The sequence below is a fragment of the Priestia sp. J2 genome, assembly GCF_020790095.1.
GTDB classification, from domain to species: Bacteria; Bacillota; Bacilli; order Bacillales; family Bacillaceae_H; genus Priestia; species Priestia zanthoxyli.
This window is the reverse complement of record NZ_CP086208.1, coordinates 3,898,851-4,129,536: the sequence shown is the minus strand read 5'-3', so window position 1 is coordinate 4,129,536 and position 230,686 is coordinate 3,898,851. Positions and strand designations below refer to the sequence as shown.

At 39.5% G+C, this 230,686-nt stretch carries 223 protein-coding genes, 1 pseudogene and 1 other annotated feature (2 of these 225 only partly in view); of the genes and pseudogenes, 216 read left to right on the top strand and 8 right to left on the bottom strand.

Going from position 1 to position 230,686, the window contains the following annotated elements; all coding sequences use genetic code 11:
* The 15 genes from trpA to LJY09_RS21275 form a co-directional block, all read left to right on the top strand.
* A protein-coding gene (gene trpA / locus LJY09_RS21345) for a tryptophan synthase subunit alpha (protein ID WP_013084883.1) crosses the window boundary here: on the top strand, positions 1-563 show its 3' portion. Its footprint begins 253 nt before the window's first position; 563 of the gene's 816 nt are visible here — the last part of the coding sequence; its start codon lies off the left edge, out of view; the stop codon is at positions 561-563.
* A 4-nt stretch (positions 564-567) separates the two neighbouring features.
* On the top strand, positions 568-1,671 hold the full coding sequence (gene hisC, locus LJY09_RS21340; RefSeq protein ID WP_155017494.1) for a histidinol-phosphate transaminase: 1,104 nt from the start codon (positions 568-570) through the stop codon (positions 1,669-1,671).
* Positions 1,672-1,743: 72 nt separating this feature from the next.
* On the top strand, positions 1,744-2,844 hold the full coding sequence (locus LJY09_RS21335) for a prephenate dehydrogenase (protein WP_155017493.1): 1,101 nt from the start codon (positions 1,744-1,746) through the stop codon (positions 2,842-2,844).
* Positions 2,845-2,865: 21 nt separating this feature from the next.
* Complete coding sequence (gene aroA, locus LJY09_RS21330; RefSeq protein ID WP_155010539.1) at positions 2,866-4,155, top strand: 3-phosphoshikimate 1-carboxyvinyltransferase; 1,290 nt, start codon at positions 2,866-2,868, stop codon at positions 4,153-4,155.
* A 304-nt stretch (positions 4,156-4,459) separates the two neighbouring features.
* Positions 4,460-5,716 (top strand): tetratricopeptide repeat protein, encoded by a 1,257-nt coding sequence (locus LJY09_RS21325; RefSeq protein WP_028411495.1) that lies wholly within the window; start codon positions 4,460-4,462, stop codon positions 5,714-5,716.
* A 97-nt stretch (positions 5,717-5,813) separates the two neighbouring features.
* Positions 5,814-6,359 carry a ReoY family proteolytic degradation factor gene (locus LJY09_RS21320; protein WP_013058996.1) on the top strand — a complete coding sequence of 182 codons (546 nt, stop codon included), beginning with the start codon at positions 5,814-5,816 and terminating at the stop codon, positions 6,357-6,359.
* A gap of 117 nt (positions 6,360-6,476) precedes the next feature.
* The gene (locus LJY09_RS21315) at positions 6,477-6,935 is read left to right on the top strand and encodes a YpiF family protein (protein ID WP_028411494.1); all 459 of its coding nucleotides are present in this window, start codon (positions 6,477-6,479) and stop codon (positions 6,933-6,935) included.
* 204 nt (positions 6,936-7,139) lie between these two features.
* Positions 7,140-7,640: a QcrA and Rieske domain-containing protein gene (locus LJY09_RS21310; RefSeq protein WP_013058993.1), complete on the top strand. Its 501-nt coding sequence runs from the start codon at positions 7,140-7,142 to the stop codon at positions 7,638-7,640.
* A gap of 3 nt (positions 7,641-7,643) precedes the next feature.
* Positions 7,644-8,318 carry a menaquinol-cytochrome c reductase cytochrome b subunit gene (qcrB, locus tag LJY09_RS21305; RefSeq protein WP_013058992.1) on the top strand — a complete coding sequence of 225 codons (675 nt, stop codon included), beginning with the start codon at positions 7,644-7,646 and terminating at the stop codon, positions 8,316-8,318.
* A 110-nt stretch (positions 8,319-8,428) separates the two neighbouring features.
* Entirely contained in the window at positions 8,429-9,196 is a 768-nt protein-coding gene (locus tag LJY09_RS21300; protein ID WP_028411493.1) for a menaquinol-cytochrome c reductase cytochrome b/c subunit, read from the top strand.
* A gap of 134 nt (positions 9,197-9,330) precedes the next feature.
* The gene (locus LJY09_RS21295) at positions 9,331-9,918 is read left to right on the top strand and encodes a lipoprotein heptaprenylglyceryl N-acetyltransferase LhaT (protein ID WP_028411492.1); all 588 of its coding nucleotides are present in this window, start codon (positions 9,331-9,333) and stop codon (positions 9,916-9,918) included.
* Positions 9,919-10,000: 82 nt separating this feature from the next.
* The gene (locus LJY09_RS21290; protein ID WP_013058989.1) at positions 10,001-10,411 is read left to right on the top strand and encodes a YlbD family protein; all 411 of its coding nucleotides are present in this window, start codon (positions 10,001-10,003) and stop codon (positions 10,409-10,411) included.
* A 5-nt stretch (positions 10,412-10,416) separates the two neighbouring features.
* Complete coding sequence (locus LJY09_RS21285; RefSeq protein WP_013058988.1) at positions 10,417-10,653, top strand: YlbE-like family protein; 237 nt, start codon at positions 10,417-10,419, stop codon at positions 10,651-10,653.
* Positions 10,654-10,752: 99 nt separating this feature from the next.
* Positions 10,753-11,139 (top strand): carbohydrate-binding protein, encoded by a 387-nt coding sequence (locus tag LJY09_RS21280; RefSeq protein ID WP_099000467.1) that lies wholly within the window; start codon positions 10,753-10,755, stop codon positions 11,137-11,139.
* A gap of 100 nt (positions 11,140-11,239) precedes the next feature.
* Positions 11,240-11,686 (top strand): YlbF/YmcA family competence regulator, encoded by a 447-nt coding sequence (locus LJY09_RS21275; RefSeq protein ID WP_228307420.1) that lies wholly within the window; start codon positions 11,240-11,242, stop codon positions 11,684-11,686.
* Positions 11,687-11,691: 5 nt separating this feature from the next.
* Here LJY09_RS21275 and LJY09_RS21270 read toward each other — a convergent pair whose 3' ends face one another.
* A complete protein-coding gene (locus tag LJY09_RS21270; protein WP_028411489.1) occupies positions 11,692-12,006 on the bottom strand; it encodes a hypothetical protein in 315 nt (104 codons plus the stop codon).
* A 77-nt stretch (positions 12,007-12,083) separates the two neighbouring features.
* On the opposite strand from LJY09_RS21270, the gene LJY09_RS21265 reads away from it, so the two are divergent.
* Positions 12,084-12,359 carry a YlbG family protein gene (locus tag LJY09_RS21265; protein WP_013058985.1) on the top strand — a complete coding sequence of 92 codons (276 nt, stop codon included), beginning with the start codon at positions 12,084-12,086 and terminating at the stop codon, positions 12,357-12,359.
* Between the two features lie 74 nt (positions 12,360-12,433).
* Here the strand turns inward: LJY09_RS21265 and LJY09_RS21260 are convergent, their stop codons facing one another.
* Positions 12,434-12,820, bottom strand: a complete 387-nt coding sequence (locus LJY09_RS21260) for a DUF7147 family protein (RefSeq protein WP_013084871.1) — start codon at positions 12,818-12,820, stop codon at positions 12,434-12,436.
* Between the two features lie 589 nt (positions 12,821-13,409).
* On the opposite strand from LJY09_RS21260, the gene rsmD reads away from it, so the two are divergent.
* On the top strand, positions 13,410-13,979 hold the full coding sequence (rsmD, locus tag LJY09_RS21255; RefSeq protein ID WP_028411488.1) for a 16S rRNA (guanine(966)-N(2))-methyltransferase RsmD: 570 nt from the start codon (positions 13,410-13,412) through the stop codon (positions 13,977-13,979).
* 35 nt (positions 13,980-14,014) lie between these two features.
* Positions 14,015-14,509 carry a pantetheine-phosphate adenylyltransferase gene (gene coaD, locus LJY09_RS21250; protein ID WP_013058982.1) on the top strand — a complete coding sequence of 165 codons (495 nt, stop codon included), beginning with the start codon at positions 14,015-14,017 and terminating at the stop codon, positions 14,507-14,509.
* 58 nt (positions 14,510-14,567) lie between these two features.
* On the opposite strand, the gene ylbJ is transcribed toward coaD, so the two are convergent.
* Positions 14,568-15,776 carry a sporulation integral membrane protein YlbJ gene (ylbJ, locus tag LJY09_RS21245; protein ID WP_028411487.1) on the bottom strand — a complete coding sequence of 403 codons (1,209 nt, stop codon included), beginning with the start codon at positions 15,774-15,776 and terminating at the stop codon, positions 14,568-14,570.
* Between the two features lie 466 nt (positions 15,777-16,242).
* On the opposite strand from ylbJ, the gene LJY09_RS21240 reads away from it, so the two are divergent.
* Complete coding sequence (locus LJY09_RS21240; protein ID WP_028411486.1) at positions 16,243-17,040, top strand: patatin-like phospholipase family protein; 798 nt, start codon at positions 16,243-16,245, stop codon at positions 17,038-17,040.
* The gene (locus LJY09_RS21235) at positions 17,030-18,046 is read left to right on the top strand and encodes a SepM family pheromone-processing serine protease (protein WP_308012705.1); all 1,017 of its coding nucleotides are present in this window, start codon (positions 17,030-17,032) and stop codon (positions 18,044-18,046) included. The genes LJY09_RS21240 and LJY09_RS21235 overlap by 11 nt, the downstream gene beginning before the upstream one ends.
* Before the next feature lie 27 nt (positions 18,047-18,073).
* Here the strand turns inward: LJY09_RS21235 and LJY09_RS21230 are convergent, their stop codons facing one another.
* Positions 18,074-19,273 carry a nucleotidyltransferase gene (locus LJY09_RS21230; RefSeq protein WP_154973124.1) on the bottom strand — a complete coding sequence of 400 codons (1,200 nt, stop codon included), beginning with the start codon at positions 19,271-19,273 and terminating at the stop codon, positions 18,074-18,076.
* Positions 19,274-19,452: 179 nt separating this feature from the next.
* Here LJY09_RS21230 and LJY09_RS21225 point away from each other — a divergent pair, with 179 nt between their 5' ends.
* From LJY09_RS21225 to LJY09_RS21210, 4 genes are all read left to right on the top strand, one after another.
* A complete protein-coding gene (locus LJY09_RS21225) occupies positions 19,453-19,971 on the top strand; it encodes a YceD family protein (RefSeq protein WP_014458367.1) in 519 nt (172 codons plus the stop codon).
* Between the two features lie 65 nt (positions 19,972-20,036).
* Complete coding sequence (gene rpmF, locus LJY09_RS21220; RefSeq protein WP_013058976.1) at positions 20,037-20,210, top strand: 50S ribosomal protein L32; 174 nt, start codon at positions 20,037-20,039, stop codon at positions 20,208-20,210.
* Between the two features lie 169 nt (positions 20,211-20,379).
* Entirely contained in the window at positions 20,380-21,147 is a 768-nt protein-coding gene (locus LJY09_RS21215; protein WP_155017492.1) for an enoyl-CoA hydratase/isomerase family protein, read from the top strand.
* A 178-nt stretch (positions 21,148-21,325) separates the two neighbouring features.
* Positions 21,326-21,928 carry an RsfA family transcriptional regulator gene (locus LJY09_RS21210; protein WP_028411482.1) on the top strand — a complete coding sequence of 201 codons (603 nt, stop codon included), beginning with the start codon at positions 21,326-21,328 and terminating at the stop codon, positions 21,926-21,928.
* Positions 21,929-22,009: 81 nt separating this feature from the next.
* On the opposite strand, the gene LJY09_RS21205 is transcribed toward LJY09_RS21210, so the two are convergent.
* Positions 22,010-22,480, bottom strand: coding sequence for an N-acetyltransferase (locus LJY09_RS21205; protein WP_013058973.1), 471 nt, complete (start codon positions 22,478-22,480; stop codon positions 22,010-22,012).
* A gap of 313 nt (positions 22,481-22,793) precedes the next feature.
* Here LJY09_RS21205 and LJY09_RS21200 point away from each other — a divergent pair, with 313 nt between their 5' ends.
* The 42 genes from LJY09_RS21200 (at position 22,794) to pyrE (ending at position 69,596) form a co-directional block, all read left to right on the top strand.
* Positions 22,794-24,146, top strand: coding sequence for an acetyl-CoA carboxylase biotin carboxylase subunit (locus LJY09_RS21200; protein WP_033579760.1), 1,353 nt, complete (start codon positions 22,794-22,796; stop codon positions 24,144-24,146).
* Positions 24,143-24,355 (top strand): biotin/lipoyl-containing protein, encoded by a 213-nt coding sequence (locus LJY09_RS21195; RefSeq protein WP_033579761.1) that lies wholly within the window; start codon positions 24,143-24,145, stop codon positions 24,353-24,355. The genes LJY09_RS21200 and LJY09_RS21195 overlap by 4 nt, the downstream gene beginning before the upstream one ends.
* Positions 24,356-24,374: 19 nt before the next feature.
* Positions 24,375-25,916, top strand: a complete 1,542-nt coding sequence (locus tag LJY09_RS21190) for an acyl-CoA carboxylase subunit beta (RefSeq protein ID WP_154973126.1) — start codon at positions 24,375-24,377, stop codon at positions 25,914-25,916.
* Positions 25,917-26,074: 158 nt separating this feature from the next.
* Positions 26,075-26,956 carry a 2-dehydropantoate 2-reductase gene (locus LJY09_RS21185; RefSeq protein WP_028411479.1) on the top strand — a complete coding sequence of 294 codons (882 nt, stop codon included), beginning with the start codon at positions 26,075-26,077 and terminating at the stop codon, positions 26,954-26,956.
* Between the two features lies 1 nt (position 26,957).
* On the top strand, positions 26,958-27,341 hold the full coding sequence (locus LJY09_RS21180) for a DUF3397 domain-containing protein (protein WP_013058968.1): 384 nt from the start codon (positions 26,958-26,960) through the stop codon (positions 27,339-27,341).
* Between the two features lie 90 nt (positions 27,342-27,431).
* Positions 27,432-29,057: a bacillithiol biosynthesis cysteine-adding enzyme BshC gene (gene bshC, locus LJY09_RS21175; RefSeq protein WP_028411478.1), complete on the top strand. Its 1,626-nt coding sequence runs from the start codon at positions 27,432-27,434 to the stop codon at positions 29,055-29,057.
* Between the two features lie 334 nt (positions 29,058-29,391).
* Positions 29,392-30,327: a 16S rRNA (cytosine(1402)-N(4))-methyltransferase RsmH gene (gene rsmH / locus LJY09_RS21170; RefSeq protein WP_028411477.1), complete on the top strand. Its 936-nt coding sequence runs from the start codon at positions 29,392-29,394 to the stop codon at positions 30,325-30,327.
* A gap of 33 nt (positions 30,328-30,360) precedes the next feature.
* Positions 30,361-30,720, top strand: coding sequence for a cell division protein FtsL (gene ftsL, locus LJY09_RS21165; RefSeq protein ID WP_028410764.1), 360 nt, complete (start codon positions 30,361-30,363; stop codon positions 30,718-30,720).
* 5 nt (positions 30,721-30,725) lie between these two features.
* Positions 30,726-32,984 carry a penicillin-binding protein gene (locus LJY09_RS21160; RefSeq protein ID WP_028411476.1) on the top strand — a complete coding sequence of 753 codons (2,259 nt, stop codon included), beginning with the start codon at positions 30,726-30,728 and terminating at the stop codon, positions 32,982-32,984.
* 69 nt (positions 32,985-33,053) lie between these two features.
* Entirely contained in the window at positions 33,054-34,970 is a 1,917-nt protein-coding gene (locus tag LJY09_RS21155) for a stage V sporulation protein D (protein ID WP_013084856.1), read from the top strand.
* Between the two features lie 211 nt (positions 34,971-35,181).
* On the top strand, positions 35,182-36,645 hold the full coding sequence (locus LJY09_RS21150; protein WP_028411475.1) for a UDP-N-acetylmuramoyl-L-alanyl-D-glutamate--2,6-diaminopimelate ligase: 1,464 nt from the start codon (positions 35,182-35,184) through the stop codon (positions 36,643-36,645).
* Between the two features lie 61 nt (positions 36,646-36,706).
* Positions 36,707-37,681 carry a phospho-N-acetylmuramoyl-pentapeptide-transferase gene (gene mraY / locus LJY09_RS21145; protein WP_013058961.1) on the top strand — a complete coding sequence of 325 codons (975 nt, stop codon included), beginning with the start codon at positions 36,707-36,709 and terminating at the stop codon, positions 37,679-37,681.
* Positions 37,682-39,031 carry a UDP-N-acetylmuramoyl-L-alanine--D-glutamate ligase gene (murD, locus tag LJY09_RS21140; RefSeq protein ID WP_028411474.1) on the top strand — a complete coding sequence of 450 codons (1,350 nt, stop codon included), beginning with the start codon at positions 37,682-37,684 and terminating at the stop codon, positions 39,029-39,031. It begins immediately after the preceding gene.
* Between the two features lie 61 nt (positions 39,032-39,092).
* Complete coding sequence (gene spoVE, locus LJY09_RS21135; protein ID WP_013058959.1) at positions 39,093-40,193, top strand: stage V sporulation protein E; 1,101 nt, start codon at positions 39,093-39,095, stop codon at positions 40,191-40,193.
* A gap of 540 nt (positions 40,194-40,733) precedes the next feature.
* Entirely contained in the window at positions 40,734-41,639 is a 906-nt protein-coding gene (gene murB, locus LJY09_RS21130) for a UDP-N-acetylmuramate dehydrogenase (protein WP_098999570.1), read from the top strand.
* Between the two features lie 153 nt (positions 41,640-41,792).
* Positions 41,793-42,551, top strand: coding sequence for a cell division protein FtsQ/DivIB (locus tag LJY09_RS21125; protein ID WP_033579764.1), 759 nt, complete (start codon positions 41,793-41,795; stop codon positions 42,549-42,551).
* A gap of 427 nt (positions 42,552-42,978) precedes the next feature.
* The gene (ftsA, locus tag LJY09_RS21120) at positions 42,979-44,274 is read left to right on the top strand and encodes a cell division protein FtsA (protein WP_013058956.1); all 1,296 of its coding nucleotides are present in this window, start codon (positions 42,979-42,981) and stop codon (positions 44,272-44,274) included.
* Positions 44,275-44,315: 41 nt separating this feature from the next.
* Positions 44,316-45,473, top strand: coding sequence for a cell division protein FtsZ (gene ftsZ / locus LJY09_RS21115; RefSeq protein ID WP_013058955.1), 1,158 nt, complete (start codon positions 44,316-44,318; stop codon positions 45,471-45,473).
* A 276-nt stretch (positions 45,474-45,749) separates the two neighbouring features.
* Positions 45,750-46,673: a sigma-E processing peptidase SpoIIGA gene (spoIIGA, locus tag LJY09_RS21110; protein ID WP_014458377.1), complete on the top strand. Its 924-nt coding sequence runs from the start codon at positions 45,750-45,752 to the stop codon at positions 46,671-46,673.
* Between the two features lie 30 nt (positions 46,674-46,703).
* Positions 46,704-47,423, top strand: coding sequence for an RNA polymerase sporulation sigma factor SigE (gene sigE / locus LJY09_RS21105; RefSeq protein ID WP_013058953.1), 720 nt, complete (start codon positions 46,704-46,706; stop codon positions 47,421-47,423).
* 148 nt (positions 47,424-47,571) lie between these two features.
* Positions 47,572-48,351, top strand: coding sequence for an RNA polymerase sporulation sigma factor SigG (gene sigG, locus LJY09_RS21100; protein WP_013058952.1), 780 nt, complete (start codon positions 47,572-47,574; stop codon positions 48,349-48,351).
* A 345-nt stretch (positions 48,352-48,696) separates the two neighbouring features.
* Entirely contained in the window at positions 48,697-48,951 is a 255-nt protein-coding gene (locus LJY09_RS21095; RefSeq protein ID WP_013058951.1) for a YlmC/YmxH family sporulation protein, read from the top strand.
* Positions 48,952-49,025: 74 nt separating this feature from the next.
* Positions 49,026-49,847 (top strand): peptidoglycan editing factor PgeF, encoded by an 822-nt coding sequence (gene pgeF / locus LJY09_RS21090; protein WP_028411472.1) that lies wholly within the window; start codon positions 49,026-49,028, stop codon positions 49,845-49,847.
* A gap of 7 nt (positions 49,848-49,854) precedes the next feature.
* Positions 49,855-50,538 (top strand): YggS family pyridoxal phosphate-dependent enzyme, encoded by a 684-nt coding sequence (locus LJY09_RS21085; RefSeq protein WP_028411471.1) that lies wholly within the window; start codon positions 49,855-49,857, stop codon positions 50,536-50,538.
* Positions 50,539-50,554: 16 nt separating this feature from the next.
* Positions 50,555-51,019, top strand: a complete 465-nt coding sequence (locus tag LJY09_RS21080) for a cell division protein SepF (protein ID WP_028411470.1) — start codon at positions 50,555-50,557, stop codon at positions 51,017-51,019.
* Between the two features lie 3 nt (positions 51,020-51,022).
* Entirely contained in the window at positions 51,023-51,292 is a 270-nt protein-coding gene (locus LJY09_RS21075; protein WP_028411469.1) for a YggT family protein, read from the top strand.
* A 51-nt stretch (positions 51,293-51,343) separates the two neighbouring features.
* Positions 51,344-52,117: a YlmH family RNA-binding protein gene (locus tag LJY09_RS21070; RefSeq protein ID WP_013058946.1), complete on the top strand. Its 774-nt coding sequence runs from the start codon at positions 51,344-51,346 to the stop codon at positions 52,115-52,117.
* 84 nt (positions 52,118-52,201) lie between these two features.
* Positions 52,202-52,696 (top strand): DivIVA domain-containing protein, encoded by a 495-nt coding sequence (locus LJY09_RS21065; RefSeq protein WP_013058945.1) that lies wholly within the window; start codon positions 52,202-52,204, stop codon positions 52,694-52,696.
* A 69-nt stretch (positions 52,697-52,765) separates the two neighbouring features.
* Positions 52,766-52,986 (top strand) — a binding site (T-box leader).
* Positions 52,987-53,057: 71 nt separating this feature from the next.
* Positions 53,058-55,823, top strand: a complete 2,766-nt coding sequence (gene ileS / locus LJY09_RS21060) for an isoleucine--tRNA ligase (RefSeq protein WP_155010534.1) — start codon at positions 53,058-53,060, stop codon at positions 55,821-55,823.
* 170 nt (positions 55,824-55,993) lie between these two features.
* Positions 55,994-56,281, top strand: a complete 288-nt coding sequence (locus tag LJY09_RS21055) for a conjugal transfer protein TraR (RefSeq protein WP_013084845.1) — start codon at positions 55,994-55,996, stop codon at positions 56,279-56,281.
* Positions 56,282-56,361: 80 nt separating this feature from the next.
* Positions 56,362-56,829, top strand: coding sequence for a signal peptidase II (gene lspA, locus LJY09_RS21050; RefSeq protein WP_013084844.1), 468 nt, complete (start codon positions 56,362-56,364; stop codon positions 56,827-56,829).
* Positions 56,826-57,740 carry an RluA family pseudouridine synthase gene (locus LJY09_RS21045; protein ID WP_013058941.1) on the top strand — a complete coding sequence of 305 codons (915 nt, stop codon included), beginning with the start codon at positions 56,826-56,828 and terminating at the stop codon, positions 57,738-57,740. Before lspA ends, LJY09_RS21045 begins: the two co-directional genes overlap by 4 nt.
* 191 nt (positions 57,741-57,931) lie before the next feature.
* Complete coding sequence (gene pyrR / locus LJY09_RS21040) at positions 57,932-58,474, top strand: bifunctional pyr operon transcriptional regulator/uracil phosphoribosyltransferase PyrR (RefSeq protein WP_013058940.1); 543 nt, start codon at positions 57,932-57,934, stop codon at positions 58,472-58,474.
* A gap of 156 nt (positions 58,475-58,630) precedes the next feature.
* Positions 58,631-59,938: a uracil-xanthine permease family protein gene (locus LJY09_RS21035; RefSeq protein WP_155010533.1), complete on the top strand. Its 1,308-nt coding sequence runs from the start codon at positions 58,631-58,633 to the stop codon at positions 59,936-59,938.
* 148 nt (positions 59,939-60,086) lie between these two features.
* Positions 60,087-61,025, top strand: a complete 939-nt coding sequence (locus tag LJY09_RS21030) for an aspartate carbamoyltransferase catalytic subunit (protein WP_028411466.1) — start codon at positions 60,087-60,089, stop codon at positions 61,023-61,025.
* Complete coding sequence (locus LJY09_RS21025) at positions 60,988-62,277, top strand: dihydroorotase (protein ID WP_028411465.1); 1,290 nt, start codon at positions 60,988-60,990, stop codon at positions 62,275-62,277. Before LJY09_RS21030 ends, LJY09_RS21025 begins: the two co-directional genes overlap by 38 nt.
* Positions 62,262-63,347: a carbamoyl phosphate synthase small subunit gene (locus LJY09_RS21020; protein WP_155010532.1), complete on the top strand. Its 1,086-nt coding sequence runs from the start codon at positions 62,262-62,264 to the stop codon at positions 63,345-63,347. Before LJY09_RS21025 ends, LJY09_RS21020 begins: the two co-directional genes overlap by 16 nt.
* Positions 63,347-66,559 carry a carbamoyl-phosphate synthase large subunit gene (carB, locus tag LJY09_RS21015; RefSeq protein WP_014458390.1) on the top strand — a complete coding sequence of 1,071 codons (3,213 nt, stop codon included), beginning with the start codon at positions 63,347-63,349 and terminating at the stop codon, positions 66,557-66,559. Before LJY09_RS21020 ends, carB begins: the two co-directional genes overlap by 1 nt.
* Positions 66,556-67,329, top strand: coding sequence for a dihydroorotate dehydrogenase electron transfer subunit (locus tag LJY09_RS21010; RefSeq protein WP_034265289.1), 774 nt, complete (start codon positions 66,556-66,558; stop codon positions 67,327-67,329). Before carB ends, LJY09_RS21010 begins: the two co-directional genes overlap by 4 nt.
* Positions 67,326-68,267, top strand: coding sequence for a dihydroorotate dehydrogenase (locus LJY09_RS21005; protein ID WP_155010531.1), 942 nt, complete (start codon positions 67,326-67,328; stop codon positions 68,265-68,267). The genes LJY09_RS21010 and LJY09_RS21005 overlap by 4 nt, the downstream gene beginning before the upstream one ends.
* Positions 68,239-68,961, top strand: coding sequence for an orotidine-5'-phosphate decarboxylase (pyrF, locus tag LJY09_RS21000; RefSeq protein ID WP_028411462.1), 723 nt, complete (start codon positions 68,239-68,241; stop codon positions 68,959-68,961). The genes LJY09_RS21005 and pyrF overlap by 29 nt, the downstream gene beginning before the upstream one ends.
* A complete protein-coding gene (gene pyrE, locus LJY09_RS20995) occupies positions 68,958-69,596 on the top strand; it encodes an orotate phosphoribosyltransferase (protein WP_029715075.1) in 639 nt (212 codons plus the stop codon). Before pyrF ends, pyrE begins: the two co-directional genes overlap by 4 nt.
* Positions 69,597-69,630: 34 nt before the next feature.
* On the opposite strand, the gene LJY09_RS20990 is transcribed toward pyrE, so the two are convergent.
* The gene (locus LJY09_RS20990; RefSeq protein WP_176343453.1) at positions 69,631-71,343 is read right to left on the bottom strand and encodes an Rqc2 family fibronectin-binding protein; all 1,713 of its coding nucleotides are present in this window, start codon (positions 71,341-71,343) and stop codon (positions 69,631-69,633) included.
* 141 nt (positions 71,344-71,484) lie between these two features.
* Here LJY09_RS20990 and LJY09_RS20985 point away from each other — a divergent pair, with 141 nt between their 5' ends.
* From LJY09_RS20985 to spoVM, 17 genes are all read left to right on the top strand, one after another.
* Positions 71,485-74,163 (top strand): cation-translocating P-type ATPase, encoded by a 2,679-nt coding sequence (locus LJY09_RS20985; RefSeq protein ID WP_228307419.1) that lies wholly within the window; start codon positions 71,485-71,487, stop codon positions 74,161-74,163.
* A gap of 153 nt (positions 74,164-74,316) precedes the next feature.
* Positions 74,317-75,192, top strand: a complete 876-nt coding sequence (locus tag LJY09_RS20980) for a YicC/YloC family endoribonuclease (protein WP_155010530.1) — start codon at positions 74,317-74,319, stop codon at positions 75,190-75,192.
* A gap of 46 nt (positions 75,193-75,238) precedes the next feature.
* A complete protein-coding gene (locus LJY09_RS20975; protein WP_013084831.1) occupies positions 75,239-75,499 on the top strand; it encodes a DUF370 domain-containing protein in 261 nt (86 codons plus the stop codon).
* Positions 75,500-75,512: 13 nt separating this feature from the next.
* Entirely contained in the window at positions 75,513-76,127 is a 615-nt protein-coding gene (gene gmk, locus LJY09_RS20970; RefSeq protein ID WP_013058927.1) for a guanylate kinase, read from the top strand.
* A gap of 2 nt (positions 76,128-76,129) precedes the next feature.
* Positions 76,130-76,351, top strand: a complete 222-nt coding sequence (rpoZ, locus tag LJY09_RS20965) for a DNA-directed RNA polymerase subunit omega (RefSeq protein WP_013058926.1) — start codon at positions 76,130-76,132, stop codon at positions 76,349-76,351.
* Between the two features lie 180 nt (positions 76,352-76,531).
* On the top strand, positions 76,532-77,749 hold the full coding sequence (gene coaBC, locus LJY09_RS20960; RefSeq protein ID WP_098999577.1) for a bifunctional phosphopantothenoylcysteine decarboxylase/phosphopantothenate--cysteine ligase CoaBC: 1,218 nt from the start codon (positions 76,532-76,534) through the stop codon (positions 77,747-77,749).
* Positions 77,746-80,160 (top strand): primosomal protein N', encoded by a 2,415-nt coding sequence (gene priA, locus LJY09_RS20955; protein WP_155010529.1) that lies wholly within the window; start codon positions 77,746-77,748, stop codon positions 80,158-80,160. Before coaBC ends, priA begins: the two co-directional genes overlap by 4 nt.
* A 70-nt stretch (positions 80,161-80,230) precedes the next feature.
* The gene (def, locus tag LJY09_RS20950) at positions 80,231-80,704 is read left to right on the top strand and encodes a peptide deformylase (protein WP_155010528.1); all 474 of its coding nucleotides are present in this window, start codon (positions 80,231-80,233) and stop codon (positions 80,702-80,704) included.
* 10 nt (positions 80,705-80,714) lie between these two features.
* The gene (gene fmt / locus LJY09_RS20945) at positions 80,715-81,653 is read left to right on the top strand and encodes a methionyl-tRNA formyltransferase (RefSeq protein WP_028411455.1); all 939 of its coding nucleotides are present in this window, start codon (positions 80,715-80,717) and stop codon (positions 81,651-81,653) included.
* Positions 81,646-82,986, top strand: coding sequence for a 16S rRNA (cytosine(967)-C(5))-methyltransferase RsmB (gene rsmB, locus LJY09_RS20940; RefSeq protein WP_155010527.1), 1,341 nt, complete (start codon positions 81,646-81,648; stop codon positions 82,984-82,986). Before fmt ends, rsmB begins: the two co-directional genes overlap by 8 nt.
* A 2-nt stretch (positions 82,987-82,988) precedes the next feature.
* Positions 82,989-84,080: a dual-specificity RNA methyltransferase RlmN gene (gene rlmN / locus LJY09_RS20935; RefSeq protein ID WP_014458400.1), complete on the top strand. Its 1,092-nt coding sequence runs from the start codon at positions 82,989-82,991 to the stop codon at positions 84,078-84,080.
* Positions 84,081-84,084: 4 nt separating this feature from the next.
* The gene (locus LJY09_RS20930) at positions 84,085-84,828 is read left to right on the top strand and encodes a Stp1/IreP family PP2C-type Ser/Thr phosphatase (RefSeq protein WP_028411452.1); all 744 of its coding nucleotides are present in this window, start codon (positions 84,085-84,087) and stop codon (positions 84,826-84,828) included.
* A gap of 5 nt (positions 84,829-84,833) precedes the next feature.
* On the top strand, positions 84,834-86,879 hold the full coding sequence (gene pknB / locus LJY09_RS20925) for a Stk1 family PASTA domain-containing Ser/Thr kinase (protein ID WP_047751791.1): 2,046 nt from the start codon (positions 84,834-84,836) through the stop codon (positions 86,877-86,879).
* A 13-nt stretch (positions 86,880-86,892) separates the two neighbouring features.
* Complete coding sequence (rsgA, locus tag LJY09_RS20920; protein ID WP_013058917.1) at positions 86,893-87,774, top strand: ribosome small subunit-dependent GTPase A; 882 nt, start codon at positions 86,893-86,895, stop codon at positions 87,772-87,774.
* A gap of 2 nt (positions 87,775-87,776) precedes the next feature.
* A complete protein-coding gene (gene rpe, locus LJY09_RS20915; protein ID WP_013058916.1) occupies positions 87,777-88,433 on the top strand; it encodes a ribulose-phosphate 3-epimerase in 657 nt (218 codons plus the stop codon).
* A gap of 116 nt (positions 88,434-88,549) precedes the next feature.
* Entirely contained in the window at positions 88,550-89,197 is a 648-nt protein-coding gene (locus LJY09_RS20910; protein WP_028411450.1) for a thiamine diphosphokinase, read from the top strand.
* 79 nt (positions 89,198-89,276) lie between these two features.
* A complete protein-coding gene (spoVM, locus tag LJY09_RS20905) occupies positions 89,277-89,357 on the top strand; it encodes a stage V sporulation protein SpoVM (protein WP_016765421.1) in 81 nt (26 codons plus the stop codon).
* Between the two features lie 57 nt (positions 89,358-89,414).
* On the opposite strand, the gene rpmB is transcribed toward spoVM, so the two are convergent.
* Positions 89,415-89,603 carry a 50S ribosomal protein L28 gene (gene rpmB, locus LJY09_RS20900; RefSeq protein ID WP_013058914.1) on the bottom strand — a complete coding sequence of 63 codons (189 nt, stop codon included), beginning with the start codon at positions 89,601-89,603 and terminating at the stop codon, positions 89,415-89,417.
* Positions 89,604-89,917: 314 nt separating this feature from the next.
* Here rpmB and LJY09_RS20895 point away from each other — a divergent pair, with 314 nt between their 5' ends.
* From LJY09_RS20895 to spoVK, 128 genes and pseudogenes are all read left to right on the top strand, one after another.
* On the top strand, positions 89,918-90,280 hold the full coding sequence (locus tag LJY09_RS20895) for an Asp23/Gls24 family envelope stress response protein (protein ID WP_013058913.1): 363 nt from the start codon (positions 89,918-89,920) through the stop codon (positions 90,278-90,280).
* Positions 90,281-90,296: 16 nt separating this feature from the next.
* Positions 90,297-91,964: a DAK2 domain-containing protein gene (locus tag LJY09_RS20890; protein ID WP_028411449.1), complete on the top strand. Its 1,668-nt coding sequence runs from the start codon at positions 90,297-90,299 to the stop codon at positions 91,962-91,964.
* A 195-nt stretch (positions 91,965-92,159) separates the two neighbouring features.
* Entirely contained in the window at positions 92,160-93,188 is a 1,029-nt protein-coding gene (locus LJY09_RS20885; protein WP_016765419.1) for a PTS sugar transporter subunit IIC, read from the top strand.
* A gap of 212 nt (positions 93,189-93,400) precedes the next feature.
* Entirely contained in the window at positions 93,401-94,063 is a 663-nt protein-coding gene (gene sdaAB, locus LJY09_RS20880) for an L-serine ammonia-lyase, iron-sulfur-dependent subunit beta (protein WP_028411448.1), read from the top strand.
* Between the two features lie 79 nt (positions 94,064-94,142).
* Complete coding sequence (gene sdaAA, locus LJY09_RS20875; RefSeq protein ID WP_013084817.1) at positions 94,143-95,030, top strand: L-serine ammonia-lyase, iron-sulfur-dependent, subunit alpha; 888 nt, start codon at positions 94,143-94,145, stop codon at positions 95,028-95,030.
* The gene (recG, locus tag LJY09_RS20870) at positions 95,023-97,071 is read left to right on the top strand and encodes an ATP-dependent DNA helicase RecG (protein ID WP_033579773.1); all 2,049 of its coding nucleotides are present in this window, start codon (positions 95,023-95,025) and stop codon (positions 97,069-97,071) included. The genes sdaAA and recG overlap by 8 nt, the downstream gene beginning before the upstream one ends.
* A 263-nt stretch (positions 97,072-97,334) precedes the next feature.
* The gene (fapR, locus tag LJY09_RS20865) at positions 97,335-97,898 is read left to right on the top strand and encodes a transcription factor FapR (RefSeq protein ID WP_013058909.1); all 564 of its coding nucleotides are present in this window, start codon (positions 97,335-97,337) and stop codon (positions 97,896-97,898) included.
* A 20-nt stretch (positions 97,899-97,918) separates the two neighbouring features.
* The gene (gene plsX, locus LJY09_RS20860) at positions 97,919-98,923 is read left to right on the top strand and encodes a phosphate acyltransferase PlsX (protein WP_028410795.1); all 1,005 of its coding nucleotides are present in this window, start codon (positions 97,919-97,921) and stop codon (positions 98,921-98,923) included.
* Between the two features lie 3 nt (positions 98,924-98,926).
* A complete protein-coding gene (fabD, locus tag LJY09_RS20855) occupies positions 98,927-99,871 on the top strand; it encodes an ACP S-malonyltransferase (protein ID WP_034265275.1) in 945 nt (314 codons plus the stop codon).
* Position 99,872: 1 nt separating this feature from the next.
* Positions 99,873-100,613 carry a 3-oxoacyl-[acyl-carrier-protein] reductase gene (gene fabG / locus LJY09_RS20850; protein ID WP_013058906.1) on the top strand — a complete coding sequence of 247 codons (741 nt, stop codon included), beginning with the start codon at positions 99,873-99,875 and terminating at the stop codon, positions 100,611-100,613.
* Between the two features lie 138 nt (positions 100,614-100,751).
* Entirely contained in the window at positions 100,752-100,985 is a 234-nt protein-coding gene (gene acpP / locus LJY09_RS20845; RefSeq protein WP_013058905.1) for an acyl carrier protein, read from the top strand.
* 180 nt (positions 100,986-101,165) lie between these two features.
* Positions 101,166-101,912 (top strand): ribonuclease III, encoded by a 747-nt coding sequence (gene rnc / locus LJY09_RS20840; protein WP_013058904.1) that lies wholly within the window; start codon positions 101,166-101,168, stop codon positions 101,910-101,912.
* Between the two features lie 77 nt (positions 101,913-101,989).
* Positions 101,990-105,550 (top strand): chromosome segregation protein SMC, encoded by a 3,561-nt coding sequence (gene smc / locus LJY09_RS20835; protein ID WP_155010525.1) that lies wholly within the window; start codon positions 101,990-101,992, stop codon positions 105,548-105,550.
* 25 nt (positions 105,551-105,575) lie between these two features.
* The gene (gene ftsY, locus LJY09_RS20830; RefSeq protein WP_013058902.1) at positions 105,576-106,574 is read left to right on the top strand and encodes a signal recognition particle-docking protein FtsY; all 999 of its coding nucleotides are present in this window, start codon (positions 105,576-105,578) and stop codon (positions 106,572-106,574) included.
* A gap of 273 nt (positions 106,575-106,847) precedes the next feature.
* Complete coding sequence (locus LJY09_RS20825) at positions 106,848-107,180, top strand: putative DNA-binding protein (RefSeq protein ID WP_025750337.1); 333 nt, start codon at positions 106,848-106,850, stop codon at positions 107,178-107,180.
* A 12-nt stretch (positions 107,181-107,192) separates the two neighbouring features.
* The gene (gene ffh / locus LJY09_RS20820) at positions 107,193-108,536 is read left to right on the top strand and encodes a signal recognition particle protein (protein WP_028411443.1); all 1,344 of its coding nucleotides are present in this window, start codon (positions 107,193-107,195) and stop codon (positions 108,534-108,536) included.
* Positions 108,537-108,673: 137 nt separating this feature from the next.
* Positions 108,674-108,946, top strand: coding sequence for a 30S ribosomal protein S16 (gene rpsP, locus LJY09_RS20815; RefSeq protein ID WP_013058899.1), 273 nt, complete (start codon positions 108,674-108,676; stop codon positions 108,944-108,946).
* A gap of 11 nt (positions 108,947-108,957) precedes the next feature.
* Positions 108,958-109,188: a KH domain-containing protein gene (locus LJY09_RS20810; protein WP_013058898.1), complete on the top strand. Its 231-nt coding sequence runs from the start codon at positions 108,958-108,960 to the stop codon at positions 109,186-109,188.
* A gap of 151 nt (positions 109,189-109,339) precedes the next feature.
* Entirely contained in the window at positions 109,340-109,723 is a 384-nt protein-coding gene (locus tag LJY09_RS20805) for a YlqD family protein (protein ID WP_013058897.1), read from the top strand.
* A gap of 12 nt (positions 109,724-109,735) precedes the next feature.
* The gene (rimM, locus tag LJY09_RS20800; protein ID WP_028411442.1) at positions 109,736-110,248 is read left to right on the top strand and encodes a ribosome maturation factor RimM; all 513 of its coding nucleotides are present in this window, start codon (positions 109,736-109,738) and stop codon (positions 110,246-110,248) included.
* Positions 110,248-110,988, top strand: a complete 741-nt coding sequence (gene trmD / locus LJY09_RS20795) for a tRNA (guanosine(37)-N1)-methyltransferase TrmD (protein ID WP_028411441.1) — start codon at positions 110,248-110,250, stop codon at positions 110,986-110,988. Before rimM ends, trmD begins: the two co-directional genes overlap by 1 nt.
* Positions 110,989-111,149: 161 nt before the next feature.
* Positions 111,150-111,494, top strand: a complete 345-nt coding sequence (gene rplS / locus LJY09_RS20790) for a 50S ribosomal protein L19 (RefSeq protein ID WP_013084808.1) — start codon at positions 111,150-111,152, stop codon at positions 111,492-111,494.
* Positions 111,495-111,674: 180 nt separating this feature from the next.
* Complete coding sequence (lepB, locus tag LJY09_RS20785; protein ID WP_013058893.1) at positions 111,675-112,226, top strand: signal peptidase I; 552 nt, start codon at positions 111,675-111,677, stop codon at positions 112,224-112,226.
* Positions 112,227-112,247: 21 nt separating this feature from the next.
* On the top strand, positions 112,248-113,114 hold the full coding sequence (ylqF, locus tag LJY09_RS20780) for a ribosome biogenesis GTPase YlqF (protein WP_025750333.1): 867 nt from the start codon (positions 112,248-112,250) through the stop codon (positions 113,112-113,114).
* A 107-nt stretch (positions 113,115-113,221) separates the two neighbouring features.
* Positions 113,222-113,989, top strand: a complete 768-nt coding sequence (locus LJY09_RS20775; protein ID WP_033579775.1) for a ribonuclease HII — start codon at positions 113,222-113,224, stop codon at positions 113,987-113,989.
* Positions 113,990-114,357: 368 nt separating this feature from the next.
* Entirely contained in the window at positions 114,358-115,518 is a 1,161-nt protein-coding gene (sucC, locus tag LJY09_RS20770; protein ID WP_013058890.1) for an ADP-forming succinate--CoA ligase subunit beta, read from the top strand.
* Between the two features lie 18 nt (positions 115,519-115,536).
* Positions 115,537-116,439: a succinate--CoA ligase subunit alpha gene (gene sucD / locus LJY09_RS20765; RefSeq protein WP_013058889.1), complete on the top strand. Its 903-nt coding sequence runs from the start codon at positions 115,537-115,539 to the stop codon at positions 116,437-116,439.
* Between the two features lie 63 nt (positions 116,440-116,502).
* A complete protein-coding gene (gene dprA, locus LJY09_RS20760; RefSeq protein ID WP_033579776.1) occupies positions 116,503-117,384 on the top strand; it encodes a DNA-processing protein DprA in 882 nt (293 codons plus the stop codon).
* Positions 117,385-117,538: 154 nt separating this feature from the next.
* Positions 117,539-119,614, top strand: a complete 2,076-nt coding sequence (topA, locus tag LJY09_RS20755; RefSeq protein WP_028411437.1) for a type I DNA topoisomerase — start codon at positions 117,539-117,541, stop codon at positions 119,612-119,614.
* A gap of 206 nt (positions 119,615-119,820) precedes the next feature.
* Complete coding sequence (gene trmFO, locus LJY09_RS20750; RefSeq protein WP_028411436.1) at positions 119,821-121,125, top strand: FADH(2)-oxidizing methylenetetrahydrofolate--tRNA-(uracil(54)-C(5))-methyltransferase TrmFO; 1,305 nt, start codon at positions 119,821-119,823, stop codon at positions 121,123-121,125.
* A 65-nt stretch (positions 121,126-121,190) separates the two neighbouring features.
* Positions 121,191-122,093 carry a tyrosine recombinase XerC gene (gene xerC / locus LJY09_RS20745; protein WP_014458427.1) on the top strand — a complete coding sequence of 301 codons (903 nt, stop codon included), beginning with the start codon at positions 121,191-121,193 and terminating at the stop codon, positions 122,091-122,093.
* Positions 122,094-122,107: 14 nt separating this feature from the next.
* On the top strand, positions 122,108-122,650 hold the full coding sequence (gene hslV, locus LJY09_RS20740; RefSeq protein ID WP_013058884.1) for an ATP-dependent protease subunit HslV: 543 nt from the start codon (positions 122,108-122,110) through the stop codon (positions 122,648-122,650).
* A gap of 16 nt (positions 122,651-122,666) precedes the next feature.
* A complete protein-coding gene (gene hslU / locus LJY09_RS20735) occupies positions 122,667-124,067 on the top strand; it encodes an ATP-dependent protease ATPase subunit HslU (protein ID WP_013084801.1) in 1,401 nt (466 codons plus the stop codon).
* Between the two features lie 28 nt (positions 124,068-124,095).
* Entirely contained in the window at positions 124,096-124,875 is a 780-nt protein-coding gene (gene codY / locus LJY09_RS20730; RefSeq protein ID WP_013058882.1) for a GTP-sensing pleiotropic transcriptional regulator CodY, read from the top strand.
* 443 nt (positions 124,876-125,318) lie between these two features.
* Positions 125,319-125,708 (top strand): flagellar basal body rod protein FlgB, encoded by a 390-nt coding sequence (gene flgB, locus LJY09_RS20725; RefSeq protein ID WP_028411435.1) that lies wholly within the window; start codon positions 125,319-125,321, stop codon positions 125,706-125,708.
* A 2-nt stretch (positions 125,709-125,710) separates the two neighbouring features.
* Positions 125,711-126,160: a flagellar basal body rod protein FlgC gene (flgC, locus tag LJY09_RS20720; protein ID WP_155010522.1), complete on the top strand. Its 450-nt coding sequence runs from the start codon at positions 125,711-125,713 to the stop codon at positions 126,158-126,160.
* A 12-nt stretch (positions 126,161-126,172) separates the two neighbouring features.
* Entirely contained in the window at positions 126,173-126,463 is a 291-nt protein-coding gene (gene fliE / locus LJY09_RS20715; protein WP_028411433.1) for a flagellar hook-basal body complex protein FliE, read from the top strand.
* A gap of 49 nt (positions 126,464-126,512) precedes the next feature.
* On the top strand, positions 126,513-128,105 hold the full coding sequence (fliF, locus tag LJY09_RS20710; protein WP_048019845.1) for a flagellar basal-body MS-ring/collar protein FliF: 1,593 nt from the start codon (positions 126,513-126,515) through the stop codon (positions 128,103-128,105).
* Between the two features lie 11 nt (positions 128,106-128,116).
* On the top strand, positions 128,117-129,136 hold the full coding sequence (gene fliG / locus LJY09_RS20705; RefSeq protein ID WP_025750326.1) for a flagellar motor switch protein FliG: 1,020 nt from the start codon (positions 128,117-128,119) through the stop codon (positions 129,134-129,136).
* Positions 129,129-129,917, top strand: coding sequence for a flagellar assembly protein FliH (gene fliH / locus LJY09_RS20700; protein ID WP_154973147.1), 789 nt, complete (start codon positions 129,129-129,131; stop codon positions 129,915-129,917). Before fliG ends, fliH begins: the two co-directional genes overlap by 8 nt.
* Positions 129,892-131,205 (top strand): flagellar protein export ATPase FliI, encoded by a 1,314-nt coding sequence (gene fliI, locus LJY09_RS20695; RefSeq protein ID WP_154973148.1) that lies wholly within the window; start codon positions 129,892-129,894, stop codon positions 131,203-131,205. The genes fliH and fliI overlap by 26 nt, the downstream gene beginning before the upstream one ends.
* 2 nt (positions 131,206-131,207) lie before the next feature.
* Positions 131,208-131,651, top strand: coding sequence for a flagellar export protein FliJ (fliJ, locus tag LJY09_RS20690; RefSeq protein WP_028411429.1), 444 nt, complete (start codon positions 131,208-131,210; stop codon positions 131,649-131,651).
* Between the two features lie 9 nt (positions 131,652-131,660).
* Complete coding sequence (locus LJY09_RS20685) at positions 131,661-132,293, top strand: MotE family protein (protein ID WP_033579781.1); 633 nt, start codon at positions 131,661-131,663, stop codon at positions 132,291-132,293.
* Positions 132,294-132,310: 17 nt separating this feature from the next.
* A complete protein-coding gene (locus LJY09_RS20680) occupies positions 132,311-134,938 on the top strand; it encodes a flagellar hook-length control protein FliK (RefSeq protein ID WP_154973150.1) in 2,628 nt (875 codons plus the stop codon).
* Between the two features lie 9 nt (positions 134,939-134,947).
* A complete protein-coding gene (gene flgD, locus LJY09_RS20675; protein WP_154973151.1) occupies positions 134,948-135,376 on the top strand; it encodes a flagellar hook assembly protein FlgD in 429 nt (142 codons plus the stop codon).
* A gap of 25 nt (positions 135,377-135,401) precedes the next feature.
* Positions 135,402-136,205: a flagellar basal body rod protein FlgG gene (flgG, locus tag LJY09_RS20670; RefSeq protein WP_028411426.1), complete on the top strand. Its 804-nt coding sequence runs from the start codon at positions 135,402-135,404 to the stop codon at positions 136,203-136,205.
* Between the two features lie 35 nt (positions 136,206-136,240).
* Positions 136,241-136,450 (top strand): flagellar FlbD family protein, encoded by a 210-nt coding sequence (locus tag LJY09_RS20665; RefSeq protein WP_028411425.1) that lies wholly within the window; start codon positions 136,241-136,243, stop codon positions 136,448-136,450.
* Between the two features lie 3 nt (positions 136,451-136,453).
* Complete coding sequence (gene fliL / locus LJY09_RS20660) at positions 136,454-136,885, top strand: flagellar basal body-associated protein FliL (RefSeq protein ID WP_028411424.1); 432 nt, start codon at positions 136,454-136,456, stop codon at positions 136,883-136,885.
* A gap of 20 nt (positions 136,886-136,905) precedes the next feature.
* Entirely contained in the window at positions 136,906-137,907 is a 1,002-nt protein-coding gene (fliM, locus tag LJY09_RS20655; RefSeq protein WP_154973152.1) for a flagellar motor switch protein FliM, read from the top strand.
* Positions 137,897-139,027 carry a flagellar motor switch phosphatase FliY gene (fliY, locus tag LJY09_RS20650; RefSeq protein WP_014458445.1) on the top strand — a complete coding sequence of 377 codons (1,131 nt, stop codon included), beginning with the start codon at positions 137,897-137,899 and terminating at the stop codon, positions 139,025-139,027. The genes fliM and fliY overlap by 11 nt, the downstream gene beginning before the upstream one ends.
* A gap of 21 nt (positions 139,028-139,048) precedes the next feature.
* A complete protein-coding gene (locus LJY09_RS20645) occupies positions 139,049-139,411 on the top strand; it encodes a response regulator (protein WP_228307418.1) in 363 nt (120 codons plus the stop codon).
* Between the two features lie 63 nt (positions 139,412-139,474).
* Entirely contained in the window at positions 139,475-140,116 is a 642-nt protein-coding gene (locus tag LJY09_RS20640) for a flagellar biosynthetic protein FliO (RefSeq protein WP_028411421.1), read from the top strand.
* A complete protein-coding gene (fliP, locus tag LJY09_RS20635) occupies positions 140,109-140,777 on the top strand; it encodes a flagellar type III secretion system pore protein FliP (RefSeq protein ID WP_028411420.1) in 669 nt (222 codons plus the stop codon). Before LJY09_RS20640 ends, fliP begins: the two co-directional genes overlap by 8 nt.
* A gap of 10 nt (positions 140,778-140,787) precedes the next feature.
* Positions 140,788-141,057, top strand: a complete 270-nt coding sequence (gene fliQ, locus LJY09_RS20630) for a flagellar biosynthesis protein FliQ (protein ID WP_016765390.1) — start codon at positions 140,788-140,790, stop codon at positions 141,055-141,057.
* A 2-nt stretch (positions 141,058-141,059) separates the two neighbouring features.
* Entirely contained in the window at positions 141,060-141,836 is a 777-nt protein-coding gene (gene fliR, locus LJY09_RS20625) for a flagellar biosynthetic protein FliR (protein ID WP_047749904.1), read from the top strand.
* A gap of 2 nt (positions 141,837-141,838) precedes the next feature.
* On the top strand, positions 141,839-142,921 hold the full coding sequence (gene flhB / locus LJY09_RS20620) for a flagellar biosynthesis protein FlhB (protein WP_033579789.1): 1,083 nt from the start codon (positions 141,839-141,841) through the stop codon (positions 142,919-142,921).
* 30 nt (positions 142,922-142,951) lie between these two features.
* Positions 142,952-144,988 carry a flagellar biosynthesis protein FlhA gene (gene flhA, locus LJY09_RS20615; protein WP_028411417.1) on the top strand — a complete coding sequence of 679 codons (2,037 nt, stop codon included), beginning with the start codon at positions 142,952-142,954 and terminating at the stop codon, positions 144,986-144,988.
* Positions 144,988-146,085, top strand: coding sequence for a flagellar biosynthesis GTPase FlhF (gene flhF / locus LJY09_RS20610; protein WP_228307417.1), 1,098 nt, complete (start codon positions 144,988-144,990; stop codon positions 146,083-146,085). The genes flhA and flhF overlap by 1 nt, the downstream gene beginning before the upstream one ends.
* On the top strand, positions 146,078-146,947 hold the full coding sequence (locus LJY09_RS20605) for a MinD/ParA family protein (protein ID WP_028411415.1): 870 nt from the start codon (positions 146,078-146,080) through the stop codon (positions 146,945-146,947). Before flhF ends, LJY09_RS20605 begins: the two co-directional genes overlap by 8 nt.
* A 9-nt stretch (positions 146,948-146,956) precedes the next feature.
* Complete coding sequence (locus LJY09_RS20600) at positions 146,957-148,000, top strand: protein-glutamate methylesterase/protein-glutamine glutaminase (protein ID WP_028411414.1); 1,044 nt, start codon at positions 146,957-146,959, stop codon at positions 147,998-148,000.
* Positions 148,001-148,014: 14 nt separating this feature from the next.
* Positions 148,015-149,994: a chemotaxis protein CheA gene (locus tag LJY09_RS20595; protein ID WP_165635193.1), complete on the top strand. Its 1,980-nt coding sequence runs from the start codon at positions 148,015-148,017 to the stop codon at positions 149,992-149,994.
* 30 nt (positions 149,995-150,024) lie between these two features.
* Positions 150,025-150,453 carry a chemotaxis protein CheW gene (locus LJY09_RS20590; RefSeq protein WP_014458457.1) on the top strand — a complete coding sequence of 143 codons (429 nt, stop codon included), beginning with the start codon at positions 150,025-150,027 and terminating at the stop codon, positions 150,451-150,453.
* 50 nt (positions 150,454-150,503) lie between these two features.
* Positions 150,504-150,998: a chemotaxis protein CheD gene (locus tag LJY09_RS20585; protein ID WP_323134965.1), complete on the top strand. Its 495-nt coding sequence runs from the start codon at positions 150,504-150,506 to the stop codon at positions 150,996-150,998.
* A 56-nt stretch (positions 150,999-151,054) separates the two neighbouring features.
* Positions 151,055-151,816, top strand: a complete 762-nt coding sequence (locus LJY09_RS20580) for a FliA/WhiG family RNA polymerase sigma factor (RefSeq protein WP_025750299.1) — start codon at positions 151,055-151,057, stop codon at positions 151,814-151,816.
* Between the two features lie 15 nt (positions 151,817-151,831).
* Entirely contained in the window at positions 151,832-152,359 is a 528-nt protein-coding gene (locus LJY09_RS20575; RefSeq protein WP_033579793.1) for a hypothetical protein, read from the top strand.
* A 158-nt stretch (positions 152,360-152,517) separates the two neighbouring features.
* Positions 152,518-153,237: a 30S ribosomal protein S2 gene (rpsB, locus tag LJY09_RS20570; protein ID WP_013058850.1), complete on the top strand. Its 720-nt coding sequence runs from the start codon at positions 152,518-152,520 to the stop codon at positions 153,235-153,237.
* Positions 153,238-153,344: 107 nt separating this feature from the next.
* Positions 153,345-154,226, top strand: a complete 882-nt coding sequence (tsf, locus tag LJY09_RS20565; protein WP_013058849.1) for a translation elongation factor Ts — start codon at positions 153,345-153,347, stop codon at positions 154,224-154,226.
* A 76-nt stretch (positions 154,227-154,302) separates the two neighbouring features.
* The gene (gene pyrH, locus LJY09_RS20560; protein WP_028411409.1) at positions 154,303-155,025 is read left to right on the top strand and encodes a UMP kinase; all 723 of its coding nucleotides are present in this window, start codon (positions 154,303-154,305) and stop codon (positions 155,023-155,025) included.
* Positions 155,026-155,027: 2 nt separating this feature from the next.
* Positions 155,028-155,585, top strand: coding sequence for a ribosome recycling factor (frr, locus tag LJY09_RS20555; RefSeq protein WP_013058847.1), 558 nt, complete (start codon positions 155,028-155,030; stop codon positions 155,583-155,585).
* A gap of 134 nt (positions 155,586-155,719) precedes the next feature.
* Positions 155,720-156,502, top strand: a complete 783-nt coding sequence (locus tag LJY09_RS20550) for an undecaprenyl pyrophosphate synthase (RefSeq protein ID WP_028411408.1) — start codon at positions 155,720-155,722, stop codon at positions 156,500-156,502.
* 18 nt (positions 156,503-156,520) lie between these two features.
* A complete protein-coding gene (locus LJY09_RS20545; RefSeq protein ID WP_028411407.1) occupies positions 156,521-157,312 on the top strand; it encodes a phosphatidate cytidylyltransferase in 792 nt (263 codons plus the stop codon).
* 35 nt (positions 157,313-157,347) lie between these two features.
* A complete protein-coding gene (dxr, locus tag LJY09_RS20540; RefSeq protein ID WP_028411406.1) occupies positions 157,348-158,496 on the top strand; it encodes a 1-deoxy-D-xylulose-5-phosphate reductoisomerase in 1,149 nt (382 codons plus the stop codon).
* Between the two features lie 78 nt (positions 158,497-158,574).
* A complete protein-coding gene (gene rseP, locus LJY09_RS20535) occupies positions 158,575-159,834 on the top strand; it encodes an RIP metalloprotease RseP (protein ID WP_028411405.1) in 1,260 nt (419 codons plus the stop codon).
* 104 nt (positions 159,835-159,938) lie between these two features.
* Positions 159,939-161,636: a proline--tRNA ligase gene (locus LJY09_RS20530; RefSeq protein ID WP_028411404.1), complete on the top strand. Its 1,698-nt coding sequence runs from the start codon at positions 159,939-159,941 to the stop codon at positions 161,634-161,636.
* Between the two features lie 118 nt (positions 161,637-161,754).
* Entirely contained in the window at positions 161,755-166,065 is a 4,311-nt protein-coding gene (locus LJY09_RS20525; protein ID WP_028411403.1) for a PolC-type DNA polymerase III, read from the top strand.
* 364 nt (positions 166,066-166,429) lie between these two features.
* Complete coding sequence (gene rimP, locus LJY09_RS20520; RefSeq protein WP_028411402.1) at positions 166,430-166,900, top strand: ribosome maturation factor RimP; 471 nt, start codon at positions 166,430-166,432, stop codon at positions 166,898-166,900.
* A 37-nt stretch (positions 166,901-166,937) separates the two neighbouring features.
* Positions 166,938-168,050, top strand: coding sequence for a transcription termination factor NusA (nusA, locus tag LJY09_RS20515; protein WP_028411401.1), 1,113 nt, complete (start codon positions 166,938-166,940; stop codon positions 168,048-168,050).
* A 13-nt stretch (positions 168,051-168,063) separates the two neighbouring features.
* A complete protein-coding gene (gene rnpM, locus LJY09_RS20510; RefSeq protein ID WP_013058838.1) occupies positions 168,064-168,345 on the top strand; it encodes an RNase P modulator RnpM in 282 nt (93 codons plus the stop codon).
* The gene (locus tag LJY09_RS20505) at positions 168,345-168,644 is read left to right on the top strand and encodes a YlxQ family RNA-binding protein (protein WP_028411400.1); all 300 of its coding nucleotides are present in this window, start codon (positions 168,345-168,347) and stop codon (positions 168,642-168,644) included. The genes rnpM and LJY09_RS20505 overlap by 1 nt, the downstream gene beginning before the upstream one ends.
* Positions 168,645-168,666: 22 nt before the next feature.
* Positions 168,667-170,535: pseudogene (gene infB, locus LJY09_RS20500) on the top strand (translation initiation factor IF-2); the annotation flags it as partial.
* The gene (locus LJY09_RS20495; RefSeq protein WP_013058835.1) at positions 170,532-170,810 is read left to right on the top strand and encodes a DUF503 domain-containing protein; all 279 of its coding nucleotides are present in this window, start codon (positions 170,532-170,534) and stop codon (positions 170,808-170,810) included. The pseudogene infB and the gene LJY09_RS20495, both read left to right, overlap by 4 nt.
* 14 nt (positions 170,811-170,824) lie before the next feature.
* Positions 170,825-171,190: a 30S ribosome-binding factor RbfA gene (gene rbfA / locus LJY09_RS20490; protein WP_013058834.1), complete on the top strand. Its 366-nt coding sequence runs from the start codon at positions 170,825-170,827 to the stop codon at positions 171,188-171,190.
* 92 nt (positions 171,191-171,282) lie between these two features.
* Positions 171,283-172,200, top strand: a complete 918-nt coding sequence (gene truB, locus LJY09_RS20485; RefSeq protein WP_028411398.1) for a tRNA pseudouridine(55) synthase TruB — start codon at positions 171,283-171,285, stop codon at positions 172,198-172,200.
* A gap of 28 nt (positions 172,201-172,228) precedes the next feature.
* On the top strand, positions 172,229-173,185 hold the full coding sequence (gene ribF / locus LJY09_RS20480) for a bifunctional riboflavin kinase/FAD synthetase (protein ID WP_099331251.1): 957 nt from the start codon (positions 172,229-172,231) through the stop codon (positions 173,183-173,185).
* Positions 173,186-173,334: 149 nt separating this feature from the next.
* Entirely contained in the window at positions 173,335-173,604 is a 270-nt protein-coding gene (gene rpsO / locus LJY09_RS20475; RefSeq protein ID WP_013058831.1) for a 30S ribosomal protein S15, read from the top strand.
* 168 nt (positions 173,605-173,772) lie between these two features.
* Positions 173,773-175,899: a polyribonucleotide nucleotidyltransferase gene (gene pnp, locus LJY09_RS20470; RefSeq protein WP_014458473.1), complete on the top strand. Its 2,127-nt coding sequence runs from the start codon at positions 173,773-173,775 to the stop codon at positions 175,897-175,899.
* 142 nt (positions 175,900-176,041) lie between these two features.
* The gene (locus LJY09_RS20465) at positions 176,042-177,022 is read left to right on the top strand and encodes a polysaccharide deacetylase family protein (RefSeq protein WP_028411395.1); all 981 of its coding nucleotides are present in this window, start codon (positions 176,042-176,044) and stop codon (positions 177,020-177,022) included.
* Between the two features lie 28 nt (positions 177,023-177,050).
* On the top strand, positions 177,051-178,295 hold the full coding sequence (locus LJY09_RS20460) for a M16 family metallopeptidase (RefSeq protein WP_028411394.1): 1,245 nt from the start codon (positions 177,051-177,053) through the stop codon (positions 178,293-178,295).
* A gap of 98 nt (positions 178,296-178,393) precedes the next feature.
* On the top strand, positions 178,394-178,660 hold the full coding sequence (locus LJY09_RS20455; RefSeq protein ID WP_013058827.1) for a YlmC/YmxH family sporulation protein: 267 nt from the start codon (positions 178,394-178,396) through the stop codon (positions 178,658-178,660).
* Between the two features lie 188 nt (positions 178,661-178,848).
* Positions 178,849-179,748, top strand: a complete 900-nt coding sequence (gene dpaA, locus LJY09_RS20450; RefSeq protein WP_013058826.1) for a dipicolinic acid synthetase subunit A — start codon at positions 178,849-178,851, stop codon at positions 179,746-179,748.
* Positions 179,748-180,353 (top strand): dipicolinate synthase subunit B, encoded by a 606-nt coding sequence (locus LJY09_RS20445; RefSeq protein ID WP_013058825.1) that lies wholly within the window; start codon positions 179,748-179,750, stop codon positions 180,351-180,353. Before dpaA ends, LJY09_RS20445 begins: the two co-directional genes overlap by 1 nt.
* Before the next feature lie 191 nt (positions 180,354-180,544).
* Positions 180,545-181,588, top strand: coding sequence for an aspartate-semialdehyde dehydrogenase (gene asd / locus LJY09_RS20440; protein WP_013058824.1), 1,044 nt, complete (start codon positions 180,545-180,547; stop codon positions 181,586-181,588).
* A gap of 39 nt (positions 181,589-181,627) precedes the next feature.
* Complete coding sequence (gene dapG / locus LJY09_RS20435) at positions 181,628-182,860, top strand: aspartate kinase (protein ID WP_028411393.1); 1,233 nt, start codon at positions 181,628-181,630, stop codon at positions 182,858-182,860.
* Positions 182,861-182,935: 75 nt separating this feature from the next.
* On the top strand, positions 182,936-183,808 hold the full coding sequence (dapA, locus tag LJY09_RS20430) for a 4-hydroxy-tetrahydrodipicolinate synthase (protein ID WP_013058822.1): 873 nt from the start codon (positions 182,936-182,938) through the stop codon (positions 183,806-183,808).
* 194 nt (positions 183,809-184,002) lie between these two features.
* Entirely contained in the window at positions 184,003-185,670 is a 1,668-nt protein-coding gene (locus tag LJY09_RS20425) for a ribonuclease J (RefSeq protein ID WP_028411392.1), read from the top strand.
* A 105-nt stretch (positions 185,671-185,775) separates the two neighbouring features.
* A complete protein-coding gene (locus tag LJY09_RS20420; RefSeq protein ID WP_013058820.1) occupies positions 185,776-186,528 on the top strand; it encodes a ClpP family protease in 753 nt (250 codons plus the stop codon).
* Positions 186,525-186,734, top strand: a complete 210-nt coding sequence (locus tag LJY09_RS20415) for a YlzJ-like family protein (RefSeq protein WP_028411391.1) — start codon at positions 186,525-186,527, stop codon at positions 186,732-186,734. Before LJY09_RS20420 ends, LJY09_RS20415 begins: the two co-directional genes overlap by 4 nt.
* Positions 186,735-186,872: 138 nt before the next feature.
* Positions 186,873-189,230, top strand: coding sequence for an FtsK/SpoIIIE family DNA translocase (locus LJY09_RS20410; protein WP_099331250.1), 2,358 nt, complete (start codon positions 186,873-186,875; stop codon positions 189,228-189,230).
* A gap of 640 nt (positions 189,231-189,870) precedes the next feature.
* A complete protein-coding gene (locus LJY09_RS20400; RefSeq protein WP_028411389.1) occupies positions 189,871-190,596 on the top strand; it encodes a GntR family transcriptional regulator in 726 nt (241 codons plus the stop codon).
* A gap of 133 nt (positions 190,597-190,729) precedes the next feature.
* Positions 190,730-191,818, top strand: coding sequence for a BMP family lipoprotein (locus LJY09_RS20395; protein ID WP_028411388.1), 1,089 nt, complete (start codon positions 190,730-190,732; stop codon positions 191,816-191,818).
* 119 nt (positions 191,819-191,937) lie between these two features.
* Positions 191,938-193,467: an ABC transporter ATP-binding protein gene (locus tag LJY09_RS20390; protein ID WP_028411387.1), complete on the top strand. Its 1,530-nt coding sequence runs from the start codon at positions 191,938-191,940 to the stop codon at positions 193,465-193,467.
* Positions 193,464-194,525, top strand: coding sequence for an ABC transporter permease (locus tag LJY09_RS20385; protein ID WP_099331248.1), 1,062 nt, complete (start codon positions 193,464-193,466; stop codon positions 194,523-194,525). Before LJY09_RS20390 ends, LJY09_RS20385 begins: the two co-directional genes overlap by 4 nt.
* The gene (locus LJY09_RS20380; RefSeq protein WP_154973156.1) at positions 194,522-195,481 is read left to right on the top strand and encodes an ABC transporter permease; all 960 of its coding nucleotides are present in this window, start codon (positions 194,522-194,524) and stop codon (positions 195,479-195,481) included. The genes LJY09_RS20385 and LJY09_RS20380 overlap by 4 nt, the downstream gene beginning before the upstream one ends.
* A 258-nt stretch (positions 195,482-195,739) precedes the next feature.
* Entirely contained in the window at positions 195,740-197,035 is a 1,296-nt protein-coding gene (gene yfmF / locus LJY09_RS20375; RefSeq protein ID WP_154973157.1) for an EF-P 5-aminopentanol modification-associated protein YfmF, read from the top strand.
* Complete coding sequence (gene yfmH, locus LJY09_RS20370; RefSeq protein ID WP_025750276.1) at positions 197,022-198,305, top strand: EF-P 5-aminopentanol modification-associated protein YfmH; 1,284 nt, start codon at positions 197,022-197,024, stop codon at positions 198,303-198,305. The genes yfmF and yfmH overlap by 14 nt, the downstream gene beginning before the upstream one ends.
* A 63-nt stretch (positions 198,306-198,368) precedes the next feature.
* The gene (ymfI, locus tag LJY09_RS20365; RefSeq protein ID WP_154973158.1) at positions 198,369-199,094 is read left to right on the top strand and encodes an elongation factor P 5-aminopentanone reductase; all 726 of its coding nucleotides are present in this window, start codon (positions 198,369-198,371) and stop codon (positions 199,092-199,094) included.
* Positions 199,095-199,159: 65 nt separating this feature from the next.
* A complete protein-coding gene (locus tag LJY09_RS20360; RefSeq protein WP_013058809.1) occupies positions 199,160-199,420 on the top strand; it encodes a DUF3243 domain-containing protein in 261 nt (86 codons plus the stop codon).
* A gap of 213 nt (positions 199,421-199,633) precedes the next feature.
* Entirely contained in the window at positions 199,634-200,425 is a 792-nt protein-coding gene (locus tag LJY09_RS20355) for a DUF3388 domain-containing protein (protein ID WP_028411383.1), read from the top strand.
* Positions 200,426-200,437: 12 nt separating this feature from the next.
* On the top strand, positions 200,438-201,421 hold the full coding sequence (locus LJY09_RS20350) for a helix-turn-helix domain-containing protein (protein ID WP_223546233.1): 984 nt from the start codon (positions 200,438-200,440) through the stop codon (positions 201,419-201,421).
* Positions 201,422-201,565: 144 nt separating this feature from the next.
* Positions 201,566-202,150: a CDP-diacylglycerol--glycerol-3-phosphate 3-phosphatidyltransferase gene (pgsA, locus tag LJY09_RS20345; RefSeq protein WP_028411382.1), complete on the top strand. Its 585-nt coding sequence runs from the start codon at positions 201,566-201,568 to the stop codon at positions 202,148-202,150.
* A gap of 16 nt (positions 202,151-202,166) precedes the next feature.
* The gene (locus LJY09_RS20340) at positions 202,167-203,408 is read left to right on the top strand and encodes a competence/damage-inducible protein A (RefSeq protein WP_028411381.1); all 1,242 of its coding nucleotides are present in this window, start codon (positions 202,167-202,169) and stop codon (positions 203,406-203,408) included.
* Positions 203,409-203,607: 199 nt separating this feature from the next.
* Positions 203,608-204,645: a recombinase RecA gene (gene recA / locus LJY09_RS20335; protein WP_013058804.1), complete on the top strand. Its 1,038-nt coding sequence runs from the start codon at positions 203,608-203,610 to the stop codon at positions 204,643-204,645.
* A gap of 280 nt (positions 204,646-204,925) precedes the next feature.
* On the top strand, positions 204,926-206,485 hold the full coding sequence (gene rny / locus LJY09_RS20330; protein WP_013058803.1) for a ribonuclease Y: 1,560 nt from the start codon (positions 204,926-204,928) through the stop codon (positions 206,483-206,485).
* A gap of 81 nt (positions 206,486-206,566) precedes the next feature.
* Positions 206,567-207,364 carry a TIGR00282 family metallophosphoesterase gene (locus LJY09_RS20325; RefSeq protein WP_028411380.1) on the top strand — a complete coding sequence of 266 codons (798 nt, stop codon included), beginning with the start codon at positions 206,567-206,569 and terminating at the stop codon, positions 207,362-207,364.
* A gap of 223 nt (positions 207,365-207,587) precedes the next feature.
* Complete coding sequence (gene spoVS / locus LJY09_RS20320; protein ID WP_003181955.1) at positions 207,588-207,848, top strand: stage V sporulation protein SpoVS; 261 nt, start codon at positions 207,588-207,590, stop codon at positions 207,846-207,848.
* A gap of 75 nt (positions 207,849-207,923) precedes the next feature.
* Positions 207,924-208,841: a dipeptidase gene (locus tag LJY09_RS20315; protein WP_154973159.1), complete on the top strand. Its 918-nt coding sequence runs from the start codon at positions 207,924-207,926 to the stop codon at positions 208,839-208,841.
* Between the two features lie 183 nt (positions 208,842-209,024).
* Entirely contained in the window at positions 209,025-209,201 is a 177-nt protein-coding gene (locus LJY09_RS20310; RefSeq protein ID WP_155017479.1) for a hypothetical protein, read from the top strand.
* 17 nt (positions 209,202-209,218) lie between these two features.
* A complete protein-coding gene (locus tag LJY09_RS20305; RefSeq protein ID WP_013058800.1) occupies positions 209,219-210,976 on the top strand; it encodes a 2-oxoacid:acceptor oxidoreductase subunit alpha in 1,758 nt (585 codons plus the stop codon).
* Positions 210,963-211,829 carry a 2-oxoacid:ferredoxin oxidoreductase subunit beta gene (locus tag LJY09_RS20300; RefSeq protein WP_013058799.1) on the top strand — a complete coding sequence of 289 codons (867 nt, stop codon included), beginning with the start codon at positions 210,963-210,965 and terminating at the stop codon, positions 211,827-211,829. Before LJY09_RS20305 ends, LJY09_RS20300 begins: the two co-directional genes overlap by 14 nt.
* 254 nt (positions 211,830-212,083) lie before the next feature.
* Positions 212,084-213,613, top strand: a complete 1,530-nt coding sequence (gene miaB, locus LJY09_RS20295; protein WP_025601388.1) for a tRNA (N6-isopentenyl adenosine(37)-C2)-methylthiotransferase MiaB — start codon at positions 212,084-212,086, stop codon at positions 213,611-213,613.
* Position 213,614: 1 nt separating this feature from the next.
* Positions 213,615-214,046, top strand: coding sequence for a YlbF/YmcA family competence regulator (locus LJY09_RS20290; protein ID WP_013058797.1), 432 nt, complete (start codon positions 213,615-213,617; stop codon positions 214,044-214,046).
* Between the two features lie 225 nt (positions 214,047-214,271).
* A complete protein-coding gene (locus LJY09_RS20285; protein WP_013058796.1) occupies positions 214,272-214,817 on the top strand; it encodes an outer spore coat protein CotE in 546 nt (181 codons plus the stop codon).
* Positions 214,818-214,993: 176 nt separating this feature from the next.
* Entirely contained in the window at positions 214,994-216,391 is a 1,398-nt protein-coding gene (locus LJY09_RS20280; protein WP_028411378.1) for a branched-chain amino acid transporter BcaP, read from the top strand.
* Between the two features lie 163 nt (positions 216,392-216,554).
* On the top strand, positions 216,555-219,212 hold the full coding sequence (mutS, locus tag LJY09_RS20275) for a DNA mismatch repair protein MutS (RefSeq protein WP_028411377.1): 2,658 nt from the start codon (positions 216,555-216,557) through the stop codon (positions 219,210-219,212).
* A gap of 18 nt (positions 219,213-219,230) precedes the next feature.
* Positions 219,231-221,108, top strand: a complete 1,878-nt coding sequence (gene mutL / locus LJY09_RS20270) for a DNA mismatch repair endonuclease MutL (RefSeq protein WP_028411376.1) — start codon at positions 219,231-219,233, stop codon at positions 221,106-221,108.
* A 100-nt stretch (positions 221,109-221,208) separates the two neighbouring features.
* Positions 221,209-222,159: a tRNA (adenosine(37)-N6)-dimethylallyltransferase MiaA gene (gene miaA, locus LJY09_RS20265; protein WP_098112974.1), complete on the top strand. Its 951-nt coding sequence runs from the start codon at positions 221,209-221,211 to the stop codon at positions 222,157-222,159.
* A 32-nt stretch (positions 222,160-222,191) separates the two neighbouring features.
* On the top strand, positions 222,192-222,416 hold the full coding sequence (gene hfq / locus LJY09_RS20260) for an RNA chaperone Hfq (protein WP_013058791.1): 225 nt from the start codon (positions 222,192-222,194) through the stop codon (positions 222,414-222,416).
* 205 nt (positions 222,417-222,621) lie between these two features.
* Positions 222,622-223,560: a stage V sporulation protein K gene (spoVK, locus tag LJY09_RS20255; protein WP_223546698.1), complete on the top strand. Its 939-nt coding sequence runs from the start codon at positions 222,622-222,624 to the stop codon at positions 223,558-223,560.
* A 31-nt stretch (positions 223,561-223,591) separates the two neighbouring features.
* Here spoVK and LJY09_RS20250 read toward each other — a convergent pair whose 3' ends face one another.
* Complete coding sequence (locus tag LJY09_RS20250; protein ID WP_013058789.1) at positions 223,592-224,203, bottom strand: trimeric intracellular cation channel family protein; 612 nt, start codon at positions 224,201-224,203, stop codon at positions 223,592-223,594.
* Positions 224,204-224,480: 277 nt separating this feature from the next.
* Between LJY09_RS20250 and hflX the strand changes: the two genes are divergently transcribed.
* The 5 genes from hflX to LJY09_RS20225 form a co-directional block, all read left to right on the top strand.
* Positions 224,481-225,743 (top strand): GTPase HflX, encoded by a 1,263-nt coding sequence (hflX, locus tag LJY09_RS20245; RefSeq protein ID WP_016765352.1) that lies wholly within the window; start codon positions 224,481-224,483, stop codon positions 225,741-225,743.
* Between the two features lie 14 nt (positions 225,744-225,757).
* Complete coding sequence (locus LJY09_RS20240) at positions 225,758-227,020, top strand: methionine gamma-lyase family protein (RefSeq protein ID WP_028411374.1); 1,263 nt, start codon at positions 225,758-225,760, stop codon at positions 227,018-227,020.
* A 182-nt stretch (positions 227,021-227,202) separates the two neighbouring features.
* A complete protein-coding gene (locus LJY09_RS20235) occupies positions 227,203-227,610 on the top strand; it encodes a MerR family transcriptional regulator (protein ID WP_014458504.1) in 408 nt (135 codons plus the stop codon).
* 83 nt (positions 227,611-227,693) lie between these two features.
* On the top strand, positions 227,694-229,028 hold the full coding sequence (glnA, locus tag LJY09_RS20230) for a type I glutamate--ammonia ligase (RefSeq protein ID WP_013084732.1): 1,335 nt from the start codon (positions 227,694-227,696) through the stop codon (positions 229,026-229,028).
* Positions 229,029-229,950: 922 nt separating this feature from the next.
* Positions 229,951-230,686 carry the 5' portion of an N-acetylmuramoyl-L-alanine amidase gene (locus tag LJY09_RS20225; RefSeq protein WP_028411373.1) on the top strand. The gene runs 305 nt beyond the window's last position, so 736 of the gene's 1,041 nt are visible here — the first part of the coding sequence; the start codon lies at positions 229,951-229,953; its stop codon lies beyond the right edge, outside the window.

The following is a 230,686-nucleotide window of genomic DNA, read 5'->3' as shown; positions in this document are numbered from 1 at the left end:
GAAAAAAAGGTGTGAAAATACCGGTAATTCTCTTTACCTATTTTAATCCTGTGTTACAATTAGGTTTAGAATCCTTTTTCGCGTTAATGCGAGAAAATGAAATAGATGGAGTGCTAATTCCGGATTTACCGTACGAAGAGAGTGGCCGTATCCGGGAGCTTGCCGCTGAAAATGAAGTTGCGTACATTTCAATGGTTGCTCCTACATCTAAAGAGCGTATTCAAAAAATTGCTGCAGATGCAACGGGCTTCTTATACTGCGTGTCGTCTTTAGGCGTTACTGGGGTTCGCTCTACGCTGCCAGCTGATATTGGCACCTTTTTAGAAGATGTGAAAGCAGCAGCTTCTATACCGGTTGCCGTCGGTTTTGGGATTTCAACAAGCGAACAAGTAGAGGTATTAAAAGAACACAGCGACGGCATTGTAATTGGAAGTGCAATTGTTAATAAAATTGGCCAGCTTGAACAAGTTCTTTTAAATAAGGATACACGCCGAGACGGATTAAATCAAATTGAGGAGTATGTTGCATCCATCGTTTCGCCTATACAAAAATGCGAGGTGTAACACGGTGAAGGTAAAAGAACAATTACTAACTTTATCTCCATATAAACCAGGTAAGCCAATTGAAGAAGTGAAGCGTGAATTTAATTTAGATCGCGTTGTAAAATTAGCATCCAATGAAAATCCTTACGGCAGCTCTGCTTTAGTAAAAGAGGCGATTGCTGCAGAAATTGAAAATATGGCGCTTTATCCAGACGGTTATGCAGCTGAACTGCGTGCAGCAGTAGCAAAACACGTAGGTGTAGAGCAAGATCAGCTGATTTTTGGAAATGGGTCTGATGAAGTCATTCAAATTATTTGCCGAGCTTTACTATCGGCTGATACAAACACTGTCATGCCAACGCCATCATTTCCTCAATATAAGCACAATGCCGTAATTGAAGGTGCAGAAATTCGTGAAGTACCGCTGCGCGGCGGAGATCATGATTTAAATGCTATGCTTCGTGCAATTGATGAAAATACGACAATTGTATGGGTATGCAGTCCTAATAACCCAACGGGAACGTATGTGAAGGGCGATGAGTTAATTTCCTTTATGAAGCAAGTTCCTAAGCATACGTTAATCGTTATGGATGAAGCGTATTTTGAGTATGCAGCAGACCAAGCCGACTATCCGAATACGGTAGAGCTTTTGAATGAATACGAAAACTTAATTGTACTTCGCACATTTTCAAAAGCATACGGCTTAGCTTCTTTGCGTATTGGTTACGGTATTGCAAACGAATCATTGCTACAAAAAATTGAGCCGGCTCGCGAACCTTTTAATACAAGCCGCATGGCTCAAAAAGCAGCAATCGTTGCTCTTGAAGACCAAGCGTTCATTGAAGAGTGCAAAAAGAAAAATGAAGCAGGTTTGCAGCAGTACTATGCTTTCTGTGATAAGAATGGCTTAAACTATTATCCTTCTTTCACTAATTTTGTTCTAATTGATTTTGGCCGTCAAGGCGATGAAGTGTTTCAATTTTTATTGCAGCGCGGATTTATCGTTCGTTCAGGGAATGCATTAGGCTTCCCAACTTCCGTTCGTATTACGGTGGGAACAAAAGAACAAAATGAACAAATCATTGAATTGCTTCAGCAGTTTGTTAACCAAGAAACGGCGAAAGCTTAATACCTAATATAGTAAAAGATGAGAGTGTGATTTCACACTCTCATCTTCATATGCACAATGAGGTGAAGGAAAGTGAAAGAAAATGTTTTTGTTGTAGGCCTGGGATTAATTGGAGGATCTCTTGCACTTAATATAAAAAAGACGCAGCATCATCTTGATGTAATAGGTTTTGACATTAATCAAGAGCAGCTGGAGCTCGCTAAAACTCTAGGCGTAATTGACCAAGCGGCTTCTTCTTTGCAACAAGGCGCTGAGCAAGCGGATTATATTGTTATTGCCATTCCGGTCACCCAAGCAGCGGAAGTGCTAAAACAGTTCGAACATTTTACGCTCAAACAGTCTGTCATCGTAACAGACGTAGGAAGTACAAAAGAAGAAGTAGTGAAGACAGCCGAGGCTCTTATTTCTAAAGGCATTGAGTTTATCGGGGGTCATCCAATGGCGGGGTCTCATAAAAGCGGAGTAGCTGCTTCTAAAGCTCATTTATTTGAAAATGCAATGTATGTATTAACACCTTCATCTTCTACTTCTTCGGAGGCTTTAAACAGCTTAAAGGAATTGCTAAGTGGTACAAAAGCTAAAATTATTGTAATGTCACCAAAAGAACATGATAAATTAGCAGGTGTCATTAGCCATTTTCCACATATTATTGCTGCAAGCCTTGTTCATCAAGCAGAATATTACCAACAAGACAATCAGCTAGTTTCGCAGCTTGCGGCTGGAGGGTTTCGTGATATTACACGTATTGCTTCAAGCAGTCCAGCGATGTGGAGAGATATTTTGCTTCATAACCAGGATGCGCTTCTTTCAATGTTTGACCACTGGCTTGAAGAAATGAACGACGTGCGAAATATGATCGAACGAAAAGATGCGAATGATATCTATACATATTTTTCACAAGCGAAACAATTTAGAGATCAGCTTCCTGTACGAACCAAAGGAGCGATTCCATCCTTTTATGATCTCTATGTGGATGTTCCTGACTATCCGGGTATTATCTCAGAAGTAACCGGTTATTTAGCAGAAGATGAAATCAGTATTACAAACATTCGAATTTTGGAAACACGAGAAGATATATACGGAGTATTACGTTTGAGCTTTCAAACAGAGGAAGATAGAAAGCGGGCAAGAGCGTGTCTCCATCAGCATCAATATCAGACGTTTATTTCTTAATGTATGAAAGGTGTGAATGAAATGAGTGGAAAACCATTAAAAACGAATCTTTCATCTCTTCAAGGAGAAATTTCTATTCCCGGGGATAAGTCAATTTCTCACAGAGCTGTGATGTTCGGAGCGATGGCAGAAGGGAAAACTACGATTAATCATTTTTTAGCAGGTGAAGATTGCTTAAGTACTATCTCTTGTTTTGAAAAGATGGGCGTATCGATTAAAAGAGAAGGCGAGTATGTTGAAGTGGAAGGTAAAGGTATCGAAGGATTAAGTGAACCTACTTCCATCTTAGATGTAGGAAATTCAGGAACAACTACTCGTTTAATGCTGGGGATTCTTGCCGGTGTGCCATTTCATACATCTCTAATTGGAGATGAGTCGATTGCCAAGCGTCCAATGAGCCGTGTTACGGTGCCGCTGCGCTCTATGGGTGCAAAGATTGATGGGCGTGAGCATGGCCAATATACGCCTTTATCTACTAGAGGAGGAGCATTAAAAGCAATTCATTACCATTCTCCTGTAGCAAGTGCACAAGTAAAATCGGCGATTTTACTAGCGGGACTTCATGCCGAAGGCACAACAAAAGTAACCGAGCCTTTTACATCACGCGACCATACCGAGCGTATGCTTCGCGCATTTGGAGTAGACGTAGAGGTAGATGGAACGACTGTAAGTATTGAAGGGGGACAATCCCTGCGCGGAACGGATGTGTACGTCCCTGGAGACATTTCTTCAGCTGCATTCTTTCTTGTTGCAGGAGCCATTGTTCCAAACAGCCGAATCGTTTTGAAAAACGTCGGACTCAATCCTACAAGAACAGGTATTATTGATGTGCTTCAGCAAATGGGTGCACGCCTTACAATTTCCAATGAACGTATTCAAAATGGAGAGCCTATTGGCGATTTGACGATTGAAACGTCTCAGTTGAAAGGGATTGAAATTGGGGGCGATTTAATTCCTCGTTTAATTGATGAAATTCCGGTAATCGCTCTTTTGGCGACTCAGGCAACTGGGAAAACGGTGATTAAAGATGCGGAAGAACTAAAAGTAAAAGAAACGAACCGCATCGATACGGTTGCAACCGAGCTAAGCAAGCTGGGTGCCTCCGTTACGCCAACACCTGATGGACTTATTATCGAAGGCAAGACGGCCCTGCGAAGCGGGGAAGTAGACAGCTACGGAGATCATCGAATTGGAATGATGCTTGCGGTCGCAGCAGCCATTGCAACGGGAGAGGTAACGCTAATGAGAAGTGATGCCATTCACGTCTCCTACCCTACTTTTTTTGAAGATCTTGATGAGCTAAGCCAATAAGGAAGAGGCTGGAACAAACGTATTTTGGTTGAAGGGAAATCCGAACGAGGAATTGATATTGTTGATGAAAAATCAAACTCGTTCGGATTTTTTATTGAGATGGTGAACGAAGGTTTCATGTCTCAATCTCGTTTTTACCTAAAAAAATGTAAGCGTATTCAAATTGATTTGTTGAACAAACGCTCAAACTATTTTATCATGGTGTATAGAAGCATGTGTTCTTGCTTCGAGTTTGGAAAAATAGAAAATTAATTCGTTTTATTTTTATATAAAAAGTGAATGTAATAATAAAGGAGAATTGTGTGTGAAAGAACTAGACCGCGCGATAGGTTACGTAGAATCCAATGAAATTGAAAAAGGTCTTGCCCTTATTCATGAATTGAAAGATAAAGCTACAGACGAAGAAAAGTTTTTAATGGCTGAACAGCTACAGGAGTGGGGACTAGTAAATGATGCGCTGCCTTTAATAGACGAGCTCATTGCTAAATACCCAGAAGAAGGCGAGCTGTATTTATTAAAAGCTGAAATGCTCATTGATTTAGAAGAAGAAGAAGAAGCCATTCATATTTTAAATCAAATTAGCAGCGAAGACGATAATTACGTGCCAGCTCTGCTTCTTGTAGCTGACTTATATCAAATGCAAGGCCTTAGTGAAGTAAGTGAGCAAAAGTTAATGGAAGCGAAAAAAATGCTTCCAAATGAGCCGGTTATCGATTTTGGGCTCGGTGAATTTTACAGCAGTCAAGGAATTTATCAAAAGGCAATTCCTTTTTATCAAACGCTGCTAAAAACAGAAAAAGAATTTAACGGTACGGATCTTCGTCAGCGATTAGCTGAAAGTCTAGCAGGTATCGGCCAGTTCGAAGAAGCGCTTCCTTACTTTGATCAAGCGTTAAAAGATAAGCTTGAGATTAACACACTATTTGAATATGCGATTTCAGCGTATCAAGCAGGTCATTATCAGACCGCTATTGAAAAGTTTACAGAACTAAAAGAGTTAGACCGTGAGTACCATTCTCTTTATTTATATTTAGCAAAGTCATATGAACATGAAGAGATGCTAGAAGAGGCTGCGGTGGCTGTCAACGAAGGTATTGCGCAGGATGAATTTCAAAAAGAACTTTACTTTTTTAAAGGTAAAATAGCATTAAAGCGCGGTCTAGAAGAAGAGGCTGAATCGGCGTTTCAACAAGCGATTGCACTAGATCCAGGGTACATTGAAGCTATTTTAACTCTCTCTAAACTTTATATGAGTCAAGAGAGATATGAAGATGTAGTAGAGAATATCGAGCATGCCAAAGAATATAATGAGCATGACCCTCATTTTGAATGGGATTTAGCAAAAGCTTATCAGGAATTAGAAAATTATGAAGAAGCGCTAAAATACTACGAATCTGCATATACTGTTTTTAAAGAAGAGTATGCGTTTTTAGAAGAGTATGGCTATTTCTTATTAGAAGAAGGACAGCGCTCGAAAGCGAAGGGGATTTTCCAAGCTTTATTAGCCATGGATCCAACAGTAGATGAAATTCAAGACATATTATTTCAATTAGAAGAATAAATAATAGTTCAGAGGATTTTATTGCTGCCGTGTGGAATAAATAACTGTAAAAGGTGTTTTAACTGAGAGTTTAAACACAGAGGAGGGAAGTGAGAATATGACGACCCCTGTTACTGTCAACGAGAAAAAAGAATTTGTTCGCTGGTTTTTAACGAATTATCAGCTGAAGCGCAGAGAATGTGTATGGATTTTAAATTATTTGATGAGCCATGATCAATTGATGAAACGAGTTCACTTCGTTGAGCAAGCACAGTTTTGTCCTCGCGGGATGGTGATGTCTACGCACTGTGTGGAAGACCCTCCATTTCGTTTTTATAAAGAAAATATCATGACAACCGATGCAGAAAAATCATTTCATGATATTCGTTTGAATCGAGAAGAAGACATTTATATTCAATTAAACTTCCGATCGTTGTATTCATCGCCTCAATATGTGGCTGTACTGGAAGACAATCCGTATATGCCAAAAGCTAATCAAACAAATGAAAAAGACAGAGTATTAGCTGAGCAAATATTGGAAGAATCTATTCAGAAATTTCAACGATCAAAAATCATGGAACTAATTGATAAAGCATTAGATGAAAATGATAAAGAGGAATTTCAGCGCTTAAGCGAATATTTAAATAACCATTATGTACAGTAGATAAACGAGAGATTGGCTAGCTTCTTAGAAAAAGGTCAATCTCTTTTTTTATCTCCTTATTCAGTTTGAAAAATAAATAAGACAAGCCTTAGCAAGCTTGCTGAGAGGAGAAGAAAGTTGAAGCTGCAGGCGAAGGAAATGGATGTGTATTTACAATCCAAAAGTTATGTTGATACCGTATTGGTTCCACTCATTCCTATTGATTTCGGAGAAGATTTAAAGCTTACTGCATCTATGAGTGAATATACGACTGCTCTTACTGAAGAGTTAGAGAGACAATTTAAAGGAAGAGTGATTTTAACACCTAGTTTTACATACTTAAAAAAAGATGGAGTAGCTGCTGTTTATGAAACATTACTTCGTTGGAATGAGCATATAAATGACAATGAAGTCAAACATCTTTTTGTGCTTACTAGCGACCGAGATTGGCTGCAGTATGAAAAAGAAATAGGGGCTCACTGCATTTGGATACCTGCTTTACCGCTTGAGCATATAGACGACTCGCATAAGTATACGCTCATACATGAACAAGTCCAACAGCTCCTGCCGATTTTTGTAGAGAAATGGAGTGTTTAAAAAGGCTGTAGAATAAGCAATGGAAGCGCAAACAAAATAATGACGAAAAATTTAGAAAAATAAAGATTATTTCCATGTTTTAGGTTTTTATTGTATTGACCTTCCAGAAATATTAATATATCATGATTATGTCCTAGTTTAATAGAATGGTCCATCATGTGTCCAAAATTCTCTGGACTGAACTTTTTTAAAGGGGGGAAAAGCATGGGTGATCGGGTATCAAGACGACAGTTTTTAAACTATACGCTCACTGGTGTAGGGGGATTTATGGCTGCTGGAATGTTAATGCCAATGGTGCGCTTTGCAGTAGATCCAATTTTGGAAAAAGAAGCGGGTCAGGATTTAGTAGCTGTAGCGCAGGTTAAAGACATTACAAAAGAGCCGAAACGTGTCGATTTTAAAATCAAGCAAGTGGATGCGTGGCATAAATCAGAAGAACCAAGATCGGCTTGGGTGTACAAAACTGATAAAGGTGAAATCGTCGCGCTGTCACCAATTTGTAAGCATTTAGGCTGTACGGTTAACTGGGCTGGTGACAAAAACTATCCACATCGTTTCTACTGCCCTTGTCATGGGGGAATGTATGAAAAAAGCGGTAAAAATGTACCGGGGACACCACCGATGGGACCGTTAGATGTATACGTTCAAAAGGTAAAAGGCGGTACGTTATATCTAGGAAAAGCCAAACCACAAGGAGGGGCATAGAAAATGTTGAATAAAATCTATGACTGGGTGGATGAACGGCTAGATATTACTCCTTTATGGCGAGATGTGGCCGATCATGAAGTGCCAGAACACGTAAATCCTGCACATCACTTTTCAGCATTTGTGTATTGTTTTGGTGGATTAACGTTTTTTGTTACCGTTATTCAAATTTTATCAGGCATGTTTTTGACCATGTATTATGTACCAGATATAAAAAATGCATGGGAATCCGTTTATTATCTGCAAAATGAAGTCGCTTTCGGACAAATTGTTCGAGGTATGCATCACTGGGGAGCAAGTTTGGTTATCGTCATGATGTTTTTACATACACTTCGTGTTTTCTTCCAAGGAGCATACAAAAAACCCCGCGAGTTAAACTGGATTGTGGGTGTGTTAATTTTCTTTGTTATGTTAGGTTTAGGTTTTACAGGTTATTTGTTGCCGTGGGATATGAAAGCGCTATTTGCAACGAAAGTAGGTTTGCAAATTGCTGAATCCACACCAATTATAGGCCAGCAAGTGAAGACATTACTCTCAGGACATCCAGACATCGTTGGTGCTCAAACACTAACTCGCTTTTTCGCCATTCACGTATTCTTTTTACCCGGAGCCCTGCTTGGCTTAATGGGTGCCCACTTCTTAATGATTCGTAAACAAGGAATTTCAGGACCACTATAAAAGTTTATACGCTTTATTCAATTAGTCAATCACACTAGTCATCATATGCATCAAGCACATACTCCGTTGTTAGTACTTTCACTAGAACAGTGAGAAAAAGGAGGGAGAACATGCATCGTGGTAAAGGGATGAAGTTTGTTGGAGATTCACGTGTTCCTGCAGAACGAAAACCCAATATTCCAAAAGATTACTCTGAATTTCCAGGGAAAACAGAAGCATTCTGGCCAAACTTTTTACTAAAAGAATGGATGGTAGGAGCAGTTTTTTTAATTGGTTATTTATGTTTAACCATCGCTCATCCATCTCCGCTTGAACGTATTGCCGATCCGACTGATACGGGGTACTTGCCTCTTCCCGACTGGTATTTTTTGTTTCTATATCAATTGCTTAAATATTCATTTGCTTCTGGTCCATATAATATTATAGGTGCATTTATTATTCCTGGGATTGCATTTGGCGCATTAATGCTTGCTCCTTTCATTGATCGCGGACCAGAAAGAAGACCGGCTAAGAGACCGTTTGCGACAGGATTCATGCTTCTGGCTATAGCAGCAGTCTTTTTCCTAACGTGGCAGTCAGCGACACAGGTAGATTGGAAAGCACGTGAAGAGCAAGGGAAAATTAGAGAAGAAGTAGCGATTGACAAAAATTCAGAAGGCTACAAAATTATGCAAAAGCAAACGTGCTTGACCTGTCATGGTGATAATTTACAGGGAGGCCCTGCGGCTCCGGCTTTAACAGGAATTGATTTATCTCCTGAAGAAATCGCCAATATCGCAAAAAATGGTAAAGGCAATATGCCAAAAGGTGTTTTCAAAGGTTCAGATAAAGAATTGAAAACGCTCTCGGAATTTGTCGGAAACTTAGGAAAAGAATAATGAAAACCAGCCAAAAGGCTGGTTTTTTTTGAATTTATTTAATGTTGTGGTTTATATCAATGAGATAGGTGCTTGCTATTGTCCAAAAACTGTACATAATAAAGAAGAGATTAAATGTAAAGGAGACTTTCTGAATGGCTTGGTTATGGTATACCTTAAAAGATAAGCGTTTTTTAACGCTTTTGCTGATTGTAAATATACTAGGAACAATCTACGGATATATTTGGTATGGGAGTCAATTAGCGGAAACACCTAAGAAGTTTTTATTATTTGTACCTGATAGTCCAACGGCAAGCTTGTTTTTTGTTATCGTACTTATCGGTCTTTTACTTGGAAAACATTTTTCACTATTTGAAGCTTTAGCCATGGTCACGCTGTTTAAATACGGGATTTGGGCCGTTATAATGAATGTATTGGTCTATGTGTTAACAGGATACATTGATTGGATGATGCTTATGTTAATGGCTTCTCATGCAGCAATGGCTTTTCAAGGGCTTTTATACGTACCGTTTTACCGGATTAAGTTATGGCATGTAGCGGTTGCCGCTGTATGGGCCGTACATAATGATATCATTGATTACGTTTTTTCTATGATGCCAAGATACAGCATGCTCAATGCGTATATGTCTGAAATTGGTTATTTTACATTTTGGCTAAGCATTTTATCTATTTTCATTACATACTGGTTCACAGTTCGTGCTTCTTCAAAAAAACAGCTATAAAAAATTTTTGAAATAGGCGCACGAAACGAGCTCTCTTTTTCTAAGATATAGTAGGCTATATTTAAGTATGAGGTGAGTGACTGTGAAGGAAACCAAACGAGAGCTTCATCCGTCCGTTGTGGAATTTAAACAATTTGTAAAATCACATCCCAAATTAGTAGAACAGGTTCGAAAGCAGCAAAAAACGTGGAAAGAGCTTTATGAAGATTGGTATTTATTCGGTGCAGAAGATCCAATGTGGGAGGCATATCGTTCAGAAGAAAGTGCAAAGGCTGAACCAGCTGCTGCCACAGAGGAGAAAAAAGATATTATGGGTACAATTGTATCCTCGCTAAAAAACATGGACTTGAATCAAATGCAAAATCATATCACAAATGTAAATTCCGCTATTTCGAATATTCAACAAGTACTGCAACAATTTCAACCATCTAAGCCATCAGGTGGAGGAGCAGCTTCCGGGCCAGGGAATCCATTTGGCTTTAGGAAAGATTAAGCGCAATGAGAAAGGATATATACGAGTATATGCAGTCTCGTCCTAAACTCAACGACTTCGTTCGTGAACAGCCAATGTGGTACCGGCGTTTATCTAGAAACCCTGAAGAACTGGAGAAATTTGAATTAGAATCCAAACACTACTACAAACAAACCATTCCTCATAAAGTAGAAAAGTTTTCGAATTCGATTCAAATGGCAAATATGATGTTTCATATGTTTCAATCCATGAAAAATCAATGATCTCTGCATACATAGCGATGCAGAGATTTTTGCACGTCATGAGTAAAAACAAAGAGTTTGTAAACACTATGGAGAAACGAATGATAAAGGAATGGTATTATGCGCTTACTATTAACGACGGCCTTATGTGCAGTTTCTCTGCTAGGATGCAACCATGATAAACCAAAACCTGAGACTAAAACTTCCTCTCAACCGTGGGCAGCTGAAACGTTTGGTGCAATGAATACAAAACCTTCACTGATGGTACACCAGCATGTGAAAGGACAGAACGTATACGTCGAATGTATTCTAAGCGGGTTTTCATTTTCAACAGAGAGTGGATTCCTTCAAATCACAGTAGATGGAAAACCATTTAAAGAAATGAAGCAAGCAGCCTTTGTTTTAAGTGATCTTCCAAAAGGATCTCATACTGTTACGATTGAACTGATGAAATCTAAAGAAGAAAGTTATCAAGTGAGGAATACCTTTACGGTTGAAATTATATAGTTAAAAAGTAGAACTTGTAGTAAATCAGTGTAAGCTGTTTTAGCAAGTTCTTTTTCTTTAGATCCAAAACGTGATAAGATAAAAACGGAGGTGCACAGCCATGCTGACAACAATGAGAACTGTTGAATTACTCGACGAGTCTGATCACGTAGCGAACATGGTGTTACAATCAGACGTAGCCGAGAACTATCGTCAATGTTTATATAGATTAAATAAAGATTCACATGCACAGGCATTAATTGCTCAATTTGTGAAAATAAAGGAACAGTATGAGGATGTTCAGCGATTTGGAAAATATCATCCTGACTATAAAACCATTACGAGACAAGTACGTGATGTAAAGCGTCAAGTTGATTTACATGCGACAATCGCTGCGTTCAAAAAAGCAGAAAATGAATTGCAAAAACTGCTTGATGAAATTAGCGTTATCCTTGGTCAAGCTGTTTCAGAGCATGTTAAAGTACCGACGGGAAATCCGTTTTTTGATACGGGAAGCAGCTGCGGCGGTGGCTGCGGATCTAGTGGAAGCTGCGGGTGCAGCGCATAAGCCGTTCACTGTATAAATCGAACGCAATCAGCACAGGAATTTCCGCAGCAGGCCATTTTACGCTGTGGAACGTAAAACCTGTGCTGATAGACATAAGTAAGATGCTGACTTCTGACAAAACTTGAGCGCCACGTAGCATTTGTATTGGATGTAGCAAAAATAGATGAAGCTTCTAGAAGCTCATCTATTTTTCTACGCTCAATTGATGTGTTTATATACAAAAAGGGTATATTTGTGATTTTTTTGAAAATGACTTGTTCAATAGCTCTGTGCTCGTTAAAATGAGTAAGAAAGAGCATCCAGATATTATCTAAATTCATACATAAAGCACCTACTTCATATAAAAGAATTTATGATAAAGAAAACCAATATAACGTATGCAAAAGGGGAACTAAATATGTTTGTTGAACGTCAAGGAATTGTGGCGTATGTGCATTCTGTTAAGCAAGCAAAAGCATTGCGAAAGTACGGAAATGTACATTACGTATCTAAAGAATTAAAGTATGTTGTCTTATATTGCAACCAAGATGGCATTGAAAAAACAATCCATAAACTTCAGTCTCTACCTTTTGTGAAGAAAGTAGATCCTTCTTATCGGCCGTTTTTAAAAACAGAATTCGAAAATTCAAAGCCGGATAAAGCGAAGGAATATGACTATAAGATAGGAATTTAAACAAAAAAGGAATGTAATGTACATTCCTTTTTTTATTTTACTTGGCCTTAGCAAACGAATAGGCAGGGATGAGGTTATTGCATTGGCGGAATAAAGCGGTTCATTCGCAAAATGCCAATAAGGTGCTGATAGTATAGTGCTGTTTCTGGAAAGGTAGTAGATGGTTTGACATCGAGTACCACAATTTCTTTTCCCGCTTCCTCAGCTGCTCGTTTAAATAACTCAACGCGCTTGCTGTCGTTTTGTTTTAAAACAATTCCTTCTCGGCAAACGTAAAGCGGTTGGAAATTCCCTTCAGCTGTTGGATGCAAGACAGCGACAAAAGAAGCTACTTGTCGATCTTCTTTTACTGTTCGCAGCATAATAAGATGGGCAAGACGATGTTTGTTGCTTTTGACAATCTCTAACAGCTCATAAATATCTGAATACCCTTCTCCGAGCTCAATAAAACGCTGAATCATATGTATTTCCCCCTCTATGTATTAAAAAAGCAAACTCACGTAGTTTAATGTATCACTGAATATTTTAGGAGTAAATAAAAAAATCCCTACAACTACTCATTGTAGGGCCCTTCAATAAAGGGGTGTAATCACCTCTGCGATTACAAGCACCTTGATGAAGGCAAAGGGAGAGGAGAAACCGGAGGAAGAACTTATGGGGAAACGTAAGTCTTCTCCGCGGTTGGCAACAACATCGGTTAGATGATGTTGTTACTAGTCAGTATGTCCGTTTTAAACGTTCATATACCTGTCTCGTGAAATTCACTTTTTAAAATATAAAAGACTGATAACATGACAGAGAAAAAGGGTAAATTTACGTTTATGATGACATATTAAAGTAAAGGAAATCTTTTATGAACGAAATGCCGAATGATCTGCATAGGTGTATCTAAGGAGACGGTCGTAAAAGTCCAGCATAAAAGCAAGCTGCTGGGTTATTGCACAGAATGCATACAGCATTGAATAAATTGAGGATTTTTGCTAGTCTTTGTAATTCAAAATATGTTAGGATAATGAAGAATAAGGAAGTAAAAGTAAGGTAGTGATAAGGATGAGAGTAGTAGCAGGTTTATATAAAGGCCATGCGTTAAAGGCGGTTCCAGGATACTCAACCCGCCCTACAACAGATAAGGTGAAAGAAGCTATTTTTAATATGATTGGACCGTTTTTTGAAGGTGGAACAGCTCTTGATTTGTTCGGTGGAAGCGGTGGCTTGGGAATTGAAGCTCTAAGTCGAGGAATAGATAAAGTCATTTTTGTGGATCGGGATGGCAAAGCGATTCAGACGATTAAAGCAAACTTAGCATCCTGTCGGTTAGAAGACCGCGCTGAAGTGTATCGAAATGATGCAGAGCGTGCACTGAAAGCGATAAAGAAAAGGGAGCTGACTGTCGATTTACTTTTGCTTGACCCACCGTATAAAGCACAAAAGTTGAAAGCGCTTATCGAAACGGTAAGTGAAGAAAACCTTCTGACAAAAACAGGAATTATTGTAGCGGAGCATTCTCATGATGTACATTTAGATAATGAGGTTGGTTTATTTGAAAAAATAAAAAGCGAAACGTACGGTATCATTGGTGTTTCTATTTATACATACAAGAAAGAAGAATCAGTTGAATAAATCAATGAGCTGTTAGATGTAGAAAGGGGATACGTATGGGCAGTATAGCTGTTTGTCCAGGAAGCTTTGATCCAGTTACGAATGGACATTTTGATATTATTAAACGAGGCGCAAATGTATTTGATACGATTTATGTGGTTGTTTTAAATAACTCCTCAAAAAGTCCTCTATTTACAGGGGAAGAGCGAGTAGCTTTGCTGAAAGAAGTAACAAAATCACTTCCTAATGTGGTAGTAGAGTCGTACAGCGGATTATTAATGGAGTATGCAAAAGAAAAGCAGGCAAAGACCATTTTAAGAGGTTTGCGTGCAGTATCAGATTTTGAGTACGAAATGCAAATCACATCTGTAAATCGCGTATTAGATAAAGAAATCGAAACGTTATTTATGATGACAAATAATCAATACTCGTTTTTAAGTTCTAGTATTGTAAAAGAGGTAGCTAAATATGGCGGGAATATTTCTGAATTAGTTCCTCCCCCTGTTAGAGAAGCGCTTGCAGAAAAATTTGAGCAGCTGTCTCAAAAATAAGATAAAAAAGAACGTGACGTTTTCTTTGCCGATAAGAAAACGTCACGTTCTTTTTTTACTAGGAACGATGAAGAAACGCTCGTTTTGAATATATATAAATATAGCAGCACAGCGTAAAAATCGTTAGGAGCGGGCCGTACACGTTTAGCCACTGCGATAGAATCGTAACGGACTCCAAGTGAGAAAAAACCGGCAGTGCTCCTTCAGATGCTTGAAAAGTAGTAATGGATTCCCGAAGAGGACCCCATAGAAAGATAGTGAATACTACCGCAAAACAGCCGTGAAAAATTCGGGCAATAAAAAACGGGAAAAATCGAATATCTGTTTCGGCGAGTATGCTAGCTACTTGTGCTTGAACAGAGAAACCGCTAAAGCCTAATACAAAGCTAACGATGATAATTTGATGAAACAGCAGCGTGTCCGGTGCTTCGCTTGCTAGGCGGCTTCCTAACGTAATTTCAAAAAGCCCCGAAATAAAGGGAAGGCTCAGCTCAGTCCCTATATGACAAAGGGAAAATAAATAAGCTAGACCGCCGCTTAAAACGGCCGTGATATGAGTCACATATAAAAGTTTGTTTAATACAGAAAATAAAATGATAAAACCGCCAATCATTAAGAGAGATTGAACTGCAGAAGTAACCGCATCTCCTAAAAGCTTCCCGATAGGACGCTTATCTTTTAATCGCGTTTTATGCATTTCGTGAAAAGCTAACGATAAAGAAGGTTTTTGAATTACTTGTCCTTTAGGTTTTGCTGATCCATAAAACCGCATCACCAGTCCTACACAAATATTCCCTATGTAATGAGAGAGAGCTAATATGATACCGACAGCTGGATTGTGAAAAAAGCCAACTGCCACAGCTCCAAAAATAAAAATAGGGTTAGATGAGTTAGTAAATGATACGAGTCTTTCAGCTTCAATAGCTGTTAGCTGTTTTTCTTGGCGCAGCCGGGAAGTGATTTTTGCACCTGAAGGAAACCCAGAAGCCATGCCCATTGCTAAAGCAAAACCCCCTACTCCAGGTACTCGGAATAAAGGCCTCATAAACGGCTCTAATAAGATCCCAATGAACTTCACTACGCCAAACCCAATAAGCATTTCTGAAACAATAAAAAAGGGCAGCAGAGAAGGAAAGACGACCTTCCACCATGTGTTGAGACCTCTTACTGAACCTTCTAGCGCTTCTTTTGGATATACAATAAGCGCAATAGCGAGAAGTGTTACGCTCGTCCCGAGCAGAAGTGTTTTCACCATCGATTTATTCAACGAACGATTCATCTCCTTTTCTAAGCTCACGTCATTTTGATAGTAATGAAATGAGGAGTTTTAGGCAAATGTACAAGTTCTTCTATATATCAATATACGAAGCTATGCATCGACTTTATGCCTATGTGTAAGGAGAAAATAAATTCATACTGAATAAAAAGGCGTCTTGTCACATTTGGAAATACAATTCATATACATAAATCAATGCACTTCTAGAATAGTCAAGGAGTAAAAAAACGTATACGCAGCAAGAGAAGAGTAAGAATTTCTTAAAACAACCTTCAGTATAGTATAATGCTTAATAACCACCGTTGATTGAGCAAAACATATCTTTAGCTTCATACAAAATGAACAAATAGAAAATGAAGAATAGTCCTATTGAAGACAGGGCAACAATGATAGAGAAGCTCATCAAAAGTTTTTACATTTTTAGAAGTCTATAAGGTAAAACGAGGGGGCAGGTAAAGTGGAAAGCCCAAAAATAGGAGTTGCGTTAGGCTCAGGTGGAGCTAGAGGTTTTGCACATTTAGGAGTAATCAAAGCGCTAACAGAAAATAACATTCCTATTGATTTTCTAGCTGGCAGCAGCATGGGAGCTTTAGTTGGTGCACTATATGCGTCGGGTATTGAACTGGCAACTCTTTATAAAATGGCGCTAACGTTCAAACGAAAGTATTATTTGGATTTTACCGTACCAAAAATGGGATTTATTACGGGCAACAGAGTAAAGTCGTTGGTTCGCACTTTTACGCAAAATAGAAACATTGAACAGTTATCTATACCGTTTGCCATTGTAGCGACAGATTTGAAAACAGGAGAGAAAGTGGTGTTTAAAAAAGGACCTATCGCTGAAGCGGTGAGAGCAAGTATTTCAATTCCAGGAATCTTTGCTCCCGAAGTAATTGATGGGCGATTGCTTGTAGACGGCGGGGTAGTGGATCGTATTCCTGTATCGGTTGTAAAAGAGATGGGATCTGATATTGTCATTGGAGTCGATGTATCAAAAGCGAAAGTGAATGCAGAAATCAGCTCCATTTTTGATGTCATTATGCAAAGTTTAGATATTTTGCAAGATGAGCTAGTAGCTCATCGAACTATTGCTTCAGACGTTATGATTCGTCCTAATCTCGATACTTTTAGTTCCAGAGCATTTACAAACATTCAAGAAATGATGTCAATTGGTGAACAAGCAGCACATGAGCAGTTGCCTTCTATTCTACAAGCAATTGATCATTGGAAGGAGAACAAAAAAAGTGAAATCTAGAATTAGAATTTTGGTATATTTGGCTGTTATTGCAGTGGTGGCAATGCTTTGTTTTTATCCATTGCCGTACTACATTACAAAGCCTGGAATGGCAGAAGAACTTGCGCCTATTATTAAGGTAGAAGATGGATACCATGAAAAAGGGACGTTTATGCTTACAACTGTAAGAATGGGCAGAGCAACTCCTCTTTCATATGGTCTTGCGAAAATACAGGACTTTCATGAAATTTTCCCTACAAAGCAAATTTTGCAGCAGGGTGAAAGCGATGAAGATTACTCGACAAGGCAATTACATATGATGGATACGTCAAAAAATGCCGCTATTTCAGTAGCATATGAAGCAGCTGGAAAGAGCGTTTCCTACCACAATAAAGGCGTATATGTTACATATGTTGTAGAAAATATGCCTGCACATGGAAAACTTCATGTTGGAGATGTCGTGACAAAAGTAGATGAGAAAAAAATTCAAACTGCTGAGGACTTAATCAACTACGTATCGACTAAAAAAGCAGGAGATTCAGTATCAATTTATGTGAAAAGAGATGGCAAAGAAAGCAAACGTACTCTAAAAGTTAAAGCATTTCCTGACGAGCCGAAACGAGTAGGCCTAGGAATTGCCTTAGAAACGAACCAAGAATTAAAAGTCAAGCCCGATATACATATTGATACTGAAAAAATAGGAGGGCCTTCAGCGGGACTGATGTTCTCACTTGAAATCTATAATCAGCTTGTTAAAGAGGACATGACAAAAGGCCACCGCGTTGCAGGTACAGGGACTATCAATGATAAAGGAGAGGTAGGACCAATCGGAGGTATTTCACAAAAGATTGTAGCCGCAGATAAAGAAGGAGCAGAGATTTTCTTTGCACCAAATGAAAAAGGGGCTGCTGGCTCTAACTACCGAGAAGCAGTGAAGACAGCCAAAAAAATAAACAGTGATATGAAAATTGTACCCGTAGATTCATTTTCGGATGCCGTAACCTATTTAGAAAAGCTGAAACCATAAAAAAATCGTCTCTTGCAGACGATTTTTTTATGGCCAAATGATAGGAGGCTGCGTATATTCTTGTTTCATAAACTGAGAGCGCAGAGGCTCCTGAAACGGCATACTATAAACATGTGTCGCTTTAATATCGGTATCAATTTCTTTCAGTTTACATTGCGATACAGTGGATACAATAGGAAGGGACAGCTTTTTCTTAATTGTTTTTAAATAGGCTTGTCCGGTCTTTGACATTCCCAATAAGCGAATATAAGGATCAGCTTGTTGCATCTCACTTTTTGTTGTATTGGTTAAAAGGTGAACGCACATGCGCTGTAAACGGGTTCTCGTATATCGCTTCGTTTTAACATTTGTTAAAAAATCTTCAAATGAAGTAGATGAAGAAATATAAGATAGCAGTCGATGTTCAATACCTTCTTCTATTTCATAAATACGCTGTAAGTCATAAAGTGGAGTAGTTAATAGTTTGTATTTCAAAAATGGGAAATAGTGCTCCCAATGATGAAACTGTCCGTGTGCTTGTTTGTAAGCTGCTAATTCGTTTGCTGTACTAACTGGCATATGCTTGCCCAGGTCCCCATGGCTGCTGCTGTCAAAAATAGCTTTACGTATGCTTGTAGCGCTTGAAATAAAAGAGGAAGACAGGGAATCATCGTGATAATGTGATTGAATTCGAGTGATTGTATATGGTTTAATAGATGCATGCTGTTTTTTTATGGCAGCTACATAGCTCATTCCAAGCACATTATTTGGCTGAGATAGATCAATAGGAGCCTCCGTGAAAAGCTGTAAGAAAGCATTGGAAGCTGATTTTGGATAACTGTTTCCTTTTTTCATCTCTTGTTGAATTAAAGCGGATAGTTCTGATTCATGAGCTTCGAGCAAATCAGCGGTGCGGGTAAATGAGTCAATATTGCCATTTTCGCTGCCAAAGCATACAAAGTCAGCGTGAAGGGATTCCAAAATAGAAATAGCGCCGCTTGCGAATGTTTCAGCTTTTTGAGTAGAAAAAGCATAGGGTAATTCAACGACTAAGTCTGCACCAGCGGCTAAAGCCATTCTTGTGCGGGACCATTTCGATACAAGAGCAGGCTCTCCGCGCTGCAAAAAGTGCCCGCTCATCACAGCAATCACACAATCTGCTCCGGTTTGTTGTTTGGCTTGCTGCAAATGATAAGCGTGTCCGTTATGAAAAGGATTATATTCGACAATTATTCCAACTGCTTGCATAATGTCTCCTTTTAATTTATTATTTTTAGTCTAGCTCTTTGTTTTAAAAACATTTTTTTATGAAAGTAAGAAATTTTTACAAAAAAGCATATTTAAGTACATTATAGTGTAAAGAAAAAATATTGACAAATAATCTTGTGAAAGCTATAATAACCTTTGTTGCCTTGAGGTGATTAACAATGAAATGGACAATACATCAATTGTATCAGTTGCAAAATAAAGGTCTAACATTTGACGAAGTGATTGACGGCAAAGAGTTTATGAATGCTGATCCTCAAATTCGTAGAATGTCAGATGTAAACGTGAAAGGAAGAGCCGACATTAGCTCTTCGAAAGTAACGTTTCACCTTAAAATTTCAGGAGAAATGACGTTGCCTTGTGCTCGTACATTAGTTGACGTTCCGTATCCGTTTGAAATTAACGCAACTGAAACGTTTTTATTGAATGTGAATGCTGATTATGAAGAAGATGCTGAAGTACGCATTGTAGAGGGAGAAACGGTTGATTTACAACCTTTGATTCAAGAGTTAATTATTGTTGAAATTCCTCTGCAGGTATTTAGTGAAAATCAGCAAGCGGCAGGAGCAGCTCCACAGTCAGGAAAAGACTGGGAAGTTGTTACCGAAGAAGAACAGCAGGAAAAAGTAGATCCCCGCTTAGCCGTACTCGAAAATTTCTTTAAAGACAAAAAGAAATAAAAATGCGAAGATCCGGCTTTCGGGCCTTCATATGATTTTAAAATTCTTTTAAGGAGGTGGGAATAATGGCTGTACCTTTTAGAAGAACATCTAAAATGAAGAAAAGAACGCGTCGTACGCACTTTAAATTACAAGTTCCTGGTATGGTAGAGTGCCCAAATTGTGGTGAAATGAAACTATCACACCGCGTATGTAAAGCTTGTGGTACTTACAAAGGAAATGACGTAGTAAGCAAATAATTGCTTATTTAAATAAAAGACCCTCTTAAAGGGTCTTTTATTTTTTTTGCCTTTTTTCCTTCTCTGCCCTTTGGAAGAGAAGGATTTTTCTTATAGAACAAGAACTCTTTTTAAATAAACAATTACTGTTGTAAAAGGATTCATACCTTGTTCATAAGGAGGAAAAAGCATGAAAAAAAGCGAGCTGTTTACTACAAGCCAAGGCATTGCTACATTTGTGATTAATCGCCCTGAAAAGCGTAATGCTATTGATTATGATGTGATGAATGAACTGCAGCAAGCTGTAGATTATGTGAAACATAATCAGTTAGTAAAAGCTTTTGTAATTACAGGTGCTGGTTCAGACGCATTTTGCAGTGGAGGAGATTTAAGCGTATTTCATGAGCTAAAGACTTCGAAAGAGGCGTCTCAAATGTTAACGAAAATGGGGAGAATTCTTTATGAAATTTTAACGCTCCCAAAACCAACAGTTGCCCTTTTGAATGGAACATCGGTTGGGGGGGGATGTGAGCTTGCGATTGCATGTGACTTCCGTATAAGTGCAACACATAGCGAAATGGGCTTTATTCAAGGGAATTTAGGAATTACAACAGGCTGGGGAGGCGGAACCATTCTTCTTGAAAAGCTGCGGTATCAAGAAGCGATGGAAATGATCTACAGTGCTCAGCTGTATGGAGTAGAACGAGCAAAGCAAATTGGATTTCTTTCCTATGTTACGTCGTTTAAAGAGCTAACTATGAGGTGTGAGGAGTGGTTAGCTCCTATTACTCATAAATCGACCCAAGTATTGCAAGCTTACAAAGAAATCGCTATTGAGAAATGGGAGCAAAGCCAGGTTTGGAATCGAATGGAACAAGAAATTCATCGCTGTTCGATATTGTGGGAATCGCCTGAGCATGAAGAAGCGGTTCAAAAGGTCATCGTTAAAAAAACATAGTTATGAACTGCATTTCCATAGCAATATAGTTAATAAGCAAAAGATGAAAGAATCACGGGTTTCCCATTTTGCTTCAAAGTATATGAAAGATTTTCTTGATTGAGAAGAGGAACAATAGTCTATCTTATCTAGTAGGTGCATATTCATTTAATAAGTACGGATAAGGAGGGATAGAAAAATGACTTCTTCTCGTCAAGATGCATGGACTCATGATGAAGATTTATTACTCGCAGAAATTGTACTGCGTCATATACGTGAAGGTGGCACTCAGCTAGCTGCATTTGAAGAAGTGGGGAAGAAACTTACACGAACATCAGCAGCTTGTGGCTTCCGCTGGAATTCTTTTGTGCGCAAACAATACAAGACTGGTATTGACCTTGCGAAAAAACAGAGAAAAGAATTAAAAGCAAGAACTGTTTCAAAAGACGACGAGCAGCCTGCACGCTTATCATATATGGAAGCAGAGAAACATATTTCGCTTAATGAGGTAATTAAGTATTTAGAAAATGTAGATCAAGGGCAAAAACACTCGTCGGAGCTTCTCGAAGCTAATGAAGAACTGCAGCAAAAGATTGAACGTTTACAAGAGAAAGTAACGATTTTGGAAAAAGAAAAAAAAGCTTTGCAAAACAATTTGTTAATTGTGGAAGATGACTATAAAGCTCTTATTGAAATTATGGAGAGGGCTCGTAAAATGGTTGTATTAAAAGAGGATGAAAAAAGTAGAAAAGTGAAATTTCAAGTGGATAAAAATTTAAATTTAGAAAAAGTTCAAAAGTAAAGCGATAGCTTGAATGCTCCCTACTTCATGTTAATCATATATACCACATAGATATAAAATAAACAGCTGGAAATCAGCTGTTTATTTTTGTTCGCTTACACCGTTTGGTAGCCAAATAAGAGGGTTTTCTCCCAAATCACGATCGATATCATACGTTACAGGTACGAACCCCATTTTTGACCAAAAATCACTCGATTTTACTCGCGGGCTTGTTTTGATAGGTAATTGAAAGGATTTGGCATATTCAACGAGCGTTTGACCTAATCCTTTGCGCTGAAAATCGCTGAGCACTTCAAGTTTCCACACTTCAATATACGTTTGAGGCGGCTCGAAATATTGATCGTACTGTTTGTTTCGTTTATAGAGACTCATGCGAGCCACTAAGCTATTTCCAAAATAAATGCCGTAAAACGGAGAATTTATTTCATTATCGGAAATCTTGGCATGTAATTCTTCTAGCATTGAAAGTTCTTGAATGCCATATTCTTTGAATTTCTTGAACTCTTCTAGCGTTTTAAAATTAATTTTTAAATGCTTCACTTCGTAATTCATCCCATATCCCCCTTGTTATGTCTCCTTGCTAGATGAACGAACTGGATTGGTTCGTTCATCTAATATTATATAACAAAAATACAAAATATTCTGTTTTCGTGATTGGTGAACGAATATTCAATGCGCACAAAGAAAAATGAATTCTTTCGGTTAAATACGAAGAATACATTACTATAAACATCACTTTTTAGAAAGGAGGCAAAAGGGAAACAGAATTCAAATAGAAAGCGTTTTCAAAAATTGTAGAGGAGTTTTAAAATTATTGTAGAATTATATGGGGGAAAGTAGAAATTTGAGGAAAGGGGAGAGAAAGGTGAAAAAAATACTGATTGCAAATCGAGGAGAAATTGCTCTTCGTATTATTCATACATGCAAACAAATGGGCATTGAAACGGTGGCTGTCTATTCCGATGCAGATGCAGAACTTCCTTATGTTCAAGCGGCTACAAAAGCACGTCGAATTGGAGAGCCTCCTGTGCAAAAGTCATATTTGAATGTGGAAGAGCTGCTTAGAATTAGTCATGAAGAAAAAGTAGACGCCATTCATCCTGGATATGGATTTTTATCGGAAAATAGTGCATTTGCTAAAAGAGCGATTGATGAAGGTTTTTGTTTTATCGGTCCTTCTCCCGAAATCATTTCGATGATGGGCGACAAAATTGCTGCCCGCGCTGCGATGAAAGAAGCGGGTGTACCTGTTGTCCCCGGCAGCGAAGGTGATGTGACGTCGGTTGAAGAGGCTTGTAAAGTAGCGGGGGTAATTGGATATCCCGTTATGTTAAAAGCAAGCGGAGGCGGCGGAGGAATTGGGATGGTGCGCTGCGATAACGAAGAAGCAGTAAAACAGGTATATGCCTCAACAAAAGCAAGAGCAAAAGCATATTTTGGTCATGAAGGAATGTTTATTGAAAAGCTTATCACAAACGCAAAACATATCGAGGTACAGGTCTTTGGAGATCAGCATGGTAATGTCGTTCATCTTTTTGAACGCGATTGTTCTGTACAAAGAAGAAATCAAAAAGTGATTGAAGAAGCCCCTGCGCTTTCTTTAAAAGAAAGTACGCGACAAGCCATGCAAAACCAAGCCGTTCAAGCGGCTAAAGCAATCGGCTATTATAATGCGGGTACGGTGGAGTTTATCGTGGATGAAGACGAAAATTTTTATTTTCTTGAAATGAACACGCGGCTGCAAGTTGAGCATCCGATCACCGAGCAAATTGCAGGGGTCGATTTAGTTAAGTGGCAGATCTTAGCTGCGCGCGGTGAAAAGCTTCCTCGTATGCAAGAGGAAATAGCAGCAAATAACTACGCCATTGAATTTCGAATTTATGCAGAAGATCCGTTTACTTTTTTACCGGCTCCGGGGAAAATTACGGGTTATCACTTGCCGGAGCGAACCTACGCGCGCGTAGATAGCGGCTACAGTGATATGAATGCGGTTACACCTTTTTATGATCCAATGATTGCAAAGGTTATCATTACTGGTCGTACGCGTTCAAATGCAATTGAACTAGCTAAATCATATTTTACAGAAGCTGTTGTAGAGGGAATCAAAACAAATATTCCTCTATTTAAGCAGTTGTTAAATGAAGAGTTATATGAAAAGGGCACCTATAACACATCGTTATTATCAACAGTATTAAATAAAGGAGGAGCACCACAATGAGTGAAATCAAAGCGACAATGGCAGGCATGGTATTTAATGTGTTTGTTCAGCAAGGAGCAAGTGTAACTAAAGGAGAAGTTGTTGTTGTATTAGAATCTATGAAAATGGAAATTCCTATTGAAAGCGATCAAGCTGGTATTGCAGAGACTGTCCATATAGCCGTGGGGGATTTTGTGAACGAAGGCGACGTTTTGGTGACTATTTCATAACTCATAAAGGGGAGATATCATGATACATACAGGTGAATCTCAGAAAAAATATGATGAAAATCGTCAAAAAGTAGAGCGTGGCAACGCCGAGAAGTATAAAGAGAAACTTGCAAAACAACAGAAGCTTTTTGTAAGAGATCGTTTAGCCCTTTTATTCGATGACGGGAAATATGAAGAAGACGGCATGTTTGCAAATAATAAAGCCGAAGGGTTGCCGGCAGACGGTGTTGTAACTGCGATTGGAAAAGTAAACGGTGAAACGGTTTGTGTAATGGCTAATGATTCTACTGTAAAAGCAGGGTCTTGGGGAGCTAGAACAGTAGAAAAAATTATTCGGATTCAAGAAGTTGCAGAAAAACTGCATGTGCCTTTACTGTACCTAGTGGATTCTGCTGGAGCGCGTATTACGGATCAATTAGATATGTTTCCAAACCGCCGAGGAGCTGGAAGGATCTTTCACAATCAAGTAAAACTTTCCGGCGTCATTCCTCAAATTTGTTTGCTTTTCGGTCCGTCAGCAGCTGGAGGGGCTTATATCCCTGCATTTTGTGATATTGTTGTGATGGTAGATGGAAACGCTTCTATGTACTTAGGGTCGCCGCGTATGGCCGAAGCCGTTATTGGAGAAAAGGTTACGCTAGAAGAAATGGGAGGAGCGCATATGCACTGCAGCGTTAGCGGGTGCGGGGATGTGCTGGCTTATTCTGAAGAAGAAGCTATTTCGTATGCCAAATCTTATTTAACGTACTTTCCACAAAACTATCAAGAAAAGCCTAAAGTACAAAAAGCTAAAGAGCCTAAGCAGACAAAAGATTTAGTAGAACTAATTCCGGAGAATCAAAATGTTCCATTTGATATCTATGAAGCAATTGATACCCTTATTGACGAGGGGAGCTTTTTTGAAATAAAAAAACTGTTTGCCGCCGAATTGGTAACAGGGCTTGCACGAATAGATGGAAAAGTAGTAGGGATTGTTGCTAATCAGCCAAAAGTTAAAGGGGGAGTGCTGTTTGTAGATTCAGCAGATAAAGGCGCAAAATTTATTCAATTGTGCGATGCATTCCATATTCCTTTGCTGTTTTTAGCTGACGTGCCTGGATTTATGATTGGAACCAAAGTAGAAAGAGCTGGCATCATTAGACATGGAGCCAAATTAATTGCAGCGATGAGTTCAGCTACAGTTCCTAAAATTTCCGTAGTCATGCGTAAAGCTTATGGCGCAGGGCTTTACGCTATGGCTGGTCCGGCTTTTGAACCAGATTGCTGCATTGCATTGCCTACTGCTCAAATTGCCGTAATGGGTCCTGAAGCTGCAGTAAATGCCGTCTATTCTAATAAAATTAATGAAATTGAAGATCCGAAAGAGCGGTTCATGTTTGTTAAACAGAAACAGCAAGAGTATAAAGAACACATCGATATCTATACGCTGGCATCTGAACTTATTATTGACGACATCGTTCCTGCTAACGAACTGCGTCGAACGTTAATTGACCGCTTTCGATTATATGAAACAAAGAATGTGACCTTTAGCCGTCGTAAACATCCGGTGTATCCCGTATAATAGAAAAAAACGGGATCACTCTAAATAATTTACAATAAGCCCGGTGATTTTTAATCACACGGGCTATATGAATAGGTAAAATTTAAAGAATGCATTTAATTCAAAGCATTTTTTTGCTAAAATGAAACTCAATAATAGAAAGAGGAACAAAAAATACGATGAAAACTATAGGTATTATTGGAGGCGGATCATTAGGTCTGTTGTTTAGCGCGTATTTATCAGATTGTTATGATGTAACCTTGTACACGAAAACACCAACTCAAGCAAAGTGTATTAACGAAAATGGAATTACCTTACATAGACAAGGGGAACATCACACGAAAAAAGTCAGTGCTATCCCTCTGGAAAAAAACATAAAAGAAGCAGATTTAATCATTATTACTGTAAAACAGTATCATTTAAAAGAGATTATTCCTTTTATTAAAACCCTTACTATACATACTCCCCTTTTGTTTATCCAAAACGGTATGAGCCATATTGAAATTCTCAAAAACCTCCCGCAGCGCACTCTCTATTTGGGTACAGTTGAACATGGGGCAATGCGTACAAATATGGATAGCGTCCATCATACAGGAATAGGAACAACCCGTATTGCTTCGTACAGAGGAGAAATGGAGTCTATCTTACCGATTGTGAATTTTCCTTGGGTAATTGAAAAAGATTGGTATGCGATGCTGGTGAAGAAATTAGTTGTAAATGCGCTCATTAATCCTCTTACGGCGCTGTATCGCGTGAAAAATGGGCAGCTGATTCACAACAGCTACTTTTATAAAACGATGCGTCTATTGTATGAAGAGATTGCAGATGTGTTAAAACTGGATTCAGCTTTTAATTATTGGGAAAATGCGCTGGGGGTTTGTTCGCGCACGAGTACAAATCAATCTTCTATGCTAAAAGATATACAGGAGGGGCGGCAAACCGAGATTGATGCTATCTTAGGTTATATCCAAACACAAGCTGCTGAAAAAAGAACGTCGACGCCTATTGTTGACTTTTTATATAGGTCAATAAAAGGAATCGAAGAAGAAAAGGGTGAGTAACATGGGAAGTTTTATTGCTGGCGTTTTTGCGACGTTTGTCACTCTGCCGCTCGTCGGTTTTTTTATTCTATACATGCTTTTACGCAAACTGACGAAAAATAAAAGGAAATCTGTCCACATAGCAACGTACATTACTACGGTTTTTCTTATTTTGTCCGTGCATTATGCAGCTGTGGAAATTTTTGGGCACTCTTTTTTGTGGTTGATTGCGTTAGTCCTTTTAGTTGTGGCAATGATTATGATGTTTGTACATTGGAAAGTCAAACATGACTTAGAAATGAAGCTTATTGCGAAAGGGTTCTTTCGGATGAATTTCGTTTTGTTTCTTATTGCACATATTGTGTTAAATATAGGTGGAATCGCTTTTCGTATTTCCTCTCTGTAAAGCATGTTACTAGACGTGAGCAGTTACATTATGGATAATGAAGCTATATGTAGAGAATATAAGTATTAGGAAAAGAAAGGAAGTTCTTTCATGGAGATTACAGACGTCTCTTTAAAGGCGGGAAACAAACTAACGAACGATTACATAAAAGGTGAAAAGCAAGCACTTTCCTTTTTTCATTATAATATACACGAAAAAGACGTATATGAAAAACGTTTAGCGGACGTTCAAAAGCAGTCTTATCCAAGAGAACAGCTTGCTGAGTATCTGCTTGATTTTAATAAGCGCTACGGAGCATCTTCTAAGACGATTGAAAATATTGAAAAGCTAAAAGATCCTAACAGCGTAGTGGTCGTTGGAGGTCAGCAAGCGGGGCTGCTTACGGGTCCTTTGTACACCATTCATAAAGTGATTTCAATTGTGCTGCTAGCTAAACAACAAGAGGCAGCTCTAAACGTGCCCGTGCTTCCGGTATTTTGGATTGCTGGAGAAGATCATGATTTTGCTGAGATCAACCATGTATACACAGAGCATAAAAACCAGCTTTTAAAGAAAACGTTAAAGCATTCTTTAAAGAAAAAGCAAATGGTTTCTCAAATCGAATTAGATCATGAAGCCTGTAGAAGCTGGGTTCGTGATGTTTTTCAAACGTTTAACGAAACGGCGCATACAAATCAGGTGTTACACTTTGTTTTAGAGGCGTTAGATAAATCACGTACCTATGTCGATTTCTTTGCTCATTTGGTTACCACATTGTTTGCAGAGTCAGGTCTTATTTTAATGGATGCAGCTTCTAGAGAAGTGCGCAGCATTGAATCTTCTTTCTTTGTGACGTTAATTGAACAAAATGACAAATTATCGTCAGCCGTTATGGAACAGCAAACAGAGATTCAAAAACAATACGGACGAATGATTGAAGTGGGAGAAGAAACGGCCCATCTCTTTTATTCACACAACGAAAACAGAGTACTTTTAGAAAGAGACACAGAGCAAGAGCAGTTTGTTGGAAAGCAAAATGAACTCGCGCTGTCTAAAGAAGAGCTGGTTCAAATTGCTAAACAAACGCCAGAGCTTCTTAGTAATAACGTTGTGACTAGACCCCTTATGCAGGAGTACTTACTTCCTACCCTTGCGTTTATTGCAGGTCCAGGGGAAGTAGCGTATTGGGCAGAGCTTGAAAAAGCATTTTCTTTATTTAGCTTTAAAATGCCTCCCGTGGTTCCGAGGTTATCCTATGCAATCGTAGAAAGACATATCGAGAAGTATATGGATGAACTTCAGTTAGACCTTTCGAATGTCATTAACAAAGGCGTAGATGCAGAGAGGGAGCACTGGCTTAAGACAGAAGTTCACAACCCGTACGAAATGTATTTTGAAAAAGCGAAAGAAGATTTTGAAAAAATTCATAAAACTCTTCGTGAAAATATTCAAAAAGAAGACAAAACATTTGATGAAGTCATGCTTAAAAATCGAGCGATTATTCAAAAACAGTTTGAAACCATTCAAAAGATTGTCGAATCCAAACAGCTCATTAAGCACGATGTGAAGCATTCAAAATATGCTCAAATTGAACTTGCTCTTCGTCCCTACAATGCTCCACAAGAACGCATGTGGAATATTATGTATTATTTAAACGGCTATGGTATGCAATTTGTGTCAGATTTACTAAGTGCTGAAGTCGAATTAAATCACCAGTTAAAAGTCTGTTATGTCTAATAAAATCCTGCTGAAAAGCAGGATTTTTATTTTGGAAAAGAGAACAAGTTTACAAGGTGAATGTCAGCCAATTGGATCCTTATAAGGTATTTATTTCTAATTACACAAAAAAACCTTATATTCCTTACATTTTATTCTACGAATATGTCCTACTTTTAACAAAATGACACTATTTGTGACAAAAAGACAAAATTCTACTTAATTCTTATATAAATAGCTGAAATAATGTTGAACTTTGATATATAATATAAACGTGTATATATATCAAAGAAAAACACCGTTTTTTGCTTTTTGTATACATAACTAAGTAGTTTAGAAAGAAGTAGGTGTCATAATGTTTAATCACACAACTGTTTTGCTTAAAGAAGCAGCGGAAGGCTTAAATATTAAGCCGGATGGAGTATATGTCGACTGCACGCTTGGCGGAGCAGGTCATAGTGAATATATCGTAAAACAGCTATCAGAAAAAGGGAAATTAATTGCGTTTGATCAAGACGATGTTGCTCTTGAAAATGCAAAAGAAAAATTAGCCCCGTATCTAGACAGAGTTATTCTAATCAAAAGTAATTTTCGCTATTTAAAAGAGCAGCTAATGAAACATGGAATTGAAGAAGTAGATGGAGTATTGTTCGACCTAGGCGTCTCGTCTCCTCAGTTGGATACACCAGAGCGAGGGTTCAGCTTTCATCATGAGGCCCCGCTTGATATGCGCATGGATCAAAACTCAAAGTTTTCTGCGTACAACGTAGTAAATGAATGGCCTTATGAAAAACTTGTAAAAATCTTTTTCCAATACGGAGAAGAAAAGTTTTCGAAACAAATTGCCCGCAAAATTGAGGCATATCGAGAGTCTAAACCAATTGAAACAACGCTAGAGCTGGTTGATCTTATTAAAGATGGTATTCCAGCGCCAGCTAGACGAACGGGTGGACATCCGGCAAAACGGATTTTCCAGGCTATTCGAATTGCTGTAAATGATGAGCTTCAAGTATTTGAAGATGCAATTGAACAGGCCATGGATGTAATCAAAAAAGGTGGACGTGTAAGTGTTATTACCTTCCATTCACTTGAAGACCGAATTTGTAAAGTAGCGTTTAAAAATGCAAGCACGGTTCCGCAGCTTCCTCATGGACTGCCGGTTATTCCAGAAGAATTTAAACCTAAAATGAAAGTCATTACAAGAAAACCTATTTTACCTTCAGAAGAAGAGGTAGAAGAAAATAAGCGCGCGCGTTCCGCAAAGCTTCGAATTGTTGAGAAATTAGTCTAATAAAAGGGTTTAATCAAAGAGGAGGGGACGAGAATGAACAATGCAGCATACAAAGTAAGAGAGCAAGACCAGCAGCAAAAGCAGCAAAAGACGGTACGTCAAGTTGTTCGAAAGACAAAAAGAAAAATCACGGTTGGTGAAAAGATTGTGTATTCTGGGTTTGTCGCACTCATGCTGTTTGGGTCTGTCCAAATCATTTCAAATCAATCTTCGCTTTATAGCATCAGTGAAGAAGTGCAATCACTCGATGGAAAGATTGACAAGCAAGAAGCAAAAAACAATGAGTTAAAATTACAGGTAACAGAGTTAAGTGCATACGATCGTATTTGGACAAAAGCAAAAGAACTTGGACTAAAATTGAATGAAAATAACGTAAAAGTCGTTAACGATTAATTGCGATGACTACGCCAAGAAAAAATAGCAATATTAGTACAGGAGCAGCAATATTAATTTTAATATTTGCATTGCTCTTTTTTGTATTAGCCATCAGGTTCTTTTACATCCAAGCGACGGGCAAAGCAGACGGAGAAGCTTTAGCCGAAATTGCACAAAAACAGCATACGCGAACGTCTAAAATTGAAGGACAGCGCGGTACGATTTACGATCGAAATGGAGAAGCAATCGCCCAAGACACGGGTGCTTATACGGTTGTGGCGATTTTAGATAAAAAACAAACAAAAGATAAAGATCACCCGCAACATGTGGTAGACCCAGAAAAGACGGCTCAAAAATTAGCCCCGTTGTTGAAGATGGACGAATCGAAAATTGAAAGCATGTTAACAAGAGGAATTAAACGTGGTACCTTCCAAGTAGAACTTGGCCCAGGCGGACGTGATATTGATAACGTGCTAAAGCAAAAAATTGAGAAGCTAAATCTCCCGGGCATCACGTTTTTACGCGATTCGAAGCGCTTCTATCCAAACGGTGTATTTGCCTCAAGTATTTTAGGATATGCACAAAAAGATGATACGGGTAAAATCGTAGGGAAAATGGGAATTGAAAAAGTATTTGATAAGCAGCTTTCTGAAGAAGATGGATATGTGAAATACGAAGCTGCTAAAAACGGAATTAAGCTTCCGGATCCAAAAGAGTCAATTGTAGCTCCTAAAAACGGAGACAGCGTTACGCTTACGATTGATGAAAAAATTCAAACGTTTTTAGAGGATGCGATGACAGCTGCTGCTAAAGAATATAAACCAGAAGAGCTAATGGCAACGGTAGTGAATCCGAAAACCGGTGAAATTTTGGCGATGTCAAACCGACCTTCATTTGATCCAAATATTCGTGATATCACTTCTTATCGCAATCCGTTTGTTGAAAACAGCTATGAGCTTGGTTCAACGATGAAAATCTTTACGCTAGCAGCCGCGATTGATGCAGGCGTTTATAACGGCGAAGACCGCTATCAGTCGGGATCTTATAAAGTAACGAAAAACAGCGTTCCGATTAACGATCACAACGGCGGAGTCGGCTGGGGAGCTATTACATTTAATGAAGGAATTCAAAGGTCTTCAAATGTAGCGGTTGCCATTTTAGCCAACGAAAAATTAGGTACCGACCGTTTGTATAAATACTTGGACAAGTTTGGCTTTATGGATAAGACGGGAATTGACTTGCCAAATGAAGCTTCTAGCAAGTTAGTGACGAAGTACCCGAGAGACCGCGTAACCACTGCGTTTGGACAGGCGTCTGCTTTTACGCCTATTCAAGAAATTCAAGCGGCTACTGCGATTGCAAATGACGGGAAAATGATGAAGCCTTACGTGATTAAACAAGTAGTCGATGAAACAAATAAGAAAACAATTAAGAAAACAAAACCTACCGTAGTAGGCCAGCCTATTTCTAAAAAAGCAGCGAACGAAACGCTAGGTATTTTAGAAACCGTTGTTTCTTCTGATGATGGAACAGGCAAACCTTACGCGATTGAAGGATACGATGTCGCTGGAAAGACGGGAACAGCTCAAATTCCTGGGCCTACCGGAGGTTACCTGCATGGACACGGGAAAAATTTCATTTCCTTTATGGGCTTTGCACCTGCTAAGGATCCAAAGCTCCTTGTCTATGTAGCCGTTAAAAATCCAACTCTCACGCCTCAAGAAACGGGTACTGCGCCGCTTACAGCTGTATTTAATCCGGTGATGAAAAATAGTCTGCAGTATTTAGGAGTGGAGCCTCAAAAAACGGATGAAGACGGAAAAGAAACGAAAGAAAAGAAAGTGGATTCAGAAATCAAGCTTAAATCTTACGTTAATGAATCAGTTGATAGTACCGTGAAAGACTTAAAACAAAAAGGGCTTGTTCCTGTTGTAATAGGTAAAGGAGATACGGTAGAAAGCCAATCACCGACTTCTGATACCATTGTCACTGGTCAACGCGTGTTCATTAAGACAAACGGAAAAGCCACAATGCCTGATTTAACAGGTTTTTCACATCGTGACGTTATTCGCTTTAGTGAATTTGTCAACGTTCGACCTAGCGCACTTGAAAATGGTTATGTTGTAAGTCAAAGTATTAAAGCAGGAGATCCGCTAAAAGCAGGAACGTACCTGAAAGTGGAACTTGAAACGCCTAAAGAATTTTCAAGCACGTTAAATAAGCTAAAAGAAACGGAAAAAAGTGAATCTGACAGTAAAAAAGACGATAAGCAACTTGACTAGAAAATAAGTTCTAGTGAATCCTGTACAAGCATATATTGGAACGAGCCGATTCAGAGGAGGTTCTAATATATGCGGGTATCAGGAGTCACAGTTCGTAAAAGGCTAGCCATTGTTTTGTTTGTCGGTTTTATTGTGTTTTTGATTATTGATACAAGGCTTGGATATGTACAGTTGCTGACTGGGGATACGCTAACTGAAAAAGCCAAAGACTTATGGAGTCGGAATATTCCTTTTGAACCTGAAAGAGGAAAGATACTAGATCGCAATGATGTGGCACTTGCTACAAATAAAAGTGCACCGACCGTTTTAGTTATGCCAAGACAAGTTGAAAATCCAGCTGTTACGGCTGAAAAGTTAGCAAAAGTGCTGGGAGCATCAAAAGAAAAAGTATATGAACAAATAACAAAAGCTTCTTCTAGCGTATATTTGCGTCCTGAAGGAAGAAAAATTTCACATGCGAAAGCAAATGAAGTGCGAAATTTAAATTTAAAAGGCGTATATATAGCTGAGGATTCGAAGCGGTACTATCCGTTTGGAAGTTATTTGTCGCATGTATTAGGCTTTGCGGGAGTAGATAATCAAGGGTTAACGGGCCTTGAATTATATTATGATAAAGAGCTAAAAGGACAAAAAGGTTCAGTTAAATTGTATTCTGATGCTAAAGGTAAAAAGATGCCCAATATAGCCGATGACTACACAGCGCCTGTGGACGGGCTCGATTTGAGATTGACCATTGATTCACGTGTGCAAACAATCATGGAGCGTGAGTTGGATAATGCTCAGACAGCTTATAATCCAGATGGTATGATTGCCATTGCCATGAATCCTAAAAACGGTGAAATTTTAGGTATGTCAAGTCGTCCGGGCTTTGATCCGACGGATTTTAAAAATGTGAAGCCTGAGGTGTATAATCGCAATCTTCCAATCTGGAGCGTATATGAGCCCGGATCAACGTTTAAGATTATTACACTGGCAGCTGCTCTTGAAGAAAAGAAAGTGGATTTACTAAAAGATCAATTCTACGATGATGGAGCCGCGGAAGTTGGAGGAGCGAGACTTCGCTGCTGGAAAAAAGGCGGACACGGACAGCAGTCTTTTTTAGAAGTTGTACAGAACTCATGTAACCCTGGTTTTGTGGAGCTTGGGGAACGTTTAGGAAAAGAGAAATTGTTCAAATACATTAAAGAATTTGGCTTTGGTCAAAAAACAGGTATTGATTTACAAGGGGAAGCAAAAGGAATTTTGTTCCCGCTTGAGCGCGTGGGTCCGGTTGAACAAGCTACAACAGCTTTTGGGCAAGGGGTTGCCGTTACTCCTATTCAACAAGTAGCTGCTGTTTCAGCAGCCGTAAACGGTGGAACGCTTTATGAACCTTATATTGCAAAAGAGTGGGTGGATCCAACTACCGGAAAAGTTGTAAGCAGTCATAAACCGGTTGCTAAGCGAAAAGTTATTTCCGAGGAAACGTCTAAGCAAGTGCGTTTTGCTCTTGAAAGTGTAGTCGCACAAGGAAGCGGAAAAGGAGCTTTTGTGGAAGGGTACCGCGTTGGAGGAAAGACGGGTACGGCGCAGAAAGCTCAAAATGGAAAGTATTTAAAAAATAATCACATCGTTTCTTTTATCGGTGTTGCACCAGCAGATAACCCTGAAATTGTCGTGTATGTTGCGGTTGATAATCCAAAGGGCACCATTCAGTTTGGTGGAGTGGTAGCAGCTCCGATTGTAGGTAAAATGATTGAAGACAGTTTGCGTGTGATGGACGTTAAACCGCGTAAAGGACAAATTGAAAAAGAGTTAACGTGGCTGGACACACCAATGATAAAAGTACCAAATGTCGTAGGAATGTCAAAAAAAGAGTTACAAGAACAGCTACTTAATTTAAAATTAGATGTGAGTGGCGAAGGAGATAAAGTGGTCAAGCAGTCTCCTGCAGCCGGAACGAAAGTTAAAGAAGGCGAAACGGTTAGAATTTATATGGGAAAATAAAAATCTCTATAAACTATTATTCTTCCTTGCATGATAATCAGCAGGTTACGCTGCGTGTGAACATGAAATCAACAAATAAGCCTTGGGGGTGTTCCCTCCGGGCTTCTTTTTCTGTAAAATGTAATAGGTTAGGTGCTAGAAAAAGAAGAATAGTTGCCATAGCGTCTTATAACAAACGTTTCACTTTACAAATAGAGAGGACATGGTAGGAATGGATTTACGAGAACTACTAACACATTTACATGATTTTGTTCAGCTTCCTGAACAGAATATTGATATTACGTCAATTGAAATGGATTCAAGAGAAGTTAAGCCCGGCGCATTGTTCATTTGTATAGACGGCTATACGGTTGATGGTCATAGCTTTGCACAGATGGCTGTGGAAAAAGGGGCAGTAGCAATCTTAGCAGAAAAGCCTGTGGATGTAGAAGTGCCCGTTGTACGCGTGAAGAGTACAAAGCGAGCAATGGCAGTGCTGGCGGATGCTTTCTACAATCAGCCCACACAAAAAATGCATTTAATTGGTGTAACAGGCACAAATGGAAAAACAACGATTACACATTTAATTGAGCATATCTTTAAATCACAGCATAAAAAGACGGGTCTAATTGGAACGATTGAAATTCGTATTGGTGATACGTCTTATGATGTGAAAAACACAACGCCTGAATCGCTGACTCTTCAAAAAACATTTAATCAAATGGTGGAAGAGAATGTAGAAGTAGCGATGATGGAAGTATCATCTCACGCGCTTGACTTAGGACGCGTACACGGGTGCGACTTTGACGTGGCGGTATTTAGTAACTTAACGCAAGATCACCTCGACTATCATCATACAATGGAAGATTATCGTCGTGCGAAAGGGTTGCTATTTGCACAGTTAGGAAATGCTTATAACCATACTCGTCCTAAATTTGCTGTTCTTAATGTCGATGATGCGGCAACCGAGGAATATATTAAAAACACGGCTGCTACAGTGATTACGTATGGTATTGACCGTGAAAGTGATATTCGTGCAACGAATATTCAAATTACAAACAGCGGCACAACGTTCGATTTGACAACACCGACAGAAACGGTTTCTGTAGAAATGAAGCTTATTGGGAAATTTAGCGTCTACAACGTATTAGCGGCTACAGCTGCATGTTTAGTATCTGGTCTCCCTCTGTCAGTTATTGTCGAGGAAATAAAAGTGTTAGAAGGTGTGTCTGGGCGTTTTGAAGTGGTTGATGCGCAGCAAGATTTTACGGTTATCGTGGATTATGCCCACACGCCGGACAGCTTAGAGAACGTGTTAAAAACTGTAAAAGAATTCGCAAAACGCAATATATATGTTATTGTTGGTTGTGGCGGAGATCGAGATCGTACAAAACGACCAATCATGGCTCGGATTGCAGCTGAATACAGTACACAAGCTATTTTGACATCTGATAATCCACGAAGTGAAGATCCATTGGCTATTTTAAAAGATATGGAAGAAGGTTTGGATACAGATAACTATGTGACGATTGCTGATCGTGCAGAAGCTATTCGCTATGCAGTGGAAACAGCGCATGCAGATGATGTTATTGTCATTGCTGGAAAAGGGCACGAGACCTATCAAATTATTGGTAAAAAAGTATTCGATTTTGACGATCGAGAAGTAGCACGCAAAATGATTGAGGAGCGAAAGTAGTAATGAAATGGGTAGAGAACAAAATGAGTCGGAATGAGTTAGAAGTTAAGGAGGGGACATCGTGCTAGAACAATCAATTTTATTGACAATCGGCGTAGCCTTTTTGATTACGGTTGTATTGTCGCCGATTTTTATTCCCTTCTTAAGAAGATTAAAGTTTGGTCAAAGTATTCGTGATGAAGGCCCGAAATCTCACCAAAAAAAATCAGGTACACCTACAATGGGCGGTATCATGATTTTATTATCTATTATTGTGGCAACTCTTATTATGGTCAATCAATATGCAGAACTTACATATAAGACGTTTCTATTATTATTTGTCACAATCGGATTTGGTTTATTAGGATTTTTAGATGATTTTATAAAAGTAGTGTTAAAGCGTAACCTTGGATTAACATCTAAACAAAAGTTTTTAGGTCAGGTTGTCATTTCAATTATTTTTTACTTTATTGCAAGACAGTTTGAGTTTTCAACTGAAGTGACGATTCCAGGAATTAAAGACCCAATCGATTTAGGTTGGTTTTATGTTGTTTTCCTCATCATCTGGCTTGTTGGTTTTTCAAACGCGGTCAACTTAACGGATGGATTAGACGGACTTGTATCTGGTACAAGTGCGATTGCTTTTGGTGCATTTGCAGTTCTCGCCTGGAATGCAGAGCAGTTTGAACTATCTATTTTCTCAGTTGCTGTAGTAGGAGCTGTGTTAGGATTTTTAGTTTTTAATGCCCATCCTGCAAAAGTATTTATGGGAGATACGGGTTCTTTAGCGCTAGGAGGAGCTATCGCTACGGTGGCTGTCTTAATGAAAATGGAATTCTTGCTTGTTATTATCGGTGGTGTGTTTGTTATTGAAACATTATCTGTTATTATTCAAGTCGCATCTTTCAAAACAACAGGAAAACGTGTGTTTAAAATGAGCCCGCTTCATCACCATTACGAGCTAAGCGGCTGGTCGGAATGGCGCGTAGTTATGACTTTTTGGGCTGTAGGACTATTATTTGCAATGCTTGGAATTTATATCGAGGTGTGGATTTAAATGAAATCAGTCAATACGTATCAAGGTAAACAAGTACTTATTTTAGGATTAGCCAAGAGCGGTTTAGCAGCCGCTCAGTTAGTTAAACAGCTTGGTGCTAAAGTAGTCGTTAATGATCAAAAACCGTACGAAGAGAACGCAGCAGCACAGGAATTAGAAAAAACGGGCATTGAAGTTGTCTGTGGACATCATCCGCTTGAGCTTTTAGACAAAGCGGATGTTATTGTAAAAAACCCTGGGATTCCGTATTCAAATGTTCTATTGCAAGAAGCATTAAAGCGACATATTCCGATTTTAACAGAGGTAGAATTAGCTTATGAAATTAGCGAAGCTCCTTTTATCGGAATTACGGGAAGCAATGGGAAGACAACAACAACAACGCTCATTTATAAAATGTTAGAAGAAGATCAAAAGCAGCCGTTGATTGCTGGAAATATTGGAACAGTAGCTTGTGAAGTGGCGCAAAAAGCAACAAAGGACAATGTAATTGTAACGGAGCTTTCTTCTTTTCAGCTGATGGGAATTGAAAAATTCCGTCCGAAAATCTCTTTATTATTGAATTTGTTTGATGCTCACTTAGACTATCATGGTACAAAAGAGGAATATATCAAAGCGAAAGCAAATCTCTTTAACAATCAAACAAGTGAAGACTTTGCCGTTATTAATGCGGATGATGAGCTAGTGATGAAAGCTAGTGCAAATATTAAAGCGACAAAAGTACCTTTTTCTGTTACAGCTCAAACGACAGAAGGAGCGTATATTAAAAACGAAACGATTTTCTTTAAAGATGAAGAAGTGATGTCGTTAAAAGATGTGGTGCTGCCAGGCAAACATAATCAAGAAAATATTTTAGCAGCTGTATCCGTTGTGAAGCTGTACGGCTGTTCAAATGAAGCTATCTACTCCGTGCTCACAACGTTTGCTGGTGTTAAACACCGCGTTCAATATGTCACGACAATCAACAAACGTAAGTTTTATAATGACTCTAAAGCTACAAATATGCTTGCTACAAAAGTAGCTCTTTCCGCTTTTTCACAGCCGACGATTCTACTTGCAGGCGGACTCGATCGCGGCAATGAGTTTGATGATTTAAAAGAAGAGTTTAAAAATGTGAAAGCTGTTATTACGTTTGGTGAAACGGCTCCTAAAATTGAACGCGTAGCCAAAGAAGAGGGAATACAAATTGTAAAACGTGTCGATAATGTTAAACAAGCAGTTTCAGAAGCATATGCTTGTTCAGATGAAGAAGATGTTATTTTATTATCTCCTGCTTGTGCAAGCTGGGATCAATTTAAAACTTTTGAAGAACGTGGTGACATCTTTATTGAATCTGTGCATAAACTGAAATAAGGGCTTGTCTAAACACCTAGAAAATACACTAGCCCTAATCTATTTTTAGAGGTGTGTGACAGTGTCGACAAAAAGGTCTACCCCAGATTTTTTTCTCATAATCGTTACGCTTTCCTTGCTAACCATCGGCCTTATCATGGTATACAGTGCAAGTGCGGTATGGGCTACATACAAGTTTAATGATTCTTTTTTCTTTGCTAAACGCCAGCTCTTATTTGCAGGGCTTGGAGTATGCGCGATGTTTGTCATCATGAATATTGATTATTGGATGTGGCGTACGTGGGCAAAGCCAATTGTAATCATTTGCTTTGTTATGCTGGTACTTGTATTGATTCCGGGAGTAGGGCTAGTACGGAATGGGTCGCAAAGTTGGATAGGAGTTGGAGCGTTTTCGATTCAGCCTTCAGAATTTATGAAGTTTGCTATGATTATATTTTTAGCGAAATATTTATCAGAAAACCAGAAGAAAATTACATCCTTTAGAAAAGGAATGTTACCGGCGTTATTACTGGTTTTCTTACCGTTTGGCATTATTATGATGCAGCCGGATTTAGGAACTGGAACGGTGCTTGTTGGAACTTGTTTAGTCATGATTTTTGTTTCAGGAGCAAAGGTAAGTCACTTTGCAGGTCTTGGGTTGCTTGGCGTTGCCGGTTTTGTAGGGCTTGTTTTATCAGCTCCTTATCGGATTAAACGCATCACCTCATTTTTAAATCCTTGGGAAGATCCGCTTGGAAGCGGGTTTCAAATCATTCAATCTCTTTATGCAATTGGGCCGGGGGGATTGCTTGGATTAGGGTTAGGGCAAAGTAGACAAAAGTTCTTTTATCTGCCGGAGCCTCAAACTGATTTTATTTTTGCTATTCTGGCAGAAGAGCTCGGTTTCATCGGCGGAACGCTTGTTCTTCTTTTGTTTAGCTTATTGCTTTGGAGAGGAATTAAAGTAGCGCTCGGAGCACCTGATCTTTACGGAACGTTCTTAGCCTTAGGAATTATTTCAATGGTTGCGATTCAAGTCATGATTAATATAGGCGTGGTAACAGGTCTTATGCCTGTTACGGGAATTACGCTTCCATTTTTAAGTTACGGCGGATCGTCGCTGACGCTCATGCTGGCAGCAGTTGGAGTTTTGTTAAATGTTAGTAGATATTCTCGCTATTAATTGAAAAAAATTGTATAATGTCAAGTAGGCAATGGTCTACTGAAGTAAACCGTCATCTTAAATCCAAGTGCACGCCGGATTTTGTTGGCGGTTTATTTTCGATTTTTTACAGGTAGATGATATTTTTGTATGAAATGTTTTTAAAATGTAATGTTGTGATAACCAATTTTGAGTCCAACTATGGTATGATGTGTAAGGTTAAATGTTTTATCTTAGTGAGTAGGTGAACGTATGTGCACTTATGAGCGTAGCGTTTTTTTATGACTGTCAGCATGTGTTTAACTTCTAAATGAAAAACGATAAAAAAACAATCAAAATTACTTTATATAGCAGATGAACGTACATTCTATGGGTGAATGTCATACGATAAATAAAAATGATGAAATTGACAACAGAATAGAGTGCCTTCGTAGAAAAAAGGTATCTTACAAGGTGCTGCTGCTTAGTTATGAATCTGTTCTTATTATTCTTATGCATTAGAAGTAAGGGCGCATTGACATGAAAGTTTTATAACAGCAAAGAGGGTTTTAGGAGGTTCTTATGGAAGCGTTAGTAAAAGAGTTAGTCGAAGCGAATATTGGAAAGGTTCGTGAAAATGAACCGCTAGCAAAACATACAACAATGAAAATTGGTGGTCCAGCAGATGTGCTTGTAGAACCTGATTCTGTTGATCACTTAAAAGTTACAATGGATATGATTAAAAAACACGGCGTGAAATGGAGAGCGATTGGTCGAGGATCTAATCTTCTTGTTTCTGATAAGGGAATTGAAGGTGTGGTCATTAAGCTCGGAGCCGGATTAGATGATTTAACAGTAGATGGAGAGACGGTTACTGTAGGTGGGGGATACCCTAGCATCAAGCTTGCAACAGTTATTACAAAACAAGGTCTGTCTGGATTGGAGTTTTCAAGTGGAATTCCTGGATCTGTGGGAGGCGCTGTTTATATGAATGCAGGTGCCCATGGTTCTGATATGTCTCATGTAGTCGAAAAAGCGCTGATTTTATTTGAAGATGGCACTCTGGAGTGGCTGACAAATGAAGAGCTTCAATTTTCGTATCGTCATTCCATTCTACAAAAAGACCGTCCTGGAGTATGTGTAGAAGCTGTGCTGCGTTTGAAAAAGGGAACGAAAGATGATATTGTGGCGGTCATGCAGAAAAATAAAGACTATCGCCGCGAAACACAGCCTTGGAATTTCCCTTGTGCAGGAAGTATTTTTAGAAATCCGCTTCCAAATTATGCAGGAGACTTAATTGAAAAGTCCAACTTAAAAGGTTTTTCAGTAGGCGGTGCGCAAATTAGTGAACAGCATGCGAACTTCATTGTCAATACAGGAAATGCAACGGCTTCAGACGTGCTGAATTTAATTGCTCATGTTAAGAAAACAATTAAAGAGAAATTCGATATTGATATTCATACAGAAGTTGAGATTATCGGTCGCTAATTACTCAGCCCTTCGCTGTATGGTTATGCGTGAAAAGGTAGCTTTTATGTGTTTATTCTATGCTATAATGGGGATATTCTCATGAAGCAAAGATTGGAAATAAATAGATGGTAAGTCCTCGTTTATTTTCTCAAATGGATAAGGGTGAAAAAAATGGAAAAAGGTAAGTTAATTGTTTTAGAAGATCGTGTACCGAAGCTGCAAGAACAGCGAAAGCAAAAAGCAAATAGACGGCTTATTTTGTATTTATCACTCTTTTTCATCCTTATTTTATTTATTGTATATTCTCAATCTTCTCTGAGTAATGTTTCTAACATTGAAGTACAAGGGAATAAACATGTAAGTGATAAGGATATTGTCAAAGCGAGTGGTCTGTCCAAAAAAACCAGCTACTGGAAAGCTGACGCTGATCAAATTCAAGAAAAAGTCGAAAAAAACCCTGAGGTAAAGGAAGCTGTCATTCATAAAACATTTCCTAATAAGGTTGTAATCGACGTAAAAGAGTACGCAAGAATTGCATATGTAACCTCGGGGAATAAATATTTCCCTGTGAATGAAAATGGAAAAGTTTTAAAAGAAGTAAGTGCTAAGAAAGTGTCATCCGACGCTCCGTTGCTAATTGACTGGAAAGACGGAGACGCTATACAAAGCATGGTTCAAGAATTAGCTAAAACGCCTAAGAGTATAAAAGGGGCTATTTCTGAGATTTACTACGCGCCGACAAAATCAGAACCTCTTCACATCGAGGTGTTTATGAATGATACGCGTGAAGTAAGCGGGAAAATTAGCAACTTCTCTGATAAAATTATTCATTACCCAGCTATTGCAAGTAAATTGAGTGATGATCAAAAAGGCATTATTGATTTAGAAGAAGGATATGCATTTAAACCTTATAAAAAGAGCAAGCAGTAATTATTTTTTATAAGTGTTAATTAAAGGAAATAGATGAGTTGAGACTGGCAAACTAGCCCTTGTACATTGTATAATCACATGCAAGTATTCTGCATACATATGATTTTCTTCTCCGCTGCTGTGAAATGGAAATGTAATATTTGTTCTAGGTAAGTTTCGCTTTTCTCAGTGTACATCTTAGTGTAGACTTGTAGTTAAATAGCTTTTTTTCAGTGAATTTGAGGCTTAAATCTAAAAAAAAGTCAAAACAAGAACGTTTTGTTCTTTGAAAGAGATAAAGTCTGTGAAAAACTTGAAAAAAATTGATTTTACAAAAGGGAAACAGATGTATTTGTTGAATATTTTCATATAATAAAAAATTAATATTGTTGTTCTTCTTAATTTATTTAAGATGACATGTGCAGAAAGAAAAAGGAGGTGCCAAAGAATGAACAGCAATGAAATATACGTTAGTTTAGACATCGGTACATCCAGTGTGAAAGTAATCATCGGAGAGATGAGTAACGATTCATTGAATATCATTGGTGTAGGGAATGTTAAATCACACGGACTAAAAAAAGGTTCTATCGTTGATATAGATGCAACAGTTCAATCTATTAGAAAAGCAGTAGAACAAGCTGAACGAATGGTAGGCATTACAATTAAAAAGGTTGTAGTGGGCATAAGCGGAAATCATGTATTTTTACAGGATTGTCACGGAGTAGTAGCCGTGTCAAGCGAAAATCGTGAAATTACAAACGAAGATATTCATCGAGTAATTGATGCTGCTCAAGTCATGTCTATCCCGCCAGATCGTGAAATCATTGATGTTATTCCAAAGCAATTTATTGTAGATGGCTTAGAAGGTATTAACGATCCTAGAGGTATGATTGGGGTACGTTTAGAAATGGAAGGCACAATCATAACAGGATCTAGAACGGTTTTACATAACTTATTACGCTGTGTAGAAAGAGCTGGTTTAGAAATCAGTGATATTTGTTTACAACCTCTAGCCGCTGGTTCAATTGCATTATCTCGTGATGAAAAAAACTTAGGTGTCGCACTGGTAGATATCGGTGGAGGTTCAACAACGGTTGCGATCTTTGACCAAGGACATTTGAAAGTAACAAATGTACTAGCAGTTGGCGGAGAGCACATTACCAAAGATTTATCGATTGGCCTTCGCACATCGACTGAAGACGCGGAAAATATTAAGATAAAGCATGGACATGCTTTCTACGATCATGCTTCTGAAGAAGAAGTATTTAGTGTACCGATCATTGGAAGCGATCAGCATCAGCAGTTTAATCAGCTCGAAATCTCTGATATTATTGAAGCTAGATTAGAAGAGATTTTAGATATGATTACGCAGGAGGTAAACCGCCTAGGATACAAAGATATTCCAGGAGGATTTGTTCTAACAGGCGGAGTAGTAGCGATGCCTGGTATTCTTGAGCTAGCTCAAGTGATTTTAAAGAATAACGTGCGCATAGCAGTGCCTGATTATATTGGAGTACGTGAGCCGCATTATACAACAGGCGTAGGATTAATAAAATTTGCATACAAAAATGCTAAAATACAAGGCCGGGAAATTGGAGCGCCAGTTGTGGAAGAAGAGCCGATTGAGCAAGAAATGATCAAACCTAGCCCGAAACCACAGCAGCCGCAACAATCAGCTGAGCAGCCGAAAAAGAAAAATGACCAAAATTTAATGAAGAAGTTTTTTGGATACTTCTTTGATTAACGTTACGGATTGGTAATTTCGAAGAATTAGGAGGAACTATCATGTTGGAGTTTGATACAAGTGTAGACCAATTAGCGACGATTAAAGTAATCGGTGTCGGAGGCGGCGGTAACAACGCGGTTAACCGAATGATTGAACATGGCGTCCAAGGTGTAGAATTTATTGCAGTTAATACAGATGCACAGGCATTAAATTTATCAAAAGCTGAAACAAAAATGCAAATCGGCGCTAAATTAACAAGAGGATTAGGTGCAGGTGCTAATCCAGAAGTTGGTAAAAAAGCAGCTGAAGAAAGTAAGGAACAAATCCAAGAAGCACTAAAAGGTGCAGACATGGTTTTCGTAACAGCTGGTATGGGTGGAGGAACTGGAACTGGTGCAGCTCCAGTCATTGCCCAAATTGCTCGTGAGCTAGGAGCACTAACGGTAGGCGTTGTTACTCGTCCGTTTACGTTTGAAGGCCGTAAGCGTTCTACTCAAGCGGCAGGCGGCATTGCGTCAATGAAAGAAGCAGTGGATACGCTGATTGTTATTCCAAATGATCGCTTATTAGAAATCGTTGATAAAAACACGCCAATGCTAGAAGCGTTCCGTGAAGCGGATAACGTATTACGACAAGGTGTTCAAGGTATTTCAGATTTAATCGCAGTTCCTGGATTAATTAACTTAGACTTCGCGGACGTGAAAACAATTATGTCTAACAAAGGATCTGCACTTATGGGTATCGGTATTGCGACTGGTGAAAACCGCGCTGCTGAAGCAGCTAAAAAAGCTATTTCAAGTCCACTTCTTGAAACATCTATCGATGGAGCTCAAGGTGTATTAATGAATATCACAGGCGGTACAAACCTAAGTCTTTACGAAGTACAAGAAGCTGCAGATATCGTTGCTTCGGCTTCTGACCAAGAAGTGAACATGATCTTTGGATCTGTTATTAACGAAAACCTAAAAGATGAGATTGTTGTTACAGTTATTGCAACTGGCTTTAGTGACCAAGATTTATCACAGCCAAAACCAGGTCGTCCTTCGTTATCGGCGAATCGCATGCAGCAATCGACACAGCAACCGGCTCCACAGCCGAAGCGTGAAGTAAAGCGTGAAGAACCTGTACAGCAAGAATATACGCGTCCATCTCAGCCACAGTCTGAAGATGCGCTAGATATTCCAACATTCTTACGAAACCGTAATCGTAGACGCTAAGAAAATAAAAAGCCACGACCTCTGTTTTATACAGAGGTCTTTTTTTATGCAATGAATCTAGAAAACTCAAAAAGAGTATAAAAAACATTCGACATGGTCAATATGACGCCTTCAAAGGGTTTGTGTTTTCTTTCTAAAAGTAGTGTGACAAATATCGAATGATTTCCTCAAAAATACTGCTTGTTTCTCGGCATGAACTGACAGACTTTCTAATAGGATGTACTATATACTAATTTTTAACAGAAAAATTCAGAAAGAATGGAGAGGTTATAAACATTGCCAATCTATTTAGATTTAATATGGATGCTGAATTTTGGGTTAGATACGATCTTACTAATGTTATGTGCTGTTGTACTTAAACGGAATTACAAGTGGTGGCGGCTTTTGCTTGGCGGCTTTATCGGTTCATTGATTGTCCTTCTTATGTTTACACCTTTTTCTCATCTTATGGTTCACCCTGCTATTAAAATTTTATTCTCGTTTTTTATGGTATTGATGGCGTTTGGTTATAAACGACTGCGCTTTTTCTTTGAGAATTTATTAACGTTTTATTTTGCAACCTTTGTTGTGGGTGGAGGGTTAATGGGCGTTCACTTTTTATTTCAAGATCAGTTCCTTGTTCTTAATCAAATGGTTGATACGAAATCTCCACAGTTTGGTGATCCTATTAGCTGGATATTTGTTCTTATTGGTTTTCCGCTATTATCTTATTTTTCAAAAGCACGAGTTGATGATTTGCGAATGAAAAATATTACATTTGATCAGCTGGTAGATGTAGAAGTTATTTTAAACGAACAGACGCTGTCGATGAAAGGACTTATTGATAGTGGGAATCAGCTTGTAGATCCGCTGACGAAAACCCCGGTTATGATTGTTACAGCAGATTCTTTAAAAGAAATATTGCCTGAAGGCTTAATGGAATTAAGCAAAAATGTTCAATCCTTTTCACACAGCGAAGATATTGATCAAGAGTGGTATTCAAAAGTCCGCTTTGTCCCTTATCGAAGCGTAGGCCAAGCCAATCAGCTGCTGCTTGCTCTAAAGCCAGATATGGTAAGGCTGGTTCATCAGTCCAACACGATTGAAGTCACTAAAGTATTAGTAGGTATTAGTCATACAACGCTTTCAGTGGAGAAGCAATATGAATGTATTGTTCATCCGAAGCTTATCGTTATTGGAGAAGTAAGTTCCGCATCGTAAAAGGTGTGAACAAATAAAGGAGGATACACAATGGCTACATATCGAATTCGATTTCAATTATGGTGGTACAAATTATTAATTAAACTTAAGCTAAAAACAGATGAAGTGTACTATATAGGAGGAAGTGAAGCTCTTCCACCACCTTTAACAAAAGATGAAGAAGAAGTGCTCTTGAAGAAACTTCCATCAGGAGATGAAGCAGCACGTTCACTGTTGATTGAGCGTAATTTGCGACTTGTTGTTTATATTGCCCGCAAGTTTGAAAATACGGGAATCAATATTGAGGATTTAATTAGCATCGGCACCATCGGTTTAATTAAAGCAGTAAACACGTTTAATCCTGAAAAGAAAATTAAGCTAGCGACGTACGCCTCTCGCTGTATTGAAAATGAAATTTTAATGTATTTGCGCCGCAACAATAAAATTCGATCTGAAGTTTCATTTGATGAGCCGTTAAATATTGATTGGGATGGAAACGAACTGTTATTGTCTGACGTGATGGGAACCGAAGAAGATATCATCACAAAAGACCTAGAAGCGAATGTAGATCGAAAACTTTTGCTGAAAGCACTGCACCAATTAAATGATCGTGAAAAGCAAATTATGGAGCTGCGCTTTGGGCTAGCCGGCGGAGAAGAAAAAACGCAAAAAGATGTAGCCGATATGCTAGGCATTTCTCAGTCTTATATTTCAAGGCTCGAAAAACGAATTATTAAACGGCTGCGAAAAGAATTTAATAAAATGGTTTAAGTAAAAAAGCTGATTGTATAAGGGCTGAGAAGCATCTTATACAATCAGCTTTTTTAGCGTGGAATTGTCAGAATTGTAAAAGTGCATATTTTTTCCTCCGGAGGAGATACTGAATTCAGAACATCATCTCCTGTTAGGAGGGAAAGAGTTGACAAGAAATAAAGTAGAAATTTGTGGAGTAGATACTTCGAAACTTCCCGTATTAAAAAATGAAGAAATGCGAAAGTTGTTTAAACAAATGCAGGCTGGAGATGGAACAGCAAGAGAAAAGCTAGTAAGCGGAAATTTACGTCTCGTACTCAGCGTGATCCAACGTTTTAACAATCGTGGAGAATTTGTTGATGACTTATTTCAGGTTGGGTGTATTGGATTAATGAAATCCATTGACAATTTTGATTTAAGTCAAAACGTGAAGTTTTCTACATATGCTGTCCCAATGATTATAGGGGAAATTCGCCGCTATTTACGTGACAATAATCCAATCCGTGTTTCTCGTTCCCTTCGTGATATTGCTTATAAAGCTCTTCAAGTTCGTGAAAGGCTTATGAGTGAAACATCCAAGGAACCTACAGCTGAGGAAATTTCAAAAGTCCTAGAAGTACCGCATGAAGAAATTGTGTTTGCTTTAGATGCTATCCAAGATCCGGTTTCTTTATTTGAACCTATTTACAATGATGGCGGAGACCCAATCTATGTGATGGATCAGCTAAGCGATGAACGCAACCGTGATTCAACTTGGATTGAAGAAATTGCTTTGCAAGAAGGTATGAGAAGATTGAACGAGCGAGAAAAACTAATTTTACGAAAGCGCTTCTTCCAAGGTAAAACACAGATGGAAGTTGCTGAAGAAATTGGTATTTCTCAAGCGCAGGTTTCTCGTTTAGAAAAAGCTGCTATTAAACAGATGAATAAAAATATTCAAAGTTAACAAAAGCTCTCTAAACTAGCAGCTGCTCTTGTTCATACAATCAATACCATTCACTTTATTTGATGTTCAACTTAATAAGCATCGTGTCTATAAAAACAGACACGATGCTTATTTTGTATGTATCAATGAATACATAACCAAAAGATATTCATGTTAGATTTCCTATTGCTATGAGGACTTCTCGCTGCTTGTTGAGAATGTCTCTTGATGAAAAACTGTGTAATTAGTGAACAAAATGCTTATAGAAAGAGAATGGCAGAGAAAAAATAAGCTTTTCCTTCATGAAATGAAAATTTGAAAATATATATAGGCTAAGGAATAAAGTTGGCTATAGGAGGAGAGAGCATGTTAAAGATTTCAGAGTTTCAGCTGAAAGATGTAGTGAATGTAGCTGATGGCAAAAAACTTGGAAATGTAGGGGATATTGATATTGACTTAACAACGGGAAAAATACAGGCCGTCATTATCGGAGGCTCTCGTGTATTGGGCTTCTTTGGAAAAGATGATGAAATTGTGATTCCGTGGAAAAATATTGTGAAAATTGGTTCCGATGTCATTTTAGTACGTTATAAAGACGCATTTCAGCCTGAAGAGAATTAGTTTTTTGTCAACAGCACCTAGCAATCTGTGGTACAATATGTGAGAACAAATGAAACAAGGGATGTGTCACATACATGAATCCTGAGCCATTAAAAAAAAGCCATCACGAGTCGTTTATGTGGCTGAGCCCTTGGGTAGAAAAGAATGATATGCTTGTTGCTGGTTTCACCACAAAAAATGGTGGCGTGAGTAAACCTCCATTTGCTTCTTTTAACCTAGGGCTTCACGTAAACGATAACGTAGAAGATGTTATTACAAATAGAAAAATTTTAGCAGCCGAACTAGACATGTCTTTTGAAAGCTTTGTATGTGCTGAACAAGTACATGAAGCAACTGTTCAAAAAGTAACAAAAGCCGACTGTGCAAAAGGACTCTACAAGTATGAAGAGGGCATAAAAGCAGCGGATGGCATTTATACAAATGAATCTGATATTTTGTTAGCTTTATGTTATGCAGATTGTGTTCCGCTGTACTTCTATGCGCCTGATCACCATTTAGTTGGTCTTGCTCATGCCGGGTGGAAGGGAACAGTAAAAGATATTGCAGGAAATATGATTCGGCGGTGGGTAGAGCAAGAAAATGTTCCGGTTGAAGATATTTACGTGGCGATTGGCCCTTCGATTGAAGATTGCTGTTATGTTGTCGATAACCGCGTCATTACACAAGTAAACGAAGTAGTTGGCCAAAATGGATATCAAGAAGTAAGCCCTGGACAATACGCGCTTAATTTAAAAAAAGTCAATAAGCTGCTGATTCAAAACGCAGGCGTATTGCCGGAACGAATTTTAACATCGTCGTATTGTACAAGCTGTGAAGATGACCTGTTCTTCTCACATCGCCGCGACCAAGGGAAAACAGGACGCATGTTTAACTTCATAGGCTTTAAGGAGGAGTAATTACATAGTGACAGCTAGCGTAAGTGAAAATCTAGAAGCAGTTCAACAAACAATTGCTGAAGCATGTAAAAAAGTTAATCGAAATCGAGAAGATGTAGAGCTGATTGCTGTAACAAAATACGTTTCCACAAAACGAGCAGCAGAAGCAGTGGATGCAGGCATTTTACATCTTGGAGAAAACAGGGATGAAGGTCTTCTAGAAAAGTATGAATCAATCGGTGAGAAAGCGACCTGGCATTTTATCGGAAGCTTACAAACAAGAAAAGTAAAAAATGTGATTGATAAAGTTGACTATATTCATTCACTAGACCGATTATCTTTAGCAAAAGAAATTGATAAACGTGCAGGACATCGTATAAAATGTTTTGTACAAGTTAATGTTGCCGAAGAACAATCAAAGCATGGCCTTGCTGTAGAAGAGGTAATTCCATTTATTCAATCTCTTGAAACATTTACAAATATCCAAGTAGTTGGATTAATGACCATGGCTCCTCACACAGATGACGAGTCCTTGCTTCGCAGCTGTTTTCAAGGTTTAAAGAAATTGCAGGATCGTATACAAGAACTAAACCTCCCGTATGCACCTTGTACGGAGCTATCAATGGGAATGTCAAACGATTATGCAATTGCAATTGAAGAAGGAGCAACATTCATTCGACTAGGAACCACGCTAGTTGGGAATGAACGTTAAGGAGGTGTAATTCAAGATGAGTATGAAAAATCGCTTTAGAAGTTTTTTTGCTCTTGATGACGATACTGAATATGTAGAAGAACATTACGAACAAGAAGAGTCGGTAGAAGAGCCTGTACAGCAGTCGAGACCAGTGAAAGCTAGTCAGCAGCCGAATCAGCAGCAAAACGTGATTAGCTTGCAAAGCGTTCAAAAATCATCAAAAATGATGCTTTGCGAACCTCGCGTCTATGCCGAAGCACAAGAAATTACGGATCATTTAAAAAATCGTAAAGTCGTAGTTGTTAATTTACAGCGCATTCAACGAGATCAAGCAGTGAGAATTGTCGACTTTTTAAGTGGTACAGTTTATGCTTTAGGCGGGGACATTCAAAAAATTGGAACCGACATCTTTTTATGTACACCTGATAATGTAGACGTAAGCGGAAGCATTTCAGATATGATGGGAGAACACGATACAACAAACGTAAAGAGGTGGTAGTTTTTGGACATCGTTTTTGGGATTCTCGCAAAATTGATTGGGCTTTACTCATGGGCACTGATTATTTACATTTTGATGTCTTGGGTACCCGATGTAAGGGCCTCTAAGTTTGGTCAGCTGCTTGGCAGTATTTGCGAGCCTTACTTAGAGCCTTTTCGTAAAATCATTCCGCCTATTGGCATGATTGATATTTCACCTCTTGTTGCAATCTTTTTACTACGATTTGCGGAAAGAGGCGTGTATTCACTTAATAATGTGATGGGGTTTATTTAAAAAAGGAATCGCTGGATTCCTTTTTTACATACCAATAGTAGGAGTAATAATATGTCTATCTATGAACATTTTAGGCAAGAAGAACATGGGTTTATTGATCAAGTTCTTCAGTGGAAAGAAGATGTCCTACATCAATACAGCCCAAAATTAACGGATTTTTTAGATCCAAGAGAGCAGCAGATTGTGACGGCTATTGTTGGGACTGAAGGAGAGGTTCAAGTTTCATTTGATGGTGGACAACCGTTTGCTGAACGCAAGCGTGCGCTGCTATATCCGGATTACTATGTGCCTGAAAGCGAAGATTTTCAGTTGCATATGTACGAATTGAATTATCCTAAAAAGTTTGTGACGATTGAACATCCTCAAGTTCTTGGTTCGGCGATGTCCTTAGGACTGCGCCGTTCAAAATTTGGCGATATTTTGGTCGCGGGAGACGATATTCAGCTTGTAGCCGCAGAGGAAATTTCTTCTTATATTGAGATGAATTTAACATCAATTGGAAAAGCCAAAGTTTCACTTTCTTCTATTCAAAGAGAGCAGCTGCATGTGGTAAAAGAAGAGCTGATTGAACACGTTTATACAGTTTCTTCAATGAGGCTTGATGTTTTGCTGTCGACCATTCACAATTTATCAAGACAAAAAGTCCAGCCGTTTATTGCAAATGGAGCGGTAAAAGTAAATTTTAAAGTCATTGAACAGCCTTCTTTTGAATGTCATGAAGGTGATATTTTGTCGCTTCGTGGCCACGGCAGAAGTCGTATCGTTTCACTTGAAGGCAAAACCAAAAAAGAAAAATGGCGAATTGTTGTAGGGAAGCAGAAATAAAGAAATCTACTAGCAGGAAATTTTAAAAATATGTCGAATAAACCATTACTAATGATGTAATGAGACAACACGGAGGTGGCCTAGATGCCTTTAACCCCTTTGGATATTCATAACAAAGAGTTTAATCGCGGGTTTCGCGGATATGATGAAGATGAAGTAAATGAGTTTCTTGACCAAGTAATTAAAGACTATGAGCTGGTAATGCGTGATAAAAAGGAGTTAGAAGGAAGAGTATCTGAATTAACAGATCGTCTTGGACATTTTACTAACATCGAAGAAACGTTAAATAAATCAATTTTAATTGCTCAAGAAGCAGCGGAAGATGTAAAGCGAAACGCTGAAAAAGAAGCGAAGCTCATTATAAAAGAAGCAGAAAAAAATGCGGACCGTATTATTAATGAAGCACTGTCTAAGTCTCGTAAAATTGCGATGGACATTGAGGAGACGAAAAAGCAGTCTAAAGTATTTAGAACTCGTTTCAAAATGTTAATTGAAGCACAGCTTGAAATGTTAAACAGCGATGACTGGGATCAGTTGATGGATTATGAGATGCCAGCGCTAGAAGAAAAAATTGACTAGTCAAGACATCATCTTGACTTCTCACGTTTTGTTGTCATATAATTTGGTAACAGATGAAATTTCATATCAAACAGTACGGAGACAGGGACAGTAGCTTTTTTAGTTTGTCAAAGCGAATCGAGGATGGTGCGAGCTCGATAACAAACAAAAAAGTGAAAATCACCCTAGAGTACCATTGCTGAAATGATGATAGTAAGCAGTGGCGGTTTATTCACGTTACGAATGCAAAGAGGATTTGCGTGCAGCAAATCTACTAGGGTGGTACCGCGGGAGGCCTTCTCGTCCCTTTTTGGGATGAGGAGGTCTTTTTGTTATGGTGCAAAAAGATATGAAATTTACGTTTTTTTTTGGAGGGTAAAACATGGAATATAAAGATACATTATTGATGCCAAAAACTGAATTTCCGATGCGTGGAAATTTACCGAACCGCGAGCCTAAAATGCAAGAACAGTGGGCTGAAATGAATATTTATGAAAAAGTACAAAAACGTACGGAAGGCCGTCCGCTATTCGTCCTGCATGATGGACCTCCATATGCCAATGGCGATATTCACATGGGACATGCCTTAAATAAAATTTTAAAAGATTTTATCGTTCGCTATAAGTCGATGTCAGGCTTCTGCGCACCTTATGTGCCAGGCTGGGATACACACGGCTTGCCAATTGAAACGGCTTTAACAAAAAATAAAAAAGTAAACCGCAAAGAAATGACAGTAGCTGAATTCCGTAAGCTTTGCGAACAGTATGCTTGGGAACAAGTAAACGGCCAGCGTGAGCAGTTCAAGCGTTTAGGCGTACGCGGAGATTGGGATAATCCATATGTAACGCTTCAGCCACAGTACGAAGCGCAGCAAATCAAAGTATTTGGCGATATGGCGAAAAAAGGCTATATCTACAAAGGATTAAAACCTGTATACTGGTCCCCTTCAAGTGAATCTGCTTTAGCAGAAGCGGAAATTGAATACTATGACAAGCGTTCAGCTTCTATTTACGTAGCGTTTAATGTGAAAGATGGTAAAGGCGTGCTTGAACAAGATGAAAAATTCATCATTTGGACGACAACACCATGGACAATGCCAGCTAACCAAGGGATTGCTGTCAATCCCGAGCTTCAGTACAGCGTAGTTGAAGCAGATGGAGCAAAATATGTAGTAGCAACTGAACTTATTGAAACAGTTGCTAAAGAAATTGAATGGGCTGACTATAAGACACTTCGTACAGTAAAAGGTTCAGAACTTGAACGCGTGGTAGCTGAACATCCAATCTACAAGCGTGATTCTTTAGTTGTTCTTGGCGATCACGTAACGACTGATGCTGGTACTGGCTGTGTTCATACAGCACCGGGACACGGGGAAGACGACTTTATCGTTGGTCAAAAATACGGTTTGGAAGTTCTTTGTCCAGTTGATAGTAAGGGTCATATGACGAATGAAGCACCAGGATTTGAAGGATTATTCTATGATAAAGCGAATAAGCCGATTACAGACAAACTAGAAGAAGAAGGCGCGCTGTTAAAATTAAGTTTCATTACCCACTCATATCCACATGACTGGCGTACGAAGAAACCAACAATTTTCCGTGCAACAGCACAGTGGTTTGCGTCTATTAAAGATTTCCGTGAAGATTTATTAAAAGCAGTAGAAAAAACAGAATGGGTGCCTACTTGGGGTGAAACGCGACTTTATAACATGGTGCGTGACCGCGGAGACTGGTGTATTTCTCGTCAACGTGCATGGGGCGTTCCGATTCCAGTATTTTATGCTGAAAATGATGAGCCGATCATTACGGACGAGACAATTGAGCACGTATCAAATCTATTTAGAGAACATGGATCAAACGTATGGTTTGAGCGTGAAGCAAAAGACTTGCTTCCAGAAGGCTTTACTCATGAAGGAAGCCCAAATGGCCGTTTCACAAAAGAAACAGACATCATGGACGTATGGTTTGACTCTGGTTCTTCACATCAAGCTGTTCTTGAAGAGCGTGAAGACTTACAGCGTCCGGCTGATTTGTATTTAGAAGGTTCTGACCAATACCGCGGCTGGTTTAATTCAAGTCTTTCTACAAGTGTAGCTGTAACAGGTGAAGCACCTTATAAAGGCGTACTTAGCCACGGATTTGCTTTAGACGGTGAAGGTCGCAAAATGAGTAAGTCATTAGGGAATGTTGTAATTCCAGAAAAAGTAATGAAACAACTAGGTGCGGATATTTTACGTCTATGGGTAGCTTCTGTAGATTACCAAGCGGATGTTCGTGTATCTGATAACATTTTAAAACAAGTAGCAGAAGTATATCGTAAAATCCGCAACACGTTCCGTTTCTTACTAGGAAACCTAGCGGACTTTAATCCAACAACTGACGCTGTAGCCGTTGAAGACCTTCGTGAAGTAGACCGCTACATGCTTGTGAAGCTGAACAAATTAATTGATAAAGTGAAAAAATCTTATGATTCATATGAATTCTCAAGCATTTATCACGCAGTGCATAATTTCTGTACAATTGATATGAGTTCATTCTACTTAGACTTTGCAAAAGATGTATTGTACATTGAAGCAGAAAATAATGTAGAGCGTCGCAGCATTCAAACGGTTCTTTATGAAACGTTATTATCGTTAACGAAATTAGTGTCTCCAATTCTTTCTCATACAGCAGACGAAGTATGGGTTCACATTCCGAACGTAACGGAAGAAAGCGCGCAGCTAGTTGATATGCCAGATGTTCAAGAAATTGAAGGAGCAGATCAATTAGTAGAGAAATGGGATGCGTTCATGGAGCTTCGCGATGAAGTCTTAAAAGCGCTAGAACAAGCTCGTAATGAAAAAGTAATCGGTAAGTCTTTAGAAGCAAAATTAACGCTGTATCCAACAGCAGATACGAAAGAGCTGTTAGCCTCTATTTCTGAAAATGTAGGTCAACTCTTCATCGTTTCAGATCTCGAGGTAGCAGAAGGTGAAGCGCCTGCTGAAGCACAAAAATTCAGCTATGCTTCAATTGTTGTAAGTAAAGCAGAAGGTGAGAAGTGTGAGCGCTGCTGGGTAGTATCACCAACAGTTGGCGAAGATCAAGATCACCCAACTTTATGTACACGCTGTGCGGATGTTGTGAAAAATCACTACGTTCAGCAGTAATGAACAAAAGCACGTCCTTTTTGGGCGTGTTTTTTGCTGTACGAAATTCCCAAATACAATGGTATAAAGCATTCAAAGCCTTAGGAAAAACTTGTGTTGTAGATTCGATGGAAAACTCGGTAAACCTAACATCATTAATACTTCATCTTATCAGCACAGGAGGCGTTTGCATGTATGAAAATTATCTTTCCATTGGACAGGAATTAGCTCTTATCAAAGAAGAATTACAAGATCGCCTATTGAGATATGCTACAGAACAATCTGGTTATATAGATGAAAAGGAACGTTACGTAATAGAAATGATTAAAGCCGATTTAAAAGATGTAGAACACGCGCTAGCAAAGCTTGACGTTGGTGCGTTCGGAATTGATGAACTAACTGGCGAAGTGATGTCTATTCATAAATTAAAAGTAATGCCGACGGCCCGCACAAACGAAGATTTATTTGTTTTATGGTGAGAAGCGAGAAAAAAAATGAATTATGTGCTAAAATGCTTTAGTATGGATTCGTTTGATTTTATTGCGGGAGGAAAACGTTTGTGTTTTATTATCTTATCGCTTTAGCTGTTATACTTATTGATCAGGTAACAAAATGGATGATTGTAAAAGAAATGTATTATGGACAAAGCATCACCGTAATTGAAAACTTTCTTTACATTACCTCTCATCGTAACAGAGGAGCCGCGTGGGGGATTTTACAAGGACAGATGTGGTTCTTTTATCTCATTACGGTGGTTGTGGTAGTCGGTTTAATAATTTATATTCAAAAGCTCAAAAAACAAGATAAATGGTTCGGTATTGCGCTAGCATTAATGTTAGGCGGCGCCATTGGAAACTTTATTGATCGAGTGGTCCGTAAAGAAGTAGTTGATTTCGTAAATACATACATCTTTACGTATGATTTTCCGATTTTTAACGTAGCTGATTCGGCACTTGTCGTCGGAGTAATCATCATGTTTATTATGACGCTGTTTGAAGGGAAAATGAAGAAGGAGCACAAAGAATGAATGTAATTGAAACAGTTATAAATGAAGAACAAGCGGGAGAACGTATTGATAAAGTACTTTCGACTGTAAATGCAGAATGGTCACGTTCACAAGTGCAGCAGTGGATCAAAGAAGGTCATGCAAAAGTGAATGATAAAACCGTTAAAGGAAACTATAAATGTAAAACAGGAGACGCTATTATTATTGAAGTGCCGGAACTAGAGGAGCTTGATGTGGTAGCGGAAGAAATGGATTTAGATATTTATTATGAAGATCAAGATGTGCTTGTTGTAAATAAACCTCGCGGCATGGTTGTACATCCAGCTCCAGGTCATCATAGCGGCACGCTTGTAAACGGCTTAATGGCTCACTGTAAAGATTTATCCGGTATTAACGGCGTTATGCGCCCTGGGATCGTTCATCGAATTGATAAAGATACGTCAGGTTTACTTATGGTTGCAAAAAATGATTTAGCTCATGAATCACTAGTTAGTCAGCTTGTAGCTAAAACAGTGACGCGTCGCTATAAAGCTATCGTTCACGGAGTAATTGCGCACGATCACGGTACAATTGATGCGCCAATCGGCCGAGATAAGCAAGATCGTCAAAGCATGACGGTCACTGATGAAAACAGTCGTGATGCAGTGACGCACTTTACTGTATTGCAGCGTTTTAAAGATTTTTCACTTGTCGAATGTAAGCTAGAAACGGGGCGAACACACCAAATTCGCGTTCACATGAAGTATATTGGCTTTCCGCTTGCTGGAGATCCGAAGTACGGACCGAAAAAAACGCTTCCGATTGACGGACAAGCACTTCATGCAGGTGTATTAGGCTTTATTCACCCTCGTACAAATGAATATATGGAATTTGAAGCACCGGCTCCAAAAGAGTTTAATGAGATGCTAGAGCTTATTGAAAAAAGAAGTTGACAACTGCCATAAGTGATGGCATACTTGTATTAACTTAATAAGAACCTTTAAGAACAGTCCAGAGAGGCTGAGAAGGAAACGGTGCAGAAAAGGCATACTTATAGCCTTTTTGAAGAAATATGTCTAAAACCAAATCCTCTTGCCTCAAGGCAAGAGGATTTTTTTATGTCAACAACTTGAGGTGAAAAACAGTGAACGTAAAAGCTACCGTACTTGACGAACAGGCTATTCGCCGCGCTTTAACTCGAATTGCACATGAGATTATTGAAAAGAATAAAGGAATCGAAAATTGTGTGCTAGTGGGGATTAAAACGCGAGGTATTTATATCGCAAAACGTTTAGCAGAACGAATTGCACAAATTGAAGGAAATACATTGCCAGTCGGAGAACTAGACATCACGCTTTACCGAGATGATTTATCGAAAGTGACAAGCAATGACGAACCTCTCGTAAAAGGATCAGATATTCCGACAGATATTGCAAATAAGAACGTCATCTTAGTAGACGATGTGTTATATACGGGCCGTACGGTTCGAGCAGCACTTGATGCACTAATTGATATCGGTCGACCGGAACTCATTCAGCTGGCTGTTTTAGTGGATAGAGGACACCGCGAGCTGCCGATTCGAGCAGACTATGTTGGTAAAAACGTACCGACAGCTAAAAGTGAAAAAATTGCGGTGCATTTGATGGAAGTAGACGAAAAAGACCACGTGTCTATTTACGAAAAATAAATTATATACCCTTTTAAATAGTAGTCCCGTGAGGCTGCAAAAGGGGGGTCACTATACAAGGAAAACTATACTGCGGTATAGCGTCTTCCTTGTATGCTGAAAACCTCTTTGCCTCTGCGTAAAGAGGTTTTTTTATAGTGATAGGAGGAAAAACATATGAGTCAACAACGAGATTTTGTACTTGATATACATGATAAACCAAAAGCAGTAAATTGGTTAACATTGAGTCTGCAGCATTTGTTTGCAATGTTTGGATCGACGGTGCTAGTGCCGTTCCTAGTCGGATTCAGCCCGGCAATTGCTTTGATTTCAAGTGGGGTAGGAACGCTTGCTTTCCTGCTCATTACAAGAGGTCAAATTCCTTCTTACCTTGGTTCATCGTTCGCGTTCATCACGCCAATCATTTTCGCAAAAGCTTCGTTTGGACCTGAAGAAACGATGGTTGGCTGTTTCTTAGCCGGACTTGTGTATGGAATCGTTGCTTTGATTATAAAAGGAACAGGAATCAATTGGATTATGAAGCTGCTTCCTCCGGTTGTAGTAGGACCAGTTATTATGGTTATAGGCTTAGGATTAGCTAATACAGCAGTAGGCATGGCGATGAACGATGCAAAAGGAAATTACAGCTTAACTTACCTGATGGTTGCGCTTGTGACGCTAGCGATAACAGTTGCTTGCTCAATCTTCTTTAAAAACATTATCAGCCTGATTCCGGTACTGATGGGAATTATCGGCGGATACATCTTCGCTTATACACAAGGATTGGTAGACTTTTCAAAGGTAATGAAAGCAGAGTGGGTTGAAATACCTCACTTCTACGTGCCGTTCGTCACATACACGCCGTCCATTTCACTAGGGATTGTGCTTATCATGGTACCTGTAGCAGTCGTAACACTTTCAGAACATATTGGACACATTCTTGTTTTAAATAAGATTGTGGATCGAAACTATATTGAAAAGCCAGGGCTGCACAGATCGATTTTAGGAGACGGAGTAGCCACTATGCTTGCTGCGCTGATCGGCGGACCTCCAAACACAACATATGGTGAGAACATCGGAGTGTTAGCCATCACAAAGGTGCTTAGCGTATTTGTAATAGCAGGAGCAGCAGTCTTCGCGATTTTGTTCGGGTTTGTCGGCAAAATCAACGCTCTTATTTCAAGTATACCAACGCCGGTCATGGGTGGGATTTCAATTCTCTTATTCGGAATCATTGCTTCATCAGGCTTGCGCATGATGGTGGATGCAAAGGTAGATCTTGGATCAAAACGAAACTTAATGATTGCTTCGATTATCTTAGTGTTAGGAATCGGAGGAGCACACTTAGATATCTCAGAACATGTAAAGATTGATAGCATGGCACTGTCTGCTATCATGGGAGTTCTGCTGAATCTAGTTCTGCCGAAAGAGAAGATAAAAGAAGCGGAAAACGTTCAACAAACGTCAGCACGAAAAATTTCATAGAACGCCTTTTAATTGAAATCCAGAGAGGTTTCTAAGGGTGTGTGAAAAGCGCGTTATAGACGAAGCTTGTTTTCTTACACCCTTTCTAAGTTAGAAAGGGTGTTTTTTATAAAGAAATGCGAGGAAAGCAAAAATGGAGGGAATCGATATGAAACATTTAGTGACAGTCTCAACACTAGAAACAAATGAAATTCTAGAGATTTTAGACAGCGCTGAAAACTATCGAACGAATAAACAAGGATGGAAACCGGAAGAGAAAATGTTTGTTGCCAACTTATTTTTTGAAGCGAGCACGCGTACTCGATGCAGCTTTGAAATGGCAGAACAGCAGCTAGGATTAACAACAATTCCGTTTGAAGTAACAACTTCAAGCGTCCAAAAAGGAGAAACGCTTTATGACACGATTGAAACATTAGCTTCAATCGGTGTTCAGTCAGTTGTTATTCGCCACCCGCAAGATCGTTATTATGAAGCACTGCAGGAAAAAGTATCGATTCCCATCATTAATGCAGGAGACGGATGCGGTCAGCATCCAACTCAGTGTCTGCTTGATCTACTGACAATTCGCCAAGAGTTCGGCTCGTTTAAAGGATTAAAAGTCGCAATAGTCGGAGATTTGCGACATAGCCGCGTAGCGAGATCGAATGCAGAAATGCTGACAAAACTAGGGGCGACCGTATATTTTGCGGGACCTGAAGAATGGAAAGATGAAGAGAACAGACACGGTACATATCTTGATATCGATGAAGCAATCGAAACGGTCGATGTTGTGATGCTACTGCGTATTCAATTTGAAAGGCATGAAGAGAACACTTCAGAGCTTGCAAAGAACTACCATAGCCGCTTCGGATTAACCGTTGAACGAGAGCGGAAAATGAAATCACATAGCATTATTCTTCATCCAGCTCCGGTGAACAGAGGAGTCGAAATTGCAGATGAGCTCGTTGAATGTGAACGTTCAAGAATTTTTAAACAAATGCAAAATGGCGTATACATTCGCATGGCAGTATTAGCAAGAGCGCTACAACCAATTGAAAGGGGACTTAATAATGACAACAATTATCAAAAATGCTACATGGTTAAATGAAGGAAAAATTGAAAAAGTCGAACTGAAAATTGAAAATGGTGTAATTGCTGAAATAGCTTCACACATTGACGTAGAGAATGAAGAAGTCATTGATGCAGGCGGGAACTTCTTATCACCGGGTTTAATCGATGTCCACGTTCACTTGCGTGAGCCAGGGGGAGAAAAGAAAGAAACAATTGAAACAGGTACTCTAGCAGCTGCAAAGGGCGGTTTTACAGCAATTGCTGCAATGCCGAACACGCGTCCAGTGCCTGATACTGTTGAACAAATGGAGTGGGTAAACAAGCGCATTGAACAAACAGCACATGTGCGCGTATTACCGTACGCATCGATTACTACTCGTCAATTGGGAAAAGAATTAACGGACTTTGAAGGCTTAAAAGAAGCGGGAGCATTTGCTTTTACAGATGATGGAGTAGGGGTTCAGTCAACAGGAATGATGCTAGAAGCGATGAAAAAAGCCGCTTCATTAAACAAAGCAATCGTTGCACACTGTGAAGATAATGATTTAATTAACAAAGGCTGCGTACACGACGGGAAATTTGCAAAAGAACATGGACTAAACGGTATCCCATCTATCTGCGAAGCCGTTCAAATTGCACGAGATGTCCTGCTTGCTGAAGCAGCAAACTGTCACTACCATGTGTGTCACGTAAGTACAAAAGAATCCATTCGCGCCATTCGTGATGCGAAAAAAGCAGGCATTCGCGTAACTGCAGAAGTAACGCCTCATCATCTGTTACTAAATGAAGAAGATATCCCGGGACTTGATTCGAATTTCAAAATGAATCCGCCGCTTCGAGGAAAAGATGATCAACAGGCATTAATTGAAGCTTTATTAGACGGAACGCTTGATTTTATCGCCACTGATCACGCACCGCACACAGCGGACGAAAAAGCAGAAGGCATGGAGCTTGCGCCGTTTGGAATTGTGGGACTTGAAACAGCTTTCCCGCTTCTTTATACAAACTTGGTATTAAAAGAAGTAATGACGCTAGAGCAGCTAGTATCGTATTTAACAAACAAGCCGGCTGAAACATTCAATCTTCCTTATGGCACGATTGAAGTGGGAAAAACAGCGGATTTAACCATCATTGATCTTGAAACAGAAAAAGCAATTAATCCAGAAGAATTTGTATCAAAAGGTAAAAACACGCCGTTTGCTAACTGGGTATGCAAAGGTTGGCCGGTAATGACATTAGTAGAAGGTAAACGAGTATGGGAGGATGTTAAAGCATGCAACGTCAACTAATTTTAGAAGATGGAACAGTATTTATCGGAAAAGGATTCGGCAGCGACAAAGAAATGACAGGAGAAGTTGTTTTCAACACGGGAATGACAGGATATCAAGAAATTCTATCTGATCCATCATACTGTGCACAAATTGTGACATTAACATATCCTTTAATCGGAAACTACGGTATTAACCGCGATGACTTTGAGTCGATTGAACCAGCTGTACACGGTTTGATTGTAAAAGAAATTTGTGATGCTCCTTCAAACTTCAGAAGCGAACTATCAGTAGATGAATTTTTAAAACAAAAAGATATTCCAGGATTAGCTGGAATCGACACGCGAAAATTAACGCGAAAAATTCGTCAGCACGGTGCGCTTCGCGGACGCGTATGCAGCATGGAAGTCAATGTAGAAGAAGTGGTAGCACAGCTTCAAAATCATGAACTTCCAAATGATTCAGTTAAAAAAGTATCAACGGTGAAGCCTTACCCAAGCCCAGGCAGAGGTAAAAAAGTGGTACTCGTTGACTTTGGAATGAAACACGGAATTTTACGTGAATTAACAGCTCGTCAATGCGACGTGATTGTGGTTCCTTATAACGTAACTGCGCAAGAAATTCTTCAATTAAATCCAGATGGCATCATGTTAAGCAACGGACCTGGAGACCCAAAAGACGTACCTGAAGCAATCGAGATGATTCAAGGGGTTTTAGGGAAGGTTCCGCTTTTCGGAATTTGTTTAGGACATCAGCTGTTTGCTCTAGCATGCGGAGCAGATACAGAAAAAATGAAATTTGGTCATCGTGGATCCAACCATCCTGTAAAGGATCTAAAAACCAATAAAGTAGCTCTTACATCTCAAAACCACGGCTATACAGTGTGTGAGCCATCTCTTGTCAACACGCCATTAGAAGTGACGCACGTTGCGCTTAACGATGGAACAGTTGAAGGAGTAAAGCATAAAGAATATCCGGCATTTACGGTTCAGTATCACCCTGAAGCATCACCGGGACCTGAAGATGCAAACGGATTGTTCAACGAATTTATGGATCTTATGAAAAACAATCAGAAAGTAGGTAATTGCTAATGCCAAAACGTCAAGATATTAACACAATTCTCGTAATCGGATCAGGACCAATCGTCATTGGACAGGCGGCAGAGTTTGACTATGCAGGAGCGCAAGCATGTATTGCGTTAAAAGAAGAAGGATACAAAGTTATTCTTGTGAACTCCAATCCTGCAACAATCATGACAGATTCAGAAATGGCAGACAAAGTATATATTGAACCTCTAACGGTTGAATTTGTAAGCTCAATTATTCGTAAAGAACGCCCGGATGCACTGCTTCCAACGCTTGGCGGTCAAACGGGACTGAACTTAGCGGTAGAATTACACGAAACGGGCATTTTAGAAGAATTTAACGTAGAAATTCTCGGGACAAAATTATCAGCGATTGAACAAGCTGAAGACCGTGAGCAGTTCCGTTCATTAATGAATGAACTAAATCAGCCTGTCCCAGCAAGTGAAATCATTCATTCACTAGACGAAGCGTATGCGTTTGTTGAACAAGTAAACTATCCGGTAATCGTGCGTCCTGCTTATACGCTTGGCGGTACGGGAGGCGGAATTTGTAACAACGAGCAAGAGCTGATTGAAATTGTAACAAGTGGGTTAAAACACAGTCCTGTAACACAGTGCTTACTTGAGAAAAGCATTGCAGGCTTTAAAGAAATTGAATATGAAGTAATGCGCGATGCAAACGATAATGCGATTGTAGTATGTAATATGGAAAACTTTGACCCGGTCGGTATTCATACGGGAGATTCAATTGTTGTAGCACCAAGCCAAACGCTAAGCGACCGTGAGTATCAGCTGCTTAGAAATGCGTCACTAACAATTATCCGAGCGCTTAAAATCGAAGGCGGATGTAACGTTCAGCTAGCACTAGACCCAGAAAGCTTCCAGTATTACGTAATTGAAGTAAACCCTCGTGTAAGCCGTTCGTCGGCCTTAGCATCAAAAGCAACAGGGTATCCAATTGCAAAATTAGCCGCAAAAATTGCGGTAGGGTTAACATTAGATGAAATGATGAACCCGGTAACTGGGAAGACATACGCATGTTTCGAACCTGCACTAGATTACATCGTATCTAAAATTCCACGCTGGCCGTTTGATAAATTTGAATCAGCTAACCGTAAACTAGGTACACAGATGAAGGCAACAGGGGAAGTAATGGCAATTGGCCGCACGTTCGAAGAGTCAATTTTAAAAGCCGTACGCTCACTTGAGTCAAACGTTCATCACTTAGAGTTAAAAGATGCGCATGAATTTGATGATGCCATTATTGAAAAACGTATTCGCAAAGCTGGCGATGAGCGATTATTCTACGTCGCAGAAGCCATTCGCCGCGGCGTAACGATTCAGCAAATTCACGAGTGGAGTAAAATCGATCTTTTCTTCTTAGTAAAACTTGAAAAAGTGATTGCTTTTGAAAATGTGTTAAAAGAAGAGATTCATAATGTAGAAGTTTTACAGGAAGCAAAAGAAATGGGATTTGCAGACTGCACGATTGCTAAGCTATGGAATCAAACAGAGCGTGAAGTATACGACTTCCGCAAACAAAACGGCGTGATGCCAGTATACAAAACGGTAGATACATGTGCAGCAGAATTTGAATCTACAACACCATATTTCTACGGCACGTTTGAAGATGAAAATGAATCGATTGTTACAGATCGTAAAAGCGTTGTGGTGTTAGGATCAGGTCCGATCCGCATCGGGCAAGGAATTGAGTTTGACTATGCAACGGTGCACTCGGTGTGGGCGATTAAAGAAGCTGGATACGAAGCGATTATTGTCAATAACAATCCAGAAACAGTATCAACTGACTTCAGTATTTCAGATAAATTATACTTCGAGCCGCTGACGATTGAAGATGTGATGCATATCATCGATTTAGAAAAACCAGAAGGTGTGGTTGTACAGTTCGGTGGTCAAACAGCAATCAACTTAGCGGATGAGCTAGAAGCAAGAGGGGTCAAGATCTTAGGTACGTCGCTTGAAAGCTTAGATGCAGCGGAAGACCGTAAAAAATTCGAAGCGACGCTAGCGCGTTTAGAAGTACCTCAGCCGCTTGGAAAGACGGTTACTTCAGTTGAAGAAGCAGTGGTTGTCGCAAAAGAAATTGGTTATCCGGTGCTTGTACGTCCTTCATACGTACTGGGCGGACGCGCAATGGAAATTGTGTATAAAGAAGAAGAGCTGCTTCATTATATGAAACACGCGGTAAAAGTACACGCTGATCATCCTGTATTAATCGACCGCTACTTAACAGGAAAAGAAATTGAAGTCGATGCTATTTCAGACGGTGAAACAGTGGTTATTCCAGGGATCATGGAACATGTAGAGCGCGCGGGTGTCCACTCAGGCGACTCCATCGCTGTATACCCACCGCAAACTCTGTCACAGGACGTAAAAGATACGATCATTGATTACACAACACGAATTGCAAAAGGCTTAAACATTATTGGACTGCTTAACATTCAGTTCGTCTTATCAAAAGGAGAAGTGTTTGTTCTTGAAGTAAATCCTCGTTCAAGCCGTACGGTGCCGTTCTTAAGTAAAATCACGCGTATTCCGATGGCGAATGTGGCAACAAAAGTAATTTTAGGAACAAGTTTAAAAGATCTTGGCTATGAATCAGGCATGCACCCTGAAGAAGAAGGCGTCTACGTAAAAGTGCCGGTCTTCTCATTTGCAAAACTACGCCGCGTAGATATTACGCTTGGACCTGAAATGAAATCTACTGGAGAAGTAATGGGGCAAGATTCAACGTACGAAAAAGCATTATATAAAGGACTAATTGCGTCAGGTATGTCCATTAAGCCGTACGGTTCAGTACTTATGACAGTAGCGGATAAAGATAAGGAAGAGGCAACAGCGTTAGCAAAGCGCTTTGCTAATATTGGCTACCAGGTGATTGCAACGGAAGGAACAGCTTCAACGTTTACAAAAGAAGACATTCGCGTAAAAATAGTAAATAAAATTCATCATGAAGATCACAATCTTTTAGATGTGATACGAAAAGGTGAAGCCCAGCTGGTCATCAACACGCTAACAAAAGGAAAACAGCCTGCGCGTGACGGATTTAAAATTCGCCGTGAAGCAGTTGAAAATGGCGTACCTTGCTTAACATCACTTGATACAGCAGAAGCGATTTTACGAGTGCTTGAAACGATCAGCTTCCATACAACGCCAATGAAAAAAGTTCGTCCAACCAAAGAGGTGACAACCGTATGATCAAACATGAAATGATGCAAGTCGTCAGTCAGCGACCGTTAACACACAATGTATATGAATTAACCCTTCAAGGCGAGCTTGTTCGTTTCATGAATGAGCCGGGGCAGTTTGTGCATATCCGCGTCAACAACGACTATTTGCCACTGCTTCGCAGACCAATCAGTATTGCAGAAATTGATCAAACGCACGAACAATTTACGATGATTTACCGTGCAGAAGGGGCGGGAACATCGCTGCTGGCTGAAAAACAAGCCGGACAGTCGATTGACGTGTTAGGTCCCCTTGGCCATGGTTTTCCATTAGATGCAATAGAGTCAGGTCAAACGGCTTTATTAGTAGGGGGAGGCATTGGAGTGCCTCCGCTCTATGAGCTTTCAAAAAGACTTCGTGAAAAAGGCGTGCAGGTTATCCATGTCCTAGGTTTTCAATCAAAAGCAGACGTATTTTATGAACGAGAGTTTTTAGCTTTAGGAGAAACATATATTGCAACGGTAGACGGCTCTTACGGAACAAAAGGTTTTGTCACAACGGTGATTGACGAGCATCAGTTTTCATATGACGTTATGTTTTCATGCGGTCCAACTCCGATGTTAAAAGCACTAGAAAATAATTATACAAACAAGCCGCTTTACATTTCTTTAGAAGAAAGAATGGGCTGTGGAATCGGCGCTTGCTTTGCATGTGTATGCAGGGAAAGTGAAGATTCTACGGCGTATAAAAAAATCTGCAGCGACGGTCCCGTCTTTCAAGCAGGGGAGGTGCTTCTATGAGTATGCTAAAAACGACATTACCAGGGTTAGATTTGAAAAATCCAATTATGCCAGCATCCGGCTGCTTTGGATTTGGGCGTGAGTATGCTCAATTTTATTCACTTGATGCACTTGGAGCCATTATGATTAAAGCGACTACTGCTGAAACTCGTTTTGGCAATCCAACTCCTCGCGTAGCGGAAACATCTGCAGGAATGTTAAATGCGATTGGATTACAAAATCCTGGGCTAGAAAAAGTAATGAATGAAGAGCTCGTTTGGCTTCAGCAATATGATGTGCCGATTATCGCGAACGTAGCCGGTGCTTCAATTGAAGAATATGTGCACGTGGCAAAAGAAATTTCAACCGTATCAAATGTGAAAGCACTTGAATTGAATATTTCATGTCCTAACGTAAAGGAAGGCGGAATTGCGTTTGGCGTAGATCCTGTCATCGCCGCTCGTTTAACAAAAGCGGTAAAAGATGTTTCAAATGTTCCAGTTTATGTTAAACTATCACCAAACGTATCCAATATTGTAGACATGGCAATGGCTGTTGAAGAAGCTGGCGCGGATGGCTTAACGATGATCAATACGCTTCTCGGGATGCGTCTGGATTTGAAAACAGCTCAGCCGATTTTAGCGAACGGCACAGGCGGACTGTCAGGACCTTCAATTAAACCGGTAGCGATTCGAATGGTGTATGAAGTGAGCCAAAAAGTAAACATTCCAATTATCGGTATGGGCGGAGTGACGACTGCTGAAGATGCACTTGAATTTTTATATGCAGGTGCAAGTGCCGTAGCGGTTGGTACAGCAAACTTTGTCGATCCGTATGTATGCCCAACCATCATTGACGAACTGCCAAGGCTATTAACATCATTAGGATACGAGCATGTTTCAGAATGTATCGGAAGGAGCTGGAAAAAGCGTGAAGCAACCGTTAATCATTGCTCTTGATTTTTCATCAATTAACGATGTACAGCAGTTTTTAATGCCTTTTCAACAAGAATCATTATTTGTGAAAGTAGGCATGGAACTGTTTTATAAAGAAGGGCTATCCATTATTTCTGCATTAAAAGAGCAAAACCACCAGATCTTTTTAGACTTAAAGCTTCACGATATTCCAAACACGGTAAAGCAAGGAATGAAGTCTTTGGCTTCTCTTGAAGTGGATTTGGTTAACGTTCACGCAGCCGGCGGAACGAATATGATGCAAGCAGCCGTTGAAGGACTTGACTTAGGAACCGCTGCTGGCAAAAAACGTCCGGATTGTATTGCGGTTACTCAGCTAACAAGTACATCGGATGAAATGCTAAAAGAGCAGCAGCTGATTACGCACTCGATGCAAGAAGTGGTTACGCATTATGCAGCGCTTGCTAAAAAAAGCGGACTAGACGGCGTTGTATGTTCTACTCATGAAGTGCCTTCGATTCGAAAAGCAGCAGGAGAGGACTTTTTGACCGTAACGCCGGGTATTCGTATGGGCGCAGATTCAGTAGATGACCAAGTCCGCGTAGCAACGCCTCAGCTAGCGAGAGAATATGGCTCAAGTGCCATTGTGGTTGGACGTTCTATTACTAAAGCAAAAGACCCGCTTAAAGCATATTATGAGATGTTACAGCAGTGGAAAGGGGAGCGTATTACGCGATGACAAAACTACGAAAAGAAATTGCAAAACAATTAATTGATATTGAGGCAGTAAGCCTTCAACCGAACGATCCGTTTACGTGGGCCTCTGGAATTAAGTCGCCTATTTATTGTGACAACCGTCTAACGCTTAGCTACCCAAAAGTGCGAAAAGAAATTGCAAAAGGTCTGCAGCATTTAATTAAAACGTATTTTGCCAATGCAGAAGTGATTGCTGGTACAGCTACAGCTGGTATTCCTCATGCAGCATGGGTAAGTGAAGCGCTAGAGCTTCCAATGTGCTATGTGCGAAGCAAAGCAAAAGAACATGGCCAAGGAAATCAAATTGAAGGAAAAGTAACAAAAGGTCAAAAAGTAGTTGTGATTGAAGATTTGATTTCAACTGGCGGAAGTGTATTTACCGCAGTCGATGCATTAAAAGCGCAGGGTTGTGAAGTACTGGGAGTTGTTTCTATCTTTACATATGAGCTGGAAAAAGCGCGTCAGCTGTTTAAAGAAAAAGAACTTCAAGTTTATTCTTTAACAGACTACTCTACGCTAGTAGAGGCGGCAAACGAAGCGGGATACATTGAAGAAGAAGCGATGGAAAAGCTATTTAAATGGCGTGAAAATCCTTCAGATCCTTCATGGATGAACTAAACTAAAAACCCCCTATATAGAAAGGGGGTTTTTGTTATGACTGGCGCAGCTTCAGTACAAGTTCTTCGCTAGGCGTTACGTACACCGTTTGCTGATTATCGTACGTCACAAAACCAGGTTTAGCACCGCTTGGTTTTTTTACGTGGCGAATTTTTGTATAGTCCACTGGTACCGAACTTGAATTCTTGGCTTTACTAAAGTAAGCAGCAAGGTGAGCCGCTTCTAAAATTGTTTCTTCTGAAGGCTCTTGGCTGCGGATAACAACGTGAGAACCCGGTATATCTTTCGTATGAAACCAAACGTCATCACGAGCAGCAAGGCGATTTGTTAAATACTCATTTTGCTTATTGTTTTTTCCAACTAAAATCGTCGTGCCGTCGCTTGAAACGTATTGTTCAAGTGTAGGCGTGGTGTTTTTTTGTTTTTTTGCTTGCTTTTGCTGACGGTTGCGCAAATATCCTTCTTCCACAAGCTCTTCGCGAATCTCGGCAATGTCTTTGTGAGTAGCAGTATCCATTTGCTGAATAAGTGATTCAAAATACTGTACTTCTTCGTTTGCTTTTTCAATCTGTTCGATTACAATCGAAACGGAATTTTTCGCTTTTTGATACTTTGTAAAATAGCTTTGAGCATTTTGAGACGGTGATTTTTGCGGATCTAATGAAATCGTAAGTGTACCGCTATTTTCATCGTAATAATTAATAACATCCACTTTCGCATCTCCTTTTTTGACAAGGTGTAAATTTGCCGTAAGGAGTTCACCGGCTAGCTGGTAATCAGATGCTTTTTCTGCATTTTGTAGCGTTTGCTCAAGTTTTTTTATTTTTTTCTCATTTTTCTTTTTCTCGGTGGAAATAAACTGTACCAAATCATGCGCTTGCTGCTTTACACGATCTCGCTCTGCTTTCCCGTAGTAATAGCGGTCAAGAAGCTCGCTGATAGTTGCATACGTTTTTTTCGTACCCTCTAAATGCGTTAATTCGAGTAAATAAAAATAGTCTTTTTGATTAACGGTTGTCAGAGTCGGTGTAAACTGACCTTCTTTGATCAGCGTCATGGTTTCGACGAATGATTTTGGAAGGGTAGAACGATTCGCTAAGCCAGAGCGAAACACTACTTCATTTGCAATTAAAGGAGAAAGCCCTGAGAAGGTCTGCACTAGCTGACTGGCTAGCTTTCCGCTATTAAAATCAATTTTTTTAACCACGGTTTCCTCGTCCGCTTCAAATGGATGAAGCTTATCTTGGCTAGGAGGCAGTACGTAAGGAGCTCCGGGTAGAAGCGTACGATGCCTGTTCAAGGCCATTGGAACATGCTTAATACTGTCGATAATCGTTTGTTTTTCTTTATCTACAAGTACAACATTACTATGTCTTCCCATGATTTCAATAATAAGCTGCTTGTACGTCACGTCGCCAATTTCATTTCGTCCTTTTGTTTCAATGACTAAAATGCGGTCTAATCCAAGCTGATACACTTGTTCAATAATGCTTCCTTCTAAATGCTTGCGAAGAAGCATACAAAACATAGGAGGCTCAGATGGATTTTCATAGGGCTCATTTGTAAAATGAACGCGTGAATAGTTAGGGTGAGCTGAGATTAAAAGTTTGCGGTTTTCACCTTTAGCGCGTACTTGTAAAATCAACTCGTTTGGAAACGGCTGATATATTTTTGAAATTCGTCCTGAAACCAAGGTCTCAGATAATTCTTGTAAAATGCCATATGTAAAAATACCATCAAATGACACAGTGCTCACATCCTTAAGTAATTGAAAATTGTCCTATAGAAAAGTATAGCATTTTTTAGGACGAGTCTGAATAAGCATACGATATAAGATTGTAACAATCTAATAGGTGCATTTACAAATAAAAGGGTGTGAAAAGATGCAATGAAATGGTATGAATTAGGTGAAAAAGCAATAGTAGAAGTAACAAAAACAGACAGGCAGCATGGTCTTACACACAAAGAAGTAAAAGCACGTCAGCAGCAACAAGGGTTTAATGAATTGACTGAAGGAGAGAAAAAACCAGCCATTCTTGTGTTTCTAGAGCAGTTTAAAGATTTTATGGTACTGGTTTTACTAGCTGCCACGCTTATTTCAGGGCTTTTAGGAGAATACATCGATGCAATTGCTATCATTGCTATTGTGGTAATTAATGGATTTCTCGGGTTCTTCCAAGAAAGAAAAGCAGAGAAATCTCTTCATGCATTAAAAGAGCTTTCGGCTCCTCAAGTAGCAGCCATGCGTGAAGGGAAATGGGTTAAGTTACCATCTAAAGAGCTGGTAGTAGGAGACGTTGTAAAGTTTTCGAGCGGAGACCGTATTGGAGCTGACCTTCGGATTATGGAAGCCAAAAGTCTAGAAATTGAAGAATCAGCGCTTACGGGAGAGTCTTTGCCTGTTGGTAAGCAAATAAAAGCATTGTCAGGAGATGAAGTGCCGCTTGGAGATCAGGACAATATGGCGTTTATGGGTACCCTTGTAACCAGAGGAAGCGGAACAGGTATCGTTGTAGGGATTGGAATGAAAACAGCAATGGGGCAAATTGCTGATTTACTTCAAAATGCTGAAGCCATGATTACTCCTCTTCAACGGAAGTTAGAGCAATTGGGCAAAATTTTAATTGTTGTAGCTCTTGCACTTACTGTATTAGTTGTTGGGATTGGTGTGCTGCAAGGGCATGATTTATACAGTATGTTCTTAGCGGGAGTTTCCTTAGCTGTTGCTGCCATACCCGAAGGTCTTCCTGCCATCGTAACCGTGGCGCTATCTCTTGGTGTACAGCGCATGATTAAGCAAAGATCCATTGTTCGCAAACTTCCTGCTGTTGAGACACTAGGATGCGCGTCAGTCATTTGCTCAGACAAAACGGGCACATTAACGCAAAATAAAATGACGGTTACCCACCTCTGGTCGGGAGGAATGACGTGGAGAGTATCAGGGACAGGGTATGAACCTACGGGCGTATTTTCACGAGAGGAAAGAGAAGTTGATACACGGAGTGAAAAACCGCTTCAGCAGCTTTTGGTGTTTGGTCTGCTTTGCAATCAAACGTCCATCTTGAGAAAAGATAAAGAATATGTTATCGACGGGGATCCTACTGAAGCGGCTTTGCTTGTTGCCGCGATGAAAGCGGGGCTGACAAAAGAAAATATTCAAAAGCAGTTTACGATTATTGAAGAGTTTCCATTTGATTCAACGCGTAAAATGATGAGTGTAGTCATTGAAGACGCATCTCATAAACGCTATGTGATAACAAAAGGTGCTCCGGATGTGCTGCTTATAAACAGCAAAAATATTTTGTGGGAAAGCAGACAACAAACGCTGTCGGTAACGGTTCATAATGAAGTAAAAGGAGCGATTGATCACTTAGCTAGCCAAGCGCTTCGAACCATTGCTATTGCATATCGACCGTTAGGAGAACATGAGAGCGTTCATACAGAGAAGGAAGCAGAAAAAGACCTGACTTTCCTCGGGCTTCAAGGAATGATTGATCCGCCAAGACCAGAGGTCAAGCAAGCGGTCAAAGAATGCCGAGACGCAGGCATCAAAACCGTTATGGTTACAGGTGACCACGTTATTACAGCACAGGCGATTGCAAAACAGCTCGGAATTTTACCGAAAAACGGTCAAGTCTTGGAAGGAACGGATTTATCCAAAATGACGCAGGAAGAGCTAGAAGAAGTAGTAGATGATGTTTATGTATATGCAAGGGTATCACCTGAGCATAAGCTTAAAATTGTTAAAGCTCTTCAAGCAAAAGATCACATTGTAGCCATGACGGGCGACGGCGTAAATGACGCACCGGCTATTAAAGCAGCAGACATAGGCATTGCGATGGGCATCACCGGGACAGACGTAGCAAAAGAAGCGTCTTCACTCGTTTTGCTTGATGATAATTTTGCCACTATTAAATCAGCGATCAAAGAAGGGCGAAATATCTATGAAAATATTCGGAAGTTTATCCGTTACTTGCTTGCATCAAATGTAGGAGAAATTTTAGTTATGCTCTTTGCGATGATTTTAGCACTTCCGCTTCCGCTAGTGCCCATTCAGATACTATGGGTAAACTTAGTAACAGACGGTTTGCCTGCGATGGCTCTTGGCTTAGACCAGCCAGAGGACAACGTGATGAAGCGCCATCCAAGGCATCCGCGCGAAGGTATTTTTGCAAGAGGATTGGGATGGAAAGTAGTCAGCCGTGGATTTTTAATTGGAGCTGCTACACTTGCTGCGTTTATGATTGTTTACGACAATGACCCAGATCGGTTGCAGTATGCTCAGACGATTGCATTTGCCACGCTTGTCATGGCACAGCTTATTCACGTATTTGACTGCCGAAGTGAAAAATCAATTTTTGATCGGAATCCATTTCAGAACTTATATCTTGTAGGGGCTGTTATTTCATCTATTATCCTTATGCTGGTGGCCATCTACTATCCGCCGCTGCAGCCTATTTTCCATACAATGGCCATTGCACCGCGGGAATGGCTCGTTATCTTAGGACTTGCAAGCCTTCCAACTTTTTTACTTGCTGGTTCACTTTTAACAAGAAAACCTTCATAAATTGTGCTATACTTTAATACAGGCTGTCCCAAATGAGAAAACTCATGAAGGCAGCCTTTACAGGTTGAATAAAGAAGAGAGATTTCTTTTTTTTGCTAACACTTTCTTTTACGATACTTTTTATGTAAGATGTACATAGTGGATGTGATGATAATGATAAAAAGTATGACTGGTTTTGGCCGCGGAAAAGCGGAAGTGGAAAATCGATCAGTAACAGTGGAAATGAAGTCTGTTAATCATCGTTTTTGTGAAATTGTTATCCGTATGCCAAGACAATTAATTGAAATTGAAGATAAAATAAAAAAAATCGTTCAAACATACATAAAACGTGGTAGAGTAGAAGTATTTGTTACTATTTCAGGTGAAGAAATGGCAAAAAAGAAACTGCAGACGGATTGGCAGCTGCTTGAGGAATACATGAATGCGTTGCAGCAAGTAAAAGAAAAGCACGGGCTGTCACAATCTGTTCAAATTCAAGACATTTTACACATGCCTGAAGTGATGACAACTTATGAAGAAGAAGCTGATCAGACGAGTATTCATGGTGCAATCTTTGAAGCCGTTGAAGCTGCTGTTCATCAGTTAGTGGATATGCGGAAACGAGAGGGATCAGAGCTGTATCACGATTTAATGGGATACTTACAGGACATTCAAGACATTCGCGAAAAAATTACACAGCTTGCTCCTGAAGTTGCTGAACAATATCGCGAGCGTATTAAAAGAAAGCTGAGCGACTATTTAGAAGGTACTTTCGATGAGCAGCGAGTGCTGACTGAAGTAGCTATTTTTGCTGAAAAAGCAGATATTAGCGAAGAACTTACGCGAATTCAAAGTCATGTTTCACAATTTATTCAAGCATTAAATACACCTGATTCAGTAGGACGCAAGCTGGATTTTCTTGTTCAAGAGCTGAATCGTGAAATGAATACAATCGGTGCGAAGGCAAATAATGGTACTATTGCTCAGTATATTATTAGTATGAAAGCACAACTAGAACGCATAAAAGAGCAGGTTCAAAATATTGAATAGCCTTCGTGTAAGATAAAGATTATATTGGTATAGCAGGAGGCTTCTTATGAGCGGTAAATTAGTGAACGTTGGATTTGGAAATTTTATTTCTTCTAATCGTATAATCTCTGTCGTTCATCCTGAATCAGCTCCAATCAAACGCATTATTCAAGATGCAAAAGATCGAGGCTCTTTAATAGATGCAACGCAAGGACGTAAAACACGATCTGTTATTGTTATGGATAGCGATCATGTTATTTTAGCTCCTGTACAGCCAGAAACTGTGTCGCAGCGACTTATAAACAAAGAAGAATTATTAGAAGGGTAGGTCACTTGAACCGATGATTGAAAGAGGTTTATTAATTGTTCTTTCCGGACCATCAGGTGTTGGAAAAGGAACGGTACGAAAAGCATTGTTTGAGCAAGAAGACATTAAATTGCAGTATTCTATCTCTGCAACAACAAGGAAGCCCCGCGAAGGTGAAGTAGACGGCGTTGACTATTTCTTCAAACCACGCGAAGAGTTTGAGCGCATGATTGAAAACAAGAAATTATTAGAGTGGGCTGAATACGTAGGCAACTACTACGGTACCCCGGTTGATTATGTAGAACAAACGTTATCTGAAGGAAAAGACGTATTTCTAGAAATTGAAGTGCAAGGTGCTCTTCAAGTGAAAGAAGCATTTCCAGAAGGTTTGTTCATCTTCTTGGCACCGCCGAGTTTATCAGAGCTTAAAAGTCGTATCGTAAACCGCGGTACTGAAACAGAAGACTTAATCAATAACCGTATGCGCGTGGCAAAAGAAGAAATTGAACTTATGGACGCCTACGATTATGTTGTAGAAAATGACAAAGTAGAAAATGCTTGTGCTCGCATCCGTGCTATCGTAACGGCTGAACACTGCCGTCGTGATCGTATTTCTGCGCGCTATAAAAGAATGCTGGAGGTAGAATAAACATGCTTTATCCATCAATTGATTCCCTAATGGAAAAATTAGATTCTAAGTACACGCTTGTGACAGTAGCTGCAAAACGCGCTCGTCAATTACAGCTTCACAATGATACGCCGATTGAAAAGCCGGTTTCTTATAAGTTTGTAGGCTGTGCTTTAGAAGAAATTAATGCTGAACAATTAAGCTATAAGCAAGGTGTAGCAGAAGAAGATTCTAAACATCAGTAAGTGAAAAAATAACAACCTACTTTATAGGTTGTTATTTTTTTGATGCTTTTGTTTGTATTCAAGCAGGATAGTGAATGTCTCACTACAAAAATGGTATAATAATTGAATTGAAAAGCTTTAGATAGTTACCCGAGTAAACAAGCGGATGCTGGTTGAGCGGGATAAATAGATGGGGGCATAATGATGAAGGGAAAACGAATTTTATTATGTGTTAGCGGCGGAATCGCCGTATATAAAGCCGTAGCTTTAACAAGTAAATTAGTACAAGCAGGAGCGGAAGTTAAAGTAATGATGACTGCTTCAGCACGCGAGTTCGTAACGCCGCTTACGTTTCAAGCTCTGTCTCGAAACCCAGTTTATACAGATACGTTTGATGAAAAAGATCCATCTGTGATTGCACATATTGATTTAGCCGATTGGCCCGATTTAATTTTAGTGGCTCCTGCTACGGCTAATATGATAGGGAAAATAGCAAATGGTCTTGCAGATGATATGATTTCCACAACGCTGCTGGCTTCTACTGCACCTGTGTGGATTGCGCCTGCAATGAATGTTCATATGTACGATCATCCCGCTGTTAAAAAAAATATGAGCACTCTTTCATCATTTGGTTACTCTTTTGTAGAACCAGGAGAAGGGTATTTGGCATGCGGTTATGTAGGAAAAGGTCGTCTTGAAGAGCCAGAAACAATTGTTTCACTAATCGGCTCTTATTTTTCCAAAGTATCAGATACACAAAAAATCTTTGACGGTATCAATGTATTGGTTACAGCAGGACCTACGGTAGAACGCGTTGATCCCGTCCGATTTTTCACCAATCGCTCTACTGGGAAAATGGGCTATGCTCTTGCAGAACAAGCTGCTAAGTTAGGTGCATCGGTAACACTTGTAACGGGACCGACGAATTTAGAGTATCCAAAAGGGGTGCAGGTTGTTCAAATTGAAAGTGCGCAGCAGATGCTTGAAGCTGTTATGCAGCGCTATCATGAAGCAGATGTTGTCATTAAATCAGCCGCAGTGGCAGATTACCGACCAAAGTATGTGTTTGATCAAAAGATGAAAAAGCAGCCTGGTGAAGCAGTATTAGAGCTAGAGAGAACAACAGATATTTTACGCACGCTTGGAGAGCGAAAAGAACACCAGCTTTTAGTCGGCTTTGCAGCAGAAACAGAACAAGTGGATGAATATGCACAAAAGAAACTTGCATCTAAAAACTTGGATATGATTGTAGCCAATAACGTGACGACAGAAGGAGCAGGTTTTGGGACGGACACAAATATTGTGACGCTCTATAAGCGAAGCGGAGAGTCTAAAGAACTTCCCATTCTTTCAAAACACGATGTAGCTACCGAGGTGTTAAAAGAAGTGAAGGAAATGTTAGAAGGGCTGAGAAAATGAGTGTAGCTAGTGTAATTGTGGACGTGGCTGCTAAACAAACAGATCGAGCTTTTGACTACGCCATTCCTGACAAATGGAAAGGAATTATTGTTCCGGGTATGCGAGTTGTCGTTCCGTTTGGTCCAAGAAAAGTTCAAGGGTTTGTGGTGGCTCTTAAAGAAGAGGCTGAAGTTAAGCGTGTTAAACCAATCGCTGACTTGCTTGATTTAACGCCGGTTCTGACTCCTGAACTGTTAGAGATTGGGCACTGGCTAACAGAAAAAACGCTTTGTTTTATGATATCGGCTTTTCAAGTCATGCTGCCTGCGGCGATGAAAGCAAAATATGATAAAGAACTGTCACTCCTTTCAAAAGAGGCATACGAACAGCTTCATGAGCAAGTCAAGCCGTTTTTTCAGCCAAGATCCTCGCTGAAGTGGAGTGAAGTGGAAAAAACAGCCGCTGCTCCTGCTTTTCACCGTGATATTCAAAAAGGTCTAATTGAAGTCGTCTACGTGGTGAAAAACAAAGGAAACAAAAAAACGACAAAAGGCGTAAAACTGAATCAAAGCCTTGAAGACATTCAACAGTTTATGAACGAGTTAAATAAGCAGGCAGAAAAGCAAAAGCAAGTGCTGGCTTTTATGCTCGAGCGAAATGAAGAAGTAGCCATAAAAGAAATAGCGGAAGATTTGCAGATTACCTCCGCTCCTATAAAAGCGCTGATTAACAAAGGACTCTTAGAGGAAACGGAAATTGAAATATACCGTGATCCTTATCAAGATCGATACTTTACACCGTCAAAGCCATTTCAATTGACCGATGAACAAGCTGAGGCAATCGCACCGATTCTGCAGGACATCGAAGAAAATCTTCACGATGTGTTTTTAATGTATGGAGTAACGGGAAGCGGAAAAACAGAAGTGTATCTCCAATCGATTGATCAAGTATTAAAAAAAGGAAAAGAAGCGATTATGCTTGTTCCGGAGATTTCACTTACCCCTCAGATGGTCAAGCGGTTTAAAGAGCGGTTCGGCTCAAAAGTTGCTGTGCTTCATAGCGGCTTGTCTACTGGAGAAAAATACGATGAATGGCGAAAAATTCAGCGAAAAGAAGTATCCGTTGTAGTAGGGGCCCGCTCTGCTGTATTTGCTCCATTTGAAAATTTGGGCCTTCTTATTATCGATGAAGAACATGAGACGAGTTATAAACAAGAAGAAAACCCCCGTTATCATGCCAGAGATGTAGCCATTTACCGAGGGCAGCATCATCAGTGTCCAGTCATTTTAGGAAGTGCAACACCAACGCTTGAGTCCTTTGCAAGAGCGCAAAAAGGTGTATATAAGCTACTGACGTTAAAGCAAAGAATGAATAAGTCATCGATGCCGTCGGTGGATATTGTTGATATGAGAGAGGAACTTCGCAGCGGCAATCGCTCTATGTTTTCAACTATGCTGTTTGAAAAGATGAAAAACCGTTTGGAAAAAGGAGAGCAAATCGTTTTATTTTTAAATAAAAGAGGCCATTCTTCTTTTGTTATGTGCAGGGACTGCGGTTACGTTCCGACATGTGAGCACTGTGAAATTTCACTAACGTATCACCGCTATCAAAATAAATTAAAATGCCATTACTGCGGACACGAAGAACATGTGCACACTGAGTGCCCGGAATGCCACAGCGAACATATCCGCTTTTTTGGATCTGGTACACAAAAAGTGGAAGAAGAATTAACAAAAGTGCTGCCTGAGGCTAGAGTCGTGCGAATGGATGTTGATACGACAAGCCGAAAAGGCGCGCATGAAAAGCTCCTGAACAAGTTTGCAAGTGGAGAAGCGCAAATTTTACTAGGGACCCAGATGATTGCCAAAGGGCTAGACTTTCCAAACGTCACGCTTGTAGGCGTTTTAACAGCAGATACGATGCTGAATTTACCTGACTTTCGTGCATCTGAAAAAACGTTTCAGCTTTTAACACAAGTAAGCGGAAGAGCAGGACGCCACAAGCTTCCAGGAGAAGTAGTGATTCAAACGTACACGCCTGAGCACTACAGCATTCAACTTGCGAGTCAGCATGATTACGATGCGTTTTATAAGCAGGAGATGGAAATTCGTAAAATGCATAAATATCCGCCTTTCTTTTACTTGGCGCTTGTAACGGTATCTCATGAAAATATTGCAAAAGTGGTGTCTGTTACAGACAAAATTTCGCAGTATCTGGGTCAGAAACTTTCGCCGCAAACAACAATCTTAGGGCCAGTCGCATCTCCCATTGCTAAGATAAAAGATAGATATCGCTATCAATGCATGTTAAAATACAAGCTGGAACCAAGCCTGATTCCGCTGTTGAAATATATATTAGAACGTTATCAAGCGGAAATGCAGAAGGAAAATTTAACGATTACAATTGATTTGAATCCATACTCGATGATGTAACTAGTCGTCTTGATGGCGTTAAAGAAGAAGCTTTTTGGATATAAATAGAAAGAATAAAGGAGGTGCCTATTTGGCTAAGCTTAAGCTTGTTTACCATCCTAATGAAGTACTTGAACAAGAGTGTGAAGTGGTTAAAAACTTTGATAATAAATTAGCGAAATTACTAAACGGCATGTATGATTTAATGCTTGAAGCAGACGGTGTGGGTCTAGCTGCTCCTCAAGTAGGAGTTCTGCAGCAAGTGGCAGTGGTAGACGTGGACGATCGACACGGTAAAATTGAGTTAATTAATCCGGTAATTATTGAGCAACGAGGCGAACAAATCGGTCCAGAAGGCTGCCTAAGTTTTCCGGGCCTTTTTGGTGACGTGGCTCGAGCTGATTATGTGAAAGTATGTGCGCAAAATCGTAAAGGGAAACCTTATTTTATAGAAGCAAAAGGTTTTTTAGCACGAGCCATTCAACATGAAATTGATCACTTACACGGTGTATTGTTCACGGAAAAAGTAACAAAGTATTACGAAGAGGATGAACTAGAAGGGTAGGTTTTACACGATGAAAGTCGTATTTATGGGAACGCCGGATTTTTCAGTGCCGGTTTTACAAACATTACTTAAAGATGGATATGAAGTGGTCGCAGTGGTTACACAGCCGGACCGACCAAAAGGACGCAAGCGCGTATTAACACCTCCTCCTGTAAAAGTTGAGGCGTTAAAACATGAAATACCTGTACTGCAGCCAGAAAAGATTCGTTTAGAAGAAGAATATCAGCAAGTGTTAGCGTATGAGCCTGACCTAATTGTAACAGCGGCTTTTGGTCAAATTTTACCAACTCCTATTTTAGAAGCGCCTAAATACGGCTGTATTAACGTACATGCTTCTCTGTTACCTGAACTGCGCGGAGGCGCGCCGATTCACTATTCAATTCTACAAGGTAAGCCGAAAACTGGTGTTACAATTATGTATATGGTAGAAAAATTAGATGCAGGTGATATCTTAACACAGGTAGAAGTTCCGATTGAAGAACGTGATCACGTGGGCACACTTCACGATAAACTCAGCGCTGCTGGTGCAAAATTGCTTTCAGAAACCATTCCTTCTCTTGTGAAAGGTGAAATTACGCCGGTTAAACAAAACGATGGCGAAGCGACATTTGCTTCTAATATTAAGCGTGAACAAGAGAAAATTGATTGGGCCCGTACAGGAGAAGAAATTTATAATCATATCCGCGGACTTCATCCTTGGCCCGTTGCTTATACAACAGCAGACGGTCAAGTCATGAAAATTTGGTGGGGAGAGAAAGTATCCGCATCAGGCAAACCGGGTACCGTTTTATCACTTGAAGAGGACGGATTTGTAGTAGCAACTGGAAATGAAACAGCTATTAAAGTGACGGAACTTCAGCCGGCTGGAAAAAAACGTATGGATGCAGCGCAGTATTTACGAGGTACATCCGTTGAAGTCGGAACAGTATTAGGGGATGTCAATGAGTAAGTACAACGTTCGAGACATAGCTTTAGATATTTTACTAGCTATTGAAAAAAATCAGGCATTCAGCAATCTATTGTTAAATAACAGTATACAAAAACGTGGTATTCAAGGGAAAGATGCAGGGCTGCTAACGGAAATTGTGTATGGAACGATTCAAAGACGTGATACGTTAGATTACGGGTTAGCCCCCTTCTTGAAAAATCCCAAAAAACTTCAGCCTTGGGTGCGAGTGCTGCTTCGTTTATCTCTTTATCAGATGATGTATTTAGATCGAGTACCTGACCGGGCAATCCTTCATGAAGCAGTAGAAATTGCTAAAAAACGTGGTCACAAAGGAATTGCCTCAATGGTAAACGGCGTTTTACGAAATATTCAGCGCAGCGGCACGCCTTCTTTAGAAGAAATACAAAATCCTGTGGAGCGCTTGGCAATTGAAACGAGTCATCCAGTATGGCTTGTAAAACGCTGGGTGGAACAATATGGATTGGACAAAACACGCGGAATCTGTTTAGCTAATTTAATGGCCCCTAAACAAACAATCCGAGTAAACAGTGCACGCTTTACGCAAAATGAAGTAAAAGAAGCGCTTGAAAAAGAAGGTATTGTTGTAGAACCAGGCCATTTTGTAGAAGAAGCGCTAGAAGTTCAAAAAGGAAATGCAGCTCATACACAAGCATTTCGTGAAGGAATGTTTACCGTTCAAGATGAAAGCTCTATGTTAGTAGCTCATGCGCTAGGTGCAGAAGCAGAAGAGCTGATTTTAGATAGCTGTGCTGCACCGGGAGGAAAATCAACTCATATTGCAGAGCAGCTTAAAAACAGTGGTAGAGTTATTTCCTTGGACATTCATGACCATAAAGTAAAGCTGATTGCCCAGCAGGCAGAGCGTCTGCATCTTACCAATATTGAGCCGACGGTTCAAGACAGCCGCAAAGCAGGCGAACGGTTTGATAAAGAAGTGTTTGACCGCATCTTAGTGGATGCTCCGTGCTCAGGTTTTGGTGTAATGAGACGTAAACCTGATTTGAAATATACAAAAACTGAGCAAGATGTAAAGCAGCTGGCGCGTATTCAACAAGATATTTTAAATGCGGTTGCGCCTTTATTAAAAAAAGGCGGGACCCTTGTATATAGTACATGTACAATTGACCGGGATGAAAATGGGGATGTTGTAGCAGCATTTTTAGCAGATCATGCTGATTTTCAAAAAGATGAAACCCTCGCTGCACGCATGCCGCAAAGACTTAAACAAAACGTAAAACATGGTGAAATTCAATTGCTGCCAGATGCACAAAGCGATGGGTTTTATATTGCATGTTTACAGAAGAAGGTGTAAAAATGGAAGAAGTAGCTAAAAGAAAAGTAAAAGCAGAAGAAAAAGCGCAAAAACCATCTATTTATTCATTAGAAATGCACGACCTAGAAAATTGGTTAGTAGAACACGGAGATAAGAAGTTCCGTGCTAAACAAATTTTTGACTGGTTATATGTTAAACGCGTAACGGACTTTGACGATATGTCAAACTTATCTAAAGGATTACGTGAACAATTAAAAGACAAATTTGCATTAACGACATTAAAAACAGTTGTTCAGCAAACGTCTGGAGACGGCACGATGAAGTTTTTATTCGAACTCCATGACGGTTATACGATTGAAACGGTGCTTATGCGTCATGAATACGGAAATTCTGTCTGCGTAACAACTCAAGTTGGCTGTCGCATCGGCTGTACGTTCTGTGCGTCTACTCTTGGAGGTTTAAAGCGTAACTTAGAAGCTGGAGAAATCGTAGCGCAAGTAGTAAAAGTACAAAAAGCGCTAGATGAACAAGGAGAACGCGTGAGCTCTGTCGTAATTATGGGTATTGGGGAGCCATTTGATAACTATGATGAAATGATGCGCTTCTTAAAAACAATTAACAGTGATGATGGATTAAATATTGGTGCACGTCATATCACAGTATCGACAAGTGGAATCATTCCAAAAATCTATAAGTTTGCTGATGAAAAAATGCAAATCAATTTTGCGATTTCACTTCACGCTCCAAACAATGACATCCGCTCACGCTTAATGCCGATTAACCGTGCGTATAAACTTCCTGATTTGATGGAAGCCATTAAATATTATACGGATAAAACGGGAAGACGTATTAGCTTTGAGTATGGTCTATTCGGAGGAGTAAACGATCAAGTAGAGCATGCGGAGGAATTAGCGGATTTGATTAAAGACGTTAAATGTCACGTGAACTTGATTCCGGTAAACTATGTGCCTGAGCGTGATTATGTTCGTACACCGCGTGAACAGATTTTTGCATTTGAACGTACGCTTAAAAAGCGTGGCGTTAACGTGACTATTCGACGTGAGCAAGGTCATGACATCGATGCAGCTTGTGGCCAATTACGTGCGAAGGAGCGTAAAGAAGAGACGAGGTGATTGTATGGCAACTGTCTTCATGACAGACCGAGGGAGAGTTAGACAACACAATGAAGATAACGGAGGGGTATTTTTGAACCAACATAATCAGCTGCTTGCAATTGTGGCTGATGGTATGGGAGGTCATCGAGCTGGCGACATCGCCAGTGAGATGGCGGTTCAAAAATTGCAAATAGCGTGGGAAGAAGCGAACAAAGTAACGTCTCCTGATGAGGCGACGCAGTGGATTCGTACGCATGTTTCGCAAATTAATCAAGATATTTATCGGTATGCTCAGGAGCATGAAGAGTGTAAAGGCATGGGTACGACAGTTGTACTTGCTTTATGCGCCGATACGTTTTGTGCGATTGGTAATATAGGAGACAGCAGGTGCTATATTTCCAATGAATATGGATTTCAACAAGTAACAGAAGATCATTCTCTTGTGAATGAACTCGTAAAAAATGGTCAAATCACAAAAGAAGATGCTGAACATCATCCGCGAAAAAATATCTTATTGCGAGCACTAGGTACCGAAGAAAATGTTAGTTTAGATGTAAAAACAATTGAAGTGGAAAAAGAAGATCGATTATTATTATGTTCAGATGGACTGACAAATAAGGTAACGGAACAAAAGCTGAACGAAACGTTATCAACAAGTTCATCACTTCACGAAAAGGGTACGAGCCTGATTCAATTAGCAAATGAGCTTGGTGGAGAAGACAATATTACACTTGCAATTGTGGACTTTACATCTGAAAGTGGGTGAGAGTGTTGCTAATAGGTAGACGGCTAAACGACCGTTATAAGGTATTGCAAGTAATTGGTGGAGGCGGAATGGCAAACGTCTATTTAGGTCGCGACATGATTTTGGATCGTGATGTGGCAATTAAAGTGCTTCGTTTAGACTTTGCAAGTGACGATGCGTTTATAAAGCGTTTCCATCGAGAAGCTCAATCTGCTACGAGTATTGCTCATCCTAATATTGTCAGCATTTATGATGTTGGAGAAGAAGAAGATATTTACTATATCATCATGGAATATGTACCGGGTATGACATTAAAGCAATACATTCTGCAAGAATCACCATTATCTCTTGATAAAGCCATACATATTATGACGCAGATTACATCAGCTATTGCCCATGCTCATCAGTACGGAATTATTCACCGGGATATTAAGCCTCAAAATATTTTAATTGATCATGATGATACCATTAAAGTTACTGACTTCGGCATTGCCGTAGCACTAAGTTCTACAACCATTACGCATACTAATTCTGTTTTGGGCTCTGTTCATTATTTATCTCCTGAACAGGCAAGGGGAGGGCTTGCGAATAAGCGTTCTGATATTTATTCGCTTGGCATCGTCCTATTTGAATTGCTAACGGGTCGAGTCCCTTTTTCTGGGGAATCGGCTGTGTCAATTGCATTAAAACATTTACAGACAGAAACACCTTCTCCAAAAAGGTGGAATCCATCTATCCCTCAAAGCGTGGAGAATGTTGTATTAAAAGCAACAACTAAAGATCCATTTTACCGATACAGTTCCGTCGAAGAACTCGAAGCGGATTTACAGTCTGCTGTTCATCCAAATCGTTATAATGAACAAAGATTTACGGTGCCTGATGATGAAGAAGTGACAAAAGCCATTCCCGTTATTAAGGAGGATTTTGTTGAATCCGAAGAAACGCACGTACCTGTGAGAAAACCACCTCACTTAGAGCGCGAAGAACAAGAAGAAGAAGAAGTAAAGCCGAAGAAAAAAAAGAAGAAAAAGAAAAAAGGCAAAAGCAAGCTGATTGTAACGCTTGTTTTAATTTTTTTGCTGCTGGCAGCTGCTAGCGTAGCCGCCGTTACATTCATTCCGGCTTTATTACTGCCAAAAGACGTAAAGGTTCCTGATTTACATAATCAAGATTATGAATCAGCTGTAACCGATTTAGTTTCTTTAGGCTTTAAAGTGAAGAATCCTAAAGATATATCTGATAATGAGGTGGAAGAAGGCGACGTGGTTAAAACGATGCCAGAAGCGGGAGACGTGATCAAAGAAGGCTCTAACGTCATTATTTATCGAAGTACAGGAAAGAAAAAAGAAGCATTTAACCGGTACATTGGAAGAAGCTTTACGGAAGTAAAAAGTCTGTTAGAAAAGCAGAATTATAAAGATATCCAATCCATCGAAGTTGAAAGCACAGAACCAAAAGGCAATATTACAGATCAGACGCCTAAAGAAACCGAACAAGTCGTGCCGGAAGATACAACGGTTACGCTATGGGTAAGTAAAGGTCCGCCGAAGATTGCATTAAAGGATTTCTCGGGCTGGACGGAAAAAAGCGTAAAAGATTATGCATCAGATGAAGATATTGAAGTGGACGTAAAAACAGCGTATTCCGACACTGTTGAAAAAGGTCTTGTGATGTCTCAAAAGCCTGCAGCGGAGCAGAGTATTGAGCAAGGTGATAAGCTCACCATTACGGTCTCAATGGGCAAAGAGCCAAAAGCTCCTCAAACGGTGTCAGTGGATGTTACCATTCCGTATAAAGAAGAGGCTGACACCGAAGCAAGCACGGAACAAGGCGACGCAACGGAAACAGGCGATGCCACTGAAACAGAAGAGGAAAAGCCAAAGCCGCAAAAAGTACAAATTTATATCGAAGATGCAGATAACGATATGTCGGTTCCTGCTAAAGAACTAACGATTACTGAAACAACAAAAGAATCATTCGATGTTTTAGTTGATGAAAATGAAAAAGCGTCTTATAAAATTGTCCGAGACGGGGAAGTTATTGAAGAAAAAGACGTTGAATATCCAGAGTGATAGGAGTGAGGTTATGCCAGAAGGAAGAATTATTAAATCCCTTAGCGGATTTTATTATGTTCTTCATGACGGACAAGTAACGCAATGTCGAGGACGAGGTGTTTTTCGTAAAAAGAAGGTAACGCCTTTAGTCGGTGACAATGTAGTATTTCAGGCGGAAAATAAGCTTGAAGGATATATACTTGAAATTAAAGAACGTAAAAATGAATTAGTTCGTCCCCCAATTTCAAATGTTGATCAGGCGCTGCTTGTTTTTTCAGCGATTGAACCTGATTTTAGTACAATGCTTCTTGACCGATTTTTAGTGTTAGTGGAGTCTAATCATATTGAACCTATTATTTGTATTTCAAAAGTAGATCTTTTATCACAGCAGCAAAAGCAAGAAATCGAGCAATATGCCGAAGAATATCGTAAAATAGGATATGAGGTCATTTTAACGTCGACAGTCACAGAAAAAGGCATGGAACAAATTCAGCCGTTATTTGAAGATCGCGTAACGGTTATTGCTGGACAGTCAGGTGTAGGTAAATCTTCACTGCTAAATACGCTTAAACCAGAGCTTGAGTTAAAGACAAATGATATTTCAATGTCACTTGGAAGAGGAAAGCATACAACACGTCATGTAGAACTGATTTCGTTTGGTGAAGGTTTAGTAGCTGATACGCCAGGCTTTAGCTCACTGGAATTTTTAACGTTAGAAGTAGAAGAGTTGACCGATTGTTTTCCTGAAATGTCGCGTTTGAGTGAACAGTGTAAATTTCGAGGTTGTTTGCATGTGAAAGAACCAAAATGTGCGGTGAAAGAAGCATACGAACAAAAAGAAATTCCGAGTTATCGCTACGAACATTACTTGCAATTTATTGAGGAAATTAAGCAAAGAAAGCCGAGGTATTAAAAATGACAAAAATCGCACCTTCCATTTTATCTGCCAATTTTTCAAAGCTTGCTGAAGAAATTCGTGAAGTTGAAGCAGGTGGAGCAGACTACATCCATATAGACGTCATGGATGGCCATTTTGTTCCTAATATTACAATTGGACCGCTTATCGTTGAGGCTGTACGCCCTGTCACAACACTGCCATTAGATGTGCATTTAATGATTGAAAACCCAGATCAATACGTTCCAATGTTTGCAAAGGCGGGTGCTGATATTTTAACGGTACATGCTGAAGCGTGTACTCATTTGCACCGCACCATTCAATTAATCAAAGAGCACGGCATGAAAGCAGGCGTTGCTTTAAATCCTGCAACGCCAATTGACGTGGTAAAGCATATCTTAGAAGATATCGATCTTATTTTATTAATGACGGTGAACCCAGGCTTTGGAGGACAAAACTTCATTCCAAGTGTACTGCCGAAAATTGAGCAAATCTCTCAGCTTATTGAAATCCGTCACCTTTCTATTGAAGTAGAGGTTGATGGAGGAATTAATGAAGAAACAGCAAGAAAATGTGTAGAAGCAGGAGCAAATGTCTTAGTGGCTGGCTCAGCTATTTATAATCAAGAAGATCGAGCTGGCGCAATCAGCCAAATTCGCACAACTGTTCAAGCGTAAGTAATAAAAGCTGCTGTGTACAACGGGTAGAACTTGTACACAGCAGCTTTTTCTTTTAGGATAAAGAAAACATATTTATTTCGTTCATTTTTTAATAGAAAAGGAGCATATACATAATGAAAATTCATATTCTAGCAGGGGGACCGGATGAACATATGCCACTCCTGCACCAATCAAATGATGTAAAGTGGGTAGGAGTAGACCGGGGCGTATTCCTGCTTCTTCAACAAGACATTTTGCCCGTGAAAGCATTCGGAGATTTTGATTCCATTACAAATGCGCAGCTTAAGCGAGTGAGAGAAGCATTACAAGATGTTGAATTGTATCCTGCGGAAAAAGATGCAACTGATTTGGAACTTGCTTTTGAGTGGGCAATAGAGCAAAAACCGGACAGTATTTGTATCTTTGGAGCAACAGGTGGAAGACTTGACCACATGTTTGGAAGCATTCAGCTCCTGTACAAAGGCTTAAAAAAGAAAGCGAATGTACAAATGATTGACAATCAAAATATCATTCAATTGTTTGAACCAGGCACTTATCATGTTGATCGTTTAAAGGAGTTTCACTATATTTCATTCGTTCCTTTTGCCGGCGGTGTAAAAGAGCTTACGCTAGAAGGTTTCAAATATCCGCTCAATAAGCATGAAGTAGAACTCGGCTCAACTTTATGTATTAGCAATGAACTTATTCAACAAAGAGGTACTTTTTCATTTACAAAAGGCATATTAATGATGGTAAGAAGCAATGATAAACGTTGCTTGTGATGAAGTATGGAAAATGAGAGCAGGACATAGGGCTTTCTTTAAAAGGAGATAAAGTGTGGAGACGGTTAGGAGGGACAGTATGAAATTCTATACAATCAAACTTCCAAAGTTTTTAGGTGGGATCGTAAAGGTCATGCTTAATTCGTTTAAAAAAGATTAACAACGCCGGAATAATAAAAGAAGCACCATAAAATATGGTGCTTTTTCATTATAAAGATTAAACGCGTTGAACTTTACCAGACTTAAGGGCTCTAGCTGAAACGTACACACGTTTTGGTTTACCGTTCACTAAGATACGTACTTTTTGAACGTTAGCACCCCATTTACGCTTAGTAGCGTTCATTGCGTGAGAACGTGCGTTACCTGAACGAGCTTTTCTACCAGTTACTACACATTTGCGTGCCATGATTTTCCCTCCTAACACCAAAAAAACTACTCAATTCTGTTTTGAGAAATACTATATTAATTTATCACAGCCTTAAAGAGAATGCAATAGTTCTGGAGAAAAGCTTTCAAGAAATTTTCCTTGACATATAAAATGAATCTATGTTCAATAATATAGAGAGTAGAAATAGGTATAACTTGGACAATTACTTATTTTAAGACAAGTTGATACCCAATACTGTCATCTTTAAAAGGGACAAGCTGGACGCCTCTTTTAAAACGAGATTGATTATAGTAGAATATTTATAACCTATGAAAGTAGAAAGGGGAACGAGTATGTCCATCGAAATGAAAACGAAGTATGGTCAAATTGATATTTCTACAGATGTAATTGCAACAATTGCTGGAGGAGCAGCTGTTGATTGTTACGGGATTGTCGGAATGGCTTCAAAAAATCAGCTTAAAGATGGTCTTACAGAAATTCTTCGCAAAGAAAACTTTACACGAGGTATTGTGGTAAGACAAGAAGAGGATGACGTACATATCGACATGTACATTATCGTAAGCTATGGAACAAAAATTTCTGAAATTGCTCATAATGTGCAAACAAAAGTAAAATACACGCTGGAACAAACGGTTGGTCTAACGGTTGATTCAGTAAATATTTATGTGCAGGGTGTTCGTGTAACGAACGTTTAATTAAGGAGGAAGATTCGTGTCAATGACAACGTTGGACGGAAAGCGGTTTAGAGAAATGGTGCTTCAAGGAGCCCAGCATCTATCTAACAATGCAGATTACGTGGATGCGCTGAACGTTTTTCCTGTACCAGATGGTGATACTGGAACAAATATGAACTTATCGATTACGTCTGGTGCTAAAGAAGTGAAAAATAAACTATCTGATCACATCGGTCAAGTGAGTCAAGCTTTGTCTAAGGGCTTATTGATGGGCGCGCGCGGTAATTCAGGAGTTATTTTATCTCAATTATTCCGCGGTTTTGCGAAATCGGTTGAGCAAAAGTCAGCGATTACAACAGTTGAGTTTGCTGAAGCTCTTGAGCTTGGTGTAGAAACTGCTTATAAAGCTGTTATGAAACCAATCGAAGGAACCATTTTAACAGTAGCTAAGGATACTGCTAAAAAAGCAGCGGCTGTTGCTAAAAAGCAATCTGATATGATTCTGTTCATGGAAGAAGTACTTAAGGAAGCTAATGCTTCGTTAAATCGCACGCCAGATCTTTTACCCGTGTTAAAAGAAGTAGGCGTAGTGGATAGCGGAGGTCAAGGGCTTGTTTTAATTTATGAAGGGTTTTTAGCTGAATTAAAAGGTGAAAAACTTCCGGGTGTACCCATGTCAGCTCCTTCGATGAATGAACTTGTAAATGCTGAGCATCATAAGCATGCGCAAAGCCATATGAATACAGAAGATATTGAATTTGGCTATTGTACAGAATTTATGGTAAGGCTGGAAGAGGATAAGCCCGCAGCTAAAACATTTTCTGAAGAAACGTTTCGCCAAGATTTAAGTAAATGGGGCGACTCGTTGCTTGTAGTATCTGATGATGAAATTGTGAAAGTTCATATTCACGCCGAGCATCCTGGAGAAGTGTTAAACTACGGGCAGCAATATGGAAGTTTAATTAAAATGAAGATTGAAAACATGAGAGAACAGCATAGCAGCATTGTTTCAGATGAAGAAAAGCCTGCAGTAAAAAAGGCTGAAAAACAGCCCTTTGGCATTGTTACTGTATCAATGGGAAAAGGAATTGCTGAATTGTTCAAGAGCCTTGGGGCAACGGTTGTCATTGAAGGCGGACAAACAATGAATCCAAGTACGGAGGATATTGTCAAAGCGATTGAAGAAACAAATGCAGAACAGGTACTTATTTTACCTAATAACGGAAATATTGTAATGGCTGCTAACCAAGCGGCTGCTGTTGCGGGCAGTCACGTTTCGGTTGTCCCGTCTAAAACGGTTCCTCAAGGAATGACAGCGCTGCTATCATTTAATCCTCAGCAAAGCTTAAAAGAAAACGAGGAAGCAATGACAGAAGCTCTGCAGCACGTAAAAACAGGGCAAGTAACGTATGCAGTTCGCGATACAAATATTGATGGTCTTGAATTAGCTAAAGGCGATTTTATGGGTATTGCCGAAAAGAAAATCGTCGTAAAAGATTCAGAGAAATTAGAAGCAGCGAAAAAGCTATTGACTTATATGATTGATGACGAAGCGGAAATCCTTACGATTCTTCAAGGAGAGGATGTCTCAGACGATGAAGCTGAAGCGCTAACATCGTTTGTAGAAGAAACGTTTGAAGAAGTTGAGGTAGAGCTTCATAAAGGAGATCAACCTTTATATTCTTACATTTTTGCAATTGAATAACAAAAAAAGAAGCACTCCTCTCAAGGGGCGCTTCTTTTTTGTGTTTTTTAAGTTAAATACGAACTATTTTATTTTTACATGTTGTAATCGTTCGGCATATTAGGTATATTAGTTGAAAAGAACCCGTTTGTATGGTAGTTTTGAAAACTGATTGAGTCAAATGTGAAAGAAAACAGCATGAGAGGAGAGGCAACAGTGGATATTTTAAAAGGAACAGGTTTATTGTTATTAGTTTTATTTTTATTTTGGTTGTTTAGCAACAAGGCACCTTATGGCATGAAAGCGATGGGGGCTCTGGCAAGCGGAGCGGTGGCTGCGTTTCTCGTAGAGGCCTTTCAGTCATATGTAGGAGGAGATTTACTAGGTATTTCATTCTTAGGTGAAGTTGGAAAGGCTGCAGGAGGAATGGGAGGAGTTGCAGCAGCTGCACTAGTTGCTTTGGCGTTAGGAGTATCTCCTGTATATGCTCTTATGATGGGCGTGGTGTGTTCAGGACTAGGCTTGCTCCCTGGATTTTTTGCGGGATACCTCATGGCATTTGTAGTGAAATTTATTGAGAAAAAGGCACCTGCTGGTCTAGACTTATTAGGCAATATCTTAATTGCAGCACCTTTAACAAGATTAATTGGTAATGCATTCTCACCTATTGTAGATGCGACGCTTTTAAATATTGGAGGAATTATTAAAGATACAACAAGTGCTAGCCCTATTTTGATGGGAATTATTTTAGGGGGAGTTATTACAGTAGTAGCAACGGCTCCGCTTAGCTCAATGGCTTTAACGGCTATGCTAGGGTTAACGGGATTGCCTATGGCGATTGGAGCTCTTGCTGTGTTTGGTTCTTCTTTCATGAACTATGTGCTGTTTGATCGATTAAAAATTGGGGATCGTCGTACAACCATTTCAGTTGCAGTTGAACCTTTAACACAAGCGAATATTATTTCAGCCAATCCAATTCCTATTTACATTACCAACTTTGTTGGAGGGGCACTAGCGGGTGTAGTTGTGGCTCTGTTCGGATTAGTAAATGATGCTGCAGGCACGGCAACGCCAATCGCAGGACTTGCAGTGATGTTTGGGTTTAATGACCCTATGAAGGTCACAATTTGTGCAGTACTTTGTGCACTAGCGGGAGCATTAGCTGGGTTTATAGGTTCAGTTGTTTTTAAAAACTTTAAAATTAAAACAGTAGACGATGTAGCTTCAGAGCAAGAAGCAGCGTAAGTAATTCATCTTTTCCTGCATAACATAGCAAAAAAAACGGTGTGCTTATCCTATTTTTATGGATAAATACACCGCTTTTTTTGTGCGTGAATCTCTAATAAAAATGAGAATTTTTAAATTTTTTAAGAGCGTGAAACAAAGCTTCCAAAAAGTCAAAAGCTCAAGTAACATATAAGTAATAACAATGTCTAAATAGCAGGGGGAAAATCCTTATGAAATATAAATCTGTCTTTGATATTATTGGTCCGGTAATGATTGGACCATCTAGTTCACATACGGCTGGTGCAGCGCGTATTGGACGCGTTGCCCGAACACTCTTTGGTAAGCAGCCCACAAAAGTTGTGGTTTCATTGTACGGTTCTTTTGCGCAAACGTATAAAGGGCACGGAACAGACGTAGCGTTGATTGGCGGTATTTTAGATTTTGATACATTCGATCAGCGTATTCCGGAGTCTTTGGACTTGGCTAAAAAAGAAGGAATTGACGTCACATTTGTTGAGGAAGCGGCAATCACCGATCATCCGAATACTGCTCGCATCAAAATGAGCGACGGATTAAAGGAAATTGAAGTTGTTGGAATTTCAATTGGCGGAGGAAAAATTCAAATTACGGAGCTTAACGGATTTGAATTAAATTTATCAGGCATGAATCCAGCTATTCTCGTTGTGCATAATGATCGATTTGGTGCCATTGCGACCGTTACAAATATTTTGATGAAACATTCAATTAATATCGGACATATGGAAGTATCTCGCAAAGAGCGCGGCGAAGTAGCGCTTATGGCAATTGAAATGGATACGAATATTGAAGATGATGTAATTGAAGAGTTAAAAACATTGCCTCACATTATTCAAGTAACAAGAATGGTTGAATAGGAAAGGCCTGGGAGAATAAATCGAATAATTATATATGGTTCTAAAGTGAAAATAAGACAGAATAATAGCGGAGGTTACTATGTTTCGAAATGTAGCAGAACTAGTAGAATTAGCAGAAAGTCAAAATGTAAAAATTGCAGAGATTATGATTCAACAGGAAATAGATATCACGGGAGTTACTCGTGAAGAAATCATGGAAAAAATGGACCGGAACTTAACGGTTATGGAAGAAGCGGTTGAACGCGGTTTAAAAGGGGTACAGTCTGTTACAGGTTTAACAGGCGGGGATGCAGTGCTGCTTCAAAACTATATTCAAAGCGGAAAATCTTTATCTGGAAATTTAATTTTAGATGCAGTTAGCAAAGCTGTAGCGACAAACGAAGTAAATGCGGCAATGGGTACAATCTGTGCAACGCCTACTGCTGGATCTGCAGGGGTAGTGCCAGGAACGCTGTTTGCAGTGCAACATAAGCTAAATCCCACTCGTAAAGAAATGATTGAATTTTTATTTACATCAGGTGCTTTTGGGTTTGTTGTAGCCAATAATGCGTCTATTTCAGGAGCAGCAGGCGGATGTCAAGCAGAAGTTGGTTCAGCTTCAGGTATGGCAGCTGCAGCGATCGTTGAAATGGCAGGAGGTACACCTAGTCAGGCAGCTGAAGCAATGGCAATTACTCTCAAAAATATGCTAGGATTAGTATGTGACCCAGTAGCGGGGCTAGTAGAAGTTCCATGTGTGAAACGAAACGCAATGGGAGCGGCGAATGCAATGATTGCAGCAGATATGGCCTTAGCAGGCATTACAAGTCGTATTCCATGTGATGAAGTCATTGATGCTATGTATAAAATTGGTCAAACAATGCCGGTTGCATTACGAGAAACTGCACAAGGAGGCTTAGCGGCAACACCAACAGGTCGCGAGCTTGAAGCGAAGATCTTTGGTATTGCATTAAATAAAAGTGAATGAACTAACAACTATTTCAATTAAAACCATTAAAGGTATTGGAGATGAAACAGCACAAGCATTAGAGGATATGCATATTCACAGTGTGCATGACTTGTTAGAACATTTCCCATACCGCTATGAAGATTATGAGTTAAAAGATTTGGCTGAAGCAAAGCACGACGAAAAGGTCACCGTAGAAGGAAAGGTTCACAGCGTCCCCTCGCTTACGTATTACGGCAAAAAACGTTCGCGCCTTACGTTTCGGCTGCTAGTAAACCGCTATTTGATTACGGTTACTTGTTTTAATCGCCCTTACTATAAATCAAAGTTAGAAATCGATCAAACTGTTACGGTTACAGGGAAATGGGATCAGCATCGGCAAACGATTAACTTGCAGGAGCTTCAATTTTCTCCGTTTGTTAAAAATCAAACGATTGAGCCTGTTTACTCAGTTAAAGGCAGCTTAACGGTCAAAGGAATGCGGAAGTTCGTCTCTCTTGCGTTGAAGAATTATGGGAGCAGCATTCAGGATATGCTCCCGGCCTCTATTCGTTCTAGGTACAAACTAGTAACGCGTGAAGAAGCGGTTAGAAGTATTCACTTACCTCGTGATCATGAAGATTTAAAACAAGCGAGACGTCGATTTGTCTATGAAGAATTTCTACTTTTTCAATTAAAAATGCAGGCGCTGAGAAAGCGCGAAAGAGAAGAAACGCCTGGAATGAAGCAAGCATTTGATTCAACTGAGCTGGTAAACTTCACGAACTTGCTGCCGTTTCCGTTAACAAGCGCTCAAAAACGTGTAGTAAACGAAATTACGCACGATATGAAATCGCCTTATCGCATGAATCGCTTGCTGCAAGGTGATGTAGGGTCAGGTAAAACAGTCGTAGCAGCGGTTGCTTTATACGCCACTGTTTTAGCGGGACATCAAGGTGCTTTAATGGTACCGACTGAAATTTTAGCTGAACAGCATGCAGAGTCATTAACTGCGATGCTTGAAAAGGTAGGCATCAGCGTAGGCTTGCTAACAGGGTCTGTTAAAGGAAAAGCAAGAAGAGAGCTGCTTCAGCGAGTGAGAGACGGAGATGTTCATGTATTAGTAGGTACACATGCCTTAATTCAAGACGAAGTTATATATAATAGTTTAGGGCTCGTCATTACGGATGAACAGCACCGCTTTGGAGTTGGACAGCGCCGGGTTTTACGTGAAAAAGGAGAAAGTCCGGATGTACTGTTTATGACGGCGACTCCTATTCCAAGAACCCTTGCTATTACGGTGTTTGGAGAAATGGATGTGTCCATTATCGATGAAATGCCAGCAGGACGTAAGGCTATTGAAACGTACTGGGTAAAACATGATATGCTTGAACGTATTTTACATTTCGTTGAAAAAGAAATACACGATGGCAGACAAGCTTATGTTATTTGTCCGTTGATTGAAGAATCGGACAAGCTGGATGTTCAAAATGCAATTGATGTGCATGCAACACTCACTCACTATTTTAATGGAAAAGCAAGCGTTGGTCTCATGCACGGAAGATTGTCACCTGATGAAAAAGAAGAAGTGATGAAACAGTTTAGCGTAAATGACGTGCAGATTTTAGTATCAACAACGGTTGTAGAAGTAGGAGTGAACGTTCCGAATGCAACCGTAATGGTCATTTATGATGCAGAGCGCTTTGGGTTATCTCAGCTTCATCAGCTAAGAGGACGCGTAGGGCGAGGAGACGCACAGTCGTATTGTATTCTGCTCGCAGATCCGAAATCAGAAGTTGGAAAAGAACGAATGACCATTATGACGGAAACAAACGATGGATTTGTATTATCAGAAAGAGACTTAGAGCTTCGTGGGCCTGGTGATTTCTTTGGTAGAAAACAAAGCGGGATGCCTGAGTTTAAAGTAGCGGATATGGTGCACGATTACCGTGCGCTTGAAGTAGCTCGAGAAGATGCTGCTAAGCTTGTAAATTCCGACAGTTTTTGGACAGAAGAGCAGTTTGCGCTGCTGAGAATACAATTAGAAGCAACGGGCGTATTAACTGGAGAAAAATTTGATTAGTAAAAGAGGCTGAAAGTAGTTTAGTTGAAGGGAAATCCGAACGATGAATCGAGATTCTTGATGAAGAATCCAACTCGTTCGGATTTTTTCATTGGCAGGGTGAACGTCGGTTCCATGTATGTAGATACTTTTAGCGGCTGTTAATAGTCATGAATATCCATAGTGTGATGCACAGAATACAGCATGTGAAAAATGTTGCAATTAGAAGGCAATGATTATATACTGCTATTAGTACCTAGTATTAAAAGTTCGGATGGTGGACAATGAAGCGCAGTAAAAAAGAAAGACAGCAGCTATTAAAAACGACAATTGAAGAAAACCCATTTATTACGGATGAAGAACTAGCAGACCGTTTTTCAGTGAGCGTTCAAACAATTCGATTAGACCGCCTAGAGTTGTCGATTCCTGAACTGCGAGAACGTATTAAGCATGTAGCTTCAAAACAACTAGACGAGGAAGTGCGTTCGCTTCCGATTGAAGAAGTAATTGGAGAAGTTATCGACATTGAACTAGATCAATCAGCGATATCTATTTTTGATGTGAAAACAGAGCATGTGTTTCAGCGTAATCAAATTGCTCGTGGTCACCACCTTTTTGCGCAAGCTAATTCGTTAGCTGTCGCTGTTATTAACAACGAACTAGCGCTCACAGCAGATGCGTCGATCCGTTATCATCGCCCTGTTAAGCTTCATGAACGAGTGATAGCAAAAGCGAAAGTTCTGTCAACTAGTGAAGTGCGAACCACCGTTGAGGTAAACAGCTATGTAGGGCAAGAGCAAGTGTTCTCTGGCACTTTTAAAATGTATCGTTCTACAAAGGATAAATAATAAAAAGGATGAGACCCAACATGAAACTAGCTATTGATGCAATGGGCGGAGATCATGCACCGAAAGCCATTATTGAAGGTGTAGAAAAAGCTACTGCTCAATTTAAAGAATTACATATTACGTTAATTGGAAACGAATCAGAAATAAAAAAGTATTTAACGAATTCAGATCGTATTTCGATTATTCATACAGAAGAAACCATTGATGCAACTGACGAGCCAGTGCGAGCTGTGCGTCGTAAAAAACAAGCATCTATGGTATTAATGGCAAATGAAGTAGCCGAAGGTCGTGCCGATGCTTGTATTTCAGCAGGAAATACAGGTGCGTTAATGACAGCGGGACTTTTTATTGTAGGTCGCATCAAAGGCATTGAACGCCCAGCACTTGCTCCGACGCTTCCGACACTAGATGGAAAAGGCTTTTTAATGCTAGATGTTGGTGCAAATGTTGATGCCAAGCCTGAACATTTGCTCCAGTACGCTGTGATGGGGTCGGTGTATGCCGAAAAAGTACGCGGCATTCAAGCTCCTAGAGTGGGACTGTTGAACATTGGAACTGAAGATAAAAAAGGAAATGACTTAACCAAACAAGCTTTTCAGCTACTAAAAAACGCTGATCTCAATTTTGTAGGCAACGTAGAATCTCGTGATTTGCTAAACGGCGTAGCCGATGTGGTTGTAACAGATGGTTTTACAGGAAATATGACTCTTAAGAGCATTGAGGGAACGGCGCTTTCCTTGTTTTCAATGATTAAACAAGAATTAATGAGCACGTTAAAAAGCAAGTTAGCCGCAGCGGTACTCAAGCCTCAGCTGCAGGGTTTAAAAGCGAAAATGGATTACAGTGAATATGGAGGAGCAGGGCTGTTTGGATTGCATGCGCCTGTTATCAAAGCGCACGGTTCGTCGGATGCGAATGCAGTATTTAGCGCGATTAAGCAAGCTGTGAATATGGTGGAAAACAATGTGTCTTCCACTATTCAAAAAGCAATCGAACAAACTGCTAATGAAGAAAAGGAGAGATAAGAAATGGGGAAAATTGCTTTTATCTTTCCAGGCCAAGGGTCACAAACTGTTGGTATGGGAAAAGATTTATATGATGAAACAGAGGAAGCAAAAAAGCTGATTGATACAGCTGACGAAGCTTTAGGGTTCAGTCTTTCAAACATTATTTTTGAAGGGCCTCAAGAAGAATTGACTTTAACTTATCACGCTCAACCTGCTCTTTTAACAACGAGTACAATGCTGCTTGAAGCGTTTAAAACGAGCGGAATTACACCCGATTTTGTTGCGGGTCACAGTCTAGGAGAATACAGTGCGCTTGTGGCTGCTGAGGTTTTATCGTTTAAAGATGCTGTTGTGGCTGTTCACAAAAGAGGTCGCTATATGGACGAAGCTGTACCAGCAGGTCAAGGTACAATGGCAGCAGTGCTTGGCATGTCTGCGGAAGATCTAGAAGCCGTTACCGCTCAAATTACAAACGAAGGCGACGCTGTTCAGCTTGCAAATATTAACTGTCCGGGTCAAATTGTTATTTCAGGTACGGTAAATGGCGTAGAAAAAGCAGGAGCTCTTGCCAAAGAAAAAGGTGCAAAACGCGTGATTCCTCTAGTGGTAAGCGGTCCGTTTCACTCTAGTTTAATGAAGCCAGCTGCTGAAAAATTACGTGATACGCTAGAAACAGTGGGCTTTAGCGATGCGAAAGTTCCAGTCATAGCAAACGTAACAGCAAAGCCGGTTACTGACAGTCAAGATATTCAAAACAAGCTAGTGGAACAACTGTATTCTCCAGTGAGATGGGAAGAAACAGTTGAGACACTTCTTGCAGAAGGTGTAGATACATTTGTTGAAATTGGACCAGGAAAAGTATTATCAGGTCTTGTGAAAAAAGTAAATCGCCGTGCGGCTGTTTACGCTGTTAATGATCTTACATCATTAAAATCAACGATTGACGCACTAAAAGGGGGAGAATAACATGTTACAAGGGAAAGTTGCAGTTGTAACAGGCGCTTCTCGCGGAATTGGTCGTGCCGTTGCAATTGAGCTGGGAAAGCTTGGTGCTAAAGTAGTTGTAAACTATTCTGGAAGCGAAGCGAAAGCTCTTGAAGTTGTGGATGAAATTAAAGGACTAGGAACGGATGCAATTGCTGTACAAGCAAATGTGGCAGAAAGTGATTCTGTACAAGCAATGATAAAAGAAGCGATTTCTACATTTGGTTCAGTAGATATTTTAGTAAACAATGCGGGCATCACACGTGATAATCTTCTTATGCGTATGAAAGAAGACGAATGGGATGATGTTATTAATACAAACTTAAAAGGCGTGTTTTTGTGTACAAAAGCGGTTACTCGTCAAATGATGAAGCAGCGCGCAGGACGCATCATTAACATTTCATCAATTGTCGGCGTCAGCGGTAATGCTGGACAAGCAAATTATGTAGCAGCAAAATCAGGCGTGATTGGTTTAACAAAAACAACTGCCAAAGAATTAGCAAGCCGCAATATTACAGTGAATGCAGTTGCTCCTGGTTTCATTGCAACAGACATGACGGATAAATTGAATGAAGAAGTTCAGGCGGAAATGTTAAAGCAAATTCCTCTTGCAAGCTTTGGCCAGCCTGAGGATGTTGCGAACGCAGTTGCGTTTTTAGCATCAGATGCAAGCCGTTATATTACCGGTCAAACGATTCACGTTGACGGCGGAATGGTGATGTAAAAAAGGCACTTTACGAAAAGTGTAATTTGGTGATAAAGTACAAAGGGACGTTTACTAGGCGACCGATAAACTTTATTATTCAACCATAGTATTTTAGATGGAAATCATCTATAATGACTTGAGGGGAGGTGAAGAACAATGGCAGAGGTACTAGAACGCGTAACAACAATCATTGTTGATCGTCTTGGTGTAGACAAAAGTGAAGTGAAACTAGAATCTAGTTTCAAAGAAGACTTAGGTGCTGACTCTCTAGACGTAGTTGAATTTGTAATGGAGCTTGAAGAGGAATTCGATATCGAAATTTCTGACGAAGAAGCTGAAAAAATTTCAACTGTAGGAGATGCAGTTAATTACATACAGAGCCAAATTTAATCTGTAGTATATGTATGAAAAGCCCCGTTAAACAGCGGGGCTTTCTCTTCTTTTTAAGAATTTCAAAAAAAGACCTCTTTTTTTGAAAAGGTAGTGTATCTTTTAGGATACCTCGTTTTATAATGAGAGATGGTAGGGAAAAACTACGAAACAATTGAAGCAGGTAAGCGGAGGTATTTTATGCCTAAACAATATTCAAATCGAGATCGAAAGATGAACGTGAAATTCAAGCAAAATTTTGCCGAGTTTCAAAAGGAAATTGGTATTCAGTTTACAAATGAAGCGCTTCTTTTTCAAGCATTTACACATTCATCCTATGTGAATGAGCATCGCAGAAGACCGTATGAAGACAACGAGCGTCTTGAGTTTTTAGGAGATGCCGTATTAGAGCTAACCGTATCACAATTTTTATTTAAAAAGTATCCAACGATGAGTGAAGGTGAGTTAACGAAGCTTCGTGCAGCAGTTGTGTGTGAACCGTCGCTTGTTACTTTTGCAAATGAAATGGATTTTGGTAAACTAGTGTTACTTGGAAAAGGTGAAGAGATGACGGGCGGCCGATCTAGACCGGCTTTACTGGCCGATGTGTTTGAAGCATTTATCGGAGCTCTTTATTTAGACCAAGGGCTTGATACGGTAGTAACAATTCTAAAAAAAGTTGTCTTTCCGAAAATTAATGAAGGTGCTTTTTCTCATGTGATGGATTTCAAAAGCCAGCTTCAAGAAGTGATTCAACGTGATGGAGTTGGACAATTAGAATACAAAGTTTTGCAAGAAAAAGGTCCAGCGCATAATCGCGAATTCTTATCTCGCGTATCGTTAAATGGTGAAGAGCTCGGCGTTGGTGTAGGCCGTTCGAAAAAAGAAGCAGAGCAAAAAGCAGCTCAAGTAGCTATTACGAAAATTAGAGCAAGTCAAACGAAATAAAATGATCCCCCTCTTAACGCATTCGTTATAAAGGGGGATTTGCTATGAAAAGATTACATGTGTGAGGGGGGATTTCTATGTTCCTCAAACGATTAGATATTGCAGGGTTCAAATCGTTTGCAGAAAAAGTATCGATAGATTTTGTGCCAGGTGTAACGGCGGTAGTAGGACCGAATGGGAGCGGAAAAAGCAACATTACGGATGCTATACGCTGGGTGCTTGGAGAACAGTCAGCCAAATCGCTTCGTGGAGGGAAAATGGAGGACATTATTTTTGCAGGAAGCGAATCACGCCGTGCGGTAAACGTGGCTGACGTAACGCTGACTTTGGAAAATGATGACCAGTTTCTCCCGCTTGATTATCATGAAGTTAGTATCACAAGGCGCGTGTACCGCTCAGGAGACAGTGAATTTTTTATTAACAACCAGCCGTGCCGTTTAAAAGATATTGTCGATTTATTTATGGACTCAGGACTTGGAAGAGAAGCTTTTTCGATTATCAGTCAAGGAAAAGTAGAAGAAGTACTAAGCAGTAAATCTGACGAGCGCCGTAAAATTTTTGAAGAAGCAGCAGGTGTATTAAAATACAAAACGCGTAAACGAAAAGCGGAGCTTCGGCTTCTCGAAACGCAAGAAAATTTAAATCGAGTAGTAGATATTCTTCATGAAATTGAAGGTCAGTTAGAGCCTTTACAGATTCAATCGTCTATTGCAAAAGATTATTTGCAGAAAAAAGAAGAATTAGAGCACATTGATGTGGCTGTTACGGTATTTGAAGTTGAAGATCTTCATCAGAAATGGGAAAAATTAAAAGCTGAAATGGCTCAGCACGAGCAGCTTGAAGAATCTCTCGCGACCAATATTCGCACGCGTGAAGGAGAAATCCAGACCCTTCGTTCGCATATTCAGCAAATTGATGAACAGCTAGACTCTTTACATAAAAAACTACTATATGTAAGTGAAGAAGTAGAAAAGCTAGAAGGCAAAAAAGAAGTATTAAAAGAGCGTAAGAAAAATGCTTTTCAAAATAAAGAGCAGCTGGAACGTTTAGTAAAAGAGTATACTCATAAGCATCAAGAGTTAAGTAAAGCAAAAGACAGCGAAGGAAAAGATTTTGAGCAATCTCAAAAAGAAGTGCAAGAGATACGTCTGAAGCTTACTGAGCAGGAACAGTTGTTCAGGCAGTACAGTGAGAATCTAGAAGAAAAACTTGAACAGATGAAAAGCGAATATTTTGAATTAGCGAACGCTCAAACATCCGCTCGAAATGAAATTTCATTTTTAGAGCAGCAAAAAATGCAAACGTTTGAAAAAGAGCAGCGCTTAACAAAATCCAACGAGCAATACGTCCAACAGCGCCGTGAATTAACGCAGCGAAAAGAAGCGGCGATTAAAAGGCTCGCTCAGTTTCGTCAAGAGCTCCAGCAGGCTGTACAAGTGTATAAGCAGCAAGGAGAGAAGCTTGAGTCATTAAGGCAAGCCTATCGTAAACAAGAGTCTACGCTTTATCAAGCTTATCAGTACGTGCAACAGACAAAATCACGAAAAGAAATGCTTGAAGAGATGCAAGAAGACTATGAAGGTTATTTTCACGGTGTAAAAGAAGTATTAAAAGCGCGTGATGGGAAGCTTGCAGGTATTAAAGGTGCCATTGCTGAGCTAATTAATGTCCCAAAAGAGTATGAAACAGCGCTTGAAATTGCGCTTGGAGGAGCAGCTCAGCACATTGTCGTTCAAGACGAACAAAGTGCCCGTCAGGCAATTGGCTTTTTGAAACAAAACGGTTACGGAAGAGCTACATTTTTACCACTGACGTCTGTAAAAGACCGTTATGTTCCGGCGCAAACTATTTCTATGCTAGAGAGTCACGAAGCGTATGTAGGAATCGCTTCATCTCTTGTTAAATACGAAGCTACTTACGACCGAGTTATTAAAAATTTGCTTGGAACCGTTATTGTTGTCAATGATTTAAAAGGCGCGAATGAACTTGCCCGCCTTGTGCAGCATCGCTATCGTTTTGTGACCGTTAAAGGGGATGTGGTCAACCCCGGTGGTTCGATGACAGGCGGTTCAATGAAGCAAAAGTCCAACTCTTTGTTAGGCCGTCAGCGTGAAGTGGAAGCCATTACGGCAAAAATAGAAGAGATGGAACAAAAGACGCTTGTGCTCGAGCAAGATGTGAAAGATAAAAAGTCACAGATTGAAGAGCTTCAACAGGAAATTAATAAACAGCAGGCATTTGTGGAACGCTTGAAAGACAAAGAGCAGGAATCTGACCGAGAAGTAAAGCAAATTGACATCGAAGAAAAAGCAGTGAATGACCGCTTAACCATGTATGATCATGATATTGCTAGCTTTAGACAAGATCAAACAAGCTTGTCCGCTCGAATTGATGAGCTGCATACGAGTTTGCAGGGAAATCAGCAGCAGGCAAATGTATTAGAGAAAAACATTGAAGAGTTAGCTGCACGCAAGCATACACAGCAAACGTCTAAAGAAACGGTTCAACATGAGCTTACAGAAGTAAAAGTGCTTCTTGCGAAAAAAGAACAGTTCCTCACAAATCAGCAAGAAAAATACGAAAGAGTGTGCTTTGAGCTTGATCAAACCATTCAGCGTTTGTCTGAAGCTACAGATGATCTTTCTCTTTTAACGAGTGAAATCACGAGCAACGACTCGGGTGAACTTCAGCTCGAAGAAGCGGCGCATGAGCGAATAAAAGAAAAGACAGAAACGTTACAATTAATGGATGACTGCAGATCAGAGCGGTTGAAAGCCCAGAATAAACTTGAAGACGAAGAAAGGGTTGTAAAAGAGCTCCAGCGTCAGTACAAACAAATTACGGATGCTTTAAAAGATGAAGAAGTCAAAATCAATCGAATTGACGTAGAGCTAGACAGCCGTCTCCAGCAGCTGACAGAAGAGTACGAAATTAGCTTTGAAGCAGCAAAAGAAAAGTATCCTTTAACATTAGATATTCAAGAAGCAAGGAAAAAAATCAAGCTCATTAAGCTGGCAATTGATGAATTAGGAACCGTAAACTTAGGTTCTATCGAACAATACGAACGCGTTTCAGAACGCTATGAATTTTTAAATACGCAGCGAGCTGACCTCGACGAAGCGAAAAATACCCTGTATCAAGTGATTGAAGAAATGGACGAGGAAATGAAGAAACGTTTTTCTGATACGTTCTCTCGTATCCGCAATGAATTTGGTACAGTGTTCTCTTCACTATTCGGAGGAGGAAAAGCGGATTTGAAATTAACGGATCCGAAAGATTTATTAAATACAGGGGTGGAAATTGTTGCCCAGCCTCCTGGGAAAAAACTGCAGAATCTAGGGTTGCTGTCAGGCGGCGAGCGTTCGTTAACAGCCATTGCCCTCCTGTTTTCTATTTTGAAAGTACGTCCGGTGCCGTTTTGTGTGCTAGATGAAGTGGAAGCGGCGCTTGATGAAGCAAACGTTCATCGCTTCGCTACGTATTTACGCAAATTTAGTAATCAAACACAGTTCATTGTTATTACTCACCGAAAAGGTACAATGGAAGAAGCTGACGTACTGTACGGTGTGACAATGCAAGAATCTGGCGTATCGAAATTAGTCTCTGTTCGTTTAGAAGAATCAAAGCAATATGTTTAACTCATAGAATGAAAGGGTGGTACGAATGAGCTTTTTTAAGAAATTAAAAGAAAAAATTACAATGCAAACGGATTCTGTTACACAAAAATTTAAAGATGGACTATCAAAAACACGCAATTCTTTTTCGGAACGTGTGAATGATTTAGTGTCTCGCTATCGTCAAGTAGACGAAGAGTTTTTTGAAGAATTAGAGGAAATTTTAATTAGCGCTGATGTCGGCGTGGCTACCGTGTTGGATTTAATTGATGACTTAAAATCGGAAGTGAAACGCCGTAATATTAAGGACCCTCAAGATGTACAGGCTGTCATCTCTGAGAAATTAATTGATATTTATGAATCTGGTGAAGAGCAGATTGGTGAATTAAATATGCAGCAAAATGATTTAACGGTTATTTTGTTTGTAGGGGTAAACGGCGTTGGGAAGACAACAACAATTGGGAAAATTGCGCATAAATTCAAACAAGAAGGCAAAAAAGTCGTAATGGCGGCAGGAGATACGTTCCGTGCCGGTGCGATTGAGCAGTTAGAAGTATGGGGAGAACGCGTTGGTGTTGATGTTATTAAGCAATCTGCAGGCTCTGACCCTGCCGCTGTCATGTATGACGCTGTTCAGTCAGCCAAGGCTCGAAAAGCAGATGTTTTATTATGTGATACAGCAGGTCGCCTTCAAAACAAAGTGAATTTAATGAAAGAATTAGAGAAAGTAAAGCGTGTTATTGAGCGAGAAATTCCTGGTGCTCCGCATGAAGTGCTTCTCGTACTTGATGCGACGACGGGTCAAAACGCTTTAAGTCAGGCTAAAACATTCTCAGAAGCAACGAACGTGACTGGAATTGTGTTAACAAAACTAGATGGTACGGCTAAAGGCGGAATTGTTCTTGCCATTCGAAACGAACTGAAGCTTCCTGTTAAATTCGTTGGACTTGGAGAAAAAGTAGACGACCTTCAGCCGTTTGACACGGAGCAATATATCTATGGGTTATTTGCCAATGCTGTAGAAGAAGAAACAGAAAAAGAGGCGTAATCTAAAAAGAGGCTGGGATAAAAGTATCTTCGTTGAAGGAAGATCCGAACGATTAATCGTTCGGATCTTTTTATTAGTAGGGTGGACGCAGGTTTCATATTTAGTCGTCTTTAAATTGAAGTAATTTAGTTATGTTTCCATCTCTTTTAAGTGGAAAAATGTGAGGTGTTAAGGAAAAAACTTGACATTCAAACCTCGCCTAGTTAAACTAATAACATGTAAAGGCTTTTCACTTAACAAGGGGGCGGTCAGATGGTTGAAAAGAGCGTGCATATGCTCGAGAAAACAACAAGAATGAATTACTTATTTGACTTCTATCAGGCGCTGTTGACGCCCAAACAAAGAAGTTATATGTCACTTTATTACTTGGATGATTATTCCCTCGGTGAAATAGCGGAAGAATTTGATGTGAGTCGTCAAGCAGTTTATGATAATATAAAACGTACAGAGCAAATGCTTGAACAATATGAGGAAAAGCTATTGTTATTTCAACGGTTTCAAGAGCGTCAATCAATTGTTCAACAACTGAAAGACGAACTTGCAGCCGACTTACACAAGAACAGTAAGCTTTCTTCTCTTCTTGATTCGCTCGAGAAATTAGATTAGGGGGCGGCGTATATGGCATTTGAAGGATTAGCCGACCGTTTGCAAAGCACACTGCAAAAGTTAAAAGGAAAAGGAAAAGTTAACGAAGCTGATGTTAAAGAAATGATGCGTGAAGTTAGACTTGCCCTTTTAGAAGCCGATGTAAACTTTAAAGTAGTAAAAGACTTTGTTAAGCGCGTAAGCGAACGTGCTGTAGGTCAAGACGTTCTTAAGAGCTTAACGCCTGGACAGCAAGTTATTAAGGTTGTACAAGAAGAATTAACTGCACTTATGGGCGGAGAGCAAAGCAAGATTGCAGTAGCTCCAAAAGCTCCAACTGTAATTATGATGGTTGGACTTCAAGGTGCAGGTAAAACAACAACAACTGGTAAACTTGCCAATTTATTACGTAAAAAATATAACCGTAATCCATTGCTTGTAGCAGCAGATATTTATCGTCCGGCAGCTATTAAACAGCTTGAAACACTAGGGAAACAGCTTAGCATGTCTGTTTTTTCATTAGGTGATCAAGTAAGTCCTGTGGAGATTGCGAAACAAGCTATTGCTCATGCGAAAGAAGAGCATCACGATTATGTATTAATTGATACAGCGGGACGTTTGCATGTTGATGAAAATCTAATGGAGGAGTTAGAACAGATCAAAGAGCTTTCTAACCCAGACGAAATTTTCCTTGTTGTCGATGCGATGACGGGTCAAGATGCAGTAAACGTTGCGGATAGCTTTAATAAGCAATTAGGATTAACTGGCGTTGTATTAACGAAACTAGACGGCGATACGCGCGGTGGTGCAGCGCTTTCTATTCGTGCAGTAACTGATACACCAATTAAGTTTGTCGGTCTTGGAGAAAAGATGGATGCTATTGAAGCATTCCACCCAGAGCGTATGGCTTCCCGTATCTTAGGTATGGGTGATGTGCTGACGCTTATCGAAAAGGCTCAGGCAAATGTAGATGCTGAAAAGGCAAAAGAGCTTGAAGCTAAGCTGCGCACGCAGTCATTTACATTCGATGACTTTTTAGATCAACTTGCTCAGGTGCGTCAAATGGGACCGCTTGATGAGCTAATTGGTATGCTTCCGGGCGCCAATAAAGTAAAGGGGCTCAAAAACCTGCAGGTTGATGAAAAGCAAATTAATCATGTAGAAGCAATTATTCGTTCGATGACGAAAGCGGAAAAAACAAACCCTGAAATCATTAATTCAAGTCGAAGAAAGCGTATTGCAAAAGGAAGCGGACGTTCTGTACAAGAAGTCAACCGTTTGCTTAAACAATTTGAAGACATGAAAAAAATGATGAAACAAATGACAAATATGTCAAAAGGCAAGAAAAAGGGTATGAAACTTCCATTCTTTTCATGATAAAATGCTTGATTTGAACTGAAAAAACCAAAGAAAATAAAATATTTTTCTAGTGTTAAGAAAAAAACCTTTACAAACATTTTACCTATTTGATATTATATTATCTTGTTGAAACATATTCGGAGGTGCTTTATAAAATGGCAGTAAAAATTCGTTTAAAACGTATGGGAGCTAAAAAATCTCCTTTCTATCGTATCGTAGCAGCAGACTCTCGTTCACCACGTGATGGACGTTACATCGAAGTAGTTGGAACTTACAATCCTGTAGTTCAACCAGCTGAAGTTAAAATCGATGAAGAGCTAGCTCTTAAATGGTTACAAAATGGTGCTAAACCATCTGATACAGTTCGTAACCTTTTCTCTAACGAAGGCATCATGGAAAAATTCCATAATGCTAAATTAGGAAAATAATTTCACTCGAGATGACATCACTAATCGAAACAATTGTAAAGCCGCTTGTTGATTATCCAGCTGATGTTAAAGTGGAGGAACAAGAAGATGAACGTCAAGTGACTTACATCCTTACTGTTCACCAAGAAGATGTCGGCAAAGTAATCGGCAAACAAGGCCGCGTTGCAAAAGCGATTCGAACTGTTGTGAATGCAGCAGCATCACAGCAAGGTAAAAAAGTGTATGTGAAAATTCAAGAGTAATCAAAAAGGGAGAGGGATAACCTCGCCCTTTTTTTATGTTATGATAAGATGAACGTTTTGATCACAGTAAGTCTTTTGCGAGCAAGAAGCAGCTATTTCAATATGCATGTAAAAAGCACAAGGTCACTATCTTGAGGGCGGAGGGAACGTTTTGAACATTATTCAAAAAGTGGTTGTGAAACAAGTGTTAACTGAAGCAAGCAAACAAGATCTTGAAAATCGTTTTATAAACCGCAAGCAGGCGCTTGAAAAGGAAATGGAACAGCTGAAATTTCAGTTAAAGCACATGGAAAAAGCCAATAAAGGTTCTTCTTTATTACATAGTCAATTTGAAAAAGAAAAATCCGCTCGCCTTGAAAAAATTGAAGTGTTGAACTTTCAGCTGACGCAATTAGAAAAGCTTCCTTTAGGGAGCGAACTCGTTGAAACGGAACTGGATGCCTTAGTAGAGGTAAAAATCGGCGATGATTGGGAAAAGATAAAAGAAAGTAAAACAATTATTATAAAAGATAGCAAAGTTGTTGAGATTAGATAGAGGTGAAGAAGCATGAAATGGTTTAAGGTTGGAAAAATTGTGAATACCCATGGTGTAAAAGGAGAAATTCGTATTGTATCAACTACGGATTTTGCTGATGAGCGCTATGAAAAAGGAAATAAACTTTATATCTTCAAAGAAAAGCAAAGCGAGCCGGTAGAAGTAACGGTAGCAAGCCATCGCAGGCATAAAAATTTTGATCTGCTTACATTCGAAGGCTATCACAACGTAAATGATGTTGAGCAGTACAAAAACTGCGAAGTGAAAATTCCTGAGGAGCAGCTAACGGATTTAGAAGACGGTGAATTTTATTTCCACGAAATTATTGGCTGTACAGTAAAAACAGAAGACGGAGTAGAGGTAGGAACGGTCAAAGAAATTTTAACGCCGGGAGCTAATGATGTGTGGGTCGTTAAAAAAGGCGGAAAAGAAGTTCTTATTCCTTACATCGACGACGTTGTACAATCTATTGATATAGAGGAAAAAGAGATTGTTATTACAGTAATGGAAGGGTTATTGGACTAATGAAAATTGATGTACTATCGCTATTTCCTTCTATGTTTGACGGTGTTTTTGGTGAATCAATTTTGAAAAAAGCACAGGAAAAAAATGCGGTTGAACTGAATGTAGTTAATTTCCGAGAATATTCTACGAACAAACATCAAAATGTGGACGATTATCCTTACGGCGGAGGTGCTGGAATGGTATTGACACCTCAGCCTATTTTTGACGCTGTAGAAAAGCTGACTGAATCAGCTAAGAAGCCCCGGGTAGTTTTGCTTTGTCCGCAGGGCGAACGCTATACACAGGCAAAAGCAGAAGAACTAGCAGCAGAAGAGCATTTAATTTTTATTTGCGGTCATTACGAAGGATATGATGAACGAATTCGTGAGCAGCTGGTAACTGATGAAATTTCAATTGGTGACTATGTATTAACTGGAGGAGAGCTTGGTGCAATGGTTGTGATCGATAGCGTTGTTCGCTTGCTTCCCGATGTGCTTGGCAATAATCATTCAGCTGTACAAGACTCACACAGTACAGGTTTACTAGAGCACCCCCACTATACGCGTCCTGCTGATTTTAGAGGCTTAACAGTTCCTGAAGTACTTATGTCAGGAAATCATAAAAAAATTGAACAGTGGCGCCAAAAAGAGTCTTTAAAGCGCACGTTGCTTCGAAGACCCGATATGCTTGAAAAGATGGAGCTAACGGAAGAGCAAAAGAAACTAGTAGCTCAATTAAAAGAGGAAAACAACCTTTCATAAATCCATAAAATTTATGCATAAACTCTGTTGCATACAGTATAAGAGTGTGCTAAGATAGATTTTGTGGCTTGGGCAGATGTCTGGTCACCTATAACGATGTTCCGCTGCAATGATTGAAAAGCATTGGTATGAGCGTCTGTTGGAAGGAGTTGAAACACGCGATGCAAAAATTAATCGAAGAGATTACAAAAGAACAATTAAAAACAGATCTTCCTACGTTCCGTCCTGGTGATACTGTACGTGTACACGTAAATATCGTTGAGGGTACTCGTGAACGTGTTCAGGTATTTGAAGGTGTTGTTATTAAGCGTCGTGGCGGTGGTATCAGCGAAACATTTACAGTACGTAAGATTTCTTACGGTGTAGGTGTAGAGCGTACATTCCCACTTCATACGCCAAAAATTGCAAAAATCGAAGTAATGCGCCGCGGTAAAGTACGCCGTGCGAAACTTTATTACCTACGTGAATTACGTGGTAAAGCTGCGCGTATTAAAGAAATTCGATAATAGTAAAGGGGAGCTTGTTTATACAAGCTCCTTTTTTCAAATGTTTTTTTAGAACGATTCGTTCTCTGACAGTGAAAAATAGACGTACAAGTCATCATTTTTTTATTCTATTTATTTATTAGGCGTTTCAAACATTATCGTTTAAAATAAAGGTATGACATAAGAGTTGGAGGACTGAAGATGGCTCGAAAGAAAAATGAACTGTGGGAATGGATAAAAGCAATCGCCATTGCCGTACTGTTAGCTGTTGTAATTCGCTATTTTTTGTTTGCACCGATTGTAGTAGATGGACTTTCTATGATGCCTACGCTGCATGACCAGAATCGAATGATTGTAAATAAGTTCTCCTATAAGATTGGTGATCCTGATCGCTTTGATATTATTGTTTTTCATGCTACAGCGGAAAAAGATTACATAAAACGTATTATCGGACTGCCGGGTGATCATATTGAGTATCGAAATGATACGCTATATGTAAATGGAAAAGCTTATAAAGAGCCCTATTTAGATCAGTATAAAAAAGAAGTGATTGACGGTAATTTAACCGAAGATTTTAAACTAGAAGACGTAACGGGTAAAAAGACCGTGCCAGAAGGCTATTTGTTCGTGATGGGAGACAATCGACGCTACAGTAAAGACAGCCGTCAGATTGGCTTTGTGAGTATGGACAAGGTGCTTGGTAAAACGAGTGCCGTATACTGGCCGATTAAAGAAGCGCGTTTTGCAAAGTAAAATATAAAAGGTGAGTAAAATATGACAATTCAATGGTTTCCTGGCCATATGGCCAAGGCCAGAAGACAAGTAACTGAAAAGCTAAAATTGATTGATATTGTATACGAACTGGTTGATGCACGCATTCCGCAATCATCGCGAAATCCAATGATTGATGAGATTATTGTGAACAAGCCCAGAATCGTATTGTTGAATAAAGTGGACAAAGCGGATCCGCGCGTCACTCAGCAGTGGTTAGATTATTACAAAGAACAAGGTATTTATGCCTTAGCTATTGACGCACAAGCAGGTAAAGGAATGAAACAAATTGTTTCGTCTTCTAAAGAACTTCTTCAAGAGAAGTTTGACCGCATGCGCGCAAAAGGAGTTAAAAAACCCCGCGCTATCCGTGCGATGATTGTAGGGATTCCTAACGTCGGTAAATCAACGCTAATTAATCGCCTTGCCAGCAAAAAAATCGCCAAGACGGGAGATCGTCCAGGTGTGACGCAGGCACAGCAGTGGATTAAGGTAGGAAACGAGCTAGAGCTGCTTGATACGCCAGGTATTTTGTGGCCTAAGTTTGAAGATGAAACAGTTGGATATAAGCTTGCGACAACGGGTGCTATCAAAGATACCATTTTAAATATGCAAGATGTCGCTGTTTATGCGCTGCGCTTCTTAACTAGCCATTACCCAGAACAATTAAAGCAGCGTTATGATTTAAATGAAATCCCTGAAGACATTGTAGAGCTTTTTGATGCAATTGGGTCGCGCCGCGGCTGTTTAATGGGTGGCGGCATGGTGGATTACGATAAAACAGCTGAGCTTGTTCTTCGAGAAATTCGAACGGATAAAATTGGCACCTTTACATTTGATGATCCAAGTGAAGCTGAACAACAGCTGTAAGCAACACATTGCGAACTGAAGCAAAAAACGCCTCTGCCTTTTCAGCATGAGGCGTTTTTTATGTGAAAGTGCCGCGTGAAAATGTTGATATAAAGAAGGTGGAGCTAATGAAAAAGAGTATTAAGGAAATAAAAGAGGAACTAAAGCAAGTGAGAAGCCCGGAAGATGCTTTATTTAAGGCATATGCGCAAGATGAGCGTAAAGGTGTGCAGCAGGTTATTATTCAAAAACAAAGGCAATTTGAAGCGGCTGAGCGCTTGAAGCAACAGTTTGATGAAATGATGGCATATGAAAATGAATTATATAGGCAAGGAGCAACTTATATTGCCGGAGTAGACGAAGTAGGAAGAGGACCGTTAGCAGGACCGGTAGTAGCGGCTGCTGTTATTTTGCCTCCCGATTTTTTTCTCCCTGGTCTGACGGATTCAAAGAAGTTATCAGAAGCAAAGCGAGAAGCGTTTTATGAAGAAATTTGTAAAAAAGCTGTCGCTATCGGTATAGGGATTATAGACGCAGAGGTCATTGATTCTATTAATATTTACGAAGCAACAAAAAAGGCAATGACTGAAGCCATTGAACTGCTGGCAGTTCAGCCTGATGAACTGCTCATTGATGCGATGAAGCTGCCGGTGCCTATTTCACAGCAGTCAATCATTAAAGGCGATGCTACAAGCATTTCAATTGCTGCAAGTTCTGTTATTGCAAAAGTGACGCGAGATCGAATGATGAAAGAACTTGGTGAACGCTATCCTGCATACGGATTCGAAAAACATATGGGATATGGAACAAAACAACATTTAGAAGCAATCGAACAATATGGAATTTTGCCAGAACACCGCCGATCTTTTGCACCGATAAAAAACCAAGTAAACTAGAACATGATACCCGAGCATATCTCTGCTTTTTAGCGCATTTTTCAATGCGGGATTCTAGGCTTAAAAAGAATATAGCCTATGTAAGCGGAGATATGGCAGCGGGAAAAATTCGTAAATTATTTTCCTCTCAGTCTGCTTTAGTTATGAAGGTTGATTTACATGATCAACCACACGTTTAACGTCCGCAGAGCCTCATCTACTTCATAAGGTATGGTTAAGTACTATCTCCATAAAAATATCAATTTTCTTATTATTTCAATATTTTTCACTAGAATAGTAGACAATTAGACAATTATTTTTATACAATGAAAGCGCAGTCTATTTTGTGCAGTATAGTTTTGTGGTTGATTATGTTAGGAGGATGGGAAATGAATATCCATGAGTATCAAGGAAAAGAACTACTCAGAAAATATGGGGTTGCAGTACCAAACGGTCGAGTAGCTTTTACTGTTGAAGAAGCAGTTGAAGCAGCAAAGGAATTAGGTTCACAAGTATCAGTGGTGAAAGCACAAATCCATGCTGGTGGACGCGGTAAAGCGGGCGGTGTCAAAGTAGCAAAAAACTTAGATGAAGTTCGTACATATGCACAAGATATTTTAGGAAAGACCCTCGTAACGCACCAAACAGGCCCTGAAGGAAAAGAAGTTAAGCGCTTGTTAGTTGAAGAGGGATGCGATATTAAGAAAGAATACTACATCGGTTTAGTTCTTGATCGTGCAACGTCTCAAGTTGTATTGATGGGTTCTGAAGAAGGTGGAACTGAAATTGAAGAAGTGGCGGAAAAAACGCCTGAAAAAATCTTTAAAGAATATGTAGATCCTGCGATTGGTTTACAAGCATTCCAAGCTCGCAGACTTGCATTTAATATTAATATTCCAAAAGAATTAGTTGGAAAAGCAGTTAAATTCATGACAGGTTTATATACAGTATTTGTTGAAAAAGACTGCTCAATTGCAGAGATTAACCCTCTAGTTGTAACAGGTGACGGAGACGTTATGGCATTGGATGCGAAGTTAAACTTTGATTCAAATGCGCTGTATCGCCAAAAAGATATTCTTGAATATCGTGACCTTGAAGAGGAAGATGCTAAAGAAATTGAAGCATCTAAATACGACTTAAGCTACATTTCACTAGACGGTAATATCGGTTGTATGGTAAACGGTGCAGGTTTAGCGATGGCAACGATGGATATTATTAAGCATTACGGAGGCGACCCTGCTAACTTCCTGGATGTTGGGGGCGGCGCAACTGCTGAAAAAGTAACAGAAGCATTTAAAATTATTTTATCTGACCAAAATGTAAAAGGTATTTTCGTTAATATTTTCGGCGGAATTATGAAATGTGATGTTATTGCAACAGGTGTTGTTGAAGCAACAAAACAAGTTGGATTAAGCCTTCCATTAGTTGTTCGCTTAGAAGGAACAAACGTTGAACTTGGAAAAGAAATTTTACAAAAATCAGGCTTAAATATCACAGCTGCTGAATCTATGGCAGACGGCGCACAAAAAATCGTTTCACTAGTGAAATAGAAAGGCTGGGGGATAGGAATGAGCGTATTTATTAATCAAGATACAAAAGTAATTGTACAAGGAATTACAGGCGGAGTTGGCCTTTTTCATACACAGCAAATGTTAGAATATGGAACAAAAATTGTTGGTGGCGTAACGCCGGGTAAAGGCGGCTTAGAAGTAGAAGGTGTTCCGGTATTTAATACGGTTGCCGAGGCGAAAGAAAAAACAGGCGCAACGGCTTCTGTTGTATATGTTCCACCAGCATTCGCAGCTGACTCCATTATTGAAGCAGTTGACGCAGATTTAGATTTAGTTATTTGTATTACAGAAGGTATTCCAGTATTAGATATGGTAAAAGTAAAGCGTTATATGGAAGGAAAACGTACGCGTCTTGTAGGGCCTAACTGCCCAGGTGTTATTACACCGGAAGAATGTAAAATTGGCATTATGCCAGGGTACATTCACAAAAAAGGTCATGTAGGTGTAGTTTCGCGTTCTGGTACATTAACATATGAAGCTGTTCACCAACTTTCTGAAGCTGGAATTGGCCAATCAACAGCTGTTGGTATCGGCGGTGACCCGGTGAATGGCACGAACTTTATCGATGTATTAAAAGCGTTTAATGAAGATGAAGATACGTATGCAGTAATTATGATTGGGGAAATCGGCGGTACAGCAGAAGAAGAAGCGGCAGAATGGGTAAAAGCAAATATGACAAAACCTGTTGTCGGCTTCATTGGCGGTCAAACAGCGCCTCCAGGAAAACGTATGGGCCATGCTGGTGCGATTATTTCAGGTGGTAAAGGGACAGCGTCTGAAAAAATTAAAACAATGAATGAGTGCGGTATCCAAGTAGCTGAAACACCATCTGTTATGGGAGAAACACTTATTAAAGTGTTAAAAGAACAAGGCATTTACGAGCAGTGTAAGACTCATTAATAGAAGACATATAGCCTCCTTTGACCGGGGGCTATTTTGTCCATTTAAAAAGGAGATTGTAGAATGTCTGGTTTACGGGAAAAATTAATTCATTTAGCACATTGTCCATCTGTTAATTGGAAACAAATTTTTACGCTACTTCAACAGAATTCTTCATTACAAAATCTCTACGAGTACTCTCCATCACAGCTTCAAAAACTATTGACTCTCTCGATTGAACGTGCTAATCAAATAAAAAAAGATTTGCAAACTATTCCAATACGAGATATTCTAGATAAATATGACGCTGAGAATATTCGATGTGTCACCATCTTAGATGATGAATATCCTGAACTTTTGCGCCATATTTATGATCCGCCTTGGGTATTATTTGCAAGGGGGAACTTGTCTCTTCTACACGCTCCGGCGAGCTTAAGCGTTGTAGGAACAAGAAATCCTACTTCATATGGAACTGCAGCTTTAACTCGTATTGTTAAGCCGATGCTGCATGAAGAATTTGTCGTTGTGAGTGGGCTAGCCTTAGGAATTGACCAGGCTGCTCATGAACTGGCTATCGCTGAAAAAGCTAAAACGATTGCAGTTTTAGGCGGAGGGTTTTATAATATTTACCCAAGAGGAAACCAAAATTTAGCAAGAGAAATTGCGCAGCATCATTTGCTGCTTTCTGAATATGCCCCGTTTATGAAGCCGACGAAATGGTTTTTCCCTCGCAGAAACAGAATCATTAGCGGATTAACAGGAGGCACGTTGGTGGTGCAAGCAAAAGAAAGAAGTGGATCTTTTATTACCGCCGACCAGGCGCTTCAGCAAGGAAGAGAAGTATTTGCCATACCGGGTTCTATTTTTGAAGAAACATCATGTGGAACGAATAAGTTAATCCAATTAGGGGCAAAACTTGTGCAAAGCGCTGCTGATATTACAGATGAAATGATGTATATAAGATGAATGTTTCAAAGTAGTCATATTCTTGCATGGTATGAAATACTAGTGAGATACGTAGGAAAATCGTATGACTTATCTTTTTGACATTTGACAAACAAGAACCAAATATTTAATAATAATGAAGATTTTATTCTACCTCTTGAGGAGGAACAAATAGATGTCTGACTACCTAGTAATTGTAGAATCGCCTGCAAAGGCTAAAACAATTGAACGTTATTTAGGAAAGAAATATAAAGTAAAAGCATCGATGGGACATGTTCGCGATTTACCTAAAAGTCAAATGGGAATTGATATTGAACAAGATTACAACCCGAAATATATTACAATTCGCGGGAAAGGCCCGGTTTTAAAAGAACTAAAAACAGCGGCTAAAAAAGCAAAAAAGATTTACCTAGCAGCCGATCCAGACCGTGAAGGAGAAGCGATTGCATGGCATTTGGCGCACAGTTTGGATGTAGACATTGCATCGGACTGCCGCGTAGTATTTAACGAGATTACAAAAGAAGCGATTAAAGAATCTTTTAAACATCCACGAGCAATTAATATGGATTTAGTAGATGCTCAACAAGCACGACGTATTCTTGACAGGCTGGTTGGCTACAATATCAGTCCATTGCTGTGGAAAAAAGTGAAAAAAGGATTAAGTGCCGGAAGGGTTCAATCAATTGCAGTGCGGTTAATTATTGATCGTGAAAAAGAAATTGCAAAGTTTATCCCAGAAGAATACTGGACGGTAAAAGCAACTTTTCAAAAAGGGAACGACCAGTTTGAAGGCCAGTTAATCGAATATCAAGGGAAAAAAGTAGAGCTATCGAATGAAGATGATGTAACCAACATTGTTAAACAATTAGATGGAAACGAATTTTCAATTTCTAAAGTAACAAAACGTGAGCGAAAGCGTAATGCGGCTCCTTCTTTTACCACGTCTTCATTACAGCAAGAGGCAGCGCGGAAACTGAACTTCCGAGCGAAAAAAACGATGATGATTGCGCAGCAATTATATGAAGGAATTGATTTAGGAAAAGAAGGTACAGTAGGTCTTATCACGTATATGCGTACCGATTCTACTCGTATTTCAGAAACAGCTCAAACAGAAGCTAGAGATTACATTACGAACGCGTACGGAAATCAGTTTGTGGCAACGGAAAAGCGTAAAGAAAAGAAGAATTCAAATGCGCAAGATGCCCACGAAGCGATTCGTCCAACTTCAGCTCTTCGTAAACCAGGAGAGGTAAAAGAGTTCTTATCGCGTGATCAGTATCGACTGTATAAGTTAGTATGGGAGCGCTTCGTTGCTAGTCAAATGGCACCTGCCATTATGGATACAATGGCTGTAGATTTGAAAAATGGAGACGTAACATTTAGAGCGAACGGCTCAAAAGTTAAATTTCCAGGCTTTATGAAAGTGTATGTTGAAGGCAATGATGATCAAGTGGAGGAAAAAGAAAATCTTCTTCCAGACTTAGAAGAAGGAGAAGTAGCTTATTCTAAGGACATCGATGAAAAGCAGCACTTCACACAGCCGCCGCCAAGATATACAGAAGCTCGTTTAGTTAAGACATTAGAAGAGCTAGGCATTGGCCGACCGTCTACATATGCTCCAACACTTGATACGATTCAAAAGCGCGGATACGTAGCGCTCGATAACAAGCGTTTTGTTCCAACAGAACTTGGAGAAATTGTACTAGAGCTTGTATTGGAGTTTTTCCCGGAAATTTTAGATGTAGAGTTTACAGCTAAAATGGAAAACGATTTGGATGAAGTGGAAGATGGTAATGTTCAATGGGTGCGTGTTATTGACGAATTTTACAGTGATTTTGAAAAACGCTTAGAACATGCTGAAAAAGAAATGCGCGAAGTGGAGATTAAAGATGAACCTGCCGGAGAAGACTGTGAAGAATGCGGTTCACCTATGGTATACAAAATGGGGCGCTACGGAAAATTTATGGCATGCTCTAATTTCCCTGACTGTCGCAACACGAAGCCAATTGTAAAAGAGATTGGCGTAAAGTGTCCGAAATGTGAAGAAGGAAATATCGTTGAGCGAAAATCGAAGAAAAAGCGTACATTTTATGGCTGTGATCGATTCCCGGGCTGTGACTTCGTATCTTGGGATAAACCGATTGCAAGAAAATGTCCGAAATGTGAAAATCTGCTTGTAGAGAAGAAACAGAAAAAAGGAACTCAAGTCGTCTGTACAAGTTGTGATTATAAAGAGGAAGCTCAGCAGTAAAAGAGAATGGGATGAATTCCCACACTTTAAATTTAAAAATAGCAGTTATATAAGATGCGGCGACATTGCTTCATGTGCTAAAATGGAAACGTTATTAGCGACATTGAGTAATGTCGCATTTTCTTTGTCACGTTAAAAAAGGAAAAGACAAGTGAATGAATAAGCAAAATGATAGAAAAGATAGAAATGAAGTTGGAGGATTTACAATGAATGAACAAGTAATTAATGTTATTGGAGCAGGTCTTGCTGGAAGTGAAGCAGCTTGGCAAATCGCAAAGCGCGGTTTGAAAGTCCGTCTTTATGAGATGAGACCAGTAAAGCAAACACCTGCTCATCATACGGACAAATTTGCTGAATTAGTATGTAGTAATTCACTGCGTGCGAATACATTAACAAATGCAGTGGGTGTGTTAAAAGAAGAAATGCGATTATTAGACTCTGTCATTATTCGTTCAGCAGACGAGTGTGCGGTTCCAGCAGGTGGAGCACTGGCTGTTGATCGTCACGAATTTGCCTCTCGTGTGACGGAAAGCGTTAAAAACCATCCGAACGTAACGGTTGTTAATGAAGAGATTACGGAAATTCCACAGGGACCAACTGTTATTGCAACAGGTCCGCTAACGTCAAAAGATTTATCGGAACAGCTGCGCGCGTTAACAAGTGAAGATTATTTATATTTTTACGATGCGGCTGCACCTATTATTGAAAAAGACAGCATTGATATGGATAAAGTATATCTTAAATCTCGCTATGACAAAGGGGAAGCTGCCTATTTAAACTGTCCGATGACAAAAGAAGAATTCCAGCGCTTTCATGAAGCATTAATCAATGCAGAGACGGTTCCTTTAAAAGAATTTGAGAAGGAAATTTATTTTGAAGGATGTATGCCAATTGAAGTAATGGCTTCACGCGGAGAAAAAACAATGCTCTTTGGACCAATGAAACCAGTTGGGTTAGAAGATCCGAAAACAGGAAAGCGACCTTATGCAGTTGTTCAGCTTCGTCAAGATGATGCAGCAGGTACACTATATAATATTGTAGGTTTCCAAACACATTTAAAATGGGGAGCACAAAAAGAAGTATTAAGCTTAATCCCAGGTTTAGAAAATGCAGAAGTAGTACGCTACGGAGTTATGCATAGAAATACGTTTATTAATTCTCCTAAATTGTTAAAGCCTACGTATCAATATCGCGAGCGTGATGACTTATTCTTTGCTGGACAAATGACAGGAGTAGAAGGATATGTAGAATCAGCTGCGAGCGGATTAATGGCAGGAATGAACGCGGCTCGACTTGTGCTTGGTGAAGAATTGGTTGTATTGCCGCAGGAAACAGCGATTGGCAGTATGGCTCACTATATCACACATACAAACGCCAAAAACTTCCAGCCGATGAATGCCAACTTTGGCTTATTCAAAGAATTGGAAGTGCGAATCAAAAACAAACAAGAACGAAATGAAACGCTGGCTAAACGAGCATTGGAAACTATTCAGAATTTTACAACAAAATAATCAAAATTGTTTGCAAGGGCTACTTAATTGTGATAATATTTAGTAGCCCTTGTGAGGTGATAACATTGGAATTTGTTAAAGATGTATTAAATTCCTTTCTAGAATATTTACAAATTGAGAAAAATTATTCAAAATATACAGTTGACTGCTATGAAAAAGACATAGGTATCTTCATGTCTTTTATGCAGGAAGAGCAAATACAAAACCTACAAAGTGTTACATATGCTGATGCAAGGCTGTTTTTAACACGCCTATATGAAAAGCAGTATTCAAAAAGATCGATGTCACGCAAAATTTCTTGTTTGAGAACGTTTTATCGTTACTTAAATAGAGAAGAATTAGTAGAAGATAATCCATTTGCGCTCGTTACCCTTCCTAAAAAGGAAGAGAGAAATCCTCGCTTCCTGTATGAAGAGGAGATTGTGAAATTATTTCAAATGAATGACTTAACAACTCCGTTAGGGCAGCGTAATCAGTCTCTCTTAGAATTGCTGTATGCCACCGGAATACGAGTGAGTGAATGTGCATCTATTAAGCTTAGCGATATAGATTTTTCACTTCAAACTTTGCTCGTATATGGCAAAGGGAAAAAACAACGGTACGTGCCATTTGGCTGTTATGCCAAGGATGCTCTTAGAGTATATATAGATAATGGAAGAAAGCTTCTTTTAAAAAAGGCTCCTTCTGATACTCATTCGCTCTTTTTAAATTATAAGGGGACACCGTTGACAGACCGAGGCATACGCTTAGTCATTGATCAGTTAGTAAAGAAAACCGCTGAGAATATACATATTAGTCCACACGTTTTGCGGCATACTTTTGCGACTCATATGTTAAATGAAGGGGCAGATTTACGTACAGTTCAAGAAATGCTAGGTCATGAACATTTATCAACCACTCAAATATACACACATGTGACGAAGGATCGTTTAAAGGCAGTTTATATGAATCACCATCCTCGCGCATAAAAGGAGGAGTTAATTTGTCTACTTTCCATGCTACTACGATTTTTGCAGTTCAGCATAACGGTCAATGTGCCATGTCTGGGGACGGACAAGTAACGTTTGGAAATGCTGTTGTGATGAAACATACTGCTCGAAAAGTAAGACGTCTATTTCAAGGGCAAGTTCTTGCCGGCTTTGCAGGTTCAGTAGCTGATGCATTCACTCTTTTTGAATTATTTGAAACGAAGCTTGAAGAGTATAACGGAAATCTTCAGCGTGCAGCCGTGGAGCTTGCTAAACAATGGAGAAGTGACAAAGTATTGCGAAAGTTAGAAGCAATGCTTATTGTTATGAACAAAGATAACTTACTGTTAGTATCAGGAACGGGTGAAGTTATTGAACCGGACGACGGCATTTTAGCAATTGGATCAGGCGGAAATTATGCTTTATCAGCGGGACGTGCATTAAAACAACATGCAGGCGAACATTTAACAGCTAAAGAAATTGCAAAAGCAGCTTTAGATGTAGCAAGTGAGATATGTGTTTATACAAATGATCATATTATTGTAGAAGAACTGTAGGAAAGGGGATTTTTTTATGAATTCTCATTTAACACCTCGACAAATTGTAGAAAAGCTCGATCAGTATATTATTGGTCAAACGAAGGCAAAGAAAGCGGTCGCTGTTGCGCTGCGAAATCGCTATCGCCGCGGTCTGCTAGACGAATCTTTACGTGATGAAGTTGTGCCGAAAAACATTTTAATGATTGGTCCTACAGGTGTGGGTAAAACCGAGATTGCACGCCGCTTAGCTAAGCTTGTCGGTGCACCTTTTATTAAGGTTGAGGCAACAAAATTTACGGAAGTTGGATATGTAGGACGCGATGTGGAATCAATGGTTCGTGATTTAGTGGAAACGTCAGTTCGACTTGTGAAAGAAGAAAAAATGAACGGCGTGCGTGATCGTGCAGAAGAAAATGCAAACAAGCGGATAGTGGAGCTTCTTGTTCCAAGCAAAAAGAAGCAGCAATCGTTTAAAAATCCGTTTGAAATGATTTTTTCAAACGGTACACAGTCAAGCGATGCGGATCCTGATCAAGATGAGGAAACGAATATTGCAACGAAGCGCAAGCAGATTGCTCATCAGCTTGCTCTAGGAGAGCTTGAAAATCATTATGTCACAATTGAAGTAGAAGAGCAACAGCCTTCTATGTTTGATATGTTACAAGGTTCGGGTATGGAACAAATGGGCATGAACATGCAGGATGCCTTAAGCAATTTTATGCCTAAAAAACAAAAAAAGCGCAAACTTACTGTTAAAGATGCACGAAAAGTATTAACAAATGAAGAAGCGCAAAAATTGATTGATATGGATGAAGTGACGCAAGAAGCTGTGAATCGTGCAGAACAATACGGAATTATTTTCATTGACGAAATTGATAAAATTGCTCAAAAAAGTGGTAATTCATCTTCCGCTGATGTTTCACGTGAAGGCGTGCAGCGAGATATTTTACCAATTGTAGAAGGATCAACGATTGTTACCAAATATGGTGCAGTCAAAACTGATCATGTTTTATTTGTAGCAGCTGGTGCTTTCCATGTATCAAAACCGTCGGATTTAATTCCAGAATTGCAAGGTCGATTCCCAATTCGCGTTGAATTAACGAAGCTAACCGTTGAAGATTTTATAAACATTTTAGTAGAGCCAGATAATGCGTTATTAAAGCAATATGCGGCATTATTGGAAACTGAAGGTATACAAATTGAATTTTCTGACGATGCTATACGTAAGATTGCAGAAATTGCATATCAGGTAAATCAAGATACAGACAATATTGGTGCAAGAAGGCTTCATACGATTTTAGAACGTTTGCTAGAGGATTTATCGTTTGAAGCACCAGAAGTAACATTAGAGAAAATTGTGATTACTCCGCAGTATGTGGAAGAAAAATTAGAAAAAATCGCTAAAAACAAAGATTTGAGTCAATTTATTTTATAGAACTGAAATCGCAGGAGGAAGAGTACTAATGGATTTATTAGGGAAAACTAGAAAGATTAATGCAATGCTACAAAAAGCAGCTGGTAAACCAGTAAACTTTAAAGAAATGGCTGAAACACTTTGCGAAGTGATCGAATCAAACGTATTCGTAGTAAGTCGTCGCGGTAAATTATTAGGAATCGCTGTTAAACAGCAAATTGAGAATGCGCGCATGAAAGATATGTTAGAAGCACGCCAGTTCCCAGAAGAATATACTCAAAGCCTATTTAACATTCAAGAAACATCTTCTAATTTAAACATTGAAAGTCAATATACAGCTTTCCCAGTTGAAAATAAAGACTTATTTGATGCAGGACTAACAACAATCGTTCCAATTATCGGAGGCGGAGAGCGTCTAGGTACGCTTGTACTATCTCGTTTAGACCGTCAGTTCGAAGACGATGATTTAATCCTTGCTGAATACGGTGCAACGGTAGTAGGTATGGAAATTCTTCGTGAAAAAGCAGAAGAGATTGAAGAAGAAGCGCGTAGCAAAGCTGTTGTACAAATGGCAATTAGCTCATTATCATACAGTGAGTTAGAAGCTATTGAGCACATCTTTGAAGAGTTAAATGGAAATGAAGGACTATTAGTCGCAAGTAAAATTGCTGACCGCGTTGGAATTACACGTTCAGTAATCGTAAATGCGCTACGTAAATTAGAAAGTGCTGGCGTTATTGAATCACGTTCGCTAGGAATGAAAGGAACTTACATTAAAGTTCTTAACAACAAATTCTTAGTAGAGCTTGAAAAATTAAAATCTAACTAAGTTTATGAACCAAAAAGCACACGGGCAAAGCCCGTGTGCTTTTTTTATATGCTCTCAGTATGAAAAGGTTCGCTCTGGGTTAAGACGATTCGTTCACTATTTTTATAAATCTTTAACAAACTTCATATAAAAATCTAAAAATTATATTATAGAATCTTTAAATAGTAAAAAGATACTAGTTGATTACAAATCGTTACTTTTATTACATATTGTTCAGGACTTATGGTATGTATTTTGATTTTAAATTAAAAAAATAGAGCTAAAGTACAGCATTGATGTTAAAATATGCTTGGAAATCGAATGAAAATTTTGGTTTATAGTCCAAAAGTTCTTAAAAAAGGATAGACATTGCATGAAGTTTTTCTTACAATAAGTTCTATGGTACTAAAGTCGAAATTTGTCTCATTTTTGAGAAAAATAGAATAGGTAAGCAGGTGTAAGAATTGAGTTTGTTTTCAACTACTTTTCAAACAATTGAAAATGGAATTAGCTACGCGTCACAAAAGCAGCAGACGATTGCACAAAATATCGCAAACGTTGATACTCCAAATTATAAATCGAAAACAGTATCGCGTACGAGTGAATTTCGAGATTTATTACATAACGAGTTAGAAGCATATCAGACTGATTCAAAACATATCCCATTTTCCGATTCATCCCAGCGAGTGATTACCCAGCAAGGAAACACTTCCTATCAAGCAAATGGAAACAATGTGGATATGGATAAAGAGATGGCGGATATGGCTGAAAATCAAATTTACTATGAGGCGCTAGTAGATCGTTTAAACGGAAAATTTAATTCTCTTCAAACAGTCATTAGAGGGGGGAAATAAGTTTGACAATTTTTCAAAATATGAATATTACATCTTCAGCTTTAACTGCCAATCGTTTAAGGATGGACGTTGTTTCATCTAACATGGCGAATGCTGAAACGACAAGAGGGACGTACGTTAATGGTGAGTGGCAGCCTTACAAAAGAAAAATGGTTGTCATGCAGTCTGATCGTTCGCCTTCTTTTTCGTCTCTCTTACACTCCGAAATCAATAAAAGTCAAAACAATGGTGTAAAAGTCACAGATATCGTAGAAGATAATACTCCTTTTAATTTAGTATATAATCCGACGCATCCAGATGCTAATGACCAAGGGTACGTGCAGACGCCGAACGTAGATCCTTTAAAGGAAATGACGGATTTAATTAGTGCTACTCGATCCTATGAAGCAAACGTGACGGTCTTTAATACAAACAAAAATATATTAACAAAGACGTTAGAAATTGGAAAATAAAGGAGCGATAAAATGATTAATGGTATCAGCAATCAAATAGCAATAGCAAAAACAGCCGCTTCGACTGGCACTGGACAAACAACTCAACAGTTTTCAACGTTTTTAAAAGACTCAATCAATGAGTTAAACAATGCTCAACGCGCTTCGGATATAGCGACTGAAAAGCTTGCTAAAGGAGAAAATGTCGAACTCCAAGATGTAATGATTACTGCTCAAAAAGCAAGTATTACGATGCAAACGGCTCTTGAAATACGCAATAAAGCTGTTGAAGCCTATCAGGAAATGATGAGAATGCAAATGTAATTGAGCGGTTATTAAAGAAAATGAAAATAGTAATAACCGGAGGAATACCATGAATGAAAGAATAGCTCTTTACCGAGATAAGATGAAAGTCTTTTGGAATAACCGCAAAAAAGGACAGAAAATAGCCCTTATCGCTGCTCCTCTTGCGGCTATTCTAGTCATTAGTTTAGCATCTGTTTTCTTAAACAAAGATAAATTTGTCCCTCTTTATAGCAATCTATCGGCTCAAGAAACAGGACAAATCAAAGCAGAGCTTGATGCTAGAAGCGTTCCTTCAGAAATCTCTGATAATGGAACAACCATTTCGGTGCCTGAACAAAGCGTTGACTCGCTAAAAGTTGATTTAGCTGCACAAGGAATTCCTGATAGCGGAAGTATCGACTATTCGTTTTTTGGGAAAAATGCGAGCTTTGGTATGACAGACAATGAATTTGATGTGTTAAAACTCGATGCGATGCAAACTGAATTGGCTAACTTAATGAAAAACATTCAAGGAGTCAACGATGCAAAAGTGATGATTACCCTTCCCAATGAAAGTGTATGGGCGAATGAAAAGCAGGGAGAAGCCTCTGCATCGATTGTGCTTAATACAAAGGCTGGTTATAAATTTGATGATCAGCAAATTAAATCTCTTTATCATTTAGTATCCAAAAGTGTGCCAAACCTTCCTACAGATAATATCGTCATCATGAACCAATATTTTGAGTACTTTGATTTAAAAGGAAATGAAACGGATTCAGCTTCTAGCTCATTTGCTTCGCAGAACGAAGCGAAAAAAGAAGTTGAGCGGGATATTCAGCGTCAAGTACAGCAAATGCTAGGAAGACTGGTCGGTCAAGACAAAGTAATGGTCTCTGTTACAGCAGATCTTGATTTTACACAGGAAAATCGCGAAGAAAAGCTAGTAGAGCCTGTTGATAAAGATAATATGCAAGGAATTGCCGTTAGCGCTGAAAAAATCAATGAAACATTTTCTGGTAAAAATGCTCAAGATGGAGGCGTTGCTGGAACAGGAGAAGAAGATACAACAAATTACTCATCTAGCACAGCAAGTGGAGACGGAGACTACGAAAAAAACGAAGAACGTATTAATTATGAAGTGAATCGAATTCATAAAGAAATCGTTGAAAGTCCATACAAAATTCAAGACCTTGGCATTCAAGTAATGATAGATCCCTCCAATGCAAAAGGGAAATCACAAGTGTCCGATACACTTGAGTCAGACGTTCAAAAAATGTTAGGTACAATTGTCCGTACTTCTATTTCAAAAGATGCAAATACGAAAGCTCTCTCGGATAACGCGGTCAGCGATAAGATTACCGTTTCCGTTCAGCCGTTTAATGGACAAGAAACAGCTGACAGCACAGCAAGTTCGATTCCATTGTGGATGTATATAATCGGAGGAGCACTGCTGCTTATTATTGTTGTTCTTATTGTGCTGTTGGTTAGGAAAAGGCGTCAAGACTTAGATGAAGACGAATATGATGAAGAGTATGATGAAACTTTTGAAGCATATGAAGCGGCACAAAAAGCCCCTGTTTTAAGTGCTGAACAGCAAACAAAAAGCAATCTTGAAACGTTAGCGAAGCAAGACCCGGAAGAGTTTGCAAAGCTGCTACGAACATGGATTAGTGAGGATTAGGAGGAAAGCTAATGGTAAAGGCTATGCAAAAAAATGAGTTAACTGGAAAGCAAAAAGCAGCAATTTTGTTGATTTCTCTCGGTCCGGATGTATCAGCTTCTATCTATAAACATCTCAGTGAAGATGAAATTGAGCAACTAACGCTTGAAATTTCTTCAGTGAGAAAGGTAGAGCCGTCCCTAAAAGAAGCTGTGCTTCATGAGTTTGAACAAATAACGCTTGCTCAAAACTACCTTGAAAAAGGAGGAGTAAGCTATGCGAAACAGGTGTTAGAAAAAGCACTTGGACCAGAGCAGGCTATGATGATTATCAATCGATTAACTTCTTCTTTGCAAGTTCGTCCGTTTGACTTTGCCAGAAAAGCTGATCCTATGCAGCTGTTAAATTTTATTCAGCATGAGCATCCTCAGACGATTGCCCTTATTTTATCTTACTTAGAACCGCCGCAGGCAGGACAAATCTTATCATCACTGCCTCAGGAAAGGCAAGCGGATATTGCAAGGCGGATTGCAACGATGGGAAGTACGTCTCCGGAAGTCATTAATGAAGTGGAGCAAATTTTAGAGAGAAAGCTTTCAGCTACCGTTACCCAAGACTATACCCAAACAGGTGGTTTAGAAGCAGTAGTTGAAGTATTAAATGGAGTGGACCGAGCGACTGAAAAAATTATTATTGATACGCTTGAAATTCAAGATCCGGCATTAGCAGAAGAAATCAAACAGCGAATGTTTGTATTTGAGGATATCGTAACGCTCGATAACCGTTCTATTCAGCGTGTGATACGAGATGTAGAAAATGATGATTTATTGTTGAGCTTAAAAGTAGCAAGTGAAGAAGTGAAATCTATTATTTTTAAAAATATGTCTAGCCGTATGGTGGAAACGTTTAAAGAAGAAATGGAATTTATGGGCCCTGTGCGTTTGAAAGATGTAGAGGAAGCCCAGTCACGTATCGTTGCTGCAATTAGACGTTTAGAAGATGCTGGTGAAATTGTACTAGCTCGAGGTGGAGGAGACGATATTATTGTCTAATATCATTAAATCAACTTATACGAACAAACTTTCAGACGAAAATGCTAAGCACATTCAAGTCATTCCATTTGGTTTTCCGATACAAGATGAGCCGACAGAAGAACATCTTCAGCAAGAAAATGCAAAGCACGTTATTGAACAAGCGCATAGTGAAGCTGAAATGATAAAGGCCGAGGCAGACGCTTACCGCAAACAAGCTCAAAACGAAGTTGAACGTTTGAAAAAGCAGTGGGAAGAAGAGAAGGTGCTGCTGTTTCAACAAGAAAAAAAACGCGGCTATGAAGAAGGGTACGAAGAAGGGCTGCTTCAAGGGAAACAAGAGTACGAACATGTATTAGCCATGTCGCGAAACATTGTTGACGAAACAAAGAATCAGTACTACGAATATATAAATCAATCTGAAGAAGTCATTTTTGAATTAGGTTTCACCCTAGCAGAAACGCTTTTAAATGAGCAGCTTCAAAGAGATGAATCATTTTTATCACTTGTTGCAAGGTCTTTAAAAGAAGTTAGAGAACATAAAGAAATCCAGCTTTTTGTTTCTCCCAAAAAATATGCATATGTATGTGAACATAAACGAGAACTGTTCGATTTATTAAACGGAGAAACCGGGCTGTTTATTTATGCAGATGAAAATCTTCAGGAAATGGATTGTGTCATCGATTCCTCTTATGGGCGTCTTGTTGCTTCTTTTGATAGTCAGTTAACAGAATTGAAGAAAAAATTAAAAGAACGTTTGTTAGAGGAGAGTAAACATGAAAGTCGCACAACTCATTCATGAAATCCCGCGCACATCTTCTTTTAAACGGTACGGGAAAGTCAGCCGAGTAGTAGGAATGATGATTGAATCTAAAGGACCTAGAACGTCAATAGGAGATGTTTGCTTTATTCATCTTAGTGAACGAGGAGATAAAATTCGTGCAGAAGTTGTTGGTTTTAACGGTGAGAACGTCGTTTTAATGCCTTATACGTCTGTTCGATATATCGGACCTGGCTGCCTAGTGGAAACGACAGAAAAACCTCTGCAGGTAAGCGTGGGGAAAGAGTTAATAGGTCAAGTGCTTGATTCGTTAGGCAACCCTTTAGATGGGTCTGAACTTTCTCATTATTTGCCTTTTGTTTTAACCGATCAAGACCCCCCTAATCCTTTAGAGCGCCCGCCTATTGAACAGCCTATTGAAGTAGGTGTACGGACGATTGATAGTTTGTTAACCGTAGGCCGAGGGCAGCGCATAGGTATTTTTGCAGGAAGCGGTGTTGGGAAAAGTACGCTGCTCGGGATGATTGCTCGTAATACAAAAGCAGATATCAATGTCATTGCCCTTGTAGGCGAGCGAGGAAGAGAAGTTAGAGAATTTATTGAACGAGATCTTGGAGAGGAAGGGTTAAAGCGCTCCGTTGTAGTAGTTGCTACCTCGGATCAGCCTGCTCTACTTCGAATGAAAGCAGCATATACAGCTACTTCTATTGCTGAATACTTTCGAGATGAGGGGCTGAGCGTCATGATGATGATGGATTCTGTTACCCGTGTAGCAATGGCTCAGAGAGAAATTGGATTAGCCGTAGGTGAACCTCCCACTACCAAAGGTTATACACCATCTGTTTTTGCTAGCTTGCCAAGGCTGCTTGAACGTACAGGGACTAATCAACATGGATCTATTACCGCTTTTTACACTGTATTAGTAGACGGTGATGATATGAACGAACCTATTTCGGATACGGTGCGAGGCATTATAGACGGACATATTGTACTAGACAGGGAGCTTGCCAATAAAGGTCAATATCCGGCCATCAATGTCTTAAAAAGCGTTAGTCGCGTGATGAACCATATCGTGAGTGAACGGCATAAAGAAGCAGCTGAAAAACTGCGTTCATTAATGGCTACCTACGCTAATTCTGAAGACTTAATTAACATAGGTGCCTACAAAAGAGGATCTTCTGCTTACATTGATGAGGCAATCCACTATCATCCTGTCATTGAGGCATTTTTAAAGCAAAAAACGAACGAACATCCATCGTTTGAAACAAGTGTAACAAAGCTCTGTGAACTGTTTGTGAAAGGTGAGTAAATATGGCATATGAATTTAGGTTATCTAAAATAATGGCAATTAAGTCAAATGAAAAAGATGAACTGCTATCTCAATATAATCAATCCCTACAGCAGTTTGAAACAGCGGGTGAAAAGCTTTATAAAAAGTTAAAAGAAAAAGAAACGCTGATTGAACAGCATACGGGCAAAATGAAGCAGGGGCTTTCTATTTTAGAAATTACATCATTTCAGCAGTTTTTAACAAGTGCCGAACGAGTGATTGAAAGGCTGCAACAAGAGGTCATGTTTGCCAGACAGCAAATGAACTTAAAGAAACTGAAGCTAGAAGAAAAGAATATAGAAGTAAAGAAGTATGAAAAATTAAAAAAGAAAGACTACGATTCTTATATAACAGCGGAAAAACAATTAGAAGCGAAGCAAATGGATGAGCTGTCTTTACAGCAGTACATGCTGCATAGAAATTAGGTGAAAAACATGGCTAAACGAAAAGAATTAAGAGAAGAGTACGAAGAAGAAAACTATGAAGATGGGAAATCTTACAGTAAAAGCCAGGTGTTTTTATTTTTAATCTTTATTCCAGCGGTGTTCCTCATCTTGGCAGCTTACATTGTCCTGACACTTTTAGGCGTCAATATAAATGATAAGGTTTCTGCTGTTACACACGCCATTCCATTTGTATCAAGTGAGCAGTCACAAAAAAATGAAAATATTCAAGAAAGCAATGAAGAAATACAAAAGCAGGTTGAGAGCCTTCAAAAGAAGCTGAGCACGAAAGAAAAGCAAATTTCAGCTTATGAGAAAACGATCAGTACAAAAGATCGTCAAATGGATGAACTCAAAATTGAAATGCGCGATATGGAAGAAAAAGCCGATGACGAAGCGAAAAAACAAAAGAACAATCAGCTGGCGAAAAAAGATGTCATTGCTACCTATGAAAACATGTCTCCTAAAAATGCAGCGCTCATTTTTGCCGAATTAAAAGAAGACAAAGCGGTCGCGATGCTTAAGCAGTTCAAAGCAAGTACAAGAACGGCAATCTTAGAAAAAATGGATCCGAAAGTAGCTGCACGCTATACGACATTGTTAACAGATCAGATTGATGAATAAAAGCAGAGGTGAAAACAGTGGAAATTTCACTACGTCCAGCAGCTGCATCAAAGGTAAACTGCGATGAAAAAGCGGCTGTTATTCAGACTCAGGGTTTTTTTGAAGAAATCGTTCAGCAGCTTCAGCAGCTAAATGCGCAACCTTTAGCGAGCCGGGAGAAATCATTGAATGAACAAGCGATAAATCAAGACGTCTTTAACGCGGTCGGGTTAATTGCGATTCAGTTAAGCGAAGCAGAATATGAAGGAGATGAAGGAGATGAACCGTCTGTCTTATACGAACATCTAGCCGAGATGATCAGTAGTATTCCAAGTAGTCTAGATTTGGAACAGCCGCTTCTAAAGCTGCAGCACGTGTTAACAGAAATGCAGCACGAACCTGTTTCATCTAAAACAGACAGTCAAGAACAATATTTGTCTTCTATTTCTAGCTTGTTGACTATATGCAAAAACACGTCGTCTGCGTTTCAAACAGAGTTTGCTCAGCTGATGGAAAAACTACAAAAACCGCAGCTACAGTCAGTGAAGCTTTCAGATTCGCAGCTTCAAGGCTTGCGGAAAGCTGCTGTTGAAAAAATAGAGAAAATTCATAAACAACCACGTGTATTAACCGATACCTTACATGAAAAGCGCTCAGCTGGTTTTTTCGCCGTTGTTCATTCAACTTCAAAAAATTCTCTAAAAGATATGAGCGCTGTTCGTAAAGAAGAAAAAGGGCCGCTATTTAATCAGCTTCCATGGAAAAAAGATGTGGTTTTAGGTAACCCAAGTATAGATAGTGAAAGTTCTTTCACTGCTAAAACAGCCGGGTTGAAGTTGAAAAATAACCCATCAGCTTTTGGAGCTGGAGAAATGCTTAAGATCCAAGAGTTTTCTATTGATCTAGGGCAAGCAAACTCTGATCATCAACAGTCTGACGATCTGGTAAATGAGCTGCAAAAAATATGGAGTAAAGCTTCGATCAGTACTGAAGAAGGAGCATCCAAGCTTTCCATTAAATTGTTTCCAGAGCAGCTAGGGACGATTTCAATTGAAGTGCTTCAACAAGACAATGAAACAATTGCGCAGGTTGTGGTAACGTCAGCGAAAACAAAAGAGCTGTTAGATGCCAACCTTTTCAGTTTACGACAAGCTCTTGCGTCTCAACGCGTAGCGGTTGATCAAGTGGATGCGGCGGGAGTTCAAGCAGCTCCAGAAAGTTCTGTAACAGAGAGGAATGCTTTTGGTAAAGAAGAAAAAGAGCCGCAGTTTTCTATTGATTTAAGCCAAGCAAAATCAGACTATCAGCAGTCTAGCAATTTGGTAAACGAGCTGCAAAAGGTATGGAGTAAAGCTTCGATCAGTACTGAAGAAGGAGCATCCAAGCTTTCCATTCAGCTATTTCCAAAGCAGCTAGGGACAATATCAATTGAAGTGCTTCAACAAGACGATGAAACGATTGCGCAGGTTGTGGTAACGTCGGCAAAAACAAAAGAGCTGTTAAATGCCAATCTTTTCAGTTTACGGCAAGCTCTTGCGTCTCAGCACGTATCGGTTGATCAAGTGGATGCGGACGCTGTTCATACAGCTCCAGAAAGTTCTGTAACAGAGGTGAACGCTTTTGGTAAAGAAGAAAAAGAGCCGCAGTTTTCTATTGATTTAAGCCAAGCAAAATCAGACTATCAGCAGTCTAGCAATTTGGTAAACGAGCTGCAAAAAATATGGAGTAAAGCTTCAGTTGGATCTGAAGAGGGGGCATCCAAGCTTTCCATTCAGCTATTTCCAAAGCAGCTAGGGACAATATCAATTGAAGTGCTTCAACAAGACGATGAAACGATTGCGCAGGTTGTGGTAACGTCGGCAAAAACAAAAGAGCTGTTAAATGCCAACCTTTTCAGTTTACGGCAAGCTCTCGGGTCTCAGCATGTATCGGTTGATCAAGTGGATATGGACGCTGTTCATACAGCTTCAGAAAGTTCTGTGAAAAATATGACTGCTTTTCCTAAAGAAGAAAAAGTACCGTTTTTTAATCAGCTTCCATGGAAAAAAGATGTGGTTGTACCCAGCGGAAGTATAGATACCAATAGCTTTTTGGAAAATAGCGAAAGTCCGGCAGGTACACACACAACCGGGGCGCCAGTAGAGAATCAGGCATCATCCTTTGGAAGTGGAGAAATGCCTAAGCTTCAGCAGTTCTCTATTTATCTAGGGCAAGCAAAATCAGACTATCAGCAGTCTAGCAATTTGGTAAACGAGCTGCAAAAAATATGGAGTAAAGCTTCGTTTAGTACCGAAGAGGGAACATCCAAGCTTCTCATTAAGTTATTTCCCAAACAGCTAGGTGCGATTTCAATTGAAATGCTTCAGAAAGACAGTGAAACGTTTGCGCGAATTGTTGTATCGTCAGCAAAAACAAAAGAGTTATTAGACTCCAACCTTTCAACTTTGCGGCACGGTCTCGCGTCTCAGCAAGTATCAATTGATAAAATCGATGTGCTGCTGTCAGAACAAGCGATGTCGTATAACAATGAAAACGATCAGCAAAAAGAAAGACAGGAAAAAGAGCTGTTTAGAAACGAAGAGGAAGATCAAGATTCACAACACTTGGAAGAAGGGGCTTCATTTTTGTCTTCTTTTGAAGCAGCGCTTATTAACTACAACGTATAGGTGATAACAATGACAAATGAAATTACGTCTGACTTGTATCTAAGTAATAGGGAAACACAAGTGAAGCAAACGGGAAACAGCTCGCTTGGCAAAGATGACTTTTTGAAGCTTTTGATTGCTCAGCTTCAAAATCAAGATCCAATGAATCCAATGGAAGACAAAGACTTTATTGCTCAAATGGCTCAGTTTTCATCCCTTGAACAAATGACAAATATGAGCACATCGCTCAATACGTTTTTAACGCAGTCTCAGGCTTCTCCTATTTTAAAAGGGAGCGAATTAATTGGTAAAACCGCTGCATGGTTAGATGAAGAAGGAAATAAAAAGCAAGGAGTCATTTCGACAGCATCCGTCAAAAACAATGAGGTATCGTTTAGGATCAACGATGAAAATCATACGGTACTTTCGCTAAACGATATCTTAGAAGTAAGCAGTTAACCAACCAAATTTAAGGAGTGATTTTATGTTACGTTCGATGTATTCAGGAATCAGCGGCATGAAAAATTTTCAAACTAAATTAGATGTCCTAGGAAATAACATTGCCAATGTTAATACGTACGGCTATAAAAAAGGACGTACAACGTTTCAAGATTTAGTAAGTCAGCAAGTAGCAGGAGCAACAGGGCCGGCTGGGAACCGTGGAGGTGTTAACGCTAAACAAGTGGGATTAGGTTCACAAATTGGCACAATTGATACAGTTCAAACGGCAGGAAGCATTCAGTCAACAGGACGCCCTCTAGATTTAGCTATTTCTGGAGACGGCTATTTTGTTGTAAATGATGGAACATCAGACTATTACACAAGAGCGGGGAACTTCTATTTAGATAAAGATGGTTATCTAGTGACAGGTGATGGATTATTTGTACAGGCTACTAATGGAAAAATTAGGATTGATCCAACTACAGCTAAAAGCTACAGCATTGGAGCAAATGGAACTGTTAATATTGTTGGTCTAAACGGAACTATGCTTCCGAATCCTCAGACTATCAAGCTTGCAAAGTTCGCTAATAATGAAGGGCTTCAAAAAGCAGGAGGAAATTTGTTCGCTAATACTCCAAATGCTGGGCTGGTTACAACTCCTGCAAACATTACTCCTGGAAACAGCGGTACAGGAACTTTAATTTCAAGCGCCCTTGAAATGTCCAACGTTGATTTATCGGAGGAATTCACGGACATGATTGTTGCACAGCGCGGATTTCAAGCGAATACAAGAATTATCACAACATCCGATGAAATACTGCAAGAATTAGTGAATCTAAAACGATAGGCGGGAGGAAGGAGTAGGTATTACTCCGGTTGATTATGATCACTTTAACGAGGCTAAACGGCAAAACATTTACGTTAAATGCTCTTTACATCGAGCAGGTTGAGGCATTTCCAGATACAACTATTACGCTAACAAATAACAAAAAGCTAGTGGTAAAGGATTCAGTTGAAGAAGTGAATGAGAAAGTGACGAGTTATTATCAGCTAATTAACGTATTAGGGTTGCAGCAAACGACGGAGGAATAAAGTGTGTTCAAAAATAAGCTAATTAGTAAGATGATTATTATCCTGCTTTCTCTTACTTTAATAGGAAGCATTGCGGTTATTGTGACGTTAAAGTATACGGAGCAGGCAAGTACCGAAAAAGGTCCATCTATCGACGATGTGATTAAAGCTTCTGTGGATGTAACGGATATCAAAACCAATTTAAAAAGCAATAACTACATCAGCATCTCCTTTAAAATTCAAATGGATAGTAAAAAAGCGGCAGCAGAGCTTCAAAAAAGAGACTTTCAAGTAAGAGACATTATTATCAAACGGCTCTCCGATATGAGTGCTCAAGATTTTGAAGGAACGCAAGGGCTCAGTACGTTAGAAACAGATATTGCAAAGCAAATTGATCAATTAATGGAAAACGGACATGTTGTTAAAATTTATACAACGTCTAAAGTGTTGCAGTAAAGAAAAAGGGAGGGAAGCTAGTGGCTGGGGATGTATTATCACAAAATGAAATTGATGCCCTATTATCCGCGTTATCAACCGGAGAGATGGATGCGGATGAGCTAAAAAAGGAAAATAAAAAACAGCGTATTCGTACATATGATTTTAAACGCGCCCTGCGTTTTTCGAAAGATCAGATTCGCAGTTTGACGCGAATTCATGAAAATTATGCGCGCATGCTCATCAACGTCTTTTCGGCGCAGCTTCGTAACGTTGTACAAGTGTCCGTTGTATCAGTGGATCAAATTCCGTATGAGGAGTTCATTCGCTCTGTTCCGAAAGTAACCATCTTAAACGTGATAGCCGTCCCTCCTTTAGAAGGGCATATCATTATGGAAGTCAATCCGAACATTGCCTATGCGATGCTTGACCGCTTGCTCGGGGGACAAGGCGAGAGCGGTGGGAAAATTAGTAACTTAACGGAGATTGAAACGAGCTTGGTTCGAAACTTGTTAGAGAAAACGTTAGACAGTATGAGAGAAGCTTGGAGTTCTATTGCGGAAATTGAACCTGAAACATCAGAGTTTGAAGTGAATCCTCAGTTTTTGCAGGTGATTTCACCAAATGAAATTGTCATCGTCATTTCATTAAACGTACAAATTGGAGATGAAACGGGCATGATCAATCTATGTATTCCGCACGTGACGCTTGAGCCGATTGTGTCCAAACTGTCCGTTCATTACTGGATGCAATCTTCGAAAAAAGAACCTAACGCACAAGAGGTTGAGCAGCTAAAGGAACAAATTAATGATGCGGAATTGCAGGTTGTAGCCGAGCTAGGAAAAGCGGATATTTCCATTGAAGATTTCCTAGCATTAGATGCGGGAGATGTTATTCGACTGCAAACAAGCGTTCATAATCCGTTAACTATTTACGTCGGAGAACAACCTAAATTTATTGCACAGCCTGGAAAAGTCAGTCGGAAAGTCGCTGTGCAAATTCTAGATGATGTTAAGAGGAGGAACGAAAGGAATGAACGATGACATGCTTTCGCAAGATGAAATTGATGCGTTGTTAAAAGGAACTTCTTCACTTGACGAGTTTTCAGAGCCGAATAAGTCAAGTCAAGTAGACGATTACTTTACGGAAATGGAAAAAGACGCGCTTGGCGAAATTGGAAACATTTCGTTTGGAAGTTCAGCAACAGCGCTATCGGCTTTATTGAATCAAAAAGTCGATATTACCACGCCGTTTGTATCGCTCGTGTATAAAGAAGAGCTGACGGATGAATTTCCAAATCCTCATGTCGCTGTGCAAGTTCAGTACACAGAAGGCTTTTCTGGTACGAATTTGTTAGTTATTAAACATGAAGATGCAGCTGTTATTTCAGATTTGATGCTTGGTGGAACGGGAGAGAATCCGACGGAAATCATGGATGAAATTAAGCTGAGTGCAGTGCAGGAAGCGATGAATCAAATGATGGGTTCTGCAGCGACGTCTATGTCTACGGTATTTCAAAAGAAAATTGATATCTCTCCGCCGAGCTTAGATATTTTAAATATTCAAAAAGGGGAAGGCACAGAGCTGATTCCACAAGATGACGTCTTTGTAAAAGTCTCTTTTAATTTGAAGGTAGGCACATTAATCGATTCGAATATTATGCAGCTTTTATCGATATCTTTTGCTAAAAGTTTGGTGGAAGAGCTTTTAGGTCCAAGCGCAGAAGGTACGGCAGCTTCTATTGAAAAAGAATCAGACCTTAACGAAAAGCAAACAGAACCGCCGGCAGCTGAATACATACAGCATGAAGAAACACAGCAGGCAGCACCTGTTCATGTACCAGTTGATGTTCAGCCCGCATCGTTTTCAGAGTTCGAGCACGTGCCTTCTCCTCAGGGGGATTCACGAAATTTAGACATGCTGCTTGATATCCCGCTTCAAGTTACCGTGGAGCTTGGAAGGACTAAGCGAACGGTTCAAGAGATTTTAGCCTTATCTTCTGGTGCAATCATTGAACTTGATAAACTAGCAGGAGAACCGGTAGATATCTTGATTAATAGCAAATTAATTGCAAAAGGTGAAGTGGTCGTCATTGACGAGAATTTTGGCGTTCGCGTAACTGATATTATTAGTCAAAGAGACCGTATTAACAAACTAAAGTAATGATTTTTAGGAGGAGTAGAGATGGGAAACCGAATTTTAATTGTAGATGATGCTGCATTTATGCGCATGATGATCAAAGATATTTTAACGAAAAATGGATATGAAGTAGTAGCGGAAGCGGCAGACGGCCATCAGGCTGTAGAGTTATTTAAAGAGCATACACCAGATCTTGTCACAATGGATATTACGATGCCTGAAATGGATGGAATTGCGGCCTTAAAAGAAATTAAAAACATAAAAAGTGATGCTAAGGTGATCATGTGTTCAGCGATGGGACAGCAGGCAATGGTGATTGATGCCATTCAAGCAGGGGCAAAAGACTTTATCGTTAAGCCGTTTCAAGCAGATCGTGTAGTAGAGGCAATTTCAAAAGCAATTGGATAAACAACAGATTGGCGGGGCTTTCCCGCTAATCTTACACTATGTTGAAGTAAGAGGTGGCAGACATTGCTGCGAAAGTTCGTAATTGTTGCGCTGTTAATAAGCGTATTAGCAGGATCAAATCAAATCGTCTATGCAGAAAGTGGATCTGCATCGGTAAAAGAATGTTTGGAGAAAACGGAGAAGTGTTCAGAGAGTGAGAGTACTGATTCAAAAGAAAAAACTGAACTCCAGGCGACGCCTGCGCTTTCAGCTGGAGATATCGTGAAGATGATATTCGCGTTTTTACTTGTAATTGGGCTGCTTTTTGCGCTCTTAAAATTTGTAAATAAAAAAGGAAGGCTGCTACAAAAAAATAAAGTCGTACAAAACTTGGGTGGTACAAATGTTGGAAGCAGCAAGTCTGTACAAGTAGTCAAAGTTGGAAATCAGCTTTTTGTTATTGGAGTCGGTGAAAATGTGCAGCTTCTTTCAGAAATTACAGGGCAAGAGAAACAGCAGCTGCTTACGCAGTATGAGGAACAACAGAAAAACGAGGGCGAATATAAAGTCGTACTACCGTCTTTTTTAGAAAAATTCACTTCTAAAAAAGAAGAGAAATCTAGTCATTCTTTTCAGCAGCTTTTTCAGCGAGAAATGAATGAAATGAAAATAAAAAGACAAAACGCACTGAAAGAGTTAGAAAGGAACAAAAAGAACGATGAATGAAGTGATGAATCTCTTTAACTCGAGCAGTCCTACAAATATTTCAACTTCTGTCCAGCTTTTGTTGCTGCTGACGGTGTTTTCAGTAGCTCCTGGAATTTTAATCATGATGACCTGCTTTACACGAATTGTCATTGTGCTTTCATTTGTACGTACGTCGCTTGGGACACAGCAAATGCCTCCTAATCAAGTATTAGTTGGTTTATCGCTGTTTTTAACATTTTTTATTATGGCGCCAACTTTTTCTCAGGTAAATGAACAGGCGCTTCAGCCGCTTTTAAAAGAAAAAATCACGTTGAATCAAGCCTATAAAAAAGCAGCTGAACCAATGAAAGAATTTATGAGTGCTCATACAAGACAAAAAGATTTAGCTCTTTTTTTAGAATATGCGGATATAGATAAACCATCCTCTGTTCAAGATATTCCCTTAACTGCGCTCGTTCCAGCTTATGCGATCAGTGAGCTAAAGACGGCATTTCAAATTGGATTTATGATTTTTATTCCTTTTCTCATTATCGATATGATTATAGCAAGCGTGCTGATGTCTATGGGAATGATGATGCTTCCTCCCGTTATGATTTCGCTCCCGTTTAAAATTTTACTATTTGTACTGGTTGACGGCTGGAATTTAGTTGTTAAATCATTATTAATAAGTTTTCAATAGGTGATAGACAATGAATGGAGAATTTGTCATTTCGTTAGCAGAAAAAGGCGTGTATACAATTTTAATTGTATCTGGTCCTCTATTACTGCTGGCCCTTGTAGTTGGGCTCATTATTAGTATTTTTCAAGCAACTACCCAAATTCAAGAGCAAACTCTTGCTTTTGTTCCTAAGATTGTAGCGGTCTTAGTAGGGATTGTATTTTTTGGTCCGTGGATGTTATCAAAAATGATTTCATTTACATATGAAATTTTTTCAAATCTGTATCGGTACGTAGGATAGCTATGAGTCAGTTGATCTTATCCTATCCCGCGTTTTTACTAGTACTAGTGCGGGTAACGTCTTTTTTTATCACTGTTCCGCTATTTTCATACAAAACGATTCCCGCAGTTCATAAGGTAGGTTTATCTGCCTCGCTATCCGTTATTATTGCGACAACGATTGATTTACCCGTCGTTTCGTTAGATGCACAGTTTGTACTTTTAGTAGTAAAAGAATGTGCTGTTGGGTTGTTTATTGGTTTGACTGCGTATGTATTTATTATGGCTATTCAAATCGCCGGAGGTCTCATCGATTTTCAAATTGGGTTTGCCATTGCCAGTGTAATAGACCCGCAGACAGGGGCGCAAAGTCCGATACTAGGTCAATATTTATATGTATTTGCTCTTCTATTTTTATTATCGACCAATGGGCATCATTTATTAATAGACGGCATTTATAATAGTTATTTAATTATTCCGTTAGACAAAGTAGCTTTCCCTGTGGGAAGCCAAGCATTTGCTACACACATCATAACTGTTTTTTCATCGATGTTTTTAGTAGCCGTTCAAATGTCTTTGCCTTTGGTTGGTTCATTATTTTTAGTCGATATCGCGCTTGGCATCATCGCGAGAACGGTTCCGCAGTTAAATATTTTCGTAGTTGGATTTCCGGTGAAAATCATCGTTGCTTTTATTTTACTAATTGTAGTGATGGGGAGCATGTTTTATATGATGCAAATCATATTTGAACAAATGATAGAAGCGATGCGCGCGATGATCCGCATATTAGGAGGGGTGTAGCTTTGTTTTTAGTAAAAGTTGATTTGCAATTTTTTGCAGGAGAAAAAACGGAAAAAGCTACACCTAAAAAAAAGCAGGACTCTCGAAAAAAAGGACAGGTAGCTAAAAGTCAAGACGTTACCACTGCGCTCATTCTTTTAATGGTTTTTCTTTATTTTTTGTTTGGAGCCAAACAATTTTTACAGCAAATGATGAAGCTGTTAAGAGAAGCTTTTCAAACGTATATGCTTGAGGAAGTGACGGCAGAGCGCGTATTTGCGATGTTTAAGCATCTTCTTCCTTCAATTGCTCTTGCAGCGGGTCCTGTCATGCTCGCAGCTTTTGTTGCTGCGCTCGGAGCGAATTATATGCAGGTTGGCATTCTTTTTTCCACGGAGTCCCTTCAGCCTAAGTTAGAAAAGATTAACCCTATTAGTGGAGCCAAACGAATTTTTGCCATGAGAGCGCTGGTAGAACTAATCAAGTCAACGCTGAAAATTATGTGTATCGGAGCCGTCACGTTTTTTATCTTATGGATTCACATAGAAGATGTATTAAATTTATCTCAAAAAAGTATAGGGGACTCGCTGGTTGTTCTGTCTAAGCTTGTTTTTCAAATGGGACTTGCAGCTTCGCTTATGCTTTTATTTTTATCGCTGCTTGATTATTTGTACCAAAAGTTTGATTTCGAGAAAAATATTCGAATGTCAAAGCAAGATATCAAAGATGAGCATAAAAACATTGAAGGAGATCCTCTAATCAAATCAAAAATAAAGCAAAAGCAGCGTGAAATGGCAATGTCTCGCATGATGCAAGAAGTTCCAAAAGCAGATGTCGTCATTACAAACCCTACTCATTATGCCATTGCTTTAAAATATGATGAAGAAAAAATGGATGCTCCCTATGTTGTAGCCAGCGGCGTAGATTTTATTGCTCAAAAGATCAAAGGAATTGCCAAAAGTCATGAAATTATCATGGTAGAGAACCGCCCGCTGGCAAGAGCGCTTTTTGATCAAACCAAAGTAGGGGATGCGGTTCCAGAAGAGTTTTTTAAAGCGGTGGCTGAAATATTAGCCTACGTATACCGCATTCAAAATAAAATGTAACGTTACGCTATTGTAAGGAGAGAAAAATTAATGTCTGCAAGAGAACTGCCAGTTGTTATAGGTGTTGTACTCATTATCGTTATGCTTGTTATTCCGTTGCCTTCATGGTTATTAAGTATTTTAATCATGATTAACATTTCTCTTGCGCTGCTTGTACTGCTCGTTTCCATGAATATGAAAGAACCTTTAGAGCTATCGGTGTTTCCGTCTTTGCTGCTGGTTCTTACGCTGTTTCGATTAGGTTTGAACGTATCGACAACCCGTTCAATTTTAGGAACAGGAGAAGCAGGCGGAGTAGTGGAAACATTTGGCCACTTCGTGATTGGTGGAAATCCGTTAGTGGGGTTTGTTGTCTTTATTATTTTAATTATCATTCAGTTTCTCGTTATTACAAAAGGAGCGGAGCGTGTTTCTGAAGTAGCCGCACGTTTTACCTTGGATGCGATGCCAGGGAAACAAATGAGCATTGATGCAGATTTAAATGCAGGTATGATTTCAGAAAAACAAGCAATTGACCGCCGTGAAAAAATTCAGCGCGAAGCAGATTTTTACGGAGCAATGGATGGAGCTAGTAAATTCGTCAAAGGTGATGCCATTGCAGGGATTGTCATTACCCTTATTAACATCTTGTTTGGAATTATTATCGGCATGCTGCAAATGGGAATGTCCATCACTGAAGCATCCCAAACGTTTACTTTGTTAACAGTAGGCGATGGATTAGTGAGTCAAATTCCAGCCCTCATGATTTCAACAGCGACGGGAATTATCGTCACGAGAGCTGCTTCAACAGGCAATTTGAGCGAAGATATTACACGGCAGCTGTTTGCTTTTCCCATTATGCTTTATGTAACTGGAGGAACAATTGCCGCTCTTGGTTTAATCACGCCAATTAATGATGTCATTACAATGCCTATTGCTATTTTATTAGGTGTGGGAGGCTATTATTTGTCTCAGGCTAAAAATCAGGCGGTTCGTGAAGAAATGGCCCCTACTGAAGAAGAGCTAGAAGACAATGAAATGAAAAGTCCAGAGAGTGTTGTCAATCTATTAAGCGTTGATCCGATTGAATTTGAATTTGGGTATGCATTAATTCCGCTTGCTGATACGAATCAAGGAGGCGATTTACTCGATCGAATTGTTATGATTAGGCGCCAGCTGGCACTTGAGCTAGGATTAGTCATTCCAGTTGTTCGTATAAGAGATAACATTCAGCTTCAGCCCAACGAATACTGTCTTAAAATAAAGGGCAATGAAGTGGCGAAAGGGGAGCTGCTGCTCGATCACTACTTAGCAATCAGTCCCGGAATGGATGATGAGTTGATTGAAGGAATTGATACGTTAGAACCAGCTTTTAAAATGCCTGCGAAATGGATTAGCGAGTCGGTGAAGGAGCAGGCTGAGATGTTTGGGTATACCGTTGTGGACCCACCGTCGGTTGTGTCTACGCACATAACAGAAGTTATAAAATCGTATGCGCATGAGCTGATTGGAAGGCAGGAGACAAAGCAACTAATTGATCACACAAAAGAAACGTATCCTATTTTAATTGAGGAAGTAACGCCTAATCCGCTTTCCGTTGGAGACATTCAAAGGGTACTGGCAAAACTTTTAAAAGAGAGCGTCTCAATTCGAAATTTACCCATTATTTTTGAGGTGCTGGCCGACTACGGAAAAATGACGTCAGACACCGATTTGTTAACTGAATATGTCAGGCAAGGACTTGCAAGGCAAATTACCAGTCAATATACGGTCCAAGAAGGTCTGCTTCGAGTTCTTACCCTTTCAGGAAAAGTTGAAAAAACGATGGCGGAAGCTGTTCAACAAACGGAGCATGGGAACTATTTATCACTAGACCCTAACGTTTCACAAGCTATTGTGGAAAGTATAGCTAAGCAAATAGAAACACTTTCTTTTCAAGAACAGTCTCCAATTGTGTTATGTTCTCCTGCAGTGAGGATGTACGTGCGTCAAATCACTGAGCGGTATTTTCCTCATATGGCGGTTTTATCATATAACGAGTTAGAAGCAAATGTTGAAGTTCAAAGTGTTGGAGTGGTGGATATCTGATGAAAGTAAAAAAATATGTAGTAGAATCTATGCCGCAAGCTATGAAAGCCATTCGTTCAGATTTAGGTGAGGAAGCGGTTATTTTACATTCGAAACAAATTCGAACAGGAGGTTTTCTTGGCTTATTTACTAAGGCGAAAATAGAAGTATTGGCAGCTGTCGATCCCGTAGAAAAGCTGAGCGTAAAGAAGAACTCAGCGCCGCCAGAACACAGTATGGAAGATAATCAATCTTTTATGAAGCAGCAGCTCAGTGAGTTAAATACTCTTGTCTCACAAATGAGTCAAATGCCAAAGGTTTCTTCAGGTTCATATCCAAAAGTAGTGGAAGATGTGCTTGCTTATTTGCGTTTGCAAGAAATAGACGAAGCTATTTTAGAAAACTTGGAGGCTCCTATGCTAGAGTACTACTACTTACATCGCCCTAACTCAAACCAACTCATGAAGTGGACGAAAAACTGGTTTACCAATCAGTTTAAAGCAAGTGAATGGAGCGGTCCTTTCAAAAAATATGTAAGTGTAGTAGGGCCAACAGGTGTCGGTAAAACAACCACTCTTGCTAAATTGGCTGCAAAGTGTGTCCTAGAACAAAATCAAAAAATAGCATTTATCACAACGGACACCTATAGAATTTCAGCGATTGAGCAGCTCAAGACGTACGCTTCGATCTTAAATGCGCCTTTAACGATTTGCTATAACGGAGAAGATTTTAAAAAAGCTTTGCTGGAAACAAAAGCATACGATGTGATTTTTATTGACACAGCAGGCCGTAACTTTTTAGAACCGCAATATGTAAATGATTTAAAGAAAATTATTACGTTTCAAGAAGATTTGCAAACGTTTCTTGTTCTAGCACTAACGTCAAAAGCATCAGATATGAAAGCTATATATGAACGTTTTACTAGTCTCCCTGTTGATCAACTGATTTTTACGAAGCGAGATGAAACAACTCACAAAGGCTCGCTTTTAAATATGTTGTATCGTTACGGCCAACGAGCTGCTTTTACAACAAACGGGCAGGATGTACCAGAAGATGTTTCGTCATTTAAAATAGAAGAGTTTATCGACGATGTGTTTGGAGATTGGAAAGATGAATGATCAAGCAGCAGTTTTAAGAGAAAAAGTGTTAAAGAAACATCAAAACTCTTTAAGGAATTGTAAAACTATAGCCGTGTTAAGCGGAAAAGGAGGAGTTGGAAAGTCGAATCTATCATTAAACTTATCTCTTGCGCTAACGAAGCAAAAGCAAAGAGTTCTTCTTTTTGACATGGATATAGGGATGGGAAATATTGATATTTTGATTGGACAAACTGCTTCCTATACGATGGTTGATTTGCTAGAAAAAAAGCTTTCCATCCAGCAAATTATTAAAAAAGGTCCTGAAGATTTAGCTTATGTGGCTGGTGGAACGGGAATTTCCTCTGTATTTGAATGGTCTCCATCGGACCTTGCTCATTTAATACAAGAATTGAGTTCTTTGACAAATCAATACGATTACATGATTTTTGATATGGGAGCGGGCATGTCAGAGAGTGTGCTTAAGTTTTTAAAAGCTGTAGATGAAATGATCGTGGTCACAACACCCGAACCTACATCTATCACAGATGCTTACGCTGCTATTAAGCTAGCAGCTTCCTATTCTGTATCAGCACCGGTTCGTCTTATTATTAACAAAACGCTTTCTGACAAAGAAGGAAATGAGACGTATGAACGATTTAACCGAGCTGTTCAGCAGTTTTTGAACATATCTATTTCTCTATTAGGTATTGTGCCAAACGATCAAGCTGTCCAGAAAGCGGTCAATCGCCAAATGCCTTTTTTGCTTCAAAACCCAACATCTAAAGCAAGTGTATCACTAATAGAAATGGTGAATATTCTTATTCCTCAAGACAATAGGATAACGGCTAAAAACGAGGGAATGTTTATTCGGCGCCTCAAACGATTTTTTCTTGAAAGGTAGGAAATGAGAGTGAATGAAATAAAGGTGCTTATTGTAGATGATTCTGCATTTATGCGAAAGCTAATCGGCGATTTTTTAGCATGTGACAGTCGTTTTCACGTTGTGGGTACCGCACGTAACGGTGAAGAAGGGTTGAAAAAAGCGCTCGAGCTGTCGCCAGACATTGTGACACTTGATATCGAAATGCCTAAAATGAATGGCTTAGATATGTTAAAGCAGCTTATGCGTGTGAAGCCCCTTCCTGTTGTCATGTTATCGAGTACAACAATAGAAGGTGCTGAAAATACGCTGACCGCTATGCAGTACGGCGCAGTTGATTTTGTTGCTAAACCTTCGGGAGCTATTTCGCTGGACTTACATAAAGTGAAAGATGAGCTTATCTCTAAACTATTGCTTGCTAGTAAAGCCAACATATCTTCAAGCAGTCATCAGCACGTGCAAAACAGAAGTGTATATAACCTCCCGATGGGGACGAAAGTGAACAAAATGATTTGTATTGGCACTTCTACTGGAGGACCGCGTGCGCTGCAAGAAGTATTATCAACTGTTTCAAAAGACATACACGCACCTATTTTTATTGTGCAGCATATGCCTCCAAATTTCACAAAATCATTAGCGGTTAGACTAGATCAGCTAGCTGATATTGAAGTGAAAGAAGCACAAGACAATGAAATCGTGCGCTCAGGATGTGCGTACATTGCGCCTGGAGGTTTTCATATGATGGTTGTAGAGAAAGAAGGACAGCTCAGCATTTGTTTAGACACTTCTTCACCTGTAAAGGGACATCGCCCCTCAGTGGATCGTTTGTTTCAGTCGATTAGTAAAATTTCAGGTTATCAAAAACTTGCTATTGTGTTGACGGGAATGGGGGCGGATGGAACGGAAGGCATTATTGATTTAAAGAAAAATAAAGACGCGCTTATATTGGCTGAATCTAAAGAAACAGCTGTCATTTATGGGATGCCCAAATCAGCTGTTTCTACAAAGCTTGTTGATTATATTGAACCGCTGCGAAACGTTGGAAGCTTTATTTCTCGCTACGCACAGAAATAGGAGGGAAAGTTACGATGGATATGAATCAATATCTAGAAGTGTTTATTGAAGAAAGCAAGGAACATCTTCAAAACGTTAACGACCAGCTAATGCGTTTTGAAAAAAATACCGATGATCTTGGTTATGTAAATGAAATTTTTCGGTCTGCTCATACGTTAAAAGGTATGTCTGCAACAATGGGATTTGATGATTTAGCACAATTAACTCACAAAATGGAAAACGTGCTAGATGCCGTTCGAAATCATCAAATCGACGCTCACACGGAAGTTCTTGATGCTTTGTTTGAATCAGTCGATGCGCTAGAAATAATGGTTCAATCTATTTCTGAAGGCGGCGATGGTCAGCTTGATGTCAAATTGCTTGTTCAAAAGCTGCAGCGTATTGTAGCAGAGGAACCCGCAGCAGAGCATGCGGCTTCTTCTATTGAGTATGATGAGTTCGTACAAACGCTGCTCAGTCAAACAGCAGGGCAAGGATTTAATGCGTTTGAAATAACCGTACAGCTCGAACGCACCTGTCTGTTAAAAGCTGCGCGTGCATATATGGTATTTGATGTGTTAGAGCAAGTGGGAGACGTCATTAAGTCAGCGCCAACTGTTCAAGATATCGAACAAGAAAAATTTGAATCATCTTTTATCGTTATATTAGTAACAAGCGAATCGCAAGAAAAGCTGAAGGCGAGCATTATGGAGGTCTCTGAAGTAGAAAGCGTGAAAATTGCTGCGGTCCCCATAAAAAAGGAGACAGAAATGCAGGAGCTTGTTTCACAAGAAGAAGCAGCAGCTATACAGGAAGTTACTGTGTCAGCACCTTCTAAATCGCCTGTTGAAGAGAAAAGACAGCTCTCAAATAACAAGACGATTCGAGTCAATATTGACCGTTTGGACAGTCTCATGAACTTGTTTGAAGAACTAGTTATTGATAGAGGCAGGTTAGAACAAATATCAAAAGAATTGAATAATAGCGAATTAGACGAAACGGTAGAGCGGATGTCCCGTATTTCTGGAGATTTGCAAACGATTATTTTAAATATGCGTATGGTGCCTGTAGAAACCGTTTTTAATCGGTTTCCCCGTATGGTGAGACAGCTTTCAAAAGATTTAGGGAAACAAATTGAACTTCAAATTGTCGGAGCTGATACAGAGTTGGACCGGACCGTCATTGATGAAATTGGAGATCCGCTTGTTCACTTATTAAGAAATGCCGTTGACCACGGAATTGAAATGCCTCAAGCACGCTTAAAGAACGGAAAGAATGAAAAGGGAACGATTCGCCTTAAAGCTTATCATAGCGGAAATCATGTCTTTATTGATTTAGAAGATGACGGGGCGGGCATCAATCGTGAAAAGGTACTGCAAAAAGCGTTAGATCGAGGAATTATCGATGGGAAAACTGCTGAAACGCTGACGGATAAACAAGTGTACGAGCTCATTTTCGCTTCGGGCTTTTCGACGGCTGAACAAATTTCAGATGTTTCCGGACGAGGAGTAGGTCTAGATGTCGTGAAAAACACGATTGAATCGCTAGGGGGTTCTGTAACGATCGATTCTAACGAAGGATACGGTTCGCGTTTTTCTATTCAACTGCCGCTCACTCTGTCTATCATTTCTGCTTTACTCGTGCAAATGAGTGAAGAGCGCTATGCCTTACCGCTTTCTTCGATTATTGAAACAGCTATTGTTCAGCCGAAAGAGGTCATGCATGTACATGGTCAAAAGGTTATTGACTTTCGAGGAGCCATTATTCCTCTTATTGATTTAAAAGAACTATTTACTGTGCCTAACTCGGTACAAAGAGATCATTATTCCGTCGTTATTGTGAAAAAAGGAGAAAAGACCGCCGGGCTAATTGTTGATTCTTTTATCGGTCAGCAGGAAATCGTTTTAAAATCTTTAGGTCATTATCTGCCGGGTGTATTTGCTATTTCAGGAGCCACGATTTTAGGCGATGGACAAGTAGCACTTATCATTGATTGCAACGCTTTGATCAAATAACAAATGCTGTAAAAAGAAAGGGAGAAAGGCATGAAAATTATTGTGTTTCAATTGGGGGACGAGGAGTACGGAATTTCAGTAGAAGAAGTGCAATCGATTGAAAAGATTCAGCACATAACACGCGTTCCTGGAGTAAAAGAATATGTAAAAGGTGTTATTAATCTTCGCGGTGTTATTACACCGATTATTGATTTGCGCACTCGTTTTAACTTACAAGAACAGCTTAACCATGAGCTGACACGTATTATTATGGTTCGTCTTAATGATGTAGAAGCAGGTTTGATTGTGGATGCGGCAAATGATGTAGTAGACATTGATGAAAAAACGATTGCTTCAGTGCCTGAAACAGTTGAAGGAACAGCTGTAGAATACTTGAACGGAGTTGTTAAAGTAGATAGCCGTTTAATTGTTCTTCTAAATTTACCTAAAGTGCTCTCTTTAGAAGACCACCTCCAGTGAGCCAAGCGAATAATGGATATCACGCTGAAGTTTGTAGGAGTTGAAGAATCGTGAGAGATGATAAACAAGTGATTAAGGTAGGAATTGCCGAGATGAATGTTACACATGCACCCGCAGTGCTTCGAACAGCGGGATTAGGGTCATGTGTAGGAGTTGTCGTTTACGACTCTGTTCACTCAGTAGCTGGGCTCGCTCATGTAATGCTTCCCGATTCAAGCGGGGCTAAATGTCCTTTTAATAGAGCTAAATATGCAGATACAGCCATTTTTGATTTGATAAATATGTTGATTAAACAAGGTGCACATAGAAGATTATTAAAAGCAAAAATAGCAGGGGGCGCACAGATGTTTCAATTTGAACCAAGAAATGATGTGATGCGAATTGGCCTTCGAAATGTTCAAGCAGTGGAGAGAGAACTGCATAGAAACAGTGTAGAAATTGCAGCAAAAGCTACAGGAGGACACAGCGGACGCACAATTGAATTTGATCCTCAAACGGCTATTTTAAAGGTTCGTACGATTAATGAAGGGATAAAAACGATATAAAGCGCGCTCTGACCGTTGACCGTTTAATAGCGCTATAAAAAGGAGTTGAAAGACCCTTGAAAAGTATACAAGAAGTTGAAGAACATAAAATTTGGCAGGAATGGATAGAGACGAGAGACTCCCATGCGGGAAACATGCTTGTTAAAAAGTATATGCCGCTTGTTAACTATCACGTTCAGCGGATTAGTGTAGGGCTGCCGAAGAATATCCATAAAGAAGAGCTTCGTAGTTTAGGATTAATCGGCCTTTACGATGCTTTGGAAAAGTTTGATTACGGTAGAGACTTAAAGTTTGATACATATGCGTCTTTTCGAATTCGAGGGGCGATAATAGACGGGCTTCGTAAAGAAGATTGGTTATCAAGAAGCGCAAGGGAAAAGACGAAAAGAATTGAGCAAGCAACAGAAGCACTTGAACAAAGATACTTGCGCAGAGTTGCACCAAGTGAGGTTGCAAAAGAAGTAGGCATGACAGAAGCAGATGTTGTTCATACAATGAATGAAGGCTTCTTAGCTAACGTTTTGTCAATGGAAGAACAGCCAAAAGAGTATGAAGATGGAGAGCAAAAATACACGATTAAAGATGAAAAAACGCTCTCTCCTGAAGAGGAGCTAATTAACGACGAACGATATCAAGAGCTCGCTGAAGTTATCGAGCAGCTAAATGAAAAAGAGCAGCTTGTTGTTTCATTATTTTATAAAGAGGAGTTGACTTTCACAGAGATCGCGCAGCTGTTAGGGCTATCCACTTCACGCATTTCTCAAATTCATTCGAAAGCGCTGTTTAAAATGCGTACGAGTTTAAGCAAAATAATTTAACAAAGAGGTAAAGTGATGGGGTTTTTACTCACAGTTAGTTTTTTAATTCATGGTCTATCACTGTTTTGCATTATTCTTTTATATATGCAAGTGACCAAAGTGAAAAGGATTGAACGCTTGCACCAGCAAAATATAAATAAAATGGAAGCTGCAATGAGTTCATATCTCGCTGAATTTCAGGAACAAAACGAGCAGTTTTTACGGCAGCTTCGTGAGCGTTCAACTTCGCTTTCTTCCGAAATGGAAGAAAGCAGCGCCAAATCACCTTTGGTAGATGAAGAAGACGTGCCTGTTCAAAGGGTGGATCTAAAAAGTGAGCCTTCCCAGTCGCTGCATGAACTTCTCTCTATAGAAGAAAATCAGAAACATATAAGCACATCTTTTGATGAATTAACTACAGACCAAATTCAAGATTTGTCAGGTGAAGAGATAAAAGAATTTTCCGTTTATTTAAAGGGAAAAGGTTTAACAATTGAAGAAATTGCAAAACATTTACACAGAGGGAAAACTGAAATTGAATTATTATTGAAATTTCATCAATAAACTTAATGAAACGCTTGCTTGTGAAAAAGGAGTATGCTATATTAGTTTTTGGTGTTATTACACACGCTTGTTGATTCGGTTGATGGTGCTACTTTTTGTAGTTTCGGCTGAAGATGATATAAGCGGAGGAGACTTAAAACCATTAGGAGGAAAAACACATGTCAGTAATTTCAATGAAACAATTACTAGAAGCTGGTGTACATTTCGGTCACCAAACTCGCCGTTGGAACCCAAAAATGAAGAAATATATCTTCACTGAGCGTAACGGCATCTACATTATCGATCTTCAAAAAACAGTTAAGAAAGTAGAAGAAGCGTACAAATTCGTTAAAGAATTAGCTGCAGACGGCGGTACTGTTTTATTCGTAGGTACGAAAAAACAAGCTCAAGATTCTGTTAAAGAAGAAGCAGCTCGCGCTGGTATGTACTTTGTTAACCAACGTTGGTTAGGTGGTACATTAACTAACTTCTCAACTATCCAAAAACGTATCAAACGTTTAAAAGATATCGAAAAAATGCAAGAAGACGGTACTTTCGAAGTACTACCTAAGAAAGAAGTAGTTCAACTTAAAAAAGAGTTAGAGCGTCTTGAAAAATTCTTAGGCGGCATTAAAGATATGAAACAACTTCCAGATGCATTATTCATCATTGACCCTCGTAAAGAGCGTATTGCAGTAGCGGAAGCTAAAAAATTACACATTCCAATCGTTGGTATCGTAGACACTAACTGTGATCCAGACGAAATTGATTATGTAATCCCTGCAAACGATGATGCAATTCGTGCTGTTAAACTTTTAACTTCTAAAGTTGCTGATGCTATTCTAGAAGCTAAACAAGGTGAAGAAACAGCAGTTGAAACTGAAACAACTACTGCTTAATTCCGTGAAAGGTGATAAGAGGGAATAGCCTTTTATCACCTTTTTTTGAAAAGATTTAACCCATTTATATACATTAATTACATACCCAAACAAGGAGGCTACACATTATGGCAATTACTGCTCAAATGGTAAAAGAACTACGTGAAAAAACAGGCGCTGGTATGATGGATTGTAAAAAAGCGTTAACTGAAACTAACGGTGATATGGAGCAAGCAATCGATTTCTTACGTGAAAAAGGTATTGCAAAAGCTGCTAAAAAATCAGACCGTATTGCTGCTGAAGGTCTAACTTACATCGAAACTCAAGGTAACGAAGCTGTTATCTTAGAAGTTAACTCTGAAACTGATTTCGTTGCGAAAAACGAAGGTTTCCAAAAACTAACAAAAGAATTAGCTGCTCACATCTTAGCTAACAAACCAGCTGACGCTGCTGAAGCTGCTACTCAAAAAATGGAAAACGGTGCAACTGTTGAAGAACACATCAACTCTGCAATCGCTACAATCGGAGAAAAATTATCTCTACGTCGTTTCGCTGTAGCAACAAAAACTGATGCTGATGCATTCGGTGCTTACCTACATGCTGGCGGACGTATCGGTGTGTTAACAGTATTATCTGGTACAACTGAAGAAGCTGTTGCAAAAGACGTTGCTATGCACATCGCTGCAATCAACCCTAAATACATCTCTCGTGACCAAGTTTCTGCTGAAGAAACTGAGCGTGAGCGCGAAGTATTGACTCAACAAGCATTAAACGAAGGCAAACCAGAAAAAATCGTTGCAAAAATGGTTGAAGGTCGCCTTGGCAAATTCTTCGAAGATATTTGCTTACTAGATCAAACATTTGTTAAAAATCCTGATCAAAAAGTACGTCAGTTCGTTGAGAGCAAAGGCGCTACTGTTGAAAGCTTCGTTCGTTTTGAAGTAGGAGAAGGTATTGAGAAACGTCAAGACAACTTCGCTGAAGAAGTAATGAACCAAGTTAAAAAGTAAGGGTTTGACCGTATAGGGAACACTGTGTGTTCCCTTTTTTACAAAAGAGATCTCACCGTTAACGATGGAGGTAAGCATGAGTCAAGCAAAATATAATCGTATCGTATTAAAGTTAAGTGGAGAAGCATTAGCTGGTGAAGATGGTTTTGGTATTAACCCATCCATCATCAAATCTGTTGCTGAACAAGTAAAAGCCGTTTATGAATTAGGTGTGGAAATTGCTGTAGTCGTTGGTGGTGGAAACATTTGGCGTGGTAAAATTGGTAGTGAAATGGGTATGGATCGTGCAGCTGCTGATTATATGGGAATGCTAGCAACAGTAATGAACTCGCTGGCTCTTCAAGATAGCTTAGAGAACATTGGTGTGCAAACACGAGTTCAGACTTCTATCGAGATGAGACAAGTAGCAGAGCCTTATATTAGAAGAAAAGCTGTTCGACATCTTGAGAAAAAACGCGTTGTTATTTTCGCTGCGGGTACAGGAAACCCTTATTTCTCTACAGATACAACAGCAGCTTTGCGTGCAGCTGAAATCGAAGCTGACGTTATCTTAATGGCTAAAAACAACGTAGATGGCGTTTATAATGCAGATCCTAAGCTTGTACCTGATGCTGTAAAATATGAAACATTAACATATATTGATGTTTTAAAAGATGGACTAGCTGTTATGGATTCTACAGCTTCTTCATTATGTATGGACAACGATATTCCGCTAATTGTTTTCTCAATTACGGAAGAAGGCAATATTAAACGTGCCGTTACAGGCGAAAACATTGGAACAATTGTAAAGGGGAAATAAACATGCCAAAACAAGTGTTGCAAAACGCAAAAGAAAGAATGGAAAAAGCAATTCAATCATTTAGCCGCGAACTAGCATCAATTCGCGCTGGACGTGCAAGCGCGTCACTTCTTGACCGCGTAACGGTAGAATACTACGGTGCACCAACACCGATTAACCAATTGGCGCAAGTAAGCGTACCGGAAGCTCGTATGCTTGTTATTCAGCCTTATGACAAATCACAAATTGGTGAAGTTGAAAAAGCTATTTTAAAATCTGATTTAGGATTAACACCTACAAGCGATGGAACTATTATCCGTTTATCGATTCCTGCTTTAACGGAAGAGCGTCGTCGTGAGTTAGTGAAAATGGTTAAAAAATATGCTGAAGAAGCAAAAGTTGCGGTTCGTAACGTACGCCGTGATGCAAACGATGATTTCAAAAAGTTAGAGAAAAAAGGTGAAATTACTGAAGACGATCTACGTGGCTACAGTGATGACATTCAAAAACTAACAGATGACCATATCGTAAAAGTGGATAAAGTGGCAAAAGATAAAGAAGAAGAAATTATGGCAGTTTAAGTCATTTCAAGGTAAAATATATTGTAAAAGACCCTCTATTGTTTACAGGGGGTTTTTTTGTTAATAATGTGTAGTAAGAAAAAACTCACATAAGCTACACGTTTATGTGAGAGCGTACAACGGGGGACCTTTGCATGTTAAGAAAATTTCAAGCATGGAAGAAAAGTCAAGATTTAAATACACTGTCTTTGTCAGAACGAAAAGATCAAGTGAAACAGCACCCTGTTCCTGAACATATTGCAATTATTATGGATGGGAACGGTCGTTGGGCGCAAAAACGAGCTCTTCCTCGCATGATGGGCCATCATGAAGGAATGAAAGTAGTACGTCATGTGACCAGACTGGCCAATGAATTAGGTGTTAAAGTATTAACTTTATATGCATTTTCCACTGAAAATTGGAAGCGCCCCAAAACTGAAGTTGAGTTTTTAATGAAACTGCCAGAGGAATTTTTAACAACCTTTTTGCCTGAGCTAATTGAAAAAAATGTGCAAGTTCGTATTATGGGAGATAAAAGTGAGCTCCCTGCCCATACGATTCGAGCCGTGGATAAGGCAATTGAAAAAACAAAGCATAACACGGGGATGATTTTAAACTTCGCGCTTAATTACGGTAGCCGTCACGAAATTGTGGGCGCTATTCGGTCATTGGCAGAAGATGTAGAACAGGGAAAAGTGGCTTCCTCTTCTATTTCAGAAAATTTATTTTCTTCCTATTTAATGAGCAAAAGCCTTCCAGATCCGGATTTGCTTATTCGCACAAGTGGTGAGCTTCGCTTAAGTAACTTTATGCTTTGGCAGCTAGCGTACACAGAGTTTTGGTTTACAAAAGTATTATGGCCAGATTTTAAAGAAAATCATTTAATCGAAGCAGTCGAGGCGTTTCAAAAGCGCGGTCGCCGCTTTGGTGGTGTATAAGAAGGTGTGGAAAACAAGATGAAACAGCGCATTATCACCGCGATTGTAGCACTTGCGGTATTTGTGCCGATTGTTTTAATTGGAGGGTTACCTTTTACCCTTATCATGTATGTGATCGGAACAGTTGGTGTAATTGAGCTTTTAAAGATGAAACATTTGAAAGCAATGTCTTTTCCAAGTATCATTAGTTTATTACTAACTTGGGTGTTTTTACTACCAAACGGAAGAGATGTTGCATTTCAATTCTTAAGTGAACATAAGATAGAAGTAGCGCTTGCTGCTGTCCTTCTTTTATTAATGTACACGGTTGTAGTTAAAAATAAATTTACCTTCGATGACGTTGGGTTTATTTTATTAACAACAGTATATGTTGGCTTTGGCTTTCATTATTTTATCGAGGTTCGTCAAGAGTTCGGGTTAGCTTATTTGTTCTTTGCTTTCCTTATTATTTGGGCGACGGATTCCGGAGCTTATTTTATTGGACGAGCAATGGGGAAACGAAAGCTATGGCCGGAAATCAGTCCCAATAAAACAATTGAAGGTTTTGTTGGTGGCGTCGTATGCGCTATTATAGTAGCCGTTGTATTTAAGCTGTTAGCAAATATTGATCAAACTATGATCGAGCTACTTGTAATTGGTATTATCGTATCGTTATTTGGACAGATGGGTGATCTTGTACAATCAGCGTTCAAACGTCACTATGGCGTAAAAGATTCAGGGAAAATTTTACCGGGTCATGGTGGGATTTTAGACCGTTTTGACAGTTTAATGTTCATCATGCCAATTTTAGCTTTTTTATTATCTCTATAAAAAAGATGTCTTTGTTTTAATAGGAGTGAATATACTTGAAGAAAATTTCCTTGTTAGGAGCTACAGGTTCAATCGGTACTCAAACCGTTGATATTGTTCGAGCGCATCCTGAGCATTTTGAGCTCTCAGCAATCTCTGTAGGTCGAAATATTAACGAAGCAAGAAAGATTATTCAGCAGTGTAAGCCAGCCCTTGTTTCTGTAATGAAGAAAGAAGATTGTCTGTCACTGCAAGCAGAATTCCCTTCTATTCGATTTGTTTATGGAGAAGAAGGACTTGTGGAAGTAGCAACTGATCCTTCTACAGAAGTGTTGGTAAACGCTGTTCTTGGAAGTGTAGGGTTGACTCCTACGCTAGAAGCAATCAAAATGAGAAAAACAATTGCTATTGCAAATAAGGAGACACTTGTTACCGCTGGTCACCTTGTCATGGAAGCAGCCAAGGAATATGGCGCTGATATTTTACCGGTAGACAGTGAGCATTCAGCTATTTTTCAAAGTTTGCAAGGGCAAGATCAAAAAGCAATAGACCGTTTAATTTTAACGGCTTCTGGAGGGAGCTTTCGAGATAAGACGAGAGCAGAACTACAGGGAGTAACGGTTGAAGATGCGTTAAATCATCCAAACTGGTCAATGGGAGCTAAAATTACAATTGATTCGGCAACGATGATGAATAAGGGACTAGAAGTGATTGAAGCACATTGGCTTTTTGATCTTCCCTATGAGAAAATTGATGTATTGTTACATAAGGAAAGCATCATTCATTCTATGGTAGAGTATTCTGATACAAGCGTTATTGCTCAGCTTGGAACGCCCGATATGCGCGTGCCAATTCAATACGCGTTAACGTATCCAAGACGCATGTCTTTGCCTGACACCAAGCGTTTAAGTTTGGCGGATATTGGTCAGCTTCACTTCGCTAAAATGGATGAAGAGCGTTTTCGCTGTTTAGCTTTTGCATTTGAGGCTGGCAAAGCGGGTGGAACACTTCCGACTGTTTTAAATGCAGCTAATGAAGAAGCTGTTCAAGCCTTTCTAGATGGTCACATTACATTTTTACAAATTGAAGATGTGATTGAAAAAGCAATGAATGAACATACTGTAATACAGAAACCTTGTTTATCTACTATTAAAGAAGTAGATTTAGAAGCAAGAGAGTTTGTTAGATCCGCCATCTCTCGATAATGTGCGTGCGAGAGAAGCCACTCCCTTATTTTTGGTGGGTGGAGGTTTGACTCTATTACATGAAGGGGGTAATACCCATTGAACACAGTCATTGCGTTTGTCGTCATTTTTGGAGCTCTTGTATTCTTTCATGAGCTTGGTCATTTAGTTTTTGCAAAGCGTGCAGGCATCTTATGCCGTGAGTTTGCCATTGGGTTTGGTCCCAAAATCTTTTCATTTAAACGAGATGAAACAGTTTATACCATTCGCTTACTGCCTCTAGGTGGATTTGTTCGAATGGCTGGAGAAGATCCGGAAATGATTGAAGTTAAGCCTGGTCAAATGGTGGGCCTCATGTTTGATAAGGAAGGCAAAGTAAATAAAGTCATTATTAATAACAAGGAACAGCATCCAAATGCAAAAGTTATTGAGGTAGAGCAAGCAGACTTAGAGCATAATCTATTTATTTCAGGTTATGAAGAAGGTGAAGATGAACATCTGCAAAAATTCGAGGTAGCAGAAGAATCTTACTTTGTTATGGACGGAGAAGACATTCAAATTGCACCTTACAGCCGTCAGTTTGCTTCCAAAACTCTTGGTCAGCGTGCGCTAGCCATTTTCGCTGGTCCACTAATGAACTTTATATTAGCCTTTGTTATTTTTATAGTTCTTGGGATTTCTCAAGGATATGTTGTTGACAAACCTGTGATGGGCAAATTAACATCAGATGGAGTAGCCGTTGATGCGGGACTTAAACAAGGAGATAAAGTTCAAGCAATTGATGGACAAAGTGTTTCAACGTGGGATGATGTCGTAAAAGTAATTCAAAAACATCCTGAACAGCAAATTACATTCACGGTTCAGCGCGGCGGCAAAACCCTAGATATTCCAATTACACCTGAAAGCCGCAAGGTTGGGGAACAGACAATTGGATTAATTGGCGTATATGCACCGGTTGAAAAGTCATTCATTGGTTCGATCACGCACGGAGCTACTGAAACATATACGTGGATGAAAGAAATCTTAACGGGCCTTGGGAAGCTTGTGACAGGACAGTTCAAACTGGATATGCTTTCTGGTCCTGTAGGTATTTACGCAGCAACCGATCAAGTAGCACAGTCAGGCATTTATTACCTAATGAAATGGGCAGCCGTTTTAAGTATTAACTTAGGGATTGTCAATTTGCTTCCACTTCCTGCTTTAGATGGAGGACGACTATTATTCTTCGCTGTAGAAGGAATTCGCGGTAAGCCAATTGATCGTCAAAAAGAAGGGATTGTTCATTTTATCGGTTTTGCTTTATTAATGCTGCTGATGCTCGTTGTAACGTGGAACGATATTCAAAAGTTCTTTTTATAAGACATACGCTCAGCGAGGGATATTCCCTCGCTGATTATATGAAAATTGCGGCATGGTCCGCCTTAAAAAATAAGATAGAGAAGTAAGCAAAGAGGTGCGAGGTTATGAGACAAAGTTCTACATTGATTCCTACATTAAGAGAAGTGCCAGCTGATGCGGATATAAAAAGCCATCAGCTTCTATTGCGCGCAGGTTATATGCGCCAAAATGCAAGCGGCGTGTACAGCTTTTTACCGCTTGGTAAGCGTGTATTGCAAAAAGTTGAACAAATTGTTCGTGAAGAGATGGACCGTGCAGGTTCTGTCGAATTATTGATGCCTGCTTTACAACAAGCTGAATTGTGGCAAGAGTCTGGCCGCTGGTATTCATATGGGCCTGAGTTAATGCGTATGAAAGATCGTCACGGCCGTGAATTTGCTTTGGGAGCGACACACGAAGAAGTTATCACAAGCTTGCTTCGTGACGAAGTGAAGTCATACAAACGTTTACCGCTAAATTTATATCAAATTCAAACGAAGTTCCGCGATGAAAAACGTCCACGCTTTGGCTTATTACGCGGTCGTGAATTTATTATGAAAGATGCATATTCGTTTCATGCTTCTCAAGAAAGTTTAGATGAAGTGTATGATAAAATGTTTGCTGCCTACAGCCGCATCTTTGAGCGCTGCGGATTAAATTTCCGTGCGGTTATCGCTGATTCAGGTGCAATGGGCGGAAAAGATACGCATGAATTTATGGTTCTTTCTGAAATCGGGGAAGACACAATTGCTTATTCAGATACATCTTCTTATGCAGCAAATGTTGAAATGGCACCGGTTGTAAATACGTATGAAAAATCAGATGAAGCTGAAAAAGAATTAACAAAAGTGGAAACACCAAATCAGCATAGCATTGAAGACGTAGCTGCTTTCTTAAATGTTGAAGCGACTTCTTGTATCAAGTCCCTTTTATTTAAAGTAGATGATCGTTTTGTGCTTGTACTTGTTCGCGGGGATCACGAAGTAAACGATATTAAAGTGAAAAACTATTTTGAAGCTTCCGTCGTTGAACTGGCAACTCCAGAAGAAACAAAAGAAGCATTAAAATGCGCAGTTGGTTCAGTAGGACCGATTGGTGTAAGTGATTCAGTAGAAGTGGTAGCTGATCATGCGGTAAAAGCAATCGTTAACGGTGTATGCGGAGCAAATGAAGAAGGTTATCACTATACAAATGTGAATGAACGTAACTTTAATGCAACTTACGAAGATTTCCGCTTCATCCAAGAAGGAGATCAGTCACCGGATGGACAAGGTGTTATTAAGTTCGCTAAAGGTATTGAAGTCGGACATGTCTTTAAGCTAGGAACTCGCTACAGTGAAGCGATGGGAGCAACGTATCTAGATGAGAACGGACGCAGCCAGCCAATGATTATGGGTTGCTATGGTATCGGTGTTTCTCGTACAGTAGCTGCGATTGCAGAACAATTCAATGATGAAAACGGTCTTCTATGGCCAGAGGCTGTTACGCCTTATCAAGTGCACGTTATTCCAGTTAACGTGAAAAATGATGAACAGCGTGAACTAGGTGAGAAATTATATAATGAGTTATTAGATAATCGCTTTGAAGTGCTGTTAGATGACCGCCAAGAGCGTGCAGGAGTAAAATTTGCAGATTCAGATCTAATTGGTCTTCCTGTTCGAGTAACAGTTGGTAAACGTGCATCTGAAGGAATTGTAGAAGTAAAAGTACGGAAAACTGGGGAGTCACTAGAAGTGTCAGTTGACAATCTTGTTTCAACAGTGAAAGAACTGCTAGCGAAGTAATGAAGCAGCGGGGATTTGTATCCCTGCTGTTTTTATGTTTATAAACAGAACATATGACAGAATAGAAGTCATTTATGTTAAAATAGATTGCACTCATTTATAAAAGGAGGCAGAAAACTTGGAAGCACAAACGCTAGGAAAAAAAGAGCGTTTTAAGTTGCTGCTGCAGCAGTTAGAGCTGACGAGTGATCAAATTGTTCCTTATTTTGAAAACGCAGCGATTGAAAAGCTCGTCATTCAGAAAGAACAAAAAAAATGGCATTTTCATTTTTCTTTAGAAGGGTTATTACCTTTTGAGATCTATGAGTTATTCCATGCTCGCATGTCTTCAGCTTTTTCTCATATTGCGAGTGTTTCTTTTTCTATTCAAACCGTTAATAAAGAATGTACGGAAGAGCATGTACAGTCATATTGGAAGCATTGTATTGGAGAAATGCAGGGAATATCCCCGCTTTTACAGTCGCTTTTACAAGATCAAATGCCGAGATTGAACGGTGCCAAATTGATTGTGAACGCACGACATGATGCAGAAGGAACGGCTTTACGTAAAAAGTACAGTCAGTTAATTGCTGATCAGTATGCGTCCTATGGCTTTCCGAACCTTCAGCTAATGACGGAAGTTGTACATTCAGAAGAAGCATTTCAGCAGTTTGTAGAGCAACGAAAACAAGAAGATACAGAAAAAGTATTACAAGCCATCACAGAAATGCAAAATAAAGAAAATGAAAAAAGTGATGGACCAGACCTACCAAAAGGTCCGCTTACAATTGGATATACGATTAAAGACGAGACGGTTCGCCTAGACTCCATTGTGGATGAAGAAAAGCGAATTGCCGTTGAAGGATACGTATTTGATGCAGAAACTAGAGAATTACGAAGCGGACGTACGCTTCTTATTTTTAAAGTGACAGATTATACAAACTCTATTATGGTTAAAATGTTTTCACGTGACAAAGAAGATATTCCTTTACTTCAAGCGATTAAAAAAGGAATGTGGGTAAAGGTTCGCGGAAGTGTACAAAATGATACATTTGTCCGTGATTTAGTTATGATTGGAAATGATGTCAACGAGATTACCGGTCCTGCTAGACAAGATACAGCGCCTGAAGATGAAAAGCGTGTGGAGCTTCACTTGCATACGCCAATGAGTCAAATGGATGCCGTTTCATCTGTTGGAGCTTTAGTCGGACAAGCTAAAAAATGGGGACATCCGGCTGTAGCGATAACTGATCATGCGGTTGCACAGTCGTTTCCTGAAGCATATGGAGCCGGGAAAAAGAACGGCATTAAAATACTGTACGGAGTGGAAGTTAATTTAGTAGACGACGGCGTGCCGATTGCCTATAATCCGAAGCATGTGGATTTGACAGAAGCAACTTACGTAGTATTTGACGTCGAAACAACCGGTTTGTCAGCCGTATACGATACCATTATTGAACTTGCTGCCGTGAAGATGAAAGAAGGAGAAATCATTGATCGATTTGAACGGTTTGCAAATCCTCATCATCCTCTGTCTGCAACAACAATTGAGCTGACGGGTATTACAGATGATATGGTCCAAAATGCGCCTGAAATCTCAGAAGTACTTCGTGATTTTCACGAGTGGATGGGTGACAGTATTTTAGTCGCTCATAATGCAAGCTTTGATATGGGATTTTTAAATATGGGACTGCAAAAAATCGGTTTAGAAAAAGCAGCTAACGGCGTTATTGATACGCTTGAACTCGGAAGATTTTTGTATCCGCATATGAAAAACCATCGTTTGAATACACTTGCTAAAAAGTTTGATATTGAACTTGTGCAGCATCACCGCGCGATTTATGATGCGGAAACAACTGGCTATTTGTTAAATAAAATGCTGAAAGATGCATTTGAACGGGAAATTACAATGCATGATCGCTTAAATGATTATATGGGAGAAGGGAATGCCTATCAGCGGGCCCGTCCTTATCATGCGACTCTTTTAGCACAAACCGACGTAGGATTAAAAAATCTATTTAAACTTGTTTCGATTTCTCATTTAAATTACTTTTATCGAGTTCCGCGAATTCCAAGATCTCAGCTTGACAAATATCGAGAAGGCATCTTGATTGGAACCGCATGTGACCGAGGCGAAGTATTCGAAGGCATGATGCAAAAAGGAATTGATGAAGTAGAAGGAGTAGCTGAATTTTATGATTACATCGAAGTACAGCCTCCTGACAACTACAAGCACTTAATTGAACTAGATTTAGTGCGAGATGAGAAAGCCTTAAAAGATATTATTAGCAATATTGTGAAGCTTGGTGAAAAGATTGGAAAGCCGGTTGTAGCAACAGGAAATGTTCACTATCTCAATCCGGAAGACAAAATTTACCGAAAAATTTTAATTGGTTCACAAGGCGGGGCTAATCCTTTAAACCGTCATCAGCTGCCGGATGTTCACTTTAGATCAACGGATGAGATGCTGAATTGTTTTTCATTTTTAGATGGGGACAAAGCGAAAGAAATTGTTGTTCATAATACGCAAAAAATAGCCGATATGATCGATGATATTAAACCAATTAAAGATGATTTATATACGCCGAAAATTGAAGGTGCGGACGAAGAAATGCGTGAAATGAGCTATGCGATGGCACGCAGCATCTACGGTGAAGAGCTGCCTGAAGTAGTAGAAGCTCGTCTAGAGAAAGAGTTGAAAAGTATTATCGGCCACGGGTTTGCCGTTATTTACTTGATCTCGCATAAACTCGTTAAAAAATCATTAAATGATGGTTACTTAGTTGGTTCACGTGGTTCCGTAGGGTCTTCATTTGTTGCGACGATGACGGAAATTACAGAAGTAAACCCACTGCCGCCGCATTATGTGTGTCCAAAATGTAAGAAATCCGAGTTTTTTAATGACGGTTCCGTAGGTTCTGGATTCGATCTGCCGGACAAAAGCTGCGACGATTGTGGCGTACCGTTTATTAAAGATGGACACGATATTCCGTTTGAAACGTTCTTAGGATTCAAGGGAGACAAGGTTCCCGATATCGATTTGAACTTCTCCGGAGAGTATCAGCCACGAGCTCATAACTATACAAAAGTACTGTTTGGAGAAGATAATGTATACCGTGCGGGAACAATCGGTACAGTTGCCGAAAAAACAGCTTATGGCTATGTAAAAGGCTATGCTGGTGACCGCGATTTACATTTACGAAACGCAGAAGTGGATCGTTTAGTAGCAGGATGTACGGGCGTAAAACGTACAACTGGTCAGCATCCAGGAGGAATTATTGTTGTACCGGACTATATGGATATTTTCGATTTTTCACCCATCCAGTTTCCAGCTGACGACCGTAATTCCGAATGGAGAACAACTCATTTTGACTTCCATTCGATTCATGATAATTTATTAAAACTTGATATACTCGGACACGATGATCCGACCGTGATTCGCATGCTTCAAGATTTAAGTGGAATTGATCCAAAAACAATTCCGACGGATGATCCTGAAGTGATGAAAATTTTTAGTGGAACGGAATCACTTGGCGTAACAGAAGAACAAATTATGTGTAAAACAGGAACGCTTGGCATACCTGAATTTGGAACGCGCTTTGTGCGTCAAATGTTAGAAGATACGAAGCCAACGACGTTTTCAGAACTTGTTCAAATCTCGGGACTGTCGCACGGGACGGACGTATGGCTTGGTAATGCGCAGGAGCTAATTCGCAATGATATTTGCAACTTAAGTGAAGTAATCGGCTGTCGTGATGACATCATGGTTTATCTAATTTATCAAGGTCTTGAACCTTCACTTGCTTTTAAAATTATGGAGTCTGTGCGTAAAGGGAAAGGGCTAACACCTGAATTTGAAGAAGAAATGATCAAAAATGGTGTTCCGGACTGGTATATTGATTCTTGTAAAAAGATTAAGTACATGTTCCCTAAAGCCCATGCGGCTGCTTATGTATTGATGGCCGTGCGTATTGCTTATTTCAAAGTGCACCACGCGCTTCTTTATTACGCAGCATACTTTACGGTTCGTGCAGATGACTTTGATATTGATACGATGATTAAAGGATCAACTGCCATTCGAGCGAAGATGGAAGAAATCAATGCCAAAGGTTTAGATGCATCTCCTAAAGAGAAAAACTTATTAACGGTGCTTGAGCTTTCTTTGGAAATGTGCGAACGAGGCTATTCATTTAAAAAAGTAGATTTATATGAATCGAGCGCAGACGAATTTTTAATTGACGGCACATCTTTAATTCCACCGTTTAATGCCATTCCTGGTCTTGGCACAAATGCAGCGCTGAACATTGTAAAAGCTCGTGAAACGGGAGAGTTTTTATCGAAAGAAGACTTGCAGCAGCGAGGCAAAGTATCGAAGACGATTTTAGAGTATCTAGACAACCATGGATGCCTTGAATCATTACCTGATCAGAACCAGCTTTCTCTTTTCTAACATTTGCATAAAATAAGCGGTTATGATATAGTAATTGTGGAAATGCTAAGGATACGGACGAGAAAGAGTGGGGAAACCCGCTCTTTCTTATTGATATGAACTTACTGTCATAGTAAGTAGTATGGAGAACGAATCGGCTTCTAGCATGATTCGTTTTTTCTGTAGATTTTCAATCACCATGATTGATTTATTATGTGACGTTTAAAATCCTGCAACACAAATGACAACATTTCCACTCTAGTAGGTTAGACCTCTTATAGAGTGCAAAATAAAAATAGCAAATAAACCACTCTTTTTTGATATAAGAGACATAAAAAACGCGTAACCTAAACATACCATGCAATGTCTCGAAGGGAGGATTAGAATGAGTAAAAATGTAAAACAAACAGTGGAAGAAATGGTTTCCCCTATCTTAGAGGAAATGAATTTAGAGCTTGTTGAAATTGAATACGTAAAAGAAGGAAAAGATTGGTTTTTACGTGTGTTTATCGACTCTGATACCGGCGTGGATATCGAAGACTGCGGAGCAGTAAGTGAAAAATTGAGTGAGAAAATGGATGCAGTAGATCCAATCCCTCATAACTATTTTTTAGAAGTATCATCGCCTGGTGCGGAACGCCCATTAAAAAAAGATAAAGATTTTGAACGTGCAATTGGTAAGCATGTATACATAAAAACATATGAACCAATTGAAGGTGCAAAAGAATTTGAAGGCGAATTACAATCATTTGACGGAGAAACTGTCACATTATCTATTCGTATCAAAACACGCACAAAAACGGTGATTTTACCATATGACAAAGTCGCTTTTGCTCGATTAGCGATTGTATTTTAATGTGTAGGGGCCAATATTAAAGGGGGATTATCCAACGATGAGCAGTGAGTTATTTGATGCCTTAGTCATTCTTGAAAAAGAGAAAGGCATTAGCAAAGATGTAATTATTGAAGCAATTGAAGCAGCGCTAATTTCTGCTTACAAACGCAACTTTAACCAAGCGCAAAACGTACGCGTTGATTTAAATTTAGAAAGAGGTTCAATGCGCGTGTTTGCTCGCAAAGATGTGGTTGATGAAGTATATGATCCACGTCTAGAAATTTCGGTTGAAGAAGCACAAACAATCAACCCTAACTTCCAGCTAGACGATGTGGTTGAAATCGAAGTAACGCCAAAAGACTTTGGACGCATCGCGGCTCAAACAGCAAAACAAGTTGTTACACAGCGTGTTCGTGAGGCGGAGCGCGGCGTTATCTACTCAGAGTTCAGCGATCGTGAAGAAGATATTATGACAGGTATTGTTCAGCGTCAAGATTCTCGCTTCATTTACGTGAGCCTTGGCAAAATTGAAGCATTGCTTCCTCAAAGCGAGCAAATGCCAAATGAGCAGTATAAACCTCATGATCGTATTAAAGTGTATATTACGAAAGTAGAAAAAACAACAAAAGGACCACAAATCTATGTTTCACGTACGCATCCAGGTCTTTTAAAACGTCTTTTCGAAAAAGAAGTTCCGGAAATCTATGACGGTACAGTTGAATTAAAATCAGTAGCTCGCGAAGCTGGAGACCGTTCAAAAATCTCTGTTCATTCTGAGTATGCTGAAGTAGATCCGGTCGGCTCTTGTGTTGGTCCAAAAGGTCAGCGCGTACAGGCTGTTGTGAATGAACTAAAAGGTGAAAAAATTGACATCGTTCGCTGGTCAAATGACCCAGTTGAATTTGTTGCCAATGCCCTAAGTCCATCTAAGGTAGTAGATGTGATTGTAGATGAAAATGAAAAAGCAACAACTGTTATCGTTCCTGACTATCAGCTGTCACTTGCAATTGGTAAGCGTGGACAAAATGCACGTCTAGCCGCTAAGCTGACAGGCTGGAAAATTGATATTAAAAGTCAATCAGAAGCTGAGCAAGAAGGTATGGTTGTAAAAAGCAGCGATGATATGCTAGTAAGTCAACATGCATTTGATTCAGATGAAGATATGGAATAAGAGGTGAGCCAAGGTGAACAATCGTAAAAAAGTCCCGATGCGAAAATGTGTGGCCACTGGAGAAATGAAGCCTAAAAAAGAGCTAGTACGCGTTGTACGTTCAAAAGAAGGCGACGTTTCAGTTGATGTAACGGGTAAAAAGTCCGGGCGCGGAGCTTATGTAAGCAAGGATAAAGAAGCAATTTTATTGGCAAAAAAGAAAAATGTGCTTTCGACACATTTAGGCGCGTCAATAGATGAAGCGGTTTATGAAGAGTTGCTAGCGCTTGTAGAAAAGGAGAAACAGTCACGCTAATGAATGAACAGTGGATCTCTTTTTTAGGGCTTGCAAACCGTGCACGCAAATTGATTTCTGGAGAAGAACTTGTGGTTAGAGAAGTTCGGAAACAAAAAGCAAAGTTAGTACTTTTAGCAAGCGATGCGTCTGAAAACACAAAGAAAAAAGTAACGGATAAATGTTCTTACTACAACGTTTCGGTTAGAATGGTTCCCGATCGCTACACGCTAGGTCAAGCGATTGGTAAAGATGCTCGAGTTGTGGTAGCCGTTATGGACGAGGGATTTGCTAAAAAGCTAGCAACGATGCTCGGTTAATTTTATGGGGGTGAAAGTATTGAATAAAAATACAAAATCAACAGCTAACAAAGGAAACAATAAAGGTAACAAAAAGCCACAGGCACAAAAGTCACAGGCACCAAAAGGTAGACCAGCTCCAGCAGCTGCAAAAGAGTTACCGGAAAAAGTAACGTTTGTCGGAAGCTTAACGGTTTCTGAGTTAGCAAAAGAATTAGGCAAAGAGCCTTCTGAAATTATTAAAAAATTATTTATGCTTGGTGTAATGGCAACAATTAACCAAGAGTTAGATAAAGATTCTATCGAACTAATTGCCGGAGAATACGGTGTAGAAGTTGAAGAAGAAGTAGTAGTAGATGACACTGCTTTTGAATCATTAGAAATTATTGACGACGAAAAAGACCTTCAAGTGCGTCCTCCAGTTGTTACAATCATGGGTCACGTTGACCACGGTAAAACGACGCTTCTTGACTCTATCCGTAACACAAAAGTAACGGCTGCAGAAGCAGGCGGTATCACGCAGCATATCGGTGCTTATCAAGTTGTGGTTGATGAAAAGAAAATTACATTCCTTGATACACCAGGGCATGCTGCATTTACAACAATGCGTGCTCGCGGTGCGCAAGTAACGGATATTACAATCCTTGTTGTTGCAGCAGACGATGGTGTAATGCCTCAAACAATTGAAGCGATTAACCATGCAAAAGCGGCAGAAGTGCCAATTATTGTTGCGGTTAACAAAATGGATAAAGAAGCAGCAAATCCAGATCGCGTTATGCAAGAACTAATGGAGCACGGCCTTGTAGCTGAAGAGTGGGGCGGAGAAACAATCTTCTGTAAGCTTTCAGCCATTTCAGGTGAAGGGATCGATCAATTACTTGAAATGATTTTACTTGTAAGTGAAGTAGAGGAGTTAAAAGCAAATCCTAACCGTCGTGCAGCAGGTACAGTTGTAGAAGCACAGCTAGATAAAGGCCGTGGGTCTGTAGCAACGCTTCTTGTTCAAACTGGTACACTACGCGTAGGTGATCCAATCGTAGTCGGAAATACGTTTGGCCGCGTTCGTGCAATGGTAAATGATATCGGCCGCCGTGTGAAGGAAGTAGGACCATCTACTCCGGTTGAGATTACTGGCTTAAACGAAGTTCCATTAGCTGGAGATCGTTTCTTAGTATTTGAAGATGAGAAAACAGCTCGTCAAATCGGAGAAGCTCGTGCTCAAAAGCAGCTTGAACAACAGCGCGGTGAAAAATCTCGCGTAAGCTTAGATGATTTATTTGAAAAAATTAAACAAGGTGAAATGAAAGACTTAAACCTTATCGTAAAAGCAGACGTACAAGGTTCTGTAGAAGCATTGGCTGCTGCTCTTCAAAAGATTGATGTAGAGGGTGTAAATGTTCGTATTATCCATACGGGTGTAGGCGCAATTACAGAATCTGATATCATTCTTGCAACTGCTTCTAACGCAATCGTTATCGGCTTTAACGTGCGTCCAGATGCTGGAGCAAAACGTACAGCTGACGTAGAAAACGTAGATATTCGTCTTCACCGCATTATTTATAAAGTAATTGAAGAAATTGAATCTGCGATGAAAGGAATGCTTGACCCTGAGTTTGCTGAAAAAATCATCGGTCAAGTGGAAGTACGTCAAACATTCAAAGTATCAAAAGTTGGTACAATCGCAGGAAGTTACGTAACAGACGGTAAAATTACGCGTAACAGTGGAATTCGTTTAATCCGTGACGGAATTGTTATCTTTGAAGGTGAAGTAGATGTGCTAAAACGCTTTAAAGACGATGCAAAAGAAGTCGCTCAAGGATATGAGTGTGGTATTACAATTAAAAACTTCAATGATATTAAAGAAGGAGATATTATTGAAGCATATGTAATGGAGCAAATTGATCCTAAATGATTGGACTAGTGGAGTGTGAATGCTTAATTTACGATGCTGCTTCTCTTAAAGAAAAACGTGCCGTGCTTCAGCGCATCTTGATGCGCTTGAAGCAGCGGTTTAACGTATCGGTTTCAGAAACTGATTTTCAAGATGTGTGGCAACGAACAAAAATTAGCATTGTCGCAGTCTCATCTAGCCGTGTCACAACGGAACAAGAACTGCAAAAAGCGCTAAGCTTGATTGATTCTTTTCCAGAGATTGAACGTACCATTACAACTTTTGATTGGTTATAAAAGGGGTGACACAGATGAACATAAGAGCAACTAGAGTCGGAGAACAAATGAAAAAAGAGATGGGCGAGATTTTAAATCGTAAAATCAAGGATCCGCGCATCGGTTTTGTGACTGTAACAGATGTTCAAGTATCAGGCGATTTACAGCAAGCGAAAGTTTATATCTCTGTTTTAGGAGATGCTGAACAGCGTGAGAATACGTTAAAAGGCCTTGCGAAAGCAAAGGGATTTATCCGCTCAGAAATCGGTCAGCGCATTCGCTTACGTAAAACACCTGAAATTACGTTTGAGTTTGATGAATCAATTGATTATGGTAATCGAATTGAATCATTGCTTCATGAAATAAAAAAAGAAAGCGATGACCATCAAGAGAACGAATAAGATCAGTGAATGTAGAAACAAAAAAGGGTGTCTCAAAAGTGGTTTTTGCTTCTGAGACACCCTTTTTTAAATGAAAAGGAGATGAAGAATGAGTGGACGGTGTTTTAGTTTTACATAAACCAGCTGGCCTGACTTCGCACGACTGTGTGTTTAAAGTCCGAAAGCTGCTTCGCACTAAAAAGGTAGGGCATACAGGCACATTAGACCCAGACGTTACAGGGGTATTGCCTATTTGTATCGGTAGAGCTACCAAGATTGTAGAATATCTAACAGGAGCTACTAAAACCTATGAAGGGGAAGTTACACTCGGGTTTTCTACAACAACAGAAGATTCTTCCGGAGAGGTTGTAGAAGAAAAGAAAGTAGCGGATTCTTTTTCACGTGCTCAAATCGAAGAAGTGCTGTCTTCGATGACAGGAGAACTTCAGCAAGTCCCTCCAATGTATTCAGCGGTAAAGGTCAAAGGTAAAAAACTATATGAATATGCAAGGCAAGGAATCGAAGTAGAGCGCCCAGTTAGAACCATTCATATCTATAACTTTGAACTGCTGGATGATCGCGCTACATTTGAGGGAGAACAAATTTCCTTCAAATTCCGCGTAACGTGCAGCAAAGGTACATATGTGCGAACGCTTGCTGTGATGATTGGAGAAGCTCTTGGCTATCCATCTCATATGTCGTATTTGCAGCGAACGGGTTCCGGGCAGTTTTCACTCAAAGATTGTGTGACATTTGAAGATATTGAACGGGCGGTAGAAGAAGAAACGATCAATGAGAAACTACATTCGATCGAAGAAGCTCTTAATCATTTGCCGAAACTTCAAATTAGTGATACATTAGCAGAGAAAGTGAAAAATGGCGCGGTATTGCCGTGTACGGAAGATGAAGAGTTAAAAAAAGAACCCTTCTTTTTAATGATAAATTCTGCAGGCAAGTGCTTAGCAATTTATGCTCAGCACCCAACAAAAAAACATTTAATGAAGCCGGTTAAAGTGTTGGCAATCGACTAGACCGGTTAGGGAAAAGGTGAACTGTGTTTTGGAAACGATTGAAATTCGACATCCACACCACTTTCAACGAGAAGCTGTTCAACAATCAGTGTTAGCGCTTGGTTATTTTGATGGTGTGCATTTAGGGCATCAGCAAGTGATAAATTCAGCAAAACAGTTAGCCGATGAAAAAGGCATAGCTAGTGCTGTGATGACGTTTACTCCTCACCCTTCTGTGGTGCTCGGGCGCAATGTGCAGCACATTGATATGATCACACCGCTTCAAGAAAAAAAGAAACTCATTGAGGAAATGGGAATTGACTTTTTATATATCGTTCATTTTGATAAACAGTTTGCAGCACTATTGCCTCAAGAGTTTGTTGATCAGTATATTATTGGACTGAATGTACAGCATGTGGTAGCTGGATTTGACTATACGTATGGAAAGTTAGGTAAAGGAACAATGGAAATACTACCATTTCATTCTCGATCAAAATTCACGCAAACAACAATTGATAAGTTAACAAATGGCGAAGAAAAAATTAGTTCAACGCTTATTCGCGAAAGTTTAGCAAATGGAGATATACATCGAGTAAAAGAGCTGCTTGGCCGCTATTATGAAGTGTCAGGTACAGTGACTCATGGAGAAAAGCGAGGCAGGCAAATAGGTTTTCCTACTGCTAACATCGCTTTAGACGATGAGTATTTACTTCCACGCATCGGCGTGTATGCTGTTGAGCTTCAGCTTCACGGTAAGTGGTATGCAGGAGTGTGCAACGTGGGCTACAAGCCGACTTTTCACGATAATTTAGAAAAGCCAACAATCGAAGTCCACTTATTATCATTTGACGAGCAAATCTACGATCAGCACGTAACGGTGAAATGGCACCGAATGATTCGCTCAGAAAAAAAGTTCAGCGGCATCGAAGAGCTTGTCGGTCAGATCTCAAAGGACAAGGAAGAAGCCCTTGCTTATTTTGAAGGAATTCAAAAAAACAAGAAATAAAAAAATATATATAAATAGCTGCTACGACTTGCTTTTTGTTCTAATAAGTAGTAACATAACACTTGTATGTAAAACAACCATTGCTTGGCATTACGATTCACCAACGTTTTGCTCGGTAACTGGGGTTTAATAATAAGGAGGTGAATAGGATGGCTATCACACAAGAGCGTAAAAATGAAATCATTAGTGAGTACAAAACTCATGCGAACGACACTGGTTCTCCAGAAGTTCAAATCGCTGTCCTAACAGAGCAAATTAACAATCTAAACGGTCACTTACGTACTCATAAAAAGGATCACCATTCACGTCGTGGTCTTTTAAAAATGGTAGGTCGACGTCGTAACTTACTTAACTACCTACGTAACAAAGACGTTACTCGTTATCGTGAGTTAATCAACAAACTTGGTTTACGTCGATAATAAGAAGAAAGCGGGAGCATTCCCGCTTTTTTAGTATGTACATTTAAGAAACATTAAAGATGCTACATAATGTGAAAAAAGCTATTGTTTTTGGATATTTCGTTTATAATAAAACTATCACATTTGATTACATACATATTTTATATGTAGAGAGGGGTACTCGTCGATATGGAACAAGAAAAACGAGTGTTCTCTGTAGATCTAGCTGGACGAAAGCTAGAAGTTGAAGTTGGCCAGTTGGCAAAACAAGCAAATGGCGCAGCATTAATCCGCTATGGAGACACAGTTGTATTAAGTACAGCAACGGCTTCAAAAGAGCCTAAAAATGTAGATTTCTTCCCGTTAACAGTAAACTATGAAGAGCGTTTATATGCAGTCGGTAAAATCCCAGGTGGATTCATTAAGCGTGAAGGCAGACCAAGTGAAAAAGCAATCTTGGCTAGCCGTTTAATCGACCGTCCGATTCGTCCTTTATTCGCAGATGGTTTCCGAAACGAAGTTCAAGTTGTCAGCGTTGTAATGAGCGTAGACCAAAACTGTTCTTCAGAAATCGCAGCAATGTTTGGTTCTTCATTAGCATTATCAGTATCTGATATTCCATTTGAAGGTCCTATTGCAGGCGTAATCGTAGGCCGTGTAGACAATGAATTTGTTGTAAACCCAACGGTAGATGAGCTTGAAAAAAGCGATATTCATCTGACGGTTGCTGGTACAAAAGACGCGATCAACATGGTTGAAGCAGGCGCTGATGAAGTGCCGGAAGAAGTAATGTTAGAAGCAATTATGTTTGGACACGAGCAAATTAAAAAATTAATTGCGTTCCAAGAAGAAATTGTAGCAGCAGTAGGCAAAGAAAAAGTTGAAGTTGAGCTTTATACTGTTGATGCTGACCTTGAGCGTCAAGTTCGCGAAATTGCAGAAGGTGACATGAATCGTGCTGTTCAAGTTCAAGAAAAGCATGCGCGCGAAAATGCGATTAAAGAAGTGAAAAGCGCTGTAGCTGCAAAATTTGAAGAGCAAGATGTAGAAGAAGAAGTACTAAATCAAGTGAATGAAATTTTGTCGAAGCTTGTTAAAAGTGAAGTGCGTCGCTTGATCACAGAAGAAAAAGTACGTCCTGATGGCCGTAGTATTGACGAAATTCGTCCACTTTCTTCTGAAACAAACTTGCTTCCACGTACACACGGATCTGGATTATTTACGCGTGGACAAACTCAAGCGCTTAGCATCTGTACATTAGGTGCACTTGGCGATGTGCAAATTTTAGATGGTTTAAGTGTAGAAGAATCTAAACGCTTCATGCATCACTATAACTTCCCTTCATTTAGTGTTGGTGAAACTAGACCGATGCGCGGACCGGGTCGTCGTGAAATTGGACATGGTGCGCTAGGTGAACGTGCACTTGAACCGGTTATTCCAAATGAAAAAGATTTCCCTTATACAATTCGTCTTGTATCTGAAGTATTAGAGTCAAACGGTTCTACTTCACAAGCAAGTATTTGTGCAAGCACGCTTGCAATGATGGATGCTGGGGTTCCAATTAAAGCACCTGTAGCAGGGATTGCAATGGGTCTGATCAAATCAGGTGAACACTACTCGATTCTAACGGACATTCAAGGAATGGAAGATCACCTAGGAGACATGGACTTTAAAGTAGCAGGTACCGAAAATGGCGTAACTGCGCTTCAAATGGATATTAAAATTGACGGGTTATCTCGTGAAATTTTAGACGAAGCCCTTCAACAAGCGAAAAAAGGCCGTATGCAAATCTTAAATCATATGATGTCAACGATTGCTACGCCTCGTCAAGAGCTTTCTCAATATGCGCCTAAGATCCTTACAATGGCGATTAACCCTGATAAAATTCGTGATGTTATTGGACCAAGCGGCAAGCAAATCAATAAAATCATCGAAGAAACAGGCGTTAAAATTGATATCGAACAAGATGGTACAATCTTCATTTCTTCTATTGATCAGCCGATGAATGAAAAAGCGAAGAAAATCATTGAAGATCTTGTACGCGAAGTTGAAGTCGGCCAAATGTACTTAGGAAAAGTAAAACGAATTGAAAAATTCGGTGCATTTGTAGAAATCTTCAGCGGAAAAGATGGGCTTGTTCATATTTCAGAGCTTGCAGAAGAGCGTATTGGAAAAGTAGAAGACGTTGTAGCGATTGGTGACGAGCTTTTAGTTAAAGTCATGGAAATTGATAAACAAGGTCGCGTTAACTTATCTCGTAAAGCAATTTTAAAAGAACAAAAAGAAAAAGAAGAAAAAGCAAAAGAAACAAAATAATCTTCTTTTACTACTATATAGATATTGTGAAATCGTCCATACATGAAGAAAATCCATGTGTAGGGCGATTTTATCGTTTGTAGATGTTTGTTCTACCTTGTCCTCTTTATACATATTTTAAATGGTAAAGGGGGAAGGATAAGTGAAGAGAACCATTGTGCAATTTACAGCATTTCTATTTTTACTGGCAATTACATATAAATCTATTTATAATCCTTTTGCTGAAGCATATATAGAAGCACTTAAATCCGATGTACAACTTGTATCAGCTCAGCATAATGCGTTATATCAAAAGATTGAAGAAAAAGCAAAAGATTATGAAAAGCCAGCGGCGAATGCACGAATCGATCCTGTTTGGAAACGGGTTCCTGGCTATAACGGCATAAAAGTTGATCTTGCTGCTTCTTATAAAAATATGAAACCTGCGGGTAAATTTGATGAAAAAAAATTAGTGTACAAACAGGTTAGACCAAAGGTTCACTTGAAGGATTTACCACAGGAACCTATCTACCGTGGACACGATGAAAAGCCTATGGTATCGTTTACAGTGAACGTAGCATGGGGGAACGAGTATTTGCCTAAAATGTTAGAAGTGCTGAAAAAGCACCATGCTAAAGCAACCTTCTTTTTAGAAGGAAAATGGGTTAAAAATAATCCAGATATGGCAAAAATGATTGTAGACGCAGGGCATGAAGTGGGAAACCACTCTTATTCTCATCCTGATATGGCCACTTTATCGGCTAGTCAAATCAATCAGCAGCTTAAAAAAACGAATGATATTATTACATCTACTACGGGACAAAAAGTAAAATGGTTTGCTCCGCCAAGCGGCAGTTTTCGCCCCGAAGTAGTAACGCTTGCTTCTCAGTTAAAAATGAGTACAATCATGTGGACAGTTGATACAATCGATTGGCAAAAGCCAAGTTCAGAAGTGTTAATTAATCGAGTAATGAAAAAGATTCATCCAGGGGCTATTGTACTGATGCACCCGACTGAATCAACGGCTGAATCGCTTGACCAATTGTTAACCGATATTGAACGCAAAGGCCTGAAAGTTAGCGATGTGTCAACAATGCTAGATGAAGAAAGAATGATGAAAATACCTTCTTCTACTAAGAAGTAAGTGAGATAAGCAAAAGGGAGGCACTAGCTTGATAAAACGATATACGTGCAAAAATGGTGTAAGAATTGTATTGGAAAATATCCCAACTGTTCGATCTGTGGCCATTGGGGTATGGATCGGAACGGGTTCTCGAAGTGAACACCCTGAAATTAATGGTGTATCACATTTTCTTGAACATATGTTTTTTAAAGGAACAAAAACAAGATCTGCTCGTGAAATTGCAGAAAGCTTCGACCGCATTGGGGGACAAGTAAATGCATTCACTTCTAAAGAATACACGTGCTACTATGCAAAAGTATTAGACGAACACGCAGATCAAGCGCTAGATGTGCTGGCGGATATGTTCTTTAATTCTTCATTTGATGAAGAGGAATTAGCTCGTGAAAAAAATGTTGTATATGAAGAAATTAAAATGTATGAAGATACACCTGATGATATTGTACACGATCTATTAGGAAAAGCCGTATATGGCAATCATCCATTAGGCTATCCAATTTTAGGGACGGAAGATACGTTAAAAACATTTAACGGTGATTCGCTTCGTCAGTATATGGAGCAAATGTATATTCCTGAAAACATCGTTATTTCAGTAGCTGGAAACATTGATGAGAGTTTTATTCAACAGGTGGAAAACTATTTTGGTACATATACGTCAAGTCATTCCGCTCATCAATATGTTCAGCCAGAGTTCCATACAAATCATATTGCGCGCAAAAAAGAGACAGAACAAGCTCATCTTTGCCTTGGCTTTAAAGGTTTGCCAATCGGCGGAGAAGATGTATATAGCTTAATTGTATTAAACAACGTGCTTGGTGGAAGTATGAGCAGTCGTTTGTTCCAAGAAGTCCGTGAACAGCGCGGCTTGGCTTACTCTGTTTTCTCTTATCATTCTTCTTATCGAGACAGCGGTCTTGTAACGATTTATGGGGGAACTGGAAGCCATCAGCTCGACGTATTATATGATACGGTTCAAGAAACGCTTTATGATTTGAAAGACAAAGGTATTACGGATAAAGAACTTGCTAACAGCAAAGAGCAGCTGAAAGGAAACTTAATGCTGAGTCTTGAAAGTACAAATAGCCGTATGAGCAGAAACGGAAAAAATGAGTTAATGCTGGGCTATCACCGTTCATTAGATGAGATTTTAGACCTTGTTAATGCCGTGACTAAAGATAGTGTAAATGGTCTTGCACGAGATATTTTCAAAGACGAATTTGCGCTTTCATTAATAAGCCCGAGTGGAGATTTACCTAAGGGTTTTAAAGGAAATTAAACCATAAAAGTAAGGTTGGCTAAAATAATTGAGCCAGCCTTATTTTTATGTCATTTTTTGTATGGTTGTTCAATAAATTAGATGAAAGGAGGGATTTCATGAGATTAAGTGAGCTGAGTGGAAAAGAAATTGTAGATGTTAAGCGAGCAGAGCGTTTGGGTATTTTAGGGCAAACAGATCTTGAAATTAATGAACATACGGGACAAATTAATGCGCTTATTATTCCATCTGTGAAGTGGTTTGGATTTCGAAAACAAGGAGATGAAGTGCGAGTGCCGTGGGGGAATATCGAAAAAATTGGTACGGATATGGTGATTGTAAATGTTCATCAGCTAGAAGACATAAATAATGAGTCAACAAAATAACAAACGAGATGCTTCCTGCATCTCGTTTCTTTTATTTTCAGGGATAAAGATTCACCGATTCCTGTGTGTTTACATAGTATGTTGAAGAAAAGCAATAGGCATTCTAGGGCGTAATGATAGCACTTTACATCTCGATGGTTTAAGCGAAGGATACATCTATTTAATGTTAAAGAAGGTGAAAATGAAACATGTTAACGGATTTGCACATAGCTGTAATTGGCGGTGATGCTAGGCAGCTTGAAGTCATTCGAAAATTAATTCAATTAGATGCAAAAACCTCTCTTATTGGTTTTGATCAGCTAGATCATGGTTTTACAGGTGCGACGAAATATCAGATAGAGGAGCTGGATTTTTCAGATGTTGACGCCATCATCCTTCCAGTGCCTGGAACAAATCACGAAGGGCAAGTAGATACTATTTTTTCAAATGAAAAAGTAGTATTGACTGAAGAAATACTTAAAAAAACGCCTGAGCACTGCATTATTTATTCTGGTATTAGCAATGGGTATTTAAACGAATTAGTCAAAACGACAAACCGTAAACTCGTTCAGCTATTTGAGCGTGATGATGTAGCAATTTATAACTCTATTCCTACTGTTGAAGGTACCATCATGCTTGTTATTCAACATACGGATTTTACCATTCACGGTTCAAATATTTCTGTCCTAGGTTTAGGAAGAGTAGGGATGAGCGTGGCGAGGTCCTTTGCTGCACTTGGTGCCAATGTAAAAGTAGGAGCTAGAAAATCTGAACATTTAGCACGTATTGCTGAAATGGGTTTACAGCCTTTCTATCTTTCTGAACTCGATAAAGAAATTGCTGATAGTGATATATGTATTAACACCATTCCATACCCCATCTTAACGGCTAAGACATTATCTAATGTCCCGACCCACGCGCTCATTATTGATTTAGCTTCAAAGCCTGGAGGAACCGATTTCCGCTATGCAGAAAAACGAGGAATTAAAGCTATTTTAGCACCTGGTCTTCCAGGGATTGTGGCTCCAAAAACAGCAGGTCAGATTGTCGCTAATGTATTAGTGAATTTATTAAAAGACGCTGCGGATGCGAGAGAGGAGAAAAAATAATGTCATTAAAAGGTAAAAGAATAGGATTCGGCTTGACCGGATCTCACTGTACGTATGATGCGGTTATGCCAGAAATTGAAAAGCTTGTTAATTTGGGAGCAGAAGTGTTACCGGTTGTTTCTTACACTGTACAATCCACAAATACTCGTTTTGGAGATGGAGAAGACTGGGTGAAGAAAATTGAGGAATTAACAGGTCACGCCGTCATCAATACAATTGTAAAAGCAGAGCCTCTAGGACCAAAGATTCCGCTTGATTGTATGGTAGTTGCCCCAATCACTGGGAATACGATGAGTAAGTTTGCGAATGCAATGACTGAATCTCCGGTACTCATGGCAGCTAAAGCAACGCTTCGTAATAATAAGCCAGTGGTACTGGGAATTTCGACTAATGACGCACTAGGGCTAAATGGTGTAAACTTAATGAGGCTAATGGCGACTAAAAATATTTATTTTATTCCATTTGGTCAAGATGACCCGGTGCTTAAACCAAATTCAATGGTAGCGCGTATGACGATGTTATCAGACACGGTGTACGCAGCGCTTGAAGATAAACAGATTCAGCCTGTTATTGTCGAAAGGTTCCGCGACGGTCAAGAGTCATAGGACATATATGCCTCTTGCTGTTGTATGAATCTGTTCAATACTGCGGCTGTAAGAGAACTCTCAATCTCAAAGAAGAGAAGATTTTAAAAATCTTCTCTTCTTTGACGCAATGAAGCATAATAATATGTTAAAATAGTCAGTATATGCAGATAAATGTTGAGTAGTTGAAAATTGTTGGAGGCGGTATTAAAATGACAAGAGAATTACATGTAGCAGTAGTAGGAGCAACAGGTGCAGTAGGACAACAAATGATTAAAACCCTACAGGAGCGTAATTTTCCAGTTGGTAAATTAACGTTATTATCTTCAGCTCGTTCAGCTGGTAAAAAAGTGTTGTTTAACGGAGAAGAAGTTGTTGTGCAAGAAGCAACTCCTGATAGCTTTGAAGGCGTGGACATTGCTTTATTCAGTGCAGGCGGCAGCATTTCAAAAGCACTTGCACCAGAGGCAGTAAAACGCGGAGCAATCGTTGTAGACAACACAAGCGCTTATCGAATGGATGAAAATGTCCCGTTAGTTGTGCCGGAAGTGAATGAAGATGCATTACACGCACATAACGGAATCATTGCTAATCCAAACTGCTCTACAATTCAAATGGTAGCAGCATTACAGCCATTACGCGAAACATACGGCTTATCTAAAGTGCTAGTATCAACGTATCAAGCCGTTTCTGGAGCAGGTGCTGCTGCAATTAATGAATTAAAAGAACAAGCTAAAGCTATTTTAGAAGAAAAAGAGTTTACACCGGAAATTTTACCGGTTGGTGGAGATAAAAAACATTATCAAATTGCTTTTAATGCCATTCCGCAAATTGATAAATTTCAAGATAACGGTTTTACATTTGAAGAAATGAAAATGATTAATGAAACGAAAAAAATTATGAGCATGCCTGAATTGCCAGTAGCTGCTACTTGTGTTCGTCTACCGGTTGTAACAGGTCATTCAGAGTCAGTTTACATTGAAATTGAAAAAGACGGTGTAACGGTAGCTGATGTGAAAAATTTATTGGCTGATGCACCTGGTATCGTATTGCAAGATGATCCAGAAAATCAAGTATATCCAATGCCAGCAGACTGTGTAGGTAAACGAGATGTGTTTGTCGGCCGTATTCGTAAAGATTTAGATCGCGATAACGGTTTCCATATGTGGATCGTTTCTGATAACTTGTTAAAAGGTGCAGCTTGGAATTCTGTACAAATTGCAGAATCACTTATTAAGCTTAGCTTAGTAAAATAAGCGCAACCAGAGTGTCTCGGAACATGATGAGGTGTAAGTATGAAAATAATCGTCCAAAAATTTGGAGGAACTTCCGTTCGTAACGAAGAAGGAAGAGCAAGAGCAATCTATCATTTAAATAATGCATTAAGTGAGGGTTACAAAGTAGTCGTTGTTGTATCGGCAATGGGACGAAAAGGTGAACCGTATGCAACGGATACATTGCTTTCACTTGTTGATGGAAATAAAGCGTCTCTTAACAAACGTGAGCTTGATATGCTTATGGCATGCGGAGAATTAATTTCATCGGTTGTGTTTACAAATTTATTAAACGAAAATGGGATTAAAGCTACAGCATTAAACGGTGCACAGGCAGGGTTTGTGACGAATGATGATTTCACCAATGCCAAGATACTAGAAATGAAATGCGACCGTTTGTTAAAAGAATTAGAAGAATATGATGTCGTTGTCGTAACAGGCTTTCAAGGGGCAACTGCTGAAGGTGATACAACAACGCTTGGACGCGGAGGTAGCGATACATCTGCTTCAGCGTTAGGTGCAGCCCTTATGGCTGATTACATTGACATTTTCACGGATGTAGAAGGTGTGATGACAGCGGACCCGCGTATTGTAGAAGATGCAAGACCGCTATCCGTTGTCACATATAACGAAATATGCAACATGGCTTATCAAGGTGCAAAAGTAGTTCACCCACGTGCTGTAGAGATTGCCATGCAAGCAAAAGTACCGATGCGCGTCCGTTCCACGTATGCTGATTCAGAAGGTACGCTCGTTACATCTCAAGGTGAAGCACAGCAGCGTGGAAGCGATGTGCAAGAACGCCTTGTAACAGGCATCGCCCACGTATCCAACGTGACTCAAATTAAAGTTTTTAGTAAAGAAGGCCATTATGATACGCAAGCAGAAGTATTCAAAGCAATGGCACAAGAAAAAATCAGCGTAGATTTTATCAATATTTCACCGAAGGGTGTTGTATATACGGTAACAGATGAAGCAACTGACAAAGCAATTGATGTGCTTCATGCGCTAGGGTATGAGCCGGCTGTTATTCGCAACTGTGCCAAAGTATCAACGGTTGGAGCAGGAATTGCAGGAGTGCCTGGTGTTACATCTAAAATTGTTACAGCTCTTTCTAGCGAAGGTATTCAGATTTTACAATCTGCTGACAGCCATACGACGATTTGGGTGCTTGTAAAAGAAGAGGATTTAAAGAAAGCCGTTAATGCTCTTCATGGTGCCTTTGACTTGTCAAAAGCACCGCAAAAGAGATAAACTACATGTTCCGTTAGCTATAAGCTAACGGTTCATTATATGAATAGGGATAATGCAATTTCAAGGAGTGAAAACATGATTGATTTTGGGAAAGTCGCAACAGCGATGGTAACGCCTTTTGATCATAAAGGAAATATTGATTTTGAAAAAACAACGCAGCTTATTAACTATTTAATCAGCAACGGTTCAGATGCGTTGGTTATTGCAGGAACAACGGGTGAATCTCCTACGCTTTCAACAGAAGAAAAGCTGGCGCTGTTCCGCCACTCAGTAAAGGTAGTAGATGGCCGTGTACCTGTTGTTGCAGGTACAGGAAGCAATAATACGTATGCATCAATTGAATTAACGAAAAAGGCAGAAGAAATCGGCGTAGATGCGATTATGATTGTAGCACCTTATTATAACAAGCCGAATCAGGAAGGCTTATATCAGCACTTTAAAACAATTGCTGAAAGTACAGAGCTGCCTGTCATGTTATACAATATTCCGGGGCGATCCGTGATCAATATGTCTGTGGATACAATTGTACGCCTAGCTGAACTGCCAAATGTTGTAGCGTTAAAAGATGCAAGCGGCGACCTTGACGCAATGACAGCTATTATCGCACAAACAAGCGATGATTTTGCTTTATACAGCGGTGATGATGGCTTAACACTGCCGGTATTAGCAATTGGAGGAACTGGGATTATTTCTGTTGCCTCTCACGTTATTGGAAATGAAATGCAAGAGATGGTTAAGTTGTATGAGTCAGGAAATCCGAAAGAAGCAGCAAAAATTCATCAGCGTATTGTACCTGTGATGAAATCTCTTTTTGCGGCTCCAAGTCCAACGCCTGTTAAAACAGCTTTACAGCTAAAAGGGTTAGACGTAGGATCGGTACGATTACCTTTAGTTCCGTTAACGGAAGAAGAACGCCAAACGTTAGTCAGCACATTAAATACGCTATAAGCTATAAGTATGTTTTTTAAACGTCTCTTCATTGACCGTATATACGAGTTGATGAAGAGACGTTTTTTTCTTATAAGATAATAGAAGAGCAGATGACGGAAATAGACGAATGAAATTTCTTGTATTCCAATTCTTACTTCAGTTATAATGTAAGCAAATGAAATTGTACGGGTGAAAGTAAGTAGGAGGAACTTATGGTACTAGAAAAGACAGAAAATATTAAAATTTCAGCCTTGGGTGGAGTCGGAGAACTTGGAAAAAACATGTATGTGGTGGAAATCAATGAAAACATATATGTGTTAGATGCAGGGTCAAAGTTTCCGGGAGGGGAAATGTTAGGAATTGATATTGTCATTCCTGACATTACATATTTAGTAGAAAATCAGCAGAACGTAAAAGGCATTTTTGTTACTCATGGACACGAAGAGCAAATTGGGGCTATTCCCTTTATACTTCAAAAATTGGACGTGCCGGTATATGGTACAGAATTAACGCTAGCACTTATCAAAGAAAAGTTAAAAGAGTATGGAATTAAAAAATATGAAGCTTTACATCCTATCACTTCGTCAACGGTTTTATCGTTTGAAGGAGTGGATATTTCATTTTTTAGAACGCAGCACAGTATACAAGATTCAGTCGGCATTTGTTTACAAACCAATCAAGGTGCGATTGTATATACAGGTGATTTTAAATTTGATCAAAACTCAGTCAGCATTCAAAGCGCTGATATTGGAAAAATGGCTGCCATTGGGGAAAAAGGCGTCCTGTGTTTGCTTTCAGACAGTACAAATGCGGATAAGCCAGGCTATACAGTTTCCGAGGCCGTCATCGGACAAAATATTACCGACGCTTTTTATAAAAGCAAAGGTCGAATCATTGTTGCTGCATACAGTTCCAATCTGCACCGTATTCAGCAAATTATTCATGCCGCATATCAGCATGGCCGTAACCTGATCATTATGGAAAAGAGTATGCTGAAAATCATTGATATTGCAGCAAAACTTGGACATTTGCAGCTGCCTGAGGATTTAATTGTTCCTGTGCAAAAGCTAAAGGATCTTTCAGAACATGAAACGGTTATTTTAACAACAGGTCATCACGGAGAGCCGATTTCAGGTCTTACTCGAATGGCTAAACAGTCCCATAAATTTATTCAAATCAAACAAGATGACACGGTGCTGCTGGCTGCTACACCCGTGGCGGGGCACGAAACGACCTTTTCAAAAACAATTGACGTCATCTTTCGTTTAGGAGCAAGCGTAGTGTTTGCTCAGAAGAAAGTGCAGGCTTCCGGACACGGCAGTCAAGAAGAATTAAAATTTATGATTAACTTAACAAAGCCGAAATATGTCATGCCTGTGAATGGAGAGTACCGAAAACAAAAAGCTTATGCAAAGCTAGCCGGTCAATTAGGAATATCAGAAGATCATATTTGTTTGCTTGAAAAAGGTGAGCGAGTTGAGTTTAAAGATGCTCGCATGTACCCTAGCGGTTCTATTCAAGCGGGAAATACGCTCATTGATGGACTAGGCGTCGGCGATATTGGGAATATCGTTCTGAGGGATCGCAGGCTGCTGTCACAGGACGGAATCTTAACGGTAGTAGTTACGATTAATAAACGTCAAAAAACAGTAGTAGCGGGGCCAGAAATCATCTCCCGCGGATTCGTCTATGTAAGAGAATCAGAAAAGCTTTTAGAAGAAGCAACGAAGATTGTTCAGCAAATTTTAGAAAAGTGTATGGAAGACAAAGTGATCGAGTGGTCTTCATTAAAATTAAAAATGAGAGAAAGTTTAAATCAATTTTTATATGAAAAAACCCGTCGTAAACCGATGATTTTACCGATTATCATGGAAATCTAATGTGAAGCCTTCCCGCTGGGAAGGCTTTTTATTTGCAGCTGATGCGGATGTAATAACTATGAGAAGTTCATACTACTATTATCAATAAGTGAAAGGAGCTAGAATATGTTTGAAAATAACGAAAGATTACATTCTGATGAAGCGCCTCAGCAGCCTAATAAAAATGAAGAAAGCAAGGGCGGAATATTAGATAAAATTCAACAATTGGGACAGACCAACGTGGCTCAGCTTCCTCAGGATTCTAATATTCACTGTTTAACGATTGTAGGACAAATCGAAGGGCACATGCAGCTGCCTCCTCAAAATAAAACGACAAAATATGAGCATGTCATCCCGCAAATTGTGGCGATTGAACAAAATCCAAAAATTGAAGGATTGCTTATTATTTTGAATACAGTAGGTGGAGATGTAGAAGCAGGTCTTGCCATTGCGGAAATGATCGCTTCGTTATCCAAGCCTTCTGTGTCCATTGTGCTAGGAGGCGGACATTCAATCGGTGTTCCAATTGCGGTTTCAACTGATTATTCGTATATTGCCGGTACAGCGACCATGACCATTCATCCCATTCGCTTAACGGGTCTTGTTATTGGTGTACCGCAAACATTCGAATACTTAGATAAAATGCAAGAGCGCGTGATTAACTTTGTGAGAGAACACTCTCATATTTCAGAAGAAAAGTTTAAAGAACTTATGTTTTCAAAAGGGAACTTAACGCGTGATATCGGGACAAATGTAGTTGGCGGAGATGCTGTTTCATACGGGTTAATTAACGAAGTAGGCGGAGTTGCTCAAGCAATCAAAAAATTGAATGAACTGATTGAGCAAGGACGTCAGAATGAGGAGCAGCTGCTGCAATGATTTTATATACAATGATGCCACAAGAACTGATTTTTCAGCAGTCTTATCATCAAGAACAATCTCAGCCAAAGCTTATTAATCATAATGGAATCCCGGTTATCGTTGAAGAAAATGAACAAAAACAACAGCAAATTGTGAGGGTTTTAAGCACGAATCCTCAAGATTATTTGAATGAAAATTATTATCCTGGTCAAATTTTGTCGTAAGGATTTCAGTATAATTATGGTGAATATGGTATAATGAATATGACGAAGAAGGCAGCCGCTGTATTGGCTGCTTTTTTATTCAACTGATAAAAGAAACAAAATCAACATAGGGTGTTGGACGTTGATTGGAGTGGAAAAATGGCAAAGAAAAAACGAAGAGGTCAAATAAAAAAGGATGAATGGAAACGCATATTGCGCTTTGAGCTTATTGGATTATTTTTATTAGCGTTAACGTTAATTGCCATGGCAGGACTCGGTGCTGTAGGACAGGCTCTTGTACTCGTGGTCCGCTTATTTATTGGCGAATGGTATATGCTGTGTTTAATCGGAATGGTTATTCTATCTGTTTATATTATTTGGAAAAGAGAAATGCCTCCTTTAGTGACGCGGCAGCTTATCGGTACATACCTCATTATTTTATCTATTTTACTGTTTAGTCACGTGACGTTATTTGAAAATTTATCGAAAAACGGAACGTTTACAGATCCATCTGTCATTATGAATACGTGGGATTTGTATATGCTCGAAGCAACGGGACAATCGAATCACAGTGATTTAGGGGGAGGGATGATAGGAGCTATTATGTTTGCCATGTTCTACTATCTGTTTGATAGCTTAGGAACAGAACTTATCGCTGCCTTGCTTATTGTGATTGGGGTACTGCTCATTACCGGACGTTCGCTTCACGAAACGGTATTAAAACTTCTGTCACCTCTAGTTAATTTTTTAACAATGGAGTTAAAAGAAGGCTGGCAAGATATTCAGACGTGGAAACATAAGAAGAAAAAAGCCCCTAAAACAACAAAAAAGAGACGCCAAGAAAAAGCTGTTCAAGAACCTGAAGAAAGCGTGGAAATAGAAGTGGAAGCACCTTCGCCTCCAATTATTGAACACTTTGATTATGGAGAGGAAGAGTCTAGTCAATCTCCTGCTGCTCCTATAGCTCCGGTGCCTCCGGTTATGGAATCGAAGCCTGTAGCTGCTGCACCTCAACAGCCAAGGCCGCAAAAGGAACAGGAAGAAGAAAAAGCTCCTATGATTACCTTTACTGAAACGGAAAATAAAGAGTATGAGCTTCCTCCTATCAAGCTATTGACGATGCCAAAGAAAAGTAACCAGGCAAAAGAGCATAAAAACATTTATAAAAATGCCGAAAAGCTTGAAAAAACGTTTCAAAGTTTCGGCGTAAAAGCAAAAGTGGCAAAAGTTCACCTTGGACCAGCTGTTACAAAATATGAAGTATATCCTGATGTAGGAGTAAAAGTAAGTAAGATTGTTAATTTAAGTGATGATTTAGCACTTGCATTAGCTGCCAAAGATATTCGGATTGAAGCTCCAATTCCCGGGAAATCAGCGGTAGGAATTGAAGTGCCGAACGAAGAAGTAGCGATGGTTTCACTTAGAGAAGTACTTGAAGCGACTGAAAATAACCGACCTGATAAAAAGCTATTAGTTGGTTTAGGAAGAGATATTTCAGGCGAAGCTGTGCTAGCAGAGCTTAATAAAATGCCTCATATGCTTGTAGCAGGGGCAACAGGAAGCGGAAAAAGTGTGTGTATCAACGGTATTATTATTAGTATTTTAATGAGAACAAAGCCTCATGAAGTAAAATTAATGATGATTGACCCTAAAATGGTTGAGTTGAATATGTACAATGGTATTCCGCATTTATTGGCTCCTGTCGTAACAGATCCGAAAAAAGCTTCTCAAGCATTAAAGAAAGTTGTAAGTGAGATGGAGCGACGTTATGAGTTGTTCTCACACAGCGGAACGAGAAACATTGAAGGGTATAACGATTTAGTAAAACGTATGAATGATGATGGAGACGCCGATGCAAAACAGCCGACTCTTCCTTATATTGTGGTGATTGTTGATGAGTTGGCTGACTTGATGATGGTTGCTTCATCTGACGTCGAAGATTCGATCACACGTCTTGCTCAAATGGCTCGTGCTGCCGGCATTCATTTGATTATTGCTACACAGCGACCATCAGTAGATGTTATTACTGGAGTTATTAAAGCAAACATTCCTTCCCGAATCGCTTTTAGTGTATCTTCACAAACTGACTCTCGTACGATCCTAGATATGGGAGGAGCTGAGAAGCTTCTAGGAAGAGGAGATATGCTGTTCATGCCTGTTGGAGCTTCAAAACCTGTGCGTGTGCAAGGTGCCTTTTTATCAGATGAAGAAGTAGAAGAGATTGTTGATTTTGTAATTGCACAGCAAAAAGCACAGTATCAAGAAGAAATGATTCCAACAGATGCCCCTGAACAAGTCGATGATTTTGCAGATGAGCTGTATGACGAAGCGGTTCAGCTTGTGGCAGAAATGCAAACAGCTTCTGTTTCTATGCTGCAGCGACGCTTTCGAATTGGCTATAACCGGGCTGCACGCTTAATCGATGCGATGGAAGATCGTGGAGTGGTTGGGCCTTACGAAGGAAGTAAGCCGCGTTCGGTGTTGATTTCTCAGCAAAATGAAGATGTTGGATCTTAATAAGGTTATTAGAAAAGATGGAGCTGGGACAAAAGTATTTTAGCCTAAGTGAAAAACGAATCACTAATCAACATGTCTGATTAGCGGTTCGTTTTTTTTGTTAGGGTGAATATAGGTTTCATCCGTTTCGTTCCTTCTAGCAGTTGACTGAAAGACAAGGTGAAGACTCCTGCGGGAAAAGCGTAAGCGACGAGGAGGCCCATCGCCCGCCCGTGGAAACCGAAGTCTTGCACGGAAATCAACTGCGGTGTCGCAAGCGTTTCAGCTCATGTATCTTATTTGTTTGTCTTTAGATTGGATTCATTTAGTTATGTCTCAACCTCATTTTTTTATGGAAGAAGAGACGGTAAGAATAGTATTATACAAAAATATGTCATGCTAAATAAATAAAATAAAAACGAATATTAAAAAATTTAATGACTAAAATGTTTGGGTTTTATCTAATATTAGAAGAAAAGTAGGTTGTTAGGTATGCTGACATTAAAAAATAACAAAAATTCATTTTTTTAAAAAAATATTAAAAATTTTAACAAAAAATTAATATAACCTATTTATTTATCTGTCGAAAAATGATATATTATTTTCGATTAAGTAGTCGAACATCAGAGGTCTGATGACTTTTTAATATGGAGGAAGAGTGATGTCTATACGTGCGGATAATCGGCACTTGTATTTACAAGTGATTGATAAAATTAAACAAAATATAGAAAAAGGAATTTTTAAAGAAAAGGAAAGACTCCCTTCAGAGTTTGATTTATCAAAGCAGCTAGGGGTTAGCCGCGCAACGCTACGTGAGGCACTTCGCATATTAGAAGAAGAGAATATTATTGTTCGCAGACACGGCGTGGGAACATTTGTCAACACGAAGCCTACTTTTTTGTCAGGGATTGAGCAATTAAATAGTATAACACATATGATTGAACAAGCTGGTATGAAGGCCGGAACAATCTTCTTATCTTCTCAAATACAAGAGTTGTCTGAAAATGATTTAACACGTTTTGCTTGCGGGGAAGACGAACAGATTTTATTTGTTGAACGGGTGAGAACGGCAAACGGAGAGCCTGTTGTATATTGCATGGACAAGGTTCCTCAAAAAATATTGCCTGAAAATTTCGAATATAAACAGGAATCTTTGTTAGAAATTCTTGAAAAACAAGCAGGAAAGCACATTTCATACGCCGTGGCAAATATTGAGCCTCTAGGCTATCATGAAAAAGTTTCTCCTATTTTACAATGCGAGCCAGAAACCGCTTTGCTTGTGCTGAAACAAATGCATTATGACCAGTATGATGAACCCATTTTATATTCCATCAATTATTTTAAAGCAGATCAATTTAGTTTCCAAGTACTGCGTAAACGCGTCTAGTTTTTTTATGGTTAAATGTCAGAAAATTTACAACTATTTAATATTGTCCTTTTAAGGAGGTGTCAAATGTAGGTCACAGGGACGAAATAGAAAATTGGCTTTATACTTTTAAAACTATTCAGGGGGTTAAAACATGTTAAAACGTAAAACGGGACTTGCATTATCACTAGTATTAGCGGCAGGAACACTTTTAAGCGCGTGTGGCTCAAACGACGCAGATAAGAGCAGCGGAGATAAAAAAGCAGCGGATTTTAAAGTGGGAATGGTAACAGATACGGGCGGGGTAGATGATAAATCGTTTAACCAATCTGCTTGGGAAGGTCTAACAAAGTTTGGGAAAGACAACGGACTTGATGAAGGGACTGGATACAAATATTTGCAGTCTACAAAAGCATCTGAATACGAGAGCAACCTTTCTAAATTTGCTGAGAGTGGCTACAACTTGACGTATGGAATTGGCTTTTTGTTAAAAGAAGACATTAAAAAAGCAGCAAAGCAGTATCCAGATGCTAACTTTGCATTAGTAGACGATACGTTAAAGTCAGAAAACTTAGATAACGTGGCGAGCATTCTATTTAAAGAAGAGCAGGGCTCTTTCTTAGTAGGTGTAGTGGCAGCGAAACAAACGAAAACGAACAAAATCGGCTTTATCGGAGGCGTTGAATCTCCATTAATCAAGAAGTTTGAAAACGGATTTAAAGCAGGTGTTAAATCTGTAAACCCAGACGCTGAAGTTATTTCTCAATACGCGGAAAGTTTTAACTCTCCAGAAAAAGGCTCAGCTATCGCTTCTACCATTTACAGCAAAGGCGCTGATATTATTTATCAAGCGGCTGGTGGTACTGGAAACGGCGTATTTACAGAAGCTAAAAACCGTTCAAAAGGCGGTAAAGACAAAAAGGTTTGGGTAATTGGAGTTGACCGCGATCAGCATGAAGAAGGTATGCCTGAAAACGTAACGTTAACTTCGATGGTAAAACGCGTTGACCTTGCTGTAGAAGATGTTGCAAAACAAGCAATGGACGACAAATTCCCAGGCGGTAAAGAGGTTGTGTTTGGCTTAAAAGAAGACGGAGTGGGAATTGCTCCATCACAAGATAATGTAAGCAAAGATGCGTTAAAAGCAGTTGATGAGTATAAGCAAAAAATTCTAGACGGTGACATTACAGTGCCTCAAACGGATAAAGAATTTAAAGAGTTTGAAAAAACGCTTAAAAAATAAGCTGATATCTGTTAAGCAATGATTATATGAGTTTAAAAGGCTAGTGAAAACTAGCCTTTTTCATAGCCAAAAAACGGAAGACAGAATCCTGTAGCAGGCAGGAATAGGGAGTGAAAGTAGTGGAATATGTTATTGAAATGCTAGATATTCGCAAAGAGTTTCCCGGTATTGTCGCTAATGACAATATTACACTCCAAGTGAAAAAGGGAGAAATTCATGCTTTGTTAGGAGAAAATGGTGCAGGTAAGTCAACGCTGATGAACGTTTTATTTGGGCTTTATCAGCCTGAAAAAGGGCAGATTCGTGTAAACGGCCAAGAAGTCAAAATCACGGACCCTAACGTAGCGAATGACTTAGGAATTGGAATGGTTCATCAGCATTTTATGCTTGTTCAAAACTTTACAGTCACAGAAAATATTATTCTTGGGAACGAACCGACGCGAACGGGGAAAATCAATATTAAAAAAGCAGCTCAAGATATTCAAGAGCTTTCAAATCAATATGGATTATCGGTAGATCCATATGCGAAGATTCAAGATATCTCAGTTGGCATGCAGCAGCGAGTGGAAATTTTAAAGACGCTTTACAGAGGAGCCGACATTCTTATTTTTGATGAACCTACTGCCGCCTTAACACCTCAGGAAATTACGGAATTAATTCAAATTATGAAAAAATTAATTCAAGAAGGAAAGTCGATTATTTTAATTACGCATAAATTAAAAGAAATTATGTCAGTGTGTGACCGCTGTACAATTATTCGAAAAGGTGTCGGGGTTGGTACGGTAAATGTGCAAGAGACCAACCCTGATGAACTTGCTGCTTTAATGGTAGGAAGAGAAGTACATTTTAAAACTGAAAAGAAAACAGCGACTCCAAAAGAAGCTGTGTTAACAATAAAAGAATTAGTAGTAGAAGACAGCCGAGGAGTAGAGGCTGTAAGTTCACTTGATCTAAGCGTTCGAGCAGGCGAAATTGTAGGCATCGCGGGTGTGGATGGAAATGGCCAAACAGAGCTGATTGAGGCAATTACGGGTCTAAGAAAAATAAAGTCGGGCTCGGTCACGTTAAAAAATCAAGAGTTGTCTACGTTATCCACGCGTAAAATTACGGAGTCAGGAGTAGGACATATTCCGCAGGATCGCCATAAGCACGGGCTTGTATTAGATTATACAATTGGTGAAAATATCGGTCTTCAAACGTATTATCAAAAGCCGATGTCTAAATCAGGTATTTTGAATTATAAAGAGCTGTATAAAAAAGCAAAAGAGTTAATTGCAGAATATGATGTGCGAACCCCTAGTGAATATACGCAAGCGCGATCGCTATCGGGCGGAAATCAGCAAAAAGCCATTATTGCCCGTGAAGTAGACCGCAGTCCGGAACTATTAATTGCAGCTCAGCCAACGAGGGGGCTGGATGTAGGAGCCATTGAATTTATTCATAAAAAGCTGATTGAAGAACGAGATAAAGGACGGGCAGTGCTGCTCGTTTCGCTAGAACTAGATGAAGTAATGAATCTAAGCGATCGCATTGCGGTTATTTATGAAGGGAAAATAGTTGACATTGTAGATCCAAAAGAAACGAATGAACAAGAGTTAGGTCTATTAATGGCAGGCGGTACGCGTGAGAAAGCGGGTGGAACAGCATGAATAAACTTGTGAAAAATGAACGTGTAATGATGATTTTGATCCCTATTGTATCGGCCATATTAGGACTCATTGCCGGAGCGGTTATTATGTTACTAGGCGGCTATGATCCAATGCTTGGCTATCAATCTCTTTTTGACGGGATGTTTGGAACGCCAAAAGCCATTGGAGAAACGATTCGTGCCATGACTCCTCTTGCTCTGGCCGGTATTGCGGTTGCGTTTGCTTATAAAACCGGTCTCTTTAACATTGGAGTAGAAGGACAGCTTTTAGTTGGCTGGTTGGCTTCAGTATGGGTTGGGTATGCGTTTGATTTACCAGCAGTCATTCATATTCCTTTAGCTGTATTAGCAGCAGCTGCAGCTGGAGCAGTTTGGGCGTTTATTCCAGGATTTTTAAAAGCAAAATTTCATGTTCATGAAGTAATTGTTTCCATCATGATGAACTATATTGCCCTTTACACCACGAGCAGCTTAATCCGTACGTATTTATACGCGGGTAATGAAAAATCGTATGATATTAAAGAATCGGCATCTTTAGCATCAAGCTTTTTAGCACAGTTAACCAATAACTCCCGCCTTCATTACGGCATTCTTATTACCATCGCTGCAGCCGTCGTAATGTGGTTTATTTTGAATAAAACAGCTAAGGGCTTCGAGCTAAGAGCCGTTGGTTTTAATCAGCATGCTTCACAGTATGCAGGAATGAATGTAGGCCGAAACATTGTGTTATCCATGGCGATTTCAGGCGCTTTTGCCGGGCTTGCCGGGGCTATGGAAGGGCTTGGAACATTTCAGTATATGGGCACATTCACTGCGTTTACAGGTACGGGGTTTGACGGTATCGCCGTAGCCCTTTTAGGAGTTAACAGCGCAATTGGAATTTTATTAGCATCATTCTTTTTCGGAGGACTGCAAACTGCGGCTCCTCAAATGAACTTTATGACAGGCGTACCGTCTGAATTAATTCAAATTGTCATTGCGCTTATTATCTTTTTTGTTGCATCTAGTTATTTAATTCGCTGGGTGCTTGGCCGTGCAGGCAAGGGGGGAGCAAAATGAACTTCTTAGAGGTGTTAGCCATTATTATTCCAGCGGCGCTTTATTCAGCTGCACCGCTTATCTTTACCGCGCTCGGAGGGATATTTAGTGAACGTTCCGGGGTCGTGAACATCGGATTAGAAGGGCTGATGATGTTTGGCGCGTTCACAGGTATTGTTTCAACCCTTTTACTTCAGGATTCATTAGGTGCTTGGGCCCCGTGGGTGGCAATAGTAATAGCGGCTTTTGTTTGCGCTGTGTTCTCGCTCATTCATGCTGTTGCAAGTATTACATTAAAAGCAGATCAAACGGTAAGTGGTGTAGCGCTGAATTTTTTAGCTGCGGGTCTTTCAATCTTTTTAATTAAAAAGATTTTTGGGAAAGGACAAACAGATTTTATTCAATTCCGTATCGATAAAGTAAGTATTCCAGGTCTATCAGACATTCCAATAATCGGTAAAATTCTGTTTTCGAACGTTCCTATTACGTCTTATATTGCGATTGCGCTAGCTTTTGCTGTATGGTACATCATTTATAAAACGCCGTTTGGTCTCCGTCTTCGTTCAGTTGGTGAACACCCAATGGCAGCAGACACGATGGGGATCAAAGTTGTGAGAATGCGTTACGTTGGCGTTATGATTTCCGGCATGTTCGCTGGAATCGGCGGAGCGGTGTATGCCACGTCTATCGCTACAAACTTTGCAGCGGGAACGATTGCTGGACAAGGGTTCCTTGCTATTGCGGCCATGATTTTCGGGAAGTGGCATCCTATTGGTGCTTTAGGTGCAGCCATGTTTTTCGGATTAGCACAGTCTTTGAGTATCACGGGAGCTCAGATTCCGGTTATTCAAGATATCCCATCCGTCCTTTTAACCATTGCACCGTACGTATTAACAATCTTAGCGCTTACTGGTTTTGTAGGACGTGCTGAGGCTCCTAAAGCGCTGGGCGTTCCTTATGAAAAAGGCCGCCGCTAATAAATCCTCTATACGAGGTCTAACAATGACTAAAGTTGGATAAATATAGAAGGTGGAGACAAAGAAATCATATTCTTTTCTCCGCCTTTTTTTCATTGAGAGAAAGAATATGAAAAGAAATGAGGAAGCGCGCGGCAAGTTACTTGAAAATGTTTCCTTGAATTCGATATAGTGGTTATAAGACTAAAATTAGCGTTAAAGATTCAAAATAGAAGTATTGTCTAGTTAATACATCAAAATTTAAAAGGAGGTTTATATATGAAATTATTGACTGAACAAAAACATGAACTAGAAGGATTGACTGTTCATACCATTCAAACAGCTAAGTACAAAACAAACACGTTCATTTTAAAACTAAATGCCCCTTTAGATAAGAAAACGGTGACAATGCGTGCCCTTTTACCTTATGTGCTTCAAAGTGCTACCGAGTCGCTGCCGTCTACGACAAAGCTTCGTACATATTTAGATGAGCTTTATGGTGCTACTTTACAAGTAGACTTAACAAAAAAAGGTGATAACCACGATATTACGATTCGCATTGATATAGCGAATGAAAAATATTTGAAAGATTCAACTCCGCTTTTGCAAAAAGCGTTAGCGCTTCTTGGCGATATTTTATTAAAGCCAGCAGTTGAAGGGGACTCTTTTTTAAAGGATATTATGACAAAAGAAAAGCGCTCGCTTCGTCAGAGAATTCAAGCCGTATTTGATGACAAAATGCGCTATGCTAATTTAAGACTAGTCGAAGAAATGTGTAAGGAAGAACCTTACTCTTTACATGTAAACGGTCAAATTGACGATGTGGAAGAAATTACAGGTGAAAGTTTGTACGCCTATTATCAGCAGGTGTTAAAAGAAGATGCCATTCACCTTTATGCTATTGGCGATTTGCAAGTCGAAGAGGTTTTACAAACAGTAAAAGAAACATTTACTTTACCAAAGCGCGAGCAAAAAGACATTGAAGATTCTATCACGTCTAAAGAGATCTCAAACGTAAATGAAGTGGTGGAAAAACAAGAAGTCAAACAAGGGAAATTAAATATTGGCTATCGTACAAACGTTGTATACGGAGATAGACAGTATTTTGCTCTTCAAGTATTCAATGGGATATTCGGAGGGTTCTCACATTCCAAGCTATTTATTAACGTGCGTGAAAAAGCGAGCTTAGCTTACTATGCTGCTTCGAGAGTAGAGAGTCATAAAGGATTACTAATGGTCATGTCGGGTATTGATGCTAAAAATTACGACCAAGCTGTTACGATTATTAAAGAACAAATGCAGGAAATGAAACAAGGATCGTTTACAGACGGCGAAATCGCTCAAACGAAAGCCGTTATTCACAACCAGCTGCTTGAAACGGTGGATACTCCACGAGGACTAGTAGAGGTTATGTATCATAATGAATTAACGGGTAAAGATATTTCAATTGATGAATACTTAAAGCATATTGATGCGGTATCTAAGCAGGAAATTATTAAAGTGGCTGAGAAAATTGAAATGGATACAATTTATTTCTTAACAGGAACGGGCGGTGAAGAAAATGGAGAAAATTGAATTTTCGCAGCTTCAAGAACAGCTGTATCATGAAAAAATGGATAACGGGCTGCAGGTATACATTTTGCCAAAACCGGAGTTTAACAAAACGTTTGCCACTTTTACAACAAACTACGGATCGATTGACAATCAATTTGTACCGCTAAATGAAAATGAAATGACAAAAGTTCCGGATGGAATTGCCCACTTTTTAGAGCATAAATTATTTGAAAAAGAAGACGGAGATGTCTTTCAGCAGTTTAGTAAACAAGGTGCTTCGGCCAACGCATTTACTTCTTTTACCCGCACAGCTTACTTATTCAGCTGTACATCTAACTTTGAAGAAAATCTTGAAACATTAGTGGACTTTGTACAAGAGCCGTACTTCTCAGAAAAAACGGTAGAAAAAGAAAAAGGCATTATCGGTCAAGAAATTACAATGTATGACGACAATCCGGACTGGCGCTTGTATTTTGGTACCATTCAAAATATGTACAAAAACCATCCTGTTAAAATTGATATTGCCGGCACGATCGAATCGATTTCACATATTAATAAAGATTTACTGTACACATGCTATGAAACGTTCTATCATCCGAGCAACATGCTGTTGTTCATTGTAGGTCCTGTTGATGCGGAAAAAGTAATGAAGCAAGTTCGAGACAATCAGCAGAAAAAAGATTATAAAGAAATCTCTGACATACAGCGTCATTTTGACGAAGAGCCTGAAACGGTGGATCAAGAAAAACAAGTATTAAAAATGCCGGTGCAGTCTTCGAAATGTATGGTGGGTCTAAAAGCGAAAAATCCGCAGCGTTCAGGCGGAGAAATGCTTAAATACGAGTTAGCAATGAATATCATTTTAGATTATGCATTTGGAAAAAGCTCTTCGTACTATGAGGAGTTGTATGCAGACGGACTCATTGATGAAACGTTTGCGTATGATTATACGGAGGAAAGAGGATTTGGTTTTGCTCTTATCGGAGGAGATACGGATCAACCGGAACAGCTGTATGATCGAGTTAAACAAATTTTACTTGAAATGAAAACAAAATCACTAACAGAAGAGGAACTTGAGCGTATTCGTAAAAAGAAAATCGGCGGATTTTTACGTTCATTAAACTCACCTGAGTTTATCGCTAATCAGTTTACACGCTATGCGTTTAATGATATGAATTTATTTGATATTGTTGAAACGCTAGAAAAACTGAAGGTAAACGAAATAAAAGATGTGCTAAACGAGATTATTGATGAAAAGAACTTTACGGTTTGTGAAGTAGTACCTAAATAAAGATGATTGTTGCCAAAAAAGCTGATGTTCATCAGCTTTTTTGCATGTAAAGGAGAGAAGGCTATGGAGAAATTTGCCCTTGTGACAGGTGCAAGCGGAGGAATTGGCACAGCGATTGCTAAGCAATTGGCTGAAGATGGATACTCGCTTATTTTGCACTATCATCAACGAAAAGACAAAATAGAGGCGCTTGCACATGAGCTAGCTGAAAAGGTGAAAACCGTGTTTACAGTACAAGCGGATTTATCATGTAAAGAGGGAGTGGAGAAGTTTTTAAAGGAGATTATTGTTCCGGTAGAAGTTATTATTCATAACAGCGGACGAAGCGTTAGCGGGTTAATGACAGATGCTTCGGCAAATGAAACCGAAGAAATGATCTATCTTCACATCACGGCTCCCTTTGTTATTACAAAAGCTTTGCTGCCTAAAATGATCAGTGCTAAAAGCGGACAAATTATCATGATTTCTTCCATTTGGGGACTTACAGGAGCTTCGTTTGAAGTTCTTTATTCAATGGTAAAAGGCGCCCAAAATACGTTTGTAAAAGCTTTGGCAAAAGAGGTTGCATTAAGTGGAATTCGCGTCAATGGAGTTGCGCCCGGAGCGATTGAAACGGGTATGATGGCCAGCTATTCAAAAGAAGAGGTTAAAGAGCTGGCTGAAGAGATCCCTTTAGGAAGAATAGGATATCCAAAAGAAGTGGCAGATACGGTTTCATATTTAATATCTTCACGTGCTTCGTATATAACTGGACAAATATTATCGGTTAATGGCGGTTGGTACATATAAAGTGTGCATAAAATTAAAAACAAGGTACAAACTATGATATGAATAAACCTTAAGGAGGGCTACTCATGTCAGTATTAGAAAACTGGGATAGCTGGAAAGATTTTTTAGGCGACCGTTTACATCATGCACAAAACGAAGGAATGCAAGAAGAAGTTATTCATGATCTTGCTTATCAAATTGGTGGATATTTAGCAAACCAAGTTGATGCAAAAAATGATCAAGAGCGAATTTTAGCAGACCTTTGGAGCGTTGCTTCTAAAGAAGAGCAGCATGCGATTGCGAGCAGCATGGTGAAATTAGTTCAAAATAACGGATCAGTAAAATAAGTTATCGTTTCTAAAAAGGAGCTAATTCACCGCGTGTGAAAGCTCCTTTTTTCTTAGAATTAAATAGTACAAATAAATAAGCGCTTACATACATAACAAATGTAGAACTACTTGCCTTTAGGGTTTATAATATAATGGAAATCATTTATAGTTAAACTAGGTGAAAAAAAGGGGGCACCTCTCGAAGGCCAGCCAAGAAATGGGAGGGGTTTGATGGAGAAAATTGAGTGGTATTTAGAATATCAAATACAAAAAAATCGTCCGGGTCTTTTAGGTGATATTTCATCGCTTCTTGGAATGTTGTCAATTAATATTGTCACAATTAATGGAGTGGATGATATTCGCCGTGGATTATTGCTGCGCTGTGATTCACATGAGCAAATAGACAGGCTTGAATCTATTTTGAAAACAATGGATAATATCATTGTGACAAAAATGAGACCGCCTAAATTGCGTGATAAGTTAGCAGTGCGTCACGGTCGCTATATTCAGCGTGACGCAGATGATAAAAAGACATTCCGTTTCGTAAGAGATGAATTAGGTTTGCTCGTAGATTTTATGGCGGAACTGTTTAAACAAGAAGGTCATAAGCTTATCGGTATTCGAGGTATGCCGCGAGTAGGCAAAACCGAATCCATTGTAGCAGCTAGCGTATGTGCGAACAAAAGGTGGCTTTTTGTGTCTTCTACACTCTTAAAACAAACGATTCGCAGTCAGCTTATTGCTGACGAATACAACGCTGATAATATTTTTATCATTGACGGGATTGTATCGACCAAACGAGCGAATGAAAAGCACTGGCAGCTTGTTCGAGAAGTAATGAATGTACCCGCGACAAAAATCGTGGAGCATCCGGATGTATTTGTACAAAATACCGAGTATTCGTTAGATGATTTTGCCTACATTATTGAAATAAGAAATGACCCCAATGAGAAGATTACATATGAAATAATGGAAGGTCCTCAAATGTTTCAAGACGGTGGATTATCGATGTTTGATTTTTAGCATAATTGGTAGGTGTTAGCATTGACAGAGTTAGGACAAAGGTTAAGACAAGAACGAGAAAGCAAAGGATTGTCGTTAGAGGATTTACAAAAACTAACGAAAATTCAAAAACGCTATTTACTTGGCATTGAAGAAGGCAATTATGAGGTTATGCCAGGGAAATTTTACGTACGAGCGTTTATTAAGCAATACTGCGAAGCAATTGGGTTGGACACAGATGCTATTTTTGAAGAATACAAATCAGACATTCCTTCAACTCAAACAGAAGACATGCCGCAGCAGCTTTCGCGCGTTCGCAGCCGCAAAGAAATTCCTCAGCATACAAAAGGAGTTTCAAAAGCATATGACTACCTTCCAACTGTTCTAGTGGTGGCGGGAGTTGTAGTTGTTGGGATTATTATTTGGGTAATCGCTCAAAATATCGTCTCGGATAAAAACAAGGAGCAGGCTAATCAAGAAGCTCCAAACAGCGAAGTTCAGCAGTCTAACACGCAGGAAGAAACGAATGAAACTACTGCAAAAAATGACAATAGCAAGTCAGAAGATGAACAAAGTGCTGCTGATAAGAAAGAACAAGAAAAAGAAAAAGCTGAAAAAGAAAAAGCCGCAAAAGAAAAAGCTGAGAAAGAAAAAGCTGAAAAAGAAAAGAAAGACAGCGGTAAACAAGAATACAAGGAAGTTCAAAAAACAGGCAGAAGTGCTACGTATGCTCTTTCCGGTACAGATGCATTTAACCTAGAAGTAACATCCACTCAAGCAGATACTTGGTTAGATGTGAAAAATGGAAAAGGAAATGCTTTCTTTAGCTCCATTCTAAAAAAAGGTGAAACAAAAGAATTTGATTTGACGAAAGAAACGGAAGCTCGTGTCAACATCGGTTATTCACCTGGAGTAGAGTTAAAAGTAAATGGAAAAGCGGTTGACTTGCCGTTTGATTCATCCAAGCAAGTTCGACAAGTTGTAACGATTCAATATCAGCCGGCAGAAGCACAGTAAACAGCCTGTTTTAAAAAGTGGTCAGGGTGTAAATAAAGATAATATGTGAATTAAACACTCATTCACGCTATAATAAAACCAAAGCCGTGCAAACAACTTCGTTTGCACGCTTTCAGTTTGTAACAGTAATTGGAGGCAGAAGAAGTGAATTTACCAAACAAGATTACCATTTCGCGAATTTTTCTAATTCCCGTATTCCTCATTTTTATGATGGTGCCGCTACCATTTGGCACAGTGGAGGCAGCAGGAAAAGAGATTCCGATCGCTCATCTATTAGGGGCGGCATTATTTATTATTGCATCTACAACAGACTGGATCGACGGATACTATGCAAGAAAGTACGATTTAGTCACAAACTTGGGCAAGTTTTTAGATCCACTAGCAGACAAGCTGTTGGTTTCAGCTGCGCTTGTAGCTATTGTTGACTTAGATTTAATTGCAGGTGCAGGATGGGCTGCTATCATCATTATTAGCCGTGAATTTGCTATCACAGGTTTAAGACTTGTACTAGCAGGGGAAGGAGAAGTTGTAGCAGCCAATATGTTAGGTAAAATTAAAACATGGACTCAAATTTTAGCTATTTCAGCTATTCTGTTGTACAACTTGCCTTTTGAATGGATTTCCATTCCGTTTGCTAGCGTAATGCTTTGGATCTCAGTGATTTTTACGGTTATTTCAGGCTGGGACTACTTTGCTAAAAACAAACAGGCTTTTGTTAATTCAAAATAAGTAAGATGGAGATGATATGATGAACGCTGAAATTATTGGAGTCGGCTCTGAGCTGCTGCTTGGGCAAATTGCCAATACAAACGCTCAGTATTTATCGAAAAAATTAGCCGAACTTGGAATTAATGTTTACTATCATACAGTAGTAGGAGATAATGCACAGCGCTTGAAAGAAGTGATTGCTACAGCTCAAACACGTGCAGAGTTAATTATTTTCACAGGCGGGCTTGGTCCTACAAAAGATGATTTAACAAAAGAAACAATTGCGAGTGTGCTAGGAGTAGAGTTGACAACAAATGCGGAAGCACTTGAAAGCATTGAAGCCTATTTCAAACAGTCAAATCGTATCATGACACCTAACAATAAAAAACAGGCAATTGTACTTGAAGGTTCGACAGTGCTCCCTAATGATTACGGAATGGCTCCAGGTATGGGGCTTACAGTAGAGGGAAAACACTATATGCTATTCCCAGGGCCGCCAAAAGAGCTCTATCCAATGTATGAAGCATATGGTCAAGAATTTTTAGCTCAAAAGCTTGAATTAAAAGAAAGTATTGAATCACGCGTTCTTCGTTTTTTCGGAATAGGAGAATCACAGCTTGAGACGGAAATTGAAGATTTGCTTGATGCGCAAACAAACCCGACGATTGCACCGCTTGCAGGAGATGGAGAAGTGACGCTTCGCTTAACTGCTAAGCACGCTGATGCTGCTGAAGCACAGCGCATGTTAGACGAAGTGGAAAAAACCATTTCAGAGCGCGTAGGCGAGTATTTATATGGATACGAAGCAACTTCTTTACATAATGAATTGGTAAAAGAATTAACGGCACAAGGCTTGACGATTGCTTCAGCCGAAAGTTTAACCGGCGGGTTATTCAGCGAACGTTTAACAACTGTTTCAGGTGCTGGAGAAGTTGTTAAAGGCAGCCTGGTAGCCTATCATTATGAAATCAAGCAAAATATTCTCGGAGTGAGCGAACACACGCTGAATCAGTACGGAGCCGTTAGCGAGCAGTGCGCGGCTGAAATGGCTCAGCGTATTCAACAGTTATACAAAACGGATATTGGCATCGGTTTTACGGGTGTAGCTGGACCCTCTAAACAAGAAGGACACCCTGTAGGAACAGTGCATATAGGGGTCGCTTATAAGGATCAAACTCCTCAAGTTTACAGTTTGCAGCTATCTGGAAGCCGCCAAGGAATTCGTTCACGAACGGTTAATTACGGCTGTCATTACGTATTGAAGACGATAAAAAAATAAAGAAAAAAGGCTGCTTAGTTTTACCAAAGCAGCCTTTTTTTAATTTTATAAAAAACGAACATTTATTCGCTTTTTGCTTGTCAAACGACCTAAAAACTAGTATAGTAAGTTATAGAAAGTTGTTAATTCGACATTGCTACTACATCGTAGTAAGTTTGCAGTTTATAGATGATTTCAAAGAGATAGAGGAGGAAATTGAGTGAACGATCGTCAAGCAGCCCTTGATATGGCTTTAAAGCAAATTGAAAAGCAATTTGGTAAAGGTTCAATTATGAAATTAGGTGAACAAACGGAAAAAAGAATTTCTACAATTCCAAGTGGTTCATTAGCATTAGATATAGCTTTAGGCGTAGGTGGATATCCACGTGGACGTGTGGTGGAAGTATATGGCCCAGAAAGCTCAGGTAAAACAACAGTTGCTCTTCACGCGATTGCAGAAGTTCAACAGCAGGGCGGACAGGCTGCATTTATCGATGCGGAGCACGCGTTAGATCCTGTATATGCTCAAAAATTAGGTGTTAATATTGATGAGCTGTTATTATCTCAGCCTGATACAGGAGAACAAGCTTTAGAAATCGCTGAAGCTTTAGTTCGAAGCGGCGCAGTAGATATTATTGTTGTTGACTCAGTAGCAGCGTTAGTGCCAAAAGCGGAAATTGAAGGAGAAATGGGAGACTCTCACGTGGGTCTACAAGCTCGTTTAATGTCTCAAGCATTGCGTAAACTATCTGGAGCTATTAACAAGTCTAAAACAATCGCTATCTTTATTAACCAAATTCGTGAAAAAGTCGGCGTAATGTTTGGTAACCCTGAAACAACTCCTGGTGGACGTGCGCTTAAATTCTACTCTTCAGTGCGTCTAGAAGTGCGTCGTGCAGAGCAGTTAAAGCAAGGAAATGATATCGTAGGTAACAAAACAAGAATTAAAGTTGTGAAAAATAAAGTAGCTCCGCCTTTCCGTGCTGCCGAAGTAGATATTATGTACGGAGAAGGTATTTCAAAAGAGGGTGAAATTTTGGATATCGCTTCTGAACTAGATATTGTCCAAAAAAGTGGATCTTGGTATTCATATAATGACGAGCGTCTAGGTCAAGGCCGTGAAAATGCAAAGCAATTCTTAAAAGAAAATACTGATATTCGTCAGGAAATTGCGGGACAAGTGCGTGAACATCATGGTTTAGACCAAGATGGAGAGCCAGCTCCTGAGGATGACGATCAAGGCGATTTAAATATTTAATTTGCTGCGAGATAAAAAAAGACTCCTCTATTTCAAAGAAGGGGTCTTTTTTTTGTAAAAATTGTTAATGCTAGAAAAGTAACATACGAAATTTCAATATATACTGTAGAGGCAGGCTTGACAATAAAAATGCACAGATTTACAATTAAGATGTATATTTTCCCTTTTTAAAACATTTTAGCGTTTAAAAGCCTTTGTGTGTATATTGAAAGGTGAATACGATGTACATGCCGACATGAAATTTAAAACTTACAAGTTTATAGCAAGGGGAGGTGAAATGATGGATACTAATACAATCATCTTCGCTTTGCTTGGCCTAATCGTCGGTGCAGTTGTTGGCTTTTTTGTTTGTAAATCGATTGCTGAAGCTAAAATTGCGGGAGCAAAGTCTAGTGCAGAACAAATTATTGATGAAGGAACCCGCGAGGCGGAAGCTTTGAAAAAAGAAGCTTTACTAGAAGCGAAGGATGAAATCCATCAGCTTCGTACAGAGGCAGAACAAGATATTCGTGATCGTCGAGCAGAACTTCAAAAACAAGAAAATCGATTAATGCAAAAAGAGGAAAATCTTGATCGTAAAGACGAATCACTTGATAAACGTGAAGCGTTACTTGAAAAGAAAGATGATTCTCTTACTGTTAAACAACAGCATATTGAAGAGATGGAAAGCAAAGTTGAAGAAGTAGTACGTGCACAGCAAACAGAGCTAGAGCGCATTTCAAGCTTAACAAGAGAAGATGCAAGAGCGATTATTTTAGATCGTGTTGAAAATGAACTTTCCCACGACATTGCAATAATGGTAAAAGAAACAGAAAACCGTGCAAAAGAAGACGCCGATAAAAAGGCGAAAGAAATTCTTTCACTTGCTATTCAGCGTTGCGCAGCAGATCATGTTGCTGAAACGACTGTCTCAGTTGTTAACTTGCCAAATGACGAAATGAAAGGCCGAATTATCGGTCGAGAAGGTCGAAACATCCGTACGCTTGAAACTTTGACAGGAATTGATCTTATTATTGATGATACGCCAGAAGCAGTTATTTTATCAGGATTTGACCCAATTCGTCGTGAGACAGCAAGAATTGCACTTGATAAACTCGTTCAAGATGGTCGTATCCATCCCGCACGTATTGAAGAAATGGTTGAAAAATCTCGCCGCGAAGTGGACGAATATATTCGTGAAGTCGGTGAACAAACGACGTTTGAAGTCGGTGTTCACGGGTTGCATCCAGACTTGATGAAAATTCTTGGTCGCTTAAAATTCAGAACAAGCTATGGTCAAAATGTGCTGAAACATTCAATGGAAGTAGCTCATTTATCAGGACTTATGGCTGCTGAATTAGGTGAAGATGAAACGTTAGCCAAACGAGCAGGATTGTTACATGATATTGGTAAAGCAATTGACCATGAGGTAGAAGGAAGCCACGTAGAAATCGGTGTTGAATTAGCTACAAAGTATAAAGAACATCCGGTTGTTATTAACGCGATTGCTTCTCACCATGGAGATACAGAACCAACATCAATCATTGCTGTACTAGTTGCAGCAGCGGATGCATTATCTGCTGCAAGACCAGGTGCTCGCAGTGAGACGTTAGAAAACTACATTCGTCGTCTTGAAAAGTTAGAAGAAATTTCAGAGTCTTATGAAGGCGTTGAAAAATCATTTGCAATTCAAGCAGGGCGTGAAGTTCGTATTATGGTGAAACCAGATACGATTGGTGATCTAGAAGCGCATCGACTTGCTCGAGATATCCGAAAACGAATTGAAGATGAGCTGGATTATCCTGGCCACATCAAAGTAACGGTTATTCGCGAAACAAGAGCAGTAGAGTATGCAAAATAAAAATGAAGTGGCGTTTCGCCACTTTATTTTTTTTCGTAGAGATGAAGATGCAGATTAAGAATGAAGTATAGGAGCTTTTACATGAGAATTTTATTTATTGGAGACGTAGTTGGTTCTCCAGGCCGTGAAATGGTTGAAGAATATTTACCGAGATTAAAAAGAAAATACTCTCCGGGACTTACAATTGTGAATGGAGAAAATGCAGCTTCAGGAAAAGGAATTACCGAAAAGATTTATCGTCAGTTCTTACAAGCAGGGGCTAACATTATTACTCTTGGTAACCATGCGTGGGACAAACGTGAAATTTTTGATTTTATTGACGATGCAAAAAATCTTGTTCGTCCAGCAAATTTTCCTGAAGGTACACCGGGCAAAGGAATTACGTATTTTACGTACAATCAGCTTGAGGTAGCCGTGATTAATTTACAAGGGCGTACGTTTATGGCTCCGCTCGATTGTCCATTTCAAAAAGCAGATGAATTAATTGAAGAAGCACGCCAGCGCACTCCGCTTATTTTTATTGATTTTCATGCTGAAACAACAAGTGAAAAGCAAGCGATTAGCTGGTATGTGGACGGTCGTGTCAGCGCTGTTGTCGGCACTCATACGCACGTTCAAACAGCTGACAATCGTATATTGCCAAAAGGAACAGCCTACATCTCTGACGTAGGAATGACGGGACCTTATGACGGCATTTTAGGGATGGAGCGCGAAGCAGTTATTAAGCGTTTTTTAACGTCTCTTCCTGTTCGATTTGAAGTGCCAAAAGAAGGAAGAACGCAGCTTAGTGGAATCGTTATTGATATTGATCAAAAGACGGGGAAAGCAACAAAAACAGAGCGAATTTTAATTAACGAAGATCATCCGTTTTTTGAATAAAGGGAAAAAGTCAATGTGTCGAAAGGCGATACATTGGCTTTTTTATTTTGTCAAAAACGTAAAAAGAAAAAAGAAAGGTGTAGAAATATAAGTTTTTGAATATTTAGGAAAAACAAGCAGGAATACGTTTGACATATCGTGAATATAGTAACATTGAAATCAATTAAGTCATTGGTCTAATGATCTCTCATCATACATTGTAAAGAATAAGGAGGAGCTAGATATGGAAATATTAAAAGTTTCAGCAAAGTCTAATCCAAATTCAGTTGCTGGTGCCTTAGCAGGCGTGCTGCGCGAACGCGGCGCAGCAGAAATTCAAGCCATTGGGGCCGGGGCACTTAATCAAGCAGTAAAAGCTGTAGCAATCGCAAGAGGGTTCGTTGCACCAAGTGGGGTTGATTTAATCTGCATCCCAGCTTTTACAGATATTCAAATTGATGGAGAAGAGCGAACAGCCATTAAATTAATTGTAGAGCCGCGATAATTATAAAAACCACGGACCTGTAAAGCATAGAAGCCAAACAGGTCCTTTTTGTATAGAGCTAAAGGGGTGTTGGTTGTGATATTTGATGCTCATTGTGATGTATTAATGAAGCTCTGGTTAAATAAACGTTTATCTTTTACATATGATTCAGCGCTGCATGTTACGTTAGAAGGCATAAAAAAAGCAAAAGGGAAAGTTCAGCTATTCGCTATTTATATTCCAGAAGCGGTTCCGGCAGCTCAGCGCTTTGATGTTGCGTTAGAAATGATTCAGCTGTTTCAGAGTCATATTTTATCGCTTCCCGGTGTAAAATGGGTTCGTTCAAAGCACGATATAGATAGCTTGAAAAAAGGTGAACTTGGAGCCATGCTGACGCTTGAAGGGTGCGATGTCATTGATACAAGTTTAGTTCGCTTAAAGACACTTTTTTCACTGGGTGTACGTTCAGTAGGCTTGACATGGAATTACAGCAATGCTGTATGTGATGGTATTTTAGAACCTCGAGGCGCGGGGTTATCGTCTTTTGGAAGAGAAGTTGTTGAATTGAATAATGAACATAAAGTATGGACGGATGTCTCTCATTTATCAGTAAGAGGTTTTTGGGATGTGATTGAGCTAGCACAATATGTAGTGGCTACTCATTCCAATTCACACGTATTGTGTTCTCATCCCCGGAATTTAAGAGACGATCAAATTCATGCTTTAATAAAGCGCAACGGCGTGATTGGTATTACGTTTGTCCCTGAATTTTTAACGAGTTCTGCCAAAGCGCACATAGCGGATGTGATCCGTCATCTTGATTACATATGTGAAAGAGGAGGCGAATACTCCGTTGGTTTTGGCTCAGACTTTGACGGCATTGACAAAACGGTTTATCGTCTCGGAAGATATGAACAGTATACGAATTTAATTGAAGAACTCCTTAAGTATTACACTGAGGAGCAGGTAAAACGTTTTCTGTTTCAAAACTTTGCCGATCGTGTATGCAACTAATAAAAAAAGAGCTTTTTCTTTTTGGGAAAGCTCTTTTTATAGAAGTTATTTATATAATAATACCTCATGTGAAGGCAGAAAAGATCATTAAAAAACTTCATCTTATTCATTAAATATAAATATAATTAAAACGATTGAGAATTCAATGGAAAGGGTTGCATTTTTCTGGCAATCGGAATAAAATTGAAAACGGATTATGGAGCTGTTCACGCAGAAACGTATCCTGCACAGCGACAAGGTGCTGTGGGAGTTTTGCGGATGATTTTTGTTCGTGAAATGCAGAAGCAAATGAAATCGTTTGCTAATTTACTTTTTTCAGTTTTTATCAATAAAATAGATTTCTATATTAAGAGCAATTAAAGGAGTGGCGTTGATTTATGGTACAGCAACTTTCATGGAAAGTTGGCGGACAGCAGGGTGAGGGAATCGAAAGTACGGGAGAAATCTTTTCAACCGCTTTAAATCGATTAGGTTATTACTTATACGGCTATCGTCATTTTTCTTCTCGTATCAAAGGTGGACATACAAATAATAAGATCCGAGTGAGTACAACTCAGGTTCGATCTGTGTCAGATGATTTGGATATTTTAGTTGCGTTCGATCAGGAAACAATCGATGTAAACGTCCATGAGCTGCGCGTAGGAGGCGTTGTAATTGCAGATGCGAAATTCAACCCAAGTCTGCCCGAAACATGTACAACTGCTACGCTATACGCTGTTCCGTTTACAGAAATTGCAACGGAACTAGGAACGTCGCTAATGAAGAACATGGTTGCTGTAGGCGCTTCAAGTGCTGTGCTTCATATTGACACAGAAGTATTTGAAGAAGTAGTGCTTGAAATCTTCGGTAAAAAGGGCCAAAAAGTTGTACAAAAAAACATGGAAGCTATTAAAAAAGGTGCAGATTACATTCGTGAACAGCTAGGCGAACAATTAGAAACAATGAAACTAGATCCAGCGGATGGTAAAAAACGTATGTTTATGATTGGAAACGATGCGATTGCACTAGGTGCTTTAGCCGGTGGGGCTCGTTTTATGCCAGCATATCCAATTACCCCTGCTTCAGAAATCATGGAATACTTAATTAAAAAGCTTCCTCAATTCGGTGGAACTGTTATTCAAACAGAAGATGAAATCGCAGCATGTACGATGGCTATCGGAGCTAACTATGCAGGCGTACGTGCGCTGACAGCATCAGCTGGACCTGGTCTATCATTAATGATGGAGTCGATTGGATTAGCGGGCATCACTGAGCAGCCTGTTGTGATTATTGATACGCAGCGCGGCGGTCCAAGTACAGGGCTTCCAACTAAGCAAGAACAGTCTGACTTAATGGCTATGATTTACGGTACGCACGGTGAAATTCCGAAGATCGTCATGGCGCCAAGTACGGTTGAAGAAGCATTCTACGATACGATTGAAGCGTTTAACTTAGCAGAAGAATATCAGTGTCCAGTTATTATGCTAACGGATTTACAGCTTTCACTTGGGAAACAGTCGGTAGAACCGCTTGACTATAACCGCGTTGAAATCCGCCGCGGCAAGCTTCAGCAAGGAGAGCTAGAAGAGTTGGAAGAAAAACAATACTACAAGCGCTACCGCGTAACAGAAGACGGCGTATCACCACGCGTCATTCCAGGAATGAAGCATGGCATTCATCACGTAACGGGAGTAGAACATGATGAGACAGGAAAGCCATCTGAATCTCCGGTGAACCGCGATGATCAAATGAATAAGCGTCTTCGTAAAACAAAAGGAATTCGTTTTAATACGCCAATTCATGTTCACTCTCATGAAAAAGAGTCTGATATTTTATTTGTTGGATTTAATTCGACGCGTGGAGTTATTGAAGAGGCAATGGAACGTTTGGAACAGGACGGTATAAAAGTAAATCACGCTCACATTCGTTTAATTCATCCTTTCCCAGCTGACGAACTGCTTCCTTACGTGCAAGGAGCTAAAAAAGTAGTTGTCGTTGAAAACAATGCTACTGGACAGCTTGCTAATATTTTAAAAATGAATATCGCAAGTCATGATAAAATTCAAAGCGTATTGAAGTACGATGGAAATCCATTTCTTCCGCAAGAAGTATACGCAAAAAGTAAGGAGATGTTTGTGTTAAATGGCAACGTTTAAAGATTTTCGTAACAGTGTAAAACCTAACTGGTGTCCGGGGTGTGGAGATTTCTCCGTACAAGCAGCCATTCAACGCGCATCTGCTAACGTAGGTTTAGAACCTCATGAGCTTGCTGTTATTTCAGGTATTGGATGCTCTGGACGTATCTCTGGTTATATTAATTCATATGGTTTTCACGGTATTCACGGACGTGCGCTTCCAATCGCTCAAGGTGTAAAAATGGCTAATCGTGATTTAACCGTTATCGCATCTGGCGGTGATGGAGATGGGTTTGCTATCGGTATGGGACACACGGTACATGCGATTCGCCGAAACATCGATGTAACGTATATCGTAATGGATAACCAAATCTATGGTTTAACAAAAGGACAAACATCTCCTCGCAGTGAAGTAGGATTCAAGACAAAAAGTACGCCTGAAGGATCAATTGAGTCGTCTTTATCTGTCATGGAGCTGGCGTTAACTTCCGGGGCAACGTTTGTAGCGCAAAGCTTTTCAACGAATTTAAAAGAGTTAACAAGCTTAATTGAACAAGGCATTCAGCATAAAGGTTTTTCTTTAATTAACGTATTTAGCCCGTGCGTAACGTATAACAAAGTGAACACGTATGATTGGTTTAAAGAAAACCTAACTAGTCTTAGCACAATTGAAGGTTATGATGCAAACAATCGTATGCAAGCTATGCAGACGTTAATGGAGCATAATGGCTTAGTAACAGGGCTTATTTATCAAAATGCGCATCAGCCGTCGTATCAGCAGCTTGTTCACGGCTATAGTGAAGAGCCGCTGTCAAAAGCAGACTTAGGTATGACTGAGGAAAAATTTGATGAGCTAGTGGCTGAATTTATGTAAAAGAGGCTGCAATAAAAGCAGTTTAGTAGAGGGAAAATCCGAACGGTAAATTGAGATTCTTAATGGAGAATCCAGCTCGTTCGGATTTTTTCATAGTGATAGGTATAGAAAATAGGTATATGATTGTGTTCGCTACTTGAAAGTTATATACTATGTTAATGTGATGAGTTTTATGCATAAGCATAAGGCTGTCACATTTTTTTGCGATTTACAGGTGCAACGTGACAATTGTCATGGCGAAAGGAGATTTTTTTATGAACGAAAAACAACGTTTAGAAAGCAACCAAGTTAATCCAGCGGACAAAAAATCCGAAAAGGATTACAGCAAATATTTTCAAACAGTATACATGCCACCTTCTTTAAAAGATGCGAAAAAACGAGGAAAAGAAGAAGTTTCCTATCACAACGATTTTGCAATCGATGAACAGTTTCATGGAATGGGACAGGGACGTAAGTTTTATATCCGTACGTACGGCTGTCAAATGAATGAGCACGATACAGAAGTAATGGCTGGTATTTTTCTAGGCCTTGGCTACGAGCCGACTGACTCTGTTGAAGATGCTCATGTTATTTTATTGAATACGTGTGCGATCCGTGAAAATGCGGAAAATAAAGTGTTTGGTGAATTAGGACACTTGAAGGCCTTAAAGCGCGAGCGTCCTGAGCTATTAATCGGCGTCTGCGGATGTATGTCTCAAGAAGAGTCAGTTGTAAATAAAATTTTACAAAAACATCAGCACGTGGATATGATTTTTGGTACACATAACATTCACCGTTTGCCTCACATTTTGAACGAAGCATACTTAGCAAAAGAAATGGTGATTGAAGTATGGTCTAAAGAAGGGGACGTTATTGAAAACCTTCCAAGAGCACGTAAAGGCAGCGTCAAAGCATGGGTTAACATCATGTACGGCTGTGACAAGTTCTGTACGTACTGTATCGTTCCGTATACGCGAGGAAAAGAACGAAGCCGCCGTCCAGAAGATATTATCCAAGAAGTACGTCATTTAGCTGCTCAAGGCTACAAAGAAATTACGCTTCTAGGCCAAAACGTTAATGCATACGGAAAAGATTTTGAAGACATGACGTACGGCTTAGGCGACTTAATGGACGAAATCCGTAAAATTGACGTTGCTCGTATCCGTTTTACAACAAGTCATCCTCGTGACTTTGATGACCGTTTAATTGAAGTTCTTGCTAAAGGTGGAAATCTTGTCGATCACATTCACTTGCCTGTTCAATCAGGAAGCAGTGATATCTTAAAAATTATGGCACGAAAATATTCTCGTGAACATTATTTAGAGCTTGTTCGTAAAATTAAAGAAGCCATTCCAACGGCATCATTAACAACTGATATTATTGTTGGTTTCCCAAATGAAACGGATGAGCAGTTTGAAGAAACAATGTCGCTATATCGTGAGGTTGAATTTGATAGTGCTTATACGTTTATTTATTCACCTCGTGAAGGTACGCCGGCTGCTAAGATGCAAGACAACGTACCAATGGAAGTGAAAAAAGAGCGTCTTCAGCGTTTAAATGCTCTTGTAAATGAAATTTCTGCAAAGAAATTGAAGGAATATGAAGGTAAAGTTGTCGAAGTATTAGTAGAAGGTGAAAGTAAAAATAATCCGGAAGTATTAGCAGGCTACACGGAAAAAAGTAAGCTTGTAAACTTCAAAGCACCTAAGTCAGTGATTGGGCAACTTGTAAAAGTAAAAGTTACAAAAGCCAAAACATGGACATTAAACGGGGAAATGGTAGAAGAAACAGCAGAGGTGAAGTAATATGGCGCAGTATAACAAGAGTGACGTAATTAAACGTGCTCAAGAGCTGGCAAAAATGATCGCTGAAACGGAAGAAGTAGATTTCTTCAAGCGTGCCGAAGCTCAGCTTAACGAAAATCAAAAAGTGCGTGAAACCATTGCAAGCATTAAAAGTTTGCAAAAACAAGCTGTTAATTTCCAACATTATGGTAAGACAGAAGCGTTAAAACAAGTGGAGGCAAAAATCGATCGTTTACAGGAAGAGCTGGATGAACTGCCGATTATTCAGCAGTTTCAAGAGTCTCAAATAAACGTGAATGATTTGCTTCAACTTGTCGCTAACACTATTTCAAACACAGTAACAGATGAAATTATTGTGTCAACAGATGGTGATTTACTGCGCGGTGAAACAGGTTCACAGGTGCGAAACAGCCCTGGATCTAGCTGCTCATAAAGAAAAAATGCCTTAGCAAATTGCTGAGGCATTTTTTTGTGCATCACGTTGCACGAAAATTGGGCAGATTTTCTCTCTAATAATTGTCACGTTTTTCTATATCCTTGCATACAATGGAACATAGGTTTTTTATGCCTTAAACCTAGTTTCTTAAAAATAATGTGCAAACAAGTGAATGAGCCTGCATAGGATGAAATGAAGATAGTTTGAGGAGGGTATGCTCACATGTCACAACACTATAGAGAAATTATTACAAAAGCAGTCGTAGGTAAAGGTCGCAAGTTTACACAATCGTCTCATACGCTTGCACCGAAAAATCGACCAACAAGCATCTTAGGATGCTGGGTGATTAACCATGAGTACAAAGCAAAGAAAAGCGGCAGCAATGTAGAAGTTGACGGCAGATATGATATTAACATCTGGTATTCGTACAATAATAATACAAAAACCGAAGTTTGGACGGAAACCGTATCATACAAAGATAATATTAAGCTGCGCTATAAAGACGAAGATTCGATTGGAGACGATTACGAAGTAATTGTTCGCGTACTGCAGCAGCCAAATTGCCTAGAGTGCACAATTTCACCAAATGGCAATAAAACGATTGTTCAAGTAGAGAGAGAATTGTTGGCGGAAGTGATTGGCGAAACCAAGGTTTGTGTTGCAGTAAATCCGAAAGGCTGCGATGATGAAGACGAGTTTGATTTAGACGTAGATGACGATGAATTTGAAGATTTAGATCCTGATTTTATATTAGGAGACGATGAGTAACTAGGAAGAAGTTCTTCCTAGTTTTTTTATTTTTACTATTTTAAGAAAATTCTTATAAAAATAAAAAAATATATTGCTTTTTGTCGAATGCGCAGTGTATAGTAAATCTAAAGAAAATAATGCATTAATTTTCAGAAAATTTAGTTATATCAGATAAGTATTTTTGGGGGTTTACTATGAGCTTATTTCGTAAAAAATCAATTCAAACGTTAATTAGTGAAACCAACTCTAAAGGTGTTAAATTAAAAAAGGATTTAGGCGCTTTCGATTTAACGATGTTAGGAATTGGAGCCATTATCGGAACCGGAATTTTTGTATTAACGGGCGTAGCCGCCGCTGAACATGCCGGTCCAGCTTTAGTTATATCTTTCATTATGTCAGGACTTGCGTGTGTGTTTGCAGCTCTTTGTTATGCGGAGTTTGCCTCAACAGTTCCCGTTTCAGGAAGTGCATACACTTACAGTTATGCAACATTTGGTGAATTAATTGCTTGGATTTTAGGGTGGGATCTTATCTTGGAATACGGTCTTGCTTCTTCTGCTGTAGCGAGCGGATGGTCGGGGTATTTCCAAGGATTGTTAGCAGGGTTTGGCATACATTTTCCAAAAGCTTTAACAAGTGCATACAATCCTGCAAACGGCACGTACATTGATATTCCAGCAATTATAATTGTTTTCTTAATTACCTTGCTTTTAACACAAGGAGTAAAAAAATCTTCACGTTTTAATGCTATCATGGTTATTATTAAACTGGCTGTTGTACTTCTGTTTATCGGGGTAGGAGTTAGCTATGTTAAGCCAGAAAACTGGACGCCGTTTATGCCGTTTGGTTTCTCGGGAGTAGCGACAGGAGCAGCAACTGTATTCTTCGCCTACATTGGATTTGATGCTGTAGCAACAGCGGCCGAGGAAGTACGTAAGCCTCAGCGAGATATGCCAATTGGAATCATCGCATCTCTTGCGATTTGTACAGTCCTTTATATCGTCGTATCGCTTATCTTAACAGGAATCGTCCCTTATACTGAATTAAATGTTAAAAACCCTGTAGCATTTGCTTTAAGCTACATTAATCAAGACTGGGTAGCAGGATTTATTTCATTAGGTGCAATTGTTGGTATTACAACGGTATTACTCGTTATGATGTATGGACAAACTCGTTTATTTTATGCGATCAGTCGAGATGGTCTATTGCCGAAGCCTTTTTCAAAAATCAGTGAGAAAAAACAAACGCCAGTAGTAAATACGTGGATTACATGTTTACTAGTATCTATCTTCTCTGGTTTAGTACCATTAGGAAGATTAGCAGAGTTAACAAATATCGGTACTCTTTTTGCTTTCATGACTGTATCAATTGGAATTTTATATTTACGTAAATCAAAACAAACTTCAGAATCGACTGGTTTCCGCGTACCGTTCGTGCCGGTGATTCCAATTTTAGCTTTTGTGTTCTGTTTATACTTAGCACTTCAGCTTCCAAAGTTAACATGGATTAGTTTCGTAATTTGGCTTGTACTAGGGCTAGTGGTTTACTTCTTATACGGACGTAAGCATAGTCATTTGAACAGCAGTAAATAATGAAAAGCTTCGGACAAGCTTCTTCCTTCGTCCGAAGCTTTTTTATTTGTTTGATGAAAAGAAATTGAAGATTGTTCTATTTGAATAAATTAAGTTTAAGAAAGACTTATGTTATAATACGTGTAGCAAAAACGCACAACTAGATGTGGTATGGAGGAATAGTATGGCAGCGTATACGCCAATGATACAGCAATATTTGAGAATTAAGGCAGAGTATCAAGATGCCTTTTTATTTTTTAGATTAGGTGATTTTTATGAAATGTTCTTTGAAGATGCTACGACAGCTTCTCAAGAACTTGAAATAACATTAACAAGTCGAGACGGAGGAGGACAAGAGCGAATTCCGATGTGCGGGGTTCCGTATCACTCTGCTCCTACGTATATCGAGCGTTTAATTGAAAAGGGATTTAAAGTAGCTATTTGTGAGCAGGTAGAAGACCCTAAGCATGCAAAAGGTGTTGTAAAGCGAGAAGTGGTGCAGGTGATTTCACCCGGAACACTGATGAATGAACGCGGACTGCATGAAAAGGAAAATAACTATATTTGTTCTGTTACTGCGTTCGAGGATCAAACGTTTGGTCTTGCTCTTTCTGATTTGTCTACAGGAGAAAACAGCGTAACGCTTGTTAGTTCATTTCACGATATCGTCTCAGAGATTTATGCAAAAGAAGCAAAAGAAGTCGTTGTAAGCTCTGAGTTTCCTGCTGACTTATTACAAACACTAAAAGAGCGCATGACGATTACCATTTCTTATGAGAATAGTACAGATCAAGTAGAAGGACTAGATTATTTAGTAGAGTCGCTTCAGCAGCAAAAGCTTATTACAACGTTTGCGCGTATTCTTCAGTATTTAACTCGCACGCAGAAGCGTTCGCTTGAGCACTTACAGCCCGTGCAGTTTTATCAAATCAATGAATATATGAAAATTGATTTGTTCTCTAAGCGAAACCTAGAGTTAACCGAAACGATTCGTTCAAAAGGAAAGAAAGGCTCGCTTCTATGGCTATTAGACCAGACCGTTACGGCAATGGGCGGCCGTTTATTAAAAAATTGGATTGACCGTCCGCTTTTAAAACAAGCGGATATTGATAATCGTTTGAATATGGTAGATGTCTTAATGAAACAGTTTTTTGAACGAGAAGAACTGCGTGAGTTGTTAAAAGACGTATATGATTTAGAACGCTTAGCTGGTCGAGTAGCTTTTGGGAATGTAAATGCTCGTGATTTAATTCAATTAAAAAAATCATTGCAAAATGTGCCTCATATTCAAGAGGTTGTGAATCGTTTGAATCATCCTTATGCCACAAAGCTTGTTGAAGACATTGATCCTTGTGAGCGATTAGCTAATCTTCTTGAAAGAGGATTAAAAGAGCACCCTCCTTTGTCAATTAAAGAAGGAGACATTATTAATGACGGCTATCATGAACAGCTTGATCAATACCGAGATGCAAGCCGAAACGGAAAAACGTGGATTGCGTCACTTGAACAGCAAGAGCGTGAGAAAACAGGGATTCGCTCACTGAAAATTGGTTATAATCGCGTGTTCGGCTATTATATAGAAGTAACGCGGGCAAATCTGCATCTTTTGCCTGAAGGAATGTATGAACGAAAACAGACGTTAACCAATGCAGAACGTTTTATTACGCCTGAGCTGAAAGAAAAAGAAGCGCTGATTTTAGAAGCGGAAGAGAAAATTGTAGAGCTGGAATATGAATTGTTTTTACAAATTCGTGAAGAAGTAAAAGCATATATTCCAAGGCTGCAAGAACTTGCTAAAAAAGTAAGTGAGCTTGACGTACTGCAGTGCTTTGCAAAAATCAGTGAAGAACGTCATTACACTAAGCCTATTTTTTCAAGTGAAGACATTTCGATTCAAAATGGACGCCATCCAGTAGTAGAAAAAGTAATGAATTCGCAGGAATATGTGCCAAACGACTGTCAAATGACAGATGATAGTTCAATTTTACTGATTACAGGACCAAATATGTCTGGTAAAAGTACGTACATGCGTCAGGTCGCTTTAACGGCGATATTAGCTCAAATTGGCTGTTTTGTGCCAGCTGACGAAGCGGTTCTGCCGATTTTTGATCAAGTGTTTACACGTATCGGAGCAGCTGATGACTTAATTTCAGGTCAAAGTACGTTTATGGTCGAGATGCTAGAAACGAAGAATGCAGTGACAAATGCCACTCAGTCGAGTCTGATCCTGTTAGATGAAATTGGACGGGGCACGTCTACGTATGACGGAATGGCTCTTGCTCAAGCAATTATTGAATACGTTCATGAACATATTGGCTGTAAGACACTATTTTCTACTCATTATCATGAATTAACCGTACTCGATGAGTCGCTTCCTGCGCTTAAAAATGTTCATGTAAGCGCGGTTGAAAAAAATGGGAAAGTCGTCTTTTTACACAAAATCAAAGATGGTGCCGCAGATAAAAGCTATGGTATTCACGTAGCGGAACTAGCAGAACTTCCAGATCCGCTTCTGGAGAGAGCTCGCGTCATCTTACACGATTTAGAACAATTTTCTGAGCGTGAACCTGTACGTCAGGCTCCAAAAAGAGAAGAGATAACACAACAAGTTCCACAAGAAGGTGCTTCTTTGGTTCAAGAAGAACGTGCAGATCGTAAAAAAGCAGATGAAGCCAATCAGCTTTCGTTCTTTGAAATAGAAGAGAAAAAAGAAAAGCCTGCGCTTTCAAAACGTGAAAAAGCAATTATCGATCGTTTAAAAGAGCTCGATATTTTAGAAATGACGCCTTTAGACGCAATGAATGCGATGTATGAACTGCAAAAATCATTAAAAAAGAAATAGATTGAGAGGAGTGAGTCTGTGGGTAAAATTGTGCAGCTTTCAGACGAACTTTCAAATAAAATTGCTGCCGGAGAGGTTGTTGAACGACCTGCTTCGGTGGTGAAAGAACTAGTCGAAAATGCTATTGATGCAAACAGTACAGTTATTGAAATTGAACTAGAAGAAGCTGGGCTTTCAAAAATTCGTATATTGGATAATGGAGACGGCATTGCTTCTGAAGACTGCTTGACCGCTTTTAAAAGACATGCGACAAGTAAAATCAAAACAGAACAAGATTTATTTCGAATTCGAACGTTAGGATTTCGCGGTGAAGCTTTGCCAAGTATTGCTTCGGTTTCAATGCTTGAACTCAAAACGAGTACGGGAGAAGAAGCCGGCACTCACCTTAAACTTAGAGGCGGAGAAATCGTTCATCACGAATTAACGTCAAGCCGAAAAGGTACCGAACTTGTTATTGAAAACCTATTTTTTAACACACCTGCACGTTTAAAATATATGAAGACGGTAAACACGGAGCTTGGTAACGTAACGGATGTCGTCAATCGCCTTGCGATGTCTCATCCTGAAGTTTCAATTCGGCTGATGCATCAAGGAAGACAGCTTCTGTATACGAACGGAAGCGGAGATGTGCGCCAAGTGCTTGCAGCTATTTATGGAATGGCAGTCGCCAAAAAAATGATTCCGATTAACGTTCAGTCTCTTGATTATGAAGTGAATGGTTACGTTGCCCTTCCTGAAATTACACGAGCTTCTCGCAACTATATGTCCACCATTATTAACGGTCGTTTTGTTAAAAACTACGGGTTGTTAAAAGCGGTACAGCAGGGCTATCATACCCTTTTACCTATCGGCCGTTTTCCAATCGTGTTTTTAACCATTACAATGGACCCTTTGTTAGTGGACGTGAATGTTCATCCAGCGAAACTAGAAGTGCGTTTAAGTAAAGAAGCGGAGCTGTTTGAGCTTATTGAACAAGGAGTAAAAGCTGCTTTTAAAAAGCAGCAGTTAATTCCGGATGCTGTAGTACCAACCAAGTCAAAATCAGCTGTGCAGCCAACTGAGCAGCAGACCTTTACATTTGATCATCAGTCTAAACCGTCTGGCTATCAGCCGTCTGATACGGTTCGCGAGCCTAGCTTTAAGGAGACTACCGCTCGTGTAGACGAGATCATGCCGCCTGTTAAAACAGAGGTCATACGTCAAGATGAAGAACTTGAGCCAACGTTTCGAGAAATAGAACACTATGAAGAATCGGTGGAAGAAAACGCACCTATTCCAGAACCAAACCGTTCAGCCAAAGAACAGCCAGAACCGCGTGTTCCTGCGATGTACCCAATTGGACAAATGCACGGAACGTATATTTTGGCACAAAATGAAAAAGGATTATTTATTATTGATCAGCACGCGGCGCAGGAGAGAATTAAGTACGAATATTTTAAGCGAAAGCTTGGAGAAGTAGATTCAGAAGTTCAAGAACTGCTTATGCCGCTTACGCTAGAGTTCTCGGGAAATGAAGCCTTGATTTTAGAAGAATACAAAGACATGCTTGCTGAAGTAGGAGTCTTTTTAGAACCGTTTGGACAAAACTCCTATATCGTTCGTTCACATCCGCAGTGGTTTCCAAAAGGAGAGGAACAGGAAACCATTGAAGAAATGATTCAGCAAATCTTTACGATGAAACGAGTCAATATCGAGAAGTTACGAGAAGAAGCGGCTATTATGATGAGCTGTAAAGGATCGATTAAAGCGAATCATCATTTGCGAAACGATGAGATTTTTGCTTTACTTGAAACGTTAAGAAAAACAACGGATCCATTTACGTGTCCGCACGGACGACCAATTATTATTCATCATTCGACGTATGAAATGGAAAAAATGTTTAAGCGAGTGATGTAAGCAATGCGGCTAGCTGCAGCTAGCCGTTTTGTTGAATAAATCATGACCATTTGGATAAAATGGAATGATGTGAATGCCTATAGATGAAAGTAGTGTTGTTATGACGGGAGAGAAACCAAAACTTATTGTCATTATTGGACCAACTGCGGTTGGTAAAACAAAATTAAGCATTGAACTTGCCAAACAGTTAGACGGAGAAATTATTTCAGGTGATTCGATGCAAATTTATAAAGGGATGGATATCGGAACAGCAAAGGTGTCAGAAGAAGAGATGCAGGGTGTTCCCCATTACCTGATCGATATTAAGGAGCCGGATGAATCGTTTTCTGTGGCAGAATTTCAAGAGATTGTAAGAAAACAAATCGATGATATTCATGCTAAAGGAAAAATGCCGATGATTGTTGGAGGGACGGGTCTTTATATTCAATCCGTTATTTATGATTATCAGTTCACAGAAACGCCTAGTGATGAAAAAGTTCGTGAACGAATGGAAGTATTTATTAAAGCTCATGGCATTGATCCCCTGTATGAGAAGCTCAAAGAAATTGACCCAGACAGTGCGGCTGCTATTCATAAAAATAACCATCGCCGTGTAATTCGAGCGCTTGAAGTTTATGAAGTAACCGGCAAAAAATTCAGTGACTATACAAAAGAACAGTCGCAAGAGTTATTATACGATGTAACCATTATTGGACTTACAATGGATCGAGACGTATTATATGAGAGAATTAATCACCGAGTCGATATGATGATGCAGGCTGGACTGCTTGAGGAAGTCAAATCATTGTACGAAAGTGGTCTGCATGATGTACAATCAATTCAAGCTATCGGCTACAAAGAGCTTTATGCTTATTTTGAGGGACGCTGTACGCTCGAAGAAGCCGTTGAACAGTTGAAACAAAATTCACGCAGATATGCAAAGCGTCAGTTAACATGGTTTCGAAATAAAATGCCTGTAAAATGGATAGAGATGGAAGTTGACAAATTTCCCGAAAAGTTTGCTGAAATTTTTACATATATTGCAGGAAAGCTGAAGAAAGAAGCGAATTAAGTAAACAGATAGAGAAACGAGGAGGCCGAATAATGAAACAATCAGTTAATATTCAAGATCAATTTTTAAATCAATTACGTAAAGAAAATATCTATGTGACGGTATTTCTTTTAAATGGTTTTCAATTAAGAGGACTAATTAAAGGATTTGATAATTTTACTGTGCTAATTGAATCTGAAGGAAAACAGCAGCTGATTTATAAACATGCGATTTCGACATTTGTACCAAATAAAAATATTACAGTAGAACTTGAATAGAGATTAAAGAGAAGCATCCGCATATTCGGATGCTTTTTTTATGTAAATAAAGGCTTAGAAAAGTTTCTTAACATTGTTTTTACTCATTGAACATAAACCTTATAATAGACGATTATTTCTTCGGTAATAAGAGATCATTGTCTTCGTATCGTTCATCGCATGCAGCTATGCGATACAGAGAAGTGGGATGAAACGAGAGGTGAACATGGTGGAACAGCCGATAACTCTTAAAAATAATGGGCAAATTAATATCATTTTAAATAATGAAACAAAAAAGGAAAAATCGTATACGACATCAATTCCGCGTCCTGCCAAAAAAGCTGTGATAAATCATGAGCCGCTTCGGGAAATTGAACGAGAAATGAGCGGACTGGTTGGAATGGAAGAATTGAAAAAAATGATAAAAGAAATATATGCGTGGCTATATATTAACAAAAAAAGAGAGGAACAGGGCTTAAAAGCGGGAAAGCAGGCGCTGCATATGATGTTTAAAGGAAATCCAGGAACAGGGAAAACGACGGTAGCCCGCCTGCTGGGTAAATTATTTTTGAATATGAACATCTTGTCTAAAGGACATTTAATTGAAGCAGAGCGTGCAGATTTAGTTGGAGAATACATTGGTCATACCGCTCAGAAAACGAGAGATCTTGTAAAAAAAGCGCTTGGAGGTATTTTATTTATCGATGAGGCTTATTCTCTTGCAAGAGGGGGAGAAAAAGATTTTGGAAAAGAAGCGATTGATACATTGGTCAAACATATGGAAGATTCAAATGATAAGTTTGTATTGATTTTAGCTGGTTATCCAAGAGAAATGGAAAATTTCTTAAGTCTTAATCCAGGACTGCGCTCTAGGTTTCCGTTTATTTTTGATTTTCCGGATTATGATGTTAATGAACTGATGGACATTGCGGGTCACATGATGAATGACAGGCAGTATCAGTTTAGTACAGAGGCCTATAAAAAGCTAAAAGATCATTTTATGGACGTGAAGTACAATCAGACGCCTAGGGATTTTAGTAACGGTCGATATGTGCGAAACATTATTGAACGTTCCATACGTACTCAATCCATGAGGCTTTTAGAAGAAGAAAGCTTTGAACGTAACGAGCTTTTAACTTTAACGTCAAGCGATATTCAGCTGTGAAAAAAAGCCTTTCGTCATGAAAGGCTTTTTTCTACATATTTGGTTGTCGAATCGTTTTAATCGGCAGGCGCCATTTGTAAATGTATGAACACATCCGAAGGCCTACAAGCAAGATAAATAACGTATAAAGTTCTACAGGCGTGTTTGTAATATGGAGCCCTACGCTAAATCCTGCGATAATCGCCCATACGGCATAAATTTCATCTTTAAGAACAGTAGGCTTTCGGCGTGCTAATAAATCTCGGATAATCCCCCCGCCGCTTCCTGTTAAGACCGCAGCTACAATAACCGCGCTAAGCGGATGGTTCATATGAGTGGCATAAAGCGCTCCTTGAATCGCGAATGCTGCAAGGCCAATGGCGTCCGAAAAATTTCCCCATCGCTTCCAATGTTTTAAGATATTGTTTGGAAATAAAAAAGTGGCAGTGATAGATAATAAAGCAATTTGAAAAAAGAGTCCTTGTTCCCAAAGGGCAGACACCGGTACACCGATAAGCAGGTTTCGAATGGCTCCTCCGCCAAAAGCCGTTACGATTCCGAGTATGTAAACGCCTAAAATATCATATTCCTCTTCCATCGCAATGAAAGCTCCGCTGATTGCAAAAGCAATCGTTCCAATAATGCTAAGTACGTCCCAAGTCATGATGCTATCCCCTTTATTCTGTTTTCACCAAGTAGCGACTATTATTTTAAAATCAGGCAGCCTGATTCAAATTTCGATAAGTAAACCAATTCAAATTGTATACAGAATTTCGTGATATTTCAATGTTTTTTTAATCATCGTTTTATAGATTTTAAAAAGGGTGTTAAACTAGTAAAAGACAATGTATTCTGTCTCTTTTGCAAAGATGGAGAAATGGAGATTTTTTTGATATGATATGAATGATTTGTCAATTTAATAGTAAGGGAAGGAAAAATCTTTGACAGCAGAAATGAATACTGAACTTGAACGCGTAATTTTAGTCGGATGTCAGCTTCATGACGATGACGAACGTTTTGAATATTCAATGGATGAGCTAGCATCTTTAACTGAGACTGCAAAAGGCGAAGTGCTGGTAAGGTTAACGCAAAAGCGCGATCGCATTCATCCAGCTACTTATATTGGAAAAGGGAAAGTAGAAGAACTTGTGGCTCTTGAAGAAGAGTTAGAGCCTGATTTAATTGTATTTAATGATGAATTGTCACCGAGTCAAATCCGCAATTTGTCAGCAGGGTTATCTGCGCGTGTTATTGACCGCACGCAGCTGATTTTGGATATCTTCGCACAGCGTGCTCAAACGCGAGAAGGAAAAATGCAGGTGGAACTTGCTCAATTAAATTATCTGCTGCCTAGGTTAGTAGGACAAGGTACCGCTTTGTCGCGTCTTGGAGGCGGAATTGGAACAAGAGGTCCTGGTGAAACGAAACTTGAAAGTGACCGCAGACATATTCGCCGTAAAATTGATGAAATTAAGCGTCAGTTAAAGACAGTGGTAAGTCACCGCGAACGTTATCGAGAAAGACGTAAGCGTAATCATGTCTATCAAATTGCAATTGTGGGCTATACGAACGCTGGTAAATCGACGATCTTTAACCGCTTAACAGAAGCTGGTATTTTTGAAGAAAATCAGCTGTTTGCAACTCTTGATCCAACGACAAGACAGTATACGCTTCCGTCAGGATTAACGGCGCTGTTAACGGATACGGTTGGATTTATTCAAGATCTTCCAACAACGTTAGTAGCCGCGTTCCGTTCAACACTTGAAGAAGTAACCGAAGCTGACCTTGTTCTGCACGTGGTAGATTCATCTAATCCAGATTACAACAACCACGAAAAAACAGTGCATCGCTTACTAGAAGAGCTGAACGTAACGGACATTCCGATGCTAACAGTTTACAATAAAGAAGATATGCAGCATGAACTATTTGTCCCATCCGCTTCAACATCGTTATCAATGAGCGCTTTTAAAGCTACGGATTTAGTGAAGCTTGGGGAAAGAATTCAAGAAGAAATGAAAAAAGAAATGGCGTTTTTTCATGTGCTGCTGCCGGCTTATGAAGGAAAAATGCTCGCTGAACTAAAAACGGTCTCTATTCTTGAGTCGTTAAAGTTCAATGAAGAAACTGAGAAGTATCAGTGCAAAGGGTATATTGCAAAAGAGCATCCCCTTTACAAAAAGCTACAAACGCTTGAAGAAAGTTGAGGAACAAAGAAATGATGTTTGATCAGTTAAAAAACGGGGCACGCATTCGGGAACTTGCTGCAAAAGTAGAAAAGCAGATTAAGCCCGTACATGAGAAAATTGACGAGCGTATTGAAGCAAATCAATTTCGAGTGCTGCAAAGCTTTCAGCAAAACCGAGTGAGTGATTCACATTTTAATCCGACAACGGGGTATGGCTACGACGATCTAGGCCGCGATACGTTGGAGAAAGTATATGCGGACGTTTTTGGAACAGAAGCATGTCTAGTGCGTCCGCAAATTATTTCAGGCACGCATGCAATCGGCATTTCGCTGTTTGGTGTACTGCGTCCTGGAGATGAACTATTATATATAACCGGAAAGCCTTATGACACGCTTGAAGAAATCGTTGGCATACGAGGAAGCGGTGTAGGTTCTTTAAAAGAATATAACATTAGCTATAAATCAGTAGATTTAACTGAGGAAGGTCAAGTGGATTTTGAAGAAGTGAAAGCGTCTATTCATGAGCATACAAAGATGATAGGCATTCAGCGTTCAAAAGGGTACGGCATTCGTCCTTCTTTTACAGTCGCTCAAATAAAAGAAATGATTTCGTTTGTAAAGAGCATTAAGCCTGACGTTGTTGTATTTGTTGACAACTGCTACGGTGAATTTGTAGAAACAATCGAGCCAACGCATGTAGGAGCAGATTTGATGGCGGGGTCGCTTATTAAGAACCCTGGTGGAGGTCTCGCTAAAATCGGTGGCTATATTGCAGGACGAAAAGACCTAGTGGAAGCTTGTTCATACCGAATGACAACTCCTGGAATCGGTGCAGAAGCTGGAGCGACGCTGTATAGCTTGCAAGAAATGTATCAAGGGTTCTTCTTGGCGCCGCACGTAGTAGGTCAAGCCTTAAAAGGAGCGGTTTTCTCATCCGCTATGTTTGAAGAGCTTGGTATGCAAAGTGAACCGAAGTGGGACAGTGAACGAACAGATTTAATTCAATCCGTTCAGTTTGATGACCCCGATAAAATGGTGGCTTTTTGTCAGGCAATTCAATTCGCTTCGCCAATTAATTCACACGTAACGGCGTATCCTGCTTATATGCCAGGGTATGAAGATGATGTGATTATGGCAGCAGGAACGTTTATACAAGGAGCGAGCCTCGAGCTTACGGCAGATGGTCCTATCAGGCCGCCTTATGTCGCTTACGTGCAGGGCGGATTAACGTATGCTCATGTAAAAGTAGCAATATGCATGGCGGTAGATCAATTACTGACAAAAGAACTTTTATAAGATAGAAAGATTATTTCTCCCCGTTAAGAAGGAAAAAGATAAGCTATAAAAATAAACGAAGTGCTATTTATTTGTATAGAAAAAATGTTCAGAAAAATTTATGTTAGAATTACTAACATTCGGTTGACAGGTGAACTAACATAGCATACAATGTAAATAGTTAATCCAAAGGAGGAACTGAAATGAGTGACAACATTCGAAGAAATACGCCACTTTTCCCGATTGGAATTGTGATGCAGTTAACTGAGTTGTCTGCTCGCCAAATTCGCTACTATGAAGAACATGAATTAGTTGCACCGGTAAGAACAGAGGGAAATCGACGACTATTCTCATTTAACGATGTTGATAAGCTGCTTGAAATCCGCGATCTAATCGAACAAGGTGTAAACTTAGCAGGTGTAAAACAGCTGTTTCATCTTCAAAAGGAGCAAAAAGGGCATAAGCAAGAAGAAAAAGTTGTGGCAGAAACAGCAAAGCCAGAATTAACGGACGATGAGTTGCGAAAAATGCTTCGTGCAGAACTTATGCAAGCAGGCCGTTTTAATCGAGCAACTTTAAATCAAGGAGATATGTCCAGGTTCTTTCATTAATAAAGTTATCAATATTTATGCCGTTCGTATATGAGGGGTATAGATTATAAATATTATATAGAGATTTAGGGGAGGATCACACGATGGCAAAGTACACAAAAGAAGATATTTTCCGCAAAGTTCAAGAAGAGAATGTAAAGTATATTCGTCTTCAGTTCACTGACATTTTAGGAACAATTAAAAACGTTGAAATTCCAGTAAGTCAATTAGAAAAAGCGTTAGACAACAAAATGATGTTTGACGGTTCTTCTATTGAAGGGTTTGTACGTATTGAAGAATCAGATATGTACCTATTCCCGGATATTGATACATTTGTTATTTTCCCTTGGACATCTGAAAAAGGTAAAGTAGCACGTTTTATTTGTGACATCTACAATGCAGATAGAACTCCGTTTGATGGCGATCCACGTAATAACTTAAAACGTGTGTTAAAAGAGATGGAAGAGTTAGGATTTACTGATTTTAACCTTGGACCTGAGCCAGAGTTCTTCTTATTCAAATTAGACGAAAAAGGCGAACCTACATTAGAATTAAATGATAAAGGTGGCTACTTCGACTTAGCGCCAACTGACCTTGGTGAAAACTGCCGTCGTGACATCGTATTAGAGCTTGAAGAAATGGGCTTTGAAATTGAAGCATCTCACCATGAGGTAGCTCCTGGACAACACGAGATCGACTTCAAATATGCTGCTGCATTAAAAGCTTGTGATGATATCCAAACGTTCAAACTTGTTGTAAAAACAATTGCACGTAAACATGGCTTACATGCTACATTTATGCCAAAACCATTATTTGGTGTGAACGGTTCAGGTATGCACTGTAACGTTTCGTTATTCAAAGATGGCCAAAACGCATTTTATGATGAGAACGGTAATCTAGAGCTAAGTGATACTGCTCGTCAATTTATCGCAGGTATCATCAAGCACGCACACAGCTTTACAGCAGTAACAAATCCTACTGTAAACTCTTATAAGCGTCTAGTACCTGGATATGAGGCTCCTTGTTATGTTGCATGGTCTGCTCGCAACCGTAGCCCATTAATCCGTATCCCAGCTTCTCGCGGCGTAGGAACTCGTGTTGAAGTACGTAGCGTAGACCCAGCTGCTAACCCATATTTAGCAATGGCTGTTCTATTAAAAGCTGGTTTAGATGGAATCAAGAACAATCTTGAAGCTCCAAAACCTATTGATCGTAATATCTATGTAATGACAAAAGAAGAGCGTGTTGAAGAAGGTATCGTAGATTTACCTGCAACATTAGCTCAAGCTTTAGATAGCTTCCAATCAAACGAAGTGATGGTTTCTGCATTAGGTGAACACTTAGCAGAGCACTTCGTTGAAGCGAAAGAAATCGAGTGGGATATGTTCCGTACACAAGTTCATCCTTGGGAACGTGACCAATACATGAGCCAATATTAATTTTTAAAAGTCGGAGAGATCGTTTGTACGTTCTCTCCGACTTTTTTGTTTTTCACAATGAATAAATAACATTCTACATACGTAAATTGAATAATATAGCTTGTTTATAAAAAAGCTGCCTGTCGTATAATTTACAGGGAGCTTTTTTATTGTTTTGTTACATACAAGAAAGAATTTGTTTACATGAATCAAAAAGGATGAGCTTTTTGTCTCATTGAATCTATAAGTAAAAGTAGTGTATAACAGATAGTGAGATTGTTTATGTGTTCACTCTGCACTGTATTTCAGTATAACTTCAGAGAGTTTTCAGCCAATCATAGTATCGTTAGAAAATACTGTTGGAGAGGAATGTAATAAAAATGAAAGAAGGAAATTTCTTTAAAGGTTTAGTGATAGGGATATTGATAAGCATTCCAATTTGGATTATTCTCATTGTTGTAGGCGTTCTGCTTTTTAAATAGGTCCTAACGTTATAAATAATAGACCCTCCTGATCTATTTAATCAACCAGAATAGAATCTGGACCAAAAGTATGTTAGGAGGAGGGAACCGCACGATGAATTGTGCGGATTTTTTTATTGGTAGGATGAACGTAGATTTCATCTATTTAGTTGCTTCTAGAAGTTGATTGGAGGGCAGGCGAAGACTCCTGGGGGAAAAGCGGAATAGGTGAGACTCCGCAGTAGCGAACGCGACGAGGAGGCTCACCAGCCCCCCCGCGGAAAGCGAAGCCTTGCACGGAATTCAACAGCGATGTAACAAGCCATCCATACTAGCGCATTTATCCCATTTGTTCGTTTTGAGTTTGAAGTGATTTCGTTATGTCTCAATCTCCTTTTTTAGTAATTTTTCACTAAGTAGGCTAGTATACGTAGCACTTTTTTCCCTCATGCATATGTTAACAATAAGGAGGGACAAGTAATATGAAAAAAATTTATCTTGATGCAGGACATGGTGGGGCAGATGCAGGAGCAGTTGGAGCGAATGGACTGTATGAAAAAAACTTAGTGTTAAAAATTCAACAATATTTAATAAGCTATTTAAATAGCACTTACAGTGACTTTACGATTAAAACCACCCGTACCACAGATACTTTTTTATCGTTATCTCAGCGCGCTTCTCAAGCTAATTCGTGGGGGGCAGATGCATTTATGTCTATTCACGTAAATGCCGGTGGAGGAACAGGATACGAAGATTATGTTTATAGAAGCGCTAGCAATGCTAGTAAAACGTTTCAATCGATTGTGCACGGGCAAGTACAGCCAACGCTGCTGTCGTATAATCATCCGAATCGTGGACGAAAATCGGCCAATTATGCGGTGCTTCGCTTAACAAATATGCCTGCAGTACTAACTGAAATAGCTTTTATTGATAGGAGCGCCGATGCAGCACTTCTTCAAAATGAAGCTTTTTTAAAAAGCATGGGTGAATCGTATGCAAAAGGAATTGCCGTATATTTAAATTTACCTCGTCGTGCAGTTCCAAATCCATCGCCATCTCCAACACCGACACCAAATCCATCACCTTCTGAACCAGGTGAAAAAACGTATACAATTAAGCAAGGAGATACGCTGTACAGTATTGCACAGAAGTACGGCATAACAGTACAGGAGCTTCAAGAAGCGAATACAGGGCTTTCTGATCCTTTAACACTACAGG

Coding starts and splice junctions, on each gene's coding strand:
- aroA (WP_155010539.1), top strand. CDS start 2,866: ATGAGTGGAAAACCATTAAAAACGAATCTTTCATCTCTTCAAGGAGAA.
- LJY09_RS21320 (WP_013058996.1), top strand. CDS start 5,814: ATGACGACCCCTGTTACTGTCAACGAGAAAAAAGAATTTGTTCGCTGG.
- LJY09_RS21310 (WP_013058993.1), top strand. CDS start 7,140: ATGGGTGATCGGGTATCAAGACGACAGTTTTTAAACTATACGCTCACT.
- qcrB (WP_013058992.1), top strand. CDS start 7,644: ATGTTGAATAAAATCTATGACTGGGTGGATGAACGGCTAGATATTACT.
- LJY09_RS21300 (WP_028411493.1), top strand. CDS start 8,429: ATGCATCGTGGTAAAGGGATGAAGTTTGTTGGAGATTCACGTGTTCCT.
- LJY09_RS21295 (WP_028411492.1), top strand. CDS start 9,331: ATGGCTTGGTTATGGTATACCTTAAAAGATAAGCGTTTTTTAACGCTT.
- LJY09_RS21285 (WP_013058988.1), top strand. CDS start 10,417: ATGAGAAAGGATATATACGAGTATATGCAGTCTCGTCCTAAACTCAAC.
- LJY09_RS21280 (WP_099000467.1), top strand. CDS start 10,753: ATGCGCTTACTATTAACGACGGCCTTATGTGCAGTTTCTCTGCTAGGA.
- LJY09_RS21275 (WP_228307420.1), top strand. CDS start 11,240: ATGCTGACAACAATGAGAACTGTTGAATTACTCGACGAGTCTGATCAC.
- LJY09_RS21270 (WP_028411489.1), bottom strand. CDS start 12,006: ATGAATTTAGATAATATCTGGATGCTCTTTCTTACTCATTTTAACGAG.
- LJY09_RS21265 (WP_013058985.1), top strand. CDS start 12,084: ATGTTTGTTGAACGTCAAGGAATTGTGGCGTATGTGCATTCTGTTAAG.
- LJY09_RS21260 (WP_013084871.1), bottom strand. CDS start 12,820: ATGATTCAGCGTTTTATTGAGCTCGGAGAAGGGTATTCAGATATTTAT.
- rsmD (WP_028411488.1), top strand. CDS start 13,410: ATGAGAGTAGTAGCAGGTTTATATAAAGGCCATGCGTTAAAGGCGGTT.
- coaD (WP_013058982.1), top strand. CDS start 14,015: ATGGGCAGTATAGCTGTTTGTCCAGGAAGCTTTGATCCAGTTACGAAT.
- LJY09_RS21230 (WP_154973124.1), bottom strand. CDS start 19,273: ATGCAAGCAGTTGGAATAATTGTCGAATATAATCCTTTTCATAACGGA.
- LJY09_RS21225 (WP_014458367.1), top strand. CDS start 19,453: ATGAAATGGACAATACATCAATTGTATCAGTTGCAAAATAAAGGTCTA.
- rpmF (WP_013058976.1), top strand. CDS start 20,037: ATGGCTGTACCTTTTAGAAGAACATCTAAAATGAAGAAAAGAACGCGT.
- LJY09_RS21215 (WP_155017492.1), top strand. CDS start 20,380: ATGAAAAAAAGCGAGCTGTTTACTACAAGCCAAGGCATTGCTACATTT.
- LJY09_RS21210 (WP_028411482.1), top strand. CDS start 21,326: ATGACTTCTTCTCGTCAAGATGCATGGACTCATGATGAAGATTTATTA.
- LJY09_RS21205 (WP_013058973.1), bottom strand. CDS start 22,480: ATGAATTACGAAGTGAAGCATTTAAAAATTAATTTTAAAACGCTAGAA.
- LJY09_RS21195 (WP_033579761.1), top strand. CDS start 24,143: ATGAGTGAAATCAAAGCGACAATGGCAGGCATGGTATTTAATGTGTTT.
- LJY09_RS21190 (WP_154973126.1), top strand. CDS start 24,375: ATGATACATACAGGTGAATCTCAGAAAAAATATGATGAAAATCGTCAA.
- LJY09_RS21185 (WP_028411479.1), top strand. CDS start 26,075: ATGAAAACTATAGGTATTATTGGAGGCGGATCATTAGGTCTGTTGTTT.
- LJY09_RS21180 (WP_013058968.1), top strand. CDS start 26,958: ATGGGAAGTTTTATTGCTGGCGTTTTTGCGACGTTTGTCACTCTGCCG.
- bshC (WP_028411478.1), top strand. CDS start 27,432: ATGGAGATTACAGACGTCTCTTTAAAGGCGGGAAACAAACTAACGAAC.
- rsmH (WP_028411477.1), top strand. CDS start 29,392: ATGTTTAATCACACAACTGTTTTGCTTAAAGAAGCAGCGGAAGGCTTA.
- ftsL (WP_028410764.1), top strand. CDS start 30,361: ATGAACAATGCAGCATACAAAGTAAGAGAGCAAGACCAGCAGCAAAAG.
- LJY09_RS21160 (WP_028411476.1), top strand. CDS start 30,726: ATGACTACGCCAAGAAAAAATAGCAATATTAGTACAGGAGCAGCAATA.
- LJY09_RS21155 (WP_013084856.1), top strand. CDS start 33,054: ATGCGGGTATCAGGAGTCACAGTTCGTAAAAGGCTAGCCATTGTTTTG.
- LJY09_RS21150 (WP_028411475.1), top strand. CDS start 35,182: ATGGATTTACGAGAACTACTAACACATTTACATGATTTTGTTCAGCTT.
- murD (WP_028411474.1), top strand. CDS start 37,682: ATGAAATCAGTCAATACGTATCAAGGTAAACAAGTACTTATTTTAGGA.
- murB (WP_098999570.1), top strand. CDS start 40,734: ATGGAAGCGTTAGTAAAAGAGTTAGTCGAAGCGAATATTGGAAAGGTT.
- LJY09_RS21125 (WP_033579764.1), top strand. CDS start 41,793: ATGGAAAAAGGTAAGTTAATTGTTTTAGAAGATCGTGTACCGAAGCTG.
- ftsA (WP_013058956.1), top strand. CDS start 42,979: ATGAACAGCAATGAAATATACGTTAGTTTAGACATCGGTACATCCAGT.
- ftsZ (WP_013058955.1), top strand. CDS start 44,316: ATGTTGGAGTTTGATACAAGTGTAGACCAATTAGCGACGATTAAAGTA.
- sigE (WP_013058953.1), top strand. CDS start 46,704: ATGGCTACATATCGAATTCGATTTCAATTATGGTGGTACAAATTATTA.
- LJY09_RS21095 (WP_013058951.1), top strand. CDS start 48,697: ATGTTAAAGATTTCAGAGTTTCAGCTGAAAGATGTAGTGAATGTAGCT.
- pgeF (WP_028411472.1), top strand. CDS start 49,026: ATGAATCCTGAGCCATTAAAAAAAAGCCATCACGAGTCGTTTATGTGG.
- LJY09_RS21080 (WP_028411470.1), top strand. CDS start 50,555: ATGAGTATGAAAAATCGCTTTAGAAGTTTTTTTGCTCTTGATGACGAT.
- LJY09_RS21070 (WP_013058946.1), top strand. CDS start 51,344: ATGTCTATCTATGAACATTTTAGGCAAGAAGAACATGGGTTTATTGAT.
- LJY09_RS21065 (WP_013058945.1), top strand. CDS start 52,202: ATGCCTTTAACCCCTTTGGATATTCATAACAAAGAGTTTAATCGCGGG.
- ileS (WP_155010534.1), top strand. CDS start 53,058: ATGGAATATAAAGATACATTATTGATGCCAAAAACTGAATTTCCGATG.
- LJY09_RS21055 (WP_013084845.1), top strand. CDS start 55,994: ATGTATGAAAATTATCTTTCCATTGGACAGGAATTAGCTCTTATCAAA.
- LJY09_RS21045 (WP_013058941.1), top strand. CDS start 56,826: ATGAATGTAATTGAAACAGTTATAAATGAAGAACAAGCGGGAGAACGT.
- LJY09_RS21035 (WP_155010533.1), top strand. CDS start 58,631: ATGAGTCAACAACGAGATTTTGTACTTGATATACATGATAAACCAAAA.
- LJY09_RS21030 (WP_028411466.1), top strand. CDS start 60,087: ATGAAACATTTAGTGACAGTCTCAACACTAGAAACAAATGAAATTCTA.
- LJY09_RS21025 (WP_028411465.1), top strand. CDS start 60,988: ATGACAACAATTATCAAAAATGCTACATGGTTAAATGAAGGAAAAATT.
- LJY09_RS21020 (WP_155010532.1), top strand. CDS start 62,262: ATGCAACGTCAACTAATTTTAGAAGATGGAACAGTATTTATCGGAAAA.
- carB (WP_014458390.1), top strand. CDS start 63,347: ATGCCAAAACGTCAAGATATTAACACAATTCTCGTAATCGGATCAGGA.
- LJY09_RS21010 (WP_034265289.1), top strand. CDS start 66,556: ATGATCAAACATGAAATGATGCAAGTCGTCAGTCAGCGACCGTTAACA.
- LJY09_RS21005 (WP_155010531.1), top strand. CDS start 67,326: ATGAGTATGCTAAAAACGACATTACCAGGGTTAGATTTGAAAAATCCA.
- pyrE (WP_029715075.1), top strand. CDS start 68,958: ATGACAAAACTACGAAAAGAAATTGCAAAACAATTAATTGATATTGAG.
- LJY09_RS20985 (WP_228307419.1), top strand. CDS start 71,485: ATGAAATGGTATGAATTAGGTGAAAAAGCAATAGTAGAAGTAACAAAA.
- LJY09_RS20980 (WP_155010530.1), top strand. CDS start 74,317: ATGATAAAAAGTATGACTGGTTTTGGCCGCGGAAAAGCGGAAGTGGAA.
- LJY09_RS20975 (WP_013084831.1), top strand. CDS start 75,239: ATGAGCGGTAAATTAGTGAACGTTGGATTTGGAAATTTTATTTCTTCT.
- gmk (WP_013058927.1), top strand. CDS start 75,513: ATGATTGAAAGAGGTTTATTAATTGTTCTTTCCGGACCATCAGGTGTT.
- rpoZ (WP_013058926.1), top strand. CDS start 76,130: ATGCTTTATCCATCAATTGATTCCCTAATGGAAAAATTAGATTCTAAG.
- coaBC (WP_098999577.1), top strand. CDS start 76,532: ATGATGAAGGGAAAACGAATTTTATTATGTGTTAGCGGCGGAATCGCC.
- priA (WP_155010529.1), top strand. CDS start 77,746: ATGAGTGTAGCTAGTGTAATTGTGGACGTGGCTGCTAAACAAACAGAT.
- fmt (WP_028411455.1), top strand. CDS start 80,715: ATGAAAGTCGTATTTATGGGAACGCCGGATTTTTCAGTGCCGGTTTTA.
- rsmB (WP_155010527.1), top strand. CDS start 81,646: ATGAGTAAGTACAACGTTCGAGACATAGCTTTAGATATTTTACTAGCT.
- rlmN (WP_014458400.1), top strand. CDS start 82,989: ATGGAAGAAGTAGCTAAAAGAAAAGTAAAAGCAGAAGAAAAAGCGCAA.
- LJY09_RS20930 (WP_028411452.1), top strand. CDS start 84,085: ATGGCAACTGTCTTCATGACAGACCGAGGGAGAGTTAGACAACACAAT.
- rsgA (WP_013058917.1), top strand. CDS start 86,893: ATGCCAGAAGGAAGAATTATTAAATCCCTTAGCGGATTTTATTATGTT.
- rpe (WP_013058916.1), top strand. CDS start 87,777: ATGACAAAAATCGCACCTTCCATTTTATCTGCCAATTTTTCAAAGCTT.
- LJY09_RS20910 (WP_028411450.1), top strand. CDS start 88,550: ATGAAAATTCATATTCTAGCAGGGGGACCGGATGAACATATGCCACTC.
- spoVM (WP_016765421.1), top strand. CDS start 89,277: ATGAAATTCTATACAATCAAACTTCCAAAGTTTTTAGGTGGGATCGTA.
- rpmB (WP_013058914.1), bottom strand. CDS start 89,603: ATGGCACGCAAATGTGTAGTAACTGGTAGAAAAGCTCGTTCAGGTAAC.
- LJY09_RS20895 (WP_013058913.1), top strand. CDS start 89,918: ATGTCCATCGAAATGAAAACGAAGTATGGTCAAATTGATATTTCTACA.
- sdaAB (WP_028411448.1), top strand. CDS start 93,401: ATGAAATATAAATCTGTCTTTGATATTATTGGTCCGGTAATGATTGGA.
- sdaAA (WP_013084817.1), top strand. CDS start 94,143: ATGTTTCGAAATGTAGCAGAACTAGTAGAATTAGCAGAAAGTCAAAAT.
- fapR (WP_013058909.1), top strand. CDS start 97,335: ATGAAGCGCAGTAAAAAAGAAAGACAGCAGCTATTAAAAACGACAATT.
- plsX (WP_028410795.1), top strand. CDS start 97,919: ATGAAACTAGCTATTGATGCAATGGGCGGAGATCATGCACCGAAAGCC.
- fabD (WP_034265275.1), top strand. CDS start 98,927: ATGGGGAAAATTGCTTTTATCTTTCCAGGCCAAGGGTCACAAACTGTT.
- fabG (WP_013058906.1), top strand. CDS start 99,873: ATGTTACAAGGGAAAGTTGCAGTTGTAACAGGCGCTTCTCGCGGAATT.
- acpP (WP_013058905.1), top strand. CDS start 100,752: ATGGCAGAGGTACTAGAACGCGTAACAACAATCATTGTTGATCGTCTT.
- rnc (WP_013058904.1), top strand. CDS start 101,166: ATGCCTAAACAATATTCAAATCGAGATCGAAAGATGAACGTGAAATTC.
- smc (WP_155010525.1), top strand. CDS start 101,990: ATGTTCCTCAAACGATTAGATATTGCAGGGTTCAAATCGTTTGCAGAA.
- ftsY (WP_013058902.1), top strand. CDS start 105,576: ATGAGCTTTTTTAAGAAATTAAAAGAAAAAATTACAATGCAAACGGAT.
- LJY09_RS20825 (WP_025750337.1), top strand. CDS start 106,848: ATGCTCGAGAAAACAACAAGAATGAATTACTTATTTGACTTCTATCAG.
- ffh (WP_028411443.1), top strand. CDS start 107,193: ATGGCATTTGAAGGATTAGCCGACCGTTTGCAAAGCACACTGCAAAAG.
- rpsP (WP_013058899.1), top strand. CDS start 108,674: ATGGCAGTAAAAATTCGTTTAAAACGTATGGGAGCTAAAAAATCTCCT.
- LJY09_RS20810 (WP_013058898.1), top strand. CDS start 108,958: ATGACATCACTAATCGAAACAATTGTAAAGCCGCTTGTTGATTATCCA.
- rimM (WP_028411442.1), top strand. CDS start 109,736: ATGAAATGGTTTAAGGTTGGAAAAATTGTGAATACCCATGGTGTAAAA.
- trmD (WP_028411441.1), top strand. CDS start 110,248: ATGAAAATTGATGTACTATCGCTATTTCCTTCTATGTTTGACGGTGTT.
- rplS (WP_013084808.1), top strand. CDS start 111,150: ATGCAAAAATTAATCGAAGAGATTACAAAAGAACAATTAAAAACAGAT.
- lepB (WP_013058893.1), top strand. CDS start 111,675: ATGGCTCGAAAGAAAAATGAACTGTGGGAATGGATAAAAGCAATCGCC.
- ylqF (WP_025750333.1), top strand. CDS start 112,248: ATGACAATTCAATGGTTTCCTGGCCATATGGCCAAGGCCAGAAGACAA.
- LJY09_RS20775 (WP_033579775.1), top strand. CDS start 113,222: ATGAAAAAGAGTATTAAGGAAATAAAAGAGGAACTAAAGCAAGTGAGA.
- sucC (WP_013058890.1), top strand. CDS start 114,358: ATGAATATCCATGAGTATCAAGGAAAAGAACTACTCAGAAAATATGGG.
- sucD (WP_013058889.1), top strand. CDS start 115,537: ATGAGCGTATTTATTAATCAAGATACAAAAGTAATTGTACAAGGAATT.
- dprA (WP_033579776.1), top strand. CDS start 116,503: ATGTCTGGTTTACGGGAAAAATTAATTCATTTAGCACATTGTCCATCT.
- topA (WP_028411437.1), top strand. CDS start 117,539: ATGTCTGACTACCTAGTAATTGTAGAATCGCCTGCAAAGGCTAAAACA.
- trmFO (WP_028411436.1), top strand. CDS start 119,821: ATGAATGAACAAGTAATTAATGTTATTGGAGCAGGTCTTGCTGGAAGT.
- hslU (WP_013084801.1), top strand. CDS start 122,667: ATGAATTCTCATTTAACACCTCGACAAATTGTAGAAAAGCTCGATCAG.
- codY (WP_013058882.1), top strand. CDS start 124,096: ATGGATTTATTAGGGAAAACTAGAAAGATTAATGCAATGCTACAAAAA.
- fliE (WP_028411433.1), top strand. CDS start 126,173: ATGATTAATGGTATCAGCAATCAAATAGCAATAGCAAAAACAGCCGCT.
- fliF (WP_048019845.1), top strand. CDS start 126,513: ATGAATGAAAGAATAGCTCTTTACCGAGATAAGATGAAAGTCTTTTGG.
- fliG (WP_025750326.1), top strand. CDS start 128,117: ATGGTAAAGGCTATGCAAAAAAATGAGTTAACTGGAAAGCAAAAAGCA.
- fliI (WP_154973148.1), top strand. CDS start 129,892: ATGAAAGTCGCACAACTCATTCATGAAATCCCGCGCACATCTTCTTTT.
- fliJ (WP_028411429.1), top strand. CDS start 131,208: ATGGCATATGAATTTAGGTTATCTAAAATAATGGCAATTAAGTCAAAT.
- LJY09_RS20685 (WP_033579781.1), top strand. CDS start 131,661: ATGGCTAAACGAAAAGAATTAAGAGAAGAGTACGAAGAAGAAAACTAT.
- flgD (WP_154973151.1), top strand. CDS start 134,948: ATGACAAATGAAATTACGTCTGACTTGTATCTAAGTAATAGGGAAACA.
- flgG (WP_028411426.1), top strand. CDS start 135,402: ATGTTACGTTCGATGTATTCAGGAATCAGCGGCATGAAAAATTTTCAA.
- LJY09_RS20665 (WP_028411425.1), top strand. CDS start 136,241: ATGATCACTTTAACGAGGCTAAACGGCAAAACATTTACGTTAAATGCT.
- fliY (WP_014458445.1), top strand. CDS start 137,897: ATGAACGATGACATGCTTTCGCAAGATGAAATTGATGCGTTGTTAAAA.
- LJY09_RS20645 (WP_228307418.1), top strand. CDS start 139,049: ATGGGAAACCGAATTTTAATTGTAGATGATGCTGCATTTATGCGCATG.
- fliP (WP_028411420.1), top strand. CDS start 140,109: ATGAATGAAGTGATGAATCTCTTTAACTCGAGCAGTCCTACAAATATT.
- fliQ (WP_016765390.1), top strand. CDS start 140,788: ATGAATGGAGAATTTGTCATTTCGTTAGCAGAAAAAGGCGTGTATACA.
- fliR (WP_047749904.1), top strand. CDS start 141,060: ATGAGTCAGTTGATCTTATCCTATCCCGCGTTTTTACTAGTACTAGTG.
- flhA (WP_028411417.1), top strand. CDS start 142,952: ATGTCTGCAAGAGAACTGCCAGTTGTTATAGGTGTTGTACTCATTATC.
- flhF (WP_228307417.1), top strand. CDS start 144,988: ATGAAAGTAAAAAAATATGTAGTAGAATCTATGCCGCAAGCTATGAAA.
- LJY09_RS20605 (WP_028411415.1), top strand. CDS start 146,078: ATGAATGATCAAGCAGCAGTTTTAAGAGAAAAAGTGTTAAAGAAACAT.
- LJY09_RS20595 (WP_165635193.1), top strand. CDS start 148,015: ATGGATATGAATCAATATCTAGAAGTGTTTATTGAAGAAAGCAAGGAA.
- LJY09_RS20590 (WP_014458457.1), top strand. CDS start 150,025: ATGAAAATTATTGTGTTTCAATTGGGGGACGAGGAGTACGGAATTTCA.
- LJY09_RS20575 (WP_033579793.1), top strand. CDS start 151,832: ATGGGGTTTTTACTCACAGTTAGTTTTTTAATTCATGGTCTATCACTG.
- rpsB (WP_013058850.1), top strand. CDS start 152,518: ATGTCAGTAATTTCAATGAAACAATTACTAGAAGCTGGTGTACATTTC.
- tsf (WP_013058849.1), top strand. CDS start 153,345: ATGGCAATTACTGCTCAAATGGTAAAAGAACTACGTGAAAAAACAGGC.
- pyrH (WP_028411409.1), top strand. CDS start 154,303: ATGAGTCAAGCAAAATATAATCGTATCGTATTAAAGTTAAGTGGAGAA.
- frr (WP_013058847.1), top strand. CDS start 155,028: ATGCCAAAACAAGTGTTGCAAAACGCAAAAGAAAGAATGGAAAAAGCA.
- LJY09_RS20550 (WP_028411408.1), top strand. CDS start 155,720: ATGTTAAGAAAATTTCAAGCATGGAAGAAAAGTCAAGATTTAAATACA.
- LJY09_RS20545 (WP_028411407.1), top strand. CDS start 156,521: ATGAAACAGCGCATTATCACCGCGATTGTAGCACTTGCGGTATTTGTG.
- LJY09_RS20530 (WP_028411404.1), top strand. CDS start 159,939: ATGAGACAAAGTTCTACATTGATTCCTACATTAAGAGAAGTGCCAGCT.
- rimP (WP_028411402.1), top strand. CDS start 166,430: ATGAGTAAAAATGTAAAACAAACAGTGGAAGAAATGGTTTCCCCTATC.
- nusA (WP_028411401.1), top strand. CDS start 166,938: ATGAGCAGTGAGTTATTTGATGCCTTAGTCATTCTTGAAAAAGAGAAA.
- LJY09_RS20505 (WP_028411400.1), top strand. CDS start 168,345: ATGAATGAACAGTGGATCTCTTTTTTAGGGCTTGCAAACCGTGCACGC.
- LJY09_RS20495 (WP_013058835.1), top strand. CDS start 170,532: ATGATTGGACTAGTGGAGTGTGAATGCTTAATTTACGATGCTGCTTCT.
- rbfA (WP_013058834.1), top strand. CDS start 170,825: ATGAACATAAGAGCAACTAGAGTCGGAGAACAAATGAAAAAAGAGATG.
- rpsO (WP_013058831.1), top strand. CDS start 173,335: ATGGCTATCACACAAGAGCGTAAAAATGAAATCATTAGTGAGTACAAA.
- pnp (WP_014458473.1), top strand. CDS start 173,773: ATGGAACAAGAAAAACGAGTGTTCTCTGTAGATCTAGCTGGACGAAAG.
- LJY09_RS20455 (WP_013058827.1), top strand. CDS start 178,394: ATGAGATTAAGTGAGCTGAGTGGAAAAGAAATTGTAGATGTTAAGCGA.
- dpaA (WP_013058826.1), top strand. CDS start 178,849: ATGTTAACGGATTTGCACATAGCTGTAATTGGCGGTGATGCTAGGCAG.
- LJY09_RS20445 (WP_013058825.1), top strand. CDS start 179,748: ATGTCATTAAAAGGTAAAAGAATAGGATTCGGCTTGACCGGATCTCAC.
- asd (WP_013058824.1), top strand. CDS start 180,545: ATGACAAGAGAATTACATGTAGCAGTAGTAGGAGCAACAGGTGCAGTA.
- dapG (WP_028411393.1), top strand. CDS start 181,628: ATGAAAATAATCGTCCAAAAATTTGGAGGAACTTCCGTTCGTAACGAA.
- dapA (WP_013058822.1), top strand. CDS start 182,936: ATGATTGATTTTGGGAAAGTCGCAACAGCGATGGTAACGCCTTTTGAT.
- LJY09_RS20425 (WP_028411392.1), top strand. CDS start 184,003: ATGGTACTAGAAAAGACAGAAAATATTAAAATTTCAGCCTTGGGTGGA.
- LJY09_RS20420 (WP_013058820.1), top strand. CDS start 185,776: ATGTTTGAAAATAACGAAAGATTACATTCTGATGAAGCGCCTCAGCAG.
- LJY09_RS20415 (WP_028411391.1), top strand. CDS start 186,525: ATGATTTTATATACAATGATGCCACAAGAACTGATTTTTCAGCAGTCT.
- LJY09_RS20410 (WP_099331250.1), top strand. CDS start 186,873: ATGGCAAAGAAAAAACGAAGAGGTCAAATAAAAAAGGATGAATGGAAA.
- LJY09_RS20400 (WP_028411389.1), top strand. CDS start 189,871: ATGTCTATACGTGCGGATAATCGGCACTTGTATTTACAAGTGATTGAT.
- LJY09_RS20395 (WP_028411388.1), top strand. CDS start 190,730: ATGTTAAAACGTAAAACGGGACTTGCATTATCACTAGTATTAGCGGCA.
- LJY09_RS20385 (WP_099331248.1), top strand. CDS start 193,464: ATGAATAAACTTGTGAAAAATGAACGTGTAATGATGATTTTGATCCCT.
- LJY09_RS20380 (WP_154973156.1), top strand. CDS start 194,522: ATGAACTTCTTAGAGGTGTTAGCCATTATTATTCCAGCGGCGCTTTAT.
- yfmF (WP_154973157.1), top strand. CDS start 195,740: ATGAAATTATTGACTGAACAAAAACATGAACTAGAAGGATTGACTGTT.
- yfmH (WP_025750276.1), top strand. CDS start 197,022: ATGGAGAAAATTGAATTTTCGCAGCTTCAAGAACAGCTGTATCATGAA.
- ymfI (WP_154973158.1), top strand. CDS start 198,369: ATGGAGAAATTTGCCCTTGTGACAGGTGCAAGCGGAGGAATTGGCACA.
- LJY09_RS20360 (WP_013058809.1), top strand. CDS start 199,160: ATGTCAGTATTAGAAAACTGGGATAGCTGGAAAGATTTTTTAGGCGAC.
- LJY09_RS20355 (WP_028411383.1), top strand. CDS start 199,634: ATGGAGAAAATTGAGTGGTATTTAGAATATCAAATACAAAAAAATCGT.
- LJY09_RS20340 (WP_028411381.1), top strand. CDS start 202,167: ATGATGAACGCTGAAATTATTGGAGTCGGCTCTGAGCTGCTGCTTGGG.
- rny (WP_013058803.1), top strand. CDS start 204,926: ATGGATACTAATACAATCATCTTCGCTTTGCTTGGCCTAATCGTCGGT.
- LJY09_RS20325 (WP_028411380.1), top strand. CDS start 206,567: ATGAGAATTTTATTTATTGGAGACGTAGTTGGTTCTCCAGGCCGTGAA.
- spoVS (WP_003181955.1), top strand. CDS start 207,588: ATGGAAATATTAAAAGTTTCAGCAAAGTCTAATCCAAATTCAGTTGCT.
- LJY09_RS20305 (WP_013058800.1), top strand. CDS start 209,219: ATGGTACAGCAACTTTCATGGAAAGTTGGCGGACAGCAGGGTGAGGGA.
- LJY09_RS20300 (WP_013058799.1), top strand. CDS start 210,963: ATGGCAACGTTTAAAGATTTTCGTAACAGTGTAAAACCTAACTGGTGT.
- miaB (WP_025601388.1), top strand. CDS start 212,084: ATGAACGAAAAACAACGTTTAGAAAGCAACCAAGTTAATCCAGCGGAC.
- LJY09_RS20290 (WP_013058797.1), top strand. CDS start 213,615: ATGGCGCAGTATAACAAGAGTGACGTAATTAAACGTGCTCAAGAGCTG.
- LJY09_RS20285 (WP_013058796.1), top strand. CDS start 214,272: ATGTCACAACACTATAGAGAAATTATTACAAAAGCAGTCGTAGGTAAA.
- LJY09_RS20280 (WP_028411378.1), top strand. CDS start 214,994: ATGAGCTTATTTCGTAAAAAATCAATTCAAACGTTAATTAGTGAAACC.
- mutS (WP_028411377.1), top strand. CDS start 216,555: ATGGCAGCGTATACGCCAATGATACAGCAATATTTGAGAATTAAGGCA.
- miaA (WP_098112974.1), top strand. CDS start 221,209: ATGACGGGAGAGAAACCAAAACTTATTGTCATTATTGGACCAACTGCG.
- hfq (WP_013058791.1), top strand. CDS start 222,192: ATGAAACAATCAGTTAATATTCAAGATCAATTTTTAAATCAATTACGT.
- spoVK (WP_223546698.1), top strand. CDS start 222,622: ATGGTGGAACAGCCGATAACTCTTAAAAATAATGGGCAAATTAATATC.
- LJY09_RS20250 (WP_013058789.1), bottom strand. CDS start 224,203: ATGACTTGGGACGTACTTAGCATTATTGGAACGATTGCTTTTGCAATC.
- LJY09_RS20240 (WP_028411374.1), top strand. CDS start 225,758: ATGTTTGATCAGTTAAAAAACGGGGCACGCATTCGGGAACTTGCTGCA.
- LJY09_RS20235 (WP_014458504.1), top strand. CDS start 227,203: ATGAGTGACAACATTCGAAGAAATACGCCACTTTTCCCGATTGGAATT.
- glnA (WP_013084732.1), top strand. CDS start 227,694: ATGGCAAAGTACACAAAAGAAGATATTTTCCGCAAAGTTCAAGAAGAG.